We start from the raw sequence: 181,321 nt of genomic DNA, 5'->3' as shown, positions 1-181,321 counted from the left end.
AAAAGGTCCCCGTCATTCTCGCTCTCGGGAGCTACGCCTCGCCTCGCGCAAGGTTCGCCCGGCCGCGTGATCTGTTTTATCTGCGCTACCGCCCTTCGGGCTACTTGAGCGCAGGTGCTCTTTATCTGCGCTACCGCCCCTCGGGCTGCTTGAGCGCAGGTGCTTCCCACGGCGTTAGGTCCGGGCTCGCCGCCGGATGTTTTTGCATGTCTGCTTGCCGCTCCCGCCTAGCGATCAGGCCTCCACGACCTTCTGCTCTATCGCGCCGAAGATCGAGTGACCGTCTGCATCCTTCATCTCCACCCGCACGGTATCGCCCGGCTGCATGAAACGCGTTTTGGCTTCGCCGCTGGCGATGGTTTCGATCATGCGGATTTCCGCGATGCAGCTGTAGCCGAGGCCTCCTTCGGCCACCGGCTTGCCCGGATCGCCGTCCGGCCCCTGGTTGGATACCGTGCCCGAACCGATAATCGTGCCTGCGCCCAGATCGCGGGTCTTCGCCGCATGGGCGACGAGATCGGCGAGGCTGAAGGTCGCATCGACACCCGCATTGGCGCGGCCGAAGGGCTCGCCATTGTAATCGACCATCAGCGGCAGGTGGATGACGCTGCCTTTCCATGCATCGCCCAGTTCGTCTGGCGTGACCGCAACGGGGCTGAAAGCGCTGGCCGGCTTGGACTGGAAGAAGCCGAAGCCCTTCGCCAGTTCGCCCGGGATGAGGCCGCGCAAGGACACGTCGTTCACCAGCATGACCAGCTTGATGTGATCCGCCGCCTGTTCGGACGAGACGCCCATCGGCACATCGTCGGTGATGACCGCGATTTCGCCTTCCATGTCGCAACCCCACTTGGTGTCCTTCAGCGGGATATCGTCACGCGGGGCGAGGAACTTGTCGCTGCCCCCCTGGTACATCAGCGGGTCGTGATAGAAGCTCTCCGGCACCTCGGCACCGCGCGCCTTGCGCACCAGTTCGACGTGATTGATGTAGGCCGAACCGTCCGCCCACTGATAGGCACGGGGCAACGGCGAATGCGCCTCGCGCTCGTGAAAACGCTCGGTCGGGCAGGCCTGGTGTTCGACATCGCGGTAGAGCGCGTCGAGCTTCGGGGCGAGCTGGTCCCAATTGTCGAGTGCATGCTGCAGCGTGGGCGCAATATTGTCGGCGGCGCAGTAGCGGGTGAGGTCTTTCGAGACGACGACCAGCTTGCCGTCGCGGGTTCCGTCCTTGAGCGTGGCGAGTTTCATGGGTGTCCTCTCTTATTGGTTTTCTGGATTGTCTGGCTGCGCGTCCGGATGGGCGCGCTGGAACTCTGGCAATGCAAGGCAGGCCTTTTCGATCCGTTCGATATGCGGCTTGTCAGCGAAATCGAACGCGAAGCGGCGCGCGTTGTAGACCTGCGGCAGCAGCACGACTTCGAAGAATCCGGGCCGGTCGAACAGGAAATCGCCCGTGCCGAGCTGCGCCAGGCGCGCCTCGACCGGATCGAGCGTGCGCGCCAGCCAGTGGCGATACCACGTGTCGATCTCGTCCTGCGAATGGCCCAGCGGATCCTTGAGGTATTTGAGCACCGGCAGGTTGAGCGGGGCGTGCAGTTCGGTGGCGATGGCATAGGCCAGTTCGCGCGCGACGTAGCGATCGTCGACATCTTTCGGCAGCAGGGGCTTGTCCGGATAGGCTTCGTCCAGCCACTCGATCTGCGCCATCGACTGCACGCGGTCCTTGCCGTCCGCCTCGAGCAGGGGGACCGAGCCGAACGGGTTTCGGCTGGTGAAAGCCTCGCCCTTCTGTTCGGAGATGAGCAGGTTCACGGGGACATATTCGTAACCGATCCCCTTCAGTTCCAGCGCGATGCGCAGGCGATAGGAGGTGGAGCTGCGATAATATCCGTGAAGCTTCATCAAAATGCTGCAATCCCCGTGATGGCGCGCCCCAGGATCAGCGCGTGGACATCATGCGTGCCTTCGTAGGTGTTCACCGTCTCCAGGTTCACCATGTGGCGGATGACCTGGTATTCTTCCGAAATCCCGTTGCCGCCGTGCATATCGCGGGACTTGCGCGCGATATCGAGAGCCTTGCCGACATTGTTGCGCTTGACGATGGAGATCATGTCGGGCGCGAACTTGCCTTCGTCCATCAGTCGGCCGACGCGCAGGGAGGCCTGCAGGCCGAGCGAAATTTCGGTCATCATGTCGGCGAGCTTGAGTTGGTAGAGCTGCTTGCTGGCGAGCGGTACGCCGAATTGCTGGCGATCGAGCCCGTATTGGCGCGCGGCGTGCATGCAGAATTCGGCAGCGCCCATCGCGCCCCAGCTGATGCCGTATCGTGCGCGGTTGAGGCAGCCGAAGGGGCCCTTGAGACCCTGCACCTCGGGTAGCAGCGCGTCTTCGCCCACCTCGACCTCGTCCATCACGATCATGCCGGTGGTGGAGGCGCGGAGCGAAATCTTGCCTTCGATCTTGGGAGCGGAAAGACCTTTCATGCCCTTTTCCAGCACGAAGCCGCGAATGCCGCCGCCATGCCCCTCGCTCTTCGCCCAGACGACGAAGACATCGGCGAAGGGCGAATTGGAAATCCATGTCTTGGAGCCGTTGAGGACATAGCCCCCGTCGACCTTCTTGGCGGTCGTCTTCATGCCCGCCGGGTCGCTGCCCGCATCGGGTTCGGTCAATCCAAAGCAGCCGATCAGCTGGCCGTTGGCGAGGCCGGGGAGATATTTCCTGCGTTGCTCTTCCGAACCATAGGCATGGATCGGATACATCACGAGGCTGGACTGGACGCTGGCCATCGAGCGATAGCCGCTGTCCACCCGCTCGATCTCGCGCGCGATCAGGCCGTAGGCCACATAGCCAGCGCCTGCGCCGCCATATTCTTCGGGGATGGTCGCGCCGAGCAGGCCGGCCTCTCCCATCATCGGGAAGAGTTCGGGGGCATCGAGTTCCTTGGAAAAACCCTCGATCACACGAGGTTGGAGTTCGCCTTGCGCAAAACCATGCGCGGCGTCGCGGATCATCCGCTCTTCCTCGGTCAGCTGGTCGTCGAGATTGAACGGGTCCTGCCAGTCGAACGGCACCATTCCGGCCATGGGGTCTCCTTTGAACTTCACCTGCCGATGGCAGTTAGCGCATCGGCGCGCAAGGGGTTGTCAGGCTGTCTCCGCATCGCCTGATGCGATGAGCGTGTACCGCGCCTCGTCGCACAGTCCCGTGACCCATTCGTCGCCCACTTTCAGCCAGGCGTGTATGCGAGGTTTCCCTTCAGCGTCGCACTGGGTGCCGATGAAGAGGTTCGCTGGAATTCCGCGGCGCTCCAGCATCCAGCGCGCGGCGAGGGCTTGCGGCAGGCAATTGTCCGCGCCCACCGTGAGTGACAGCGCTCTCAGGATGGCAAGCCGGACCCTGCGGATGGTGGCGATGTCGCGCGATCCGCTCTCTGCCGGAGCCACTGTCATAAAGTGGGAACGCCAGCGGGTGGGAGGTACCCGGGCGATCGCGAACTTGGCGTATAGCAACAGGCCGAACGCCTCGAGGGAGGCGAGCTTGTCTGCGCCATCGAGCGCAATGAAGTTATCGAGCCTTGGCATCGCGGGGGCATCATATCACGTCCCATGCGAATTGCCTTGCCCGACTTGAGCTTGTTTGACGAGGTGGCTGGACGCGAAGTTCCGCGCCCCGCCGAATAGCCGATCAGTGGTGCCGGGCAGCGCGCCGGACCGAGTGGATGACTTCGGCCGGAGGGCAGGGCTTGGACAGCATTTCGACATCGGGAAAACGGATTGCGACGTCGTTGGGGGTCAGCTGGCCCGAATGGAAAATCACTTTCACATTCTCGGCCATCATCTGTTCGGCGAGCGGGTAGACGATGCCGTCCCCCAACTGCACGTCGAGGATCGCGATGTCGGGTTTGGATTTCTGGAAGGCGAGCATCGCGCTCGACAGGTTGTCGAAGGGGCCTTCGACCAGATATCCTGCTTCGGACACAGTGTCGCACAGGTCGTAGCCAATGATCATTTCATCTTCGGCGACGAGCACGCGTATCGGCTGGGGCTGTCCCATCCAGACTCTCCTCGGTCGTATCGACCCAATGATTACCAATGGGCCGGACGGGAGAAGGTTCCTGACTCAGGCGCGGCCGTACTTCCGCGCAAAACCATCGGTGTCGCCCTCGGCCAGCAGGCGTGCCTGCCCGGTCCAGTCGTCACGGCGTATGCGGCCCTGGAACCGGCCGAGCCGCGCATCGATACGGTCGATTTCCGCCTCGTCCCAGCTGGCGATCTGCGAAAAGCTCGTGACGCCGAGATCCCGCAGAGATGCAGCCAGCTTGGGGCCGACCCCCTTGATCCGGGTGAGATCGTCGCCCTTGGCCTGCGAAGCGTCTGCGGCGGCAGAGACTGCGGCACCCGCGCCGCCCACAGCCCCGGGCGTGACCACTTGCTCCGGCTCGCGCGCCGCGGCGGGCGGGCTGTCGACCAGCGCGGAATTGCGCTGCGCACGTTCGGCGCCCTCGTCGAGAACATCCGTTCTTGTGCCTGTCACCCGGGTGCGGCGATTGCTGCGGAACAGGTACCAGGCAACGACAAGACCGATGATCAGGGCGATTGCCAGCAGGATCCAGTTTTCGGCGAGTAGTTCGCTCACTTTTCTTCCTCCGTTGTCTCATTGTCGCCCAACGAAGCACGCCCCCAGGCCACCCATCCGAGAGTAAGGCCCAGAGTATAGGCGACAAGCATCAGGACGATGACTTCGAACCAGATAGGCATCAGCGCGGCCCCGGCGTGTCGACAGGGGTGGGCGTCAGCGGTTCCATGCGGATGACCGAAAATTCGATGCGGCGATTGGCGGGGTCTTCGGCCGTCAGGCGCTCCGCCGGTTTGCTCGATCCCATGCCGCGGGCGCGCAGGCCGGAGCGAGGAATGCCCCGGCGTACCAGGGCCTCGCGAACGACGCGTGCCCGGTCCATGCTGAGCGCGACGTTTGCGGTTTCGCTACCCGATTTGTCGGTATGGCCGGTAATTGCGATGATGGCACCTACACAGGGTTCGAGTGCCCGGGCAACTTCGTCCAGCAGCATGCGGCTGGCAGGTAGCAATGCGGCGCTCCCTTCTTCGAAACGGATGGTGCGGGTGCGTAGCAGGCCATCGACGTCTTCCTGGCAATGAAGCGGCTCGAAGGACGGTTCGCCGGCATTCGCATTCACGATTCCATCCTCCCAACTCACTCCGCCTACGCCGGGCAGGGAACGGACAAGCTGGGCTGCACGCGTGCGGCTTTCATCGTCCAGATTTTCCCCACCCGATAGCAACGGATGGCGCGAGGGCGAGCCATAGCGATTGGTAAAGCTCGCCTGCACCATATCCAGATCTTCGGTGGCAAGGGCTTCACGGGCGTTTTCGGACAAACGCTCCGCCATATGCTCGGCCCGTCCCGACCAACTCGTCACGAAGCCTATCGCGACGACTACGAGAGCACCAAGGAGGATAAGCGCGCGCTGGAACATCATGGGGTCCTTAGCCTCGGCGGGCTGCCGCTGCCAAGGTGCTTGTGCCTGCCCGACAGGGGCTTATTCGGAAACTGCGATCGTTGCCGCCTTATCCTTGTTCCTGGCGAACAGAACCCGGTCTTCGGGTCCGAACCCGCGCTTCCAGATCACGAAACCGTAAGTCGCCAGGATCAGCGGAATTCCGAAAGCGAGCTCCGCCCATTCGGGCAGATGGGTCGCGAGCCAGCCGACGAGCACCGCTGGGGCAACGGCATAGACCAATGCCCAGCGCCAATTGTTGATGCCGTGACCCAAGATCTTCGTAAGCAGCACTGCCTTCACGAGGCTGGCCACTCCAAGTGCGATCATGAGTGAAACGGCCGCTGCCGCCGCCTTGAATGGCTCGCCAAGGTCATTGGCGACCACAGCCTGTATGAGGACGATAGTCAGAATCGCCTGAAAGGCGATCGTGCTGATGGAAATCCACAGGTTTCGAACGCGTGCGACATAGATCAGCACCGCCTCGGAAACGACGGCGGTGGCGGCGACCACTTCCGCGGCCAGCAGGAAGGCGAGGGCCCCGGTACCACCAACATATTCGGGTCCGAACAGACCCATGATGGCTTCACCCGGCAGGCCCAGGGCCAGCGCGATGCCTGCTTGGGCGGCGATGATCCAGAACCCCACCTGGCAGACCTGTTTGGCGATGGCGGCATAATTCTCCGTCTTGAGGTTCTTGGTAATGACCGGACCCAGGATCGGCTCGAAACTGGTCTTCAGCTTTTGCGGCAGACTGGCGAGCTGCTGCGCCATGTAATAGACGCCCACGGCCGAAGGCGCGGCAAAGAAGCCGAGGATGAAGATGTCGACGCGGCGGGTCCCCCATTCGATGGCGTCGGCAGTGGCGAGCGGCAGTGCGCGCAGGGTGATGCCGCCAATGTATCGCGGGCTCGGACGCCATCCGGCAGGGCGTCCGTAACTGCGGAAAAAGGCCCACAGGCCTACAGCGAGACCCGCATAGATCGATACGAGATAGGCCATTGTGAGGCCGGATTCCGCAATGCCGGGAATGAAGAAGAAAGCGCCCGCCATGATCGATATGGTCCACGGTTCGACGACCGCGCGGGCGCGCACCGTGGTGGCGATATCGTATTTATAGGCCTGTGCGGCGAGCACGATCTCGGTCAGCGCATATGCCGGGATTGCAAGCACGATCAGCCGGTCGAGTTCGCTATATTGGCCGGCGGGGAAGAGCGGGGCGGGTACCAGCCAGAAGAATACTGCCGCGATTGACGAAAATATCAGCGCCAGCAGCATTCCGTCATACACCAGATTCGCCGGGTGATGTTCTTCACCGTCGGACAGGCGCTGCGCGAGGCCACGCTTTTCACCCATCGAACAAAGCAACGCGACCAGTTCGACCAGCACGAGGGCCGAGGCGAACCGGCCCACCTCGCTTACACCGTAGAGGCGTCCGGCGATGAACAGGAAGGGGATGCGCGCCAACAGCCTCAGCAGGAAGCCGAGTACGTTCTGCTTTCCGCCTTTGGCGATGGCGGAAAGATCATCATCGCTGGTCGCGGAATTCATCCGGCGCTTTCCTGCTCGGCCTTGAGCGGACGGGCGAGAATACCTTTGACGACCTGACTCGGATCGTCGCCCTTGAGCAGGTCATAGACCGCGGCGACGATCGGCATGGCGATGCCGTGCCGCGCCGCCAGTTCGACGAGGACGGGCGCAGTATGCGCGCCTTCGGCCACCGTCCTGCGGTCGGCCATGAGAGCTTCTGCGCTCTGGCCTTCGCCTAGTGCCTTGCCGAGCGAGAAATTGCGGCTGGAAGTGGATGAGCAGGTGAGAACGAGGTCGCCCAATCCGCACAGGCCGGTCAGCGTCTCGGCCCGCGCGCCCAGCGCCTCGCCGAAACGCAACATCTCGGCATAGCCGCGGGCGATCAGCGCGGCGCGGGCATTCTGGCCAAGCTGCAAACCGTCCACCACCCCGCAGGCGATGGCGAGCACGTTCTTGACTGCACCGCCGATCTCGGCACCGGTCACGTCATCCGAATAATAGGGACGGAAAGCGGGACGGGCGATATGCGGTGCGATCCGATCCCACTGCTCCTCGCCGCCGCTGCAGGCGAGGGTCACTGCGGCGGGTAGTCCTGCGGCCACCTCATGCGCAAAGGTCGGGCCGGAAAGGACCGAGATGTCGCTTTCCGGGGCGTTATCTCGCGCGACATGGTTCATCAGGCGGCCGGTTCCCGCCTCGATACCCTTGGAGCACAGGATGAGGTCGCGCGGGAATGCGGGCATGGCTTCGAGGACGCCGCCCATATGCTGCGCCGGCGTGACCACCAGCATGGCATCGAGCTGCGCCATTTCGCCGAGGTCGTCTGTCGCGCGGATGGAGACGGCCAGCTTGGCGTCGGGCAAATAGGCGGAATTGCGCCGCTGCGTGTTGATTTCCTCCGCCAGCTGCGCCTCGCGCGCCCAGAGCAGTACCTCGCTCCCATCGCTCGCCACCATCTGCGCAAGCGCGGTGCCCCAGGCTCCGGCTCCGAGAACGCCGACCTTCATGCCTTCACTCCGGCGCCGCGAACGGGTTCGGCACCAGGGTCGAGCGGCCAGCGAGGGCGGGCCGAGATGTCGAGCGGATCGGGGGCGAAATCCTTCAGCGCCAGTCGCTCGATGCCCGCCCAGGCGATCATTGCCGCATTGTCGGTGCACAATTTCGGGGGAGGAGCAGTGAAGCGCATGCCATGAGACGCCGCCAGTTCTACCAGCGCGCTGCGCACCGATGCATTCGCGGCGACACCGCCGGCGACCACCAGCGTCCGGCAGTCCTGCATTTTTGCGAGCGCGATGCTTAACCGGTCCACCACGCAATCGATTGCCGCCTGCTGGAAACTGGCCGCGATGTCTGCGGATTGATATGTTCCGCTTTCATGCGCGCGTAACACGGCGCTCTTGAGACCGGCGAAGCTGAAATGCGGTTCGCCGCTCCCTTTCATCGGGCGCGGCAGCGGGACGGCAGACGAATCCCCTTCCTTCGCCATACGCTCGACAGCAGGACCGCCGGGAAAGCCGAGGCCAAGGATCTTGGCGGTCTTGTCGAAGGCTTCGCCCAGCGCATCGTCGATCGTGGTCGCGAGGCGGCGATATTCTCCCACGCCATCGACGCGCAGTATCTGGCAGTGCCCACCCGAGACCAGCAGCAGGGCATAGGGAAATTCGAGCGTCTCGTCGGCCAGCCGCGGGCTGAGCGCGTGCCCCTCCAGATGATTCACTGCGATCAGGGGCACGTCGCTGGCCATGGCGAGGGCCTTGGCGCTCACGAGACCGACCATGACGCCGCCGATCAGGCCCGGACCGGCGGTGGCTGCAATCGCGTCCAGATCGGTAAGGGAAACGTCGGCATCCTTGAGGACCGCCTCGATCATCGGAGCCAGCCGTTCGGCATGCGCGCGCGCGGCGATTTCCGGCACGACGCCGCCGAAGGGCGCGTGCTCCGCATCCTGCGAGGCGATACGCTGCGCCACGATCCGCCGATTGCCATCGACGAGTGCGGCCGCCGTTTCGTCGCACGAGCTTTCTATGCCAAGAACCAAAACCATTGTCCGCTTTCCCTTAACGGTATCGGTCGCTAGGGCAAGCGCGCACCATGCCAGCAAAGCCGTCTCTCCGCCTTGGAACCCGCCGATCTCCGCTTGCCATGGCGCAGGCGCACGAGGCACGCGCGCGATTGTGCGCGGCACTCGGCTGGGACGAAGCACAGGTAGAACTCGTCCCCGTTATTGCGAGCGGGGACAAGATCCAGGACCGTCCGCTGGCCGATATCGGCGGCAAGGCGCTATGGACCCGCGAACTCGATATCTGTCTCGCCGACGGCAGGATCGATGCGGCAGTCCATTCGATGAAGGATGTCGAGACCATCCGACCGGAAGAGATCGCCATTGGCGCTATCCTCCCGCGGGCGGACAAGGCTGACGTGCTGCTGGGTGCAAGGTCGCTCGATGCGATCCCTCAGGGTTCGCGTGTCGGTACCAGCGCGCCGCGCCGCGCCGCGCAATTGCTCAATGCAAGGCCGGATCTCGAAGTAGTTGGCATCCGTGGCAATGTGGCGACGCGCATGGCGAAATTGCAGGCGGGCGAAGCGGACGCGACTTTCCTTGCCGCCGCCGGACTCGCCCGACTGGGCGAAGATGCGGTGGGAACCCGCCTCGATCCAAAAGAATGGCTTCCGGCGCCTGCGCAGGCGGCAATTGGCCTGGAATGCCGCGCCGGGGACGAGGAAACGAGAGAATTGCTCCGGGCAATAGACCACGCACCAAGCCGCGAGGAAGTGCTGGCAGAGCGCGCCCTGCTCGAAGGGCTGGGCGGATCATGCCACAGTCCGATCGCCGCTCTGACCCGCCGCGAAGGGCAGCGGCTGCACCTGACCGCGGCTATTTTCAGTCCCGACGGTTCCATACGGATCGCTGGCGAGACTCTCTTCGAACCAGCCGACTTCGACGCGCCGCGCAATCTGGCCCGGGATTTACTTGCCGAAGCGCCGGAACATGTAGCTGCGCATTTCGGTATTGCCGGTTGATGCGTAACCTCTTCGTCTTCCGTCCAGAGCCAGGCCTTCGCGTGACACTCGAAACGGCAAAAGCTTCCGGGCTGGAGGCAATGGGGTGCTCGCTGTTCGAGGTGAGGCCGGTGGAATGGTCCGCGCCGCCGCGCGATGATTTCGACGCATTGCTGGTGGGCAGCTCCAATGTCTTCCGCCACGGCGGCTTCGAGCTGGAAAAGCTGGAAGGATTGCCAGTCTACGCGGTAGGCGAAGCCACTGCCGAAGGCGCGCGAGAAAAGGGCTTCATGGTCACGCTGACGGGCAAGGGCGGATTGCAGAACCTGCTCGACGACGTCGCGGGTCGCGATCTTGCCTTCCTGCGGCTGGCGGGAGAAAAGATGGTCTCGCTGACGCCGCCTGACGGTATCTCTATCGAAACTTGCGTCGTCTATCGTACCACGCCACTGGAAATGTCACCTTCGGTGAGTAAGCTCCTGCGCGAAGAGGGTGGGGTAGTGTTGCTGCATTCGGGCGAGGCGGCGCGGCGCTTGCATGAGGAATGCGAACGGTTGGGTATCGACCGTAAAACCATCACAATCGCCGCGCTTGGCCCGCGTATCGCGGGCATCGCAGGAAAGGGCTGGGAATCCGTTCATACGGCCGGACAACCGGTCGATGCCGAGCTACTGGCCTTAGCGAAGGCTTTGTGCCAAGGCTGAAACCCGGGAATGACGCGGCGCCGGGGTAGCGGCGCGCGGGTCGCGGATTGGAGTGGAATGGACGAGTTTTCGAGCAATCGGGTCAGGCGCACCAGCATGCGGCCCATGTTGCTGGCCGTGGTCGGATCTTTCGCGCTCGGCGCGGGGCTGGTCGGCTATATAAGCTGGCGGAGCAATTCGGCCGCGGACGAAAGCGCCGCCGATACGCCGCAAATGGCGGTTGCTACTGAGGCTGCCGAAGAGAGCAGCCCGCAACCGACCCCGCGCGCCACAGAAACCTCTTCCGCGCAGGACGTCGAACAGATGGCCGAAACGCAGGGCGGGATCGACCAGCGTCTGGCCGCCGCCGAACAGCGCCTTTCACGCCTCGACCTACAGGCGCAGGCAGCGGCAGGCAATGCGGCGCGCGCCGAAGGGCTCCTGATCGCCTTCGCGATACGCCGCGCCATCGAGAAGGGTGCGGAACTAGGCTATCTTTCCGACCAGTTGCGGCTCCGCTTCGGCGATGCCTTGCCCAATGCGGTCAACACCATCCTGACCTTTTCCCGCGATCCCGTTACGCTGGATCAGCTGATCGCGCGGCTCGACGGGCTTTCGCCCCAGCTACAATCGGGCGACGATCGTGGCGGGCTCGAACGATTTCGTGAGGAGCTGGGCGCGCTCTTCACCATCCGCCGCGAAAGCGCTCCCTCGCCTCAGCCCGAAATGCGTATCGAGCGGGCCCGGCTGTTCCTTCTCAGCGGCCGGGTCGACAGTGCCGTGGCCGAAGTGCGCAACATGCCCGGCGCGGCGAATGCTCAGGGCTGGCTGCGCGATGCCGAACGCTTTGCCGCGACCCAGCGTGCGCTCGACCTGATCGAAACCGCCGCCGTGCTTGAACCGCGCCGCCTGCGCGACGGGGCGGGCAATAGGATTTCGCAGCCTAGTCCCGCCGACGAATAGATCCGGCGGGAGCTCAGCTCAGGATTTCATCAATTCGGGCACGTCGCCCGAAACGCCGCGCGCCTCGTCCATGAAGAAACGCTTGAGCCAGCCCGAGCGCTGCACTCCGGCCATTCCCAGACGGCGGATGGCGCTGGCTGTCTTTCCGGGAACTCCGAACAGACGGGTGAGAGTATCCGTGGCGCCCATGACCATGATCGAATCGAGCGCACGCCATTTTTCGTAGCGTTCGAGAACCTGAGCATCTCCCAGATCGAGCCCGAGCCGGCGTGCCTCTTCCAACACCTCCACCAGCGCACCGACATCGCGCAGACCGAGGTTGAGACCCTGACCGGCAATCGGATGCATACCATGTGCGCTATCGCCTACCAGCGCCATGCGCTCGCCAACAATGCGTGCGGTGTGCTGGAAGCTGAGCGGATAGGAGGATCGCCCGCTGTTGAGTTCGAGCGTGCCGAGGATATTGCCCATGCGCTTCTCTACCTCGGCTAGGAAGGCACGGTCCCCCATCTTGAGGACGCCTGCAGCATCCTTCTCGTCCACCGTCCAGACCAGCGCGCTACGGTGTTCTCCGCCGGGCCCGTTGAGCATCGGGAGGAGGGCGAAGGGGCCGTCCTCGTAGAAAATCTCCCATGCGACGCCCTCGTGCGGCTTCGAATGGTTCAGCCCGGTGATGATGGCGCGGTGCGAATAATCCCAGCTCGCCATTTTGAGTTCGGCTTCTTCACGGGTGGGCGATCCGCGCCCCTCCGCACCGACGAGGAGATCGGCTTCGAGGACCGTGCCATCGGCCAGCGTCGCGCTGACCGAAAAGGCATCGCGGTGGCGGCTCGCCACTTCGACTGGCGCATGCATGGAAATCAGCGGCTCGGCCTTGGCTGCCTCGAACAGCGCGATGCGCAATTGCCGGTTGGCGAACATACGGCCCAGCGTGCCTTCATGCGGCTCGGGACGGAAATCGATCCGGCCAGGTTTCATCTGGTCGACGACGGCGATGGCCTCGATCTCGCAGCCATGCGGCTCGAGAGTCGAGGCAAGGCCGATATTGCGAAACAGCCGCCAACTTGCGGTGGAAATCGCCGAAGCGCGGCCATCGAAACTCTCCGCAGTCAGATCGGCAGGGTCTGCCCGGTCGACGAGGTGGCTCGAAAGCCCCTTCTTCGCCGCGGCAAGTGCCAGCGTGGTGCCGACGAGGCCGCCGCCGAGGATAAGCAGGTCGCGCTTGTCAGTCATGGAGGCAGTCCCTAATGCGCAGGGCGTGATCGAAGCAAGCAGAATGGACGCGGTGCGCGGCGCGCTGGCGCTTGTAGTGGCGGCGCTGTTCTGCCTTCTGCCGGCAATGCTGCAAGCGCAGGATGCGCGTTTCGGTGACGAGAATATCGCCGTCGAACTGCGCAGCGATGGTCCACCGGTACCGGGCGAGACGTGGATGCTCGCGCTGCAGTTCACGCCCAGGAGCGAGGAATGGCACGGATACTGGTCCAATCCGGGTGATGCCGGGCAGGGCATGGCGCTCGACCTCGACCTGCCCGAAGGCTGGGAGGCGGGCGAACCGCTCTATCCTGTTCCGCAGACGCTGGTGATCGCCGGACTGATGAACCATATTTACGAGGGCGAATATGCGGTTCTTGTGCCGGTCGAGGTTCCGGGAAGTGCGGCGGTTGGCAATTTCGCTCCAGTCACCGGTTTCGTTTCCTATCTTGCCTGTACGGACAAGATATGCGTTCCGCAGGATGCACGGCTGACAGTGCGCGAAGGCGGCGATTTCAAGAGCTGGCAGGCGGCCATCGCGCCGCAACTCGACAGCATAGCCGGTTATGAAATCACGCAGAAAACTTTGCGCATCGGCCTCCCGCTGCCGGCGGATCTCGAACTCGGCGATCTTCATCTTTTCGTGGAGACGGCCGAACTCGGGGGCGGCCTAGCACCCGATTATGCCGCGATGCAGACCTTCATTCGCGAAGGCGATCTGCTGGTGGTGGAGATTCCCCTGAAGCAGCTTGCGGGGGTGGAGACCGGTACCCGGCCCGCAAGCATTTCCAGCATCCTGTCGTTCGGCGAGGGGCAGGGCGTCCGCTTTACCGCCGAGCCCCGCGATGTCCCTCTGGAAGGGGCTGAGCCGCTGAGCGGCCCGGTCGAGATGCCCGACCTGTGGGTGCTGTTGCTGGCTTCGCTGGCAGGTGGGGTCCTGCTGAACATCATGCCCTGCGTCTTTCCTATCCTTAGCCTCAAGGCGCTGTCGCTCGCGAAGGCGGGCGGAGACGAACTGTCGGCTCGGCGCGATGCGCTGGCCTATACGACTGGGGTCGTGCTGGCCTGTGCCGCGCTGGGCGCGCTGGTGCTGATCCTGCGTTCTGCCGGCGAGCAGGTGGGCTGGGCCTTCCAGCTTCAGGAGCCCCGCGTGGTGGTGGGTCTCCTGCTTCTCGCAGTCGCGATCACGGCCAATTTCCTCAACCTGTTCGAGGTGCCGGGAATGGCGCTTTCCGGCCGCGCAGCCTCGCCCGGGGGATCCTTTGCAACGGGCCTTCTCGCCGCTTTCGTTGCCACTCCCTGTACGGGGCCGTTCATGGCTCTCGCGCTGGGCGCGGCAATAGTCCTGCCGCCCACCGAGGGTATGCTGATCTTCACCATGCTCGGTATCGGCCTTGCGCTGCCGTTCCTGCTTGTCGGGTTCATTCCTGCGTTCCGCCGCCGTCTGCCAAAGCCCGGCCCGTGGATGGAACGGTTCCGGCGCTGGATGGCGCTGCCGATGGGGTTGACGGCGCTGGCGTTGGCGTGGCTGGTCTGGCGTATCGGGGGTGCTCAATACCTGCTCATCGCGGGGGTGTTCGTGGCTCTCCTGCTGGTCCTGCTTTATCTCGCCGGCCGGATGCAGCGCGACGCGGGTTCGCACTGGCGGGCGGTGATGGCAGGAACGGTGGTTCTTTCCATTGCGGGACTTGCGCTGCTACCCGATCCATCCGTGGCTGCGCGCTCCGAAAGCGAAAGCCTGCTGAACCCTCTGCCGTTCTCCGAGCGCGAACTGGCCGAAGCACGGGCCAGCGGTCAGCCGGTGTTCGTGTGGTTCACCGCCGACTGGTGCGTGACCTGCAAGGTCAATGAGAGCGTGGCGATCGAACGCGAGGAAACCCGCGAGGCCTTCGAGAAGGCAGGCGTTATTGCGCTGCGAGGAGACTGGACGCGGCGCGACGAGGAAATCGCAGCCTTCCTGTCCGAGCAAGGCGCTGCAGGCGTCCCGCTCTATCTCTGGTACCCACCCGGCGGCGAAGCGCGGCAATTGCCGCAGGTGCTTACGCTGGATCTTCTGGCGGAACTGGCGGCGGAGTAAGCTCGGCGGCGCAGGAGGTGATGAATTCGCCCGGGGCGCGGCTTGCATTGAGTGTTACCGATCCCGCTCCCGGTACGGTAGCTTCCACGCGCCGGGGACCAGTCAGCACTTCGAGGCGCGGATCGTCGGCGGCCAGCCTGCCGCGCCAGAGCCAGCGCTGCTCGTCCTCTTCGGCATCGATCCAGAGCCGCTCGACATGGCCATTGCCGATCAAGGCAAGCACCGCTTTCGCATTCGGGTCGGCAGCGACGTAGCGGGTATAGACCAGCGTGCCATCTTCGCACGCCAGCGACAGCAGCGGCGCATGACCGGGCTTGCCATAAAGCAATCGCCCGCTGGTTGCGCTCATCGCCCAGGCTGCGCCTTCGGTATCGGGCGAATCTATCGGTTCCGCTGGCGCGGTACGCTCTTCGACTACGCTGGGCCGACTTGCGTAATCCTCCGAAGCGGGAGGATTGCACGCCGCCAAACACAATACGAAGGGGAAGCAGCCGTAGCGAACCATTGGCGCTGCTATGCGCATCCCCTCAGCATCGTCAACGCGCCCGGATGAATTCGCGAAGATCCGCGGATAGTTTTGCCCGGTCTTCGTCGCGAATATACATCATGTGGCCGGCATCGTAATATTCGAAGGTCAGCCGGTCCTGCGGGATGCCGAAGCGATTGAGCGAATATTCCGCGCCGAAAAATGGCGTGGCGAAGTCGTACCAGCCCTGCGCGTTGAACAGGCGCAGCTGCGAATTCTCGCGCATCGCCTTGCCGATGAAGGGGGCGACGTTGAGATAAGCGTTGCGGCCATATTGCCCAAGTGACCAGTCCCAGTGCTGGCCCGGTTCGCGCCCGATCGACTGGTATTCGCGGTCGGTTTCGAAACCCAGCATCTCACGCGCCCACTGGTTGATGGCGGCGGTATAGCCGGCATCGATTCCGTAAAAGCTGGGATCGTTGTCTGGCGTTTCACCCGCATTGTCGAAATCGCGGCCCGTATAGCGCGCATCGAGGCGGCCGATGGTAAGTCCGCGATCCCGCAGCAATTCCTTGTAGAAGCGCTGCGAGGTCACGCGCAGGTCGGCATTGTCGAGATAGGTTTCCGAAAGGCCCGTTAACCGGGCAAGCTCGGCGCGAACCGCGGCGCGCTCGGCACCTGGCAGATCCTGTCCCTTGAGCAGGGCGGTCGCATAGGGACCGATGGCGAACTGGCGCGCTTCCTCGGCGATCGCTTCCACCGAAGGGGCTTCGACCTTGCCGTGGTAATAGGCGGCGGCGGCCATGTTGGGCAGAGTGACGATATAGGCCATCTCATTGCCCGGCGTCGGTTCGCGACCGGCGAAATCGAGAATAGTGGAAACGAGGATCAGCCCGTTGAGGCCGACGTCGTTATAGGTGCCGCCTTCCAGTTCATCCACGACCATCGCGGTGCGGCTGGTGCCATAGCTTTCGCCGCCAAGGTATTTGGGGCTGTTCCAGCGCCCGTTATCGTTGATCCACCGGCGGATGACTTCGGCCACGGCCCGTGCGTCCTGCCGCAGGCCGTAATATTTCTCCGGATCGGTCCCCTCGGTCAGATAGCTGAAGCCTGTGCCCGGGGGATCGATGAAAACGAGATCGGCTACATCGAGCAGGCTATCGGGATTGTCGACAAGGGGATAGGGCGGCGCGCCGTCGTCCTGCGCATCGGAAGGTATGGCCACGCGCTTCGGGCCCCAAGCCCCCATCTGCAGCCACACCGATCCCGAACCGGGACCACCATTGTAGATGAAGAATACCGGGCGCGAGGTGTCGCGCGGGTCTTTCACATAGCTGGTGGTGACGATGATCGCTTCGGGCTTGCCATCGTCCGATTCCAGCACATTCTCCCGAATCGTGGCGGTATAGGACATGCGCTGTCCGCCGAAGGTGCCCGTCAGGTCGCGTGACCTGACCTGCGGATCGACGCTCACTGGATCGCTTGCTTCGGACTGTTCGCCCTCCTGAGCGAAAGCGGCCTGCGGTGTCAGCGCAAGGGCGCTGGCGGCGGCAAGGCGGGCGATCAGGCGGCGGTTCGATTTCATGTTCAGTCCCCTCATGTGCCGGACCTATGCACAAGCGGGGCGAAGCGCGTCAAATGCGCTTGTCGATCAGGGTTTGCCGCCCATCCGTTTGTACCGAGTCTTGCCATAGCGGGTCTTGCGCGTGCCGGGGCGGCCAGCATCGCTGCGCCCTACGCGCGGTGCCTTTTTCTCACCATCGCCGAGGCCGAGCTCGTCGTTCTCCAACTGACGGATTTCGTCGCGCAGCCTGCCGGCTTCCTCGAATTCGAGATCGGCAGCGGCAGCGCGCATGCGTTTCTCGAGGTCTTCGATATAGGCGCGGAGATTATGACCGACGAGATTGTTGCGTTCGTCGTCGCCGATGTCGACGGTGACTCCGTCCTGCGATGCAGTATGCGCGACGATATCGGCGATATTGCGCTTGATCGTGGTCGGGGTGATGCCGTGTTCTTCGTTATAGGCGCGTTGCTTTTCGCGGCGGCGGTCGGTTTCCGCGATGGCCCGTTCCATCGAGCCGGTCACTCTGTCGGCATAGAGGATCACGCGCCCTTCGACGTTACGCGCGGCGCGACCGATGGTTTGAATCAGCGAGGTTTCCGAGCGCAGGAAGCCTTCCTTGTCGGCATCGAGGATGCAGACGAGCCCGCATTCGGGAATGTCGAGCCCTTCGCGCAGCAGGTTGATCCCCACCAGCACATCGTAAACGCCGAGCCGAAGGTCGCGGATCAGCTCGATGCGCTCCAGCGTCTCCACATCGGAGTGCATGTAGCGTACCTTGACGCCCGCCTCGTGCATGAATTCGGTCAGGTCTTCCGCCATGCGCTTGGTCAGCGTGGTGACCAGCGTTCTGTAGCCCATGCTGGCTGTCTTCTTGCATTCCTCGATACAGTCCTGGACCTGGTCCTCGACCGGCTTGATCTCGACTGGCGGATCGATCAGCCCGGTGGGGCGGATGACCTGTTCGGCAAAGACCCCGCCGGTCTGCTCCATTTCCCACGAGCCGGGGGTAGCCGAAACGCAGAAGGTCTGGGGGCGCATCGCGTCCCATTCGTTGAAGCGCAAGGGGCGGTTGTCGATGCAGGACGGCAGGCGAAATCCGTGTTCGGCGAGCGTGATCTTGCGCCGGTGATCGCCTTTCGACATGGCGCCGATCTGCGGCACGGTCTGGTGGCTTTCGTCGACGAACAGCAGCGCGTTTTCGGGCAGGTATTCGAACAGGGTCGGCGGCGGCTCGCCGGGAAGGCGACCGGTGAGGAAGCGGCTGTAGTTTTCGATTCCCGCACATGATCCTGTGGCAGCGATCATCTCGAGGTCGAAATTGGTTCGCTGCTCGAGTCGCTGCGCTTCGAGCAAACGGCCTTCCTCGTGCAGTTCCTTGAGTCGCTCGGCCAGTTCGAACTTGATGGCCTCGGATGCCTGTTTCATCGTCGGGCCGGGCGTGACGTAGTGCGAATTGGCATAGACGCGCACCTTGTCGAGGCTGGCACCCTTCTTGCCCGTGAGCGGATCGAACTCGCTGATTTCTTCGATCTCGTCACCGAAGAAGCTGATCCGCCAGGCCATGTCTTCGTAGTGCGAGGGGAAGATTTCGAGACTGTCGCCGCGCACCCGAAAATTGCCGCGCGCGAAGGCGGTATCATTGCGCTTGTACTGGAGGGCGACGAGCTTGCGAATCAGCTCGCGTTGGTCGACGGTCTCGCCCTTCTTGATGTCGAAGATCATCGCCGAATAGGTCTCGACCGAACCGATACCGTAAAGGCAGGACACCGAGGCGACGATGATCACGTCGTCGCGTTCGAGCAGGGCGCGCGTGGCCGAGTGGCGCATCCGGTCGATCGCCTCGTTCACCGAGCTTTCCTTCTCGATATAGGTGTCGGAGCGCGGGACGTAGGCTTCGGGCTGGTAGTAGTCGTAGTAGGAGACGAAATACTCGACCGCGTTTTCCGGGAAGAAGCTCTTGAATTCGCCGTAGAGCTGCGCGGCGAGAATCTTGTTGGGCGCGAGGATCAGGGCGGGGCGCTGCAATTCCTCGATCACCTTGGCCATGGTGAAGGTCTTGCCGGAACCCGTCACGCCGAGAAGGACCTGCGTCTGTTCGTCCTCCCGCGCAGAACCCACCAGTTCGGCAATCGCAGTCGGCTGGTCGCCGCTGGGCGTATATTCGGAGACGAGCTTGAATTCTCTCCCCGGCATCGACTTTTCGGGGCGAGCAGGCTTGTGAGGGACGAACTCACCACTGGTGTCGGGTTCTTCGAGTCCGCGTCGGATAACGAGTTCGGCCATGCGCGCACATATGGGGAACAGTTGGATTGGGTGCAACTTCTGTTGCGCTCTTCCACATGACTGCTAGCTTGTTCTCTTCGCCATCGGAGATACCCATGTCGCGCAGCTTTATGATCGCTCTTTCCGCATTCGCTCTCGCCGGTTGCGGAAGTTCCGAACCGGATTCCGACGGGGACGGAAAGATTTCGCTCGAGGAAGCGGCGGCTGTGAGCGACGGGGAATTCGTGAAGCCCGATCCCGGACAGTATCGATCGACCGTGGAATTCGTGGATGTCCAGATGCCGGGCGCTCCGGAACAGGTGCGCGATCAGATGAGGGCGATGCTGGACCAGGGTCCGCAGACCAACGAATACTGCCTTACCGAAGAAGAAGCCCAGAAGGGCTTCGAAGAAGCTATTCGCGAAGCTCAGGCACAAGACAATTGCAGTTTCGAGACCTTCGATATCGAAGCTGGCGAAATCGATGCGGTCATGGTTTGCCAGGAGCCGGGCCGGGGAACGATGCGCATGACGATTGAAGGCAAGGGTGGGCGCACATCTTCCGACACGACGATGACGATGGAAATGAATGGTCCCGACGGAGAGACGATGTCACTCGTCTCACGTTCGCAGCAGGAACGCATAGGCGATTGCGAAAGCTGACGCGCCGCGTTCAGGAACCCGACATCGATGCGGTGCATTGTTGCGAAACGATGGCAACGTTACCTTTTTATGAAACCCGACAGGAATGGGGACGCAGGCTTGCTCTGGCTGCAGAGCCACGCACGGATGACGTTCGCGGCCCCAAGGCGCTTCTCCTTGCGCGCGAATTCCTCTGGCCGCTGGAGCCGATAAAGCGGCGGCTTTCCCCGCTTGAAATATCTCCGGCTGAAAATCCGAAAAATATCATGCTGTTGCCAGGTTTCGGTGCGCATCCCGTCCGTATGCGCTGGATGGCGAAGCAGTTGGAAAAAGCCGGTCATACGGCCAAGAAGTGGGGCCTGGGCTATAATCTGGGTGCAACGGCGGACCGTTTCGAGAAGGTCGAGAAGCGCTTGCTTGCGCTCTATCAGTCGAAGGGCACCCCGCTCGTCCTCGTGGGCTGGAGTCTGGGCGGCGTGATGGCGCGCGAACTGGCCAAGAAGCACCCCGACAAGGTCGAGAAGGTGGTTACGATGGGCTCGCCCTTTTCAGGCAGTCCGCGTGCCAACAATGGCTGGCGTGCCTATCAGGCCATAGCCGGTCACCGGGTGGACGAGCCGGAAATCGACACCGTGATCTCCGAAAAGCCGCCGGTGGAAACCGTCGCCATGTGGAGCCCGCGCGACGGAATCGTGGCACCCAAGTCCGCCTGCGGAAGGCCCGGTGAACGCGATCGCGCAGTGGCGCTGCGCTGCTCGCATATGGGTTTTGTCTTGACGAACGAGGCAATGTACGCGCTTCTTTCGGAACTGGACCGCGCCTGAATCCTTTAGTCAGGTGAGACAGCGAGGTGTCCTGCCTCGCGATTGCCGGACATTCAGGGGATCCATGAACGGCTCAGCCGAATTCTTCGACGAAATGCGTGAGTCCGATGGCACAGTGCGCCCCGCCTATGCCGACTATTGCAAGTGGTACGACGGGCAGGACCAGAAACTGCTGCGGCGCAAGCATTCCGAAGCGGAAACCAATTTCCGCAAGACCGGGATCACTTTCAACGTTTACGGCGAAGACGAGGCGGAGGAACGTCTCATACCCTTCGACATGGTTCCGCGCATCATCGATGCCGGCGAATGGCGCCGGCTGACGCGGGGGATCGAACAGCGCGTCAGCGCACTCAATGCCTTCATGCACGATCTCTATCACCGGCAGGAGATCGTAAGGGCGGGCCGGCTGCCTGAACGTTTGCTGCGTCATAACGATGCATGGCTGCCCAATATGGTCGGCTTCACACCGCCGGGCGGCGTCTATACCCATATCGTCGGGATTGACCTTGTGCGGACAGGGCCGGACGAGTTCTACGTGCTGGAAGACAACGCGCGGACACCTTCGGGCGTCAGTTACATGCTCGAAAATCGTGAAACCATGATGGCCATGTTCCCCGAGCTGTTCCTGCGCTGCCCGGTGGAAAGCGTTTCCGATTATCCACGCCGTCTGGCCAAGAGCCTCGCGGCCTGCGCCCCGCAATGTTCGCGCGGGCGTCCTGTCGTGGCGGTCCTCACCCCGGGCATCTACAATTCCGCCTATTTCGAGCACGCCTTCCTCGCCGACCAGATGGGTGCGGAGCTGGTGGAAGGCAGCGACCTTCGCGTCGTCGACGGACGCGTCGCCATGCGCACCACCAGCGGATACAAGGCGGTCGACGTGATCTATCGCCGCGTGGACGACGAATTCCTCGATCCCCTGACCTTCAATCCGGACAGCGTGCTGGGCGTGCCGGGCATTATGGATGTCTATCGTTCGGGCAAGGTCACCATAGCAAATGCACCCGGCACCGGCGTCTGCGACGACAAGGCGATCTATTCCTTCATGCCGGACATCGTAGAGTTCTATACCGGGGAAAAGCCGCTGCTGCCCAATGTCGAAACCTGGCGATGTGCCGATGAGGACAGCCTGAAATACGTGCTCGATAATCTGGAGGAGTTGGTGGTGAAGGAGGTCCACGGCTCGGGCGGATATGGCATGCTGGTCGGCCCCGCATCCTCGAAGAAAGAAATCGGGGAGTTCCGCTCGAAGATCGTCGAGAATCCGCAAAATTACATTGCGCAGCCTACGCTATCGCTCTCCACCTGCCCGATCTTCACCAAAAAGGGCCTGGCCCCGCGGCACGTAGATTTGCGACCCTTCGTGCTCGTTTCACCCGACAAGATCGACATTACTCCGGGTGGCCTGACCCGTGTGGCTTTGAAGGAAGGTTCGCTGGTGGTGAATTCCAGCCAGGGCGGCGGGACCAAGGATACCTGGGTGCTGAAGGACTGATATGCTCGGACGCACTGCCAACGGCCTTTTCTGGATGTTCCGCTATCTCGAGCGGGCGGAGAATACCGCGCGCCTGCTCGATGCCGGACTGCGCATGGCCCTGACCAAGGATCTCGTCACGGCGGAAGAAGAATGGCGTTCGGTGATCGCCACTTCGGGCCAGAGGGTCGGGTATGAGGCGAAGCACGCAAGCTATACCGGGATGCAGGCGTGGAATTTCATGCTGCGTGAAAAGAGCAATCCGGCCTGCATACTGTCGATGTTCGGCCTCGTCCGCCAGAACGCGCGACTCGCGCGAAACGCCATCAGCGGGGAATTGTGGGAAGCGATCAACGAGAACTGGCTCGTAGTGAAAGAACAACTCTCGAAGCCGGTCGGTGAGAACCGCGTGCTGGACACCGTGGCAACCATCCGCCGTGCCGGTACGCTCGCCCACGGCGCGATGTCGGGTTCGATGCTGCGTGACGAAGGTTTCCATTTCGCCCGCGCCGGGACCTTCATCGAACGCGCCGATTCCGTCGCGCGTATCCTCGACATCAAATACTACCTGCTACTGCCTTCGCTTTCCTATGTCGGCTCCAGCCTCGACACGGGGCAATGGGACACTGTGCTGCGTTCCGTCTCGGGCGATCGCGCCTATCGCTGGCTCCACGCGGGCCAGATCGATGCACGCGGGATTTGCGAATTCCTGATCCTCGACGATCGGTTTCCGCGCAGTCTGGCCTTCTGCCATTCGGCCCTGCGAGAAAACCTGGCCGCATTGGCGCGCCTTCATGGCTCCGAAGGAGAGAGCAATGCCCTGATGCGCGATGCGGATACCAGGCTCAACGATCTCAGTATCGACGAGATATTCGAGCAGGGACTCCATGAATTCCTCGTAGATTTTACTGTGTCCAATTCCGCCATCGCCGAAGCCATTTCCACAGACTACAGGTTTCTCGCCTGATGCGCCTTTCGATCCGCCATACCACCCGATATCTGTTCGACGCTCCGGTCGTTCATGCCCTTCAACGCCTGCGGCTCACGCCTAAGGAAACGCAAGGGCAGGAAATCCTCGAATGGGAAATGGAATACGAGAACGCCCATGAGGAACTGACCTACGAGGATCAGCACCACAATACGATTACGCTGGTCGGGGTTAAGCCGGACGTGCGCGAAGTTAGAATTACGTGCCGCGGGATGGTCGATACCCACGATCATGCCGGCGTGATCGGTAGGCACGCAGGGCATCTGCCGCTGTGGAGCTTCCTTTCCCAGACGCGCCTGACGCGGCCGGGGCCGGGTATCGAGAAATTGGTCCGCGAACTGAGGAATTACGAGGGCGAGCGGCTCGATATGTTGCATGAACTTTCTCGCAGCACACTCGAACGGGTGGAATACAAGATCGGAACCACGGACTGGAACACCACTGCCGAACAGAGCTACGCGGCGAGAAACGGTGTCTGCCAGGATCATGCGCATATCTTTATCGGTGCCGCCCGCGCCCTCGATGTGCCGGCGCGATATGTCTCCGGCTATCTGATGATGAACGACCGCATCGAACAGGAAGCGACCCATGCCTGGGCCGAAGCCTTTGTCGACGGACTGGGCTGGGTCGGCTTCGACATTTCCAACGGCATCAGCCCGGATGAGCGATATGTCCGCGTTGCCACGGGCCGCGATTACCGCGATGCATCTCCCGTCACCGGCATCAGCTTCGGCAATATGCAGCAGGTTCTGGAGGTCGATGTGGCGGTAGAGCAGCAGCACGTGCAGCAGCAGTAACGAAAGACGATTATGACCTATTGCGTGGGAATGAAGCTCGACAAGGGGCTGGTGCTCATGAGCGATACGCGCACCAATTCGGGCGTCGACAATATCTCGGTATTTCGCAAGATGTTCACCTGGCAAATCCCGGGCGACCGGATCATCACCTTGATGACGGCGGGCAATCTCGCGACCACGCAAGCAGTCATTAGCCAGCTTGAGGAACGCACCAAGGAACCCGACGAGCGCGGCAACATCCTGCTCAAATCGCCGACCATGTTCCAGGTCGCGACCGAGATCGGCAAGCTCATGCGGAACATCATCGGCGAACGGCAGGAAGCGAACGGCGCAAGGGGCAGGGGCCGTTTTACCGCTTCGATCATCGTCGCAGGCCAGATCAAGGGCATGGAGCCGCGCCTGTTCATGGTCTATCCGGAAGGGAACTTCATCGAAGCCAGCCTCGATACGCCTTTTTTCCAGATCGGCGAGACCAAGTACGGCCGTCCGATCATCATTCGCGGTTACGACCGGCAGATGAGCCTTGAGGATGGCGTGAAGCTACTGATGGTCAGCTTCGATTCCACGCTGAAGGCGAACCTTTCGGTGGGCCTGCCGCTGGATCTCCAGGTGATCGAACGCGATACTTACGAAGCCGGACACCAGCACCGCGTCGCCCATGACGACAGCTATTTCCAGGTGATATCCACCGGCTGGGGAGACGCGCTCAAGAACGCCTTCCATTCGCTTCCCGACTACAGTTTCTATCGTCAGAACGACTAGGTAATTTTGCGGAGCTCGTCTGGCATTAGGGGTTCCTACTTAGAGAATTTGCCCGAGTTTTTCTTTTATAATCTATTGATATAAAGCGATTTTAAGGTGAAATGATCGCAGGGTCCGTAATCTTGCGGAATGTGAATTCTGTCTGATCATGCATTCTTGCAGGCATGGGACAGCACACCAAACTCCACATCGTAGACGGGTCTTCGCGCTCACGGGCTCGGCAAGCTCGTCTCGGATTGGCGATGGGGCATCATTGCGAGATATACTCCAATATTGCGGAGTTCGTTTCCGTGTTGCCGACCGAAGGTATCGTCCTGGTTCGTGACGAAGAAAACGGGGAGCCCGTCCGCATGGTGCGTAACCTTGCCGATCGCGGGGCCTGGTTGCCGGTGGTTGCTACTTCGGCCGATCCACGGCCGGGTCGGGTCGTGGAAGCGATAAAGAATGGCGCTTTCGATTATCTCCGCCTCCCTCTACGCGAAGATCGTCTCCAAAAGGCGGTGGTGCGGATTCTCGAGGAAGCGCAATCCTATATCCTTGCCCGCCGGAAAATCACCGAAGCTCGAAACCGCATCGCCAGCCTATCCCCGCGTGAACGCGAGGTGCTCGACTGGCTGACGGAAGGCCGCAGCAACAAGATGATTGCGCATGAACTGCGCATCAGCCCGCGGACCGTCGAAATCCATCGGGCCAACATGATGAACAAACTTGGCGCCCACCATCCCGCTGAAGCGGTCCGTATTTGTATCGAAGCAGGCCTGGACGACGTGCGGCAAGTCAGCGCCGCTTAGAACGGCAACGCACGGGGCACTGCTTTACCGGCAAAAACTGCCGTCCCCCTGTTCGAGGTGCAGATGATCATGATGCGCCGCATTGTAGTCCGGACCCAGGACCGTGCCGAACCGCTTGCAGGCACTGCGATGGACGACACGCAGGAATTCCCGTTCTTTCGCACTGGCGTTCCAGCCGTCCTTGACGCTGATACGCCTGCCATCGGCAAGTAGGAAAGCGCCGATGTCGACGGCTTCTGCCCGGGAGTGAGCGGATAGCCGCCCGGTACCTGCGACGTTGCGGCAAGAGTAACTGCCCATTGTCTCGATCCGGACCAGAGGGCTGCCGAGTATCTGCCGGGCGGCGCGATCGACACCGTAACGCGCCCAGGCGGCAAAGTCGTTCGCGAGCGGGCAGGCAAGTGGTCCAAGATTGGTCACGGTGAGCGGACCGAGATCCCCGCCGACCCGCTCGAGTTGGACGCTGTCGAGAGTGGAGCAGCCTGCGCCGTACATCCGGTCGGGAAGGGGAGCGAATTGCGAGCCTGACCGGCCCAGTTCTGCAATACACTGGCGGGCCTGCGGGCGTTCCCAATTGGCTGAACCACTTCCGGAAGTCGGCGCGCGGGAGACCGGCTCGCGCGTGTCCGGCGCGACGCCGCATCCGGCAAGGGCAATGGCGAGAATGGCGAGGGAGAAGTCGCGCATCCGGCGAACCTATGCCGATGATAGTGAACGGGAAACGAATGGACCCCTGATCATTCTGGCGCTTCCACCTGTTCCCACAATTCGATCTTCACGCCGTCGGGATCGAGCAGCCAGGCGAACTTGCCATAGCCTTCGTCGACGCTGTCGAGTACGTCCACGCCCATACCTTTCAGCTGCGCGACGAAGCCGTCCAGATCGTCGACCCGCAGGTTGATCATGAAGCCGCCCTTGCCGGGCTGGATGTACTGATCGTCCTTGAAATGGCTGACCAGCGAATAGGGCTTCTCGCCGGTCTCCTCGGACCAGTTGAGCTGCGGACCGTACTCGCCGTCCAATCCCAGGACGTCGCGGTACCACGCCCGGGTGGCTTCGGGATCCTTCACCACATAGAAAACGCCGCCGAGGCCGGTAATCTTCGCCATCTCACCCTCCCGCTAGGAGCGGCAGATTAACCCCGGGCATGCCGCGGATACAAGCCCCTCGTGGGAACCTCAGGCCGCCCGTGCTTCGGGCGCGGAGTAGGTCGCCTTGCTCACCAGCACTATGGCCAGCCATGCGGCGATGAAGCCCGGCACGATCTCATACAGGCCGCCGTCGAGGCCCGGCAGCTGGCTGTTCCAGCCCAGCGCGATCCATGCCGCGACCGTGCCTGCGCCGACCACGAGGCCTGCTACCGCACCCGACCCAGTCATCTTGTCCCACACCAGCGAGAGGATGATCAGCGGGCCGAAGGCCGCGCCGAAGCCCGCCCAGGCGTTGGACACGAGGCCGAGCACCTGGCTTTCCGGATCACTCGCCACCCAGATCGCCGCCAGCGCCACCAGTGCCACGCAGATGCGGCCCACGTTGACGCTTTCCCGCTCGCCTGCATCCTTGCGCAGGAAGAGCTTGTAGAAGTCTTCCGTCAGCGAACTCGACGCCACCAGCAATTGCGAGCTGATCGTCGACATGATCGCCGCCAGCAGCGCTGCCAGCAGGAAGCCGGTGATCAGCGGGTGGAACAGCAGGTTCGCAAGGACGATGAAGATCGTTTCCGGATTGTCCACCACGATGCCGTTACGCTCCACATAGGCGCGGCCCGCTATGCCGATCCCGATCGAGCCGATCAGCGCGACCCCCATCCAGGTCATGCCGATGTTGCGCGCGGTCCTGACCTTTTCGACCGTGTCGATGGCCATGAAGCGCACGATGATGTGCGGCTGGCCGAAATAGCCGAGCCCCCAGGTCACCGCGCTGATGAAGCCCAGCAGTGTCAGCCCCTGCGTCAGGCTGAGGAAGCCTTCGACCGGTACGTCGGCCAGCGAACCGCCGCCTTCGCCGCCCGCGCCGAACATGACCACCAGCGGCATCAGCACCAGAGCCACCACCATGATGCAGCCCTGCACGAAGTCTGTCAGGCTGACGGCGAGGAACCCGCCGACCATGGTATAGGCCAGCACCACCAGCGCGGTGATCCAGATGCCCCACATGTAATCGCTCATCCCCCAGTCCGGCAGGATGCCTGCGAAGCTCGTCTCGAACAGCAATCCGCCGCCGACGAGGCCCGCCGCAGTATAGACCGCGAAGAACACCACCACGATCAGCGCCGAGACCACCCGCAGGGCCACTGCCTTGTCGGGGAAGCGGTTGGCGAGGAATTCGGGGATCGTCAGGGCATTGCCGAGATCCTCTGTCTGCCGCCGAAGGCGGGGGGCGACTACCACCCAGTTGACCAGCGCGCCCACGAACAGTCCGATGCCGATCCAGGCTTCGACGAGCCCAGCAGCATAAAGCGCGCCCGGCAGACCGAGCAGCAGCCAGCCGCTCATGTCAGAAGCGCCGGCAGACAGCGCCGCAACTGCCGGATGCAGGTTACGCCCGGCGAGCAGATAGCCTTCGGACGTATCGGTCGAGCGCTTCCACGCCCACAGTCCGATGCCGATCATGGCGATGAAATAGAGGGCGAGCGATATGAGTGTTCCCGTCTGCATGAGAGGGCAGGTAACAAATGCAACCGCCTTTGACTACAGGCGCGCCGCCGGGAGACATGGACCGGGTGTTACACAGTCCAGGGCGAAGAGTTTGTCGGCTTGCGCAAAAAGGCGTCAGCTTGCGACTACCGGCGTCGGCTTGGGCCGGAAAATTGCCAGCTTATGAGTGCCGACTGTCGGCTTGGAGGCGCGCCATGTCGGTTTGCCGTGCGCGAATGTCGGCTTGCAGGCGAACCCTGACCTGAAGCGGGCATGACGGGGATGGACGAAGGGAAAGAGCCTTTGCGCCGATTATCACGGGAGGGCCGGTGTAGGAAAATCAATCCATTGCCGGGGCCCTGCAACGATAGCGTCACAATGTCTTGATTCCGTCCCGCAAGCGACACGATTGCGTCAAACGCCGGTCCTAGACGCGCCTCCAACTGGAGGGCTCACATGACTAAAATAACCCGAAATTCTCTCAAACTTGCTGCGAGCGTGGTCGCATTCTGCGTGGCCGCACCTGCGTTTGCCGGAGATATCACCGGCACGGTGACCGATGCCAACGACACGATTGCACTGCGTGCAGCCGAAGTACGTATCGTCGAGCTCGACCGTACAGTGTCGACCGAACGCGACGGCTCTTTCCGCTTCGCAAATGTGCCCGAGGGCACCTACACCCTCGAAGTACGCTATGTGGGCGCCGACCCGGTCACGCAGAGGATCGAGGTCCCGGCAGCAGGAACGGTCGGCGCGACATTACGCCTGTCCGGCATCGGTAGCGACGATGAAATCCTGGTCATCGGCCAGGCCGCCAACCTTGCCAGCGCCCTTTCGCGCAAGCGCGAGAACGACATGATCTCCGACGTCCTGTCCCGCGATGCCATCGGCCAGTTCCCGGACCAGAATGTTGCGGAGAGCCTGCGCCGCCTGCCGGGCGTCAATGTGCTCAACGATCAGGGCGAAGGCCGTTTCGTGTCTATCCGCGGCCTGTCTCCCAGCCTGAACGCGACCTCGCTCAACGGCGTACGCTTGCCTTCGCCGGAAAACGACATCCGCGCCGTGGCGCTCGATGTCATCAGCTCCGATATCATCGAATCCATCGAGGTGAAGAAGTCTCTGACGCCCGACATGGATGCCGACACCATTGGTGCCTCGGTCGAAATCGAGACGACCAGCGCCTTCGACCGCACCAAGGACCTGCTGACCGTCAAGCTCGAGGGCAGCTACAACGAGCTGGCCGATGAAATCAGCCCCAAGGGCAGCGTCGACTTCTCTTACCGCGTGAACGAGAATTTCGGCGTCACGGGCGGTTTGTCCTATTACCGGCGCACGTTCGAGACGGACAATATCGAGGCCGACGACTGGGAAGACAACGACGGCCTGATCTATGCCGAGGAATTCCAGTACCGCGACTACGATGTCGAGCGCGAGCGTATCAGTGCCACCCTGGGCCTGGACTTCCGCGCCGGCGACAGTACCGCCCTCTACCTGCGCGGCATCTACAGCCAGTTCGACGACCAGGAATTCCGCCGTCGGTTGACCTTCGATCTGGGCGATGCCGGGGTCTCGGGCAGCAGCGACAATCTCGTTTACGACGATGACGAGGCCATCACCATCGAGCGCGACGTCAAGGATCGCTTCGAAAGCCAGCGTATCCGCAGCGTGGTCGCCGGAGGCGAAAGCGACTGGGGAGCCTGGTTTGCCGATTATTCGGTTAGCTGGGCGAAATCGAGCGAGCGCGAGGATGGAAGCATTGACCCTGCCGCTTTCGAACGCGAATACGAAGGTGAAGGGCTTCAGGTCGGTTTCGACGTTTCCGATCCGCGCCTGCCGCAATATTCGGTAATTTCCGACCCGGGCGACTTCTTCGACCCGTTGGCCTATGACCTGAACGATATCGAATTCGTCGCCCTGTCGGACAGCCAGGACGAGGAATATGCGGCCAAGCTCGATTTCGGCCGCCGCTTCGCCACAGACACGGGCGAATTCACCGTGCAGGCGGGTGCAAAGGGCCGCTGGCGTGAAAAGAGCTTCAATGGCACGGTCGAGTTCTACGAACGCGACAATTACACGCTGGCTGATGCGCTTGGGCTGGAGCAGACCTATCGCATCACCGATATCGAACCTGTGCCGGGATATACCGAAGCGAGCGACTTCTTCTTCGGCAATTTCGACAGCTTCGAACTGCAGGAAATCGACGGTACTTTCGACAGTGCGGTCGAAGATTTCGTGGTCGAGGAAGATATCCTCGCAGGCTATCTGCTCGGTCGCTGGGATAGCTCCACCCTGTCGATCATCGGCGGCGTGCGTTACGAGAATACGTCGAATATCCTGTCCGGCAACGATGTGCTGCTGGTTGAGGAAGATGGCACGCTGCCCGATGGCAGCACCGCGACCGACGATACGGTAATCGTCACCCCGACATCCATCGAAAAGGATTACGATCACTGGCTGCCGAGCCTCAACCTGCGTTACGAGGCAACGCCCAACCTGGTTCTCCGCGCGGCGGGCTATCGCTCGATCGTGCGTCCGGGTCCGTTCCAGCAGGCTCCGCGTTTTGCCGTGGAGGAGGCCGACGATGGCGAACGCGAAGGCGAATTCGGCAATCCCGAACTGCGCCCGGCAGAAGCATGGAACCTCGATGCTGCGGCAGAATACTACTTCGACACCAACGGCGCGATCTTCGCTTCGGTCTTCTACAAGAGCATCGAGGATTTCTTCGTCGAGACCGTGTTCGAGGCGGACGACGGCCCTTACAACGGCGTATTCCGCGGCGTTCCCTTCGACGAGGCGACGATCTGGTTCAACGGTGACAAGGCCGATGTGCTCGGCTTCGAACTCGGCGCATCAAAGGCCTTCACCGGTGCCCTGGACGGGTTCGTGGTTCGGGCGAACTATACCTTCACCGATGGAGATGGCACCGTTACGCTGACGGCAGCCGACGGACCGCGCGACATTCCCCTGCCGACGACCTCGAAGCACACCGGCAACATCTCGATCGGCTATGACAAGGGACCGATCGATATCCGGCTTTCGGGCACATATCGCGACAAGTATCTGGATGAACTGGTAGGCGATCCGGAACTGGACCGCTATGTCGACGACCACTTCCAGCTGGATCTGAGCGCGAAATATCGCCTGAACGACAACATTCAGCTGTTCTACGAGTGGATCAACATCAACGACGCCAAGTATTTCGCCTATAACAACCTTGGCGGCCAGCGTAACCTCTATCAATACGAGGAATACAACTGGACCATGAAGGGCGGCGTGAGGTTGACGTTCTGATGCCCGGCACATTCAAACTCTTCGTTCTCGCATCACTCGGTATCGCAGGCGGCTGCGCTTCGATACCGATCCAGGGAGATCCTGCCGTCCCGGTTTTCGCCAAGGCCGAAACCGTGCCGGTAGGGACCGCGGCGGAAGATGCCGCCGACGATCCGGCCATCTGGCGCAATCCGGAAAATCCGGAAAAAAGCCTGATCGTCGCGACCGACAAGAAGGCTGGCCTGCATGTCTATGACCTGCAGGGTCGGCAGCTTTCCTTCTTCGACGGTGCCGGCTTGAACAACGTCGATCTCGCCGAACTGGGGGATGGACGCATACTGGTCGCGGCGAGCGACCGGAGCGATATCGCCACGGCCCATATCCTGCTCGCCTTTCTCGATCCGGCTACCGGGTCATTGAGCCAGGCTGCCCGCCTCTCGGTTGGGCCGGGCGAAGGCTATGGCATCTGCTTCGGCAAGGACGAACGGGATGGCTCGCTGTCGATTTTCAGTGCGCCGAAGAACGGCGTGATCTATCGTACGGTGGTGAACACCAGCGGCGGGCAGATCGCCGGGCGGACGCAGGCTGTCGCCCGCGTAGCAAGCCAGCCCGAAGGCTGCGTGGTCGATGAACGCACCCGCACTCTGTACATCGGCGAAGAGGTTACCGGTATCTGGGCGTTCGACATGGACAGCGCGGACATGGACGCCAGCAAGCGTCTGGTTGCCCGGGTCGACAATCGCATGCTCGTTGCCGATGTCGAGGGCTTGGCGATCTATCCCCAGGGTGAAGACGGCGGAATGCTGGTCGCGTCGAGCCAGGGCGACAATACCTATGCCGTTTACGAATTGCCGGAGATGGCGCCCGTGGGCCGCTTTCGCATCGCCGCCGGAACTTTCGGCAGTACCGAGGAAACCGACGGTATAGAGCTGGCTTCGGGCAGTTTCGGGTCGCTTTATCCCGGCGGGCTGTTCGTGGCTCAGGACGGCGCGAACGAGCCCGAGGCACAGAACTTCAAGCTCGTGTCCTGGGAAGACGTAATGGAAGCACTGGCGGGCGAATAGCCGGTTTTCTGCAACCGCAGAGGGTGGACCAGGCAAATTTGATGCCTGCCACCCTCGTCACCTTCCTCATGACGCGCCTTTTGCGCGGTGCACCTGCCGGTGGGGCTCTTGTGCTGAGACCCTGAATCAGCCGCCCATCGAGCGCTTGTGGCGCTTGCGTTCGTGCGGGTCGAGGATGGATTTGCGCAGGCGGATGCTTTCCGGCGTCACTTCGACCATCTCGTCGTCGTCGATATAGGCGATGGCCTGTTCCAGCGTCATCACGCGGGGCGGGGTGAGGCGGATGGAATCGTCCTTGCCGGTCGAGCGGAAGTTGGTCAGCTGCTTCGACTTCATCGGATTGACTTCGAGATCGTCCGGCTTGGCGTTTTCGCCGATGATCATGCCTTCGTAGATCTTGGCACCGCCGCTGATGAACAGCTCGCCACGTTCTTCCAGCATGTTGAGCGCATAGGGTACGGCCTCGCCCGAGACCATCGAGATGAGCACGCCGTTCTGGCGTCCCTCGATCTTGCCGCGATAGGTGTCGTACTTCTCGAACAGACGGTTCATGATGCCCGTGCCGCGCGTGTCGGACAGGAATTCGCCGTGATAGCCGATCAGGCCACGGCTGGGGGCGGAGAAGGTGACGCGGGTCTTGCCCTGGCCCGAGGGGCGCATTTCGGTGAGCTCTGCCTTGCGGCGCTGCATCTTCTCCACGACCGTGCCCGAATGTTCGTCGTCCACGTCGATGACGACGGTTTCGAACGGCTCCATACGCTGCCCGTTCTCTTCACGGAACAGCACGCGCGGGCGGCTGATGCCGAGTTCGAAGCCCTCGCGGCGCATCGTTTCGATGAGCACGCCGAGCTGCAGTTCGCCGCGACCGGCAACTTCGAAACTGTCCTTGTCTTCGCTTTCGGTGATGCGGATGGCGACATTGGTTTCCGCTTCGCGATAGAGGCGGTCGCGGATCATGCGGCTGGTGACCTTACTGCCTTCGCGGCCGGCAAGCGGGCTGTCATTGACGGCAAAGCGCATGGCCAGCGTGGGCGGATCGATCGGCTGTGCCTCGATAGGCGTCTTCACCGAAGGATCGGCGATGGTGTTGGCGACGGTCGCCTTCTCCAAGCCCGCCAGCGCGATGATGTCGCCAGCTTCGGCGCTTTCCACCGGCACGCGGTCGAGCCCGTCGAAGGACAGCAGCTTGGTTGCGCGACCGACTTCGATGATCTTGCCATCGGCATCGAGCGCATGGATCGGATCGTTGAGCTTGACCGTGCCGGACTGGACGCGGCCGGTGAGCACGCGGCCCATGAAATTGTCACGGTCGAGCAGGGTGGCAAGGAAGCTGAACGGTGCCTGGGTATCGAGGCCCGGCGCGGGCACGTGGTCGATGATCAGTTTGAACAAAGGTTCGAGATCGCCTTCGCGGGCATTCTCGTCTTCGCTGGCATAACCGTCGCGGCCCGAGGCCCAGAGGCTGGGGAAGTCGAGCTGTTCGTCGGTCGCATCGAGGCTGGCGAAGAGATCGAACACTTCGTCGAGCACTTCCTGCGGGCGCGCATCGCTGCGATCGATCTTGTTGACCACCACGATGGGGCGCAGGCCGAGGCCCAGCGCCTTGCCGGTGACGAACTTGGTCTGCGGCATCGGACCTTCGGCGGAATCGACCAGCAGGATGACCCCGTCGACCATGGAGAGGATACGTTCCACCTCGGCACCGAAGTCGGCGTGGCCGGGCGTGTCGACGATATTGATGCGCACGCCGTGCTTTTCCACGCTGGTGCACTTGGCGAGAATCGTGATCCCGCGTTCCTTTTCGAGGTCGTTCGAATCCATCGCACGCTCTTCCACGCGCTGGTTTTCGCGGAACGTGCCCGACTGACGAAAAAGTTGATCGACCAGGGTGGTTTTGCCGTGGTCGACGTGGGCGATGATCGCCACGTTGCGAAGGTCGCGGGACATAGTAGTTGCTTTCGTAAGGATGCCGTAGCGGCGGGCGCAAATCGGCCCTGCCAATTCGTGCGCGCCCCTAGCCGATATGGTGCACTGCGGCAAGCTCAGCCGTGTGTGACTCGAAAGGCACACATTGCTTCTGCCTGTCGAAAGCCGTCGCTAAATCCTTGAGAGCAGGGGACAGACCCAATAATCCGCATATGTCTGCGTGGTTTGGGGACTGCATGTCAGGCCAAAGATACGCATCGTTTGAGAGGACGCCTTAATATGAAATTTTCTGCTGTCGGTCGCGCCGCGACCGTTCGTTCCGCCCTGCTGGTCGGCACCGCCGCCCTCGTCGTGCCTTCGGTGGCATCGGCACAGGAAGAAGGTCAGGAACAGGCCGCCGAATACGATACCGCCGAAGAACAGGCGGAAAGCCCCGATCCGAACATCATTGTCGTCACCGCCACCAAGCGCGAACAGACGCTGCAGGAAGTCCCCGTTGCTGTCAGCGTGACGAGCGCCGAGACGATCGAGCGCGCACAAATCCGCGACATCGCCGATCTGGCGACCGTGGTTCCCTCGCTTCGCGTCAGCCAGCTGCAGAGCGCTTTCGCCACCAGCTATTCGATCCGCGGCTTCGGCACGGACGGCAATAACATCGGTCTCGAACCCTCGGTCGCCATGTTCGTGGACGGCGTTTATCGCAGCCGTGCGGTTTCGCAGATTTCCGACCTTCCCGACATCCAGCGCGTCGAGGTCCTGCGCGGACCGCAGTCGACCCTGTTCGGCAAGAATGCCAGTGCCGGTGTCATCTCCATCGTGACCAAGGAGCCGGAATTCGACTTCAACGGCATGGTCGAGGCGAGTTACGGCAATTACGATGCCAAGGTCGTAAAGGGCTATATCACTGGCCCCATCTCCGATTCGGTCGCTTTCAGTGCCGGCGCTGGCTGGAACAACCGCGACGGCTATTTGACCAATGGCGTCAACGGCCAGGACGTCAACGATCGCAACCGCTGGTTTACCCGCGGCCAGCTGCTGTTCGACAACGGCGGTCCGTTCACTGCCCGCATCATCGGTGATTACGACAAGATCGAAGAGCGTTGCTGCGGCGTCGTGAACGTCCGTCCCTCGGCGGAAATCGGCGCGATCCAGCTGCTCGGCGGACAGGTCAACGACTTCCGTAACAACCCCGATGGCGATGTGATCTTCACCGATGTCGATCCGATCAACGAAATCGAGAACTACGGTATCTCGGGCCATCTGGACTATGAACTGGGCCCGGTCACGCTGACCTCGATCACCTCCTATCGTGAAACCTCGCTGATGGCGGATCAGGACGTCGACTTCACCAGCCTCGACGCGGTGACCGGCGCGAACATCGGCGATGCCGCGATCGATACCTTCACGCAGGAACTGCGCATCGCGTCGGATTTCGACGGCCCGCTCAACTTCCTGCTCGGAGGCTATTACTTCGACGAGACCGTCGATACGTCGGACCAGATCGTCTTCGGCGAGGATTTCCGTTCCTATGCCAACCTGCTGCTTCAGGGCGCAACCGACGGAGCGCAGAATGTCGATTCGCTGGAAGCCACTCTCTCCGCGCTCGACGGTACCGACTACACCGGCCAGTTCTTCGCCGAAGGGCAGGGCTTCTTCAACAATATCGTGCAGGATAACGAAGCCTACTCGATCTTCGGCAATCTCGACTTCGCCTTCACCGACCGTCTCGTGCTGACGCTCGGTGCCAACTACACCAAGGACAAGAAGCAGATCGTCACCAATTCGACGAGCACCGACGTGTTCTCGAATGTTGATCTGGTTGGTTCGGGCAATCGCGCGATCTTCGCGCAGGGTCTTGCCACGCAGGTCGGTACGCTGCTCGGCCTCGGCCGTCCGGCGACGCAGGCTGAAATAGGCGCTTTCGCCGGTGCGAACCCGGCAGGTTTCCAGCAGGTCTCGGCAGGTGTCCAGGCTTTCGCAGATGCGAACGATACGAACCCGGCTGTAAACCCGCTGTTGGCACTCAGGCCGCTCCAGTTCCTGCCGCCCATGCAAAACTGCCCCAACGCAGTCGAAGATTGTGCGACGGATGATGATGACTGGAGCTACAACGTGCGCCTCGCCTACGAGGTCACGCCGACGCTCAATGTCTATGCAAGCTGGGCGACCGGATACAAGGCACCGAGCTTCAACCTCTCGCGTGACAGCCGTCCGCTGGAGGGCGATTTCGCCCAGTTGCAGGCACAGGGCCTGGCGGTCACCAACCTGCGCCCCGGCACTCGTTTCGCCGAAGCTGAAAATTCCGAAGTCTTCGAACTCGGTATCAAGGGCAACTGGGACTACGCCGCTGCAAACCTCACGGTGTTCCAGCAGAACATCAAGGATTTCCAGGCGAACACCTTCACCGGTACGTCGTTCATCCTGTCGAACGCCGGCAAGCAGGAAACCTTCGGCATCGAGTTCGACGGGAATGTCCGCCCGACCGATTCGCTGACGCTGAATGTCGCGATGACCTATCTCGACCCGATCTACGACAGCTTCGAAAATTCGCCGGTGGGCGACCTTTCGGGCGTACAGGTCGCCGGTGTTCCCGAGCTTTCGGCAGTGTTCGGCGCGACCTATAACAAGGAAATCAACGACGCGGGCGATCGCATCATCCTGCGCGGCGATTTCTCCTACCAGTCGCCCGTCCAGATGCTCAACGGTCTGACTAACTACATCGTCACCGATCCGGTCACGGGCGAGCGTGATTTCGAACCGGCTCGCGATGCGGCGCTTCCGTTCACCCGCGAAGTGAACAGCCTCAACGCCTCCATCACATATGCGATGGATATGGGGCTGGAGCTTACGCTGTGGGGCCGCAACCTGCTCGACGAGCGGTACATCACGACGATCTTCCCGGCGGTCGCGCAGGGGCAGGCGATTTCGGGCTATCCGAACCAGCCGCGCACCTACGGCGTCGCCGCGAAGTTCAAGTTCTGATCCCAAAGATCAGATCGGAAATTGGGGAAGGGGGCTTTCGGGCCCCCTTTTTCTTGTTCGGACTAAAGTGCCCGCAATGCCTGTGCGGGTTTCGTGCGAAGCAGCGGCAGCGATCCGCCTACGGCGAATATCAGCACCACGGCCAATCCCAGGCCCAGCACGGCGAAAACCTCGCTCCAGTCGGGCAGCCAGTCGAATTCGAACAGCTGTGTTACCACCAGCCACGCGGTCAGGCTGCCGAGGCCGAGGGCGACTATCGCCAGTGCGCCTGCCAGTAGCGCATATTCGGCCAGCTGCATGGCCAGCACCTGCCGCCGATCCGCGCCGAGCACGCGGAGCACGACTGTATCGTAGGTGCGCGAGGCGCGTGCGGCCGCGATAGCGCCGAGCAAGACGGCAAGTCCTGCCAGCACAGCAACGCTTGCCGCAGCGAGAGTAGCCAAGCCAACCTGCTCGAGGATTGTGCGCGCCTGTTGCAGTACGCCGCCGACCTCGATCACCGAGGTCGAGGGGAATTCGCGCACGAGGGCCTGCAGCAGCGGTCCGGTGGGAGTGCCTTCGGAAAGCTCTATGGTCGCTGCCAGATTGTGAGGCGTGTCGCGCAGGGCATTCGGGCTGAGCACGAAGACATAGTTGAAGCCCATGCTTTCCCAGTCGATGCGACGTGTGTTGGCGATACGGGTCTCTATCTCCGCGCCCAGCACGCCGAAGGTCAGCTTGTCGCCGATTTTGAGGCCCGCGGCTTCCGCGAATTCCTCGTCCACCGATACCAGCGGTTCCCCCTGGTACATCGGGCCCCACCAATTGCCATCGGTCAGTTCGTTGCCTGCCGGCACTTCTTCGGCATAGGTCAGACCGCGCTCGCCGCGTAGTGCCCAGGCACCGTCCGGAATGTCTTCGAGGGTGGAGGTGCGGGTCATATCCCCGTCCGACCCGAAAGCCAGCACGGCGCCGCGCAAGGCGGCCACGGTACGAATCTGAGCCTCGGCATCGGTCGCTTCCACGACCGCGCGGAAATCGGCCTCGCGATCGCGGGGCACATCGAGCACGAAATAGTCCGGGGCCTGCTCGGGCACACGGCTTTCGATATTGCCGTCGATCGAACTCTGGATCGCGGCGAGGAGGACGAAGGCTGCAAGGCCGAAGCCCAATGCGGTGACCAGCGCACCCGTGCTCGAACCGGGCCGGTAGATATTGGCGAGTGCCGCGCGCGCGATCGGGCTGGCGGGGCGGGGCAGGGCGGTCGCGCCCTTGCGGATCAGCCAGCCGAGCAGCGCCAGCAGGCCCAGCACGACGGCTGCACCGGCAAGGAAGCCGGCGGCAAGCATGGGACGGCTCGATGTCAGAAGGGCGAGCGCGACGATGGCGGCCAACCCTGCGATCACGACCAGAATTGCCGATCTGTCGCGAGCCAGCGGCGCGACCCGCGCGCGCATGAGTGCCATGGCCGGGAAATGCCGGGCGCGCATCAGCGGAGGCGCGGCGAAAACGAGTGCAACCAGCAGTCCGTAAGCGGCAGCGAGCAGGAGAGCGCCGGGATCGATCACGAACCCGGCGTCGACCGGCAACAAGCCCTCCAGCGCAGAGGCGAGCAGCGGGACGGTCGCCACGCCTACCGCCAGCCCGGCCAGCGAGCCGACTGCGGAGGCTGCGAATATCTGCAGCGCATATATCCGCGCGATATCGCGGCTGTCGGCACCCAATACCTTGAAGGTTGCCACCGATTGTCGCCGCGCGTCGAGATAGGACGAGACACCGCCGCCGATCCCGATGCCGGCGATTACCAGCGCGGCGAGACCGACGAGCGTCAGAAACTCGCTCATGCGTTCGACGAAGCGATCTGTTCCAGGCGCGGCGCGTTCGGCGGTGTCGATATCGAACCCGGCATCGGGGAAGCGTGCTTCGAGGTCTTCCTCCACCTGTTCGAGGTCGGTGGGGGAAGAAAGCGCCACGCGGGTCTTGCTCTGGTACATTGCACCCGGTGCCAGCAGGCCGGCACGCTGCGGTACGTCTTCGGCGACGATGATGGTCGGGCCCAGCTGGAATCCTTCACCCAGACGGTCGGGCTCATCATCGATAATCCCTTCGACCACCAGCGTTTCGGTTCCGACGGCGATACTGTCGCCTTCACTGACGCCAAGCCTGTCCGCCGCACCCGGAGCGAGATAGGCCTGGTTGCCGCTGGGCGCGCCCACTTCACGGCCACCTTCCAGTGTCAGCGTGCCGTAGAGCGGATAGGCGCTGTCGACGGCCTTCAATTCGATCGGCGCAGCAATATCGTCCTTTCGCGCCATGGCCTGCAGGCGGGTACCGGCAGAGACGGTCCCGAGTTCTTCCAGCGCGCTGCGCTCTTCATCGTTGAGCGAGCGCTGCCACAGCTCGATCTGGAGATCCCCGCCGAGGAAAGCTTGGCCATTCGCCGACAGTTCGCGCTCTATGGCTGCGGTCAGCGAACCGATTGCCGCAAGGGCCGCCGTGCCGAGAAAGATACACACCAGGAGGAGCCGCAGCCCCTTGAAGCGTGCATTGAGATCGCGGCGCGCGATCCGCCAGGCCGTACCCCAGCTCATGCAGAGGTGTCGCTCGCAATGCGGCCATCGCCGAGCGTCAGCACCCGCTCGCAATGATCTGCCAGTTCGGGGTCGTGCGTGATGACCAGCAGGGTCGCGCCCGTTTCTGCACGGCGTTTGAAGAGCAGCTCCACGATTTCGTGACCGGTCGCGGCGTCTAGATTGCCGGTCGGTTCATCCGCGAAGATCAGTTCGGGGCGGGGCGCGGTGGCGCGGGCGATGGCGACGCGCTGCTGCTCGCCGCCGGAAAGCTGCTGCGGGTAATGGTCCAGCCGGTGGCCAAGGCCCACGGCCTCCAGTTCAGCCTTCGCCCGGGCCTGCGCATCGCTTTCGCCAGCAAGCTCCATCGGCGTGGCGACATTTTCCAGTGCAGTCATCGTCGGCAGCAGGTGGAAGGCCTGGAGGACGATACCGATCCGCCCACGGCGGGCCCGGGCCAGTTCGTCTTCATCCAGAGTGGCGAAGTTCTGCCCCGCGATCTGCAACGTGCCCGAACTGGCACGTTCCAGTCCCGACAGCACCGCCATGAGCGAACTCTTGCCGGAGCCGGACGGACCAAGCAACGCCACGGTTTCCCCGGCCTTGATGGTCAGGTCGAGGCCCTTGAGGATTTCTACCGGTGCTTCGGAGGAGCCGAGGGTGAGGCGCAGGTCGCGCGCGATGATCGCATCTTGAGAAGTTGTCACATGGCTGCGATGGCAGAAGCGCCATATCCACACAAGGAAGTCCGCCGATGCGCCTCAGTAGTTTGTCGATACCCCTGCTCGCCCTTTCGCTCGCCGCTTGCGGAAGCGAGGCGGAGGATGCGGAGATCGCGGATGCTCCCTCCAGCGAAACCGCGGCACCCGAGGATATTGCGGTGGAGGGCGAGGAACGGCGCATCCTTGCGTTCGGTGACAGCCTGTTCGCGGGATACAATCTCGCGGAACACGAGGGGTATCCGGAACGGCTCGAACGGGCACTGCGGCAGCAGGGCATCAATGCCCGCGTGGTCGATGCAGGCGTATCGGGTGACACGAGCGCAGCCGGTCGCCAACGGCTGGGTTTCGTGCTCGACCAGCAGGCGGCAAAGCCCGATCTCGTCCTGCTTGAACTGGGGGGCAACGATATGCTGCGGGGTATCCAGCCCGCCGATACGCGGGCCAATTTCGAAGAAATGCTTGAGGAATTGCAGAGCCGCGAGATACCGGTCCTGCTGATGGGGATGCGCGCGCCGCCGAATTACGGCCCCGAATACCAGCAGCAGTTCGATGAGCTCTATGGTGAGCTGGCCAGCGAATATGATGCGCAGCTGGTGCCCTTCTGGCTGGAAAGCATCTATCAGGACCCCTCGCTGTTCCAGTCGGACCGCATCCATCCGACGGCAGAAGGGATCGATGCGCTGGTGGCCGATACGCTGGACGAGGTTCAGGCGGCTCTGCCCGACGAGGGCTAAGCGGGATCGGCCGTTCCGCCCGACACGCGCCAGATCGCCGCATCCCCGGCGATACTGTCGAATGGCGCGATTTCCGTCCCGGTCATCCATACTTGCGCGCCGCTGGCGGATAGCTGCTCGAACAGCGCCGTGCGGCGAACCGGATCGAGATGCGCGGCAACTTCGTCGAGCAGAAGGACGCCCGCGCGTCCCTGTGCCGCTAGCGCGGCATGGGCGAGGGTGATAGCCACAAGCATGGCCTTCTGTTCGCCAGTGGAACTTTGCGCCGCAGGGACGCGCTTGGCCGCATGGATAACTTCCAGCTCGTCGCGATGCGGGCCGGCAAGCGTGCGCTGGGCGGCGCGGTCGCGCCTGCGGCCCTCGAACAGCGCCTGTGAAAGCGCCTCTGCACTGTCGGCACCGCCCGGCGTATAGGTGATGGCCGGGCGGGCGAAGGGCTCGCTCGGCATATGCGCGATCCGTGCCATCAGCGTATCGACCAGCGCTGCCCGCCCCGCGATCAAGCGGCCACCATGGTCCACCATCTGCGCTTCGATGGCGTCGAGCCATGCAGCTTCGGGAATACGCTCGTCGGAGAGTAGGCGATTGCGTTCACGCAAGGCGCTCTCGTATCGAGCGGCATGTTGTGCATGGGCGGGATCGAGGGCGAGGGACATACGGTCGAGGAAGCGGCGGCGGTCGGCAGAAGGGCCGGTGAATAGCCCGTCCATCGCCGGGGTCAGCCAGGTCAGCGCGATCCATTCGCCCAGCGCCGTGGCTGTGGTGTCCGCCCCGTTGATGCGGACGCGGCGGCGACCCGGATGGGCACTCTCGCAATAGGTGGCGAGGCGCACAGGATCGTTGCCCACGTCGCCTGCAGCCAGGCTGGCCCCGACCCCGAAACCGGCGCCGGCCCCATGCATCACGATTTCCGCGAGATTGGCCCGTCTCAGCCCGCGCCCGGGCGAAAGCAGGGACAGCGCCTCGAGCACATTGGTCTTGCCTGCGCCATTGTCGCCCACGAGCAGGTTGAAGCGCGAGGTGCCGACCAGTTCGGTCGCCTCGTGATTGCGGAAACGGCTGAGGGAAATGCGGTCAAGCATGGGAGCGCAAGCCCTAGCGATTGCGGATGAGGCTCACCAGCCGAAAGGCGAAATCCAAATGTTGGGAAAATTCACCAACCTTTCGGATTGGTGAACGGTGCTGGAGGTCTCGGTTAAGTTTGGAATGGCCGAATTCAGCCAATTTTCGAGTTTGGCACGCCCTTTGCAAAGTAGTTTGTGTTCGCCGGATGGTCCGCCGAACCAGCCAAGGTTTAAGGGAATTATCACAATGTCTGCTTTCGGATTTGCCAGCAACAAAGCTCTCGCCGCTGTTTTCGCCGTCGGCGCATCGGCGCTCATGATGGCTTACGCAATCGTCCCCGCATCGCCCGCAGGCCTGATCGCCTGACGCAATCGCCCACACCCAGTTTATAAAAGGAAAGTTCTCATGTTCGATACCGAAAAGTCTGGCGGCAAATTTCTCGCAGCCGTCTTCTCGCTGGCCGTCTCCGCGGTGTTTTTCGCCACGGCCATCATCCCCGCAATGCCCGGTGGAGTTCTGGTATGAGCCAGCTCAAATTTCGCGACGATGACAATGCTGTAAAGCCGAGCCGCGGGTTTCGCCTCGACCGCCATAACGGCAAGCTGATGGGCGTCTGCGCCGGGATCGGCCGCCACTTCGGGATCGACACCACGCTGGTCCGTGTCGGCTTCGTGCTCGGAACACTGCTCGGCTTCGGCAGCTTCATCCTGATCTACCTCGGCATCGCTCTGATCGCCGATTGAACCGGGACGCGGGGGCAATACCGCGTCCCAATTTTTACATGGCCGAGATACCGCCGTCGAGCTTGAGCTCCGCACCGGTCATGAACTTGCTCTCGTCACTGGCGAGATAGACCACCGCATTGGCGATATCGTCCGGCTCCCCCACTTTCCCCAGGGGGATCTGCCGAGCGAGCTTTTCCAGCAATATTCCCTTGTCGAGGCTATGCGCCTTTGCCGTCCCGTCGAGGATCGGCGTGTCGACGAAAGTCGGATGGACCGAGTTGCAGCGGATATCCATGTTGTTCTTCGCGCAGTGCAGCGCAATCGATTTCGAGAGCATCCATACCGCTGCCTTGCTGGAATTGTAGGCGGGCATGGTGTCGCTGGCGATAAGGCCGGCGATGCTGGAAATGTTGATGATCGATCCCGGCGCGTGTTCGCGCATCAGCGGCAAGGCCTTCTGGCAGCCGTGGAAAATGGAATCGACGTTGACCGAAAAGCAGCGTTTCCAGTCCTCGAAATCGCAGGTCTCGATGTTGCCCGCTACACCGATCCCGGCATTGTTCACCAGCACGTTGAGCCCGCCCAGTTCGCGTTCCGCCGCTTCGACCACGCGCTCCCATGCTTCGGGGTCGGTAACGTCATGCTGGACACCATAGGCATGGCCGGCACCTACTTCCTCGACGATCCGGGCGGCTGTCGCTTCCGCGCCTTCGCCGTTGACATCGGTGCACAGGACCCGTGCGCCTTCTTCTGCGAGCCTGCGGGCATGCGCAGCACCAAGCCCCTGGGCGGCGCCCGTTACCAGCGCCAACTTTCCTTTGCAGCGGCCAGCCATATTCACTCTCCCTCGATAATTCCTTGCCCGAGCAGAAGGAGCATACGCACGTCGACGCCGCAACCTGCCTTTCTCTTTTCATCGAGAAAGCGGGGTAATTCGGTGCGGGGAACGCGGTGGACGGTGATATTCTCACCGTCGACTCCGCCGCCATCGCCGATCTTCGTCAGGCCGCGTGCGCGTACCAGCGTGAAACTCTCGCTGACCATTCCGGGAGAAGAGTAGAAACAGCCCATGTTCTCGAGCGTAGCGGCGCGGAAGCCGGTTTCTTCCTCCAGCTCGCGCCCTGCGGCGGCCAGGGGTTCTTCGTCAGCGGCGTCATCATCGTCGCCGATCAAACCGGCGGGAAGTTCGATGCAACTGCGCCCCAGCGGAACGCGATATTGTTCGACCAGAAGAACGTGATCCTCCTCGTCAATCGCGAGGATTACTGCCGCCCGGATACCCCGGCTGCGCGACACATACTCCCAGCGTCCGCGTTTTTTGGCTGTGACAAACTTGCCCTGCCACATCACCTCTTCGGGCGCATCGTGATCGGGAACGGCCACGGTCAGACTTCGATAAGCCGGTCGGGCAGTTCGTTCTCGTCATATTTGTCGCGCGGAAAATGCTCCGAAAGGACCAGGCCCACGTCGCGCACGCCTGCCGCCAGCCCGTCTGCGATGCGGCCGCGGCTGACTTCGGCCAGCATGTCGGCCATGGCTTCGCCCCAGATTTCGGCGTGAACGCGCTCTGCAATGGGCTCGTCGGCCACGATTTCGGCGCGGTGTTCGCGCATCGAAAGGTAAAGCATCACCCCCGTGCGACCATGTGTGCGCCGTTCTGCACCGACCTTGAAATTCCGGATCGCCGCATCTCGGACCCGTTGTTGTTTTACGGGGCCAGGGATCAGGGCGAACTTGAGCGGCTGCCACAGCTGGATGGCCAGTACACCGAAGAATTTTACCAGGCCCAGCGCAAGCACGAGGGTGAGCACCTGCCCCTGCGTCCATTCCACGGTCCAACCACCCGCCAGCCAGTCAACCCAGGAGAGGAAAAATTCGGGAAAGGCAGCGAATATGCTCATCGCGGTAAAGCTGGCACCAATGGCCCACCACAGTGCAATATCGGTGTAACCGTCCGACCGGTCGGCCAGCACGGTGACGATTTCGCCGCTGGTCGTGCTTTCGGCAGCTGCGACCGCATCGCTGACGATCTTGTGCTGTGCTTCGTCCAGATACCGCATCTACCAGCCTCCCGAGGCGCCGCCGCCACCGAAACTTCCGCCACCGCCGGAGAAGCCGCCGAAACCGCCTCCGCCGCCGCCAAAGCCGCCACCGCCGCCCCAGCCGCCACCATTGCCGTCCAGACCGCGTGCAATCGCCTTGCCCGCTTCCCACAGGATGATGTCTCTTGCCGCATTGCCCCACGGGCCGCGGCGATAGCGCCTTCGCCGGCCGCGTCCGCTGAACATCGGCAGGATGAAGAAGAAGACGATGAAGGCGAGCCAGATCAGCCCGCCGATTGGAAATCCGCTATCCTTGCTTTCGCGCTGCTGCTCGGAAGCCTGGGCGATCTGCGCGGCTTCTTCCGGCGGCAGTTCGAGCTGGCGAATAATCTGGTCCGCACCCCAGCTGATACCGCCAGAATAATCACCCTCGCGGAAAAAAGGTTTCATCCCCTCGACATATTCGAAGGCGAGCCCGTCGGGGATGATACCTTCGAGGCCATAGCCGACTTCGACCCGCATCTGCCGTTCATTCGGGGCGACGAGCAGGATAATCCCGTCATCGTTCTCGGCATCGCCAAGCTGCCAGTTGCGGCCGAGCTGATAGCCGTATTCGGCGATGTCGTATCCCTGCAGGTCGGGTACGGTGGCGATCACGAACTGGCGCTGGTTGCGCTCTTCGAACTCGGCGAGCTTGCGGGTCAGTTCGGCTTCGGTTGTCTCGTCGATGATATTCGCCTCATCGACGACCGGTGCAGTGCCGCGTTCGGGGAACACGGGCTGCGCCAACGCAGGCGAGGCGAGGCCGAGCGCGGCCGCCAGAAGCAGCAGCAGACCGAGGATGCGGTTCATGGTCGCGCCTCCCGCGCGCTTCAGTTGGCTTCGGCGTCGCTGCGCATGTCGAGCTGAGGCGCAGTTTCTGCGCCTTCGCTGACGGCTTCGTAAGGCACCAGCGGTTCCGCACCATGGATGATGTTCGCGCCGATCGTATCGGGGAAAGTGCGGATGGTGGTGTTATACTGGCGGACCGCTTCGTTATAGTCGCGAATGGCGACCGCGATACGGTTTTCGGTACCTTCGAGCTGAGTCATGAAGCGGCCGAAATTGTCCTGGCTGCGCAGTTCGGGATAGCGTTCGACCGAAACGAGCAGGCGGCTGAGTGCGCCGCCCAGCTGGTTCTGAGCCTGCTGGTACTGCTGCATCTTGGCGGGATCGTTGAGATCGCCTTCGTCAAGCTGGATCTCGGGCCGTGTCGCCGATGCGCGCGCCTCGATCACCTCGTTGAGCGTCTGTCGCTCCTGCTCGGCGGAGGACATCACGATCTGTTCCAGATTGGGGATCAAATTGGCGCGGCGCTGGAACTGCGCCTCCACATCGGCCCATTTGGCCTTGGCGTTTTCTTCCGCGGCGGGGACGGAGTTGATCCCGCAGGCCGAAAGGGCAAGCGCAAATGCGCCCAGCAGGAAGGTGCGGATGGCGAAGATACGAGTCATGTCGGCAATTCCTCTTGAACAACCTGAATGCGAAACTGTCTTATCCAGATAGCACGCTGTTCCTGCCTTTCAAGCAAAGCAGGCTTGAGCGCTCACAATTCCCGTGCCAGAAATGCGGTTCGGGTCGCAGGGTTGCGAAAAGGATCGGGAATGCTGAAAGATTTCAAGGAATTTGTCGCCAAGGGCAACGTCATCGACCTTGCCGTAGCCGTAATCATCGCGGGTGCGTTCGGGACGATCGTCGCCTCGCTGACTGACGATCTTATCATGCCGGTGGTTGGGGCAATCTTCGGCGGGGCCGATTTCTCCAACCATTTCATCCTCCTTTCCACGCCTGAAGGTTATGAGGGCTCAATGACCGATTACGCCGCGCTCAAGGAAGCGGGCGCCGCAATGATCGGATATGGCGCGTTCATCACGGCCATCGTGAACTTTCTGATCCTGGCATTCATCATCTTCCTGCTGGTACGCTACGCCAAGAAAGTGATGAAGGAAGAGAAGGAAGAAGCAGCCGCCGGCCCGACCGAGCTCGACCTGCTCACGGAAATTCGCGACGAGTTGAAGAAAAAGAGCTGATTTTTGCGAAGATGGGCGGAAGGCGCGGGACTGCTCCGCCTTCCGCTCACTTCACATTAATCCTGAAGGCCTTATATGGGACCTGCCGGTTTCGACCGGCTATGGCGATAAATGGCGCTGTGTAATAGGTACAACGGACCCGGGGGCAGTACCCGGCGGCTCCACCATAACCCGCGGAGAAATCGCGGTTTTTGACGGGGCCGAACTAGGATCGACGTGTGCTGAAAGGCAGTGTTTTCGCCCGGGCTGAGTACCCCGTAAAACTGTTCGCAACACACAAGTGCCAACGATAACGAAGCACTCGCTCTCGCTGCGTAATCTGACGGGCTAACGCCCTGATCTTACAAAGCTAAAGCGCGGTTGGACCCACCGGGCAACAGAAGCGGATTCCGGGGCCCCGGGGAGAGGCTAGCAACAGAATCTCCCCACCTTCGAATTCTTTGGCAAGTTCAGTCGACCGGATCTTCTCTGGTCTGACTTTCCATTTTTGCTTCCTTCTCGTAGCGGATTGCGTCGAGAATTTTTGCGCCACCCAGAAACACGGCACCGGCAGTTGCTGCCATCAGGAGATATCCGCTGAGACCGGGGTACTCGACGGTATATTGCGCGCCTCGGGTCATGGCACCGAGGGCGAGGGCGTAGATGATCAGATACGCTTCCCAGCGCGTCTTGATCACGAACAGCCTTTTCACCTTGGTCCACATGGATGCGAAACGTTCCTTCCTTAACCTTCCTCTGTGCAATCCCCGTGCCAGCGACACGTTCCTGCCGAGTCAGATGGTTAATCCGGAACCGAGTGTAAGAACGCCCGACGCAGAGTCGAGGCAGTTAACCGTTGTGCACCCGAATTAAACGAGACTGTCCAAGGATAGGACACTCAGCAAAGCTTCGCGCGCTTCGATCACGCGCTTGGCGAGGGCGTCGGTGCCGATATCTTGCGGATCGATGCTCTCGGGCCACATTTCGGCGATCACCGCCTCTATCCGCTCGGTCTTGGCTTCATCGAGCATAAAGCGCTGATCCACCGTCCTCGGGTCGGCCACCACGCGAAGGCGCAGGCAGGCGGGGCCGCCTCCGTTGGCCATGGACTGGCGCACATCGACCGGAATGACCTTGCGAATGGGGCCGTTGCTGGCGAGCATGTGTTCGCACCAGCTCCACACGCTCGCACTTTCCTGGCACTCGCTCGGCACCACCAGCGCCATCTCGCCGCTCGGGAGCGTGAGCAGCTGCGCATTGAACAGGTAGGTGCGGATCGCTTCTTCGAGGCTGACCGCACTCTCCGGTACCTCGACCACCTCAAGTGAGGGGAAAGCCGCGCGGATCGCTTCATAGGCGCCTTGCTGGTCGGCAAATGCGCGCTCATGGGTGAACAGCACGCGCTCGTTCGCCACGGAAACGACGTCGTTATGGAAAGCGCCGGCTTCGATAGCGTCGGGGTTCTGTTCGATGAAGATGCATTTGTCCGGATCGAGGCCATGCAGGCGGGCAATCGCGCGGCTGGCCTGTTCATGCTGGCGTGCGGGGAATCTGCCGCCCTGCCTGCCCCAGACGAACACTTCGACGCCCGGTGCATCGTGGCCTTCGCAAAAGCGCATGTGGTTGGCCGCGCCCTCGTCGCCGAATGCAGGCAAAACGGCATCGTGAACAGCGAAATGCTGCTCGTCGCCAAAAGCCAATTTCAACTGCGCTTGCGTATCCCGCCATTCCTGTGTGCGGTGCGGCATAGTGACGAGATTGGCAGGCGTCAGGTGACAGCGACCATCGCGCGTATCGGGAGCGGGGCTGACCGTGGCGGCATTGGCGGTCCACATGCTCGATGCCGACCATGCGGCAGCGAGAAGCTGGCGCGGTGCGCTTTCGTCGATGGCAAGGTCACGCATCAGTCCGAGATTGGGGCGGGGCAGCGGCAGGAGAAATCCCTGTGCGAGACCCAGCGCCATGTTGGAACGCATTTTGGCTATGCCCTGCAACGCTGCGGCCCGAGGGTAGGAAGTGTCGCCCTTATGGCTTGCGCTGGCGATGTTGCCGAGGCTGAGACCGGCGTAATTGTGGCTTGGCCCTACGATACCATCGAAATTAATCTCGACGAGGCTCATCGTGCTACGCTCCAGACGGTATCGCCTACGCCGACCTCCAGCGCGGCAGCGCTGATTTCGTCGATCGCGACCGAACCGTCATCCCCGAAGTCGCGCATGCCGTAAGCCGATTTAAATTCCCCCAGTTCGCCCGACGCCAGCAATGCGCGTTCGCCGATGTCGAGATCGACCGCGGTCACCGTAGCTGGCTTGGCGTCCTGCACGCTTTTCACCTGATCGGTGCGCGCGATCATGGTCGGACCGCCATCGAAAATGTCGACATAACCTTCGGCTGCAAAGCCCTCGTTCTCAAGCATACGCATGGCTGCACGGCCAGAGGGGTGGGGGACGCCGATGACTTTACGCGCTTCGTCGTCAAGCATGGCGACATAAACCGGATGCTTGGGCATCAGATCGGCGATAAACTGGTTTCCGTTGATCGCGTTGAAGTAGTCGGCTTCCTGGAAGGTCATGCCGAAAAACCGCCCGGCGACCCCGTCCCAGAAGGGGGAGCCGCCGCGATCGTCGATCACGCCGCGCAATTCGGCGATAATGCGGTCGGCGAACCGGCTTCGATGCATGGCGACGAAAAGATAGCGGCTGCGCGCGAGCAGAAGGCCAAGCCCGCCGGCGCGCTCACCCGGATGGAGAAACAACCCGCCGACTTCGGACGAACCTTCCAGATCGGTTACGAGGCTCAGCAGTTCGGCGCGCACAGTACGGTCGAGTTCCTGACTGTGTTGGGTCAATGTGGTCAGGCGATAGGAATAGAACGGCCATTGCTGGCCGACCTGGCTGAAAAGTTGACAGGTTCCGCGCACCTGGCCCGTAGCGGTATTTTCAAGAACGAGCGTGAATTGATCGTCGCCCAGTTTCCCATCATCGCTACGCGAGAAGGCTGCATCGGCACGTTCGAGCTTCTTGGTCAGGGCATTCTTGTCTGCGGGCAGGTTGGTAAATCCGCCACCCGTCAGCTTGGCCATTTCATACAGATGTTCGAGGTCGTCGATATGCGCGGCGCGTAGGCGGAAGGTCACAAATGTTCTCCGGTAGATAACCTTGTCAGAACCAGCGCGGAGAGCGCCGCACGCTCCCGCAACGAAGGTACGATCATGAATTCGTCAGGCGAGTGGATCGCCCCGCCGCGCACGCCCATCGTGTCGACCACCGGGACGCCGGTCGCGGCGATATTGTTGCCGTCGCACACCCCGCCAGTGGACTTCCAAGCAATCTGCTGACCAAGTTCGGCTCCGCATGCCTTCACGAGGTCGAACAGGCGCTGAGCCTTATCGTCGACCGGCTTGGGTGGTCGCGTGACCCCGCCATGGCGGTGGATGCCGACTTCGTGCTCGGCTTCGACAGTCTTGAGGATCGCGTCGAGATCGCCGTCAAAGCGGTTCATGGCATCGGTCGATTTGGGGCGGATGTTGAAGCGCAGGATAGCGAGGTCGGGGACGACATTATTCGCCGCACCGCCTTCGATCTTGGCAGGATTGACGGTAATGTCCTCCGCTTCGAGCGCCTTGATCTTCAGGACGAGATCGGACGCCGCGACGATGGCGTTGCGCCCGTCTTGCGGGTTTCGGCCTGCGTGGGCGCTGCGCCCGGTAATGGTGATCGAGTAATTGCCCGTCCCGCCCCGCGCGTGCGCGAGCGTGCCGTCTGGCAGAGCGCTGGGTTCATATGTCAGTGCGGCGTATTTCCCGCGCGCCAGTTCCTCGATCAAGCTACGGCTGGCGAGACTGCCCGTTTCCTCATCCGAGTTGATCATCACATCGTAGCCCACACGCGAAGAGCCTTCGATCGTCTCGAATGTCCTGAGCGAATGGAGAATGACGTTTAGGCCGCCTTTCATATCTGCCGTGCCGGGGCCGTTGAGAGTTTCATCGTCGAGCCACTTCACCTCCTGGAAGGGATGATCGACAGGGAAAACGGTGTCCATGTGTCCGGTCAGGACGAAGCGACGCTCAGCCTCGGGTCGTACACGCAGGACCATGTGCTTGCCATGCGGCTTTTCGTATTCACGGCCCTCGGCGGAAATTGCGGTGACCGTTGCAGGCTCCACCAACTCGATATCGCCGGGAAGGATAGAGAAGGCATCGGCCAATACGCCTGCCATTTTCTCCAGCCCCTCGATATTCGCAGTGCCGGTGTTGACTGCGGACCATGCCTGCACCTCGCGCAGCATCGTGGCCGCGTCGATTGCGTCGAGAAGGGCTTGGGGGGCAGTATCCGGTTTCATCAGCAACTTACTTAAGGTTCGCGCAGGCCAAGTCCACCCCGCGCCTTGCATTCGTCAACCGCTGGCGGCATAGGTCGTGCCGCTCCTCCCCGGGTCTACATCGCCAGTCGCACGATCTACCCTGAGGAGTTCTATGACCAATTACGTGACGCGCGCCGGTATTCAAACCGATCCAGCTCTTGCCGCGTTTGTCGAGCGGGAGGTGCTGGGACCGCTGGGCCACGATGCGAACAATTTTTGGGAAGGGTTTGCCAGCCTTCTCGGCGATTTCGTTCCCCGCAATCGGGCCTTGCTGGATAAGCGCGAAGATCTACAGGCGAAGATTGATGCCTGGCATATCGAGCGTAAGGGACAGTCGCACGATGTCGAGGCTTACCGCCGCTTTCTCGAAGAGATCGGCTATCTGGTGCCGGAGCCGGGCGAATTCACCATCGGCACGCGGAATGTCGATCCCGAAATCGCGACTATGGCCGGGCCGCAACTCGTCGTGCCCATCCTCAATGCACGCTTCCTGCTCAACGCCGCCAATGCGCGTTGGGGCAGCCTGTACGATGCGCTATACGGCACCGATGCGCTCGACGCTCCACCCGCACGGCCGGGCGGCTATGACGAGGCGCGCGGCGCGGCGGTAATCGCGCAAGGCCGCAAATTCCTCGACGAAGCGCTGCCTCTGTCGGAGCGGAGCTGGGCCGATCTTGAAAGTGAAGATTACGGCAATCTGATAGATCAGGACCAGTTTGTTGGACGTACCGACAAGGGTCTCCTGTTCAGGAACAATGGCCTGCACATAGAGGTGCAGTTCGATCGCGAACATCCGGTCGGCCGCACCGACAAGGCAGGCATTTCGGATATCGTCCTTGAAGCCGCGCTCACCACGATCGCCGATTGCGAGGATTCGGTCGCGGCGGTCGATGCCGAGGACAAGCTGCTCGCCTATCGCAACTGGCTGGGCATCATTCGCAGCGATCTGTCGGAGAGTTTCGACAAGGGCGGAAAAACCGTCACGCGCGATCTGGCGGGCGACAAGTACTATACCGATTCGAACAACACGCGCCGCTCGCTTCCCGGCCGCAGCCTGATGTTCGTCCGCAATGTCGGCCACCTGATGACCAACCCCGCCATGCGCTGGGACGGGCAGGAAATCCCCGAAGGCATCCTCGACGCAGTGATGACCAGCGCGATTTCGGCGCAGGACATCGTAGGATTGGGGAAATACGGCAATAGCCGCAAGGGCAGCATCTATATCGTGAAGCCCAAGATGCACGGACCGGAGGAATGCGCCTTCACCAACGACCTGTTCGATGCAGTCGAGGACCTGCTCGACCTGCCACGCCATACTATCAAGGTCGGCGTGATGGACGAAGAGCGCCGCACCAGCGCCAATCTTGCCGCCTGCATCCACGCGGTGAAGGACCGCATCGTCTTCATCAACACCGGTTTCCTCGACCGTACCGGAGATGAGATCCACACTTCGATGCAAGCGGGGCCGATGATGCGCAAGGGCGAGATGAAGAATTCCGCCTGGCTCAGGGCTTACGAGGCGCGCAATGTCGGGATTGGCCTTGCGCATGGTCTTTCGGGCCGCGCACAGATCGGCAAGGGCATGTGGGCCGCTCCGGACCTCATGGGGCAGATGATGATCGAGAAGATAGGTCACCTGCGCGCCGGAGCAAACACTGCGTGGGTGCCAAGTCCGACCGCTGCAACGCTGCACGCCATCCACTATCACCGCGAAGATGTATTCGAAATCCAGAAGGGGCTGGGTGATGCGGCGAAGCTCGACGAACTCCTGACCATACCGCTGGCCGACGGGGTCAATTGGTCCGCAGACGAAATCCGCGAGGAACTCGACAATAATTGCCAGGGATTGCTGGGCTACGTGGTGCGCTGGATCGACCACGGAGTGGGCTGTTCGAAGGTCCCCGACATCAATGATGTAGGGCTAATGGAAGACCGTGCGACTTTGCGCATCTCCAGCCAGCATATCGCCAACTGGCGTCTGCACGGCGTGATTTCCGAAGAACAGGTGATGGATTCGCTGCACAGGATGGCCGCCAAGGTGGATCAACAGAACGCTGGCGACCCTTTTTACGAACCGCTGCTCGAAAATGAAAATGGTCCGGCATTCAGCGCAGCCAGGGATCTGATTTTCAAGGGCGTCGAGCAACCCAGCGGCTACACGGAGCCTCTGCTGCATCAATGGCGACAGCGCCGGAAAGCGAGTGTCTGAGGCTCCGGTCAAGCATATGGTAAACCTTTGGGGGTAGGCGGGACCCGGCAAAATAAAAAAGGGGTCGCAAACCTTGCCCGCCGAAGGTTTACACAAACGCCGCGAAGAGCGGGTCGACCTGCTGGTGCAGGCGAACATCCACGCCCAGCCGGGTAACAGCGTGGTGCATCTATGCAATATATCGTCCGTGGGCGCTCTGATCGAAGGAGAGAGCCTGCCAGGCGTCGGCCATGAGGTCGAGTTAAGACGCGGGGCATTGTCCGTTCCGGGCCGGATCGTCTGGAGAGGCGTCGATCAGGCCGGCATATCCTTTTTCGAGCGGGCCGAAGTGGTGGACTGGTTTCCGGATGCACCGCCACAGGCATCCGTGGACCGCGCATTTCAGCGCATCATGGAAGAATTCCGCGAGCGGGATGAACCTTCCAAACGCGCGATGCCCGCACCGCTGCATGATTCCTTGATCACAGTTGACGATATGGAGCGCGTGGCCGCTTCGCTCGACGAACTGGCCGATGCGCTGGCGGACAGTCCACATGTCGTGATGCAATTCGCCGAGAAACTGCAAGCACTGGATATCGCCGCGCAATTGCTACGCAAGCTGTCCGCGCAGGAAGGCGAAATCGGTTAGCTCAGGGTGTGGGCGATGGCCACGAAATCGCAAACCTCGAGCGTTTCCGCGCGTCTTTGCGTATCTATTCCGATAGCCTCCAGTGCATTTATAGCTCCGGGGACACTTTTGAGACTTTGCCGAAGCATCTTGCGGCGTTGGCCGAATGCCGCCTCTGTCACACGTTCCAGAACCCTTGCGGAAACGCCCTCGGGCATCGCGCCCGGTTCGACATGGACGATGGCGCTCATCACCTTCGGCGGCGGAGTGAAGGCGCTACGATGCACTTTCATCGCCAGTTTGGCATGCGCTCGCCACTGTGCGAGAACGGCAAGGCGGCCATAGGCGGACGTGCCGGGCTTCGCGACGATGCGCTGGGCCACCTCCTGCTGGAACATCAAGGTCAGTGATGTCCATTGCGGCGGCCAAGTTTCTCCACCCATCCAGCGGGTGAATAGCGCGGTGCCGACATTATAGGGCAGATTGGACAGGATGGCGAAGGGTTCGCCGCCCATCAGCTCATTGTGGTGTAGCCTGAGCGCATCTCCTTCGATCACGCGCAGGCGATCAGGGAAAGCAATAGTCAATTCCGACAAGGCAGGGAGGCATCGCCTGTCCATCTCGATGGCCGTCACTTCGGCACCCGCCCTCAACAGCGCACGCGTCAGCCCGCCCGGCCCGGGGCCGATCTCCAGCACGCGTTTCCTCTCAAGGCTGCCCGGTACTGCGGCAATGCGGTCGAGCAACTGTTCGTCGAAGAGGAAATTCTGGCCAAGCGCCTTGCTGGCCGAGAGGCCGTGCCGCGCAATGACTTCGCGCAAGGGAGGCAGATCAACCATGTGCAGCGCGCCGCGCTGCCATTTCGCCCGCCATTTTGAGGGCGGCGATCATGGCTCCCGGATCGGCGATGCCTTTCCCGGCAATGTCGAAGGCCGTCCCGTGGTCGGGGCTGGTGCGCACGATAGGAAGGCCCAGGGTGACATTCACGCCCTCATCGAAATCGAGGGCTTTTAGGGGAATGAGTGCCTGATCGTGATACATGGCGAGCGCAGCATCGTAAGTTTTGCGTGCGCGCGGCGTGAACAATGAATCAGCAGAGTGAGGACCGGTAATGGAATGGCCGTCGGCAACCAGCGCTGCAATGGCAGGCGCGATGATCTGCGACTCCTCATCCCCGAAACGACCGCTTTCGCCCGCATGGGGGTTCAGACCGCACACGGCGATCCTCGGGCTCTCTATGCCAAAATCGCGTCGGAGCGCTGTGGCCACGATCCGCGCACGCCTAATGATCAACTCCTGCGAAAGTCGCTTGGAAACATCTGCAAGAGCACAATGAACTGTCAGGGGAACTGCGCGCAGGCTGGGACCTGCCAACATCATTACAGCATCATCTTGGTCAAGCCCGCAGACTTCTGCGAGGAATTCGGTTTGGCCGGGAAACTCGAAACCAACTGTGGCCAATTGGTCCTTGGCCACTGGTGCAGTGACTACTGCAGAGGCCTTGCCAAGCAGGGCGAGCCGTGTGGATTCCGCCAATGAATGCAGTGCCAGGGCTGCACCTTCTGCGCTCGGCTCGCCGGGTGTGTATTCTGCTTCGGAAGTGCCTAATACCGGCAGGCGATCTTTGAATACTTCGAATGCTTCCTCGGCACTTCCGATCAACCGGATCACGCCACGAGTACGCGAAGCTGCTTCAAGAACTTGTTCACCGCCGACCACGAAAAAGGGCGGCAGCCTTGCTTCCCGGCGCCTGGCCCAGCTTTCCACGATGATTTCCGGCCCTATCCCTGCCGGATCGCCTAGCGAGACGGCGAGGGGAGGCAAGACGCTCAATTGTATTCGATGTAGGCGTCGTTGCGGAGATCGCGCAGGTAGCGCTGGGCGGCCTTGTTGATCCGCTCGTCCTCGATCTGCGCCATGAGTTCGTCGAAATCCGGACCCGATGCAGTTTCCGGGTCATCCCGACCGCAAAGCATCAGGACGCGTACGCCCTCCTCGACGGAGCCGAAGGGAGGTGTGGTCTCCCCGATCTGGAGGTTGAGGACGATTTCCTGCAACTGTTCCGGCAAAGCACGGGCGCGGATCTGATCGTTCGTGACGACATTTGCCCCTAGTGCGGCGGCCATCTCTTCTACGCTGCCGCAGCCCTTCAAAGATCCTATACCTGTGGTGAAGCCTTGCAGTTTCGCCTGGTTCTGCTCGATGGAAGCCGCAGGATCGAAGGTGATCTGAATCTGCTTCAGGCTGAGCAAGGCATCGCGCGGGTCGGCCATGAGCACCTGCCGTTTGTCCCGCAAATAGACGATCCAGTAGCCGCCCGGAATCTTGATGGGTCCAACCAGCTGGCCCGCCTGCATCTGGCTGACGACGGATTCAAGCTGCGGGTCGCCGAGCTGGGCGAGATGGATCCAGTCGAGATCACCGCCGACGGCGGCAGTCGATGCTTCCGAGAACTGACGGGCATAGGCGGCAAAACTTGCGCCTTGACGAAGCTGTTCGATGATCTTGGCGGCGTTGGCTTCGACAGCCGCTTCGTTCTCGGGCGTGGCGGAAAGGAATATCTCCCAGAGCCAGTATTCGTCGGTTCCCTTCGACGCTTCGAGCCGCTCCATCATCTCGTTTACTTCTTCGGCCGAGACATTGACAAAGAAGGCCACCTTCTGACGCAGCAGTCGCTGCCATGCCAGTTCACCACGGATTTGGCGCTTAAGCGAAGCGGCGGAAGAACCCACCTGCGCAAGATAGGCTTCCATGTCTTCGACGCGCTGGTTGTTCTGCGCAGCGACGCGGGCGAAAGTCTGATCGACCTCCGCATCGGAGATCACGATTTCATCCGCTTCGGCTGCCTGGATCTGCAACGTTTCGTCGATGAGGTTGCGCAGGACCTGCGCGCGTACGCGCTGCAACTCTTCACCGCTGATTTCGGCCTGGTTGGCGTTCAACAACAGGGCGACGCGCTGGTCGAGATCGGTGCCGGTAATCACATGGCCATTCACGACAGCAGTAGCGCGGCGAACATTCGGGTCGGGATCCGCCAGCAAGGTCGGCTGCTGCGGCAATCCAAGCGGATTGGCTTCTGGCGCAGCATCTTGATCTTGCGCCTGCGCGCCTGAAGCGGTGGAGGCCAGAGCCATTGCGGCAGAGAGACCAAGCAGTTTCGATACGATATTTGCGTTCACGCGTGTATTCCCTTGCGGCGCTCTGTTTGCGCCTGAATAGATACGGCTTTGCCTGTCACCGGCTTAACCGTAGCTGATTGCGCCGCGGCGGATAGCGTGTTTACGCAGCGCTGCCAACATCACCGGGTCAGCGAAAACCCAGATTCTTCAGGCTGAAGTATAGCTGGAACGTATCACCCCTGCGCGCGTCACCCGCCGAAACATAGTCGCGTCGCCAGGTCACGCCCAGTTCGAGGCAATCGTCCTGATATGCCACGCCGAGCCGGGTGCGGATCGGCTGGAACCCGTCGCTCGATAGGGTTGGGTCTTCTTCTCGATCGGTGAGGTTGAATACGCCTGAGCCGAACACCGACCAGTAATTGGCAAAAGCGACACGGACGGCAGTGCGCAGCTCTTCACGGTCCTGAAGATCTTCCACGCTGGTGATGTTCCGGTTCAACCGCAAGTAGCCTACTTCGGCGTAGGTACGGCTGGAACCCACAGTTGCGTCGAATTCATTGCGACGAACGGCAAGGTTGTCCTTGTCGAGCCGATACCGGTGGGTCAGCTTGACGAAATCCCGATAGCGTACTTCGGTACGTCCCACGAAATCGCTCACCTTCTCGGACAGACCCGTTCCGTTCGGCAGGATTTCCCGGTCGCTATCCAGCCGATAGGACTGGCCGAGCGTGGTGAAAAACTCCCAGCCCGGTCGGCGCAGTTGCCAGTCGAACCCGTAGGTAATGCGGGCTCCGTCCTCGATCCGGTCATAGCCGGGAAACCGGTTGAGCGCGAAAAGGTTGGAATCTTCGAGATCGATGGCTCGCGCGTCTTCGTTCGGAATGGCGAGATTCTTGATTTTCGGAGTCGCTACCAGCTGGATGCGCGGAGTGAACACTTGCTGGCCGCCGAGAAATTCACCGACGAACGGCCATTCGACATCGACAGCACCCAGCGCCACCCCGCGAGTCTCCCACCCGGGATTTCCGCGATAGGAAGCGGTCTCGTTCAGGAAATTGTCGTCGGAGTGATATACATCCCCGCGTAGCAGACCGGTCACCGTCACGACTTGCCCGAAACCGGTTATGGCCTTCCGGCTCCATTCGGCCTTGGCAAAGGCGCGTTCCGTATCCTGTCCAGCCTTGCGCATGATTGCCAGGCTGTTGAGCTGCAATTCGAGTTGCCCACCGGCAAACGGATCGTCGATCCGCTGTCTCCAGTCGATCACGGGAAGCGCGATCGGAACCTGGTCCTGATCCTGATTGAGGCGCAGCGTCTGCGTCGCCCATCCGGCAATGGATAGATAGGAATCACTGTCTATCCGTTCCAGGTCGACCATGGACCGAAGACGGTCATCGCGGCTGATGTCGTATCGCCGCAGGAAGGTCTTGTCGCTCGCCATCCTGACCGAGCTTGTCAGGCTCCATTCGGGGGAGAACTGGAAACGACCGTTGGCGAACAGATATCCGCGTGGGCCCGATTCCGTATTGTCGGTCTGGTCTGTAAAATCTGAAATGCGGCGGCTGTGGGTGACATAGCCAGTTATCTGGTATGCGCCCTTCTCGGTGAGATGGCGCCACTGCGCGGAAACCATCGGCTTGGTATCCGAAAACAGATAGGCGGACAGGGTCAGGTCTTTGTTGTCTGCCAACCTGACATAATAGCTGCCCGATACCTCGACCCCGTTATTTTCGGAGATGCGCAAGTCGGGCACAAGAAAGCCCGAAACCGGTCCGCCGTCGGTCCGCACCGAAAGACCCGGCAAGGGCAGGATTCGGGCGCCGAACAGTTCGAGGTAGGCTCCGCGAAACCGGACTTGCGAATCCGAAGGATCATAGGTCACCCGATCGGCCGTGATGCGCCAGCTAGGTTCCTTGTTACAGCCTTCGGGCGTAACCACTGCGCAGGCACTGTAAGCCGCCTGCTCAAGCGTGACCGTGCCATCACTTTCGCGAAGACCGCGATTGGCGGCGAGGCGCCCGCCTTGCCGCAATGCGAGCAGCAGGTCTTCCATCGCACCCGCTTCGAATTCGTCCGTCAGCTCTACACGCTCGGTGTAGAGTTGGTTGCCATTTTCATCGACGAAGCGAACGTTGCCGCTGGCGACGATTACGCCGGTGCGCTGGCTCCAGCTGACGGTATCGGCACGCAGCGAACGATCCCCCGTTCGCATGACCACGTTGCCCTCCGCAGTGGTGGTTTCGGCCTCGGAATCGTAACTGAGGATATCGGCGGCAAAGGAAATCTGGCGTTCGCCCGCGGCATTGAATTCGGCACTTTCCGGCGGAAGATCGCTCTCGGAAGCAACGACGACCGGCTCCTGCGCACCTTCGGGCGGGGGCGGCAGGTCGGTAGGGTTCTCGCCTTCCGGCTGTTCTACAGTGCCGGCGCCTGCCGCCGCGCCATCCTGGGCTATGACCGGAGAGGTGGACAGAAGGGCAATGGCGGCGCTTGCGGTCCCCCACAAGCGCATAGCATCGAAGGAGGATTTCGCGCGGGCCCGGTGCATGGCTTGCCTATCGCACCGGCCACGCCTAATCGCAATCGCGTTCATCCGGGATGCCCACCATCGGGGCGTATACCGGCCATCAGAGAATTCGGGAGAACCCATGCACATCCAGTTTAGCCAGTCCCGTCCGCAAGGCGCGCGTCTCATTGCGCATGTGGTAGACAAGGGCAAGCTTCCTGCCGCCACAAATGCTGCGATGCGCGCTGGAGCGCAGGCAGCCCGTTTCAAGGGCAATGCCGGACAGACCTTCGATGGCTTCGTGGAAGAAGCGGGCGAAGTTGCACGCCTGGCGCTGGCCGGTGCGGGCGACCGGAACGACGAGGCGCGGTTTGCAAATCTGGAAAAGGCCGGCGCAGCTCTGGCTGGCAAATACCAGTCGAGCGGCGACAAGAACCTCGTACTCGACCTATCGGAAAGCGATCTTTCCGCTGTCGAAGTAGCGCATGTCCTCCTCGGTCTCCGCCTGCGTAACTGGCGCTACGACGTCTATCGCACGAAGATGAAGGACGATCAGAAGATTACGCTCGAAGGCGTTACCGTGGTCGGAGCGCCCCACGGCATGGAAGCGACCTGGGCGGACGGAGCCGCGCTTGCGGAAGGCGTCGAATTCACTCGTGAGCTGGTCACCGAACCGGCAAACATCCTTTATCCCGAGAGCTTCGTGGAGCGCTGCCAAGAACGCTTCGAAGGGACCGGCGCGGAACTGATCGTTCTGGACGAAGCCGAGATGGAAAAGCTCGGCATGGGCTCGCTTCTCGGCGTCGGGCAGGGATCCTCGCGTGATTCCCGCATCCTCGCCATCCGCTGGAACGGCGGCGGTAGCGAGGCTCCGATTGCCTTCGTCGGTAAAGGGGTGACCTTCGATACCGGGGGAATCTCGATCAAGCCAGGACCGGGCATGGAAGACATGAAATGGGATATGGGCGGAGCGGGAGCAGTCGCTGGCGGTATGCTCGCGCTGGTCAAGCGCAAGGCCAAGGCCAATGTCGTCGGTGTGATGGGCCTGGTGGAGAACATGCCCGACGGCAACGCACAGCGTCCCGGCGACGTGGTCAAATCGATGAGCGGCCAGACCATCGAAATACTCAATACCGACGCCGAAGGCCGCCTTGTCCTGGCAGATGCGCTGCATTGGACGCAGGTTGAATTCAAACCTTCGCGAATCGTGGATTTCGCCACGCTAACCGGAGCGATCATCGTTTCGCTGGGCCATGAATATGCCGGCCTTTTTTCGAACGACGACAAGCTCTCCAAAGACCTCGCCGAAGCGGGAGAAGCTGTGGGCGACAAGGTCTGGCGGATGCCGCTCGACAAGGCGTATGACAAGCTGATCGATAGCCCAATCGCCGATATGAAGAATATCGGCGGCAAGGGGGCCGGTTCGATCACCGCCGCGCAATTCCTCCAGCGTTTCATCGCCGATGGTACGCCTTGGGCTCATATCGATATCGCCGGCATGGCATGGTCCGAAAAGCAGGGTCGCACATGGGACAAGGGTGCGACGGGCTATGGAGTGCGCCTCATCGACCGGCTGGTTGCGGATACCGCTGAAAGCTGAACCAAAGCCGCGCTAAGGCGCAGCGAGCGATCATTCTTAGTCGAAAGGGCCATTTCAATCCGCGTCGACTTCTACCAGTTGAGCCGCGATCCGGTGGATGTGACGGTAACCAAGCTCGCCCGCAAGGTAATGCAAGCGGGCGAGCGATTGCTGGTAGTGGCCGCTGACGAAGTTCTGCGCGAGCGTCTTTCACAGGTCATGTGGGAGCAAGGCGGCACCAGCTTTCTCGCCAACGGGGCTGTGGACGATCCCCACGCTGCCCGCCAGCCGATACTGATTTCGGATCACTGCTCTGCACCGAATGAAGCGCGAATAGTCATCTTAGCCGATGGGCGATGGCGCGAGGAAGTCGGCACCTTCGATCGTGCGATGCTGCTTTTCGACGCGGAGGCAGCCGACGCTGCGCGGGATCTCTGGCGTGAGCTTGCTGCACGCGACGGCATCGACAACCGTATATTCAAGCAAACCCCGGAGGGCGGTTGGCGCGAAGGTCGTTGAGCTTTCAGGAACTTGCCGTGACTTCGCCCGTCGAACGGGTATGAGACGCACGCTTTCCAGCCTCTGGCTATCTGCTCTCCTCCTCTCTGCCTGCAATAGTGCCGACAATATTGGCAACGCAGATAAGAATGAGGGCGATAATATCGAGCCGGTCGGCTCCTACGATATCGATCCCGCAAGTGGCGAAGTTCGCGCTACGCATACCGATGCGGACGGAGTAACCACCACGATGCGCGCGGGCAAGGATGTCCCGCCCGACCTGCCTGAGCCCTTCCTGCTGTATCCCGGCGCGCAAGTCACCGGCACAACGCGGGTTGATCACGGCGAGGGTACCTTTGTGACACTGGATTTCACCACGTCCGACGAACGAGCGCAGGTCGTGGAATACTATCGCGAACAAGCGCTCGAAGCCGGAATCGACCCGGAAGTGGAGATCGACGGTACAAACGCGACCACCCTTGGTGGCGAAAATCGCGAGGACGGGATCAGTTTTACACTCAGCGTGACGAAGGAGGGGAGCATGACCGAGGCTCAGCTCAGCGTCGCCCGCGGCTTCGAGTAATTCTTGCCCCCGCTCGCGACGGACGCTAGGGGCGCGCGCGAGAACTCTCTCCCCCAGCAAATTCTTCGCAAGGAATACATATCATGGCGGTTACCCGCACCTTTTCGATCATCAAGCCCGATGCCACTCGCCGCAACCTGACTGGCGCGGTTACGAAGATGCTCGAAGATGCCGGCCTGCGCGTCGTCGCTTCGAAGCGCATCCACATGACCAGGGAACAGGCCGAAGGCTTCTACGCAGTCCACAAGGAACGCTCCTTCTTTGGTGAACTGGTCGATTTCATGATCTCTGGGCCGGTTGTCGTGCAGGTTCTCGAGGGTGAAGACGCTGTAAAACGCAATCGCGACGTGATGGGCGCTACCAATCCGGCGGATGCCGACGAAGGCACCATCCGCAAGACCTATGCAGAATCGATCGAAGCCAATTCGGTCCACGGTTCGGACAGCGACGAGAACGCCAAGACCGAAATCGAATTCTTCTTCGCCGAAGACGAAATCGTCGGCTGATTATCTGGCGGAGAACAGATTTCTTCGAAAAGTCTCCGCAAGAAACAAATGTGTTATTAGACGGGCGCATGTTTTGCTAAGCATGCGCCCGTTATGGTTTTTGGCTCGCTCCTTCTCAAACGCCCCCGCGCTGCGCGCGAAGCGAAGGTGCGCGAAATGGCAGAAGCTCTTAACGCACTCGACTATCAGCGCGCCGCCAGGCTCGTGACAGAAGATGTTGTCGTGTCGAAGGTAATGGGGTGGCGTACCCGGGGCTTCGATGCTTTCGTCGAAAGAGACCGCGCTTTCCGCGGAGGTGTCAGCAGACCTAAAATCAATATCGACGATATGATCCACCACGATGGGGAGCTTCTCGTCCGAGGCAGCGTTCAGAGCGATTCGCCCGATGTCGGCGGGCCGAGCATGTGGCGGATTGGCTTTGACGGCCCGCTGATTTCGAGCATCGAGATCACACGCTCGGAGAACACTGGGCCCGACTGCCTTTAGGCCAGAAATTCTTTCATTATCTTGCTGTGATGCGCGTGCGAGCCACTTCGGGAACGCGTCTGTTCTCTTGTCATCGCGTGCTCTGCGGCCGTGTTGAATCCCATATCGAGTTTTTCATAGGTGGCCGCCATGGTTCCGCGCCAGTCGCGTCCAAGTTCGGTGAAACGGACATCAGCGGTCGTGCCGTCGAAAGCGGATAGCGCTTCGTCCATCCGTTGGTCGCGAAGTTTCATTTTGCGTGCCCATTCGTTCTCCAGCGCGGCCAGGTCGTGACGGTCGCTCTGAAAAGCCATCTGACTTGCGACCATCGATACGCTACTGGCCAGCACATCCTGCGCATCGCGATAACTGCGCACTACCCGCGCATCAGGAAACTCCGCGAGCAGAGCTTCGCCATCTTCCGCGAATTGCGGGCATTTGAGCACGCGCGGCATATGCGCATTACCGCGAAATGCGGCATCGGTTCGTAGAATTCGGACGAATTCGCGATAGAGGGGCCCAGCGTCTCGCGCCTCGCTGAACGCAAGGAAGGAAGGAATATGCCACTGTGCCTCGAAGGCCGTCGGGGAAAGCGCTGCGCTTAACCAGCCGATTTCCTCGTCGGTACGGGTGGGGCCAAAGGGGTGGAGCGTGTCCAGCCAGGGGTTGATTCTGCGTGCCATGAACAAGGCTGCCCATGCCTTGATTGGACGCAGATCGGGCGTGGCTGGCACGGGGTCATGGCTATCGCAAAAACGTGTTCCCGCATGGCGCGGATCGGCAGCAATCAGGCGTTGCAAGCGTGTCGTACCGCTTCGCATCTGTCCCAACACGATGATAGGCGCGGCGATCGGCGTCCGGCCAAGCTCCGGTTTTTCCCGCCACAACCTGCCCAGCGCGTGGCGCTTGCGAACCGCGTTCTTCAACTGGCCATACGCCATGGTATGGCCGAGCGCATTGAGCTGTGCCTCTTCGATGAGAGAGGCACATAATCGCTCGAGTCTCAGCCGGAAATCGACAACTTCCTCTTCGCTGCGAATCGAACTTTCGTCTTCAGGCGAATATCCTTTGCTGCCGGCTCTCCAGATATAGTCCGGCTCGAGTCTGGGTTTTTCGTCCCAACCTCGTGCCCACACTTCGGAAATCAGCCGGTTGGCCCGCTCTGCCATTGCCGAACGGGCGAACGGATGCGGGCGGGGCGGGATCAATGCCGCCGGTCTTTCCAGCGCGTATAAAGGGTCTGGCCCAGTTTGCGCAGCAGATGCGCGCCGATGAGCACGCCAGCAGTGATCAGCACTGCGTCGAGCATATCTACTTCCTCGGTCTGCCAACTGTCGTCCGGCTGGAGCGCGATCATGACGAACGCAAGAATCGCAAGGAGGAAGAAGATATAGGGTGTCAGGCGTCCCATCAGAATTCGTCCGCCACATTCATGAGTTTTGTCGCAGACTTCGGTGCGACGCTGCGCCAGCTTCGTTCAAGCCATTCGCCGACATGTTCCCAGTCCAGTTCAGGGCGATTGAGGATGAGCCCGATCCACCCGCTGGCACCGTAATAGGCAGGCTTGAAATAGGTCTGCGGCTGCGCTTCGACGAGGTCCAGAAGCTCGTCCATGCCACTCGTCTTGACCAGCAAGGCGGTGTAGTCGCTGCCATGATGCCTGTCGCTGAAATAGGCGAAGTACTTGCCCGATTTCTCGCTTCCGGCGCGCCAGCCCGGTGTACCGTGACTTTCGCGTTCATGCGTCTGCGGCAAGGCAAGCGCGAGTTCGCGAATCTTGTCCAGCAAATAGGACGGATCGCTTTCCCGGCGAACATAATCGCCTAACACGCGGGGGTAGAGCTGATGTTCTGCAAAACGGACACGTTCGGCCAGACTGCCGGGAGTTTCGCCATCCCGGATTTTCACGCGTATCTGTCCAAGCACTTCGCCGGCATCGAGCTCGGACGTGACGAGATGGACAGATACCCCGCCGTGACGGTCGCCAGCGTCGATCGCACGCTGGTGAGTGTCCAATCCGGGATATTTCGGCAGCAGTGAGGGATGGATGTTGAGCATCCGCCCCTGCCAGTTTTCGACGAACCGTTCGGTCAGGATGCGCATGTAACCTGCAAGGGCGATGTAGTCCGCTCCGGCGTCTCGCGCGGCCTGTTCCATCGCAGCGTCGTGTTCGGCGCGACCCAACCCCTTGTGTGACAGAGCGAAAGTAGGAACCCCTTCTGCTGCGGCCAGTTCAAGTCCCTGTGCTTCTGGATCGTTCGCTGCGACCAATACCACCTCGTAAGGCGAATCAGGCAGCTGTGAGGCATAGAGTAGCGCGGCCATGTTGCTGCCGCGCCCGGAAATAAAGACCGCAATCCTTGCCTTGTCAGCCAAGATGGACTGCCTTCCAGCCCTCGCGTGCAGACCAAGTTCCCTGCGAGCCTCGAACTGTGCAGCCTTTATCGCCGTCCACGATTCGTCCAACTGCCAGAACTTCCTCGCCGGCCTCCTCGAGACGGCTGCGGACGAGTTCGACCTTGGACGGCGCGACTGCAAGCACCATGCCGACACCGCAGTTGAAGGTGCGCGCCATCTCGCCCGGTTCGATATTTCCCTGCGCCTGCAGGAAGGCCATCAGCCCGGGTTGGCTCCAGCCGTCGGCATCGACTTCGGCATGTGCGCCTTGCGGCAGTACCCGCGGAATGTTCTCCAGCAATCCTCCGCCAGTGATATGGGCCATGGCGTCGATCAGGCCGTCGCGTACGAGGGGAAGCAGGGTCTTCACGTAGATGCGGGTAGGTTCGAGTAGGGTCTCGACGAGAAGCCGGTCCCGATCGAACAAGGCAGGACGATCGAGCTTCCAGCTTTTGTCTTCTGCAAGACGGCGTACAAGCGAAAAGCCGTTCGAATGAACGCCCGAGCTGGCGAGACCGAGCAGGACATGACCAGAGGCAACACGTTTGCCGGTCAGCTGCTCGCCGCGTTCGACCGCCCCGACGCAGAAGCCGGCAAGATCGTAATCCCCACCGGCATACATGCCGGGCATTTCCGCCGTCTCGCCACCGATCAACGCGCATCCGGCCTGCTTGCAACCTTCCGCGATCCCCGCGATCACACGCTCGGCAACGCCATTCTCCAGCTTGCCCGTCGCGAAATAGTCCAGGAAGAACAGCGGCTCCGCGCCCTGAACGATAAGGTCGTTCACGCACATGGCGACAAGGTCGATACCTACCGTATCGTGACGGCCGGTATCTATGGCGAGCTTTAGCTTGGTGCCCACGCCATCGTTGCCGGCGACCAGAAGCGGATCCTTGTATCCCGCGGCTTTGGGATCGAAAAATCCACCAAAGCCGCCGATTTCGCCGTCTGCCCCCGGGCGCATGGTGGCTTTGACCAGCGGGCCGATCGCCTTGACGAGCCTGTTGCCCGCATCGATCGAAACCCCGGCTTGTTCATAGGTATAAGAAGGCGTGTCACTGCTCATCCAAGCGCCTTTGCGCAATTTGCCTGTAATTTCCAGCATTCCTGCTTGGATTTCCCGAATGCTTTGGGCAAAAGGCGCAGCAAGTACCCATGCGGACGTTTTTCCCCCTCAGCCGGCGCAACCGAATCGCCCTTGCCGCTACCGGTCTTGCGCTGGCAGGCGGAGCTGGCTGGTTGGCGCAAGCGCAAGTCGGGGGTGAACGTGGAATTGCACCGGTTGCAGCATCGCGCGATATCCAGGTTTCGGGTATCGAGGTGGATGTGCGCGCCGATAGCGGCATCGAGGCGCGCCAAGAGGCTTGGCTCGAAGCACAGGTCAAGGCGTGGGAAAGACTCGATGGGCCCGATCTGCCCGAATCACGCATCACCGGACTGGTGTCCGCTATCGTTATCGAACAGGAGCGCCTCGGTCCCAAACGCTACGTTGCCACGTTGGGTGTGGTTTTCGACCGCGAGCGTGCGGCGGCCTATCTGGGCGATGAGGGGGGGGCTGCGCGCAGTGCGCCGATGCTCCTCCTTCCGGTGACTGTTTCAGGCGGTACACAGCTCATGTTCGAACAGCGCAACGACTGGCAGCGCGCCTGGGCAGAGTTCCAGACGGGGCAAAGTCGCGTGAACTATGTTCGTCCGCAAGGATCGGGCGGCGAATCGCTTTTGCTCACTTTTGGCCAAACCACCCGGCGCAGTCGGGTGTGGTGGAACAATATTCTCGACGAATTCGGCGCGGCGGACGTGTTGGTCCCGATTGCGAAACTGCGCTACACCTATCCCGGCGGACCTATCGAAGGCACGTTCACTGCACGGCATGGCCCCGACAGCGAATTTCTCGATAGCTTTACCATGCGTGCCGAAAATTCCGCGCAGTTGCCAGCGATGCTCGCAAGCGCGGTACGGCGCTTCGATGCAATGTTCCAGACGGCCTTGGCGGAGGGCACGATCAGGCCGGATCCCACGCTCAACGTGAAAACCGGCGATCTCAATCCCGCGATCCAGCGGCTTGTCGACCTCGGCCGTCAGCTTCGCGCGCAGGATCAGAGACGCGAGGAAGCCGCCCTCGAGCCGACAGAGGCGAGCGATGGTGCCATTAGCGCCGCGCCGATCAATCGGCCACCGCCCGAGGGCTCGGTCGCTCTCTATACGGTCCAGTTCCAGTCGCCGGATGCAACTGCATTCGGCGCAATTCTGGCCGATGTTCGCGGTACACCGGGTGTACGCTCTACCGGGGTGCGTTCAACAGCTATCGGCGGCACATCCGTCATGACTGTAAGTTATTCCGGATCTATCGGCAGCCTTGCCGAGGCGCTCCGCGCCCAGGGCTTTACGGTACAGCAGGGAGCGACCGCGCTCTTGATCAGCCGCTAAGCGCCGCGCAAGCTGGTTGTTATGACGCAAATCGCGCTTCCCCTCTCCCATCTCGGGCCTCAGGAGCCCGCCAGTATCGTAGTGGGAGAAGGCAATCTGCAGGTTGTCGAAGCGCTTGCCTCATCGCATGACTGGCCGTTCGGTACTGCAATTCTCGGCGGTCCATCGCGTTCGGGCAAGTCTCTATTTGCCAGCTGGTTTGCGTCCCATACGGGCGGCGGAGCAATCGACGATGCCGACACCAGGGACGAAACGGAAATCTTTCACGCCTGGAATCGTGCGCGGGAAGACGGTTACCCCTTGCTCCTTACGGTAAGCGGCGAAGGGTGGGAGATATCGTTGCCCGATCTGAGAAGCCGTATGGGCGCTGCGCTTCAGCTCGAAATCGGCCCGCCCGGCGACGAAATGGCTGCCAAATTGATGTTGAGTCATGCCATGCAGCGTGGGCTTGCATTGGGTGAGGGCGCGCCTGCCTATCTGGTCCCCCGGATGGAGCGTAGTTATGCAGCAATCGAGCGGATCGTTGCCGAAATCGACCGGCTCAGCCTTGAACGCAAGCAGCCTGCCACCATGTCCATCTGGCGCGATGCACTGGAGGCCGTGGAGGGTCCAGAACAGGCGCGCTTGCTTTGATTTGCGACAAGTGAGAGGATTGCGGCCATGTTCGAACGGCTGATCGCCTATCTGGACTCGATCAAGGCGCGCGATCCTGCGCCCCGCACCCGTTGGGAGGTGCTGCTTTATCCCGGCGTCTGGGCGCTGGCATATCACCGCGTGGCGCACTGGCTGTTCGAAGCGGATCTCTTTTTCCTTGCCCGGCTCGTGAACCACTGGAGCCGGATGGTTACCGGGATCGATATTCACCCGGGTGCCAAGATTGGCCGCAACTTTTTCATCGATCACGGCTTTATCGTTATCGGCGAGACAGCCGAGATCGGCGATAATGTCACCATCTACCAATGCGTGACGCTCGGCGGGACCAATCCCACCAATGGACAGGGCGGCAAGCGGCACCCCACAATCGGCGACGATGTCATCATCGGTTCGGGCGCGCAGGTTATCGGCCCGATCACCGTGGGCCGCCGCGCGCGGATTGGCGCCAATGCCGTAGTCACCGATGAAGTCCCTGAAGGCGCGACGATGATCGGTCTCAAGGCGCGCAGCACGCTGGTTCCTGCCGAGGACTGGGTGAAGGAGTTCCTGCCCTATGGGACCCCTTGCGACGATCCGTGTGCGCCCAGCCGTGACTGCGTGGAAAAGCTGGAAGCCGAACTAAAAGCGCTACGCAACGAACTCGATACCCTGCGTCAGGAACGTGAATCCGCTTCGACCAAGCGTAATGGAACCAACGATTGATGGTGCAGCCCGGCGGCGCGACTGTCGTAGCCTTTCCCGGTCGCAAACCCGAACAGGTCGGCTTTACTCGTGAAGAACTGACAAAGATACTCGACGTTTATGGACGGATGGTCGCAGCCGGACAGTGGCGCGATTATGCCATGGATTTCACGAAGGATGCCGCGACGTTCGCGGCCTTTGTGCGACACGCGGAGCGGCCACAGGCGCGGGTCGAGAAGCGGCCTTCGCTCCGCGGTAAGCAGGGTATGTGGACGCTATTCGGCGAACACGGGCAGGTGCTCAAGCGCGGTCACGCACTGGCGGGAGTAATGGCGCCTATCGAGCGCCGGTTGCTGAAGGCGATAGAATGACACGAAAAAGGGCCCGTCCTTCGGACGAGCCCTTCTCTCGGTGGTCTGATTGTCAGGCGGTGGCTGGAAGCCGGGCCTGCACATTTCCAGGCAACCCTTTAACCACGTTGCGGCGGATCGGGGTCCATAGCGCGCTCAGCGTAAGCAGGGCTGAACCGATGACCAGCGCGGTTAGGGCGAAATTGAGTTCCACCGCTCCGAACTCTCGGAACAGGAAGGTCAGGGCGATCAATACGTAGGCCAGTGCCGAGACAAGTAACGCGCGGCGATCGACCGCCAAGGCCACGATGCCGAAGACGATATAGACGCCGAGCACCGCCAAAGCTGCGCCCGCCCCGATATTGTCACCCTCGGTAACGCCGATCAGGGCGAAGATCGGATGCGCGATAGCGGGAGCGGCAAGCAGGTGGAGCCAGAAGGCTACATCGCTCCGGCGCGTTTCGCGACGCGGGTCGCTGATGTCCCAGCGCATTGCGAAGGCGAAGACAGCCAGGCCCGCGACGAAGACGAGGCCGAGGATGATGGTTTCGATATCAGGGTTATTCGGACCGACCGCTGCGATGATCAATGCGATTACGGTGCCCGCGATAGCCGCTGCACCTGCTGCAATTGTGATCGGTACCATGAAGCGTTTCCAGTGCAACCAGGCTGCACCGGCGGTCAGAAGCCCGGATGCTGCGATGAGCAGCGTCGCAAGGGTTTCATTGCCTTGGCCGCTATCGATACCGGCGATCGTGACAGCAAGGCCGAGCAGTCCGAAGAAGACACCACCCACGAACCCGAGTAGCAAGAGGATGCTGGGAAGTGCCATACGCTTCTTGGCGGTGAAGAACTCGGCCAGCATCCAGGCAGTACCTGCGACAAGCACACCGCTCACCGGGGAGGGGCCATCCTGATTGCTCCAGATGGCATCACCTATTGCCCCCATCGCCATCAGCATGATCACCACGCCGATACCGACGAAGATGTCGTTGAAGCCGGTGATGAGGCGGAAATGCTCCGCATCGGCGGGCATTGCGTCGCGCGATGCGGCGACATGTGCACGCAGGGCACTGGCGGCATCGGCGCTGATCGCGCCTGCGGCCACTGCCGAATTCAGGTCTTCCTGGCTATACATTGCCATCTCTCCCCGTTGATAATCGAGAAAAGATAGTCCTAGTGTATTAATACGTCAATACGGTCGCGCGAAGGCGAGAAAAACCCCCGGTTCAAAGCATGAACCGGGGGCATTATTCCCTTTTGCCGTGCTCAGCCGCGGGCGGAGGCGGGGCCCGTGCCGGTTACTTTCTGCATGGCAGTAAGGATATTACCCGACTGCTCGCTGCCGGACTGCGGCGCCTTGAGGTTGGAGAATTCGCTGATCTTGTCCCAGTTGGCAGCGAAGCCTTCAACCGTCCGCTCTTCGTCCTTCAGCCAGACGGCGTCGTTCATCACGGTCCATGCCGAGTGGAAGCCGCCGGCACCTGCACCGACGATGGCGTTGGTGGGTGCGTCTTCGCTGACGAGGAAGAGCGCGGCCGGAACCACGTTCACTGGGTCGAACAGCTTGAAGGCCTCTTCGGGGAACAGATCTTCGGTCATACGCGTCCCTGCCACGGGCGAGATCGTGTTGACCTTGATATTGTATTTCGCGCCTTCGAGCTGGAGCGTCTTGGTGAGACCTGCAAGGCCTAGCTTGGCAGCACCGTAGTTCGCCTGGCCGAAGTTGCCGAACAATCCGGTCGATGAGGCGGTCATCAGCACGCGCCCATAGGCCTGCTCGCGCATGGTTTCCCAAGCCGCCTTGGTTACATTGGCAGAACCGTTCAGGTGTACGTCGACCACGAATTCGAAATCATCCATCGTCATCTTCGCGAAGGTCTTGTCGCGCAGCACACCGGCGTTGTTGATGACGATGTGTACGCCGCCCCATTTCTGCTTGGCATCGGCGACCATCTTTTCCATCTGTTCGAACTCGGTGACGCTGCCGCCATTGGATACAGCTTCACCGCCGGCTTTTTCGATTTCCTCGACAACCTGCAAAGCCATGTCCGAATGCCCGGTACCGTCGCGCGAACCACCAAGATCGTTCACCACGACCTTCGCGCCGCGGCGGGCGAGTTCGAGAGCGTACTCGCGGCCCAGGCCCCCGCCTGCACCGGTGACGATGGCTACCTTATCCTTGAAATCGATGCTCATGGGGCTGCTCCTGCTTTTTCGTTTACGTAAAGGTCAATTGCCATGGCGAAGTGGCACTTTCGGGTGGCGGTTGCAACCGTATGCGCGCCGATCCGCCGTGCCGTAAGGGCAGGGCGTGCAATCACAGCTGCTCGAGCGCACCCACCAGTTGAGCTAGCGAATCAATCGCAGCGTCCGCGCCGAGTTCTTCACGGGACTTGTCGCAATAGCCATAGCACGCTGCGACGACTGGCACATTCGCCGCTCGCGCAGCTCTCATATCGTAGCTGCTGTCGCCTATGAAGACCATGCGTCCGCCGCCACAGCACTCACGCGCCTTGAAAAGTGGTTCGGGGAAGGGCTTGGCTATGTGCCGACCGTCGGGTCCCTTGCCGATGCTGTCGCCACCGATCACGCAATCGAAGTGGTTACTTAGATCAAGTGTATCGAGAATGCCCCGGGCGAAGCCTTCGAACTTGTTGGTAACGACCCCGAGGCGCACACCGCGGGCAGCCAGTTCGTCCAGCGTCTCGACAGCATGGGGATAGGGGCGAGTGTGAACCGCGTAGTTCTCGCCGTAATAGGCCAGCATTACTTTGTATACATCGCGAAACTCTTCGTGCGGCATGCCACCCTGCGCATCTACGGCCTGTTTCAGCATGATTTTCGCCCCGCCGCCGATCAGGTCGCTCGCGCTGTCGATCGGCACTGCGGCAAAACCCGCGAACGCCAGCGCATGGTTTACGGCCGTGCCGAGATCGCGATGCGTTTCGAGAAGGGTGCCATCAAGGTCGAAAGCGACAATATCGAAGGGAAAATTAGCCATCCGGCCGGAAGTGCAGGATGGTTCTTCAAACTGCAAGCGATTGGTGGCATGGCGCCATCCCATGAACAAAAGCCGTGAATTCGCCGTCGTCATCCTTGCAGCCGGCAAGGGCTCGCGCCTCAAAAGCAAGCTCCACAAGGTCCTCCACAATATCGCAGGAAGGCCGATTATCGAGCATCTTATGGCCCAGGTGCAGATACTAGAGCCCGCCAAGACAATCGTCATCGTAGGCGACGAACGTGAACAGGTCATCGATCAGGTTTCCGATCGCGCGATCTGCGTAGTGCAGGAGCCGCAGCTCGGAACGGGGCACGCGGTGGCGCAGGCCAAGGATGAGCTGGCCGGGTTCGAAGGCGATGTGATCATGTTACTGGGTGACGCACCCTTCATTACCGCCAAAACCATCATCGGGATGCTCGAACGTTTACGCGCGCATGACGAACCCGCTGTGGTTGTCCTCGGTTTCGAGCCGGAGGATGCGCTGCAATACGGCCGCGTCATCACGCATTCCGACATGACGATCGAAAAAATGGTCGAGTTCAAGGACGCAAACGAAGCGGAACGCGCCACACGGTTATGCAATTCGGGTCTGATGGCTGCACGCAGCAAGGACCTTTTCGACCTGCTGGAGCGCGTCGACAACGACAATGCGCAGGGAGAATACTACCTTCCCGACATCGTCAACGTAGCGGTACGGGAAGGGCACACTTGCGCTGCAGTAGTGGCGGATAAGCCGGAAGAGGTACTCGGCATCAATTCACGCAAGGAACTCGCCGCGGCGGAGCATCAGTGGCAGGAATTGCGGCGGGAAGAGGCCCTGGAGAACGGCGTTACGTTGAAAGCCCCGGATACGGTGTTCTTCAGTTACGATACCGAACTCGCTACCGATGTGACGATCGAACCCAATGTCGTTTTCGGCCCCGGGGTGAAAGTTGAGCGCGGCGCACGTATCCGCGCATTCAGCCACCTTGAGGGCGCACATGTCGGGGAGGATTGCGAAGTGGGTCCCTATGCCCGCCTACGTCCGGGCGCTGTCATGGAGAAGGCCTCCAAGGTCGGAAACTTCGTCGAGATGAAAAAGGCCACGCTGGGCGAAGGCGCGAAAGCCAATCACCTGAGTTATCTGGGCGATGCCTTTGTGGGGGCGGGCGCGAATATCGGGGCAGGGACCATTACCTGCAATTATGACGGTTATTTCAAGCATCAGACCAGGATCGGCGAACGTGCCTTTATCGGCAGCAACAGCTCGTTGATCGCGCCGGTATCCATCGGTGCGGATGCAATCGTGGCAGCGGGCAGCGCCGTGAGCCGTGATGTGGCGGCGGGAGAGCTACGCATGGTGCGGGCCGAACAGCTGGTAAAGCCGGGCTGGGCCGATCGCTTTCACGATGCGATGAAGAAAAAAAAGGCTGCGGAGAAAAAGGGCTGAACGAACAAACATCCGCCTGTTGGTTGTGCGTGCGACCCCTCGGCCATCGAGTTCAGTGGCACCATCCCATCCCGAAGTCGAAGAAGGGACGCGGAACCGTTCCGGTGCATCCGATCTGTCACAAAACGATCCACAAGACCTTTACGAATGCGGAGCTAGCTCGCTTCGGCGATGACCGGGAAGCGATTTCCCTTCACGATGACATTGCCAGATTTCTGCAATGGATTGCCGACAAACCACCCGATTTCCATGCGCCCGTGAGGCGGAGTCGATAGATTAAGGGCGGCCCTCTGCCGGACCGCCCTCCCTCTCCAACTCGTCAGGACGCTTACTCGCCCTCGTTGTCGTCCATCAAACGCTGCATCAGATAAACCATCTGCAGCGCCTGAAGCTGGGCGCGTTGTTCGTTGTCCACACCGCCCGAATGGCCGCCCGTAGTTTCCTCGTAATACCAGTATGGCTGGCCGAGTGCCTTCAGCTTTGCGGCACCCTTGCGCGCATGCGCAGGATGGGTGCGATCGTCGGCTGTCGAGGCCCACAGGAACGGTTCGGGATAGTCCACGCCCTCCACCAGCTTCTGGTAGGGCGAATAGCCTTCGATCCAGGCGCGCTGCTCTGGGATACGGGGATCGCCATATTCACCAATCCAAGAAGCGCCCCGGCCGATCAGGTGATAGCGGAGCATGTCGAAGAGCGGAATCTGGACAATCGCGGCATCGAACAGATCGGGCCGCTGGGTGAAAGCCGTACCGACCAGCAGGCCGCCCTGCGAACCGCCCTGGATGCCCAGATGGTCGGGCGAGGTTATGCTGCGTTTCACCAGATCCTCGGCGACGGCAATGAAGTCGTCCCAGGTGCGCTGCTTGTTCTCTCGGATGGCGGTCTGGTGCCACATCGGGCCGAACTCGCCGCCGCCGCGCATGTTCGCGAGGACATAGGCGCCACCCTTTTCGAGCCACAGCTTGCCAGTCGTTCCAAGGTAGCCGGGCAGGCGGGGAACCTGGAAGCCGCCATAACCGGTCAGGAGCGTGGCAGTGCTCCCGTCCATCACCATGCCCTCGGGTTTGACGAGGAAGTAGGGAATCTTGGTCCCGTCCTTGCTGGTCGCTTCGAACTGCTCGACTTCCATGCCCGCGGGATCGAAATAAGCGGGCGAAGTCTTGATGATTTCCGGAGTTGAAGATCCGTCGGAATAATAGAGCGCACTGGGTTCAAGGAAATTAGTCACCGAATACATGATGTCTTCGGATTCGTTCGATGTTGCCGCGACGCCAACCGTGGCATTGTCGGGCAGGGCTATTTCGCTGCTGACCCACTGTCCGTCTTCGTAATCGAACTTCAGAACCTTGCCGATCACGTTGTCGAGGATGTTGATATAGGCGCTGCTGGCAGTCGACCCGCCACCCTGTTTCGTCTGGCGGTCACCCGGTGCCCAGACGAGCGTCTTTTCCGCACCGTTGGGATCGGCCAGCCACTCTTCCAGATTCGCGGAAATCAGGGCATCTGCCGGGAAGGTCTGGTCGCCGACCGTCCAGTCGACATCGGTGGAGAACAGCATCTGGCCATCGATAATTCCGCCGAGCGATGACTTCTCCGGCATTTCCAGCCTGACCCATTCGCCGTCCTGTTGCAGATACCAGGCGCGGTCATGGAAGGAGGTTCCGCGCATGGCGGTGTAACCATGCACAATGCCCGCGGAATCGCGCAGCAGGCTTGCGCCCGCCCACACGTCGTCAGCTTCGCCCCGGTAGATTTCCGGAGCGTTGGCCAGCTCGGTCCCGCGTTTCCAGAGGCGGGTGGTGAAGGGATACTCGCTTTCTGTGAGTGTGCCTTCGCCAAAATCACGGTTAACCAGCAAGGTATCGCGGTCGAGCCATTCGATACCGCCCTGGCTTTCGCTGTCGATGACGAAGCCGCCTTCCACGAAGCTCCGCGTTTGCATGTCGAATTCGCGCAAGATGGTGGCGTCCTTGCCCCCGTCGGACAGGGCAATCATGCAATAGCGCATTTCCGGCGGCAGGCAGGTCGAACCCTTGTAAACCCATTCCTTGCCTTCGGCAGCGGCGAGTGCGTCGATATCCAGCACGGTTTCCCATACGGTTGCATCGCCGCGATAGCTTTCCAGGGTAGTGCGCCGAAGCACACCCTTCGGATTCTGCTTGTCTTGCCAGAAGTTGTAGAGGCCATCCGGGCGGAACGACACGTAAGGAATCTTGTCTTCGCTGTCGTAGATTGCCAGCGCTTCGGCCTTGAGCTGCTCGAAACGCGGATCGGCGGTCATATGGGCAGTAGTCCGCTCGTTCTCCGCTTCGACCCACGCCAGCGCTTCGTCGCTGCGGGCCTCTTCCAGCCAGATATGCGGATCTTCTTCTGGGCCGGGCACGCCGTCTTGTGCCATTGTCACGCTACTCATTCCAAATGCCATGGCTGCGCCAATGGCGAGTGTCGATACGCATTTCATGCTGTGCGTCCCTCCTTGCAGATCTGTCGGTATGCCTGCGGGCGCGCGAAGTGTAAAATCGCTTGTCGGCTCCCGACTGCTGTTGGTCGAAACGTGTTCTACCGGTCGGTTTTGGAATAAAGCACAGGGCGTCGGCCAAGCGTTAATTCACGTCCCTCTAACCAGCCGAGATATTTGCCTGCCAGCCACCAGACGAGCAGCACTAGCGGTGCTGAAACGAGGCCGTCGGTTGCGTAGTGCCATCCCAGGTGGATCGACCCGATGTAGATGGCTGCTGCATAGGTCCAGCCGACGAGGGTAAGCACTTTCACCCGATATCTTTGAATCCACAGAGCCGCGGCGACGGCAATTGCGACGTGGATCGATGGCATGGCGGAAATACCGCTAATCAAAAGCGGGTTATCCATGGTTGCGATCAAGGCGTCCTTGATCCCGATGACTGACGGAGCGCGCTGCTGCAGGACCGAGAGCATTGGATCGAAGCTGCGATCGGCGAAGAAGTCTCCGACCATTACGGGCCCGACCGATGACATCAGCATGGCTGCCCCCTCCAAGTACCAGCCAGATAAACTGCAAGATTAGGGTAAAGCGGATCTTCTGGATCTCGTCGAACGAGAAAGCCACCCAGACCGCCAAACCGATGTGAACGAAGTGCCATGCGTTATAGAGCCAAACTATCGGTTGTGTCGCCCAACCAAACAGGGCGTGGGTGATCCTCCATGGATCGGTTCCGAAGAACAGGAATCGGTCGAGTTCGATCAGGAAGGGATCGAGGTAGAACGGTATCACGAAGGGGATCGATTTCTTGATCCCGCTGAACGCTTCGAGCGTGACTGCAAGCGAAAGGTAGAGGGCAACTGCCCATAGTAGCTTGGGCCAATGCTCTCGTATGTCGCTGACTAGCTGGCGCGTGGGCGCTGGATGACGTTTCAGCATCAGGCGAAATGGCTGCGCGCAGATGAAAAGCGGAATGACGAGAACAGCTATCGTAACAAACGAGTTGCCCCGGCTGTTGTCGGGTAGGGGCAAGGATGCAGCGGCAAGGGCAATCGCTATGACCGTCAGATAGCCGAATGAAATTCCGCGAAGCACCATCCTGCTGGGTTATCCCGCACCTACGGACCGGGAAAGTTACGAATTGGCATTACCCCCAACTGGAAGCAAAAAGGGCGACCCAAACGGGCCGCCCTTCAAATGCTCTAATCTATGCGCAGGCTCAGCCTTCGACGTGTTCCGCCAGAACCGTGAGGCCCTTTTCGCTGACTTCGGCGAAGCCGCCGCGCACTTCGATCGTCTCGGGGGCAGAGCCTTCGGTCTTGTACACCTGCACGTCGCCATCGTGGATGGTGGACATGAAAGGCGCGTGGCCCTCGAGCACGCCGAAATCGCCTTCCGCACCGGGCACGACGACCATGTGGACGTCTTCCGAGCGGACCAGTTTTTCCGGCGTGACGAGTTCGAAGTGAAGGGCCATATCCTTACGATTCCTCGGCGAGCTTCTTGGCCTTCTCGACCGCTTGGTCGATACCGCCGACCATGTAGAAGGCGCTTTCCGGCAGGTGGTCGTATTCGCCGTCGACGACAGCCTTGAACGACTTCACCGTGTCTTCAAGCTGAACGAACACACCCGGGATGTTGGTGAAGACTTCGGCCACGTGGAACGGCTGCGAAAGGAAGCGCTGGATCTTGCGGGCACGGGCCACGGTCAGCTTATCTTCTTCGCTTAGTTCGTCCATACCGAGGATGGCGATGATGTCCTGGAGGCTCTTGTACTTCTGGAGCGTTTCCTGGACGCGGCGGGCGGTTTCGTAGTGTTCCTGGCCGACGACGCGCGGTTCCAGAACGCGGCTGGTCGAGTCGAGCGGGTCGACTGCCGGGTAGATGCCGAGCTCGGAGATGGCGCGGGACAGGGTGGTCGTCGCGTCAAGGTGGGCGAACGAGGTTGCCGGTGCCGGGTCGGTAAGGTCGTCGGCGGGAACGTAGATGGCCTGGACCGAGGTAATCGAACCCTTGGTGGTCGAGGTGATGCGTTCCTGCAGGTTACCCATGTCGGTCGACAGGGTAGGCTGATAGCCCACGGCCGAAGGAATACGGCCGAGCAGTGCGGACACTTCCGAACCGGCCTGCGTGAAGCGGAAGATGTTGTCGACGAAGAACAGCACGTCCTGGCCTTCCTCGTCACGGAAATATTCCGCCATCGTCAGACCCGAGAGAGCGACGCGGGCACGTGCGCCAGGAGGTTCGTTCATCTGGCCGAAGACCAGTGCGACCTTCGAGCCTTCAGAGATGGCTTCGCCAGCTTCGTTCTTGGCGATGACGCCGGCGTCGAGGAATTCGTGGTAGAGGTCGTTACCTTCGCGGGTACGTTCACCCACACCGGCGAAGACGGACACGCCGCCGTGGCCCTTGGCGATGTTGTTGATCAGTTCCTGGATCAGCACGGTCTTGCCGACGCCGGCACCGCCGAACAGGCCGATCTTGCCGCCACGCGCATAGGGCGCGAGCAGGTCGATGACCTTGATGCCGGTTACGAGGATGGCCGCTTCGGTCGACTGATCGACGAACAGCGGGGCTTCCGCGTGGATGGGCATGGTGCGTTCTGCACCGACCGGGCCGCGCTCGTCGATCGGCTCGCCGATGACGTTCATGATGCGGCCGAGCGTCTTCGGTCCGACCGGGACCGAGATCTGGGCGCCGGTGTTGATGACTTCCTGCCCGCGGGTCAGGCCGTCGGTGCCGTCCATCGCGATCGTGCGGACGGTGTTCTCACCGAGGTGCTGTGCGACTTCGAGAACGAGCGTGTTGTCGCCGTTCTTCGTCTCCAGCGCGGTCAGGATCGGGGGCAGTTCACCCGGAAAGGCGACGTCGACGACGGCGCCGATGACCTGGGCGATGGTGCCGTTGGGGCTCTGGTTAAGTTTGGGTGCGGTGGCCATGATATCGGTATCCTACTGGCTCAGGAGTCTTGGTGGTGAGCGCCGTGCTCGGCACAAAGGTTTTCGGCGTCTTCCAGCATCCAATCGGTATTGTCTTCGTTGGCGGCCAGAGTGGCTTCGTGACGCAGGTATTCGTCTTCGCCGAGGCTGAATTCGCACGAGACGGTATCGGCACCCATCGCACGGCGGCAGATGGCTTCGCTGACCGGTTCCGCGCCTTCACAGGTTTCGGCGAAGGTCCGCTTGAAGAAAGCCTGGTCGGGCGGAGGAAGCGTGCTCTCGGGTTCTGGCGCAGCCACTTCAGTGGCAGCCGGTTCGGGCGCAGACTCTTCGCCGCAAGCGGCGAGTGCGAAAATCGGAAGGAGGAGGGCGAGTTTCTTCACTTGTGGCTTCCTTTAAAGGGCTTCCGCACCGGCGATGATTTCGATCAGCTCGGTGGTGATGGCGGCCTGGCGGCTGCGGTTGTACTGGATCGTCAGCTTCTGGATCAGCTCGCCCGCATTGCGCGTGGCATTGTCCATAGCAGTCATCGAAGCGCCCTGTTCCGACGCCTCACGCTCGAGCAGTGCGCCGAACAGCTGCGTCTTCACATAGCGCGGCAGAAGCTCTTCGAGGATTTCCTCTTCGCCCGGTTCATATTCGACCACGGCATCGCCGCCGGTGCCTTCGCCTTCCGGCGCCGGAACGGGAATGAGCTGGTCGACCGTGGGATCCTGCGCAAGCGCGGATTTGAAGATGGGGTAGACGAGGTGCGCAACATCGAATTCGCCGCTTTCGAAGCGGGCGATCAGATCGTCGGCGATTTCCTCGGCTTCCTCGAAGCCCGGCTGGCGCACGTTCGAGGTGTCGTAATGCTTCTTGATCCGGTCGGCATAGTCGCGCTTGATGGGTGCACGGCCTTTCTTGCCGACGAGATAGAACTCCACGTCCTTGCCTTCGGCGATCAGCGCCCGCGCCTTGACCTTGGCGGCCTTGACGATGTTGGCGTTGAGACCGCCGCACAGGCCCTTGTCGGTGTTCACGACGACCAGCAGGTGGCGCTGGTCCGAACCGGTGCCGCGCAGCAGCTTGGGCGCGCTGTCGCCGCTCACCTTGCCGGCGAGCGAGGCCATCACGCCCGACAGCCGTTCGGCATAGGGACGCGCGGCTTCGGCAGCGGCCTGCGCACGGCGCAGCTTGGCCGCAGCGACCATCTGCTTGGCCTTGGTGATCTTCTGGGTCGACTTGACCGAGTTGATCCGGCCCTTGAGTTCTTTAAGCGAGGCCATGACGGCTCCCTGTTAGTCTCGTGGGTCTCAGGCGAACTGCTTGGCGAAGGTCTTGAGCGCGTCGACGACCTTGTCCTTCACATCGTCTTCGAACTTGCCGGTGGTGCGGATGGTTTCGAGAACGTCGCCGTGCTCTGAACGCATGTAGCTGAGCATCTGTTCTTCGTAGTCGGTCACGCGTTCCACCGCGACATCGTCGAGATAGCCGTTGGTGCCGGCGAAGATCGAAACGGTCTGTTCTTCGAAGGGCATGGGCGAGAACTGCGGCTGCTTGAGCAGCTCGGTCAGGCGCGCACCGCGGTTGAGCAGCTTCTGCGTAGCGGCGTCGAGGTCCGAACCGAACTGCGCGAAGGCGGCCATTTCACGGTACTGCGCGAGGTCGAGCTTCATCGAGCCCGAAACCTTCTTCATCGCCTTGGTCTGGGCGGCACCGCCCACACGGCTGACCGACAGGCCGACGTTGATGGCCGGACGGATGCCCTGGTAGAACAGGTCGGTTTCGAGGAAGATCTGGCCGTCGGTGATCGAGATCACGTTGGTCGGGATATAGGCCGACACGTCGCCCGCCTGCGTTTCGATGATCGGCAGCGCGGTCAGCGAACCGCCGCCATTGGCCTTGCTCATCTTGGCCGCGCGCTCGAGCAGGCGGCTGTGGAGGTAGAACACGTCGCCCGGATAGGCTTCACGGCCCGGAGGACGACGAAGCAGCAGCGACATCTGGCGATAGGCCACGGCCTGCTTGGAAAGGTCGTCGTAAACGATCACGGCATGCATGCCGTTGTCGCGGAAGAATTCGCCCATCGCGCAGCCGGTGTAGGGTGCGAGATACTGCAGCGGAGCGGGCTCCGATGCGGTTGCGGCGACGACGATCGAATATTCCATCGCGCCGTTTTCTTCGAGCTGCTTGACGATCTGCGCCACGGTCGAACGCTTCTGGCCGACCGCAACGTAGACGCAGTAGAGCTTCTTGCTCTCGTCGTCGCCTGCGTTCAGTTCCTTCTGGTTGATGAAGGTGTCGATCGCGACGGCGGACTTGCCGGTCTGACGGTCGCCAATGATAAGTTCGCGCTGGCCGCGGCCGACGGGAACGAGCGCGTCGATGGCCTTGAGGCCCGACTGCACGGGTTCGGAAACCGATTCACGCGGAATGATGCCCGGCGCCTTTACTTCGACGCGGCGGCGTTCGGTCGATTCGATCGGGCCCTTGCCGTCGATCGGGTTGCCGAGGGCGTCGACCACGCGGCCGAGCAGGCCCTTGCCGACGGGAACGTCAACGATGGTGCCGGTACGCTTGACGGTATCGCCTTCGCCGATTTCGGTGTCGGCGCCGAAGATAACCGCACCGACATTGTCGGCTTCGAGGTTCAGGGCCATGCCCTGGACGCCGTTGGCGAATTCGATCATCTCGCCGGCCTGTACGTTGTCGAGGCCGTGGATACGGGCGATGCCGTCACCGACCGAGAGAACGGAACCGACTTCGCTGACTTCGGCTTCGCTACCGAAGTTGGCGATCTGGTCCTTGATGACCTTGGAGATTTCTGCGGCGCGGATATCCATGTGTTTTGTCCTTTAAGCCTTCATGGCCTGGGCGAGCGAATTGAGACGGGTACGAATCGAGCCGTCGATACGCTTCGATCCGATGGTGACGACGAGGCCGCCGAGCAGTTCGGGGTCGACCTTCGTGGAAAGTTTGACAGTGCGGCCTTCGCGGGCCGTGAGCTTGCTCTTGAGATCGGCAAGCTGCGCATCGGTCAGCGCGTGGGCGCTGGCGACTTCGGCGGAAACCTCCCCGCGCTGGGCGGCGGCGATGGCGCGGAAGGCTCGGATGATGCCCGGAATCTGGCCCAGCCGGCGGTTCTGCGCCAGCGTGCCGAGGAATTTCTGGGTCAGGTCGGAAAGGCCCATGATCGCGGATACACCCCACAGCGCCTTTTCGGCCTGACCGCGCGTCACGCGCGGATTGGTGGTGAGCAGCTTGAGTTCGGGCGATTCGGCAAGACCGGCCTCGAGCTTTTCGAGGTCCGATTCGACCGCCGTGACGGTCCCTGCCTCGCTGGCCAGATCGAATAGGGCCGAGGCATAACGCCCTGCCAGGCTAGCCTGAATACCGGCGGAAATATCCACGCGTCTCTCGTCCTCTAAGGGTCGGAAAAAAGGGTCTGTCGGTCCCAGCCGTTATCGGACGATTATGAATCGCCCCGGCAAGGTTGGCGCGCGCCTAGCAAAGGGGGTGGAGCAAGGCAACCCGAGTCAAGCGGCTTAATGTTGGGACTTCGGTGCGGCAGTCCATCGATCGGCCAGTATATCGGGCTTGCGGCGAGGCTCTGGCGGAGTGGGGTCGGCGGGCCGGCTCTTCCACGCGCGAGGCGCAGGTAGCCGTTGAGGCCCTCTTATATATCTACTCGCGCGCCTCGCACTGATAGACCAGTCGTTCGTTAGGCTGCTGCGGCAGCTGGCCGAGCACCTCGCCTTGCAGATCGCCCAACTGGCTGGCCGCGCCTTCCTCTCCGCATTTGGGAGCGGTATATTTGCTGCGCGCCTCGCGCGCCTCGCTCATCGCGCTGCGCGAAAGCAGGTAACGTTCGGAACGGAAGATGCGGCGGTCGGGGTCGAAGCTGTTGACCGAAACGGCGTCCTCTTCATTGGGAACGAAGACGCGCGACCAGCTGCCCGAAGCATAACCATATTGCGTACGTTCGTTGACACAGCCCTCGGCAGTCCAGTCGAACTCGATATCAGGCGCTTCGGCGCTGGTGATCCGGCTGCGTTCGGGCAGGAGGCGGCACACCAGCTCGGCATCGCCATTGGAATTCACCGCGAGTGGATCCTTGCCGCCCGAACCCGTGGAGCCTTCCTGCATCTCGGCCGCCACGCGGCGATCGATCTCGTCCAGACCGGGGCGGGTGAGGAAAGCAATGAGGGCGACCACGACCAGGAAGGCGGAAATCCCGAAGGCGATGTTGATTTTCCTGCGATGCAGTTCTGCATTCTCTGCCCCGGCATCGAAACGCTCGTGCCTGCTCCACGCCCAGAGGCCGATCCCGAAGGCGGCGAGCAGAAGAACGAAGGCGAGCGCCATGCGATCCTCGCGGTCCTGCGCCACGCTCAGCTGTGCCTTCAGCAGGGCACGCTCGCGCCGTTCGCGGGTTTCCTCGGCGCGCTGAGCAAGGCTTTGCATTGCTTCCATCTGTTCGCGTTCGAGCCGCTCCTGCTCGGCAGCGTCGAGTTCCTCGAGACTGCGGCAGACATTGTCGTTCAACCTGGGTTCGACGCCGTTGGCCCGCAGGAAAGGCACCAGTTCGCGGTTGGAGACCGCGAAGAAGAATTCGGCATCGCCGCCTTCATTGTCCGCACCGAAGCTGTTGACCCCGACCACACGGCCGCAGGGGTCGAGCAGCGGGCCGCCCGAACTGCCGCGCGCAATCGGCGCGGTGTGAAGGATCGTATCGAACTGGCGGCTCGGACGTTCGCCCGAAACATAGCCGAGGCTTTTCACCGGCGACATGGAGCGGAAGATGTCGGCCAGATCCAGCCCCTGCGCCCGGTCGACGTTCATGGGGTAGCCCACGCTCGTCACCTGGGCGGCGCTTTCGATCGGCCGCCCCACCAGCGCCAGTGGGGGGAGGCGCAGGCTGCCCGTCAGCTTCACCAGCGCCAGGTCGTTGCGGGCGTTCACCGCAGCCAATTGGCCATACACCGCCTCGCCGCCGCCGCTCGGCACGATGCCGATGCGCAGATCCGCATCGTTCATCGCATCGCGGACGACATGGGCATTGGTGACGATCAGGTCCTGTCCGACCGCAAATCCCGTACCGTGGCTGACCGGGAAGATTTCCTCGCCGTCATTGCTGATGATGACCACGCGCACGACGCCGCGCGCCGCGGCATCGATGTCGGCAGGATCGGCATGGGCCAGCGCAGGCGCCAGAAGCGCGAGCAGGGCGGCAATAAGAGAGAGAAGTCGTCCCATCCGCGGCCCTCTTAGCTGGCCCGCGACATTGACCGCAAGCTTCGGGATGCGCCGGTCCGCAGCTTTTGCGATTGCCAAGCTTGCAAGAACGCTATTGGCGATGAAGGATGACAGCCATGACCCGAACCGAGGACCTGACCGATGACGATCGCTGGCGCATTGCGCTGGCCAAGGACCGGCGCTTCGACGGCGTCTTCGTCACCGGTGTCCATTCGACGGGCATCTATTGCCGCCCTTCCTGCCCGGCGCGCGCGCCCAGGCGCGAGAACGTTCGCTTTTACGCAAATTGCGACGCGGCCGAGGCGGCAGGCCTGCGCGCCTGCAAGCGCTGCGCACCGGACCAGCAAAGCCGCGAGGAGGCGGCAGTACTGGCTGCGCTGAAGGCACTGCGCGAGGCGGAAGAGGCGGTTTCGCTCGAACGCCTGGGGCAGCTTACGGACTATTCGCCGACACATTTCCAGCGCATTTTCACCCGGGCGGTGGGCCTGTCGCCCGCGGCATACCAGCGCGCATTGCGCCGCGAACGGGCGGAAGAGGCGCTCCGCGAAAGCGGCAGCGTGACACAGGCGATCTACGAGGCCGGCTACGGCGCACCCTCGCGCTTTTACGAAGACAGGAAGGGCAGCGGTATGAGTGCAAGCGACTGGAAGGACGGCGGCGCGGGCCGCACGATCCACTGGAGCACAGTCGATACTTCGCTGGGAAGTATGCTTGTCGCCGCGACCGAGAAGGGGGTTTGCTGCCTGTCCTTCGGCGAAGGACAGGCCGAATTGCGCGCGCGCTTCCCGAAAGCCAAGCTGGTCGAGGGCGGCGAAGAGTTCAGCGAGCTGTTCGAATCGGTCACTGCCGCGGTCGAACAGCCCGGGGCTGCTACGGGCGCCGATATCCCGCTCGATGTAAAGGGCACCGCATTCCAGCAGCGCGTCTGGCAGACGCTCCGGGAAATTCCTGCCGGCGAGACCCGCAGCTATGGCGAACTGGCCGCCGCGCTGGGCAATCCAAAGGCCAGTCGTGCGGTCGGAGGAGCAAACGGGGCCAACAACATCGCAGTCCTCATTCCCTGTCACCGCGTAATCGCGTCTGACGGAGGGTTGGGGGGCTATGCCTATGGTACGAAGATAAAGGCGGAACTGCTGCGGCGGGAGAAAGGGGAGTAAGGACGATTGCCCACGCAGGCTGGCAAAATCGTGGGCCAGTTGGTCGCCTAGGACGGAGTCTTGCATCTCGATGTATACGCAATCAATGCGTACACATCGATATGCCTAGTAGGAAGAATGCTTTGCTGATCAAACCCTAGTGAGGAGTTCAGGCTTCTCCCACCTCTTCACCACAATCCTCTTTTTCTTCGTCGCTCTCGTCCTTGTCGTCATCCTTGTTATCTTCGGCGGCAGGATGTTCGGGCTTGAGACGCTCGAGCAAGCGCTCTTCCTCCCCTTGCTCGAACAGTTCGAGTTCATGGGCGAGGCATCGGGCCTGACGTGTGCCGTGACCTGTCTGGATCAGGGGGGTCAGGAGCGACTTCGAGATTCCGACTTCGCCTTCTAGAAGGAACATATGGGCCAGTGCCTGGCGGATCGGAGTGTCAAAGGGCGCATATTGATAAGCGCTTTCGAGTGCAGCCTTGGCATTATCGGGCGTTTCCTCGTCCGACAAAAGGTAAGTAAGGTAATAGCCGTAGAGCGGGACCGGGTGGTCCTGCTCCATGTTATTGGCCGTGATGAATCGTTCGCGCGCCTGCTTCATCATCTCCGGATTATCCTGCGAGCGCATCAGCGAAGTGTTGGCAAGGTAGATCGCCGCTTCGGTCGATTCTGGTTCGATCGCCAGTATTTTCTGAGCAAGATCCTCGGCCTCCGAGTAGTTCTTGTTGTCGAATTCGACCTCGGTTGCTGCCAGTAGTACAGGCACGCTCTGCGGATAACGGCTCGCAAGCGAACGCGCTTCCGGAAGCTGCTTTGCCGCCGCATCTTCATCCACGCCGACCTTGGAGCGGATCATCAGGTCAATCCGGGCTTCCTCGTCTTCGCGTAGCTTGCGGATTTCGACGGCCGGTTCCTGCTTGTTCATGTAAGGTGCCTTGAGCACCTTTGCGGCACCACGGCGATAGTCGTTCATGTCTTTTTCCAACTGGTCCAGGTCGCCGAACGCATGTCGGGCAGCCTCAAGCCGGTCTTCACCGCGTGCGAGACGTGTCACATAGTCGGTGATTTGCGGTCGGCGCTCAGGCGTGAAATTGAGCAGACTGGCAAGCAGCCATCCATGCCCATAAGTGCGTGCAACCGTTTCACGATTGCGCTCCCCTGGAGCGAACATTTCCTCGACATCGATGTTCACCGCCATGATTTCATAGCTGCGCCAGGTCGGGGCATCGCCGATTACAAAACGGTCTCCGTCGGAACGAAGGGTGGAAAAAACTTCGGCAAATCCTTCGCGGTACCAGGCGGGGTACGGTGCATTGCGGTGCTGGTACATGAAGTAATGCACATATTCGTGAAACAACACGGCCTTCGGATCTAGATCCATCCCTTCGACGCGACCCTGGTTGCTGCGGCTATAGGTCTTGTTCTGTGTGCGCGGAACAAACGCATAGGAACCGGAAGCACGCGGAATGAAAAAGCCGCCGATCCCGCTTCCTGGTGCACCGGCCAAGCTCGCCATGTCCTTGGTCTGTCCATAGCGGAACACAGTAACTTTGGAGGAATCGGGCAGGCTGCCATCGTCCGGGCCAACGCCGCTGATGATCCGCAGGACTTCGTCCAGCCGTTCTAATTCGCGTGCAAATTCCTCGACCGCGTCGCGATCATCTTCGGCATAAATGTTGAAATGCTCGGTTTCGGCGAGATACCAGTCGGCTGCGGAAGCAGGCGTGGCAAATACTGCCGTCAAGGCAGTGACGATAAAAATAAAAATGCGCATCCTGCAGACCCCAAGTAGTGGGGGCGCACAATCATATAGAAGAACTCCCCCGAATCCCTGCCAGCGAGGCTATTACAACCGGCCAGCAGAATCAAACGAAGCTATAGGGATCGACATCCACAGCCACGCGTACGCCGGGCGGGTGGTCGAGTCTTCCGAGCCATTGGCGGATGACGTCCTGCAATTGCACGCTGCGCCGGGCGTTCATCAGCAGGCGGTAGCGATAGCGGCCGCGTAGCAGGGACATCGGGGCGGGGGCGGGGCCGAGGATCATGCAGTCAGGCACATCGGGCCTCGTATCTCCAATACGGCGTGCGGCTTCGCGCGCTTCGGATTCGTCTTCCGAAGAGACGATGATCGAGGCCCAGCGGCCGAAGGGCGGGGCACCGGCATCGCGGCGCATTTCGGTCTCGGCGGAATAAAAGGCGTCGCGGTCTCCGGCGGCGAGCGCGGCAATGACGCTTGCCTCGGGGTGGCGGGTCTGGATCAGGACCTCGCCTGGCTTCGAGCCGCGACCTGCGCGTCCTGCGACCTGCGCGACCTGCTGATAGGTCCGCTCGCCCGCACGCAAGTCTCCACCCTCCAGACCGAGATCTGCATCGACCACTCCGACCAGTGTGAGCTCGGGAAAGTGGAATCCCTTGGTGACGAGCTGGGTGCCGACGATCACGTCGATCTCCTTCGCCTCAACCGCGGCGATGAATTCCGCTGCCCGGCCGGGCGAATTGAGCGTGTCCGACGTGGCGACGAAAACGCGCGCTTCGGGCAGGCGTTCGGCCACCTCGTCGGCAATGCGCTCCACCCCCGGGCCGCAGGCGACGAGGCAATCGGGTTCGCCGCATTCCGGACAGGCTGCCGGGCTGGGCGTCTCGTGGCCACAATGGTGGCAGGCGAGGCGGCGGGTGAAGCGGTGTTCGACGAGCCAGGCGGTACAATTGGGGCACTGGAAGCGGAAGCCGCAATGGCGGCACAGGGTCAGCGGGGCGTAGCCGCGCCGGTTGAGGAACAGCAGCGATTGTTCGCCGCGTTCAAGCCGTTCCGCGATACCGTCGACCACCCGCTGGGCGAGCCACATGCCCTGCGGCGGTTTCTCCTCGGTCAGGTCCACGATGTCGATGTCCGGCAATTGCGCGCCGCCGAAGCGGCTGGGCAGATCGACCTTCGCGTAAATACCGCTTTCCGCCATCTGCAGGCTTTCGAGCGCGGGCGTGGCGCTGGCGAGGATGATCGGGAACTGCTCGAAATGCGCGCGCATCACGGCAACATCGCGCGCGTTGTAACGCACCCCGTCTTCCTGCTTGAAGCTGGTTTCATGCGCCTCGTCGACGACGATCAGACCGAGGTTGGCGAAGGGCAGGAACAGCGCCGAGCGCGCGCCAACCACCACCTGCGCTTCTCCACTCGAGACGCTCCGCCATGCGCGGCGGCGCTCGGTGGATTTGAGCGAGCTGTGCCACAGCACAGGTGCGGCTCCGAAACGTTCTTCGAAGCGGTGGAGGAAATTCTCGGTCAGAGCGATCTCGGGAAGCAGGACGAGCACCTGCCTGCCCATACGCAGCGCCTCCGCGACAGGTTCGAAATAGGTTTCGGTCTTGCCCGATCCGGTCACCCCGTCGAGCAGGAAGGGCGCGAATTTCTTGGCGCGGACCGCCTCCGAGAAGGTGTTCGCCGCCTCACGTTGCGGGTCGCTCAGTTCGATTTGCGCATAATCGGGACGTGCCTCGTCATATGGCCGATCGCAATCGACCTCGACCGGTTCGAGCACGCCCTGGTTCACCAGTCCGCGCAGCACCCCTTCGGATACGCCCGCGATTCCTGCCAGTTCGCGAATGGTCGCCTGTTCGCCCTCCAGCGCCTCCATCGCCGCCTGCCGCTGGGGGGTCAGGCGTTCGGGCATTCCTCCGGTCAGGCGGTATTCCGTGATGCTCGCCGGACCTTTCAGCGCGCCGCCCGAAGACAGTGCCATCCGCGCAGCGCTGGCCAGCGACGCGACGTAATAGTCCGCAGTCCATTCGATCAGGCGGCGGAGTGGCGCGGGCAGGGGAGGGATCGGGTACAGGCCCCTCAGGTTGCGGAGTTTCTCCGCCGGAACGTCCGTGCCGGGAAGCCGTTCAGCCTCCCAGACGATCCCGACCACGGTGCGCGGACCCAGCGGGCACTCCACCACCTGGCCTAGTTCGACCGTCATGCCGTCCGGCACCTTGTAGTCGAGCGGGCCGAGGGCGGCATTGAGGACGAGGCAGCGGACGCGGTTCATCTGGCGGCTCATATGGGCCGCGTAAGCAACATGAAACAAGGGTGGGACTTTGTGAGGAGACAAGAAATGAACGATATTCTCGTGAAACCCCCAATCCTCGAACGGAAAAGCGGAAGGCGCGCATTCCTTGGTGGCCTGTCCATCGGCGGCGCCGGCCTGGCGCTGTCCGGCTGTGCCAGCCTGCCCGGTTTCAGCATGGTCGACGCGGTGCAGCGCATTCTCTTCCTGTCGAGCGAGCGCGCTTTCGCCCGCATGCTCCAGCCGGATGGATACTGGGACCAGCAGGTTGCAACCGTCGGGCTGGAAAGTCTTCTGGGTGCGCGCGGCGGTGTGCTGTCGAGCATCCTTACTTCGGCCCTGTTCAAGGACCGGCTCTACGATGCCTTCGGCGATATTGCCTATGAAGGGGCCTATCGCGCCGCACCGCTGGTGACCGATGCAGTGCGGGTCATCGGCATCCAGAACGCGATCGACCTGGTGCGCGGCGGCCCGACCGCGGCTACTTCCTTCCTGCGAAATTCGATGGGCACTTCGCTGATCGAGGCGATGGTGCCCGAACTCGGCAATGCCATGCGCGTTGCGCAGGACCCGCTGGTGGGCCAGGCGATTGCCGCCCTGACCGGCGTCGATATCCCGCAGGTGTCCAGCCGCGTGGCCGCGAGCATCGACAACACGATCTGGCGCGAAATTGGGGCGGAGGAAGCAGCCATTCGCCGCGATCCGCAATCGACGCGTGATCCGCTGATCATCGGGGTGTTCGGGGCGGGTTCGCGGCTCTAATTCACTCCGAACGGATCAGCGCCATCAGCGGGCGGATGACAGAGTCGCGCGTGGCCGTTCCGCCGCCGCTGTTGAGTAAGATCCATGCCTCGTTTCGGCGTCCTTCACCGATGAGGCTGATCAATTCGAACCCGCGTTCGGAGCCGTCGACCTGCGCCTGCTCGCTGTTGAAATGGGACTGGTTCATCGGGCCGAGCACATCGCTCGTCGCGAGATAATCGTAGAAGCTTCGCAGGTCGTTGAGGGTCGAGAACATCCCGCCACTGCCTAGCACCAGCCAGGAAGTCGGACCCCAGTTCGGCGGGATATTGGGCAGACCGACCTGCTTGCCGCCGCCGACTGCGAAAGCCTCGAGCGGCAGGCCCCTGCTCTCGCCATAATCGCCGGTCCGCTCCATTCCTGCCGGATCGAAGAAGTTCTCGCGCAGGAATTTCGCATAAGGCTGCCCGCTACGCTTCTCCACGATCGCTGCCAGCACTCCGAAAGCCCAATGCGAATGCGCATCGCCCTCTCCGGGGGCAAACAGAAGCGGTGTCGCCATGGTCCGGGCGATGAACTGTTCGCGCGTGATCCAGGTGAGGTCCGCATCGGCATCGCTGTCGTTCGCGGGGAAGTCCGGTAGGCCAGATTTACCGGTCATCATCTGGCGGATCGTCATGCCCGCGCGGTCGGTGGGTACATTGTCGAAATGGTCGGCCAGCGTATCGTCGAAGGACAGCTTGCCTTGCTTTTCGAGTAGCATCACGGCGGCGGTGGTAAAATCGATCGGCCGTGACCCGATGCCGAAAACCGTATCGCTATCAATTGTGGTGCCGAGCGCGGCGTTTCCGGTGCCGTATCCTTTACTCAGCACTTCCTCACCCCCAAGCCGCACGTGGACGAGGCCGCTGCGTCCCTCCATGTACTCGTCGATCCGCGACTCCAGATCTGCGCGGGTAATCGGCAGGGGCGGAGCGACTTCCTCGATCGACAGGCTGGCAATGCGGAAGGGCGCGGTTTCTTCGAGCGTCATGGCAATCCGGTGCTCGACCGGTCCCATAAGCATGATCTCGACACCGCCCGGCGCAGGCTGGACCATGACTCCACCGGCAGAGGCAGCAGCGTCGCGAATGGCGGTGAGGAGAGACCGGCGCTGGTCTTCGGTGGTCGAATTCTTGAAGTCGGGAGCAAATCTCTCGTTCTCGAATTCGGTAACAAGGTCGTCGATTGGCCGCTGCGCACTTTGTTCCAGCGCTTGCACATGGCCCGAAATGGCGGCCTCGACCGTTTCTGTCTGTGCCTGGGGCATCACGCTTCCCTGCGCGAGCATGCCGCTGGAAGCCATGGCAAGTAACAGTGCGGCGAGGGGTTTGACGACCATGAGGAACTCCCAATGATTACAATTGTAGTTTAACTACAGCTGTAATTATCCCGCTTTCGGCAAATTGCAACCCAGCGCGGGGTGGCGCGGGGCGGACAGCTTCCATATAGCGGTCGGGAATCGAAAACCCGCTTCTCCGGAGCTGATCATATGAAATTCTTCGTCGACACTGCCGACATCGCCGACATCAAGGAACTGGCCGACACCGGCCTGCTGGACGGCGTCACCACCAACCCATCGCTGATTGCCAAGTCTGGCCGCGACTTCATTGATGTGACCAGGGAAATCTGCGGCCTCGTCGATGGTCCGGTGAGCGCCGAGGTCGTCGCTCTGGATCACGACACGATGATGAAGGAAGCCGAAACGCTGCGGAAGATCGCGGACAATGTCTGCATCAAGGTCCCGCTGACGATCGACGGGCTGAAAACCTGCAAGAAGCTGACCAGCGAAGGCACGATGGTCAATGTCACCCTGTGCTTTTCGGCCAATCAGGCGTTGTTGGCCGCGAAAGCGGGGGCAACCTTCGTCTCGCCTTTCGTCGGCCGTCATGACGACAATGGCTTCGACGGCATGGAACTGATTGCCGATATCTTCCAGATCTATTCCAATTACGGCTTCGACACCGAAATCCTCGTCGCCTCGATCCGCAACCCTGTCCACGTGCTGCAGAGTGCGCTGATCGGCGCCGATGTCGCCACCATGCCGCCCAGCGTCATCAAGGGATTGTTCAAGCATGTCCTGACCGAGAAGGGCATCGAAGGCTTCCTCGCGGACTGGGAAAAGACTGGTCAGAGCATTCCGACTTCCTAACTGGCAAAAGTGGCAGACCAGACACCCCTCGACCTGTTCAAACAGGCGCTGACCGGCACGGCACGCGCAATTGCGCACGAGCCGGAGATCGAGGTCGCCTGGAGCGCGGATAGCCCGACGCAATCGGGCAAGAACTTCCGCGTGCCCCTGCCGGGCCGCAATCTTCCGCCCGAACAGGCGCGGGAAGCGCGGGGCTTTGCCGACAGTTTCGCGCTGAAGCTGCGCCACCACAACGAGGCGATGCACGCCAGGGGCGCGCCGCCTGAACCGATCGCGCGCGCCTGTTACGACGCGATCGAGCGGGTGCGATACGAAGCGGTCGGCTCTACCCGCTATTCGGGCATGAGGGACAACCTCGATGCGGCGGTCGAATTGCGCACCGCGAGCGATCCGATCGCACGCGCTAGCGAGGCGAAGGAGGTGCCTCTGCCCACGGCGCTCTCGCTCATGTTGCGCGAGGCACTGACCGGCGAGGAAATCCCCGACCGCGCGAAACCCGGTGTCGAGATGGTACGCGAGGAAATTCTCTCGCGTATCGGGACCGACATGGAAGACCTCGCGGGCGCATTGGACGACCAGCGCGCCTTCCAGGACCTGACGCTCGACATGTTGCGGCATCTCGAACTCACGCTGCCCGAAACGCCCGAGGACGAGGGGCGCGATGATGGCGATGACGAGGAAGGCGAAAAGCCCGAGGACGATCAGGATTCCGACGAGGAAGACGAGGGCGAGGCCCAGCCGCAGGAAAGCGACGCCCGCGGCGAAACCGTCGATGGCGAGGCCGATGGCGATGCCGAGCAGGACGTCGAGGGCGAACAGGAAATGTCCGATGGAGATCCGTCGGACGAGGATGGCGAGGGCATGCAGCCCGTCCGGCCGAACCGGCCATGGACCGACCTGCCCGAGGATTTCGATTACAAGGCCTATACCGACAAGTTCGACGAAGTGATCGAGGCGCCCGAGCTGTGCGATCACGAGGAACTGGACCGGCTGCGTGCCTATCTCGACAGCCAGCTGGCGGGTCTGCAGGGCGTGGTTACGCGGCTCGCCAACCGCCTCCAGCGCCGGTTGATGGCGCAGCAGAACCGCAGCTGGGATTTCGACCAGGAGGAAGGGCTCCTCGACGCCGCGCGACTAACCCGTGTGGTGGTCAGCCCCGGACACGCGCTGTCCTACAAGATCGAGCGCGATACCGAGTTCAAGGATACGGTCGTCACCCTGCTGATCGACAATTCAGGCTCGATGCGCGGGCGGCCCATATCCATCGCCGCGATCAGCGCCGACATCATGGCGCGCACCCTCGAACGCTGCGGCGTGAAGACCGAAATCCTCGGCTTCACCACCCGCGCGTGGAAGGGCGGGCAGTCACGCGAGCAATGGCTCGCCGACGGTCGTCCCGCCAATCCGGGCCGCCTCAACGATTTGCGGCACATCGTTTACAAAAAGGCCGACGAACCCTGGCGCCGCGCGCGCCGCAATCTCGGCCTGATGATGCGCGAAGGCCTGCTCAAGGAAAACATCGACGGTGAAGCGCTGCTCTGGGCGCACACCCGCCTGCTCGCTCGCCCCGAAGATCGCCGGATCCTGATGGTCATCAGCGACGGTGCTCCGGTCGACGACAGCACGCTTTCGGTGAATCAGGCGGGCTATCTCGAAAGCCACCTGCGCAAGGTAATCGAATGGATAGAGAAACAGTCGCCGGTGCAGCTCGCCGCAATTGGCATCGGCCATGACGTGACCCGGTATTACAAGCGCTCGGTGACGATCATGGACGTGGAACAGCTCGGCGGGACAATTATCGAGCAGCTTGCGGGACTGTTCGAGGTGGAGAATTGATGAAAGTTGCCGAAGCCGTCCTCACCCGCCGATCCGTCCGCGCATTCACCGATCAGCCGGTCGAGCGCGAGACCCTTACCCGCGTGCTCGAAAAGGCGCAGCGTGCGCCTTCGGGCGGAAACACGCAGCCGTGGCATGGCATCGTGCTGACCGGCGAGCCGATGCAGGCGCTGTTCGACCGCATCGCGCAGGAATTTCCCAAGGGCCGCGCCGCGCATGCGCCCGAATATCATATCTATCCGCCCGAACTCGACGGGGCCTATGAAAAACGCCGCTTCGGTGTCGGGGAGGACCTTTACGGCGCGCTCGAGATTTCGCGGGAGGAAAAGGGCAAGCGCCTGATGTGGTTCGCCGAGAACTTCCGGGCTTTCGGCGCGCCTGTGCTGATGCTGGTCCACACGCCCAAATACATGGGCCCGCCACAATGGAGCGATATCGGCATGTGGCTCCAGACCATCGCACTGCTGCTGCGCGAGGAAGGGCTCGACTGCTGCTTCCAGGAAGCCTGGGCGGTCTATTCCCCGCAAATCCGCGAGATGATCGACATCCCCGAAGACCACATCTTCTTCTGCGGCATGGCCATCGGCTACCGCGATCCCGAGGCCCCCGTGAACAATTTCGATGTGAAGCGTGCCCCGCTGGAGGAAAGTGTCCGGTGGGAAGGCTGGTGACTTCATTCGTCATCCCAGCTTGCGCTGGGATGACGTGACTGTATCAGGCCCAGCATGACCGACACGCCGCTCAAGCTGTTCAATTCGCTCACCCGCCAGCTGGAGGAATTCCAGCCCGTCCACCCGGGCGAGGCGCGCGTCTATACCTGCGGGCCCACGGTCTATAATTATCCGCATATCGGCAATATGCGCGCCTATGTCTTTGCCGATGTGCTGGGGCGGACGCTGAGCTGGAAGGGTTACGACCTCACCCACATCATCAACATCACCGATGTCGGCCATCTGACCGACGACGGGGATGCGGGCGAGGACAAGATGGAGAAGATGGCTGCCGAAAAAGCGCAGTCGATCTGGGACATCGCGAAGCACTATACGGAAGCCTATTGGGCCGACGTGAAGGCGCTGAACATTCGCCAGCCGGCCAAATGGTCGGTCGCCACCGATTACATCGACGAAATGATCGAGTTCGCGAAAGGCATTGCGGACAGGCACTGCTACGAACTCGAAAGCGGGCTCTATTTCGATGTCACGACGGTGGACGATTACGGGCGGCTTGCGCGCGCTGTGACCGAGGAGGGCGAGGGCCGGATCGACACGGTGGAAGGCAAGCGCAACTCGCAGGATTTCGCCATCTGGCGCAAGACGCCCGAAGGCGAGACACGCCAGATGGAATGGGACAGCCCTTGGGGCAAGGGCGCGCCCGGCTGGCATCTCGAATGCTCGGTCATGGGCGGCAAGCTGCTCGGCTTCCCCTTCGATATCCATACCGGCGGGATCGATCACCGCGAGATTCATCACCCCAACGAGATCGCCCAGAACCAGGCACATTGCTGCACCAATGGCCTCGACAAGGCCGAGAACAGCGGCGCGCGCATCTGGATGCACAACAACTTCCTCGTCGAGCGCAGCGGGAAGATGAGCAAGAGTGCGGGCGAATTCCTGCGGCTGCAACTTCTGGTCGACAAGGGCTACCATCCGCTCGCCTACCGCATGATGTGCCTGCAGGCGCATTACCGCAGCGAGCTGGAATTCAGCTGGGAAGGCCTGCAGGCTGCGCTCACGCGGCTGAAGCGCATAATTATGGCGACGGAGCGGCTGGAGGAAGAACTGGCCGGCGACCCTTCGCACCCCAAGTTCGTCCCCATGCGCGAAAAATTCGCCGCCGCGATATCGGATGATCTCAATACTTCGGTGGCACTGGTCGCACTGGAGGAGGTGCTTGCGGTGAAAAAGGTCGATGGCGGCGTGAAACGCGCGGTGATCGAGGAAATGGACCGCGTTCTTGGCCTGGGCCTGTTCGACCTGACCCGCGCGGACCTGCGCATCCGCCCCAAGTCGGCCGAAATCTCCGAAGCGGAAATCGAAGCCGAAATCATTCGTCGCAAGGAAGCAAAGGTCGAAAAGGACTACGCCGCCAGCGATGCGATCCGCGCCAGCCTTGCAGCCAAGGGCGTAGAGGTTATGGATGGCGATCCGCTGGGATGGGAATGGAAATTGTAATCCTGTCGTCGCCCCGGACTTGATCCGGGGTGGTGCTTTCTTTCGAGAGCAGGCTAGAACGACAGGCACTGGCCCGGATCACGTCCTGGCCGACGAGTTGAGGGGTTAGTTACCAACCATATGACCAAAGCCGTCCTGTCCGCCCTGATCCGACCACTGGTCGAACCGCGCCTGCCCGAATGGGTCGAGCCGCTGTGGTTCATGGATCGGGAGCAGGCGCTGGAGATGGCTCCCGAGGCGGAAATCGGCTGGTTCGACCTCAACGAGAAGGAGCCGATGGTCGAGATTGCGCGCGCCGCGACGAACCTCAAATGGCTCAATTCGATCTATGCCGGGCTCGATTTCATGCCGCTCGACCTGCTGCAGGAACGCGGCGTCACCGTGACCAACGGAGTGGGCATCAATGCGATCACCATCGCCGAATATGTCGTCATGCTGATGCTCGTCCACGCCAAGGGCTATCGCGAGGTTGTGCGTGCGCAGGACCGGCACGAGTGGCTGATGGATAGCCCCGGCAAGCGCGAACTGGCCGGTGAACGGGTATTGCTCCTCGGCCTCGGCGCGATCGGCAAGCTCATCAAGACCCGGCTCGAAGCCTTCGACATGAAGGTGGTGCCGGTGCGCCGGTCGGGCGGGGAGGGGAGCCTGCGGCCCGGGCAGTGGCGCGAGAAACTGGGCGAATTCGACTGGGTGATCCTCGCAGTTCCCTCAACCGAGGAGACCCGCCACATGATCGGCGGGGACGAGCTTGCCGCCATGCGCCCCAATGCCGTGCTGGTGAACATCGCGCGCGGCGATGTGGTGAAGCAGGACGATCTGGTCGCGGCTCTGCGGGAAAAGAAGATCGAGGCCGCCCTGCTGGACGTGACCGACCCCGAACCGCTGCCCGAGGATCACCCGCTGTGGGGTCTGGATAATGCGCAGGTCACCATGCACCTGTCCGGCCGCGCGCAGACCAGGATGTTTCAGCGCAGCGCGGATCGCTTCATCGAGAACCTCCATCGCTGGCACAAGGGCGAGCCGGTGGAACCGCAGATGGACTTGGCCGCAGGCTACTGATCACGCGTCGGCCAGCAACAGCAGCTCGCATTGCACCACCAGGCGCGGGCTGGGCAGGAGGCGATGTTCCACCTCGCCGATAGCAGCATCGGCAACCAACTGCCCCGGCAGCGTAAATTCGTGATCGGGCAGGGCGGCGATGAAACGCTCGCCCGCTTCAATTGCCTCTTCACCTGCGAACAGGAGCGAGAGGCTGTGGCGCGTGCCCGCAAAGGTGATGCTGGCCCAGGCTTTCTCGCTGTGAGTGAGGATCTGTGCGCGGTGCTCGGCAAGCGCGAGCAGGGCACTGCGGAGGCGGTCTCCATCGGAACGACGGGCGCGAGGCGGGCGCGGGGGCTTGCCTTCACTGGACATGGAGCGTCTCCCGCGAGGATTCGCCGCAGGCCGCCTCGAATCCAGACATGAAGCCGCGGATGCGCGCCTCGGTCTGGCCGCGCGGTTCGCGGCCCATCCGAAGATCGAGGACGAAGCGCGGATCATACGCTGCGAGGCGACCGAACTTGGTCGGCGGCATGTCGTGGACGCGAAGAAATTGCTCGATGCTGCGGATCAACATGTTTGTGCTCCCCATGGCTGTATCCGTTCGGGCGAATCGCTCGCCCTGTTCCTGATTCGTTCCAGCCGAAATCCTACTTGTCTAGGAAAAATCCTATGCTATAGGAATTTTCTCGCACAAGCCGCCGGTCATTGGGGTTGGAGGGCTTGGATAGCGGAAGGAGCAAGCTATGGATGGCATGACCGCAGAACGTGCCCGGCTGGTCGAACTGACCGAGAAAAGCCGCACCAGCCTCGCATCCCTGTCCGCCATGTTGGGCCGCAATCCCAGCTATTTGCAGCAATTCGTCCGCAGGGGGAGCCCACGCAAGCTGGAGGAGGCCGATCGCCGCCGGCTGGCCGAATTCTTCGGCGTGGACGAGGTCGAACTGGGGGCGGATCCCGTCATGAGTTCCAAGCGAGAATTTGACGATTTTGTCGCTGTTCCCCGCCTTGCACTCGACGCCTCGGCTGGGCCCGGTGCCTTTTCGGCGGAGGAAATTTCCTTCGACAGCTTCCGTTTCAGCCGCCGCTGGCTGCGGGAAATGGGTCTGGAAGGTGCCGACCTAACCGCGATCCGGGTGGAGGGAGACAGTATGGAACCCTTGCTGCGCAGCGGAGACGAGATTTTTGTCGATCGGAACAAGCGAGCGGGCGAAGGTGTGCATGTGGTCCGCATCGGAGACGTGCTTCACGTAAAGCAGATCCAGGCGAGCGCGCCGGGTCGTATCGCCCTGATCAGCGCCAACGAAGCTTATTCTCCGATCGAGCTGGCCCGTGAAGAGATCGAGATTATCGGGCGCGTGGTCTGGAAAGGCGGGCGGATCTAGCTGACTGGCTACTTTCAATAATCGGCAGGTGGAACAATCTCTTGCCGGGTCCGTATGTCCCATGACTCCCCCGCCTGTGAACACTATGCCGGGGCAGATACGGAGAATTCCGATGCGCAAGACCCTCATCCCTATCGCTCTGGCCGGAACCGCTATGCTCGGTGGTTGCTCAACCTATGGCGGTGGCGGCGGACTGCTGGGTGATATCTTTGGCGGCAATGACTACGGTTACAGCGGCGGGAACGATCTTGAACGCCGCGCAGCCGGTGCCTGCGGGGATGAAGCCTCACGCTATGGCCGCGTTCAGGTTGACCGTGTCGACCAGCAGGACCGTGACTATGTCTATGTCTATGGCCGGATCGACAACCGCGATTACAACCGCGATGAATTCACCTGTATCTATCGCGCGGATGGCCGGATCGTGGATTTCAATCTGAGGTAAGCTATCGCGGGCCTATCGAAGATCCCGCGGAATGCGCACTTGCGACAAGTGGGCGCGTATCTCACATAGGCCCGCATGACCCAAACGCCTTCAACCCCTCCGATGAAAGCCGGTATCGTCCCGGTAACGCCCCTTCAGCAGAACTGTTCGCTGATCTGGTGCACCTCCACCAACCGGGGCGCTTTGATCGATCCCGGGGGCGATCTAGACAAGCTGAAGGCGGCCGTCGCGAAAAGCGGGGTAGAGCTTGAGAAAATCCTGATCACCCACGGACACATGGACCATTGCGGTGAAGCGGGCGTGCTGGCCAAGGAACTTGGCCTGCCGATCGAAGGCCCGCATGAGGCGGACCGTTTCTGGATCAGCCGCCTCGATGAAGATGGCGCGCGTTACGGCATGAATTCGCAAGTGTTCGAACCCGACCGCTGGCTTGAGGATGGCGACACGGTGACGGTCGGCGATCTGACTCTCGAGGTGATCCATTGCCCCGGCCACACCCCCGGACATGTGGTTTTCTTCCACCGGCCGAGCAAGTTCGCCGTGGTGGGCGACGTCCTCTTCCAGGGCAGCATCGGGCGCACCGATTTCCCGATGGGCAATCACCAGGACCTGATCGATGCGATCACCAAGAAGCTCTGGCCGCTGGGTGACGATGTGACTTTCATTCCCGGCCACGGCCCCACCAGCACCTTCGGGCAGGAGCGCAAGACCAACGCCTTCGTCAGCGACGCGGCGCTGGCTTAGCCTCGGCCTACATCACGTCCAGAGAGATCAGCACCGCAATTGCGGCCAGTCCCAGCAGCGTCAGCATGGTGATAATCACTCCGACCTGACGGCCCTTGCCGAGTGCGCCGCCGTCCATCCCGAATCCGTGCGCCACGCGGCCAAGCATGTAGATGCCGGCGACCCATGCGAGCCATTGGTCGCCGCGGCCCGAAAGCTCTATGGCGGCTATCAGCACCAGAACGAAGGCGGTATTCTCGACGAAGTTGAGTTGCGCCCGCATACGCGCGGTAAGCGGGCCGCCCGCATCGTCTCCGATGGAAACCTTGTGCTTTATGCGCATCTGCCCGACGCGGATCGACAGCCAGAGATTGATGATCGCGGCAGCCGCGGCAGCCGTTAGCGTGACCGGAAGGACGATACCCATAGAAATTCTCCCCTTTGCGAACCCTTTCTCCCTTGGCTAGGACCATCGGCGCAGTGCGGCAATCGACCCGTCAGGATTATCCTCCACTCCGCTTGCATCGCGCGTAAAAATCGCTATAGCGCGCGCCTTCACCGTCACGGTCGGGATGTTCGCCGTCATCGCGCTCTTGTGCGTTGCCGGACCATCCCCTAGGGCGGCCACCGAAATTGACTGAAATTGTTTGAGGAACAGGTGCCGAGATGGCCGTCCCCAAGAGAAAAGTATCGCCCCACCGCCGCGGCAACCGTCGTGCACATGATTCGCTCAAGGTCGAAGCGCATCACGAATGCTCGAACTGTGGCGAACTGAAGCGCCCGCACAACCTTTGTCCGCACTGCGGCTATTACAACGGGCGCGAAGTCCTCGCTCCCGAGGGCCTTTAAGCCTCTAGCTTGATTCGGAGAACGTCATGAGCCTGCCGCGTATCGCCATTGACGCGATGGGCGGTGACGAAGGCGTTCGCGTGATGATCGAGGGCGCCGCGCTTGCGCGCAGGCGCCATGATCGATTCAAGTTCCTGCTGGTCGGCGACGAAACGCAGATCAAGGCTGCACTGGCCAACCATCCCGGAATGTCCGGGGCAAGCGAGATTCTCCATTGCGAGGATGTCGTCGCGGGCGACGAGAAACCATCAAGGGCGCTCCGGCGCGCGAAGACCACCAGCATGGGTCTTGCAGTCGATGCGGTGAAGCGCGGCGAAGCCGGTGCCGCCGTATCGGCCGGCAATACCGGCGCGCTGATGGCGATGAGCAAGCTCGCGCTGCGCACCATGCCCGGCCTCGACCGGCCCGCGCTCGCTGCCCTGCTTCCCACGCTTAGCGATGACGATGTCATCATGCTCGACCTTGGCGCGAACCGCGAATGCGACGCGCGCAACCTCGTGCAATTCGCGATTATGGGCGCCGCCTATTCGCGTATCGTGACTGGGCGCGAGCGTCCGCGCGTGCGCCTGCTCAATATCGGCACTGAAGAAACGAAAGGCACGGAGGATATCCAGGCTGCCGCCGATCGCCTGCGCGCCGCCAGTGGGCTGGCGATGGACTTCGAGGGATATGTCGAAGCCGACAAGATCAACCGCGGCGAATGCGACGTAATCGTATGCGACGGATTCTCCGGCAATATCGCCCTGAAGGCGATCGAAGGCGCGGCGCGTTTCGTCACCGACCTGCTGCGCAATGCATTTTCGTCCTCCTTCCGTTCGAAGGTCGGCTTCCTCGTCTCGCGTCCGGCGACCGAATTGCTGAAGCACCACCTCGACCCGAACAACCACAATGGCGCGGTCTTTCTCGGGCTGAACGGCGTGGTGGTGAAAAGCCACGGCAGCGCCAATGCCAAGGGCGTGGCCAATGCGGTCGAAGTGGCCGCTCGCCTGCTGGAGGACGATATCACCAACCGCATCGCGAAAGACTTGAGCGCCGTGGACACGCAAAGCCTGGACGCGAAATGATCCGCGGCGTGATCACCGGCAGCGGCAGTGCACTGCCCAGGAATTGCGTGACCAATGCGGATTTGGAAGCGCGCGTCGATACGTCCGACGAGTGGATCGTCGAACGCACCGGCATCCGGCAGCGCTACATCGCGGGCGAAGGCGAAACGACTTCCAGCCTCGCCACGGATGCGGCCCGCAAGGCGCTCGACGATGCCGGCGTCGATGCCCGCGAGATCGGGCTGATCATCCTCGCCACCGCAACGCCCGACCATACCTTCCCGGCCACCGCCACGCAGGTCCAGCAAGCCTTGGGTTGTCGTGGCGGCGTGGCATTCGATGTCCAGGCCGTATGCTCCGGCTTCCTTTATGCGCTCGCCACCGCCGATTCCCTCCTCCGCACCGGCATGGCGAAAAAGGCGCTGGTGATCGGCGCGGAAACATTCAGCCGTATCCTCGATTGGGAAGACCGTACCACCTGCGTCCTCTTCGGCGATGGCGCTGGCGCGGTGGTCCTCGAAGCGCAGGATGTGACCGAAGACGGTCCCGGTATTCTCGCCACAAGGTTGCATGCCGATGGCGAACACAAGGATCTTCTCTATGTCGACGGGGGGCCTTCGACCACGGGCGAAGTCGGCAAACTGCGCATGAAAGGCCGCGAGGTCTTTCGCCATGCCGTGGTGAACCTCGCCGACGTGCTCAATGAAGTGCTCGGCGATGCCGGGATAACCGCGCAGGAAATCGACTGGGTCGTGCCGCACCAGGCCAATGCCCGGATTCTGGACGCCACCGCGCGCAAACTCGGGCTGTCGGCGGACAAGATCGTGGTGACGGTGGACCAGCACGCCAATACGTCGGCAGCTTCGGTGCCGCTGGCATTCGACGTGGCGCGGAAGGACGGGCGCATCAAATCTGGCGACATGGTAATGTTCGAAGCGATGGGTGGCGGATTTACCTGGGGCGCGTCGCTCGTCCGGATATAACTTTTGATAAATATATAGCGCCGCTCCATTGTGCGACTCGCGGCAAGCTGTTAAATATCCAAGGTTACTTATAGTTAAGTCGCACTCCACTCAGGGTCGCCACTGGGGGGAAGGATAATGGATATGATGCGTTCCGTGGGCACATTGACCCGCGCAGATCTGGCAGAGACGATTAACCGCAAGATGGGGCTTAGCCGTGCGGAATCGCTTGATTTGGTGGAAGAAATTCTCGCCAGGATGTGCGATGCGCTTGCCCGTGGTGAAAACGTCAAGATTTCCGGGTTTGGCAGTTTCGTCCTTCGCGACAAGAAGGAACGCATCGGGCGCAACCCCAAGACCGGTGTCGAAGTGCCGATTACCCCGCGCCGTGTGATGACCTTCCGCGCCAGCCAGCTGTTGAAAGAGCGTATCGCCAACAGCAATTGAAGCTGGTAGCGTCGGCGGCATGGCTGAGTTCGACGATCACAAGGAAACCGGCGCCCTTCGCACCATCGGGGAAGTCTCCAAGGCAACCGGTATCAAGGCGCATGTCCTGCGGTACTGGGAACAGCAGTTCCCGCAGCTAAAGCCACTCAAGCGCAGCGGCGGTCGGCGCTATTATCGCGCGGAAGATGTGGCGCTGGTCGAACGCATCGACCGGCTCGTGAACCGCGAAGGCTATACGCTCAAAGGCGCTAAAGCCGCCCTGCGTGGCACGCCCGACCAGCAGGCTGCCGCGCCGGTGGCGGCTGCGGCGGGGAATGCTGTCAGCGGTGATGTGTTGGCGAAGCTGAAAGCTATCCGGAAGGACTTGCACGCCGCGCTGGCGGGCTGAGGGGAATGGCGGAGCCTTTGTCCGCTTGCGACGCCTTTGCGGACGCTCGCATAAGCCAGCGGTGATGAGTCAATCTACCAAGCAAACACCGTTCGCAGATCGCAATCTGAAGGGTCCTCCCCTTCTTGAAACAAGCGAACTCTTCCTATTGCTGCACGTTGTTCGTCACTGAAGCGAGCAGGGGATTCGAAATAGGCAGCTCCTTGCCGACCGTTCCAAATTGCTATGACGAATTTGCCATCTCGTTTTTGTTGAGCAAATTGTCCTGGTCGGCCTTCAGATGGGTGCACCACCAACTGCCCCTTAGGACGGGTTGCCCAACCGATGCCCCGGACAACCATGGAACCGAAATCACCGTCCCACTGGAAACTACCGCCGTGGATGCCTCCTTGGAGTATCGTAATCTTTTCGCCGGGCCTCAAATCGATGATCGGCGAATAGCCGCAGAATCTGGCCGGCCCTTCGAGATCTGACGCTGTAGCTGGCGATGTGAACACACCAAGCGAAAACAGAATGACGACCCAGGTCCTTCTCATGTTATCCAAGCTAGTCGTTTCACCGTCCGTTTCCCACCCCAAAGCAGACCATTCGTAACCCCGGGAAGCGAAGCTGTGCAAAGCACACTTGATCCGGGGTGGTGCTTCTTTTCGTCGGCAGGATTGAAGTGAAGCACCGGCCCCGGGTCAGGCTCGGGGCGACGGGGTTATGCGGTGGGTGTTTTCGCTTCCGGCTAGCAGAACCGGCGAGGGCGCAAAGCGTGGATCGCCGTCCGTCAGCTGTGCCGTCTGACGCCTCTGTCCTACACGCGCGCCCCGCGGTAATGCGGGGCCTGTTCCAGGATTTTGAGGCTTGGCAATATGGGCCGAAGTTGCGTGCGGCCAGTGTGCCGCGCTGCCGCGAACCTTGGCACACGCAAAGAACAGGACATGGACCGGCCCCATTTTGAAAAGTCACAGTGCCTGCGCCGAAAACGTCCGTAACATCCTGAAATACCAAAAGACCTGCGAAAGGTCACGGGTTCGGGAGCAGCATTGCCCGGTCAATGTGTCGGTGGATCTCGGAATGTCGGGAGCGCTTGGGCCTGCAAACGAAAAGGGCGGACCGATGCGGCCCGCCCCTCTGCGATTGTCGATAAGATACCCGGTCGGCGGCAATCCGCGCCGGTTGGGCGGCCTACAACTGGCCGAGCATGTGCTCCGCGCTGGAGACCGAGAAATCGCCCGGTGCCTCGACATTGAGCTGCTTCACGACGCCGTCTTCGACGAGCATCGAATAGCGCTGGCTGCGATGGCCCATGCCGAAGCCGGAGAAATCCGCATCGAGGCCGGTGGCCTTGGCGAATTCTCCATTGCCGTCGGCAAGGACGGTGATGTCTTCGCTGCCGGCCGACTTGTTCCAGGCGCCCATCACGAAGGCATCGTTGACTGCGGTGGCGACGATTTCGTCGACCCCCTTCGCCTTCAGCTCTTCGGCCTTCTCGACATAGCCGGGCAGATGCTTGGCGGAGCAGGTGGGGGTAAACGCACCCGGCACCGCGAACAGCGCCACGGTCTTGCCCTTGAAATAGTCGGAAGATTGAACCTGTTCGGGCCCGTCGGCGGTCGCCTTGACCAGCTTCACGTCGGGCAGTGTGTCACCCACCGAAATCGTCATCACGCAATATCCTTTCGTAAACTTCCCGTTCCGCGCCCGATATACGGCATGTGACGCGTGCGACAACCACCCAGCATATAAAGATATCTTTATATTTGCGTCATGGAGGCCATATCGCTAGGGCACGCCGCGATTGGCGCATGCATGGCGTCGCACAGTTTCAGGAGCATTACGTGGCCCAGTTCACCGATTACGTCATCAAGGATATCAGCCTCGCCAATTACGGCCGCGAGGAAATTCGCATCGCCGAAACCGAAATGCCGGGCCTGATGGCCACGCGCGAGGAATATGGCGCGGCGCAGCCGCTCAAGGGCGCGCGCATCGTCGGCTCGCTCCACATGACCATCCAGACCGCCGTACTGATCGAAACGCTGGTTGCGCTGGGCGCCGAAGTGCGCTGGGCGACCTGCAATATCTACTCGACGCAGGACCACGCCGCTGCCGCCATCGCCGTGCAGGACATCCCGGTCTTTGCCGTGAAGGGTGAAAGCCTGGCCGATTACTGGGACTATGTCGGCAAGATCTTCGACTGGTCCACCGAGGCTGACGAAGACCTCACCGCCAACCTCATCCTCGACGATGGCGGCGATGCGACCATGTTCGCCCTCTGGGGTGCGCGCATCGAAGCGGGTGAAACGATGCCCGAGCCGCAGAATGCCGAGGAAATCGAGATGCAGCGTGCGCTCAAGGACTTCCTGAAGCGCAAGCCGGGCTATCTCACCAAGTCGGTCAAGGCGATCAAGGGCGTGTCGGAAGAGACCACCACCGGCGTCCACCGCCTCTACCACCTCGCCAAGCAGGGCAAGCTGCCGTTCCCCGCGATCAACGTGAACGACAGCGTGACCAAGTCGAAGTTCGACAATCTCTACGGCTGCCGTGAATCGCTGGTCGACGCGATCCGCCGCGCGACCGACGTCATGCTTTCGGGCAAGGTCGCCTGCGTTGCGGGTTACGGCGATGTCGGCAAGGGTTCGGCCCAGTCGCTCCGCAATGGCGGTGCGCGTGTGCTCGTGACCGAAATCGACCCGATCTGCGCGCTGCAGGCGGCGATGGAAGGCTATGAAGTCGTGACGATGGAAGAGGCTGTGAAGCGCGCCGACATCTTCGTCACCACCACCGGCAATGAAGACGTGATTACCGCCGAGCACATGAAGGCGATGAAGCCGATGAGCATCGTGTGCAACATCGGTCACTTCGACAGCGAAATCCAGATCTCCGCGCTCGACAATTACGAGTGGACCGAACTCAAGCCCGGGACCGATTTGGTGAAGTTCCCCGACGGCAAGGAAATCATCGTGCTGGCCAAGGGCCGCCTCGTGAACCTCGCCTGCGCCACCGGTCACCCCAGCTTCGTTATGAGCTGCTCCTTCACCAACCAGGTGCTGGCCCAGATCGAGCTGTGGAAGAACACCGACGAATACGAGAACGACGTCTACGTCCTGCCTAAGAAGCTCGACGAGAAGGTGGCTGCGCTCCATCTCGACAAGCTCGGCGTCCAGCTGACCAGGCTCAGCCAGGAACAGGCGGATTACATCGGCGTGCCTGTCGAAGGTCCGTTCAAGCCGGAACATTACCGCTATTGATCTGTCGGATTTGGCGGCCCTGCCATCGCGGGGCCGCCAGCATTCCGGTTGCATCCGTGACGCTGGCAGAATAGCTGGCACGTAATGGAAATCTCGCCCGTATTCCTGCCTGTCATCGGCGTGCTGCTTGCGCTGTGGACCGGCTGGGCGGTGTCGCTGATGCTCAAGGCGAGCCGCGACACGCAGAAGGCCGAGGCGCATCGCAAGGCGGCAAGGCGGCTTTCCCGTATGGTCGAGGAGGGCCCCGCCATCCCGCTGCTGGTGCGTGTGGATGGGCGGATCGAGGCACCCGACCGCTTCGCGCGCTGGATCGGGCTCGAGAAGGTGCCCGAATATCTCAGCGAACTGGCCGGTCCCGAGGGGATAGGGCTTTCGGAAGAACAGGTCGAACGCCTGTCCGCGCATGTCCGCCGCACGCAGAAGAGTGCAAGGCCGTTCAAGATGGCATTGCGCCCGCCCGGCTCGCAGAAATCGCTCGCCCTGCGCGGCGCGCTGGCTGATCCCGCCGTCTCGCCCAGCGGCGCGGCGCTGATCTGGGTATTCGATTTTACCGAAACCGAAGACGAGCTCGCCCGCCTGAGCGAGGAGGCGGCCCGCGCGCGCGACGATTTCGGCGCTTTGGTCGGGCTGATCGAGGCCGCGCCCATGCCCATGTGGTTCCGCGGCGGGGACATGCAGCTTCGCCTCGTCAACAAGGCCTATGTCGAAGCGGTCGGTGCACAAAGCGCGGACCAGGTCGTCGCCGAACAGATCGAACTGGTGGAGAAGGTGGGCGGACGCACCGCGGCACAGGTCGCTCAGCAATCGGCCGACCGCCGCCAGCCCATCGAGCGCATCCTGTCCGCCACGATCAACAATGCCCGCCGCACGGTGCGGGTCACCGACTTGCCGCTGATGGGCGAAGGCATCGCCGGATACGCGATCGATATCGAGGAAATGGAAGAGCAGGCGCGCGAATTCCGCGCCTTCCGCGAAGCCCAGCGCTCGATGCTCGACCAGCTGTCCATCGGTGTGGCGCAGTTCGATGCGCAGCAAAGGATGAGCTTCGCCAACCAGCCGTTCCACCGGGTTTTCTCTCTGCCGCCGGGCGTCGTGTCCGAGAGCATCCGCTTCGACCAGATGCTGACGATCGCCCGCGAGAACGGAAAGATTCCCGAGGTCCGCGATTTTCCCGCCTGGCGCAAGGAAATGGCCGAGTGGTTCCTTATGGACGAGCCGGAGGAGGTCAACTGGCCGCTTCCGGACAGCACCCATTTGCGCATCGTCGCCCAGCCGCTGCCGGATGGCGGCCTCGTCCTGATCGCGGAAGACCGCACCGAACAGCTCGCACTTTCGGCCACGCGCGACACGCTGCTGCGCACGCGCACGGCAACCTTCGACAGCCTGTTCGAAGCGCTGGCCGTGTTTGCACCCGACGGCCATCTGGAGTTGTGGAACCGCGGTTTCCCCATCGCATGGGGGCTGGAAAGCGAAGTGCTGGACGGCCACCCGCAGGCCGAGCAATTGCTTGCGGAAATCGCCAAGCAGCTTGCCGATCCGAAGGCTATTTCCGAAATCGGGCAGACGATCCGCGCAGCCACGCTCGACCGCAAGAAGCGCGATGGACGCATCGAACTCGCCGATGGCCGCACGCTGACCTATGCCGGCGTGCCGTTACCGGACGGCAACGGCCTGCTCACAGTGCTGGACGTGACCGCTTCGCAGCAGGCCGAAGAGGCGCTGCGCGAACGCAACCGGGCTCTGGAAGAGGCCGATGCGGTCATGACCCGTTTCCTCGCCAACATGTCCTATGAATTCCGCACGCCGCTGACGTCGATCGGCGGCTTCGCGGAATTGCTTGCACAGGGCATCGCGGGCGATCTCAGTTCGCAGGCCCGCGAATATGTCCAGGCGATTACCACTTCGGTCGGCAAGCTTACCGAACAGGTCGAAAACGTACTCGATCTCTCGCAGTCGGAAGCCGGCCTGATGCCCTTGCGCAAAACGAAGGTCGAACTTTTGCCTTTCATCGAACAGATCGTCAGGAAGCGTGAACAGGCGATAATCGGCGGGGGGCTCACGCTGGACCTCAATGGAAACGCGAACAAGGTGGTCGAGGCGGATCGCCAGCAATTGCAACGCGCGATCGGCCATCTGCTGGACAATGCCATCACGCACACCCCGCGCGGCGGGCGTATCCTGATCGACATTGCCAAGCGGCGAGGGCTCAATCGCATCGCGATTTCCGACAATGGCGAGGGGATGAGCCAGCATGAACTTGCCCGCGCGCTCGAGGGCATCCGTATGAGCGCCGACGGCAAGGGTATCGAACGCCGCCATGGCCTCGGCATCCCGCTCGCGCGTCAGCTGATCGAGGCGCATGGCGGAACGCTCGAATTCCAGACCCGCAAAAATGCCGGCACTACGGCGACGATCACGCTGCCGTGACGGTTCCTCTTCCCGACCTTGCCGCCATGCAGGAATTCGGTGCGCGCATAGCTGCCAGGCTGGAACCGGGCGACGTGGTGGCGCTTTCCGGCGGTCTGGGAGCGGGGAAGACGACATTGGCGCGCGCGATCATTGCCGCGCTTGGGCACGAAGGCGAAGTGCCATCACCGACATTCACCATCGTCGAGACTTATGACCATCTGCCGGTGCCACTGGTCCATGCCGATTTCTACCGGCTGGAACATCCTTCGGAGTCCGAGGAGATTGGCCTCGACGACTACCGCGAGGGAGCCGTATTGATCGCAGAATGGCCCGATCATGCGGGCGGTTTCGAGCATGAGCCGACTTGTCTCGCAATTGCGCTGGAAACGGTGGGCGAGGGCAGGCAGGCCATTGTGAAGCCGGGCGAGGCTTGGCAAAGCCGCATCCCATGAGCGACGCGTTACTCGAAGACATTCACGGCTTTCTCGGTGCAAGCCGCTGGGAAGGTGCCGAAATCGCCCCGCTGGTCGGGGATGCCAGTTTCCGCCGATATTTCCGCATCCGTAGAGGCGACCGAAGCGCGATGCTGATGCATGCGCCGCCGCCGCATGAAGATCCCCGTCCTTTCCTGCATGTCGCGAAATGGCTGAACGACAACGGCCTGCGCGGACCGCAGATTTACCGCGAGGACGCCGCCAATGGCTGGGTGCTGACGGAAGATTTCGGCGACACGCGGATGAAAGAATGGATCGACGACCACCCAGGCGACGAACACGATATCTACGCCAAGGCGATCGATGCGCTGGTCCAGCTTCACCGCCTGCCGTCCGGCCCGTTCGAGCCCTATGATATGACGGTCTATCAGCGCGAAGCGGCGCTGTTCACCGAATGGTATTGCCCTGCAGCCGGCCTGAGTGTCGATCAAGCGGGCTGGACCAGAGCATGGGAGGAGGCGCTCGCGCCAATGCTCCCGCGGCAGGACCCGGGCGTCACGGTCCTGCGTGATTATCATGCGGAGAACATCATGCTGCTCGATGAGGGCAAGCTGGCTGGCGAACAGGGACTAATCGATTTCCAGGACGCGCTGGTAGGACATCGCGCCTATGACATCGTCAGCCTTCTGCAGGACGCTCGGCGGGACGTATCCGAACAGCTCGAACACGATATGCTATGCCGCTATCGCGCCGCGGCCGATCCCGGCGAGCATTTCGAGGCCGATTACGCGCGGCTCGGCGCGCAGCGGAATGCCAAGATCGTCGGCATCTTTACCCGGCTTTACAAGCGTGACGGAAAACCGCGCTATCTCGGCATGATCCCGCGCGTCTGGAAGGCGATGGAGCGCGATCTTGCGCATGAGGCGATGGCGCCGGTCGCTGCATGGTTCGATGCGAATATCCCGCAGGCGCTTCGCGATGCCCATGGTGGAGAGATCGCTTGAGCAAACTTGTCACCGATACGGCAATGCTGATGGCTGCTGGTCTCGGCAAGCGTATGCGGCCGCTCACGGCCTCCACGCCCAAGCCGATGGTTCGCGTCGCCGGGAAGCCTTTGATCGATCGTGCACTCGACCGGCTGGAGGATGCGGGAGTCGAGAAGGCGGTGGTCAATGTCCACTATCTCGCCGAATCGATCGAAGCGCATTTGAAGCCACGAAAATGTCCGGCGGTGAGTTTTTCGGACGAGCGCGAGGAATTGCTCGAGACCGGCGGCGGCATGGTGAAGGCCAATGACGCCGGCCTGCTGCCCGATCCGTTCTACGCCTGCAATGCGGATAGCGTCTGGCTTGACGGGCCGCGCAATGCCTTCGCCGATCTTTCCGATGCCTGGGATCCTGAGAAGATGGACGCGCTGCTGCTGGTGGTGACGCATGCCCGGGCAAAGAATTTCGACGGTACGGGCGATTTCTACATGGACGGTGCGGGTCGACTTACGCGCAAGTTGCCGGGCCGCATCGCGCCCTTCATCTACACTGGCATCCAGCTCGTTTCGCACCGTCTCCTGCGCGATGCGCCCGAGGGCAAGTTCTCGACCAATATCCTGTGGGACCGCGCTATCGGGGAAGGCCGCCTTTACGGCGTCGCCTTCACCGGCATGTGGTACGAAGTCGGCACGCCCGCACACATCAGACCGACCGAAGAGGCCCTGACGGGTGGCTGAAGGGCGGGCCGGGCCGCGTGTCTATTCCATAGCCGCGCACCGGGGCTTTGCCGATGCGCTCGTCGCGGGTCTGGTACCGCGTTATTCCGATCCCGAACTCGGGTTGGCGAGGCTCACCTTGCTTTTGCCAAGCAGCCGCGCGCGGCGCACCGTGTCCGAGGCTTTCATTCGCCACGCCGGAGAAGAGGGGCGGGCGGGCCTGCTGATGCCGCGCATGGCGGTGGTGGGCGATCTCGATCTCGACGAGGCGATCGGGCCACTGCTCGATCCTCTGGGGGCCAGCGAAATCCCGCCCGCCATCGACCCGCAGCGCCGCATGTTCGCGCTTGCCCGCCTGATCGCGGAGGAGATGGGGGAAGAAGCTCCCAAGGGCGCGACATTGCTGCGGCTGGCGCGCGAAGCTGGGGCGACCATGGACCGCCTGCTGGTCGAGGATGTCGGGCCGGAACAACTGCTTGACGATAAGGTCGTCGGCATTTTCCCGGACCTGTCGAGGCACTGGCAGGATTCGATCCGGCTCTTCGCCAACGTCCAGGTCAAATGGCTGGCATGGTTGGGCGAAAACTATGTGCTCGACGCCGCCGCGCGCCGCAACCGCCTGTTCGACAAGGCGCGCGAGGCGTGGAAGGCGAACCCGCCCGCATCGCCCATCGTCGCGGCAGGTGTCACCAGCGCCGCGCCCGCGCTCGCCAAGCTGCTACGGGTTGTGAGCGAACTGCCGCAAGGTGCGGTAATTCTTCCCGATTTCGATCTCACCATGGATGCAGCGGTGTGGAACGAGCTTGGCCGCGCAGGCGATCGCCCGACGCCGGAAGACACCGCCTTCGCGCGTGAGGACGCGGTGACGCATCCCCAGTATCACCTCAAGCTACTGCTGAACCGCATGGGCGTGGCGCGCGAGGAAGTGCAGCCGTGGCACCGCAAGGGCATGACCGCTGCGCCGCCCGAGCGCAGCCATGCGATCTCTGCGCTGTTCCTCCCTCCCGAAGCGAGCAAGGTCTGGGTCGACCTGCCATCCGAGAAGCGTCGCCTTGGCGGCGTGCGCATCATGGAAGCCGCCAATCCCGAGGAGGAGGCGCAGGCGATCGCGCTGCTGGTGCGCAAGGCGCTGGCGGAGCCGGAAAGGCGCGTCGCCGTGGTTACGCCCGACCGCCCGCTTGCAAGGCGCGTGGTGCATCACCTCGCGCGCTGGAACATCGTTGCCGACGATTCCGCCGGACGTCCGCTTTCGCACACTGCCGCGGGCCGTGCTTTCCTGCTCGCTGCCGAAGTCATGGCCGAAGGCGCGCGGGCGGTGCCGCTGATGGCACTGCTCGGTCACCCACTGGTCGATGGCGGGATGGAGCGCGGCGTCTGGCTGCGGCGCCTGCGCAGGCTGGAGCGCGAATTGCGCGGACCGCGCCTCACGCCCGGGCTCGAACCGGCACGCGCGGAAATCGCCAGGCTCTCCCGGCGCCACCCCGAAATGGCGGAATGGTGGGCGATTGCCGAGGAGCGGCTGGTTCCGCTGGTCGAGATCGACCGTGAAACGCCCGCCAGCCTCGCCGAATTGATCGATACGCTCGCAGCCAGTGCCGAGGCGCTGTGCGGCGAAAAGCTCTGGGCGCAGGAAGATGGCCGCACGCTCGCCGGATTCGTCGAGGAATTTCGTCTCCACGCACGCGAATCCGGTTTTGCCGTCGCCCCCCGCGATGTCGCCGCGGTGCTTGCCGATGCGATGGAAGAACGTGCGGTGCGCCCGCCCTATGGCGGCCATGCGCGGGTGCAGGTGCTGGGCCTGCTCGAAGCGCGGATGAACCGGGCGGACCTCGTGATCTGTGCTGGCCTGAACGAGGGGGTGTGGCCTGCGCGGGGGAGTATCGATGCCTTGCTCGCCCCGCCGGTCCTGCGTGCGCTTGGGGTGCCGGGTGGGGACTTTCGCATCGGTCTATCCGCGCATGACCTGGCGGGCGCGATGGGTGCGCCCGAAGTGGTCTTGAGCCGATCGAACCGCGACGAGGGCGGCCCTGCTATTCCCAGCCGCTTCCTCCTGCGCGTGCAGGCGCTGCTCGGCGACCTCCTGCCTCGCCATCAGGACAGCGAAACCATCGCGCTCGCTCGCGCCATGACCCGTGCCGAGCCCGCCCCCGATTACCCGCGCCCCATGCCCAGGCCCACTCCGCAGCAGCGCGACGTCGACATTTCCGCCACCGCGCTCGATAGGCTGCTGGGCGACCCATACCAGTTCTTCGCGCAGAAGATCATGGGCCTGTCCGATCTGGATGCGCTCGATGCCGATCCGAATCCGCTGTGGCAGGGCAATATCGCGCATGAAATCCTCGAGCGCTGGCACAAGGCGCAGAAAGTCGATCCCGCAGCGCGGATCGCGCCTATCATGGAGCAGGTGCTCGACGAGGAGAACGCCGATCCGCTGGTCCGAGGTCTTTGGCAGCCGCGCCTGCAGAAGGCGCTCGAATGGATCGAGGAAACTGTCACAAACTATTCGGATCGCAAGGTTTTGGCGGTCGAAGCGAAGGGCTCGATGCATTTCGAGGATGTCTTCGTCCACGGCCGCGCCGACCGGATCGACCGGCTGGAGGATAGCAGCCTCGCCATCGTCGATTACAAGACCGGCAAGCCGCCCAGCGCGACCATGGTGGAGCAGGGCTTCGCGCTCCAGCTCGGCATCCTCGGGCTGATCGCCGAACAGGACGGCTTCACGGATGCGCCGGGGCAGCCGGGCGCGTATGAATACTGGGCGCTTGGCCGCGCGAAGGACGATAACCCGCACGGCTTCGGCTATGTCGAGGTGCCGCTGAAGGTGGGCAAGAAGCGTAGCGGCATCGAACCGGAAGAATTCCTCCCGCTGACCCGCGCGAAACTGGGCGAGGCCATCGGCAAATACATCAAGGGCGATGCGCCGTTCACCGCGCGCGAGAATCCCGACTATCCGGCCTACGACACATATGACCAGCTGATGCGGCTCGAAGAATGGCTCCCGCGCCAGGCCGATGAGGGGGATGCGCCATGAGCGGCAAGGTCTATCCCCTCGAGGGTGCGCAAGGCCTTAGCGTGAACCCGCTGGAAAGCGTCTGGCTTTCCGCCAGCGCCGGGACGGGCAAGACGCAGGTCCTTTCCGCACGAGTGCTGCGGCTGCTGCTCCAGCCGGGTGCAGACCCCTCGCAGATCCTCTGCCTCACCTTCACCAAAGCGGGCGCGGCGGAGATGGCGGTGCGCGTCAACGCGGTGCTTGCGCGCTGGGTACGCATGGACGCGGGGCAACTGGCGAAGGAACTGGGCCATCTCGGCGCGTCCATCGATCCCGAAACGCAGGCGCGCGCCCGCTCGCTCTTCGCCCGCGTGCTCGATTGCCCGGGCGGCGGCCTGCGCATCGATACGATTCACGCCTTCGCCCAATATCTTCTCGGCGCCTTTCCGAGCGAGGCGGGCGTGCTCCCCGGCAGCCAGCCGATGGAAGACCGCGACCGCGACCTGCTCAGCCGCGACGTGCTCTCCGACCTGCTGGCGCAGGGCGATGCGCAGATTCGCGAGGCAGTAGCCGAAATGAGCCGCCGCAAGGGCCCCGATGCGGTGCTCGGCTGGCTCATGCGCTGCGCGCGCCACAAGGAATTGTGGGACCAACCGGGCTGGCAGAATGGCCTAGATCAGCCGGTACGCCGCCTGCTGGGTATCCCGGTCGATGCGGACGAAGGCTGGGTGGCGGACGCCTGTTCGGATGACGTGTTCCCTGTCGCCGACCTGCTCGCCTGCAGCCGTATCAATGCGGATTGGGGCAGCAAGACGGGTCTCGACAATGCCGATTTCGCTGCCGGGTGGCTGGCGGCGGGTGAGGGCGAACGCCTTGCGCGGATCGACCAGTTCCTCGGCACGCTGCTGACCAAGAAGGGGGAGCCGAGCCGCCTGTCGAATCTCGAAAAGGTCGATCCCTCCTACGGCCTCCATATCGCCCGTGTGGTGGAGGGGGTCGAACAGGTGCGTGAACGTGCCTCCCTGCTCGATCTCGCTGCCTTCCTCGCGCCGCAATTGACCGCCGGCCGCGCTTTCGCCCGGCGCTGGGAAGAGGCCAAGGCACGCGAAGGCCTCGTCGATTTCGACGATCTCATTCACCGCGCCGCGCGGCTGCTCTCCTCCAGCCAGATGGCCGACTGGATCCGCTACAAGCTCGACCGCAGCTTCGATCATATCCTCGTCGATGAAGCGCAGGATACCAACCGCGCGCAATGGGCCATCGTGAAGGCCCTGACGGACGATTATTTCGACGGGCTGGGCGCGCATGGGAATGCCGTGCGAACCATCTTCACCGTTGGCGACTACAAGCAGGCGATCTTCGGTTTCCAGGGCACCAACCCGGAAAACTTCCGCGAAGCGCGCGACTATTTCCGTGAGCGAATGGAAGCCGCAGCCCTCGCCGCCGAACAGGCGCGCGCCGATGTGAATGCGGGGCGATTACGCGAATTCGACCTCGAGCGCAGCTATCGCACCAACCAGACCGTGCTCAACTTCGTCGACGATGCGATCCGCACGATCGGGCCGGAGGGTCTGGGCCTCGAGAAGAGCGATGGCGAACATATCGGCAGCGAAACGCCCGGTCTCGTCACGCTGTGGAAGGATGTCCGCGTTGCGGAGGGCGAGGATGACGACGGCGAGCAGGAGAACGGCTGGCTCGCCCGGCACGACCGGCTGATCGCGGATCGGATCGCGCGGCAGGTCGCCGAATGGCTCGATCCCAAGGGCGAAGGCTTTACGCTGGTCAAGGGTGACAGGCCCCGCCGCGCAGGCGCGGGTGATGTCATGGTGCTGGTGCAAAAGCGGCGCGAGCTTGCCTCGCTGATCGTCGCGCGTCTCTATGCGCATGGCGTGCCGGTGGCGGGTGTCGACCGGCTCAGGCTCGGCAATCCGCTGGCGGTAAAGGATCTGATGGCGGCAATCCGTTTCGCCGCGCAGCCGCTGGACGATCTCACCCTCGCCAACCTCCTCGTTTCGCCGCTGATCGGCTGGAGCCAGGAAGACCTGCTCGCCTATGGCTGGCGTGAAAAGGGCATCCGCTTGTGGGAGCATCTGCGCGGTTCGGGCGAGCCGCTCGTGGCGCAGACCGTCCACACTTTGCGCGAAATTCTCCGCCGCGCCGATTTCGACAGTCCGCAGCAATTGCTGCACTGGATTCTCGTCGGCCCGATGGATGGACGACGCAAGCTGGTCGCAAGACTGGGACGCGAGGCGAACGACCCGGTGGACGAACTGCTCAACGCGGCCAATGCCTATGCCAGCAGCCATGTGGCAAGCCTGCAGGGTTTCATTCGCTGGTTCGATGCGGGCGATGGCGAGCTGAAGCGCGAAGCGGGTGAGGGCGGTGATCAGGTCCGCGTCATGACCGTGCACGGCTCGAAGGGATTGCAGGCTCCCATCGTGATTCTCGCCGATGCGGCGATCCGTCCTGATGCCTCGGGCGATCTGTCGCTGGAGGAAACACCGCTCGGCTCGGCCGAGAGCAACGTCATCCCGCTTCCTTCGCTGACCAAGGACGAAAAGGTCGGCCCGGTGCGCGCGGTGGAGGAAGCGAATGCCGCACGCTCGATGCAGGAACATTGGCGATTGCTCTATGTCGCCATGACCCGCGCGGAGGAAGCGCTGTTCATCGGCGGCTCGCTCGGCCCGCGCGATGCGAAGAACGGTCCGCATGAAGACAGCTGGTATGCGCGGCTGGCGGCGTTGTTCGATGCCGATGCGGCGCTTGAAGACCCGATCTGGGGGGCGCGCTGGGAAGTGGGCGAACGCGCGCCTTCCGTATCGCCTACGGACAAGCGCGCGGCTGCACCTGTCTTGGAACTGCCCGACTGGGCCCGGCAGCCCGTCGGCCCTGAGCCGCGCCCGCCGCGTCCGCTTGCGCCATCGGGCCTTGGAGAGGTCGAAGGCAGCGATCCGCCGCTCCCGCCCGAAGTGGCGGCAGGGGCTGCGCGACGCGGCGTGCTGATCCACGCGCTGCTCGAACGCCTGCCCGAGGTGACGAGTGATAAACGCGAAGAGCGGGCGCGTGCCTGGCTCGCACATCAGGCACCCGATCTGGCGGAGGAAGAACGGGAGGAAATGCTCGCCCGCGCGCTTGCCGTGCTTGCCGAACCCGGCTTCGCCGAGATTTTCGGAACGGGAGCGCTGGCGGAAATCCCGCTTGCCGCCACGGTCGATGGGCAGGTCGTCATGGGTACGGCCGACCGGCTGCTGGTGACAAGCGAAAAAGTGGTGGTGGTCGATTTCAAGACCGCCCGCCGCCCGCCGACCTCGATAGACACCATACCCGACAGCACCATGCGCCAGATGGCCGCCTATGTCGCGGCGCTTGAAGCGATCTATCCCGGGCGCCCGGTCGAGGCCGCCGTGCTCTATACCCAGACGCCGCAACTCATCGCCTTGCCTGCCGATAAACTCGCCGCTTACAAGGCCGCGTTTGCGGATCGGCAGGAAAGCTTTCCTGTGAGCACCGTTGAGTAATTGACCCCCGCGCCCATATGAACGGGCAAGACATCAGACTTCAGGAGTATCCCATGGCCACGATCAACGTCACCGACGAAGGCTTCCAGACAGACGTTCTCGATAGCGACAAGCCCGTCCTCGTGGATTTCTGGGCCGAATGGTGCGGGCCGTGCAAGATGATCGCTCCGGCGCTGGAAGAACTTTCGGACGAGCTGGCCGACAAGGTGACTATCGCCAAGATGGACATCATGGAAAACACCGGAGTACCCGGAAAGATGGGCGTGCAGTCGATCCCCTACCTGGTATTGTTCAAGAACGGCGAACCGGCGGCACACATGCGCGGTGCGGCACCCAAGGGACAGCTCAAGCAGTGGCTCGAAGCCGAGCTTTAAGCCTGCCTTTCGCACCATCATGCCGCCGCAATCTTGTTTTGCGGTGCAACATTGCTAAACGCGTGAGACCATGAAGCGCACGCATCTGCCCCTCAACGCCCTGCGCGTCTATGACGCAGCGGCCCGCCACCTCAGTTTCACCCGCGCCGCGGACGAGCTGGCGGTGACGCCGGCCGCGGTCGGCCAGCAGATTCGCGCGCTCGAAGATCACCTCGGCACCGTGCTGTTCCGCCGCACCAGCAAGGGGCTGGAGCTGACGCAGGAAGGCGCGGCGGGGCTCGACGCTCTGCGCGAAGGCTTCCTCAAGTTCGAGGAAAGCGTCTCCGCCATGCAGGCGGGCCAGGCCAGCGACAGCTATACCATCGCCTGCCCGCGCGAATTCTATGCGCAGTGGCTCGCCCCGCGGCTGGCCGCCTTCGCGAAGGAAAATCCCGACATCCGCTTTGCCTTCGTGGCAGACGAGAATGCCGATTTCACCGAAGCGAATCTCGACTGCGCGATCCGCTTGGTCGATGGCCCGGGCGATTTGCAGGGCGTCGAACTCGCCGCCGCGCGCCGGGTGACGGTGGCCGCGCCGGGTGCGCCGGACAAGTGGATCGACTGGGGCCTGCCGCTGCAGGACGGCGTGCAGGCGCATGTCACGGTGAGCAATGCCGGACAGGCGCTCTCGGGCGCGATGGCGGGGCTGGGCAAGGCGATCCTGCCCGAACTGCTCGCCAAGGAAGCGATCGAGGCAGGCCAGCTCGAAGTGCTCGATGGACCGGAACAGGGCACGCGCGCCTACTGGCTCGTCGCTCCCACGCCGCAATGGCGCACCAAGAAGGTGAAATCGCTGGTGGCCTTCCTTTCGGCCTGACCGGCCCGGGGGTTTCTTCGCTTATTCCCCCTGTGCCCGGTCTTCGACCGCGTCTTCCTTGTACTCCTCCATCACGTCGCGGGCTTCCTCGCGGTCATCCGCATCGGCGTCTTCCGCTCCGTCATTTACGGCGCGTGCGGTGGCGGGGTCGAGGCACAGCCTCGCGATGATCGGCCGGTGGTCGGAATTGACCGATGGCAGAACCTGCATCTCCCGCATCAGGAATTCGTCGGTCAGGAACAGGTGATCGAGCGGCCAGCCGAGCCAGATCATGTTCGCCGGAAAAGTGGCGAAGGTGCCGCGGCCTACGCGTGGATCCAGAAACTCGCCAGTTTTCATGAACAGCGAAGTGGTGTTCGACCAGGCGACATCGTTGAAATCGCCGATGGCCATGACGGGCATGGATGATTCCCTGGCGTGGCGGGCGGCAACCACCAGCTCGACATCGCGTTCCTCCGTATCCTGTCCGGGATGCGGTGGGCGCGGGTGCAGCGCGATCATGCGGAAATCGCGTTCGCCTGCGGTAATGGTTGCGAATATCGAGGGCGTATCGGCCTGCGCCAGGTCACGGATCATCGCATCGCGCGTTTCCAGCCGGGTATAGAACGCCATGCCATAGGTATTATCGATCGGCCGTTCGAGTTTCGTAGGGTATCGAGCCACCGCAGGCTGCACCGCATCGAGCCATGCCTGATCGGTTTCCATCAGCAATAGTATGTCGGGATCGGTCCGCTCGATCAGATCCAGCGTCGCGCCATAATCGCGGTTTTTCTGCAGGACATTGAGCGAAAGGACGGAGAAGCACGCATCGCCCGGTTCGGTATCGACGTCCATCTGCGCCACCGTGGTCGGGGAAAGCGGGGTATAGGGGTAGATGCGATAGATTTGCCACAGGGTCAGCGCCGCCATGGCCAGCGGCAGCCAGGGCCTCCAGCCACGATCAACCTGCCACATGATCAGCCCCAGCAGCACCATCGCTGCGACCAGCTGGACGCGGGGGAAATCCCACATGCGAATCCACCACTGGTTCAGATCACTGGTGCTCAGCAACACGCCGCCGATCAGGATCACGGAAACGATGCGCAGTCCCCACAGGATTGCGGGGTGCACGGCGGAAGGCATTGTTTTGTTGATCGCTCTTCCCCTCACTCAGGTGCCTGGACTATATCACCGGCGCAGCAGGGTTGAAGCGAAATATCGGATTCCTTCCGCGCGCCATGTCGGCCTGCTCATGCTGCGGAAGCTGTTGGCCTCTCTATCGGCCTGACTAACCGGGTTTAGCCCCGGAACGCCGCATATACCGCGGCGATGCCCGGAGGGTCGCCGGCCGCTTCCAGCCGTTCCAGAGCCTCGTCCACGCCGAGCGTATAGGACAGCACCGTGCCGTCCGATCCGTTGCGTTCGCCGCCCAGCAGGCGGGCGAAGGCGATGGCGCTGCGGTTTTCCGCCAGCGTGTCCATGCTGAAGCGCGCGATGCCCTCTGCCCGCGCCTCGTGCAGCAGCGTGGCGGTGAGAATCTTGCCCAGTCCCATGCCGTGCCATTCGTCGAGTATGCCCACGGAAAACTCCGCACACCCGCGGTCTTCGGCATCGCGGAAGGCGTGGACCGCACCGATCGCGGGCTCTTCCGCGTCGGATGTGTCGATCGCCCCCCAGGCGAGGTGCATGTCGCCATCGGCATCGAGCAGCCGGTCGATCACCCAGTCGGGCGGGGTGGAGGCGCCGGAGAAGAAGCGCATATAGCGCGAATGCGGGCTCATCCGTGCGATGCCCTGCCTGATGCGCGCCTCGTCATCGCGCGTTACGCGGCGCAGGCAGACGGGGGTGCCGTTCTCCAGCCGGGTTTCGATGATGTCGGGCATCGGGGTGGTCATGACGGGGGCAGCATAGCAGCGCTGCGGCGCGGGGGGAGGTCTAATCGTCGCCCGGCTCAGGCAGCGCTCTGTCGCGCTCGTCCTCACGCACAGCCTCCCGCGCCAGCCGGTCGGCGAAGTGGCGGGAAAGGGCGCATTCGCGGGTTTCCCCGGCCTGTCCCTGCGCGCCGTGGGTGCGGGCGGGCAGGCTCGCCAGAACTTCGCGGCGGATGCGTTCATAGACGGGGTGGCCGGGGCGGATATGCTCGGAATAGCGATCGGGGCGGCGGTTGCGCAGGAAGAACATCACCAGCGCCTCGTTATGCTTGGTGCCATAGGTGACCAGGCCGCCGTCGCCATCGGTCTTCCATACGGGCGTGTCCTGGATAGCACGGGCGAGCGCGCTGTCCTCCAGCCGCTGCACCCCGCGCTCCAGCGCCGCATCCCAGGCCGCCGCAAAGCCCTCCGCGCCCGGCTTGTTGCGCAGCTTGTAGAGCGCCTCCATGCTCTTGCCGATGGAGAGCGCCGCCTGCGTGACGATCCCGGTGGCCGCGAGCGAGGCGACAAAGCGCCGCTGGAGCGTAGGTGTGATGGAATTGGAACGCGGCTGCTTATGGAGATAGGGCGCGAAGGCGAGCAGGGGATCGTCGTCTTCCGGCAGGGGCGAGATATGCGCGGCGGCGGAAGTCGCCTGACGGGCGATCTTGCGGGTCGGTTCAGTCATGTTGCTTCCCGTCATTGCGAGGAGCCGCAGGCGACGCGGCAATCCATGGCGATGGTCTATGGATTGCTTCGCTACGCTCGCAATGACGTGTAGGAAAACGCTTTCGATCTGGCGCTTTATCCTAATCCCCGTTCAGCCACGCCAGCGCGCCTGCTTCCATCCCCTTGAACTTGGGCCATTTGTCGGGTTCGTCCGCCAGCGGCGCGCAGAGGAGGGCGGTGCCTTCGGGCAATTGCCACTTGATCCGGTGGTAGAGCCTGGAGCGGGTGAGGGCGGAGCGCACGAGCCAGAGGCCCTCTGCCAGCGGATGCCCGTCCCCATGCAGGTCGAGCGGCTGGGAAGGAGCGGCCCCGGGTTCGTGCCAGATCAGGTAGAGCGAGGTTTCGTCGGCCATACCGGATCAATGCAGCGGAGCAGAGAAAGTTCGGGCCAATGTCCATAACCCATCTTCCTGGAATGGCCCGGTCGGCGACTAGCCGACCGCAAGGCCGACCGGCCGCCCGAGCTTATGCGAGGAAGCCAAGGAGCGCGGATGCGCTCCGCCCGGCGTTTGAGGGTCCCCAACAAAAAACCAAAAAGCCACAACGCTCTATTTCAGGTTCCCCTAACCCAACACCCCGAACACCAGCGCGAGCAGCGCAAACCCCACCAGTCCGGCGATAAAGATCGCCCGGTTGCGGCGCTTGGTCAGGATGATCCTCGGGCTGCAATCAGCAGCCCGCAAGGGCGACCGCCCGCCGCGCGTTAGCGCGAAGCCAAGGCGGACGGATGTCCGCCGCCCGGCGTCTGAGGGTCAAACAAAAATGCCCCGCGCGCCTTGTCGGCATCATAGTGGATGGGTTCGTCGTCTCGGCCCTGTGGTGTGGGCATGGCATTCTCCTTGCCGAACCAACGGGTGAGGGGAGGGGGGAGGTTCCGGAGAAAGAAGCAGACCAAAAGGGCTGCATACCTCCACGCCTCTGAAATCGGCTTCGTCGTGCTCAAGTTGAACTTAGCGTTGTGCAGCGATGGCGTTTGACGAGTTAGCTTGTCGCCCCCACGATATCTCTAACGCGTTTTGAGCGTTGGAGGTAATCTACTCGAATGGATTGGGCAGAAGCCACCAGCGCCAGCAAAAAAGTCGAACGAAAAGCTAGAAATAGTGTTGAGCTTCCATGCGCGCTCAGCGTATGAAGGTGGCAGGGGACGACAAGCTATCTCGTCAAGACCTTTGGAAAGGTCAGACTGCTTAGCAAGGCATGGAACTTGTGTCCCACCACACTTCTGGTTTGGACCCAGCGCGTGTTGCCAATTCCTTCGTAGCAGCCCTTATGCTCAAACGGGAGAATTGTTCTCCCCACGTTCTCCACAAGTCGGACTGACCACTAGATACTGAATCAGAGGGGACTCCTGCGCAAGAGGGTCAATAAAGATTTAACGCGTCGGATGAGGACCTATATCCGCCGCTTTGCATGGGGTGACGCTGCGAAGCGTGGTCAAAGCTGGCTTTGCGAAATCGCAAGGCCAAAAGCGCAATGGGTGAAAATATTTTGCGGGCAATGAATTCGCATCGGGGTTTGCGAGTCATTCGAATCAAAGCGAGAAATTTTCGCAATATTTGCGAATCTACTAATCACCCTTTTCGACGAAGCGCAGCGAATAGCGCTTGATCAGCGCGGGCCTTTTCATTTGCGGCTATACCCATTCCGTCGCTAACCCGTACCCATGTGCAATCTGTATCGTATGACCAAAGGACATGCAGAGGTCGCCAACTGGTTTCGCGCTGACGATCAACTGGGCGGCGCGAACTTCGGGGACGAGGTCTATCCCGGATATCCCGGTGCGGTGATCGCGCAAGGCGCCCTCGTGTCGATGACATGGGGCTTTCCCCTTCAGCGCAAGGGGGCGAGGGGACAGCCGCTCAAGCCCAAGCCGGTCAACAATACGCGCACGGACAAGCTGGAAAGTTTCTTCTGGCGCTTCAGCTTTGCCGAGCGCCGCTGCCTCATCCCGCTTTCCGCATGGGCGGAGGCAGAAGGCCCGAAAGGTGGCAAGACGCGCAGCTGGCTTTCGCTGCCCGATGCCGACCTGTTCGCTTGCGCGGGTATCTGGCGCGACAGCGAGGAATGGGGGCGCTGCTATTCCATGGTAATGACCGATGCCTGCGGCGCAGCGGCAGAGTGCCATGACCGTATGCCCGTCATCCTGCGCCCGGAGGATTATACGGTCTGGACCGATGCCGATCCCGAAACTGCGCGGAGGCTGTGCAGGCCGTGGGAGGGCGACCTGGTGCTCGACCGGACGCCGGAACCATGGGCGCGCGGCGGAGCGCAGACCTCGCTCCTGTAGGAACTCTCGTCGGCCAGACCGCCGCCACCCGTCACCCCGCCACCCACCTTGCGCTCTCCACCCTTTCACGTTATAACACCCGTATGAACACGACGCTCAAGATAACCCGCATCGGCAATTCCGCCGGGATCGTCCTGCCCAAGGAAGTGCTGGCCCGCTTGCGCGTCGGGCCGGGCGATGCGCTGCATCTGACCGAAGCGCCGGACGGAATGCGTTTGACCGCGCACGATCCCGATTTCGCTGCGACCATGGACCTTGCCGAGGAAATCATGCGCGAGGATCGCAATATCCTGCGCGAACTCGCGAAATAAGTGTCCAAACAAGTCACCGACCGCAGCGAACCCCGCTGGATCGACGAGACGGTCATCCTTGCCGTGCACGACCGCCAGCTCGGCGAGCATGGCGGACCTGCTGGGGTGCGCGATGCCGGTGCGCTGGCGAGCGCGCTCGCCCGGCCGGTCAACCAGTGGCACTATGGCACGGACGACGCTTGCGCGCTGGCGGCGGCCTACGCCTTCGGCATTGCGCGCAACCATCCCTTCGTCGACGGCAACAAGCGCACGGCCTGGATCGCCGCGCGGCTGTTCCTGCGGCTCAACGGTTACAAGCTGACCTTTGCGGAGCGGGATGCGCTATTCACCGTGCTCGCCCTTGCATCGGGCGATCTTGCCGAGGATGAACTGGCCGACTGGCTGCGCGGGCATTGCACCGGCGCTTGACCAATCTCCGGCAGCGGTCCTGCTTACCCCACGCGTTCGCGCATGATGTCGAGAATGCCGGGCAGCTTCTCCTTCTCGCGCTTCATCATCCATGCGGTCGCGATACCGGCCCCGGCGAACATGCAGATCATGAAGCCGACAAGGCCATCATCCTCGATGCCGAACAGCAGGGCGCCGATCAGCCCGCCGCCAATCATTCCGGCGAAGAATACCGGCATTCCCGTGAGCGTCAGGTTGCGCCGCAGCGCCTTCTGCCTGCGTGCCGCATCATTGAAGGTGACTTCGAATTCGTTGGGGCCCAGTTGGGCGAGGGTGCTGTCCGGGTCCGTGCGCTTGATGCGTTCGTATTCCGCCTGAACGGCAACCCCTGCATTGCGCTGTCTGGAAACTGCGTAGGCAACTGCGGACGCAACGACGATAAAAACCAAAACCCAGAACATCCGCCCCCCCCTGATTTGACGAATACTCTTTGCAATAAAAAGCCGAGCCCTTAACATTTGTCAAACGGCTGGCGGGACTTTGCAAACCCGAACCGTCTTGACCAATCCCCCCTTCATCAGTAAGTGCGCGCCCATCCGGTGTAGGATTCGTCCAACAGCGGTCAGATAGAGCTGAACATTGCCGGTCATGTCCCGGGGGCCTGTCGCACATGCGATAAGGCTCTTTTCTATTGCGGCAGCTCTGTGAGGATAGCGGTCCCCGCTTTCGCGAGGACTGCGCGCTTCCGCAAGGAAGCCTTGCAGAAGCGCTTGGGGCAGCCGTCAAAGTAACCCGGTGGCCGTGTGGCCGCGGGTGGAGTGATTTCAGCTTAGACGTCATTCCAGCGAAAGCTGGAATCTCGTGCCGCAGGTGCAACGCTTGTGGGCAGCGATCCCAGCTTTCGCCGGGATGACGGGCTAAGCCAGTCACACCACCCGAAACCACTAGTCGTCACTTTCATGGGAAAGCGGTCCGCCCCTTTTCCGTTCGCCCTGAGCTTGTCGAAGGGTCGTACTGTTTTTGGTGAAGCCTCTCCTTTCAGGAAGGACGGTGCTTCGACAAGCTCAGCACGAACGGAACAGGAGCCAATCGCCGGACCACCAACGGTGAAGAGAAAGAATTCTATGCCGACGATCAACCAGCTGGTCCGCAAGGGCCGCGTTCCGCAGAAGGCCAAGTCCAAGGTCCCTGCGATGGAGCAGAACCCGCAGAAGCGCGGCGTTTGCACCCGCGTCTATACGACGACCCCGAAGAAGCCGAACTCGGCTCTGCGTAAAGTTGCCAAGGTCCGCCTGACCAACCAGCGCGAAGTCATCTCCTACATCCCGGGCGAAGGCCACAACCTGCAGGAGCACAGCGTCGTGCTCATCCGCGGCGGCCGTGTTCGCGACCTTCCCGGCGTTCGCTACCACGTCCTTCGCGGCGTGCTCGATACGCAGGGCGTGAAGGATCGCAAGCAGTCGCGCTCGAAGTACGGCGCGAAGCGTCCGAAGTAATCCACGGGACTTAGGAGATAATCAATGAGTCGTCGTCGTCGTCCCGAGAAGCGGGAAATCCTGCCTGATCCGAAATTCAACGATCAGGTCCTTTCGAAATTCATGAACAACCTGATGTATGACGGCAAGAAGGCCGTTGCAGAAGGCATCGTCTATACCGCGCTCGACGTGGTCGAGGAAAAGTCCAAGGCGAACCCGGTGGAGGTGTTCCACTCTGCGCTCGAAAACATCAAGCCGCAGGTCGAAGTGCGCAGCCGCCGCGTCGGCGGTGCGACCTACCAGGTGCCGGTGGAGGTGCGCCCCGAGCGTGCCCAGGCACTGGCGATCCGCTGGCTGATCTCGGCCGCGCGTGGCCGTCCGGAAACCACCATGGCCGCACGCCTTTCGGGCGAGCTGATGGATGCCTCCAACAACCGCGGCAATGCCGTGAAGAAGCGCGAAGACGCCCACCGCATGGCGGAAGCGAACCGCGCCTTCTCGCACTACCGCTGGTAAGGCGTTCCGTATCGGGGCTCTCCTCCTTCGCCCGCTCGTCCTGAGCCTGTCGAAGGATCGGAGGGCCTCGAAACGGTCACATTAATCCCTACATGGGGGCGCAAGCTAGCTCACCCCCGACTTACGAGGAATTCCACATGGCCCGCGAATATCCGCTGGAGCGGTACCGCAACATCGGCATCATGGCTCACATCGATGCCGGCAAGACCACCACGACCGAGCGTATCCTCTACTACACCGGCAAATCCTACAAGATCGGCGAAGTCCATGACGGCGCCGCCACCATGGACTGGATGGAGCAGGAGCAGGAACGCGGCATCACCATCACGTCCGCCGCGACGACCACGTTCTGGGCAGCCGAGGACGGTGAAGGTCCCAAGCACCGCATCAACATCATCGACACCCCCGGCCACGTCGACTTCACCATCGAAGTCGAACGCTCGCTGCGCGTGCTCGACGGCGCGGTAGCCGTCTTCGACGGCGTCGCCGGCGTAGAACCCCAGTCCGAAACCGTGTGGCGCCAGGCCGACAAGTACGGCGTGCCTCGGATGTGCTTCATTAATAAGTTGGACCGTACCGGCGCCGACTTTTACTACTGCGTCCAGTCGATCATCGACCGTCTCGGCGCGAAGCCGCTTGTGCTGTATCTTCCGATCGGCGCGGAAAGCGACCTCAAGGGCGTGGTCGATCTCGTGAACAACCGCGGTATCGTGTGGGAAGACGATGGCCTCGGCGCAACGTTCAACTATGTCGACATCCCCGCAGAGCTCGCCGATAAGGCTGCCGAATATCGCGAAATGCTGATCGAGACCGCCGTCGAACAGGACGACGACGTGATGGAACAGTATCTCGAAGGCAATGAGCCCGATGCGGCAACGCTCAAGAAGCTGATCCGCAAGGGCACCATGGCGCGGGACTTCGTCCCTGTCCTGTGCGGTTCGGCGTTCAAAAACAAGGGCGTCCAGCCCCTGCTCGACGCGGTCGTCGACTACATGCCTTCGCCGCTCGACGTTCCCGCCATCAAGGGCGTCCTGCCCGATAGCGACGAAGAGCAAACCCGTCCTTCGAGTGACGAAGCGCCGTTCTCCGCGCTGGCGTTCAAGATCATGAACGACCCGTTCGTCGGCTCGCTGACCTTCACCCGCATCTATTCGGGCCAGCTCTCGAAGGGCAGCGTCCTGAACTCGGTGAAGGACAAGAAGGAAAAGATCGGCCGCATGCTGCTGATGCACTCGAACAACCGCGAGGACATCGATGAAGCATTCGCAGGCGACATCGTCGCCATCGCAGGTCTGAAGGAAACCACCACCGGCGACACGCTTTGTGCGTCGAACGCTCCGATCATTCTCGAGCGCATGGAATTCCCCGAGCCGGTTATCGAACTTTCGGTCGAACCGAAGACCAAGGCCGACCAGGAAAAGATGGGCGTCGCGCTCAACCGCCTGGCAGCTGAAGACCCGAGCTTCCGCGTCACCACCGATCACGAATCGGGCCAGACGATCATCAAGGGCATGGGCGAGCTTCACCTCGACATCCTCGTCGATCGTATGAAGCGCGAATTCAAGGTCGAGGCGAATGTCGGCGCACCGCAGGTGGCTTATCGTGAATATCTCGGCAAGCCGGTCGACGTGGACTACACCCATAAGAAGCAGTCGGGTGGTTCGGGTCAGTTCGGTCGAGTCAAGGTCAAGGTCGAGCCGGGTGAGCGCGGCCAGGGCTTCGTCTTCCAGGACGAAATCAAGGGCGGCAACATTCCGAAGGAATACATCCCCGCGATCGAGAAGGGTTTCCGCGAACAGGCCGAAAGCGGCCATCTCGTCGGCTTCCCCATCATCGACTTCACTGTAACCCTTTACGACGGTGCCTACCACGACGTCGACTCGAGCGCGATCGCGTTCGAAATCGCCGGCCGCGGCGCCATGCGTGAAGTGGCCGAGCGTGCCGGCATCAAGCTGCTTGAGCCGATCATGAAGGTGGAAGTCGTGACCCCCGAGGATTATCTCGGCGACGTCATCGGCGACCTCAACTCACGTCGTGGCCAGATCCAGGGCACAGACAGCCGCGGCAATGCCCAGGCGGTCGAAGCCAACGTGCCGCTTGCGAACATGTTCGGTTACGTGAACGAACTGCGTTCCTTCACCCAGGGTCGTGCACAATACACGATGCAGTTCAGTCATTATGACGAAGTTCCGGCCAACGTGGCGCAGGAAGTCAAGGAGAAGCTTGCGTAAGCGAGCCGACAGGTCTAGGGGCGGCGCCTGATTCAGCGGGCGCCGTTTCCTCCCCGCAGAAATCCCAAATTTTAAGACAGAGGTTATTGTAAAATGGCGAAGGAAAAATTCGAGCGTAATAAGCCGCACGTTAACGTCGGCACCATCGGTCACGTTGACCACGGCAAGACCACGCTGACCGCGGCGATCACCAAGGTCATGGGTTCGGCCGTCGATTTCGCCAACATCGACAAGGCTCCCGAAGAGCGTGAGCGCGGCATCACCATCTCGACTGCGCACGTCGAGTACGAAACCGACAACCGCCACTATGCGCACGTCGACTGCCCGGGTCACGCCGACTACGTGAAGAACATGATCACCGGTGCGGCCCAGATGGACGGTGCCATCCTGGTCGTGAACGCTGCTGACGGCCCGATGCCGCAGACCCGCGAACACATCCTGCTCGCTCGCCAGGTCGGCGTTCCGCAGCTGGTCGTTTACCTGAACAAGGTCGACCAGGTCGATGACGAAGAAATCCTCGAACTCGTTGAACTCGAAGTCCGCGAACTCCTGAGCTCGTATGACTTCGATGGCGACAACATTCCGATCATCAAGGGTTCGGCTCTGGCTGCACTCGAAGGTCGTGACGAAGAAATCGGCGAAAACTCCATCAAGGAACTGATGGCAGCCGTCGACGAATACATCCCGACCCCGGATCGCCCGGTCGACAAGCCGTTCCTGATGCCGATCGAAGACGTGTTCTCGATCTCGGGTCGCGGTACGGTTGTCACGGGTCGCGTTGAAACCGGCGTCGTGAACGTTGGTGACGAAGTTGAAATCGTCGGCATCAAGGACACTTCGAAAACGACCGTCACCGGCGTCGAAATGTTCCGTAAGCTGCTCGACCGCGGTGAAGCCGGCGACAACATCGGTGCCCTGATCCGCGGTGTGGCACGGGAAGACGTTGAGCGTGGCCAGGTTCTGGCGAAGCCCGGTTCGGTTACGCCGCACACCGAGTTCAGCGCCGAAGTCTACGTCCTTTCGAAGGACGAAGGCGGCCGTCACACGCCGTTCTTCGCAAACTATCGTCCGCAGTTCTACTTCCGCACCACCGACGTGACTGGCGAAGTGATCCTTCCCGAAGGCACCGAAATGGTGATGCCGGGCGACAACGTGACGATCGATGTCAAGCTGATCGCACCGATCGCTATGGACGAAGGTCTGCGTTTCGCAATCCGTGAAGGCGGTCGTACCGTCGGCTCGGGCGTTGTCTCGAAGATTTCGAAGTAAGCTTCGACTGTAAATTCAGGGACCCGCTCTTCCTTCGGGAGGGGCGGGTTTCTGCTGTTTAGTAGGGACGTAAAGCTGCCGTCAGGCACATTTCGTCACTCTCGATGACTGCAAGTTCGACTTGGCGGAATTCGGGGGTTGCCAGATCGGGGTCTCCCCCGTATATGCGCGCCAACAGACGGGGATTCGTCCCTGATAAGAGAATTCATGGAAGGTCGCCCGCATCCGGGAAACCGGGCTCGCAAGCGGGGCTGACCTTTCTTTTTGTTTGCGGGCCACTTTCTGGCCCGTTTGGCTCTTTCGCATCGGTGTAGGTAATGGAAGCACAGAATATCCGCATTCGCCTCAAGGCGTTCGACCATCGCGTTCTCGACCAGGCAACTGGTGAGATTGCAGACACCGCGCGTCGCACGGGTGCCCTTATTCGTGGTCCCATTCCCATGCCGACGCGTATCGAAAAGTTCACCGTGAACCGCGGCCCGCACATCGACAAGAAGTCGCGCGAGCAGTTCGAGGTGCGCACCTACAAGCGGCTGCTCGATATCGTGCAGCCCAACGCCCAGACCGTCGACGCGCTGATGAAGCTCGACCTCGCGGCAGGCGTTAACGTCGAAATCAAGCTGGCCTGAGCCAACTGATTTCGGTCCACCTGCCGGACCTTAAGCTGCAGGAAAGCTCAGGGGCGCTCGATAGCCCCGCCGGATCGCAAGGTCAGGCAAGACATCGGGATACCGCCGGATTTGATCCGGGACTGCGTCCCCCGTCTGCTTCCCCAGGGAGGCAATCAGCCCGGACGGGGCACGCATCGCACAATCGGGCTGGCAAGCACCCTGGGGATGGGCCCTTGGGTGCCTCTGTTGAGGAGTTTGACGATGCGCACAGGCGTGATCGCAAAGAAAGTCGGGATGACCCGCCTCTTCCAGGAGGACGGACGGCACGTACCCGTGACCGTTCTTTCGCTGGAAGATTGCCAGGTTACCGCACATCGCACGGAAGATCGTAACGGCTATTACGGCGTCCAGGTCGGATCGGGCGAAGCGAAACAGAAGAATGTGAACAAGCCGCAGCGCGAAGCCTTTGCCAAGGCCGAGGTTCCGCTGAAGATGAAAGTCGCGGAATTCCGTGTGGATAGCGAGGAAGGTCTTCTTCCCGTCGGTGCCCGCATTTCCGCCGAACACTTCGTCGCCGGCCAGAAGGTCGACATCACCGGCCACACTCAGGGTAAGGGCTTTGCCGGCGCCATGAAGCGTTGGGGCTTCGGCGGTCTGCGCGCCACCCACGGTGTTTCGATCTCGCACCGCTCGCATGGTTCGACGGGTAACCGTCAGGACCCGGGCCGCGTGTTCAAGGGCAAGAAGATGGCCGGTCACATGGGTGACCGCCAGCGTACGCAGCAGAACCTCGAGATCGTGCGCACAGACGCCGATCGCGGCCTCCTTTTCGTCAAGGGCTCCGTCCCGGGCGCGAAGAATGGCTGGCTGATGGTTCGTGATGCCGTGAAGGTTGCGATGCCGGAAAATCTCCCGTTCCCGGGCGTGATGTACCGCAATCGCGAAGAGTTCGAGCACCAGGAAGCTGATGCCGGCCTCGTCGAAAGCGCAGCCGAGCACGAAGTCAGCACCGAAGTCTCCGCTGAGCAGCAGGAAAAGCTGATGCAGCAGCAGGAATCGGGTGCGGACGCCGAAACCACCACCGACGGCGCTGCCGACGGTGAAAGCAAGGAGTCCTGATCGTGAAGGTCAAGGTCCAGAAAATCGACGGCAAGGCGTCGGGCGATATCGAGCTGAACGACGATGTGTTCGGCGTCGAGCCGCGCGCCGACATCCTGCACCGCGTTGTCACATGGCAGCTCGAGAACCGTCGCGGAACCGCACGCCCCACGCGTGAGCGTTCGGACGTTGCTCGCACGGGCAAGAAGTTCGGTCGCCAGAAGGGTTCGGGCGGCGCTCGTCACGGTGACCGCGGCGCTCCGATCTTCATCGGCGGCGGTAAGGCTCATGGTGCGCGCAAGCGTGACTTCGAGCAGTCGCTGAACAAGAAGATCCGCGCGCTCGGGCTCAAAATGGCGCTTTCGAGCAAGGCGAAGGACGGCCTCATCGTCGTTGACAGTCTTGAGCTCAAGGATGCCAAGACCAAAGCGCTCAAGGGCATGTTCGACAAGAATGGCTGGGCCGGCAAGGTTCTGGTCATCGACGGCGAAAGTGTGAATGACGGCTTTAAGAAGGCTGCCGGAAACCTGCCGGGCGTCAACGTCCTGCCGGCGATGGGTGCCAACGTCTACGACATCCTGAAGCACGACACGCTGGTCCTCACCAAGGACGCGGTCGAGAAGCTGGAGGGCCGTTTCAATGGCTAAGAAGCAGGCAATCGAAGCGCGTCACTACGACGTGATCCTCGCTCCGCACATCACCGAAAAGTCGACCATGGCTTCGGAGAACAACGCGGTCGTATTCAAGGTCGCAGGCGATGCGACCAAGCCGCAGATCAAGGAAGCTGTTGAGGCGATCTACGCCGAGCAGAAGGCCAAGGTCGTCGCGGTGAACACGATCAACGTGAAGGGCAAGACCAAGCGCTGGAAGGGCAAGCCCTACAAGCGCAACGACGTGAAGAAGGCGATCGTCACCCTCGCTGAGGGTTCGATGATCGACATCACGGAAGGTGTAGGCTGATGGCACTCAAGAATTACAAACCGACGAGCCCCGCGCGCCGCGGCCTCATCCTCGTCGACAAGTCGGGCCTGTATAAGGGCAAGCCCGTCAAGTCGCTCACGGAAGGCAAGCGCAAGACCGGTGGCCGGAACAACAAGGGTCATGTCACCTCGCGTGGCATCGGCGGCGGTCACAAGCAGAAGTACCGCTTCATCGACTTCAAGCGTCGCAAGTGGGACGTGGAAGGTACCGTGGAACGGATCGAATACGATCCCAACCGCACCGCTTTCATCGCCCTGGTGAAGTACGAAGACGGCGAGCAGGCCTACATCATTGCTCCGCAGCGCCTCGCTGTCGGCGACAAGGTCATCGCGGCCGAAAAGACCGACACCAAGCCCGGTAACGCCATGTTGCTCGGTCAGATGCCGGTCGGCACTATTTGCCACAACGTGGAAATGAAGCCTGGCAAGGGCGGCCAGATCGCCCGTTCGGCAGGTGCCTATGTTCAGTTGGTCGGTCGTGATCGCGGCATGGTCATCGTGCGACTCAACAGCGGTGAGCAGCGTTATCTGCGTGCCGACTGCATGGGTACCGTCGGTGCCGTATCGAACCCGGACAACCAGAACCAGAACCTGGGCAAGGCCGGTCGTCGTCGCTGGATGGGTATCAAGCCGCTGACCCGCGGTGTCGCCAAGAACCCGGTCGATCACCCGCATGGCGGTGGTGAAGGCCGGACCTCGGGCGGCCGTCATCCGGTCACTCCGTGGGGTAAGCCGACCAAGGGCGCCCGTACTCGCAAGAACAAGCAGACGGACAAGATGATCATCCGTTCGCGCCACGCGAAGAAGAAGAGGTAATCCGACATGGCTCGTTCCGTCTGGAAAGGTCCGTTCGTCGAACTCAGCCTTCTTAAGAAGGCAGAAGAGGCGCAGGACGCAAGCAGCACCAAGCCGATCAAGACCTGGTCGCGCCGCAGCACCATCCTGCCCCAGTTCGTCGGTCTCACGTTCAACGTGTACAACGGCCACAAGTTCATCCCGGTCTCCGTCTCGGAAGAGATGGTTGGTCACAAGCTCGGCGAATTCGCGCCCACGCGCACTTTCCCGGGTCACGCTGCCGACAAGAAGGGTAAGCGCTGATGAGCAAGCAGAAAGCACCCCGTCGCGTCGCCGACAACGAGGCTCTGGCTGTGGGCACCACCATCCGTGGTTCCGCGCAGAAGCTGAATCTCGTTGCCGAGCTCATTCGCGGCAAGAAGGCCGAAGAGGCCCTCAACATCCTCGCCTTCTCGAAGAAGTCGATGGCTAAGGATGCCACGAAGGTTCTCGCTTCGGCGATCGCCAACGCGGAAAACAACCACAACCTCGATGTCGACGCGCTGGTCGTTGCAGAGGCTTCGGTAGGCAAGTCGATCACGATGAAGCGCTTCCACACCCGTGGTCGCGGCAAGTCGACGCGCATCCTGAAGCCGTTCAGCCGCCTTCGCATCGTCGTCCGCGAGCAGGAGGAGGCGTAAGATGGGCCATAAGAGCAATCCGATCGGTCTGCGCCTGCAGATCAACCGCACCTGGGACAGCCGCTGGTACGCCGAAGGGCGTGATTACGCCAAGCTGCTGGCCGAGGACATCGAGATCCGCAAGTTCATCCTCGAGAACGCTGCCCAGGCTGCAATCTCTAAAGTTGTGATCGAGCGTCCGGCGAAGCTGTGCCGCATTTCGATCTATGCGGCGCGTCCCGGCGTCATCATCGGCAAGAAGGGCGCGGACATCGAAAAGCTGCGCACGAAGCTGTCGAAGATGACTGCAAGCGAAGTGAAGCTGAACATCGTCGAAATCCGCAAGCCGGAAGTCGATGCGAAGCTCGTCGCTCAGGGCATTGCCGATCAGCTGATCCGCCGTGTGGCTTTCCGCCGTGCGATGAAGCGCGCCATGCAGTCGGCCATGCGCCTTGGTGCCGAAGGCATCAAGATCATGTGCGGCGGCCGTCTCGGCGGTGCGGAAATCGCTCGCGTAGAACAGTATCGCGAAGGCCGCGTTCCGCTTCATACGCTTCGCGCCAACATCGATTATGCCGAAGCCGAGGCGCTGACCGCCTATGGCATCATCGGCATCAAGGTGTGGGTCTTCAAGGGTGAGATTCTCGGCCATGACCCGACCGCGCAGGATCGTCTGATGATGGAATCGCAGACCTCCGGCGTCCGTCCGGCTCGCTGATTGCAGGTATAGGAAAGAACCATGCTGCAACCGAAGAAAACCAAGTACCGCAAGGCGTTCAAGGGCAAGATCCATGGCAACGCCAAGGGCGGCACCACGCTCAATTTCGGCTCGTACGGCCTGAAGGCCCTTGAGCCGGAGCGTATCACCGCACGCCAGATCGAAGCGGCTCGCCGTGCGATCACGCGTCACATCAAGCGCCAGGGTCGTCTCTGGATCCGCGTTTTCCCCGACGTGCCGGTTTCCAAGAAGCCTGCCGAAGTCCGTCAGGGTAAGGGCAAGGGTTCGGTCGAATACTGGGCAGCTCGTGTGAAGCCGGGCCGCATCCTGTTCGAACTCGACGGCGTCGCCGGCCCGCTGGCCGCCGAAGCGTTCAGCCGCGCAGCCATGAAGCTGCCGGTCAAGACCAAGGTCGTTGCCCGCCTGGGCGACACCTCGCACCTCGGAGGCGAATAATGAGCAAGATCGAAGATCTGCGCCAGAAGAGCGATGACCAGCTGGACGAAGAACTGACCAGTCTCAAGCGCGAGCAGTTCAATCTGCGCTTCCAGGCTGCGACCAACCAGCTCGAAGCTCCGGCTCGCATCCGCGAAGTCCGTCGTTCGATCGCCAAGATCAAGACGCTGCAGGGCGAACGCGCCCGCGCAGCGGCAGCCAAGGCGTAAGGAGTAGTAGACCATGCCCAAACGTATCCTGATCGGGACCGTCACCTCCGACAAGACCGACAAGACCGTGACCGTGCTCGTCGAGCGCAAGGTGAAGCACCCCCTCTACGGGAAGATCATCCGTCGTTCGAAGAAGTACCACGCCCATGACGAGAAGAACGAGTACCAGCTCGGCGACGTCGTGCGTATCGAAGAAACCAAGCCGATCTCGAAAACCAAGACCTGGATGGTCAAGGATCGGGTGACGGCAGGCGGAACCCAGGCTGTCGAGGCCGACCTCGAAGTCGAAGCCGCAGGCAACTGACGTTTAGGAACTGCCGGACTGGTTCCGGCAAGCCAATTGAGAAGGAACGGGATCGATGATCCAGATGCAATCCAATCTCGACGTCGCGGACAATAGCGGCGCCAAGCGCGTCCAGTGCATCAAGGTACTGGGCGGCTCGAAGCGCCGCACCGCGTCCGTCGGCGACGTGATCGTGGTTTCCGTCAAGGAAGCCCAGCCGCGCACGAAGGTGAAGAAGGGCGATGTCCATCGCGCCGTCATCGTGCGTACGAGGAAGGATGTGCGCCGCCCCGATGGCAGCGTGATCCGCTTCGACAGCAATGCCGCTGTTCTCGTGAACAAGAACGAAGAACCGATCGGCACCCGTATCTTCGGCCCGGTGGTCCGCGAACTGCGCGGCCGCGGGTTCATGAAGATCATCTCGCTTGCTCCGGAGGTGCTGTAATGGCTGCCGCTAAGATCAAGAAGGGTGACAGCGTCGTCGTCCTGTCCGGCAAGGACAAGGGCAAGACCGGCACCGTCGCGAAGGTCATGCCGAAAGAAGGCAAGGTCGTCGTCGAAGGCGTCAATATCGCTGCACGTCACCGCAAGCCGACCCAGCAGAACCCGCAGGGCGGCATCGACCGTTTCGAAGCGCCGATGTCGATCAGCAAGGTTGCTGTTGCCGATCCCAAGGATGGCAAGCCCACCCGCGTCCGTTTCGAAGAAAAGGACGGCAAGAAGGTGCGCGTTGCCGTGAAGAGTGGGGAGACCATCGATGGCTGATTACACCCCCCGTATGAAGCAGCGCTTCGACGACGAGATCGTCAAGGCGATGACCGAGAAGTTCGGCTACAAGAACCGTCTCGAAGTTCCGAAGCTGGAAAAGATCACGCTCAACATGGGCGTGGGCGAAGCCAGCCAGGACAAGAAGAAGGTCCAGACCGCTGCGGAAGAAATGGCCAAGATTGCCGGTCAGAAGCCGGTCATCACCAAGGCCAAGAAGTCGATCGCGCAGTTCAAGCTGCGTGAAGGCATGCCGATCGGTGCGAAGGTGACCCTTCGCCGCGAGCGCATGTATGAGTTCCTCGACCGCCTCGTGACCATTGCAATGCCCCGCATCCGCGACTTCCGTGGCCTCAACGCCAAGTCGTTCGACGGTCGCGGCAATTACGCAATGGGACTTAAAGAGCAGATCATCTTCCCCGAAATCTCGTACGATCAGATCGAGAAGGTTCGGGGCATGGATATCATCGTAACCACCACGGCGAAGACCGATGAGGAAGCGCGCGAACTTCTGCGTCTCTTCGGTTTCCCGTTCCCGGCTGAAAAGTCGGAAGAGAAGGAGGCGGCGTGAGCCGCCCCCGGATCGCAGGATAAGGAAGGAACTTAAGTCCAATGGCGAAACTGAGTTCGATCAACAAGAACGAGCGTCGCAAGAAGCTCGTCAAGCAGTATGCGGAAAAGTACGCGAAGCTTAAGGCAATCGCTGACGACGAAAGCCTCGATGAAGGCGAACGTCTGATGGCGCGCCTCAAGATGGCCGAGCTGCCCCGCAACGCTAATCCCACCCGCGTGCGCAATCGCTGCGCCACCACCGGCCGCCCGCGCGGCTACTACCGCAAGTTCGGCCTCAACCGCATCGAACTGCGCGACCTCGGCAACAAGGGCCTGATTCCAGGCCTGACCAAGTCGAGCTGGTGAGGTACTGACAGATGGCTATGACCGATCCCCTGGGTGATATGCTCACCCGTATCCGCAACGGCCAGCAGGCGAAGAAGGACAGTGTCCTTTCGCCGGCTTCCAAGTTGCGTGCGAACGTCCTCGAAGTGCTCCAGCGCGAAGGCTACATCCGTGGCTACAGCGAAGACGCTTCGGGCAAACACCCCGCGCTGCGGATTGAACTGAAATATTTCGAGGGCGAACCTGCGATCAAGCATGTTGCCCGTGTCTCCAAGCCTGGCCGCCGCGTCTATGCGGGTTCGAAAGAACTTCCCGTTGTGCGCAACGGTCTCGGCATCACCATCGTCTCGACGCCGAAGGGTGTGCTTTCCGATGCGGAAGCCCGTACCGAAAACGTCGGCGGCGAAGTGCTGGCGGAGGTGTTCTGATGAGCCGCATCGGCAAGAAGCCGGTAGCGATCCCGAGCGGGGTCACTGCCAATATCGAAGGCGATACTCTGTCGGTTAAGGGTCCCAAGGGCACTCTTTCGATGGGTCTTTCCGAACTCGTGACCTACAAGCTCGAGAACGACGAAATCGCCGTCACTCCGGCCAACGATACGCGCGCCGCCCGTAACCACTGGGGTATGCAGCGCACGCTCGTGTCGAACCTGGTCGAAGGTGTCACGGAAGGTTTCACCAAGGTGCTCGAGATTTCGGGTGTCGGCTATCGTGCGCAGGCGCAGGGCAAAAAGCTCAAGCTTCAGCTCGGTTATTCGCATGACGTCGATCTCGATGTTCCCGAAGGTATCGAAGTGAAGACTCCGGACCAGACGACCGTGGAAATCAGCGGTATCGACAAACAGGCCGTGGGCCAGTTCGCGGCGAATGTCCGCAAATGGCGCAAGCCCGAACCCTACAAGGGCAAGGGTATCAAGTATCGCGGCGAGTATATCTTCCGCAAGGAAGGGAAGAAGAAGTAAGATGGCAAAGCTTTCTCTTTTCGAACGTCGCCGTCGCCGTGTCCGTACTGCGCTTCGCAATCGTGCCGGTGGCAAGCCCCGTCTGTCGGTGCACCGCACCGGCAAGCACATCTACGCACAGATCATTGACGATGCTGCAGGCAAGACTGTTGCCGCAGCTTCGACGTTGGGTGCGAAGAGTTCGGGCGCGAATGTCGATGCGGCCAAGCAGGTCGGCACCGACATCGCTGCTGCCGCCAAGAAGGCCGGCGTGACCACCGTGGTGTTCGACCGCGGCGGCTTCCTGTTCCATGGCCGCGTTAAGGCGCTGGCCGACGCCGCCCGTGAAGGCGGGCTGGAGTTCTGAATGATGGCTGACGACAAGAAAAACGAAAATGCCGAGGCGGAGAACGCCGTGGCTGAAACTCCTGAAGTGGCAAAGGCGAAAGCCGATGCCGGTGTGGCGGAAGCCGAAACCGAGCATGCCGTGACCAAGGAAGAGCCGGCAATCGCCGACACGCCTTCGGAAGCAGCTGCCAACCAGGATCCCGCCCAGGGCGCCGAAGGTCAGCCGCGCGAGCGTGGTGGGCGTGGTGGCGGTCGCGGTGGGAACCGTGACGGTGGCCGTGGCCGTGGTGGTCGCGACAATCGTCGTGGCAATCGCCGTGAGGAAGAAGATGACGGCATCATCGAAAAGCTCGTTCACATCAACCGCGTCAGCAAGACGGTGAAGGGCGGTAAGCGCTTCGGTTTTGCTGCTCTCGTGGTTGTGGGTGACGGTTCGGGCCGCGTCGGTTTCGGCAAGGGCAAGGCCCGCGAAGTGCCGGAAGCGATCCAGAAGGCTTCGGCCGCTGCGCGCAAGAAGATGATCCGCGTTCCGCTGAAGGAAGGCCGGACCCTCCATCACGACGGTAACGGTCGCTTCGGTGCTGGCAAGGTTACCCTGCGTACGGCGCCTCCGGGTACCGGTATTATCGCCGGTGGTCCGATGCGTGCCGTGTTCGAGAGCCTCGGCGTTGCCGATGTGGTGACCAAGTCGGTCGGCACCTCGAACCCCTACAACATGATCCGCGCCACGTTCGACGCGCTGACCGAACAGACTTCACCGAAGTCGGTTTCCCAGCGTCGCGGCAAAAAGGTCGCAGACCTGCTTGGCCGTGGTGGCGCATCGGAGGCAGAGGCTGAAGCCGACGCCGCCGCTATCGCGGAGTAATTGAGATGGCAAAGAACAAGACCATCAGGCTCAAGCAGATCGGTTCGCCGATCCGCCGCCCAGAAAGCCAGCGCAAGATCCTCATCGGTCTTGGCCTCAACAAGATGCACAAGATCGTCGAACGCCAGGACACCCCCGAGGTGCGCGGTGCGGTTGCCAAGGTCCCGCATCTGGTTGCGATCGTCGAAGACTAAACTCTTCGGCAAAGACATTTGACGGGGGCGGCCTGCTGCTTTAGCGGGCCGCTTCCATTTTACAGCGCGAACAAAAGCGAAAGCGAGTGCACACTATGAAACTGAACGACATCCGCGACAATCCCGGCGCCCGCAAGGAGCGCATCCGTGTCGGCCGAGGCATCGGTTCGGGCAAGGGCAAGACCGGCGGCCGGGGCCAGAAGGGCCAGAAGAGCCGTTCGGGCGTCGCCATCAAGGGCTTCGAAGGCGGCCAGATGCCGCTCCACATGCGTCTGCCGAAGCGCGGCTTCAACAATCCGTTTGGCAAGGATTATGCCGAAGTGAACCTGGGCATGGTCCAGAAGTTCATCGACGCGAAGAAGCTCGACGCCAAGAGAGACATCGACCATGCAGCGCTGAAGGCCGCCGGCCTCGCACGCGGCGGCAAGGATGGCGTCCGTCTGCTCGGCAAGGGCGAACTCAAGACTAAGGCGAAGTTCATCGTTGCCGGTGCTTCCAAGGGTGCCATCGAGGCGGTCGAGAAGGCCGGCGGTTCGGTCGAAGTGATCGACCGCGGTGAGAGCGAAGCCGAGAAAAAGGCCAAGCGGACCGAAGCCAACAAGGCCAAGAAGTCCAAATAATTGATGGAAATCGGGGAGCAGGGTTCGACATTCGTCGTCCTGCTCCCTATCTGTCCGGTCTACGCCGGGACGGGCCGGCGACAAGCTAGGATCGAAGACGACCAATGGCATCACGCGCCGATAGTTTCGCGAGCAACATAAGCCTCGCCAATTTTTCCAAGGCCACCGAGCTGAAGAATCGCATCTGGTTCACGATCGGTGCGCTCATCGTCTTCCGATTCCTGAGCTTCGTGCCGCTGCCGGGCATCAATGCCAGCGCATTGACGCAGCTTGCTGATCAGACCCGTGGCGGCGTGCTCGACATGTTCAACATGTTTACCGGCGGCAGCCTCGAACGCATGAGCCTCATCGCGCTCGGCGTCATGCCTTACATCACCGCTTCGATCGTCGTACAGATGGCCTCGGCCCTGCACCCGACGCTCGCCGCGATGAAGAAGGAAGGCACTGTCGGTCGGCAGAAGCTCAACCAGTACACGCGCTACGGCACCGTTTTCCTTTGTACCATCCAGGGCTGGTTTCTCGCCGCAGGGCTCGAAAGCTATGGTGCATCCAGTGGTATCGCCGCCGTGGTCGATCCTGGTTACATGTTCCGCATCGGTGCGGTCATCAGCCTCGTGGGCGGAACGATGTTCCTGCTGTGGCTGGGTGAGCAGATCACCAGCCGCGGGATCGGCAACGGCGTCTCGCTCATCATCATGGCCGGCATCGTCGCCCAGTTTCCGACTTTTGTCTCGAACATGGCTTCGGGCTACAGTGAAGGCTCGATCGCCACAGGTATCCTGCTCGGCTTCATAGTGATGGTCGTAGGCCTGATCCTGCTGATCAGCTTTTTCGAGCGTGCCCAGCGCCGCTTGCTGGTCCAGTATCCCAAGCGTGCGACGCAGCGCGGCATGATGCAGGCGGATCGCTCGCACTTGCCGCTCAAGCTCAACACCGCTGGCGTGATTCCTCCGATCTTCGCCAGCTCGCTGTTGCTGCTGCCGCTTACGATCACACAGTTTGCGGGTAATTCGCTCGACACCGAAAGCACCACCGGCGGGGCGTTGCAGACGGTTCTGCAGTACCTCCAGCACGGCCAGCCGCTCTACATGACTCTCTATGCAGTCGGCATCATCTTCTTCTGCTTCTTCTACACCGCGGTTGTGTTCAACCCTGAAGAGACTGCAGAGAACCTCAAGAAGAATGGCGGCTTCGTGCCGGGCATCCGTCCTGGTAAGCGGACCGAGGAATATCTCGATTACGTCCTCACCCGCATCACCGTTATCGGCGCGATCTACCTGACATTCGTCTGCGTGGTTCCCGAATACATGATCGCCCAGACCGGCGTTCCGCTGTTCCTCGGCGGCACCAGCCTGCTGATCGTCGTGAACGTCACCGTCGATACGATCAGCCAGATCCAGTCGCACCTTCTGGCACACCAGTATGGCGATCTCATCAAAAAGGCCAAGCTGAAGGGCCGCCTGCGTTAAGGCAGGACACTCGGGGAAGGGGACCTCTCTCGATGGACATCATTCTTCTAGGCCCTCCGGGCGCAGGCAAAGGCACGCAGGCCCAGCGGCTTGTGGAGCATCACGGGATGATGCAGCTGTCGACCGGGGATATGCTTCGCGAAACGCGCAAGGCCGATACGGAGCTGGGCCGAAAGGTTGCCGACATCATGGATTCAGGTGGCCTCGTTTCAGACGATATCGTTTCAGCGATGATCGACGCCAAGCTTGAGGATATGGGCCCGGAAGTGGGCGCTATCTTCGACGGTTATCCGCGCACGGCGGCACAGGCCGAACAACTCGATGAAATTCTTGCCAAGCATGGACGCAGCCTCGACCATGTGATCGAGCTCGAAGTCGACGAGGATGCACTGGTCGAACGCATTACCGGTCGCTTTAGCTGCGCTAACTGCGGCGCGGGTTATCATGACACCTTCAAGCAACCGAAGGTGGAAGGCGTGTGCGACGAATGCGGCGCAACAGAATTCAAGCGTCGTCCCGACGATAACGAAGAAACAGTGCGCCACCGCATGTCGGTCTATCGCAACGAGACGGCGCCTATCCTTCCGGGCTACGAAAAGCGTGGCATCGTGAAGCGTATCGACGGCATGGGCGCCATCGATGAAGTGACCCACGCGATCGACTCGATTCTCGGCTGAGGCTTTCCAAAAGACCTACTCCGCAATAAGCCTATCTTGGATATAGGGGAGATGGGCATGAAGCATTTTTGGGCATTGGCAGTCATCTGTTCGCTGGGCGGGGCCGTTCCTGCGTCAGCAGAGGTTGTCGCCAAAAGTGAGCATGGCTTCGTCACGAAGGAAACGGCCTCCATTGCCGCAACGCCGCGGCAGGTCTGGCTAGCGCTCATCAAGCCGGGCACGTGGTGGAATGACGATCACAGCTGGTCGGGCGATGCGTCGAACATGACATTGGTGCCTAGCGCGGGCGGTTGCTTCTGTGAGACGATTCCTGGGGACGGAGATATTCCTCTGGACGGAAGCGCACAACATGCCGTGGTCGTTCAGGCAGTACCGGACAAGGCGCTTCGTCTCCGGGGCGGGTTGGGACCATTGCAGGCAGTCCCTGCTACCGGTGTTCTGACCGTTACTCTGAAGCCGATCGAGGGCGGCACTCTGGTCGAATGGGAGTATAATGTCGGCGGACCCATGGGGTTCGAGATCGATACGATATCCAAAGCGGTCGACAGCGTGATGACTCAGCAACTTCACGGTCTGCGCGATCACTTGGGTGCACTCGCCATGCCCGAGGCAGCAGACACTGCCGAGCCCGATTAGCAGTTTCAAGACGCCGATGCCCTGTTCGACCCATAGGCCAGCTTCTGGGCATTTTTGACCTGCGATAGGCATTCGTCTATATAGGTACTTGAACTCGGCACCGGGCCAACCATATCGACGGCTACGGTGATTGCGCGCGCTGACGGTTGACGCTCGGCGCGAATCCTACTAAGCGCGCCATTCATTCGACACTTGCGGTGAGTCCGGCAGGCGCCAGCCATTGTGCACGCCATCCGGGCTTTTTGCGCTAGAGGCGTCCGTTAATGTCAATGAAAACAAAGCGTTGAGATGGGATCCCGCTTGAAAGGATCCTGTGGAGCATGGAGATTTAAGTGGCTCGTATTGCCGGGGTAAATATCCCCACCAACAAGCGCGTTATCATCGCGCTCACCTATATTCACGGCATCGGTCGTACAACCGCCGTCGAGATCGCTGACAAGCTCGGCATCGATCACGCTCGCCGCGTCCAGGATCTCACCGACGAGGAACTGCTGCGCGTTCGTGAAACGATCGACGAGGAGCATATGGTCGAAGGTGACCTTCGTCGCAATACTGCGATGAACATCAAGCGCCTTATGGACCTGCGTTCCTATCGTGGCCTTCGTCATCGTGCCGGTTTGCCCGTTCGCGGCCAGCGCACCCACACCAACGCCCGTACCCGCAAGGGCAAGGCCAAGCCGATCGCCGGCAAGAAGAAGTAAGCTTCGGCCAGTCCGAACGCTTTTCCCTTCTTGAGAATATAGAGGAAGATACACCATGGCACGCGAACCCGGCCGCGTTAGGCGCCGCGACAAAAAGAACATTTCGAGCGGCGTTGCGCATATCAACGCCAGCTTCAACAACACGATGATCACCATCACCGATGCACAGGGCAATGCGATCAGCTGGTCCAGTGCAGGTATGATGGGCTTCAAGGGTAGCCGCAAGTCGACTCCCTATGCAGCGCAGGTCGCCGCCGACGACGCGGGCCGCAAGGCCGCCGAACACGGTGTGCGCACCCTGGAAGTCGAAGTGAAGGGCCCGGGCTCGGGCCGCGAGAGCGCACTGCGCGGTCTTGCTGCAGTGGGCTTCACCATCACTTCGATCCGCGACGTGACGCCGATCCCGCACAACGGGGTTCGTCCTTCCAAGCGTCGCCGCGTCTGATCCGTACCTGCCTGGTGGCTCGGATCCGCTGAGCCACCGACACTTTCCACGGACCGGACGCTCGATTGAGAGCTCCGGTCCTGCCCGCATCCACACCAGGGGAAATCCATGTCCGTCAACATCAAGAACTGGCAGGAACTCAAGAAACCCAACACCCTCGACATCAAGGACGGTGGCGACAAGGCGCGTAAGGCGACCTTCGTGGCCGAACCGCTCGAGCGCGGCTTCGGCCTCACGCTCGGCAATGCGCTTCGCCGCGTGCTCCTGTCCTCGCTCCAGGGCGCAGCGATCACCTCGATCAAGATCGAGAACGTGCTGCATGAATTCTCCTCGCTCGCCGGCGTGCGCGAGGACGTCACCGATATCGTCCTCAACGTGAAGCAGATTGCGCTCAAGATGGAAGGTGAAGGCATGAAACGCCTTCAGCTTTCGGCCACTGGCCCGGGCGAGGTGAAGGCAGGCGACATTGCCGTGTCGGGCGACATCGAGGTCATGAACAAGGACCTCGTGATCTGTCACCTCGACGAAGGTGCGACGCTCAACATGGAGTTGACCGCCGATACCGGCAAGGGTTACAGCCCTGCCGTGATGAATCGTCCGGTCGATGCGCCGATCGGCCTCATTCCGGTCGACAGCCTGTATTCGCCGGTTCGCCAGGTGAGCTACAAGGTCGAGAACGCCCGCGTCGGACAGGAACTCGATTACGACAAGCTCTCGCTGACCGTCGAAACCGATGGTACCGTCACCCCGGAAGACGCCGTGGCTTATGCTGCGCGCATCCTTCAGGACCAGCTGACGCTGTTCGTCCACTTCGAGGACGGCATCCCGCAGCCGACCAGCGGGATGATCGGCCAGGCTGCCGAACCGCAGGAAAGCGACACCAACCAGCTCAACCGTTACCTTCTCAAGAAGGTCGACGAACTGGAACTGTCGGTCCGTTCGGCCAACTGCCTCAAGAACGACAATATCATCTACATCGGCGACCTGGTCCAGAAGACCGAGGCCGAGATGCTCCGTACGCCGAACTTCGGCCGCAAGTCTTTGAACGAGATCAAGGAAGTCCTGAGCTCGATGGGCCTGCGCCTCGGTATGGACATCCCGGGCTGGCCGCCCGAGAACATCGAGGAAATGGCCAAGAAGCTCGAACAGGAGCTGCTGGGCTAAGACCTTGCATCGGGGATTGGGCCGGACCCCTTAATCCGGCCCGTATCGGGCTACCTAGAACGGGCCCCCTACGAACGAAGGAAAGTTGAAATGCGTCACAAGATTTCCGGCCGCAAGCTGCAGCGCAAGACCGGCCACCGCAAGGCCCTGTTCCGCAACATGAGCGCTGCGCTCATCAAGCACGAACAGATCCTCACCACGCAGGCGAAGGCCAAGGAACTGCGTCCCTATATCGAAAAGCTGATCACGCTGGCTAAGCGTGGCGGTCTTTCGAACCGCCGCCTTGCGATGAGCAAGCTCGGCGATGAAACGCAGCTCAAGAAGCTGTTCGACATCCTTGCAGAGCGTTACTCGGACCGTGAAGGCGGCTACACCCGCGTCATCAAGGCCGGCTACCGCGGCAGCGACGCTGCTGCTATGGCCGTTATCGAGCTCGTCGATCGTGACGTGGACGCCAAGGGCCAGGACAGCGGCCCTGTGATGGCGGAAGAGGAAATGGAAGACGCGTAAGCGACTCCATATCGAGACAAGCGGGGCCGGGGGAGAAATCCTCCGGCCCTTTTGTTTGCATCGATACGAACCCGTGCCATGAGTGACGGCATGATCAGGACAGCTTTTGCAGCCGCCACGCTCTTCGCCGCCGTGCCTCTCTCGGCACAGTCGGCTACTCAGGAAAAACTTGAGGAACGCCATGATCGTGCGCTCGCGGCGGGCTACAAGGCGCTGTTCCTGTGCAGCGCGATTGCCAATGCCGAGCGTAACGGCGCGACCCGCACTCCGGAAAGTATAGAGCGGTGGGAATTATCGGGCATTCAGGAGCCTCTGGACGGATTGATTGCGGCGATGCCCTACGAGATCGAGCGAGATGCCGACGGGGAAATTGCAACGGTCTCGGTGGAATGGGCCGAGCAGTCTCTCCCCCGCATGGCGGTCCACGATTCCAGGAGGGGTTGTTCGCAGCTTCCTGTAAATGGCGTCCGGCTGCCCTTTGCGACCAAAAGACCCGCCTCTGAATTCGAACGGGTTTCACTGGTGTCACCGGAACCGAAGATCGCCCCAGTATTCGGTCGGGCATTTGAAGAAGCCTATGGCGAGGGGACACGAACCACGGCGGTCTTGGCAATGCGTAACGGTGACGTGATCGGCGAAGAATATGCTTCCGATTTCGGCCCCGCGGTTCCGCAGCGTACCTGGTCGGTGGCCAAGAGCATCGCGGCTACCCTGGTGGGCGCGGCCGTTCAGGCTGGCGAAACGGATATCGAAAAATCTGCAGGAATCGGTCTATTTCCCAGCGACCGGCGCACGCTGATTACCATCGATGATCTCCTGCGAATGGCATCGGGCCGCTATTCGGATACTGCAGGAAATCGAACCGATCCGCTCTATTTCGGCGGGGCGACCGTAGAAGAAACGGCTTTGCATTGGCCGCTGCTGCATCAACCGGGCTCAGTCTATCGATATGCCAACAATGACACACTGGCTGCCGTCAAGGCGATCGAGGGTTATTTGGAAAGGCAAAGCCCTGCGGAGCTTTTTGCCAGGATCGGAATGGACCACACCGTGGCTGAAACCGACTGGCAGGGCGACTATGTACTCTCGAGCCAAGTCTGGTCCACTGCGCGCGATCTTGCGAAGCTGGGTCAGCTGTATCTGGACGAAGGCGTCCTTCCTGGGGGTGAGCGGATCCTTCCCGGGAATTGGGTCGATTACGTTTCGTCGCCAACCGGTCCGCAGCCAGACGGTCCCTTCGGCTACGGCGCGGGGTTCTGGCTGCTGAACAACTCCGAAGGCGTTCCACCCGACACTTTCGCCGCGATGGGTAATCGCGGACAGTTCATAGTAATCGTGCCGAGTATGAACATCGTCATCGTTCGCCGAGGCGAAGATCCAGTCGGTTCGCGCTTCGATATCGCTTCGTTTACGCGCGATGTACTTGATTCTCTGAGAAATTAGGCATTCATAAAACTTTCCTGTAATCTGAACAAAAGCTGCAATCGCGATTCAGCGTCATCTCACAGCGAATCACCTAAAACCTCAATCAACCGAGGCAATCCCGCCCCGGTAGAGATGAGGAGAACCTCACGTGACCAACTATTTCAAAAATTTCGCGAAGGGTGGGATCGCAACCGCTACCGTTGGTGCCATGGCACTTGCCGGGGCTACTCCCGTGCAAGCCCAGGGCTACGACGATGACGATGGAATTTCCGTCGGCGACGTGATCGCCGGCGCAGTAATCATCGGCGGTATTGCCGCTATTGCCAGCGCTGCCAGCAAGGATCGCGATCATTATCGCGACGGACGCTATTACCGTGATGGACGCTACTACAACAGCGGCCGAGATTATCGCCGGGACGCCTATCGCTATCGTGGCAATCCGCGTGCTGCGGTAAACCAGTGTGTCGCTGCCGCAAAGCGCGACGCGAGTCGGTACGGGGGCTATCGCTATGCGCAGGTGACCGAAATCCGCGATGTGGACGACACCCGTTACGGCTGGAAGGTCAAGGGGCGCATCGTAGTCGATGGCAGCTACCGTGGCGGTCGTTACGATCGTTATGGTTATCGTGATCGCAACAATCGGTATCAGCGCTGGAGCAACCGCGATAGCGGGAAGTTCACCTGTTACATCGAGCGTGGCCGGGTAAGCCATGTCGATTACAGCGGCATTCGCGGACTTCGCTAAGACATCTTAGAATCAACTTCGGCCCGGGCTTCATTGTCCGGGCCATTTTTGTGGTTCAGCCGCGCTAAAGCCTTGCACGCGCATGAACCGGATATCGTTATGCGAATCGCACCAGGTGGGGGTGCATTCAACAGGGATTGGCCATGCCGCAATTGAAGAACCTCGCCGCCGCGCCTGCCATGTTTGCTGCGCTTTCTCTTACCATTATGCCGGCTCAGGCTGCAGAACTGCCAGCATCGCCTTTACAGCCCGCATATGCCGCAGCCGTACCGGTACTCGATGTGGAAGCTTCGCAGACTGCCGAACATCGCCGCTATCACCGGTACCGCTATCGTCGCGGGCCTGGGCTGGGGGATGTGATCGCAGGCGTGCTTATCGTCGGCGCGATCGCGCATGTGGCCAAGGCTGCCACGCGAGACGACCGCCGTGACCGCGAGCGCGACTATCGCCGCGATGCACAGTGGGACGGTGCGCGCGGTATCGATCGCGCAGTGGAGATGTGCGTCGATGCCGTCGAGCGGGACCGCCGTGTCGATACGGTTGAGCGCGTGGATCGTGTTGCGCGCGGATGGATAGTCGAAGGCACGATATTCAACGGCGACCGCTTCAGCTGTTCCATCGACGAGAACGGTCGGATCGACAGCATCGATTTCGGAAGCCGTGATGGAGGCTATGAATACGACGAGCCCGACTATGACGATGAGTACGAGGGCGCGGAATACGGGTACGAAGATCGCGGCTATGCATCCGAAACCCGCGACGAAGACGACCGCCAATGGGATGATGATCGCTACGCGTCCGAATGGAGCCGCGTGGAAAGCGAAGAGAGCAGCGCGCCTGTTCCTGCGCAGCCTGCCTATCCCGGAGGCCCTGTCGATGCGGACGAGGATATCGAAGGCGATCTCGAGATCGGCACCGGCTACCCGGGCGCCGGCGCCTAATCGGCTTTTTGCCCCCGCTCGTGATAGGCTGGAAGGGCCAGGTTTAACAGGATCGCGGCCAGTCTAAGGGCGAAACCTGCAAGCGCAGCCGCGATCCAGGTCCACCAGTTCATGATACCTGCAAGCGTACCAGCGACCGTCAGGCTGGCAGAAAGCGCGGCTGCGGTCACATAGAGTTCGGGACGCATGAGGATCGACGGACGGCCTGCCAGCACATCGCGGAGCATCCCGCCGACAGTTCCGGTGATCACGCCCATCAGCACGCTGGGGATGGGCGGAACACCATATTGCAGCGCCTTGGCCGTCCCCAGGACCGCGTAGGCGGCCAGTCCGGCACCGTCGGCAATGGACAGGAACTTTCCTTCCCACCAGCGGGTCGGTGTGAACCAGGCGAACAGGGCCACGCCCAGGCAGATCGCCGCGACCCAGGGGTCGGTAATCCAGAAAACCGGCGCACCAATCAGCAGGTCGCGCACCGTTCCTCCTCCCACACCGGTCACAAGCGCAAAGAAGGCCAGCGTGACGAAGGTCTGCCGCTCCTTGGTTGCCACCAAGGCGCCCGTGAGCGCGAAGATCGCCACGCCGGCGAGATCGAGCCAGTCCAGAACAGGGGTGAGGATTTCTTCGTTCACGACGGAACTGCCACCCGCGCCTTGCGCCGCCGGAACATGAGCACGCAGCCTAGCAATGCACCGAGTATCGAGAGCAGAGCGAAGATGATCAGCACCGGGTGGCTGGTATCCTCACGCGTTTCCAGATCCATGATGTGCAGGCCCCACATGAGGTCGAAGGTGCGCCACCATTCGGTGCGCACCGCCTCGATCGCGCCCGTTTCCGTGCCGACATAGACATGCGTCCCGTCTGCCAGAGCGACCTGCCACACGGGTATCGGCCGGCGGAAGTCGAACGGCACGTTTTCGGCTGCGTAGCGAGCAGTGCCCACCACCTCGTCACCCCCCACGATGCCTTCTTCGACGATCATGCGCGCTTCGATTTCCGAAAGCGGCGCCATCTTCGCGCCGTCCGCGCGGTAACGCTCGCTTGAGCCATCCATATAGGTGATCCGCGTCACCGTTTCGCCCCGCTCGACCTGCGTGGTTACCGAGCGCACCGGTGCAGTGCTCTCGGCGGGCAGCGAAACCGCGATATGGGTATCGCGGGGAAGGGCGGTTTCGGCCACCTCCTTGCGCAAATGGTCGCCGCGCACTTCCTCGATCGGCTTGATCACCATCACCAGGCCGGTCACTGTCCACATGAGGACCGGAACCCCGACCAGCCAGCCAAGCCATATGTGCCATTTCGCAAAGCGCTGCATCATGCGCTGGTTAGCCATTCAAATTGCTCCCGTCGTGCGGGTGGGAGGTTTGGGCACTTGCGCTCAGGAGTGCAAGACCCGGCCGATCTCTTCCGCGGCCTGGATGCAGGCAAAGTCTGACCAACGCGGGCCGATCACCTGCATTCCGCAGGGAAGGCCGCCGTTTTCGCCGATGGGCAGGACAGTCGAGGGCAGGTTGGGGAAAGTTGCGAGGCCGGCCCAGCAGAGGCCCGCCGCGCCGGGAACGTCCCGGCCATCGATCTCGAGTGTGCCGTCGAACACGCGCGTCTTGCTGTTCGGGACGGCGAGGACCGGGGCAGGCGGGGCGAGGATGAAATCGTAATCTTCGAACAGGCGCTCCCATGCCAGTTCATTGCGAGCCTGCTTGTCCAGCAAGTCGAACCAGTCGGTTGCGCTGGCCCGCTTGCCATCTTTCGCCGGAGCGCCGCGTGCCATCGCGATATTGAGCATGCGCATGTAATCGCCGTGCTGGCGTTCCAGATCGGGTATGAGGTCGCTCGCCCGATCTACCCCGACCCCGACAGATTCCAGGGCGGTGGCGGCCTGCTCCATCAGAGTCCGCACCGCGCTGTCGGTAGGGCAGGACGGGTGCTCCGCGATCACGAGCAGACGGCAATTCTTGAGCGGCTTCTTGCGCTCCGGAAGCGGCAGGCTGGCGGTGATTCGAAGCAGGGCGGCAAGGTCGGCGGCGCCACGTGCCAGCGGTCCCGCAATCGATAGAGCCCCGTCATGCGCGCCGCGACCGGCCATCAGCGGATGTTCGTGACCCTGCTTGCTGATCAAGCCCCAACTCGTCTTGTGCCCCCAGACGCCGCAGAAATGCGCCGGAACGCGCACCGATCCACCAATATCGGTGCCGAACTCGCAAGGCACCATCCCGCTGGCGACCGCCGCTGCAGAACCGCCGGAAGAACCGCCGGGCGAACGCTCGTGATCATGAGGGTTGTGGGTTCGGCCATAGACGGGATTGGCGGATTGCCAGTCGGCAAGGTCGGGCGGGACGTTGGTCTTGCCCAGGAAAATGACGCCAGCCTGCTTGAGCAGGCGCACGACGCGGGCATCGGCGCTGGCGATATTGCGGGCGAATTCCTCGTGACCCCAGCATGTTGGGAGCCCCGCAATATCGAAGCTTTCCTTTATGGTCATGGGGACGCCGAAAAGAGGCTGGTCCTTGCCAGCGCCTGTGCGGGCCATCGCCTGCGCCGTGTCCCGGGCGCGCTCGAAATCGCACACGACCACCGCGTTGATATGCGCATCCAGCTTCTCGATCCGCGCAATCGCCGCGTCCACCACCTCAGGCGGGGAGAGTTCCCCGCGCGCGATCATCGCTGCGGTTTCCAAGGCTCCCGGCTGGCTGGTCAGCACTGGAAAGTTCATGCCCATGTTTCCTCCCGACTTTCTCGTCCCGATTCGGGGAGACATGGACCGGGTGTTACACTGTCCTGAGCCAAAATAACCTGCCCCAGGCTACACGTGACTTCAGGGGAGGGAATAACGCCGCCTATCGCGGTAGGACACCCCTCTGGTCTCGCAGATAGCCTGACGGGGCCGCCCATCAGGTGAACCGTCCCCTGCCACTGCCCTCTTTCGGCGCCGGAGGATCAGATGTGGATCGGTTTTCCCTGAACTGCCATCGCCGCTTCCTTGATCGCTTCCGAATGGGTCGGGTGAGCGTGGCAGGTGTAGGCGATATCCTCGCTGGTGGCACCGAATTCCATCGCCTGCGCCGCCTGCGCGATCATCGTACCGGCAACGCTGGCGATGCACCACACGCCCAGAACGCGGTCGGTTTCGGCTTCGGCGATGACCTTCACGAAACCGTCTGGCTCGTGATTGGTCTTGGCGCGGCTGTTGGCCATCATCGGGAACTTGCCGACCTTCACCTTGGCCTTGTCGCCGCCCATCTTCTCGATGGCTTCTTCGGTAGTGAGGCCGACACCGGCGAATTCGGGCCAGGTATAGACCACGCCGGGGATGACATCGTGGTTCACGATGCCGGTCTGCCCGGCGATGTTCTCGGCGCAGGCGATGCCTTCGTCTTCGGCCTTGTGGGCCAGCATCGGTCCGGGGACGACATCGCCGATCGCCCACACGCCGTCGACCTTGGTGCGGAAATCGTGACCGGTTTCGATCTGGCCGCGCTTGTTGGTTTCGAGGCCGATGGCGTCGAGGCCGAGACCGTCGGTATTCGGGCGGCGCCCGATCGAGACCAGCACGCAATCGGCTTCGAGCGTTTCCTCGTCACCGCCAGCAGCCGGTTCGAGCGTAAGTGTGGCTTTCTTGCCTTTGACGGTGCAACCTGTGACCTTGGTCGACAGGCGCAGTTCCATGCCCTGCTTCTTGAAGATCTTGGCTGCTTCCTTGCGGACATCGTCGTCCATACCGGGCAGCAGCTTGTCGAGGTATTCGACCACGATCACTTCGGCGCCAAGACGGCGCCAGACCGAACCGAGTTCGAGCCCGATCACGCCGCCGCCAATAACGACCATCTTCTTCGGCACGGAGGCAAGTTCGAGCGCGCCGGTGGAATCGACCACCACCTGCTTGTCGTTATCCACTTCGACACCCGGCAGCGGGGTGACCGAGGAACCGGTCGCGATGATCACGTCCTTGGCGGTGACCGTTTCGTCACCCACCTTGACGGTGTGCGCATCTTGGAAGGTGGCATGACCCTTCTTCCAGTCGACCTTGTTCTTCTTGAACAGGAATTCGATACCGCCGGTCAGGCCCTTCACCGCATCGCGGCGCTGGTCGTGCATCTTGTCGAGGTTCAGCTTGGGAGTGACCTCGATGCCCATGTCGGCCATTGTGCCGTTCGATGCGGCGTCGAAAAATTCGGACGCGTGGAGCATCGCCTTCGACGGGATGCAGCCCACGTTGAGGCAGGTACCGCCCAGCGTCTCGCGGCTTTCGGCGCAGGCGGTCTTCAGGCCCAGCTGTGCAGCGCGGATCGCGGCAACATAGCCGCCGGGGCCGGAGCCGATGACAAGGACGTCGTAGTCGTAATCAGCCATATTCACCTTCCGAATTTTCGCGCTCCTGCGCAAGCAGGAGCCCAGGGCGTCAGTGTTCGATCTTGTCGGCCAAATCCCGCCATTGCGGATTGTCCTTCTCGATCAGTTCAAGCTTCCACGCCCTCTTCCATTTCTTCATTCTCAATTCGCGTTGCCGCGCATCTTGCAAATCGTCATGCCGCTCGAACCAGACGAGAATGTGGCAACCGTGCTCCTTTGCAAATCCGGCCAACGATCCTTCGCGGTGCTGGTATAGCCGGTGAGCAAGGTTGCTCGTGACACCGAGGTAGATCGTGCCGTTGCGCCGGTTGGCGAGGATGTAGACCCAGCCTGGTCGCGATGTGCTTCTCCACTCTGGGCTCCTGCGTTCGCAGGAGCGCGGGGTTGGTGTTAACGTTACAAATCGATCAGCATCCGGGTCGGATCCTCGATCGCTTCCTTGATGATCTTCAGCGCCGTAACCGCTTCGCGGCCATCGATCAGGCGGTGGTCATAGGACAGGGCGATATACATCATCGGGCGGATAACGATTTCGCCATCGACTACGACCGGGCGGTCTTCGATACGGTGGAGCCCCAGCACCGCGCTCTGCGGCGGGTTGATGATCGGGGTGCTCATCAGCGATCCGAACACGCCGCCGTTGGAGATGGTGAAGGTGCCGCCCTTCATATCTTCCATCGTCAGCGTGCCATCCCTGGCGCGCTTGCCGAAGTCGGCGATGTCTTTCTCGATCTGCGCGAAGCCCTTGTCCTGTGCATCGCGGATAACCGGGACGACGAGGCCGTTGGGAGCCGACACGGCGACCGAGATATCGACATAGTCGTGATAGACGATCTCTTCGCCTTCGATATAGGCGTTGACAGAAGGCACGTCCTTCAGCGCGAGGCAGGCGGCCTTGGCGAAGAAGCCCATGAAGCCGAGCTTGATATCGTGCTTCTTGGCGAAGAGGTCCTTGTACTTCTCGCGCGCTTCGATGACCGCGCTCATGTCGCAATCATTGAAGGTGGTGAGCAGCGCGGCATTGTCCTGCGCGCCCTTGAGCCGCTTGGCGATCGTCTGGCGCATGCGCGTCATCTTGACGCGTTCCTCGCGGCGTTCTCCCGTTGCGGCAGGGGCCGGTGCGGGAGCGGAAGAGGTCGGCGCCGGGGCAGGCGTATCGCCTTTCACCTTGGCGGCGGCAATCACGTCTTCCTTGGTCAGGCGGCCGTCCTTGCCGGTGCCCTTGATGGTCGAGGGATCGACCCCGTGTTCGAGCACTGCGCGGCGGACCGCTGGCGAAAGCGTCTGCGAGCTGTCGGAAGCGGTTGCTTCCTTGGCCTGTGCCGGTGCGGCCTTCTCCGCACCTGCGTCGGGTGTTTCTGCCTTGGGTTCGTCGGCGGATTTGGCTGCCGAAGCATCTTCATCGACGATGGCGAGCACTGCGCCGACTTCGACGGTATCGCCCACGGCGACCTTGAATTCCTTGATCACCCCGGCAACCGGCGAGGGGGCTTCGACGGCCACCTTGTCGGTTTCAAGGCTGACGATCGGCTCGTCCACTGCCACGCTGTCGCCGACACTCTTCAGCAGTTCGCCGATGGTGGCTTCGGTAACGCTCTCACCGAGCGTGGGGACTTTGATTTCGGTGGCCATGTATTCGGTTTCCTCTTCAGGCCTCGATCAGTTGCAATCGCTGCGGACGTTGGGGACATCGCCGCCATTGAGCCCGAGCGCAATATTGACGAGCGCTTCCTGCTGGACCTGGTGGCGGCTGGCAAAGCCAGTGGCGGGCGAAGCAGCCACTTCGCGTCCGGCATAGCAGGGACGCATGCCCTTCTTGCCGGCCTTGTCTGCGGCTTCTTCGATCAGGCGATCGACGAAGAACCATGCGCCGTTGTTCTTGGGCTCTTCCTGGCACCAGACGATGGTTTCCAGATTGGGCATGCGTTCGAGCCGCACGGCGAGAGGCTCGCCCGGGAAGGGGTAAAGCTGCTCGATCCGGACGATGGACACGTCATCGAGTTCTGCCTCGTCGCGCCGCTGCATCAGGTCGTAAGCCACCTTGCCGCTGCACAGCACCAGTCGGCGGACCTTCTTGTCGTCGATCCTGGTCAGGTCCGACTTGATGCGCATGAAGTGATGGTCGCCCATGAAGTCTTCGGCATTCGACTTCGCCAGCGGGTGGCGCAGCAGCGACTTGGGCGTCATGATGACCAGCGGTTTGCGGAACGGGCGCAACATCTGGCGGCGGAGAACGTGGAAATAGTTCGCCGGCGTGGTGATATTGCAGACCTGGATATTGTCGTTCGCGCACAGTTGCAGGAAGCGTTCGAGGCGTGCCGAGCTATGTTCCGGCCCCTGGCCTTCATAGCCATGTGGCAGCAACAGCACGAGACCGTTCGCACGCAGCCACTTGACCTCGCCCGCAGCGATAAACTGGTCGATCATGATCTGTGCGCCATTGGCGAAATCGCCGAATTGCGCTTCCCACATCACGAGGCTTTTCGGGTCCGCCATGGCGAAACCGTATTCGAAGCCGAGCACGCCGTATTCCGACAGCGGGCTGTCATAGACCTCGAACTTGCCATGGGGGAGGGTGGTGAGCGGGATGTATTTGTGTTCGTCCAGCTGGTCGACCCAGACGGCGTGACGCTGGCTGAAAGTCCCGCGACCGCTATCCTGACCCGACAGGCGCACGCCGAAGCCTTCAGTCACGAGGCTACCGAAGGCCAGTGCCTCGCCGGTCGCCCAGTCGAACCCTTCGCCGCTGGCGAACATTTCGCGCTTGGCATCGAGTACACGGCCGAGCGTCTTGTGGATCGTGATGCCCTCGGGGACGGTGGTCAGCGTCCGACCCAGACTGTCGAACAGCTTCTTGTCGATCGCGGTTTCCACGTTGCGACGCGCGGTTTCCGGATCGGCCGGCTTGTTCATGCCGGCCCAGCGACCGCCGAACCAGTCGGCCTCATTGGGCTTGTAGTCCTTAGCGGCGGCGAATTCTTCCTCGAGATGCGCGTTGAATTCCTGGCTCAACTTGTCGCCATAGCCAGGTTCGATCACGCCCTCTTTCTCAAGCCGCTCGGCATAGATCGTGCTCACCTTGGGGTGGTTGCGGATCTGCGAATACATCAGCGGCTGGGTAAAGCTCGGCTCGTCGCCTTCGTTATGGCCGAAACGGCGATAACACCACATGTCGATCACGATGTCGCGGCCGAAGGTCTGGCGGTATTCGATTGCCAGCTTGCAGGCGAAGGTCACCGCTTCGGGATCGTCGCCATTGACGTGGAGAATCGGCGCCTGGACGCCTTTGGCCACATCGGAGGGGTAGGGCGAACTGCGAGCGAACTGCGGGCTGGTGGTGAAGCCGATCTGGTTGTTGATCACGAAGTGCAGGCAGCCGCCGGTATTGTAGCCGCGCACGCCGGAGAAGCCGAGGCATTCCCACACGATGCCCTGTCCGGCAAAGGCGGCATCGCCGTGAAGTAGCACCGGCAGCACCTGCTCGTGCTGCTTCAGATCGTCGCGGATAGCCTGCTGCGCGCGGGTCTTGCCGAGCACGACCGGGTTCACCGCCTCCAGATGGCTGGGGTTGGGCACGAGGCTCATATGCACATCGATGCCGTCGAAGGTGCGGTCGGTGCTGGTGCCGAGGTGGTATTTCACATCGCCCGAGCCGCCGACATCGTCGGGGTTGGACGAACCGCCCGAGAATTCGTGGAAGATGACCTTGTAGGGCTTGCCCATAACGTTTGCGAGGACGTTCAGCCGGCCGCGGTGGGCCATGCCGTAGATGATCTCGCGCACGCCGAGCTGGCCGCCGTACTTGATCACGGCTTCAAGTGCGGGAATCATGCTCTCGCCGCCATCGAGGCCGAAACGCTTGGTGCCGACGTATTTCTTGCCGAGGAACTTCTCGTACTGCTCGCCGCGGATCACGGCGGCGAGAATGGCGCGCTTGCCTTCCTCGGTGAACTGGATCGTATCCTCGGGCGTCTCGAACTTGTCCTGCAGGAACCTGCGTTCCTCGGTATCCGAGATATGCATGTATTCGAGGCCGACCTTGCCGCAATAGGTCTCACGCAGCACGCGGTAGAGCTCGCCCACCGTGACCCATTCGAAACCGAACACGCCGCCGACATAGACCTCGCGGTCCTCCTGCCCGGCGAATTCGTGCCATTCCAGCGTCAGGTCTTCAGGGATATCGCGGTGCGACAGGCCAAGCGGATCGAGATCGGCCGCAAGGTGCCCACGCACGCGGTAAAGGCGGACCAGCAGCATCGCACGGATGCTGTCGTCGGCAGCCTGCGCGATCGCCTTCTGATCGGTCGGCTTGCCGGCCTTTTCGGATGCCTGCGCGACCGCAAGCCGCATCTGCGTGGGATCGAGCGCCGCGGTCAGATCCGCGCCGCTGTCGACCACCTCTGCCAGCCAGCGGGGGTTGCCCCAGCTAGGTCCGGCTTGCGGGCCTTCCTGGTCGCCCATTTCGGGCAGGAAGTTCTGGCTCTCGTTACCCATTGTCAGTCCTCATGGAGAAGGAGCGTTTGGCGGTTACGCCAGTTCCTTCAGCATCGCATCGAGCGTCGTGCCGAGTTCGCTGGGGGAGGGCGACACGCGGATGCCCGCGGCTTCCATCGCAGCGATCTTGTCGTCCGCACCGCCCTGGCCGCCCGACACGATCGCACCGGCATGGCCCATACGGCGGCCCGGAGGCGCCGTGCGGCCCGCGATGAAGCCGACCATCGGCTTCTGGCGGCCCTTGGCGGCCTGTTCCTTGATGAATTCGGCCGCTTCTTCTTCCGCGCTGCCGCCGATTTCGCCGATCATGATGATCGACTTGGTAGCGTCGTCGTCGAGGAAGAGATCGAGCACGTCGATGAAGTTGGTGCCGTTGACCGGATCGCCGCCGATGCCGACCGCGGTGGTCTGGCCGAGGCCGACCATAGTGGTCTGGTGGACGGCTTCATAGGTCAGCGTGCCCGAGCGCGAGACCACGCCGACGCTGCCCTTCTTGAAGATGTTGCCCGGCATGATGCCGATCTTGCATTCATCCGGCGTGAGAACGCCGGGGCAGTTCGGGCCGATCAGGCGCGACTTGGAACCTTCGAGCGCGGCCTTGACCTTGACCATGTCGAGCACCGGAATCCCTTCGGTGATGCAGACGATCAGTTCCATCTCGGCATCGATCGCCTCGCAGATCGCGTCAGCGGCGAAGGGCGGCGGGACGTAGATGCACGAAGCGGTCGCGCCGGTTTCGGCCTTCGCTTCGCGCACGGTGTTGAAGTTCGGCAGGCCGATGTGCGTGGTGCCGCCTTTGCCGGGTGTCACACCCGCAACCATCTGCGTCCCGTAATCGAGCGCCTGCTGCGTGTGAAAGGTTCCGGTGTCGCCGGTCATCCCCTGCGTGATGACCTTGGTGTTCTTGTCTACGAGGATGGACATCAATTGCTCTCCATGCGGGTCCCTACGACAAGGCGCAGGCTAGGTTTTTGTTTGGAGCCGGTCGGGGCCATCTGCACAGCCCGGCCTTCTGCGAAGAAGGTTATTTGACCATTCTTGTCCGGTTTCGGGAGCTGGTCGCCCCAAGCGGACTTGAATTGATCGAAGGCCTTCGAATTCTTGATTCTGGCAATCACGACGCAAACACCGTCGCCCTCGAGGGCGCTTAGCATGATGATGGGCGCCCGTTCGGGATTACCGAAAATAATCGGTCCATCGCCTATTGCTTTGCCTTTGCTATCCGACATGCTGGCACGCTGCCAGCCCTTGGCAACGAGTGCGTCGGGGGCAAGGGCGCCGCTCTCCGTGACCGCAAAGCAATCGTTGTAGCTCTCGTAAACTTCGCCGAGTTCGGCCACGCGCATTTCCGCGTTGGCCGGGGCAACGACAAGGGCAACGAGTGCTGCGCTAGCGGCGACGCGCTTAAGCAAGGCTGCTATCCAAGTCCCTGCAAGCTTCCAACAGTTCCTCGACCGCGTCGGTCGAGACCTTGAGGTTGGCCTTTTCCTCGTCCGACAATTCGATTTCGATCACTTCTTCGGTGCCGCCCGCGCCGATCATCGTCGGGACGCCGACATAGAGCCCGTCGAGGCCGTATTTGCCTTCGACATAGCTGGCGCAGGGAAGGATGCGCTTGGTGTCGCCGAGATAGGCTTCGGCCATGGCGATGGCGCTGGTAGCGGGGGCGTAATAGGCGGAGCCGTTGCCGAGCAGGCCGACGATTTCGCCGCCGCCCTTGCGGGTGCGGTCCACGATCTCGTCGATGCGGCTTGCCGATACGCCCTTGATCCTGGCGAAGTCGTTCACCGGGATGCCGTTGATCGTGGTGTAGCTGGTGACGGGGACCATGGTGTCGCCGTGGCCGCCGAGCACGAAGGCGTTCACGTCCTTCACCGAAACGTCGAATTCCCAGGCGAGGAAGGTTGCGAAGCGCGCGCTGTCGAGCACACCGGCCATGCCGACGACTTTGTTGTGCGGCAGTCCGCTGAATTCGCGCAGTGCCCACACCATCGCGTCGAGCGGGTTGGTGATGCAGATCACGAATGCATCGGGGCAGTTGTTCTTGATGCCTTCGCCGACCGCCTTCATCACCTTGAGGTTGATGCCGAGCAGGTCGTCGCGGCTCATGCCGGGCTTGCGCGGCACGCCGGCGGTGACGATCACCACGTCTGCGCCCGCGATATCGGCGTAATCATTCGTGCCGGTGATCTTCGCGTCGAAGCCTTCGATCGGGCCGCACTGGCTGAGATCGAGCGCCTTGCCCTGCGGCATGCCTTCGGCGATGTCGAACAGGACGATGTCGCCCATTTCCTTCTTCGCGGCGAGATGGGCGAGGGTGCCGCCGATCATGCCGGAGCCGATAAGCGCGATCTTCTTGCGTGCCATTAGGGATGCGTCCTTCCGAGCGTCGCGGGACCGTAATGCCTGGACCGCTATGGCGCACGTAAGTCCCGCGTGGGTACGCGCGCCCGGTGTTCGGGAGGCGACCTAGGCTTGGGATGAAGGGAATGCAACCGCAAAGACCAACCATCGGCGAACTATCTTTGCAAATAGTTCGCAGTAGCATTAGACTGTTTGAGGGTTGTCCTTGATGGGTAGACGTCTGGGCAGCCGCACAGGTTCCCCGGCGCCCGGAAAGATACCCGATGCGGGTCTGGATGGAACCGGACTTGCGACCGGAGGAAACGATTAGCCGATCAGGCGATCCTCGACCGGACGGCGCAAAGTTTCGAACCTTGCCGCAGCGCCTGCGTCGAGTTCACGGGCGATGCCCACCCAGTGGCGATAGTCTTCCTCTTGGGCTGCCGAGGCCGCCAGGGTCGCATTGTTCAGGGCGACCGGAACGGCGCGGAGCCCGTGTTCGGCAAAATGGCGCAAAGCAGCCTTCGTCGTGTCGCTCATGATCTCCCGGGCCTCTCGTCCCGCACTATCGTTTGCGACCGCACCGATTTTTCCTCGGCTCAGGACCCTGGCAAGGGGCGAACGCACGGCGCAGCGCGCAGACGCAAAACGGACGGTCATTTCGATCATGCTCCCCGTGGTGGCCGCTGGCTGATCCAGCGCTCCGGCTGAGGTACCTTATACTGCGGTCTCGCTAAACATCCGTTCCACAGCATGCTTGCCACGATGTTAAAGGTTCTGCCGGTGCTATTACGGAGCGGCGTCGATCTGCGAGGCCGGTTGGAGAGAACCATGCAAGCGTCTTGTCCTTCGGCCATCGCATGGCTAGAGGGCGCGCATTGGTACGGGTCAAGGGAACGCGGTGCGATACCGCGGCTGCCCCCGCAACTGTAACCGGCTAGGCGCGCTCCGAGGTGCCACTGCGAAAGCGGGAAGGTGGAGCAGGGCCGATGATCCGGGAGCCAGGAGACCTGCCTGTACCAGTCGTTCGGCCGCGGGCGGGGTGTACCGATGGCAAGCGGGGACGGAGTCGATCCAGACTTCCTCCCGTCATGAGCGGCGTTCGTTCGTGATAGGAGGAATTGTGTACAAGTACCTGTTTTTGCTCACCGCTTCGGCGGTTCCTGCAACCGTGCATGCGCAGACTGCAAGCGAAGAAGCGCTGGCCGAGATCATCGAGCGCCAGGACGCCGAGGGCGAGCCTGAGCCGAGCGGCGAGGAAGCCTATGTTCACACGCCGCAGCCCGCCAGCGAATCCGTCATCACCGTGACCGCCAACGGTCTGGGAACGGACCTGCGCAACACCGGCCAGTCCATCACCGTGATCGACCGCAAGGAGATCGCGACGCTCCAAGGCGCCGATCCGGCCAATGCGCTGGCCCGGGTGCCGGGGCTGTCCTTCTCGCGCAGCGGGCCGGTGGGCACGGTGACCAGCGTCAATGTTCGCGGCGCGAATGCGGACCAGCTCCTGGTACTGGTCGACGGCGTGCGCGTGGCCGATCAGGCCAGCCCCTCGGGCGGGTTCGATTTCGGCAATCTCCTGCTCGGGACGGCAGGCAAGATCGATGTCCTGCGCGGCTCGAACAGCACCATCTGGGGCTCGGAAGCCGTGGGCGGTGTGGTCGATATCTCCACCCGCACCGAACGCGGCATGACCGGCAGCGTCGAATATGGCGCGCGTGACACGCTGTTCGCCAGCGCCGCCGCCGGGACAGGCAATGACGATGTGTTTTTCGGCCTGACGTCGTCATGGTACGAGACGGACGGATTTTCCGCCGCCGCATCGGGGACGGAAGCCGACGGCTCTCAGCAATTCGCCATCGGCTCGACCGCCTTCGTCAACCTTACGCCCAGCCTGGAAGCCTTTGCTCACGCCAATTTCGCCGAAGGCGAGGTCGAGATCGACGGCTTTTCCTCCACCGATTTCAGCCCTGCCGATAGCGACGACATGCAGAAAACCACGCGCTATTGGGGCGACGTGGGTCTTGCCTATTACGGCAACGACCTGACCCTGCGTGCGGCCTACAGCCTGTCGGATACCGAGCGCAGCAATCGCGATGGAGACGGCGCGGAGACCTTCGGCAGCGACGGCCATTCGGAGCGGCTCTCGCTGCGCGGCGAATACCGCCTGCTCGGCGGCCTATCGCTGGCTTTCGGCGGCGATCACGAATGGACCAGCTTCGTCACCAGTTTCGACAATGCTGCCGAAACCGAAATCAGCGGCGCCTATGCGCAGCTCGGCTGGGTCATGGGCAATCTCGCGGCACATGCCGGGGCCCGCATTGACGACCACGAACTGTTCGGTTCGCAGACCAGTTTCGGCGGCGATTTGAGCTATGGTCTCGCAGGCGACTGGCGCGTGCGCGCGAGTGTCGGCGAAGGGTTCAAGGCACCCACGCTCTACCAGCTTCTGTCATTCTACGGAAACGAGGATCTGGAGCCCGAGGAAAGCACCAGCTTCGATCTGGGCGTGGAAAAGGGCCAGCGCGGATCGGGCCTCCACCTCGCGCTCACCGGTTATCGCCGTGATAGCGACAATCTGATCGGCTTCGGCTTCACCTCCGACCGGCCATCGGGCGTCTATCTCAACACGGCGGAAGCCCGCGCGCAGGGTATCGAGGCCGAGGCGGGTATCGACCTGGCACCCGGCCTGCGCCTTGCGGGCATCTACTCCTATGTCGAGGCGGAAGACCGCACGACCGGATTGGACCTTGCGCGTCGGCCCGACCATTTCGGGACCATTTACGCCGACTGGGAAAGCAGCTTCGGCCTCGGCCTTGGCGCGGACCTGCGTATCGTCGGCCCGAGCTGGGACAATGCTGCGAACACCAACCGGCTGGCCGGATACGAGCTGCTCGATGTGCGCGCATCGTTCGACATCGGCGACAATCTGGAATTGTTCGGAAGGGTCGAGAACGTCTTCGACACCGAATACCAGACAGTTGCCGGTTATGGCACCGCCGGGCGCGGCGTCTTCGGCGGAATACGGGCGAAGATGTGATCCGCTTGCTGCCCGTTCTGGCCCTGCTGCTCGCCGGTTGTGCGGGGGCGGGGCCGGGGCGCAGTTCTCCGGACTATCGCCCGACGGTCGTCAGCCTCAACCCCTGCGCCGACGCGATCCTCGCCGAAGTGGCCGAGCCGGGGCAGTTGCTGGCGATTTCGCACTACAGCAAGGACCCGCGGGCAAGTTCGATGTCGGTGGAGGACGCCGCGCGCTTTCCCGCGACCGGCGGCACCGTTGAAGAAGTGCTCGCGCTCGATCCCGACGTGGTCGTGGCGAGCACTTTCATCGCGCCCGCTACCCGCGCCGCGCTGGAGGATCTCGGTCTCCGCGTGGTGACCTTCGGGGGCACTGCGGATATTGCGTCCAGCATTGCCCAGATCCGCGAACTCGCTGCTTTGGTGGAGAACGACCGGGAGGGTGAAAGGCTGGTAGAGCAGATAGAGCTGGCTCTTTCGGAAGTGGCGGACACCGCAGAGCCTGTCGAAGCTGCGCTGTGGCAGCCCGGCGGAATCGTGCCCGGTGAAGCCTCGCTGGTGAGCGACCTGCTGCGGCGCACGGGGTTTGCCAGCTATTCCGAGGCGCGCGGCATGGCACAGGCGGACTATCTCTCGCTCGAGCAGGTCGTCGCCGATCCACCGCAAGTGCTGCTGGTCGCCGGGAGCGAGGCGGGTCAGCGGCACCCGGTTCTGGACGAGGTCGATGGCATGGCCCGGGCAGATTTCGACACGCGACTTATCTATTGCGGCGGGCCCACGATCATCCGCGCTGCCCGGCGACTGAAAACGATCAGGGACACAGTCTCGTGAACCGCGCTACATTCGTATTCGCCCTGCTGCTCGCGCTGGCCCTGCCGCTTTCTCTCTTGGCTGGCCGTGTGTGGCTGGACCCGGCGACCACTCCCAATGCCGCGCTGATCCTGGGCGAACTCCGCCTCCCGCGCGCAGTGCTCGCTGTCATCGTGGGCGGCGGACTGGGCGCGGCTGGCGCTGCGATGCAGGGCTACCTCCGCAATCCGCTGGCCGATCCCGGCCTGTTCGGCATCGCCCCCGGCGCGGCGCTGGGCGCGGTGGTGGCACTCTGGTTCGGCTATACGGCGAGCGCGTGGCTGCTGCCGCTCTTCGCGCTGATCGGCGCGGGCGGGGCCATGGCACTGCTGGCTGCGATTGCCGGGCGGACGGGCGGGATTGCCTTGTTCACGCTCGCGGGCCTGATGGTGGCGAGCCTCGCCGGGGCATTGACTGCGCTTGCCATCAGCATGGCGCCGAATGCCTTCGCCATGAGCGAGATCGTCTTGTGGCTCAACGGCGCACTGACCGACCGCAGCTGGCGCGAAGTCTGGCTCTCCGGGCCGCTGGTAGCGCTTGGCGTGCTGCTGCTCTGGCGCACCGGGCGCTCGCTCGATGCGCTGACGCTGGGCGAGCCGGTTGCCCGGTCGCTGGGGATAGACACTTCGCGCCTGCTCTGGCTGCTCATTCTCGGCATCGGACTGACCGTCGGAGCCGGCGTAGCGGTAGCCGGGATCATCGGCTTCGTTGGCCTGATCGTCCCGCATCTCGTCCGCCCCCTGACCGACAGGAGACCTTCGCAATTGATCGTGCCAAGCGCGCTTGCCGGTGCATTGCTCGTTCTTGTTGCGGACAGCCTTGTGCGCATCCTGCCGTTAGTGACCGAACTGCGGCTGGGCATCGCACTCAGCCTGCTTGGAGCACCTTTCTTCCTCTGGCTGCTGCTGCGCATGAGAAGGGGGCTGGCATGACGCTCGACGCCTCTGCGATCTCACTGACAAACAGGTTGAGCGAGATTAGCTGCAAGCTGAAACCGGGCGAAATCACCGCGATCTGCGGTCCTAACGGCGCCGGGAAATCCTCTCTGCTACAGGCTCTGGCAGGCTTGCTGCACATCGATGCGGGGCAGGTCTCCCTCGACGGCCAGCCGCTACCTCAGCTGCCGGATCGCGCCAAGCGCATCGGGTATTTGGCCCAGGCCCCGGAGATTGCCTGGGATGTGACGGTGCGAAGCATCGTCGAGCTGGGCCGCATCCCGCATCGCGACACATTGCCCGGCCCTGTCGATGCGGCGCTGGAAGCGCTTGAATTGACAGGGTTCGAGCAGCGGCGGGCGCAGGCCCTGTCGGGCGGCGAACAGGCACGGGTATTGCTGGCACGGGTGCTGGCTGGGCAGCCCGACTGGATTTTGGCCGACGAACCGCTTGCCGCGCTGGACCTGGCGCACCAGTTCCATCTTACCCGGTATATGGAAGGCATCGCTGCCAGGGGATCAGGGGTCGTCGTGGTCCTGCACGATCTCGCCATCGCGATGAATCATGCGGACCGCGTCCTCGTCCTCGACCGGGGCCAGCTTGTAGAGGATGACGTACCGGAAAAGGCACTGTCCGCCGAACGTATCGAAAAGGTCTGGGGAACGAAGATGCGCTGGCTTGGCGAGCCCGGCGCCCGGGCACTTGCACCCTGCTGACACTGGTGCCTCGTTGAGGAAAGGGCGGGGTAAGCCGAACCGCTCACCCCGCCTAAAACCCGATTAGTCGACCGAAGTATCGCCAGTGCTACCGACATTGGCCGGGCCGTCGTCCGACACTTCGCTATCGGCTGCTTCATCGCCCGGGACAAGGCCGCGTGCTTCGAGCATCGGGGTAATCTCCGGCTGGCGACCGGCGAAGTTCTCGAACATCTCGAAATAGTCCATCGTGCCGCCGCGGCTCAGAACGGTTGCGCGGTAGTGGTCACCATTTTCGCGGGTCAGCCCGCCATTCTCGCGGAACCACTTGCGGCTGTCGCGATCGAGCATCTCGGTCCACAGATAGCTGTAATAGCCTGCCGAATAGCCGGCCGGTCCGCTGAAGATGTGATTGAAGTAGGTGCTGCGATAGCGCGGGGGAACGAGGTCGATTTCGAGACCCAGTTCTTCCAGCGAATTGCGTTCGAAGGCATCGACCTTTTCAGGCGTGTCGAGCGCAGCGGCTTCTTCCTTGCTGAGCGCAGCCCATTTCATGTCGAGCAGCGCGGCAGCGACGGTTTCGCCGAAATCATAGCCCTGGTTGAACTTCGAGGCGGCTTCGATCCGGTCCACCATCGCCTGCGGGATGGTCTCGCCGGTCTGGTAATGCTTGGCGTAATTCCTCAGCACCTCGGGCCAGGTCGCCCACATTTCATGGACCTGGCTGGGATATTCCACGAAGTCGCGCGCCGTGGCCGTGCCGGACAGGCTTTCATAGCGCTGGTCGGCAAAGAAACCGTGCAGCGCGTGGCCGAATTCATGGAAGGTGGTGTTGACCCAGTCGAAGCTCACCAGTTGCGGCTCGCCCTCGGGTGCCTTCGGGATGTTGAGCACGTTGTAGATCACCGGCTTGGTGCCCCACAGATCGCTCTGGTCGACGAAGTTGCTCATCCATGCGCCGCCCCGCTTGGAGGGCCGCTGGAACGGATCGAAATAGAACAGGCCGAGTTCGCTGCCATCGCGGTCGAAGACGGTGTAGGTCCACACGTCCGGGTGATAGACGGGCAGGTCGGTACGGCGTTCGAAGGTCAGGCCATAGAGCTTTTCCGCCATGTAGAAGACGCCGTCTTCCAGCACCTTGTCGAGCTGGAAATACTCCATCATCGCGTCTTCATCGAGATCGTAACGCTCTGCCTTGATCTTGTTGGCATAGCGATACCAGTCCCAGGGCTTCACCTCGTAATCGCCGCCGTCGGCTGTGATCGCCTCGGTAAGAATGGCTGCTTCGCGGCGCTGCGTAGCGGCTAGGGGAGGGACCATCTGCTCCATGAAATCGAGCGCGGTCTTCGGGGTTTCGGCCATGCGATCCCACATGGCGTAGGTCGCCCAGTCGGGTTCCCCGAACAGGGCTGCCTTCTCGGCGCGCAGTTCGGCGATCCGCGCGATCAGCTGGCGGGTATCGATATCGGTCGTGCCGTCGGCGCGGTGGAAGCTCGCCATAAACAGCTTCTCGCGCGCGGCACGGTTTTCCATGCTGGGCAGGAGCGGCTGCTGCGTGGTGTTCTGCAGGGCAATGGCGTATTTGCCGGGGAAGCCCTTCTCGGTTGCCAGATCTGCGGCAGAGCGGATGTCGCTTTCCGACAGGCCTGCAAGATCGCTGCGATTGTCGAAGATTACGGGCTGGTCGGACATGGCGGCCCGTGCGTCCTGGCTGAATTCGGTGGTCAGCGTGGAAAGCTCGGAATTGATTGCCTTGACCCGTTCACGCTGCGCATCGGTCAGCAGCGCACCGGCATGGACCATCCCCTCATAGGTGTTTTCGAGCAGTTTCGCATCTTCGGGCGTCATCGTCATGGCGGCGCGGTTGTCGTAAACCGCCTTCACGCGGGCGAAGAGTTCAGGGTCCAGCGTGATGCTGTCGCCATGCGCGGTGAGCTTGGGGCTGATTTCCGTGTTGATCTCGTCGAGGCGGTCGGTGGTGTTCGAACCGGTCAGGGCGAAGAAGACGCGGCTGACGCGGCCCAGCATCCGGCCCGATTTTTCGAGCGCGACGATGGTGTTCGCGAAAGTCGGTTCGGCAGGATTGGCCTTGATGGCCTCGATCTCGGCCTTCTGGATGGCCATCGCCTGTTCGAAGGCGGGGATGTAGTCATCCTCCGACACGGCGCTGAAGTCCGGTGCCAGGAAGGGCAGGTCGCTGTCGGAAGCGAAATAGCCGGTACCTTCGGGCACGGATACCCCGGCATCTACTGCGGCATCGGCGATCGGGTCCATTTCTCCTCCGGGTGCGGTGGTGCAGGCTGAAAGAAGGGCGGCTGCGGCGGTCGTGGCCAGGATATGGGCCTTCATGGTCTCTCCAGTATTTCTTACGGTTGCTCAACGCTAACGCGCGAGTGAGCAGCTTGGTTACATTTGCGACGATTGCAAGAGACTGAACGCCGCTGGCGAACAACCTTCCCCGGTCGAACGATCAACGAGCATCTACGAAATGCGCGGGCATGATCAATCGAGCGGCCTTCCAAGGCCGCGTTCTGCCTGGTCGCGCGCAGTTTCTGCAGCTTCGTCCAGCGCCTGCCGATTTACGGTCATGACCCGGGGTCGGCCCTGTTCGTCGACGACCAGCCAGAGCGAGCCGAGTTCGAAAAAGGCCCCCTGGTCCTTTTCTACGGTCATCCTCGACAGATCGAGGCGCTGGAGCACCGAGAGCATTTCTTCGTCGAAAATCTCCTCGAACAGTGTGTCGATCTGGTCTTCGCTCAATTCATGCCGCTCGCCGTTCTCGTCGATATACAACAGCGGAATACCGACTTGTTCGAGAATGCGGCCCCGGTCGCCGCCGCGAGCCGCGTCGCGCAGGCTGGCTATCGCCGCTTCGAACTGGCTGGGGCTCGCGCCGGTGGCGCAGGATATCGCGCCGCCTTTCACGGCATCGTGGGCGCGGTCGAATTCGACATTCGGATCGTCCTGTTCGGACCATACCATCAGCAGGCAATTCTCGCCCGGATCGGGAGTGGCCTGTGCCTCGACCGTCTGCAACAGTTCCTGCCCCTTTGGGTCATCCGATGTCGTACCGCTCGACACAGGAGAGCAGGCGGTGGCAAGCGCGCCTAGCAAAAGCGCCGGAAAGGGTCGTAAGCGGTATGCAGTCATTGTGCCCCGGCGGAGTAAGTGAGGACGGGTTCGTACAGCGAACCCTGGTCCCGCAAATGGCTCTGGTACAGGATATAACTATCGACCAACCACGGGCCAAGGGAGAGGCCCGCGCACGATACTAGAAAAGGCGTCGCTGGCCCGCTGGACAGGTTGAGCCTCGCCAGGGTTATATGGGGCTTGAACTTGCGCCCTTCCGGGGGAAGCCCGCATCCTGTGCAGGCCAGTTCGACCTTTCGCTGGAGCCTGACGAGCGGATCGCTCGGCTCGATTCCAGCCCAGATCGAGGTGGGCCGCCCCTTGCGCTCGAAAAAGCCGCAGCCCGAGATGCGAAGTTCGAATGGCTCGAAACGGATGGCTGCGGCTGCTTCGGCGAGATCGTCCGCCATATGCGTCTCGACCTCCCCGACATAGCGCAGGGTCAGGTGCAATTGCCCATCGTCCTGCCACCGGGCATTGTCTATTCCCGTCATGGTTTCGAGAAGTCCGGCCCGAATTGCGGCTGGCGGCCGGATGCCGAAGAAAAGGCGATAACTCATAAATCTGCTTCACCTCCGGCTCTTGCACCGGAAGCATTCAAGTCAGGTTCGACGAACCGGTTTCGCGAGGATCCTCGTAGGATGCATCCATGAAGATCTGCGCCCGTCGCTCCGACCGGAACTCGAGGCCGCGGGCGTACCTGCCACCGGCATGCGTATAGTTCAACTCTGCGGCAATTCCCTCGTAATCGCCCGCCTTGATGGCGGCGTTCAGCCGGGGGCTTTCATTCTCCGAGACATTGCCGAGGCCGACATTGTATACGAGGTCCAGCAAGGCGTCGAATTCGTGCTGGAACAGGGGCAGGGTGCCCACCAGGATACGCACGCCCCGTTCGGCGGTTCTCAGGTCGCGTTCGAGGAAATCGAGCGCCTGTTCGTCGCTGATGCGGTCGCCCACGCGCAGATTGTCACCGGGTCTGACCAGATGCCCGACGCCGACGGTCGGATATCCCGCCACATCCCGATAGACGGTGTAGCGGACACCTTCTTCCTCGATCAGGGCTTGTTTGAACCGGTCGCTCGCCTTCAGCAGCGCGGCAGGTTTGCGCACATTGTCGGCAGCGTTAAGCTCCAACTCGATCGGATTGGTCTTTCGTGAGCTGGGCTTGTGCGCGGGTGGCCCGGTAAATGCGGCAAGGCTCATGGCGCCTGCTCCCATAAGCAATGACGCGCGCTTGCGTGTCGAAAGCCTGGGCTTGACGCTGAAGACCTGTCCAGCGGCACGGCGGGCACGCTTCAGGTCCTCGCGATGTCTGCGATGCCTGCGGATTTTGGCAAGAAGACCACGCGGCCCCTTGCGATCATCAGCGCGGGGCTTGGAGGTCCAGTTTTCGTCGTCGAGCGGCCGGTTGAGTTCCGCCATGATCGCCTCCAGACGCTCGCTCTGGATCGAGTCCTTCCGAGGGGGGCGAAGATGGGGAATGTCAGCGGGCGCGTCTGTTCCATTATGCTTCTTTTCTGACATGAATGTCGTGCGCCTCGTAAACTGTTATTCGGGCCGTAATGGAAGAATATCCCCTACGGCGGGCCTCCGGTGCGCGGACTGGAATCGTTGCGGGCACCGGGCCGTGTACAGTTATCCAACGGCTGGAATGGGCGTTCGGTCCACGCTTCACCGTCCCTGCACAACGCATGGCAGGCGAACGGCGGGCTTCAGGCGGCAGCCCGCGTGGGTGGAATCCTTCTCCGGGATGCCATCTGGCGCTAGCGAGGGGGCGGGCGGCTGCGCCCCGCCAGTCCTGCCTCCGGATACAGACGCATCCCGGCGGCGGTAAATACCGCCGCCGGAGAGTTTCACAGTATCGCCGTTCTCAGAAAGAGAAGCCCGCGCCGGCGGCCACGCCACCTTTCCCGTGGGTGTCGAGAGTACCGGAGACTTTGACAACCCCGCGGCCATCGTTGAACGCCCGCGAGTAGCCGAAGCCGAAAGCGGTTTCGCCCCGATAATGGCCGATTCCCCCGCCGACCATGGAGCGGTCGGCTTCGATCGCCTGGGGAATGCTCGACATGGCCATCGCAGCCGCAGTTCCCGAGAATGCATCCTCGCGCAGCTCGGCCAGATCGAAGCCGATTTCAGCAACTCGGAGGTCCGTATACTCGATTGCCTCGGCAAAACGCTGGTCGGTATACCCCATCGTTTGCTCCATGACGTTATTCAGCCCCGATTGGAGCTGGCCCAGATTGACCGCATCGGTAGCGGCCATCCCGTTGGCAACGTTGTGCAGCCTGACCGGAGCGCTTGCATCGGCCCCGACAAGGGTGACGTCGTTCGTAACTGTGCCGCCATTGCTTACGGTCGGATCGTCAGGATCCGAATATTGCACGGCTACGACCGTGCTGCCGGACAGGTTGTTGTTGATCGTTTCGATATCGGCGGCGTTTTGCGCCACGTTCTGGTTCGTCTCGAAAAGCTGGCTTCCGTTGACGGCCTCGGTGGAATCCGCGGAAAGCGTCCCTGCCGCCACATTGGTAACCGTTACGGCTCCCCCGCTGGCACCTACGAATGCCGCAGTATCGGTCGGCACATCGCTGGGCGTGGTGCCGTCCGCATCCGAAACGTAAGTGACCGGTACGTTGGCTAGCTGGACCTGGATATCCGTAATATTCGTAGTGTTCGTTTCGACGCGGGTATCGAGATTTACGATGTCGCCTTCGTTGACGGTAACCCGGTCGTCGATCGAAGCGATGTCGCCCTCGTTCACGGTGACCCGGTCGTCGATTGCAGCGATGTCGCCCTCGTTTACGGTGACCCGATCGTCGATCGCGGCAATATCTCCTTCATTGGTCGTGACACGTCCGTCGAGATCGATAATATCGCCCTCGTTGACGGTTACACGGCCATCCAGATCGGCGATATCGCCTTCGTTCACCGTGACCCGCCCGTCGAGATCGGCAATGTCGTTCTCGTTCTGGGTTATCCGTCCGTCGAACTCACCCACGGTCACCTGGATATCGCCAACGTCCGTCTGGAGATCGGCTATCGCCGAAGAATTGTCGGCAATATCGGCTTCGTTTTGCGTTACCCGTCCATCAAGCGCCGAAACCGCCTGATTAGTTGCAAAAAGCTGGGATCCATTGACGGCATCGGTCGAGGTCGCATCCAGGGCGCCCGGTGCAACATTGGTGATCGTGGTGCCACCAGCGCCGCCCAACGTCACACTCGCCTGGGTGGCATCGTCATATTGCACGGCTGTGTCCTGCAACGCCGCGATATCGCCCTCGTTTGCGGTGACCCGTCCGTCTATTGCCGCGATTTCGCCCTCGTTCACGGTAACACGACCATCGACAGCGGCAATGTCTCCCTCATTGACGGTCACGCGTCCATCGAGTGTGGCGATATCATCGGCATTGGCGCCCACTGCCTCGTTGGTGGCAAACAGTTGCGACCCGTTTACCGCATCGCTCGAACCGGCTGAGACAGCGCCCTCTGCGACATTGGTCACCAGCGTGCCCGATGCGCCATCGAGCGTAACCGAGCCATGGCTTGCGTCATCGTACTGGACCGCATCCGCCGTTGCGGCGGCGATGGATGCATCGACCTGACCGACCGTCGCAGCATCGGTGGCCGCCGTTCCATCGGCTACATTGACGATCTGGCGTTCGGCACCGACAGCACCCACCGAAACGGTGTCGGCCCGATCGGCCACGGACCCCGCTCCCAGGGCCACGCTGTTCGCGGCAGTCACGGAAGCATCGGTGCCGATGGCGACCGCACCCGTAGCGCCAACTGCCGTGCTGGCATTGTTGCCGAATGCAATGGCATCGACTTCGCCTGCCGAAGCCACCTGTCCGTTGGCCCCGAGACCGGAAACCCGGTTGCCACCAATCTCGATACCGCCTTCCTCGTCGAGCGTGAGATTGTCAGCCGTAATATTGCAGTCGTCCGAAGCGGTAATGACGTTCCCTTCGGTGTCGAGTATCTGCAGGCTGATGGGATCGCCTTCCGCTGCATCCGCCAGGATCGAGCTGAGGTCGATGTCGAGATCGGTAATCGTTGCGAGCGGTGCCAGGATCAGCGTTATGGTCGTGATATCGTTTACCGTCGTCTCAAGTTGATTCACGATCGGCTCGTTTACCGCTCCAATTACTTCGGTCACCGCAGATCTGGGCAAGGTGATTCCGGAACAGACATCTACGACCGGCTGTAGTTCTTGGGCTTGCGCCGGAGTGACAGTGGTCGTTCCACCGACCAATACAAGACTCAGGGCCAGTGTACTGACCCCGGTTGCACGAAAAGTGTTATGGATAATCACTAAAAGACCTCATGCTTAAGTTTATACGCCTATTTGTGACTTATAATTCTCAGCAGTAATCAAAAGGTACTTTGGGGATTTTGTAAATTAGGTGATGATACCTAAATCAAATGTTATATTTAATTAGGGGTATGATCTTATTTACGGACATTTGCCGGTCGTAGTACCGTCAGTTTCGATATTCTCCCGGCGTTCGGATCTGTCTTCGTCCCACGCCTTTGCAATCGGGGAGAGGGTGCCTATTTTGTGAAGCAACCGGGAAGGGCATCGATGCCGAATTGGTATCGGTCGTGAACGACCTCCCTTGACCCAGGCGAACAATTCGGGAACATGCTTCCTTCATGGCACTAACCAAAATCTCTGTCCGCGGCGCGCGGGAGCATAATCTCAAGGGCGTCGATATCGACCTGCCGCGCGATGCGCTGATCGTGATCACGGGCCTTTCCGGCTCGGGCAAATCCTCTCTCGCCTTCGATACGATCTATGCCGAGGGGCAGCGGCGCTACGTGGAATCGCTCAGCGCCTATGCGCGCCAGTTCCTCGAGATGATGCAGAAGCCCGATGTCGAGCATATCGACGGGCTCAGCCCCGCCATCTCGATCGAGCAGAAGACCACCAGCCGCAATCCGCGTTCGACCGTGGCGACCGTCACCGAGATCTACGATTACATGCGCTTGCTGTGGGCGAGGGTGGGGGTGCCGTACTCTCCCGCCACCGGGCTGCCGATCGAGGCGCAGACGGTCTCCAACATGGTCGACCGGGTGATGGCGTTGCCCGAAGGCACGCGGCTCTACCTGCTCGCGCCGGTCGTGCGCGGCCGCAAGGGCGAATACCGCAAGGAACTGGCCGAATGGCAGAAGGCCGGCTTTACCCGCGTCCGTATCGACGGCGAAATGTATCCGATCGAGGAAGCGCCCGCGCTCGACAAGAAGTTCAAGCACGACATCGAAGTCGTGGTCGACCGGCTCGCGGTCAAGGAAGGCATCGAGACGCGGCTGGCCGACAGTTTCGAACAGGCGCTCAAGCTCGCTGACGGACTTGCCTATGTGGACTTGGCCGATGGCGTGGTGCCGGGCCGCGAGGGCGAAACCGAAGGCGGCGGCGCGATGAAAGGTGCGGGCATTCCCGCCAACCGCATCGTGTTCTCCGAACGCTTTTCCTGTCCGGTCAGCGGGTTCACCATCGAAGAGATCGAGCCGCGGCTGTTCTCCTTCAACGCGCCGCAGGGGGCCTGCCCGACCTGTGACGGGATCGGCGAAAAGCAGCTGTTCGATCCGCAGCTGGTTGTGCCGAACGAGGCGCTGAGCCTGAAGAAGGGCGCTGTCGTGCCCTGGGCGAAGAGCAACCCACCATCGCCCTATTACATGCAGGTGCTCGCCAGCCTGGCGAAGGAATACGAGTTCGATCTCACCACGCCGTGGGAGGATTTCGACAGCGAGATCCGCGACATCATCCTCTATGGCACCAAAGGACGCGCGATCCCGCTGACCTTCAAGGACGGGCGCAAGCAGTACACGGTGAAGAAGCCGTTCGAAGGCGTGATCGGCAATCTCAACCGCCGCATGCTGCAGACCGAAAGCACCTGGATGCGCGAGGAGCTGGCCAAGTTCCAGACCGCGCAGCCGTGCGAAACCTGCAATGGCAAGCGCCTCAACGAGAAGGCGCTGGCGGTGAAAGTCGCGGGCACGGACATCGCCACCCCCACCAAGATGAGCGTCGCCGATGCGAAGGACTGGTTCCTCGCGCTGCCCGATCAGCTGGGCGACACGCAGCAGCAGATCGCGCGCGCCATCCTCAAGGAAATCAACGAGCGGCTGGGCTTCCTCGACAATGTCGGGCTCGATTACCTCAATCTCGACCGGACCAGCGGCACGCTGAGCGGCGGGGAAAGCCAGCGCATCCGCCTCGCCAGCCAGATCGGTTCGGGCCTCTCGGGCGTGCTCTATGTGCTCGACGAGCCCAGCATCGGCCTGCACCAGCGCGACAACGACCGGCTGCTGGAAACGCTGAAGCGCCTGCGCGATCTCGGCAACACGGTGATCGTGGTGGAGCATGACGAGGATGCGATCCGCGCCGCCGATTACGTCGTCGATCTGGGCCCCGGCGCGGGCGTCCACGGGGGCGAGGTGGTGGCCGAAGGCACGCTCAAACAGGTGCTCAAGTCGAAGAAATCGCTCACCGCCGCCTATCTCACCGGCCGCCGCGCGATCGAGGTTCCGGCCAAGCGCCGCAAGGGCAACGGGCACAAGCTCACCGTCCACGGTGCACGGGCGAACAACCTCACCGATGTCACCGCATCGATCCCGCTCGGCACGTTTACGTGCGTCACCGGGGTGTCGGGCAGCGGCAAGTCGAGCTTCACCATCGACACGCTCTATGCCTCCGCCGCGCGCACGCTCAACGGCGCGCGCGTTGTGGCGGGCGCGCATGACAAGGTCACGGGCCTCGAATATTGCGACAAAGTGATCGAGATCGACCAGTCGCCCATCGGCCGCACGCCGCGTTCCAACCCTGCGACCTATACCGGCGCCTTCACCCAGATCCGCGACTGGTTCGCCGGCCTGCCGGAAAGCCAGGCGCGCGGGTACAAGCCCGGGCGCTTCAGCTTCAACGTCAAGGGCGGCCGCTGCGAGGCGTGCCAAGGCGACGGGCTGATCAAGATCGAGATGCACTTCCTGCCCGACGTCTACGTCACCTGCGAGGAATGCCACGGCAAGCGCTACAACCGCGAAACGCTGGAGGTGAAGTTCAAGGGCCTCTCCATCGCCGACGTGCTCGACATGACGATCGAGGATGCGGAGGGCTTCTTCAAGGCCGTCCCCCCGATCCGCGACAAGATGCACATGCTCAACGAGGTCGGGCTGGGTTACGTCAAGGTCGGCCAGCAGGCGACCACGCTGTCAGGCGGCGAGGCGCAGCGGGTGAAGCTGGCGAAGGAGCTGTCCAAGCGCAGCACCGGGCAGACGCTCTACATCCTCGACGAACCGACCACGGGCCTGCATTTCGAGGACGTGCGCAAGCTGCTCGAAGTGCTTCACCGGCTTGTGGACCAGGGCAATTCGGTTGTGGTGATCGAGCACAATCTCGACGTCATCAAGACCGCCGACCACATTCTCGACCTTGGCCCCGGCGGTGGGGTGCGGGGCGGGAAGGTCGTGGCGCAAGGCACGCCGGAGGAGGTGGCCGAGGTGCCGGAAAGCTTCACCGGCCACTACCTCAAACCGATGCTGGAACGCGCCGGAGCGGCCCCCACGCCCGCGAAGAAGGCGAAGCGCCAGCGCGAGGCGGCGGAGTAGGGCGGTCAGGCCCCACCCCCCGTTCCGGCACGCCCGCCGGCCCGGGGGTCAGACCATGCCCAGCTTGTGCGCCACCAGCACGGCCGACACGCGGTCGTGAACGCTCAGCTTTGCGAAGATGCGTTTCAGGTGCGTGGCCACGGTGGGCATGCCGATGCCGAGGATGGTGGCGATGTCGGGGTTGGTCTTGCCGGCGGCCACCCACTTCAGGATTTCGCGCTCCCGCGGGGAGAGGTGGTACACCTCCTTGCCCGCATCCACCCCCAGCTGCTCGAACTTCCAGTGCGTATGCTGGGCCACCGCGTGCATCAACGACCTGTCGGCCGCGGCAAGATCCTCGTCGCTCACCTGGGCGATGCCGAAAAAGCCGCGCGCGTGGGTCCGGCCATGGGTGGGCATGCCCAGCCCGTTGGTCACGCCCGAGCTGTAGAATTCGTCCAGATAGCCCCGCTGTATGTCGGTAACATCGACCTTCTCCAGAATGCCGTGGAGCGTATCCACCTCGCCCGTTTCGATCACATAGCTGGGGATCGGATCGACCAGCGAGAAATTCATCTCGAGATACCGCTTTATCCATTCCTCGGGCATGCCGCGTTCGAACATCTGGAACTGGCCGGGTTCCGACAGCGACGGCAGCACATAGCAGACGGCATGGAAACCGTGATCGGCATAGAACCCGCTCACCGTCGTCAATAGCTCCACAGGGCACTGCGCCTGGTCGATCTCGCTGAATATCCCGGTCTCGTGCATAGGCTCCCTCGCTGCCAGATGCGCCCGATATGGGGTTATTTTCTTACTCTTCCCCTACCGCCACAGCCCCCTTCCCGGCACATGGTTCCCGCCTGTACGGGACATTAACGTCGCCGCCGCGTCGTATCGGCGTCATCCAACCGGATGACACTCGATCGGATGACTGTTCATCTAGTTGAAAAGACGTAGTTTTCACGGACATATCGAAGCTGCGCGGGACACCTCCAAAAAGGGCAGGGACCGCGTGAAAAAAATCTTGGCCGGGGGGCTCGCAACCATGTCCGTATCCAATTTCATCGTCGTCGATGCCGATTCCGGCCGTGCCAACGGCCTCAGCCGTGCGCTGTCCGCGCTGGGCTATGCCTTTCCCGTCACCCGGCTGGAGGAGGTGGGCGAGGCCTGGCCCGACGAATGCGCCATCTTCGTGGCCGATCACGAAGGGCAGCTTGCCCGCGCGATCGAGTTCATCCGCGAACGCGGCATCTTCTATCCGATCATCGCCTTCAGCCCGTCGCCCACCGCCCAGCGCGTTGTCGAAACCGTCCGCTGCGGCGTGATGACCTATCTCGACTGGCCCTGCGACCAGGCGCAGCTCGAACGCACGCTCTCCTCTATCGGGGACAGCTGCGATATATTGTTCAAGGAAGGTATCCGGCGCGCGCAGGCCTTCGAACTGATCCGCACGCTGACCGAACGCGAAAGCGAAGTGCTCAACCGGCTGGCCAGCGGCGCATCGTCGAAGATGATTTCCGGCGAACTCGGCATCAGCGCGCGCACGGTGGAGGTCCACCGCACCAAGATCCTGTCCAAGCTGAAGGTCCGCAACGCCATCGGCGCGGTGCGGCTGGCGCTGGAACTCAAGCTGCCGGAAGTCCCGTCCGTCCATCATTGAGCGCCGGTGCGCGGCGGCGGGGCAGGCTGCACAAACGCGATTTTAACCCCTCCGGCCTATCGTCGCCGCAATCTCGTCCAGCGATGCGTGGAGGGCATGGGCATGAAATGGCTGGTACTCCTGGGCGCGGGCGTGATCGGTTTCCTCGCCGCCTTCGGCTTTACGAACAGCGACGAGATCGGGGCGGAGGTCGACAAGCGGCTGGACGAAGATTTCGTCGCCCAATGTGTCGCACGCGCGCAATTCCCCGCCGAACTCCAGCCGAAAGCACCGGAAATCTGCGGCTGCATGAAGCGCGAGTTCGCCAATCGCGGGATGAAACTGACCGACGCCTTCGGTGAGAAGAAGGCCGAGATGCAGACGATTACCCAAGGCTGCGCCCGAAACGCGATGATGTAGGCCTGCCCGATCTGCATGTAGTGGTGGGCGGGGGCGATCCGGCGCGCGAATACACGCTGCACGGCGCCCGGGTGACCGATTGCGCGGCGGAGCAGGTCTCCTTCGCTTACGAGCGTGTGGGGTAGTGATGATCCTTCGTAAAGTTGGATAGTCAAGCAAGGGGCGCGAGGGCGCGACGTTAGTCTAACGATCTCGGCCACTCAAAGGGAGAAAACTGGACACTAGTTAAGCCAGTATATCCGAGAAAGCTCGCCGCGAGATCAGCCTTTCCTGCGGTGAGCTTTTCTTGCGCCATTTCTGTAGCCTTAGAAGAATAATCTAGGTAAACTGAAGAAATCCTTCGGTCTACGTTTCTGATGGTTTCTAAGTCGTTACAGAAGCGATAATGGTTGGCCCAGCCCCGCGACATACCCGAGATTTTATAGAGAGTTTTCGGGATGGAATATTCTGCCTTGAAGTCAATGAGGGATTGAGCGCTACGAATAGACTGTAGTGATTTCGCTGCCACTTCGGTGGCTCTTCTGACAATACTTGACCTCGATTTCTGAGATGGTCGCAAAAGTCCGTTACAAAAATCTATACCTAGATATTCAAAATTCTGAGAGATTTCGATGGGCGCTGGAGATGTTTTATCAGAAGCGAAACTCATGCCTAACTCGTTCAAAATTCGTTTGGCCTGTCTGAAGCGAGCATTGGCGGCGCGAGCTGACGGGGCGATTATTATTATGTCATCTACGTATCGGATGCAGGAACAGTCACCCACATTAAGCTGCATATCGAAATCGCTAAGGACTAAATTACCAAGAAAGGGCGACAGACAAACGCCTTGCCCAACACCGACGTCACCATAGGGGAATGCATCTTTGTGCCGCCACAACTCTTCATGGTTGGCCAAGTCGACGTCGATAGCTTCTTCAAAGAGCTTAATGAATTTTGCGTCGCTTGAATGAGCGGTTACACGCCTTACTGCATCGCTTTTTCTAATATTTGAAAAAAATGACGAAATATCGGCGACTATTACATGGCTGCCGCCCCCTTCGATCGCTTTCAACACGGCTCGTACTGCGGCGGGTACTCCGCCAAACTCATCGCCCTCCCGTTTGGGAATTCCTCCAAAGCTCGCCGGTTGGAAGGCGGCGGTCTTTATTGTCGGATCGGAGATCAAAGCATCCAGAATGCAACGTTGAACAACGCGGTCTGTTGCTCGAGGTATTACGATTGGTCGAACGCTACCCGGCTTGTTAGGCTTCTCTAGGCCCTGTTGACAAACTGATTGGTCCAGAGGCGGGCGGCGGCGATATGTATGAAGCCGAGATAGCTTGCTGAG

Annotated in this window: 185 protein-coding genes, 1 other RNA gene and 1 riboswitch; of the genes, 101 read left to right on the top strand and 85 right to left on the bottom strand. The window is 61.8% G+C overall.

Annotated features, from left to right (window positions below; genetic code table 11):
- Positions 1–234: 234 nt before the first annotated feature.
- From K3180_RS06930 to tsaD, 11 genes are all read right to left on the bottom strand, one after another.
- A complete protein-coding gene (locus tag K3180_RS06930; protein WP_221539328.1) occupies positions 235–1,245 on the bottom strand; it encodes a fumarylacetoacetate hydrolase family protein in 1,011 nt (336 codons plus the stop codon).
- A 12-nt stretch (positions 1,246–1,257) separates the two neighbouring features.
- Complete coding sequence (maiA, locus tag K3180_RS06925; RefSeq protein ID WP_221539325.1) at positions 1,258–1,899, bottom strand: maleylacetoacetate isomerase; 642 nt, start codon at positions 1,897–1,899, stop codon at positions 1,258–1,260.
- A complete protein-coding gene (locus tag K3180_RS06920) occupies positions 1,899–3,074 on the bottom strand; it encodes an acyl-CoA dehydrogenase (RefSeq protein WP_221539360.1) in 1,176 nt (391 codons plus the stop codon). The genes maiA and K3180_RS06920 overlap by 1 nt, the downstream gene beginning before the upstream one ends.
- Before the next feature lie 69 nt (positions 3,075–3,143).
- Positions 3,144–3,581 carry a lasso peptide biosynthesis B2 protein gene (locus tag K3180_RS06915; RefSeq protein ID WP_221539323.1) on the bottom strand — a complete coding sequence of 146 codons (438 nt, stop codon included), beginning with the start codon at positions 3,579–3,581 and terminating at the stop codon, positions 3,144–3,146.
- A 103-nt stretch (positions 3,582–3,684) separates the two neighbouring features.
- Positions 3,685–4,053: a response regulator gene (locus tag K3180_RS06910; protein WP_247710371.1), complete on the bottom strand. Its 369-nt coding sequence runs from the start codon at positions 4,051–4,053 to the stop codon at positions 3,685–3,687.
- Between the two features lie 66 nt (positions 4,054–4,119).
- Complete coding sequence (locus K3180_RS06905) at positions 4,120–4,635, bottom strand: helix-hairpin-helix domain-containing protein (protein WP_221539320.1); 516 nt, start codon at positions 4,633–4,635, stop codon at positions 4,120–4,122.
- The gene (locus tag K3180_RS12965; protein ID WP_282098540.1) at positions 4,632–4,757 is read right to left on the bottom strand and encodes a hypothetical protein; all 126 of its coding nucleotides are present in this window, start codon (positions 4,755–4,757) and stop codon (positions 4,632–4,634) included. Before K3180_RS12965 ends, K3180_RS06905 begins: the two co-directional genes overlap by 4 nt.
- Positions 4,757–5,497 (bottom strand): OmpA family protein, encoded by a 741-nt coding sequence (locus K3180_RS06900; protein WP_221539319.1) that lies wholly within the window; start codon positions 5,495–5,497, stop codon positions 4,757–4,759. The genes K3180_RS12965 and K3180_RS06900 overlap by 1 nt, the downstream gene beginning before the upstream one ends.
- Before the next feature lie 60 nt (positions 5,498–5,557).
- A complete protein-coding gene (locus K3180_RS06895) occupies positions 5,558–7,066 on the bottom strand; it encodes a lipopolysaccharide biosynthesis protein (protein WP_221539317.1) in 1,509 nt (502 codons plus the stop codon).
- Positions 7,063–8,052: an NAD(P)H-dependent glycerol-3-phosphate dehydrogenase gene (locus tag K3180_RS06890; protein WP_221539315.1), complete on the bottom strand. Its 990-nt coding sequence runs from the start codon at positions 8,050–8,052 to the stop codon at positions 7,063–7,065. The genes K3180_RS06895 and K3180_RS06890 overlap by 4 nt, the downstream gene beginning before the upstream one ends.
- Positions 8,049–9,089, bottom strand: coding sequence for a tRNA (adenosine(37)-N6)-threonylcarbamoyltransferase complex transferase subunit TsaD (gene tsaD, locus K3180_RS06885; protein ID WP_221539313.1), 1,041 nt, complete (start codon positions 9,087–9,089; stop codon positions 8,049–8,051). Before tsaD ends, K3180_RS06890 begins: the two co-directional genes overlap by 4 nt.
- A 47-nt stretch (positions 9,090–9,136) precedes the next feature.
- On the opposite strand from tsaD, the gene hemC reads away from it, so the two are divergent.
- Genes hemC through K3180_RS06870 form a run of 3 tightly spaced genes read left to right on the top strand, consistent with a single transcriptional unit; the run spans position 9,137 to position 11,691 of the window.
- A complete protein-coding gene (gene hemC / locus K3180_RS06880; RefSeq protein WP_221539311.1) occupies positions 9,137–10,066 on the top strand; it encodes a hydroxymethylbilane synthase in 930 nt (309 codons plus the stop codon).
- Positions 10,066–10,749 (top strand): uroporphyrinogen-III synthase, encoded by a 684-nt coding sequence (locus K3180_RS06875; RefSeq protein WP_221539309.1) that lies wholly within the window; start codon positions 10,066–10,068, stop codon positions 10,747–10,749. Before hemC ends, K3180_RS06875 begins: the two co-directional genes overlap by 1 nt.
- A 57-nt stretch (positions 10,750–10,806) precedes the next feature.
- Positions 10,807–11,691, top strand: a complete 885-nt coding sequence (locus K3180_RS06870) for an MICOS complex subunit MIC60 (RefSeq protein WP_221539307.1) — start codon at positions 10,807–10,809, stop codon at positions 11,689–11,691.
- Positions 11,692–11,709: 18 nt separating this feature from the next.
- Here K3180_RS06870 and K3180_RS06865 read toward each other — a convergent pair whose 3' ends face one another.
- Positions 11,710–12,924, bottom strand: coding sequence for an FAD-dependent monooxygenase (locus K3180_RS06865; RefSeq protein ID WP_221539305.1), 1,215 nt, complete (start codon positions 12,922–12,924; stop codon positions 11,710–11,712).
- Positions 12,925–12,967: 43 nt separating this feature from the next.
- Between K3180_RS06865 and K3180_RS06860 the strand changes: the two genes are divergently transcribed.
- Complete coding sequence (locus K3180_RS06860; protein WP_221539358.1) at positions 12,968–15,019, top strand: protein-disulfide reductase DsbD family protein; 2,052 nt, start codon at positions 12,968–12,970, stop codon at positions 15,017–15,019.
- On the opposite strand, the gene K3180_RS06855 is transcribed toward K3180_RS06860, so the two are convergent.
- From K3180_RS06855 to uvrB, 3 genes are all read right to left on the bottom strand, one after another.
- Complete coding sequence (locus K3180_RS06855) at positions 14,982–15,524, bottom strand: hypothetical protein (RefSeq protein WP_221539304.1); 543 nt, start codon at positions 15,522–15,524, stop codon at positions 14,982–14,984. The genes K3180_RS06860 and K3180_RS06855 overlap by 38 nt on opposite strands.
- Before the next feature lie 31 nt (positions 15,525–15,555).
- Positions 15,556–17,070, bottom strand: a complete 1,515-nt coding sequence (locus K3180_RS06850; protein ID WP_221539302.1) for a S10 family peptidase — start codon at positions 17,068–17,070, stop codon at positions 15,556–15,558.
- A gap of 66 nt (positions 17,071–17,136) precedes the next feature.
- Complete coding sequence (gene uvrB / locus K3180_RS06845) at positions 17,137–19,332, bottom strand: excinuclease ABC subunit UvrB (RefSeq protein WP_221539300.1); 2,196 nt, start codon at positions 19,330–19,332, stop codon at positions 17,137–17,139.
- A gap of 95 nt (positions 19,333–19,427) precedes the next feature.
- Here uvrB and K3180_RS06840 point away from each other — a divergent pair, with 95 nt between their 5' ends.
- The 7 genes from K3180_RS06840 (at position 19,428) to K3180_RS06810 (ending at position 25,585) form a co-directional block, all read left to right on the top strand.
- Complete coding sequence (locus K3180_RS06840; protein WP_221539298.1) at positions 19,428–19,973, top strand: DUF3617 domain-containing protein; 546 nt, start codon at positions 19,428–19,430, stop codon at positions 19,971–19,973.
- Between the two features lie 50 nt (positions 19,974–20,023).
- The gene (locus tag K3180_RS06835; protein WP_221539296.1) at positions 20,024–20,776 is read left to right on the top strand and encodes an esterase/lipase family protein; all 753 of its coding nucleotides are present in this window, start codon (positions 20,024–20,026) and stop codon (positions 20,774–20,776) included.
- Between the two features lie 64 nt (positions 20,777–20,840).
- A complete protein-coding gene (locus K3180_RS06830; RefSeq protein ID WP_221539294.1) occupies positions 20,841–22,268 on the top strand; it encodes a circularly permuted type 2 ATP-grasp protein in 1,428 nt (475 codons plus the stop codon).
- Between the two features lies 1 nt (position 22,269).
- A complete protein-coding gene (locus K3180_RS06825; RefSeq protein WP_221539292.1) occupies positions 22,270–23,214 on the top strand; it encodes an alpha-E domain-containing protein in 945 nt (314 codons plus the stop codon).
- On the top strand, positions 23,214–24,032 hold the full coding sequence (locus K3180_RS06820; protein ID WP_221539290.1) for a transglutaminase family protein: 819 nt from the start codon (positions 23,214–23,216) through the stop codon (positions 24,030–24,032). Before K3180_RS06825 ends, K3180_RS06820 begins: the two co-directional genes overlap by 1 nt.
- 12 nt (positions 24,033–24,044) lie before the next feature.
- The gene (locus K3180_RS06815; RefSeq protein ID WP_221539288.1) at positions 24,045–24,794 is read left to right on the top strand and encodes a proteasome-type protease; all 750 of its coding nucleotides are present in this window, start codon (positions 24,045–24,047) and stop codon (positions 24,792–24,794) included.
- Between the two features lie 290 nt (positions 24,795–25,084).
- Positions 25,085–25,585 carry a response regulator transcription factor gene (locus tag K3180_RS06810; RefSeq protein ID WP_345719437.1) on the top strand — a complete coding sequence of 167 codons (501 nt, stop codon included), beginning with the start codon at positions 25,085–25,087 and terminating at the stop codon, positions 25,583–25,585.
- 24 nt (positions 25,586–25,609) lie between these two features.
- Here K3180_RS06810 and K3180_RS06805 read toward each other — a convergent pair whose 3' ends face one another.
- From K3180_RS06805 to putP, 3 genes are all read right to left on the bottom strand, one after another.
- Positions 25,610–26,272 (bottom strand): extensin family protein, encoded by a 663-nt coding sequence (locus K3180_RS06805; protein ID WP_221539284.1) that lies wholly within the window; start codon positions 26,270–26,272, stop codon positions 25,610–25,612.
- A gap of 50 nt (positions 26,273–26,322) precedes the next feature.
- Positions 26,323–26,694, bottom strand: coding sequence for a VOC family protein (locus tag K3180_RS06800; protein WP_221539282.1), 372 nt, complete (start codon positions 26,692–26,694; stop codon positions 26,323–26,325).
- A 69-nt stretch (positions 26,695–26,763) separates the two neighbouring features.
- Positions 26,764–28,242: a sodium/proline symporter PutP gene (gene putP, locus K3180_RS06795; RefSeq protein WP_221539279.1), complete on the bottom strand. Its 1,479-nt coding sequence runs from the start codon at positions 28,240–28,242 to the stop codon at positions 26,764–26,766.
- 435 nt (positions 28,243–28,677) lie between these two features.
- Between putP and K3180_RS06790 the strand changes: the two genes are divergently transcribed.
- Together K3180_RS06790 and K3180_RS06785 are read left to right on the top strand one after the other, a co-directional pair.
- Positions 28,678–31,512, top strand: coding sequence for a TonB-dependent receptor (locus tag K3180_RS06790; RefSeq protein WP_221539278.1), 2,835 nt, complete (start codon positions 28,678–28,680; stop codon positions 31,510–31,512).
- Positions 31,512–32,555 (top strand): phytase, encoded by a 1,044-nt coding sequence (locus tag K3180_RS06785; RefSeq protein WP_221539275.1) that lies wholly within the window; start codon positions 31,512–31,514, stop codon positions 32,553–32,555. The genes K3180_RS06790 and K3180_RS06785 overlap by 1 nt, the downstream gene beginning before the upstream one ends.
- A gap of 126 nt (positions 32,556–32,681) precedes the next feature.
- On the opposite strand, the gene typA is transcribed toward K3180_RS06785, so the two are convergent.
- Positions 32,682–34,502, bottom strand: a complete 1,821-nt coding sequence (gene typA, locus K3180_RS06780) for a translational GTPase TypA (RefSeq protein WP_221539273.1) — start codon at positions 34,500–34,502, stop codon at positions 32,682–32,684.
- A gap of 258 nt (positions 34,503–34,760) precedes the next feature.
- Here typA and K3180_RS06775 point away from each other — a divergent pair, with 258 nt between their 5' ends.
- Positions 34,761–37,463: a TonB-dependent receptor gene (locus tag K3180_RS06775; protein WP_221539271.1), complete on the top strand. Its 2,703-nt coding sequence runs from the start codon at positions 34,761–34,763 to the stop codon at positions 37,461–37,463.
- Between the two features lie 62 nt (positions 37,464–37,525).
- Here K3180_RS06775 and K3180_RS06770 read toward each other — a convergent pair whose 3' ends face one another.
- Both K3180_RS06770 and K3180_RS06765 read right to left on the bottom strand, forming a co-directional pair.
- Positions 37,526–40,033: an ABC transporter permease gene (locus K3180_RS06770; protein WP_221539268.1), complete on the bottom strand. Its 2,508-nt coding sequence runs from the start codon at positions 40,031–40,033 to the stop codon at positions 37,526–37,528.
- On the bottom strand, positions 40,030–40,719 hold the full coding sequence (locus K3180_RS06765; protein WP_221539266.1) for an ABC transporter ATP-binding protein: 690 nt from the start codon (positions 40,717–40,719) through the stop codon (positions 40,030–40,032). Before K3180_RS06765 ends, K3180_RS06770 begins: the two co-directional genes overlap by 4 nt.
- 47 nt (positions 40,720–40,766) lie before the next feature.
- On the opposite strand from K3180_RS06765, the gene K3180_RS06760 reads away from it, so the two are divergent.
- Positions 40,767–41,468, top strand: a complete 702-nt coding sequence (locus K3180_RS06760) for an arylesterase (protein WP_221539264.1) — start codon at positions 40,767–40,769, stop codon at positions 41,466–41,468.
- On the opposite strand, the gene recF is transcribed toward K3180_RS06760, so the two are convergent.
- Positions 41,465–42,550 carry a DNA replication/repair protein RecF gene (gene recF / locus K3180_RS06755; RefSeq protein ID WP_221539262.1) on the bottom strand — a complete coding sequence of 362 codons (1,086 nt, stop codon included), beginning with the start codon at positions 42,548–42,550 and terminating at the stop codon, positions 41,465–41,467. The two genes, K3180_RS06760 and recF, sit on opposite strands and share 4 nt — an antisense overlap.
- A gap of 33 nt (positions 42,551–42,583) precedes the next feature.
- Positions 42,584–42,850 (bottom strand): hypothetical protein, encoded by a 267-nt coding sequence (locus K3180_RS06750; protein WP_221539260.1) that lies wholly within the window; start codon positions 42,848–42,850, stop codon positions 42,584–42,586.
- Between the two features lie 88 nt (positions 42,851–42,938).
- On the opposite strand from K3180_RS06750, the gene K3180_RS06745 reads away from it, so the two are divergent.
- Both K3180_RS06745 and K3180_RS06740 read left to right on the top strand, forming a co-directional pair.
- Entirely contained in the window at positions 42,939–43,058 is a 120-nt protein-coding gene (locus K3180_RS06745; protein ID WP_221539258.1) for a recombination protein F, read from the top strand.
- Positions 43,055–43,276 (top strand): PspC domain-containing protein, encoded by a 222-nt coding sequence (locus K3180_RS06740; protein ID WP_221539256.1) that lies wholly within the window; start codon positions 43,055–43,057, stop codon positions 43,274–43,276. The genes K3180_RS06745 and K3180_RS06740 overlap by 4 nt, the downstream gene beginning before the upstream one ends.
- A gap of 34 nt (positions 43,277–43,310) precedes the next feature.
- On the opposite strand, the gene K3180_RS06735 is transcribed toward K3180_RS06740, so the two are convergent.
- Genes K3180_RS06735 through K3180_RS06715 form a run of 5 tightly spaced genes read right to left on the bottom strand, consistent with a single transcriptional unit; the run spans position 43,311 to position 46,793 of the window.
- Positions 43,311–44,093 carry an SDR family oxidoreductase gene (locus K3180_RS06735; RefSeq protein WP_221539254.1) on the bottom strand — a complete coding sequence of 261 codons (783 nt, stop codon included), beginning with the start codon at positions 44,091–44,093 and terminating at the stop codon, positions 43,311–43,313.
- A 2-nt stretch (positions 44,094–44,095) separates the two neighbouring features.
- On the bottom strand, positions 44,096–44,641 hold the full coding sequence (locus tag K3180_RS06730) for an NUDIX hydrolase (protein WP_345719436.1): 546 nt from the start codon (positions 44,639–44,641) through the stop codon (positions 44,096–44,098).
- Between the two features lie 2 nt (positions 44,642–44,643).
- Positions 44,644–45,318 (bottom strand): TPM domain-containing protein, encoded by a 675-nt coding sequence (locus tag K3180_RS06725; RefSeq protein ID WP_221539252.1) that lies wholly within the window; start codon positions 45,316–45,318, stop codon positions 44,644–44,646.
- On the bottom strand, positions 45,319–46,152 hold the full coding sequence (locus K3180_RS06720; RefSeq protein ID WP_221539249.1) for a TPM domain-containing protein: 834 nt from the start codon (positions 46,150–46,152) through the stop codon (positions 45,319–45,321).
- A gap of 20 nt (positions 46,153–46,172) precedes the next feature.
- Positions 46,173–46,793, bottom strand: coding sequence for a LemA family protein (locus K3180_RS06715; RefSeq protein WP_221539247.1), 621 nt, complete (start codon positions 46,791–46,793; stop codon positions 46,173–46,175).
- A 150-nt stretch (positions 46,794–46,943) separates the two neighbouring features.
- Between K3180_RS06715 and mscL the strand changes: the two genes are divergently transcribed.
- Positions 46,944–47,369: a large conductance mechanosensitive channel protein MscL gene (gene mscL, locus K3180_RS06710; protein ID WP_221539244.1), complete on the top strand. Its 426-nt coding sequence runs from the start codon at positions 46,944–46,946 to the stop codon at positions 47,367–47,369.
- A 46-nt stretch (positions 47,370–47,415) separates the two neighbouring features.
- Positions 47,416–47,760, top strand: a transfer-messenger RNA (tmRNA) gene (gene ssrA, locus K3180_RS06705).
- A gap of 58 nt (positions 47,761–47,818) precedes the next feature.
- Here the strand turns inward: ssrA and K3180_RS06700 are convergent.
- From K3180_RS06700 to K3180_RS06685, 4 genes are all read right to left on the bottom strand, one after another.
- Positions 47,819–48,073, bottom strand: a complete 255-nt coding sequence (locus tag K3180_RS06700) for a hypothetical protein (RefSeq protein WP_221539242.1) — start codon at positions 48,071–48,073, stop codon at positions 47,819–47,821.
- A gap of 144 nt (positions 48,074–48,217) precedes the next feature.
- A complete protein-coding gene (locus tag K3180_RS06695) occupies positions 48,218–49,468 on the bottom strand; it encodes an N-succinylarginine dihydrolase (RefSeq protein WP_221539240.1) in 1,251 nt (416 codons plus the stop codon).
- Entirely contained in the window at positions 49,465–50,484 is a 1,020-nt protein-coding gene (locus K3180_RS06690; RefSeq protein ID WP_221539238.1) for an arginine N-succinyltransferase, read from the bottom strand. The genes K3180_RS06695 and K3180_RS06690 overlap by 4 nt, the downstream gene beginning before the upstream one ends.
- A complete protein-coding gene (locus tag K3180_RS06685; protein WP_221539236.1) occupies positions 50,481–51,689 on the bottom strand; it encodes a hydrolase in 1,209 nt (402 codons plus the stop codon). The genes K3180_RS06690 and K3180_RS06685 overlap by 4 nt, the downstream gene beginning before the upstream one ends.
- A 133-nt stretch (positions 51,690–51,822) precedes the next feature.
- Here K3180_RS06685 and K3180_RS06680 point away from each other — a divergent pair, with 133 nt between their 5' ends.
- Both K3180_RS06680 and K3180_RS06675 read left to right on the top strand, forming a co-directional pair.
- The gene (locus tag K3180_RS06680) at positions 51,823–53,919 is read left to right on the top strand and encodes a malate synthase G (RefSeq protein WP_221539233.1); all 2,097 of its coding nucleotides are present in this window, start codon (positions 51,823–51,825) and stop codon (positions 53,917–53,919) included.
- A gap of 73 nt (positions 53,920–53,992) precedes the next feature.
- On the top strand, positions 53,993–54,547 hold the full coding sequence (locus K3180_RS06675) for a PilZ domain-containing protein (protein WP_221539232.1): 555 nt from the start codon (positions 53,993–53,995) through the stop codon (positions 54,545–54,547).
- On the opposite strand, the gene rsmA is transcribed toward K3180_RS06675, so the two are convergent.
- The 4 genes from rsmA to K3180_RS06655 all read right to left on the bottom strand — a co-directional run bounded on the left by rsmA (position 54,544) and on the right by K3180_RS06655 (position 60,193).
- Positions 54,544–55,365: a 16S rRNA (adenine(1518)-N(6)/adenine(1519)-N(6))-dimethyltransferase RsmA gene (gene rsmA / locus K3180_RS06670; RefSeq protein WP_221539229.1), complete on the bottom strand. Its 822-nt coding sequence runs from the start codon at positions 55,363–55,365 to the stop codon at positions 54,544–54,546. The two genes, K3180_RS06675 and rsmA, sit on opposite strands and share 4 nt — an antisense overlap.
- Complete coding sequence (gene pdxA / locus K3180_RS06665; RefSeq protein WP_221539228.1) at positions 55,358–56,359, bottom strand: 4-hydroxythreonine-4-phosphate dehydrogenase PdxA; 1,002 nt, start codon at positions 56,357–56,359, stop codon at positions 55,358–55,360. Before pdxA ends, rsmA begins: the two co-directional genes overlap by 8 nt.
- The gene (locus K3180_RS06660) at positions 56,356–57,705 is read right to left on the bottom strand and encodes a peptidylprolyl isomerase (protein ID WP_345719435.1); all 1,350 of its coding nucleotides are present in this window, start codon (positions 57,703–57,705) and stop codon (positions 56,356–56,358) included. Before K3180_RS06660 ends, pdxA begins: the two co-directional genes overlap by 4 nt.
- Positions 57,706–57,832: 127 nt before the next feature.
- Positions 57,833–60,193: an LPS-assembly protein LptD gene (locus K3180_RS06655; RefSeq protein ID WP_221539226.1), complete on the bottom strand. Its 2,361-nt coding sequence runs from the start codon at positions 60,191–60,193 to the stop codon at positions 57,833–57,835.
- 100 nt (positions 60,194–60,293) lie between these two features.
- Here K3180_RS06655 and K3180_RS06650 point away from each other — a divergent pair, with 100 nt between their 5' ends.
- The 5 genes from K3180_RS06650 to K3180_RS06630 all read left to right on the top strand — a co-directional run bounded on the left by K3180_RS06650 (position 60,294) and on the right by K3180_RS06630 (position 63,803).
- A complete protein-coding gene (locus K3180_RS06650; protein ID WP_221539224.1) occupies positions 60,294–61,751 on the top strand; it encodes a leucyl aminopeptidase in 1,458 nt (485 codons plus the stop codon).
- Positions 61,752–61,802: 51 nt separating this feature from the next.
- Entirely contained in the window at positions 61,803–62,249 is a 447-nt protein-coding gene (locus tag K3180_RS06645; RefSeq protein WP_345719439.1) for a DNA polymerase III subunit chi, read from the top strand.
- Positions 62,250–62,289: 40 nt separating this feature from the next.
- Positions 62,290–62,811, top strand: coding sequence for a hypothetical protein (locus tag K3180_RS06640; RefSeq protein WP_221539222.1), 522 nt, complete (start codon positions 62,290–62,292; stop codon positions 62,809–62,811).
- An 83-nt stretch (positions 62,812–62,894) separates the two neighbouring features.
- Positions 62,895–63,317, top strand: a complete 423-nt coding sequence (gene ndk, locus K3180_RS06635; RefSeq protein ID WP_221539220.1) for a nucleoside-diphosphate kinase — start codon at positions 62,895–62,897, stop codon at positions 63,315–63,317.
- Positions 63,318–63,473: 156 nt separating this feature from the next.
- The gene (locus tag K3180_RS06630; RefSeq protein ID WP_221539218.1) at positions 63,474–63,803 is read left to right on the top strand and encodes a nuclear transport factor 2 family protein; all 330 of its coding nucleotides are present in this window, start codon (positions 63,474–63,476) and stop codon (positions 63,801–63,803) included.
- On the opposite strand, the gene K3180_RS06625 is transcribed toward K3180_RS06630, so the two are convergent.
- From K3180_RS06625 to purM, 4 genes are read right to left on the bottom strand one after another with little or no spacing between them, the layout of a single operon-like run.
- Positions 63,800–64,990 (bottom strand): sulfotransferase, encoded by a 1,191-nt coding sequence (locus K3180_RS06625; protein ID WP_221539216.1) that lies wholly within the window; start codon positions 64,988–64,990, stop codon positions 63,800–63,802. The two genes, K3180_RS06630 and K3180_RS06625, sit on opposite strands and share 4 nt — an antisense overlap.
- Positions 64,987–65,193: a hypothetical protein gene (locus K3180_RS06620; RefSeq protein WP_221539214.1), complete on the bottom strand. Its 207-nt coding sequence runs from the start codon at positions 65,191–65,193 to the stop codon at positions 64,987–64,989. Before K3180_RS06620 ends, K3180_RS06625 begins: the two co-directional genes overlap by 4 nt.
- Positions 65,193–66,158: a phosphoribosylglycinamide formyltransferase gene (gene purN, locus K3180_RS06615; RefSeq protein WP_221539212.1), complete on the bottom strand. Its 966-nt coding sequence runs from the start codon at positions 66,156–66,158 to the stop codon at positions 65,193–65,195. The genes K3180_RS06620 and purN overlap by 1 nt, the downstream gene beginning before the upstream one ends.
- Positions 66,151–67,248, bottom strand: coding sequence for a phosphoribosylformylglycinamidine cyclo-ligase (gene purM, locus K3180_RS06610; protein WP_221539210.1), 1,098 nt, complete (start codon positions 67,246–67,248; stop codon positions 66,151–66,153). Before purM ends, purN begins: the two co-directional genes overlap by 8 nt.
- Before the next feature lie 89 nt (positions 67,249–67,337).
- Between purM and K3180_RS06605 the strand changes: the two genes are divergently transcribed.
- The 4 genes from K3180_RS06605 to K3180_RS06590 are packed head-to-tail and all read left to right on the top strand — an operon-like array spanning position 67,338 to position 70,315.
- Positions 67,338–68,609 carry a heavy-metal-associated domain-containing protein gene (locus K3180_RS06605; RefSeq protein WP_221539208.1) on the top strand — a complete coding sequence of 424 codons (1,272 nt, stop codon included), beginning with the start codon at positions 67,338–67,340 and terminating at the stop codon, positions 68,607–68,609.
- A 21-nt stretch (positions 68,610–68,630) separates the two neighbouring features.
- On the top strand, positions 68,631–69,242 hold the full coding sequence (locus K3180_RS06600; protein WP_221539207.1) for an HdaA/DnaA family protein: 612 nt from the start codon (positions 68,631–68,633) through the stop codon (positions 69,240–69,242).
- Positions 69,243–69,269: 27 nt separating this feature from the next.
- Positions 69,270–69,965 carry a serine O-acetyltransferase EpsC gene (gene epsC, locus K3180_RS06595; protein ID WP_221539205.1) on the top strand — a complete coding sequence of 232 codons (696 nt, stop codon included), beginning with the start codon at positions 69,270–69,272 and terminating at the stop codon, positions 69,963–69,965.
- Positions 69,965–70,315, top strand: a complete 351-nt coding sequence (locus tag K3180_RS06590; protein WP_221539350.1) for a DUF2794 domain-containing protein — start codon at positions 69,965–69,967, stop codon at positions 70,313–70,315. The genes epsC and K3180_RS06590 overlap by 1 nt, the downstream gene beginning before the upstream one ends.
- 52 nt (positions 70,316–70,367) lie before the next feature.
- On the opposite strand, the gene K3180_RS06585 is transcribed toward K3180_RS06590, so the two are convergent.
- The 3 genes from K3180_RS06585 to K3180_RS06575 all read right to left on the bottom strand — a co-directional run bounded on the left by K3180_RS06585 (position 70,368) and on the right by K3180_RS06575 (position 73,298).
- A complete protein-coding gene (locus K3180_RS06585) occupies positions 70,368–71,432 on the bottom strand; it encodes a hypothetical protein (protein WP_221539203.1) in 1,065 nt (354 codons plus the stop codon).
- Between the two features lie 131 nt (positions 71,433–71,563).
- A complete protein-coding gene (locus K3180_RS06580) occupies positions 71,564–72,493 on the bottom strand; it encodes an SDR family NAD(P)-dependent oxidoreductase (protein ID WP_221539201.1) in 930 nt (309 codons plus the stop codon).
- Positions 72,494–72,614: 121 nt separating this feature from the next.
- The gene (locus K3180_RS06575) at positions 72,615–73,298 is read right to left on the bottom strand and encodes an HAD-IA family hydrolase (RefSeq protein WP_221539199.1); all 684 of its coding nucleotides are present in this window, start codon (positions 73,296–73,298) and stop codon (positions 72,615–72,617) included.
- 61 nt (positions 73,299–73,359) lie between these two features.
- Here K3180_RS06575 and glmU point away from each other — a divergent pair, with 61 nt between their 5' ends.
- On the top strand, positions 73,360–74,727 hold the full coding sequence (gene glmU, locus K3180_RS06570; RefSeq protein ID WP_221539197.1) for a bifunctional UDP-N-acetylglucosamine diphosphorylase/glucosamine-1-phosphate N-acetyltransferase GlmU: 1,368 nt from the start codon (positions 73,360–73,362) through the stop codon (positions 74,725–74,727).
- Positions 74,724–75,002, top strand: a complete 279-nt coding sequence (locus K3180_RS12910; RefSeq protein ID WP_247710383.1) for an HNH endonuclease — start codon at positions 74,724–74,726, stop codon at positions 75,000–75,002. Before glmU ends, K3180_RS12910 begins: the two co-directional genes overlap by 4 nt.
- Positions 75,003–75,055: 53 nt before the next feature.
- Here the strand turns inward: K3180_RS12910 and K3180_RS06565 are convergent, their stop codons facing one another.
- From K3180_RS06565 to K3180_RS06520, 10 genes are all read right to left on the bottom strand, one after another.
- Positions 75,056–77,188 (bottom strand): prolyl oligopeptidase family serine peptidase, encoded by a 2,133-nt coding sequence (locus K3180_RS06565; protein ID WP_221539195.1) that lies wholly within the window; start codon positions 77,186–77,188, stop codon positions 75,056–75,058.
- 98 nt (positions 77,189–77,286) lie between these two features.
- Complete coding sequence (locus K3180_RS06560; protein WP_425594519.1) at positions 77,287–77,559, bottom strand: phosphatase PAP2 family protein; 273 nt, start codon at positions 77,557–77,559, stop codon at positions 77,287–77,289.
- A 28-nt stretch (positions 77,560–77,587) separates the two neighbouring features.
- Positions 77,588–78,283 carry a hypothetical protein gene (locus K3180_RS06555; protein WP_221539191.1) on the bottom strand — a complete coding sequence of 232 codons (696 nt, stop codon included), beginning with the start codon at positions 78,281–78,283 and terminating at the stop codon, positions 77,588–77,590.
- A 121-nt stretch (positions 78,284–78,404) separates the two neighbouring features.
- Positions 78,405–78,662, bottom strand: a complete 258-nt coding sequence (locus K3180_RS06550; protein ID WP_221539190.1) for an ATP synthase F1 subunit epsilon — start codon at positions 78,660–78,662, stop codon at positions 78,405–78,407.
- A 4-nt stretch (positions 78,663–78,666) separates the two neighbouring features.
- Complete coding sequence (gene atpD, locus K3180_RS06545; protein ID WP_221539188.1) at positions 78,667–80,124, bottom strand: F0F1 ATP synthase subunit beta; 1,458 nt, start codon at positions 80,122–80,124, stop codon at positions 78,667–78,669.
- A 20-nt stretch (positions 80,125–80,144) separates the two neighbouring features.
- Positions 80,145–80,507: a hypothetical protein gene (locus tag K3180_RS06540; protein WP_221539185.1), complete on the bottom strand. Its 363-nt coding sequence runs from the start codon at positions 80,505–80,507 to the stop codon at positions 80,145–80,147.
- A 12-nt stretch (positions 80,508–80,519) separates the two neighbouring features.
- Entirely contained in the window at positions 80,520–81,392 is an 873-nt protein-coding gene (locus tag K3180_RS06535; protein ID WP_221539183.1) for a F0F1 ATP synthase subunit gamma, read from the bottom strand.
- A 27-nt stretch (positions 81,393–81,419) separates the two neighbouring features.
- Positions 81,420–82,949, bottom strand: coding sequence for a F0F1 ATP synthase subunit alpha (gene atpA / locus K3180_RS06530; protein ID WP_221539181.1), 1,530 nt, complete (start codon positions 82,947–82,949; stop codon positions 81,420–81,422).
- 12 nt (positions 82,950–82,961) lie between these two features.
- Complete coding sequence (locus tag K3180_RS06525; protein ID WP_221539179.1) at positions 82,962–83,516, bottom strand: F0F1 ATP synthase subunit delta; 555 nt, start codon at positions 83,514–83,516, stop codon at positions 82,962–82,964.
- A 274-nt stretch (positions 83,517–83,790) separates the two neighbouring features.
- Positions 83,791–85,440, bottom strand: a complete 1,650-nt coding sequence (locus K3180_RS06520; RefSeq protein ID WP_345719434.1) for a S1 family peptidase — start codon at positions 85,438–85,440, stop codon at positions 83,791–83,793.
- Between the two features lie 38 nt (positions 85,441–85,478).
- On the opposite strand from K3180_RS06520, the gene K3180_RS06515 reads away from it, so the two are divergent.
- A complete protein-coding gene (locus K3180_RS06515) occupies positions 85,479–86,519 on the top strand; it encodes a bifunctional transcriptional activator/DNA repair enzyme AdaA (RefSeq protein WP_221539178.1) in 1,041 nt (346 codons plus the stop codon).
- A 148-nt stretch (positions 86,520–86,667) separates the two neighbouring features.
- Here K3180_RS06515 and K3180_RS06510 read toward each other — a convergent pair whose 3' ends face one another.
- Complete coding sequence (locus K3180_RS06510; RefSeq protein ID WP_221539176.1) at positions 86,668–88,278, bottom strand: tetratricopeptide repeat protein; 1,611 nt, start codon at positions 88,276–88,278, stop codon at positions 86,668–86,670.
- Positions 88,279–88,369: 91 nt separating this feature from the next.
- Positions 88,370–90,547 (bottom strand): primosomal protein N', encoded by a 2,178-nt coding sequence (locus tag K3180_RS06505; protein ID WP_282098537.1) that lies wholly within the window; start codon positions 90,545–90,547, stop codon positions 88,370–88,372.
- A gap of 54 nt (positions 90,548–90,601) precedes the next feature.
- On the opposite strand from K3180_RS06505, the gene K3180_RS06500 reads away from it, so the two are divergent.
- The gene (locus tag K3180_RS06500; RefSeq protein WP_221539172.1) at positions 90,602–91,315 is read left to right on the top strand and encodes a DUF4197 domain-containing protein; all 714 of its coding nucleotides are present in this window, start codon (positions 90,602–90,604) and stop codon (positions 91,313–91,315) included.
- 1 nt (position 91,316) lies between these two features.
- Here the strand turns inward: K3180_RS06500 and K3180_RS06495 are convergent, their stop codons facing one another.
- Entirely contained in the window at positions 91,317–92,675 is a 1,359-nt protein-coding gene (locus tag K3180_RS06495) for a serine hydrolase domain-containing protein (protein ID WP_221539169.1), read from the bottom strand.
- A 150-nt stretch (positions 92,676–92,825) separates the two neighbouring features.
- On the opposite strand from K3180_RS06495, the gene fsa reads away from it, so the two are divergent.
- From fsa to K3180_RS06470, 5 genes are all read left to right on the top strand, one after another.
- Positions 92,826–93,485, top strand: coding sequence for a fructose-6-phosphate aldolase (gene fsa, locus K3180_RS06490; protein ID WP_221539168.1), 660 nt, complete (start codon positions 92,826–92,828; stop codon positions 93,483–93,485).
- Between the two features lie 9 nt (positions 93,486–93,494).
- Positions 93,495–95,321, top strand: coding sequence for a cobaltochelatase subunit CobT (gene cobT, locus K3180_RS06485; protein ID WP_221539166.1), 1,827 nt, complete (start codon positions 93,495–93,497; stop codon positions 95,319–95,321).
- Entirely contained in the window at positions 95,321–95,992 is a 672-nt protein-coding gene (locus K3180_RS06480; protein ID WP_221539164.1) for a nitroreductase, read from the top strand. The genes cobT and K3180_RS06480 overlap by 1 nt, the downstream gene beginning before the upstream one ends.
- 54 nt (positions 95,993–96,046) lie before the next feature.
- Positions 96,047–97,492: a cysteine--tRNA ligase gene (cysS, locus tag K3180_RS06475; RefSeq protein WP_221539162.1), complete on the top strand. Its 1,446-nt coding sequence runs from the start codon at positions 96,047–96,049 to the stop codon at positions 97,490–97,492.
- A gap of 120 nt (positions 97,493–97,612) precedes the next feature.
- Positions 97,613–98,551, top strand: coding sequence for a D-2-hydroxyacid dehydrogenase (locus K3180_RS06470; RefSeq protein WP_221539160.1), 939 nt, complete (start codon positions 97,613–97,615; stop codon positions 98,549–98,551).
- On the opposite strand, the gene K3180_RS06465 is transcribed toward K3180_RS06470, so the two are convergent.
- Both K3180_RS06465 and K3180_RS06460 read right to left on the bottom strand, forming a co-directional pair.
- Positions 98,552–98,905: a hypothetical protein gene (locus K3180_RS06465; protein WP_221539157.1), complete on the bottom strand. Its 354-nt coding sequence runs from the start codon at positions 98,903–98,905 to the stop codon at positions 98,552–98,554.
- Positions 98,895–99,107, bottom strand: a complete 213-nt coding sequence (locus K3180_RS06460; protein WP_221539156.1) for a hypothetical protein — start codon at positions 99,105–99,107, stop codon at positions 98,895–98,897. Before K3180_RS06460 ends, K3180_RS06465 begins: the two co-directional genes overlap by 11 nt.
- A 169-nt stretch (positions 99,108–99,276) precedes the next feature.
- Here K3180_RS06460 and K3180_RS06455 point away from each other — a divergent pair, with 169 nt between their 5' ends.
- The 3 genes from K3180_RS06455 (at position 99,277) to K3180_RS06445 (ending at position 101,101) form a co-directional block, all read left to right on the top strand.
- Complete coding sequence (locus K3180_RS06455; RefSeq protein ID WP_221539154.1) at positions 99,277–99,915, top strand: S24 family peptidase; 639 nt, start codon at positions 99,277–99,279, stop codon at positions 99,913–99,915.
- 112 nt (positions 99,916–100,027) lie between these two features.
- Positions 100,028–100,357: a hypothetical protein gene (locus K3180_RS06450; RefSeq protein ID WP_247710368.1), complete on the top strand. Its 330-nt coding sequence runs from the start codon at positions 100,028–100,030 to the stop codon at positions 100,355–100,357.
- Between the two features lie 102 nt (positions 100,358–100,459).
- On the top strand, positions 100,460–101,101 hold the full coding sequence (locus tag K3180_RS06445) for an MBL fold metallo-hydrolase (RefSeq protein ID WP_160727005.1): 642 nt from the start codon (positions 100,460–100,462) through the stop codon (positions 101,099–101,101).
- 7 nt (positions 101,102–101,108) lie between these two features.
- On the opposite strand, the gene K3180_RS06440 is transcribed toward K3180_RS06445, so the two are convergent.
- Together K3180_RS06440 and K3180_RS06435 are read right to left on the bottom strand one after the other, a co-directional pair.
- Positions 101,109–101,507 (bottom strand): MAPEG family protein, encoded by a 399-nt coding sequence (locus K3180_RS06440; protein WP_221539152.1) that lies wholly within the window; start codon positions 101,505–101,507, stop codon positions 101,109–101,111.
- Positions 101,508–101,543: 36 nt separating this feature from the next.
- Positions 101,544–101,708 carry a hypothetical protein gene (locus tag K3180_RS06435; protein ID WP_221539150.1) on the bottom strand — a complete coding sequence of 55 codons (165 nt, stop codon included), beginning with the start codon at positions 101,706–101,708 and terminating at the stop codon, positions 101,544–101,546.
- 38 nt (positions 101,709–101,746) lie between these two features.
- Between K3180_RS06435 and rpmF the strand changes: the two genes are divergently transcribed.
- The 5 genes from rpmF to K3180_RS06410 all read left to right on the top strand — a co-directional run bounded on the left by rpmF (position 101,747) and on the right by K3180_RS06410 (position 104,769).
- Positions 101,747–101,929: a 50S ribosomal protein L32 gene (rpmF, locus tag K3180_RS06430; protein ID WP_040965823.1), complete on the top strand. Its 183-nt coding sequence runs from the start codon at positions 101,747–101,749 to the stop codon at positions 101,927–101,929.
- A gap of 26 nt (positions 101,930–101,955) precedes the next feature.
- Complete coding sequence (plsX, locus tag K3180_RS06425; protein ID WP_221539148.1) at positions 101,956–102,993, top strand: phosphate acyltransferase PlsX; 1,038 nt, start codon at positions 101,956–101,958, stop codon at positions 102,991–102,993.
- Entirely contained in the window at positions 102,990–103,955 is a 966-nt protein-coding gene (locus K3180_RS06420; RefSeq protein ID WP_247710367.1) for a beta-ketoacyl-ACP synthase III, read from the top strand. The genes plsX and K3180_RS06420 overlap by 4 nt, the downstream gene beginning before the upstream one ends.
- 123 nt (positions 103,956–104,078) lie before the next feature.
- Positions 104,079–104,381, top strand: coding sequence for an integration host factor subunit alpha (locus K3180_RS06415; RefSeq protein WP_221539147.1), 303 nt, complete (start codon positions 104,079–104,081; stop codon positions 104,379–104,381).
- Between the two features lie 19 nt (positions 104,382–104,400).
- Positions 104,401–104,769 carry a MerR family transcriptional regulator gene (locus tag K3180_RS06410; RefSeq protein ID WP_221539146.1) on the top strand — a complete coding sequence of 123 codons (369 nt, stop codon included), beginning with the start codon at positions 104,401–104,403 and terminating at the stop codon, positions 104,767–104,769.
- Between the two features lie 74 nt (positions 104,770–104,843).
- Here the strand turns inward: K3180_RS06410 and K3180_RS06405 are convergent, their stop codons facing one another.
- Complete coding sequence (locus tag K3180_RS06405; protein WP_221539144.1) at positions 104,844–105,305, bottom strand: hypothetical protein; 462 nt, start codon at positions 105,303–105,305, stop codon at positions 104,844–104,846.
- 637 nt (positions 105,306–105,942) lie between these two features.
- The gene (locus K3180_RS06400; protein ID WP_221539342.1) at positions 105,943–106,422 is read right to left on the bottom strand and encodes a peroxiredoxin; all 480 of its coding nucleotides are present in this window, start codon (positions 106,420–106,422) and stop codon (positions 105,943–105,945) included.
- 173 nt (positions 106,423–106,595) lie between these two features.
- Here K3180_RS06400 and ahcY point away from each other — a divergent pair, with 173 nt between their 5' ends.
- From ahcY to K3180_RS06355, 9 genes are all read left to right on the top strand, one after another.
- Positions 106,596–108,005, top strand: coding sequence for an adenosylhomocysteinase (gene ahcY, locus K3180_RS06395; protein WP_345719433.1), 1,410 nt, complete (start codon positions 106,596–106,598; stop codon positions 108,003–108,005).
- An 84-nt stretch (positions 108,006–108,089) separates the two neighbouring features.
- Positions 108,090–110,432 carry a PAS domain-containing sensor histidine kinase gene (locus K3180_RS06390; protein WP_221539140.1) on the top strand — a complete coding sequence of 781 codons (2,343 nt, stop codon included), beginning with the start codon at positions 108,090–108,092 and terminating at the stop codon, positions 110,430–110,432.
- Complete coding sequence (gene tsaE / locus K3180_RS06385; protein WP_221539138.1) at positions 110,429–110,866, top strand: tRNA (adenosine(37)-N6)-threonylcarbamoyltransferase complex ATPase subunit type 1 TsaE; 438 nt, start codon at positions 110,429–110,431, stop codon at positions 110,864–110,866. Before K3180_RS06390 ends, tsaE begins: the two co-directional genes overlap by 4 nt.
- Positions 110,863–111,852 carry an aminoglycoside phosphotransferase family protein gene (locus K3180_RS06380; protein ID WP_221539136.1) on the top strand — a complete coding sequence of 330 codons (990 nt, stop codon included), beginning with the start codon at positions 110,863–110,865 and terminating at the stop codon, positions 111,850–111,852. Before tsaE ends, K3180_RS06380 begins: the two co-directional genes overlap by 4 nt.
- Positions 111,849–112,571, top strand: a complete 723-nt coding sequence (locus K3180_RS06375; protein WP_221539134.1) for a nucleotidyltransferase family protein — start codon at positions 111,849–111,851, stop codon at positions 112,569–112,571. Before K3180_RS06380 ends, K3180_RS06375 begins: the two co-directional genes overlap by 4 nt.
- Positions 112,564–115,581 carry a double-strand break repair protein AddB gene (gene addB, locus K3180_RS06370; protein ID WP_221539132.1) on the top strand — a complete coding sequence of 1,006 codons (3,018 nt, stop codon included), beginning with the start codon at positions 112,564–112,566 and terminating at the stop codon, positions 115,579–115,581. The genes K3180_RS06375 and addB overlap by 8 nt, the downstream gene beginning before the upstream one ends.
- Positions 115,578–119,057: a double-strand break repair helicase AddA gene (gene addA, locus K3180_RS06365; protein ID WP_221539130.1), complete on the top strand. Its 3,480-nt coding sequence runs from the start codon at positions 115,578–115,580 to the stop codon at positions 119,055–119,057. The genes addB and addA overlap by 4 nt, the downstream gene beginning before the upstream one ends.
- Positions 119,058–119,110: 53 nt before the next feature.
- Positions 119,111–119,431, top strand: coding sequence for a thioredoxin (gene trxA, locus K3180_RS06360; protein ID WP_221539128.1), 321 nt, complete (start codon positions 119,111–119,113; stop codon positions 119,429–119,431).
- 70 nt (positions 119,432–119,501) lie between these two features.
- Positions 119,502–120,287 carry a LysR substrate-binding domain-containing protein gene (locus tag K3180_RS06355; RefSeq protein WP_221539126.1) on the top strand — a complete coding sequence of 262 codons (786 nt, stop codon included), beginning with the start codon at positions 119,502–119,504 and terminating at the stop codon, positions 120,285–120,287.
- A 21-nt stretch (positions 120,288–120,308) separates the two neighbouring features.
- Here K3180_RS06355 and K3180_RS06350 read toward each other — a convergent pair whose 3' ends face one another.
- The 4 genes from K3180_RS06350 to K3180_RS06335 all read right to left on the bottom strand — a co-directional run bounded on the left by K3180_RS06350 (position 120,309) and on the right by K3180_RS06335 (position 123,258).
- Entirely contained in the window at positions 120,309–121,409 is a 1,101-nt protein-coding gene (locus K3180_RS06350; RefSeq protein WP_221539124.1) for an endonuclease/exonuclease/phosphatase family protein, read from the bottom strand.
- Positions 121,410–121,564: 155 nt separating this feature from the next.
- A complete protein-coding gene (locus K3180_RS06345) occupies positions 121,565–122,161 on the bottom strand; it encodes a GNAT family N-acetyltransferase (RefSeq protein WP_221539122.1) in 597 nt (198 codons plus the stop codon).
- Between the two features lie 40 nt (positions 122,162–122,201).
- Positions 122,202–122,864, bottom strand: a complete 663-nt coding sequence (locus K3180_RS06340) for a hypothetical protein (protein ID WP_221539120.1) — start codon at positions 122,862–122,864, stop codon at positions 122,202–122,204.
- Between the two features lie 121 nt (positions 122,865–122,985).
- Complete coding sequence (locus K3180_RS06335; RefSeq protein WP_221539117.1) at positions 122,986–123,258, bottom strand: hypothetical protein; 273 nt, start codon at positions 123,256–123,258, stop codon at positions 122,986–122,988.
- A gap of 1,310 nt (positions 123,259–124,568) precedes the next feature.
- Between K3180_RS06335 and K3180_RS06330 the strand changes: the two genes are divergently transcribed.
- The 3 genes from K3180_RS06330 to K3180_RS06320 all read left to right on the top strand — a co-directional run bounded on the left by K3180_RS06330 (position 124,569) and on the right by K3180_RS06320 (position 125,911).
- On the top strand, positions 124,569–125,192 hold the full coding sequence (locus K3180_RS06330; RefSeq protein WP_221539115.1) for an SOS response-associated peptidase: 624 nt from the start codon (positions 124,569–124,571) through the stop codon (positions 125,190–125,192).
- An 83-nt stretch (positions 125,193–125,275) separates the two neighbouring features.
- A complete protein-coding gene (locus K3180_RS06325) occupies positions 125,276–125,503 on the top strand; it encodes an AbrB/MazE/SpoVT family DNA-binding domain-containing protein (protein WP_221539113.1) in 228 nt (75 codons plus the stop codon).
- On the top strand, positions 125,504–125,911 hold the full coding sequence (locus tag K3180_RS06320; protein WP_345719432.1) for a type II toxin-antitoxin system death-on-curing family toxin: 408 nt from the start codon (positions 125,504–125,506) through the stop codon (positions 125,909–125,911).
- 23 nt (positions 125,912–125,934) lie between these two features.
- Here K3180_RS06320 and K3180_RS06315 read toward each other — a convergent pair whose 3' ends face one another.
- A complete protein-coding gene (locus tag K3180_RS06315; protein WP_221539112.1) occupies positions 125,935–126,351 on the bottom strand; it encodes a hypothetical protein in 417 nt (138 codons plus the stop codon).
- Positions 126,352–127,014: 663 nt separating this feature from the next.
- Here K3180_RS06315 and rpsL point away from each other — a divergent pair.
- From rpsL to K3180_RS06140, 35 genes are all read left to right on the top strand, one after another.
- Positions 127,015–127,386, top strand: coding sequence for a 30S ribosomal protein S12 (rpsL, locus tag K3180_RS06310; protein ID WP_006831873.1), 372 nt, complete (start codon positions 127,015–127,017; stop codon positions 127,384–127,386).
- A gap of 24 nt (positions 127,387–127,410) precedes the next feature.
- Positions 127,411–127,881: a 30S ribosomal protein S7 gene (rpsG, locus tag K3180_RS06305; RefSeq protein ID WP_221539111.1), complete on the top strand. Its 471-nt coding sequence runs from the start codon at positions 127,411–127,413 to the stop codon at positions 127,879–127,881.
- Between the two features lie 137 nt (positions 127,882–128,018).
- Positions 128,019–130,112 carry an elongation factor G gene (fusA, locus tag K3180_RS06300; RefSeq protein ID WP_221539109.1) on the top strand — a complete coding sequence of 698 codons (2,094 nt, stop codon included), beginning with the start codon at positions 128,019–128,021 and terminating at the stop codon, positions 130,110–130,112.
- A 93-nt stretch (positions 130,113–130,205) separates the two neighbouring features.
- Positions 130,206–131,381 carry an elongation factor Tu gene (gene tuf / locus K3180_RS06295; protein ID WP_221539107.1) on the top strand — a complete coding sequence of 392 codons (1,176 nt, stop codon included), beginning with the start codon at positions 130,206–130,208 and terminating at the stop codon, positions 131,379–131,381.
- Positions 131,382–131,698: 317 nt separating this feature from the next.
- Positions 131,699–132,010 carry a 30S ribosomal protein S10 gene (gene rpsJ / locus K3180_RS06290; protein WP_006831877.1) on the top strand — a complete coding sequence of 104 codons (312 nt, stop codon included), beginning with the start codon at positions 131,699–131,701 and terminating at the stop codon, positions 132,008–132,010.
- Positions 132,011–132,253: 243 nt separating this feature from the next.
- Positions 132,254–133,111, top strand: a complete 858-nt coding sequence (gene rplC, locus K3180_RS06285) for a 50S ribosomal protein L3 (protein WP_221539105.1) — start codon at positions 132,254–132,256, stop codon at positions 133,109–133,111.
- 2 nt (positions 133,112–133,113) lie between these two features.
- Positions 133,114–133,737: a 50S ribosomal protein L4 gene (gene rplD / locus K3180_RS06280; RefSeq protein ID WP_221539103.1), complete on the top strand. Its 624-nt coding sequence runs from the start codon at positions 133,114–133,116 to the stop codon at positions 133,735–133,737.
- Positions 133,730–134,050: a 50S ribosomal protein L23 gene (locus tag K3180_RS06275; protein ID WP_221539101.1), complete on the top strand. Its 321-nt coding sequence runs from the start codon at positions 133,730–133,732 to the stop codon at positions 134,048–134,050. Before rplD ends, K3180_RS06275 begins: the two co-directional genes overlap by 8 nt.
- Positions 134,050–134,886, top strand: coding sequence for a 50S ribosomal protein L2 (gene rplB, locus K3180_RS06270; RefSeq protein WP_221539099.1), 837 nt, complete (start codon positions 134,050–134,052; stop codon positions 134,884–134,886). The genes K3180_RS06275 and rplB overlap by 1 nt, the downstream gene beginning before the upstream one ends.
- Before the next feature lie 6 nt (positions 134,887–134,892).
- A complete protein-coding gene (rpsS, locus tag K3180_RS06265) occupies positions 134,893–135,168 on the top strand; it encodes a 30S ribosomal protein S19 (RefSeq protein WP_221539097.1) in 276 nt (91 codons plus the stop codon).
- A complete protein-coding gene (rplV, locus tag K3180_RS06260; protein ID WP_160728630.1) occupies positions 135,168–135,545 on the top strand; it encodes a 50S ribosomal protein L22 in 378 nt (125 codons plus the stop codon). The genes rpsS and rplV overlap by 1 nt, the downstream gene beginning before the upstream one ends.
- A gap of 1 nt (position 135,546) precedes the next feature.
- On the top strand, positions 135,547–136,242 hold the full coding sequence (gene rpsC / locus K3180_RS06255; RefSeq protein WP_221539094.1) for a 30S ribosomal protein S3: 696 nt from the start codon (positions 135,547–135,549) through the stop codon (positions 136,240–136,242).
- Between the two features lie 21 nt (positions 136,243–136,263).
- Entirely contained in the window at positions 136,264–136,698 is a 435-nt protein-coding gene (gene rplP, locus K3180_RS06250) for a 50S ribosomal protein L16 (protein WP_040963569.1), read from the top strand.
- Positions 136,698–136,907 (top strand): 50S ribosomal protein L29, encoded by a 210-nt coding sequence (gene rpmC, locus K3180_RS06245; RefSeq protein WP_221539092.1) that lies wholly within the window; start codon positions 136,698–136,700, stop codon positions 136,905–136,907. The genes rplP and rpmC overlap by 1 nt, the downstream gene beginning before the upstream one ends.
- Positions 136,908–136,920: 13 nt before the next feature.
- Positions 136,921–137,211: a 30S ribosomal protein S17 gene (rpsQ, locus tag K3180_RS06240; RefSeq protein WP_090478788.1), complete on the top strand. Its 291-nt coding sequence runs from the start codon at positions 136,921–136,923 to the stop codon at positions 137,209–137,211.
- Between the two features lie 55 nt (positions 137,212–137,266).
- Positions 137,267–137,635, top strand: a complete 369-nt coding sequence (gene rplN, locus K3180_RS06235; protein ID WP_138615862.1) for a 50S ribosomal protein L14 — start codon at positions 137,267–137,269, stop codon at positions 137,633–137,635.
- Positions 137,635–137,955: a 50S ribosomal protein L24 gene (gene rplX, locus K3180_RS06230; RefSeq protein ID WP_221539090.1), complete on the top strand. Its 321-nt coding sequence runs from the start codon at positions 137,635–137,637 to the stop codon at positions 137,953–137,955. Before rplN ends, rplX begins: the two co-directional genes overlap by 1 nt.
- Complete coding sequence (gene rplE / locus K3180_RS06225) at positions 137,948–138,526, top strand: 50S ribosomal protein L5 (RefSeq protein WP_221539088.1); 579 nt, start codon at positions 137,948–137,950, stop codon at positions 138,524–138,526. Before rplX ends, rplE begins: the two co-directional genes overlap by 8 nt.
- A gap of 41 nt (positions 138,527–138,567) precedes the next feature.
- Positions 138,568–138,873 carry a 30S ribosomal protein S14 gene (gene rpsN, locus K3180_RS06220; RefSeq protein WP_160728624.1) on the top strand — a complete coding sequence of 102 codons (306 nt, stop codon included), beginning with the start codon at positions 138,568–138,570 and terminating at the stop codon, positions 138,871–138,873.
- Positions 138,874–138,884: 11 nt separating this feature from the next.
- Positions 138,885–139,280 (top strand): 30S ribosomal protein S8, encoded by a 396-nt coding sequence (rpsH, locus tag K3180_RS06215; RefSeq protein WP_160728623.1) that lies wholly within the window; start codon positions 138,885–138,887, stop codon positions 139,278–139,280.
- On the top strand, positions 139,280–139,813 hold the full coding sequence (rplF, locus tag K3180_RS06210) for a 50S ribosomal protein L6 (protein ID WP_221539086.1): 534 nt from the start codon (positions 139,280–139,282) through the stop codon (positions 139,811–139,813). The genes rpsH and rplF overlap by 1 nt, the downstream gene beginning before the upstream one ends.
- Before the next feature lies 1 nt (position 139,814).
- Positions 139,815–140,159 (top strand): 50S ribosomal protein L18, encoded by a 345-nt coding sequence (gene rplR, locus K3180_RS06205; protein ID WP_221539085.1) that lies wholly within the window; start codon positions 139,815–139,817, stop codon positions 140,157–140,159.
- Entirely contained in the window at positions 140,160–141,005 is an 846-nt protein-coding gene (gene rpsE, locus K3180_RS12905; RefSeq protein WP_247710366.1) for a 30S ribosomal protein S5, read from the top strand.
- Positions 141,006–141,010: 5 nt separating this feature from the next.
- A complete protein-coding gene (rpmD, locus tag K3180_RS06195) occupies positions 141,011–141,199 on the top strand; it encodes a 50S ribosomal protein L30 (RefSeq protein WP_221539082.1) in 189 nt (62 codons plus the stop codon).
- Between the two features lie 95 nt (positions 141,200–141,294).
- Positions 141,295–141,819: a 50S ribosomal protein L15 gene (rplO, locus tag K3180_RS06190; RefSeq protein WP_221539080.1), complete on the top strand. Its 525-nt coding sequence runs from the start codon at positions 141,295–141,297 to the stop codon at positions 141,817–141,819.
- Positions 141,820–141,923: 104 nt separating this feature from the next.
- Complete coding sequence (secY, locus tag K3180_RS06185; RefSeq protein WP_221539078.1) at positions 141,924–143,288, top strand: preprotein translocase subunit SecY; 1,365 nt, start codon at positions 141,924–141,926, stop codon at positions 143,286–143,288.
- 32 nt (positions 143,289–143,320) lie between these two features.
- Positions 143,321–143,965: an adenylate kinase gene (locus K3180_RS06180; protein ID WP_221539071.1), complete on the top strand. Its 645-nt coding sequence runs from the start codon at positions 143,321–143,323 to the stop codon at positions 143,963–143,965.
- Between the two features lie 57 nt (positions 143,966–144,022).
- A complete protein-coding gene (locus K3180_RS06175) occupies positions 144,023–144,601 on the top strand; it encodes an SRPBCC family protein (RefSeq protein ID WP_247710365.1) in 579 nt (192 codons plus the stop codon).
- Between the two features lie 332 nt (positions 144,602–144,933).
- Positions 144,934–145,302 (top strand): 30S ribosomal protein S13, encoded by a 369-nt coding sequence (gene rpsM, locus K3180_RS06170; protein WP_221539066.1) that lies wholly within the window; start codon positions 144,934–144,936, stop codon positions 145,300–145,302.
- 55 nt (positions 145,303–145,357) lie between these two features.
- Positions 145,358–145,747 carry a 30S ribosomal protein S11 gene (gene rpsK / locus K3180_RS06165; protein ID WP_006831904.1) on the top strand — a complete coding sequence of 130 codons (390 nt, stop codon included), beginning with the start codon at positions 145,358–145,360 and terminating at the stop codon, positions 145,745–145,747.
- Between the two features lie 108 nt (positions 145,748–145,855).
- A complete protein-coding gene (locus K3180_RS06160) occupies positions 145,856–146,911 on the top strand; it encodes a DNA-directed RNA polymerase subunit alpha (RefSeq protein ID WP_221539065.1) in 1,056 nt (351 codons plus the stop codon).
- A 90-nt stretch (positions 146,912–147,001) separates the two neighbouring features.
- Positions 147,002–147,421 carry a 50S ribosomal protein L17 gene (gene rplQ, locus K3180_RS06155; RefSeq protein ID WP_221539063.1) on the top strand — a complete coding sequence of 140 codons (420 nt, stop codon included), beginning with the start codon at positions 147,002–147,004 and terminating at the stop codon, positions 147,419–147,421.
- A gap of 90 nt (positions 147,422–147,511) precedes the next feature.
- Positions 147,512–148,864: a serine hydrolase domain-containing protein gene (locus tag K3180_RS06150; RefSeq protein WP_221539062.1), complete on the top strand. Its 1,353-nt coding sequence runs from the start codon at positions 147,512–147,514 to the stop codon at positions 148,862–148,864.
- 130 nt (positions 148,865–148,994) lie between these two features.
- Positions 148,995–149,591, top strand: a complete 597-nt coding sequence (locus K3180_RS06145) for a hypothetical protein (protein WP_345719430.1) — start codon at positions 148,995–148,997, stop codon at positions 149,589–149,591.
- Between the two features lie 143 nt (positions 149,592–149,734).
- Positions 149,735–150,532 (top strand): hypothetical protein, encoded by a 798-nt coding sequence (locus K3180_RS06140; RefSeq protein WP_221539061.1) that lies wholly within the window; start codon positions 149,735–149,737, stop codon positions 150,530–150,532.
- Here K3180_RS06140 and K3180_RS06135 read toward each other — a convergent pair.
- The 11 genes from K3180_RS06135 to K3180_RS06085 all read right to left on the bottom strand — a co-directional run bounded on the left by K3180_RS06135 (position 150,529) and on the right by K3180_RS06085 (position 162,259).
- Positions 150,529–151,164: a TRIC cation channel family protein gene (locus K3180_RS06135; RefSeq protein WP_221539060.1), complete on the bottom strand. Its 636-nt coding sequence runs from the start codon at positions 151,162–151,164 to the stop codon at positions 150,529–150,531. The two genes, K3180_RS06140 and K3180_RS06135, sit on opposite strands and share 4 nt — an antisense overlap.
- On the bottom strand, positions 151,161–151,865 hold the full coding sequence (locus tag K3180_RS06130; RefSeq protein ID WP_221539059.1) for a PepSY domain-containing protein: 705 nt from the start codon (positions 151,863–151,865) through the stop codon (positions 151,161–151,163). The genes K3180_RS06135 and K3180_RS06130 overlap by 4 nt, the downstream gene beginning before the upstream one ends.
- A gap of 45 nt (positions 151,866–151,910) precedes the next feature.
- Positions 151,911–153,245, bottom strand: a complete 1,335-nt coding sequence (locus tag K3180_RS06125) for an amidase family protein (RefSeq protein ID WP_221539058.1) — start codon at positions 153,243–153,245, stop codon at positions 151,911–151,913.
- Positions 153,246–153,469: 224 nt separating this feature from the next.
- Positions 153,470–154,882, bottom strand: coding sequence for a dihydrolipoyl dehydrogenase (gene lpdA, locus K3180_RS06120; RefSeq protein WP_221539057.1), 1,413 nt, complete (start codon positions 154,880–154,882; stop codon positions 153,470–153,472).
- A 49-nt stretch (positions 154,883–154,931) separates the two neighbouring features.
- Entirely contained in the window at positions 154,932–155,201 is a 270-nt protein-coding gene (locus K3180_RS06115; RefSeq protein ID WP_221539333.1) for a GIY-YIG nuclease family protein, read from the bottom strand.
- 77 nt (positions 155,202–155,278) lie between these two features.
- Positions 155,279–156,514, bottom strand: a complete 1,236-nt coding sequence (gene odhB / locus K3180_RS06110; protein WP_221539056.1) for a 2-oxoglutarate dehydrogenase complex dihydrolipoyllysine-residue succinyltransferase — start codon at positions 156,512–156,514, stop codon at positions 155,279–155,281.
- Positions 156,515–156,541: 27 nt separating this feature from the next.
- Positions 156,542–159,376: a 2-oxoglutarate dehydrogenase E1 component gene (locus K3180_RS06105; protein ID WP_221539055.1), complete on the bottom strand. Its 2,835-nt coding sequence runs from the start codon at positions 159,374–159,376 to the stop codon at positions 156,542–156,544.
- A 33-nt stretch (positions 159,377–159,409) separates the two neighbouring features.
- A complete protein-coding gene (gene sucD / locus K3180_RS06100; RefSeq protein ID WP_221539054.1) occupies positions 159,410–160,300 on the bottom strand; it encodes a succinate--CoA ligase subunit alpha in 891 nt (296 codons plus the stop codon).
- On the bottom strand, positions 160,300–160,788 hold the full coding sequence (locus tag K3180_RS06095; protein ID WP_221539053.1) for a hypothetical protein: 489 nt from the start codon (positions 160,786–160,788) through the stop codon (positions 160,300–160,302). Before K3180_RS06095 ends, sucD begins: the two co-directional genes overlap by 1 nt.
- The gene (mdh, locus tag K3180_RS06090; RefSeq protein WP_221539051.1) at positions 160,781–161,743 is read right to left on the bottom strand and encodes a malate dehydrogenase; all 963 of its coding nucleotides are present in this window, start codon (positions 161,741–161,743) and stop codon (positions 160,781–160,783) included. Before mdh ends, K3180_RS06095 begins: the two co-directional genes overlap by 8 nt.
- A 303-nt stretch (positions 161,744–162,046) precedes the next feature.
- Entirely contained in the window at positions 162,047–162,259 is a 213-nt protein-coding gene (locus K3180_RS06085; RefSeq protein ID WP_221539048.1) for a hypothetical protein, read from the bottom strand.
- Positions 162,260–162,587: 328 nt separating this feature from the next.
- A riboswitch (cobalamin riboswitch) is annotated at positions 162,588–162,751 on the top strand.
- A gap of 91 nt (positions 162,752–162,842) precedes the next feature.
- Here K3180_RS06085 and K3180_RS06080 point away from each other — a divergent pair.
- From K3180_RS06080 to K3180_RS06065, 4 genes are read left to right on the top strand one after another with little or no spacing between them, the layout of a single operon-like run.
- The gene (locus tag K3180_RS06080; RefSeq protein WP_221539046.1) at positions 162,843–164,759 is read left to right on the top strand and encodes a TonB-dependent receptor plug domain-containing protein; all 1,917 of its coding nucleotides are present in this window, start codon (positions 162,843–162,845) and stop codon (positions 164,757–164,759) included.
- Positions 164,756–165,568 (top strand): ABC transporter substrate-binding protein, encoded by an 813-nt coding sequence (locus K3180_RS06075; protein WP_221539044.1) that lies wholly within the window; start codon positions 164,756–164,758, stop codon positions 165,566–165,568. Before K3180_RS06080 ends, K3180_RS06075 begins: the two co-directional genes overlap by 4 nt.
- The gene (locus tag K3180_RS06070; protein WP_221539042.1) at positions 165,565–166,518 is read left to right on the top strand and encodes a FecCD family ABC transporter permease; all 954 of its coding nucleotides are present in this window, start codon (positions 165,565–165,567) and stop codon (positions 166,516–166,518) included. The genes K3180_RS06075 and K3180_RS06070 overlap by 4 nt, the downstream gene beginning before the upstream one ends.
- Entirely contained in the window at positions 166,515–167,237 is a 723-nt protein-coding gene (locus tag K3180_RS06065) for an ABC transporter ATP-binding protein (protein ID WP_221539040.1), read from the top strand. The genes K3180_RS06070 and K3180_RS06065 overlap by 4 nt, the downstream gene beginning before the upstream one ends.
- A 63-nt stretch (positions 167,238–167,300) precedes the next feature.
- On the opposite strand, the gene K3180_RS06060 is transcribed toward K3180_RS06065, so the two are convergent.
- From K3180_RS06060 to K3180_RS06040, 5 genes are all read right to left on the bottom strand, one after another.
- Positions 167,301–169,565, bottom strand: a complete 2,265-nt coding sequence (locus tag K3180_RS06060; protein ID WP_247710364.1) for a M3 family metallopeptidase — start codon at positions 169,563–169,565, stop codon at positions 167,301–167,303.
- 153 nt (positions 169,566–169,718) lie between these two features.
- Positions 169,719–170,366 carry a hypothetical protein gene (locus K3180_RS06055; RefSeq protein ID WP_221539038.1) on the bottom strand — a complete coding sequence of 216 codons (648 nt, stop codon included), beginning with the start codon at positions 170,364–170,366 and terminating at the stop codon, positions 169,719–169,721.
- Complete coding sequence (gene thpR, locus K3180_RS06050; RefSeq protein ID WP_221539036.1) at positions 170,363–170,905, bottom strand: RNA 2',3'-cyclic phosphodiesterase; 543 nt, start codon at positions 170,903–170,905, stop codon at positions 170,363–170,365. The genes K3180_RS06055 and thpR overlap by 4 nt, the downstream gene beginning before the upstream one ends.
- 37 nt (positions 170,906–170,942) lie before the next feature.
- Positions 170,943–171,869, bottom strand: a complete 927-nt coding sequence (locus K3180_RS06045; RefSeq protein WP_247710363.1) for a lysozyme — start codon at positions 171,867–171,869, stop codon at positions 170,943–170,945.
- Positions 171,870–172,215: 346 nt separating this feature from the next.
- Complete coding sequence (locus tag K3180_RS06040) at positions 172,216–174,501, bottom strand: YadA-like family protein (protein ID WP_221539034.1); 2,286 nt, start codon at positions 174,499–174,501, stop codon at positions 172,216–172,218.
- 497 nt (positions 174,502–174,998) lie between these two features.
- Here K3180_RS06040 and uvrA point away from each other — a divergent pair, with 497 nt between their 5' ends.
- Positions 174,999–177,953 carry an excinuclease ABC subunit UvrA gene (uvrA, locus tag K3180_RS06035; RefSeq protein WP_221539032.1) on the top strand — a complete coding sequence of 985 codons (2,955 nt, stop codon included), beginning with the start codon at positions 174,999–175,001 and terminating at the stop codon, positions 177,951–177,953.
- Between the two features lie 48 nt (positions 177,954–178,001).
- Here the strand turns inward: uvrA and K3180_RS06030 are convergent, their stop codons facing one another.
- Positions 178,002–178,703: a helix-turn-helix transcriptional regulator gene (locus K3180_RS06030; RefSeq protein WP_221539030.1), complete on the bottom strand. Its 702-nt coding sequence runs from the start codon at positions 178,701–178,703 to the stop codon at positions 178,002–178,004.
- A gap of 244 nt (positions 178,704–178,947) precedes the next feature.
- Here K3180_RS06030 and K3180_RS12995 point away from each other — a divergent pair, with 244 nt between their 5' ends.
- Positions 178,948–179,595, top strand: a complete 648-nt coding sequence (locus K3180_RS12995; RefSeq protein ID WP_221539028.1) for a response regulator transcription factor — start codon at positions 178,948–178,950, stop codon at positions 179,593–179,595.
- A 102-nt stretch (positions 179,596–179,697) separates the two neighbouring features.
- Complete coding sequence (locus tag K3180_RS06020; RefSeq protein ID WP_221539026.1) at positions 179,698–179,994, top strand: hypothetical protein; 297 nt, start codon at positions 179,698–179,700, stop codon at positions 179,992–179,994.
- Between the two features lie 178 nt (positions 179,995–180,172).
- Here K3180_RS06020 and K3180_RS06015 read toward each other — a convergent pair.
- On the bottom strand, positions 180,173–181,321 hold a 1,149-nt coding region (locus K3180_RS06015; RefSeq protein WP_221539024.1), incomplete at its 5' end, for a reverse transcriptase domain-containing protein.

Source organism: Qipengyuania huizhouensis (assembly GCF_019711635.1).
GTDB lineage: Bacteria > Pseudomonadota > Alphaproteobacteria > Sphingomonadales > Sphingomonadaceae > Qipengyuania > Qipengyuania huizhouensis.
Note: the sequence above shows the minus strand (reverse complement) of the source record. Positions and strands in the feature narration are given on the sequence as shown.

Coding starts and splice junctions, on each gene's coding strand:
- K3180_RS06555 (WP_221539191.1), bottom strand. CDS start 78,283: ATGGTGCTTCGCGGAATTTCATTCGGCTATCTGACGGTCATAGCGATT.
- K3180_RS06405 (WP_221539144.1), bottom strand. CDS start 105,305: ATGAGAAGGACCTGGGTCGTCATTCTGTTTTCGCTTGGTGTGTTCACA.
- K3180_RS06900 (WP_221539319.1), bottom strand. CDS start 5,497: ATGATGTTCCAGCGCGCGCTTATCCTCCTTGGTGCTCTCGTAGTCGTC.
- tsaD (WP_221539313.1), bottom strand. CDS start 9,089: ATGGTTTTGGTTCTTGGCATAGAAAGCTCGTGCGACGAAACGGCGGCC.
- K3180_RS06420 (WP_247710367.1), top strand. CDS start 102,990: ATGATCCGCGGCGTGATCACCGGCAGCGGCAGTGCACTGCCCAGGAAT.
- K3180_RS06775 (WP_221539271.1), top strand. CDS start 34,761: ATGAAATTTTCTGCTGTCGGTCGCGCCGCGACCGTTCGTTCCGCCCTG.
- atpA (WP_221539181.1), bottom strand. CDS start 82,949: ATGGATATCCGCGCCGCAGAAATCTCCAAGGTCATCAAGGACCAGATC.
- K3180_RS06695 (WP_221539240.1), bottom strand. CDS start 49,468: ATGAGCCTCGTCGAGATTAATTTCGATGGTATCGTAGGGCCAAGCCAC.
- K3180_RS06560 (WP_425594519.1), bottom strand. CDS start 77,559: ATGCCATCGATCCACGTCGCAATTGCCGTCGCCGCGGCTCTGTGGATT.
- K3180_RS06815 (WP_221539288.1), top strand. CDS start 24,045: ATGACCTATTGCGTGGGAATGAAGCTCGACAAGGGGCTGGTGCTCATG.
- K3180_RS06835 (WP_221539296.1), top strand. CDS start 20,024: ATGGCAACGTTACCTTTTTATGAAACCCGACAGGAATGGGGACGCAGG.
- K3180_RS06790 (WP_221539278.1), top strand. CDS start 28,678: ATGACTAAAATAACCCGAAATTCTCTCAAACTTGCTGCGAGCGTGGTC.
- K3180_RS06785 (WP_221539275.1), top strand. CDS start 31,512: ATGCCCGGCACATTCAAACTCTTCGTTCTCGCATCACTCGGTATCGCA.
- putP (WP_221539279.1), bottom strand. CDS start 28,242: ATGCAGACGGGAACACTCATATCGCTCGCCCTCTATTTCATCGCCATG.
- K3180_RS06020 (WP_221539026.1), top strand. CDS start 179,698: ATGAAATGGCTGGTACTCCTGGGCGCGGGCGTGATCGGTTTCCTCGCC.
- rplR (WP_221539085.1), top strand. CDS start 139,815: ATGGCAAAGCTTTCTCTTTTCGAACGTCGCCGTCGCCGTGTCCGTACT.
- secY (WP_221539078.1), top strand. CDS start 141,924: ATGGCATCACGCGCCGATAGTTTCGCGAGCAACATAAGCCTCGCCAAT.
- rpmD (WP_221539082.1), top strand. CDS start 141,011: ATGGCAAAGAACAAGACCATCAGGCTCAAGCAGATCGGTTCGCCGATC.
- K3180_RS06875 (WP_221539309.1), top strand. CDS start 10,066: ATGCGTAACCTCTTCGTCTTCCGTCCAGAGCCAGGCCTTCGCGTGACA.
- rplQ (WP_221539063.1), top strand. CDS start 147,002: ATGCGTCACAAGATTTCCGGCCGCAAGCTGCAGCGCAAGACCGGCCAC.
- K3180_RS06735 (WP_221539254.1), bottom strand. CDS start 44,093: ATGGCTGGCCGCTGCAAAGGAAAGTTGGCGCTGGTAACGGGCGCCGCC.
- rplC (WP_221539105.1), top strand. CDS start 132,254: ATGCGCACAGGCGTGATCGCAAAGAAAGTCGGGATGACCCGCCTCTTC.
- atpD (WP_221539188.1), bottom strand. CDS start 80,124: ATGGCCACCGCACCCAAACTTAACCAGAGCCCCAACGGCACCATCGCC.
- K3180_RS06655 (WP_221539226.1), bottom strand. CDS start 60,193: ATGCACCGGGCCCGCGCGAAATCCTCCTTCGATGCTATGCGCTTGTGG.
- K3180_RS06105 (WP_221539055.1), bottom strand. CDS start 159,376: ATGGGTAACGAGAGCCAGAACTTCCTGCCCGAAATGGGCGACCAGGAA.
- K3180_RS06045 (WP_247710363.1), bottom strand. CDS start 171,869: ATGTCAGAAAAGAAGCATAATGGAACAGACGCGCCCGCTGACATTCCC.
- K3180_RS06770 (WP_221539268.1), bottom strand. CDS start 40,033: ATGAGCTGGGGTACGGCCTGGCGGATCGCGCGCCGCGATCTCAATGCA.
- K3180_RS06915 (WP_221539323.1), bottom strand. CDS start 3,581: ATGCCAAGGCTCGATAACTTCATTGCGCTCGATGGCGCAGACAAGCTC.
- K3180_RS06150 (WP_221539062.1), top strand. CDS start 147,512: ATGATCAGGACAGCTTTTGCAGCCGCCACGCTCTTCGCCGCCGTGCCT.
- K3180_RS06855 (WP_221539304.1), bottom strand. CDS start 15,524: ATGGTTCGCTACGGCTGCTTCCCCTTCGTATTGTGTTTGGCGGCGTGC.
- K3180_RS06865 (WP_221539305.1), bottom strand. CDS start 12,924: ATGACTGACAAGCGCGACCTGCTTATCCTCGGCGGCGGCCTCGTCGGC.
- K3180_RS06685 (WP_221539236.1), bottom strand. CDS start 51,689: ATGAAACCGGATACTGCCCCCCAAGCCCTTCTCGACGCAATCGACGCG.
- rpsN (WP_160728624.1), top strand. CDS start 138,568: ATGGCGAAACTGAGTTCGATCAACAAGAACGAGCGTCGCAAGAAGCTC.
- thpR (WP_221539036.1), bottom strand. CDS start 170,905: ATGAGTTATCGCCTTTTCTTCGGCATCCGGCCGCCAGCCGCAATTCGG.
- lpdA (WP_221539057.1), bottom strand. CDS start 154,882: ATGGCTGATTACGACTACGACGTCCTTGTCATCGGCTCCGGCCCCGGC.
- maiA (WP_221539325.1), bottom strand. CDS start 1,899: ATGAAGCTTCACGGATATTATCGCAGCTCCACCTCCTATCGCCTGCGC.
- K3180_RS06535 (WP_221539183.1), bottom strand. CDS start 81,392: ATGGCCTCGCTTAAAGAACTCAAGGGCCGGATCAACTCGGTCAAGTCG.
- rpsC (WP_221539094.1), top strand. CDS start 135,547: ATGGGCCATAAGAGCAATCCGATCGGTCTGCGCCTGCAGATCAACCGC.
- K3180_RS06840 (WP_221539298.1), top strand. CDS start 19,428: ATGTCGCGCAGCTTTATGATCGCTCTTTCCGCATTCGCTCTCGCCGGT.
- K3180_RS06920 (WP_221539360.1), bottom strand. CDS start 3,074: ATGGTGCCGTTCGACTGGCAGGACCCGTTCAATCTCGACGACCAGCTG.
- K3180_RS06315 (WP_221539112.1), bottom strand. CDS start 126,351: ATGTTCTGGGTTTTGGTTTTTATCGTCGTTGCGTCCGCAGTTGCCTAC.
- K3180_RS06030 (WP_221539030.1), bottom strand. CDS start 178,703: ATGCACGAGACCGGGATATTCAGCGAGATCGACCAGGCGCAGTGCCCT.
- K3180_RS06140 (WP_221539061.1), top strand. CDS start 149,735: ATGCCGCAATTGAAGAACCTCGCCGCCGCGCCTGCCATGTTTGCTGCG.
- K3180_RS06125 (WP_221539058.1), bottom strand. CDS start 153,245: ATGAACTTTCCAGTGCTGACCAGCCAGCCGGGAGCCTTGGAAACCGCA.
- tuf (WP_221539107.1), top strand. CDS start 130,206: ATGGCGAAGGAAAAATTCGAGCGTAATAAGCCGCACGTTAACGTCGGC.
- K3180_RS12965 (WP_282098540.1), bottom strand. CDS start 4,757: ATGCCTATCTGGTTCGAAGTCATCGTCCTGATGCTTGTCGCCTATACT.
- K3180_RS06600 (WP_221539207.1), top strand. CDS start 68,631: ATGACGCAAATCGCGCTTCCCCTCTCCCATCTCGGGCCTCAGGAGCCC.
- rplP (WP_040963569.1), top strand. CDS start 136,264: ATGCTGCAACCGAAGAAAACCAAGTACCGCAAGGCGTTCAAGGGCAAG.
- fusA (WP_221539109.1), top strand. CDS start 128,019: ATGGCCCGCGAATATCCGCTGGAGCGGTACCGCAACATCGGCATCATG.
- epsC (WP_221539205.1), top strand. CDS start 69,270: ATGTTCGAACGGCTGATCGCCTATCTGGACTCGATCAAGGCGCGCGAT.
- K3180_RS06390 (WP_221539140.1), top strand. CDS start 108,090: ATGGAAATCTCGCCCGTATTCCTGCCTGTCATCGGCGTGCTGCTTGCG.
- K3180_RS06630 (WP_221539218.1), top strand. CDS start 63,474: ATGGCAGAAGCTCTTAACGCACTCGACTATCAGCGCGCCGCCAGGCTC.
- uvrB (WP_221539300.1), bottom strand. CDS start 19,332: ATGGCCGAACTCGTTATCCGACGCGGACTCGAAGAACCCGACACCAGT.
- rpsG (WP_221539111.1), top strand. CDS start 127,411: ATGAGTCGTCGTCGTCGTCCCGAGAAGCGGGAAATCCTGCCTGATCCG.
- rsmA (WP_221539229.1), bottom strand. CDS start 55,365: ATGGTTGATCTGCCTCCCTTGCGCGAAGTCATTGCGCGGCACGGCCTC.
- K3180_RS06580 (WP_221539201.1), bottom strand. CDS start 72,493: ATGAGCATCGATTTCAAGGATAAGGTAGCCATCGTCACCGGTGCAGGC.
- K3180_RS06060 (WP_247710364.1), bottom strand. CDS start 169,565: ATGAAGGCCCATATCCTGGCCACGACCGCCGCAGCCGCCCTTCTTTCA.
- K3180_RS06565 (WP_221539195.1), bottom strand. CDS start 77,188: ATGAAATGCGTATCGACACTCGCCATTGGCGCAGCCATGGCATTTGGA.
- K3180_RS06130 (WP_221539059.1), bottom strand. CDS start 151,865: ATGGCTAACCAGCGCATGATGCAGCGCTTTGCGAAATGGCACATATGG.
- K3180_RS06460 (WP_221539156.1), bottom strand. CDS start 99,107: ATGTTGATCCGCAGCATCGAGCAATTTCTTCGCGTCCACGACATGCCG.
- rplX (WP_221539090.1), top strand. CDS start 137,635: ATGGCTGCCGCTAAGATCAAGAAGGGTGACAGCGTCGTCGTCCTGTCC.
- K3180_RS06085 (WP_221539048.1), bottom strand. CDS start 162,259: ATGAGCGACACGACGAAGGCTGCTTTGCGCCATTTTGCCGAACACGGG.
- rpsJ (WP_006831877.1), top strand. CDS start 131,699: ATGGAAGCACAGAATATCCGCATTCGCCTCAAGGCGTTCGACCATCGC.
- hemC (WP_221539311.1), top strand. CDS start 9,137: ATGCCAGCAAAGCCGTCTCTCCGCCTTGGAACCCGCCGATCTCCGCTT.
- K3180_RS06470 (WP_221539160.1), top strand. CDS start 97,613: ATGACCAAAGCCGTCCTGTCCGCCCTGATCCGACCACTGGTCGAACCG.
- K3180_RS06450 (WP_247710368.1), top strand. CDS start 100,028: ATGCGCAAGACCCTCATCCCTATCGCTCTGGCCGGAACCGCTATGCTC.
- K3180_RS06335 (WP_221539117.1), bottom strand. CDS start 123,258: ATGGCCGACGAAACCTCGCTCTACCTGATCTGGCACGAACCCGGGGCC.
- addA (WP_221539130.1), top strand. CDS start 115,578: ATGAGCGGCAAGGTCTATCCCCTCGAGGGTGCGCAAGGCCTTAGCGTG.
- K3180_RS06330 (WP_221539115.1), top strand. CDS start 124,569: ATGTGCAATCTGTATCGTATGACCAAAGGACATGCAGAGGTCGCCAAC.
- typA (WP_221539273.1), bottom strand. CDS start 34,502: ATGTCCCGCGACCTTCGCAACGTGGCGATCATCGCCCACGTCGACCAC.
- recF (WP_221539262.1), bottom strand. CDS start 42,550: ATGCTTGACCGCATTTCCCTCAGCCGTTTCCGCAATCACGAGGCGACC.
- K3180_RS06850 (WP_221539302.1), bottom strand. CDS start 17,070: ATGAAATCGAACCGCCGCCTGATCGCCCGCCTTGCCGCCGCCAGCGCC.
- K3180_RS06760 (WP_221539264.1), top strand. CDS start 40,767: ATGCGCCTCAGTAGTTTGTCGATACCCCTGCTCGCCCTTTCGCTCGCC.
- rpsL (WP_006831873.1), top strand. CDS start 127,015: ATGCCGACGATCAACCAGCTGGTCCGCAAGGGCCGCGTTCCGCAGAAG.
- mdh (WP_221539051.1), bottom strand. CDS start 161,743: ATGGCACGCAAGAAGATCGCGCTTATCGGCTCCGGCATGATCGGCGGC.
- K3180_RS06065 (WP_221539040.1), top strand. CDS start 166,515: ATGACGCTCGACGCCTCTGCGATCTCACTGACAAACAGGTTGAGCGAG.
- K3180_RS06680 (WP_221539233.1), top strand. CDS start 51,823: ATGACCAATTACGTGACGCGCGCCGGTATTCAAACCGATCCAGCTCTT.
- fsa (WP_221539168.1), top strand. CDS start 92,826: ATGAAATTCTTCGTCGACACTGCCGACATCGCCGACATCAAGGAACTG.
- K3180_RS06355 (WP_221539126.1), top strand. CDS start 119,502: ATGAAGCGCACGCATCTGCCCCTCAACGCCCTGCGCGTCTATGACGCA.
- K3180_RS06715 (WP_221539247.1), bottom strand. CDS start 46,793: ATGACTCGTATCTTCGCCATCCGCACCTTCCTGCTGGGCGCATTTGCG.
- K3180_RS06160 (WP_221539065.1), top strand. CDS start 145,856: ATGTCCGTCAACATCAAGAACTGGCAGGAACTCAAGAAACCCAACACC.
- mscL (WP_221539244.1), top strand. CDS start 46,944: ATGCTGAAAGATTTCAAGGAATTTGTCGCCAAGGGCAACGTCATCGAC.
- K3180_RS06605 (WP_221539208.1), top strand. CDS start 67,338: ATGCGGACGTTTTTCCCCCTCAGCCGGCGCAACCGAATCGCCCTTGCC.
- K3180_RS06590 (WP_221539350.1), top strand. CDS start 69,965: ATGGTGCAGCCCGGCGGCGCGACTGTCGTAGCCTTTCCCGGTCGCAAA.
- sucD (WP_221539054.1), bottom strand. CDS start 160,300: ATGTCCATCCTCGTAGACAAGAACACCAAGGTCATCACGCAGGGGATG.
- K3180_RS06345 (WP_221539122.1), bottom strand. CDS start 122,161: ATGACCACCCCGATGCCCGACATCATCGAAACCCGGCTGGAGAACGGC.
- K3180_RS06930 (WP_221539328.1), bottom strand. CDS start 1,245: ATGAAACTCGCCACGCTCAAGGACGGAACCCGCGACGGCAAGCTGGTC.
- K3180_RS06515 (WP_221539178.1), top strand. CDS start 85,479: ATGACCCGAACCGAGGACCTGACCGATGACGATCGCTGGCGCATTGCG.
- K3180_RS06825 (WP_221539292.1), top strand. CDS start 22,270: ATGCTCGGACGCACTGCCAACGGCCTTTTCTGGATGTTCCGCTATCTC.
- K3180_RS06465 (WP_221539157.1), bottom strand. CDS start 98,905: ATGTCCAGTGAAGGCAAGCCCCCGCGCCCGCCTCGCGCCCGTCGTTCC.
- K3180_RS06180 (WP_221539071.1), top strand. CDS start 143,321: ATGGACATCATTCTTCTAGGCCCTCCGGGCGCAGGCAAAGGCACGCAG.
- rplV (WP_160728630.1), top strand. CDS start 135,168: ATGAGCAAGCAGAAAGCACCCCGTCGCGTCGCCGACAACGAGGCTCTG.
- K3180_RS06380 (WP_221539136.1), top strand. CDS start 110,863: ATGAGCGACGCGTTACTCGAAGACATTCACGGCTTTCTCGGTGCAAGC.
- rpsH (WP_160728623.1), top strand. CDS start 138,885: ATGGCTATGACCGATCCCCTGGGTGATATGCTCACCCGTATCCGCAAC.
- glmU (WP_221539197.1), top strand. CDS start 73,360: ATGAACAAAAGCCGTGAATTCGCCGTCGTCATCCTTGCAGCCGGCAAG.
- purM (WP_221539210.1), bottom strand. CDS start 67,248: ATGAGCAGTGACACGCCTTCTTATACCTATGAACAAGCCGGGGTTTCG.
- K3180_RS06505 (WP_282098537.1), bottom strand. CDS start 90,547: ATGAGCCGCCAGATGAACCGCGTCCGCTGCCTCGTCCTCAATGCCGCC.
- K3180_RS06805 (WP_221539284.1), bottom strand. CDS start 26,272: ATGCGCGACTTCTCCCTCGCCATTCTCGCCATTGCCCTTGCCGGATGC.
- K3180_RS06495 (WP_221539169.1), bottom strand. CDS start 92,675: ATGGTCGTCAAACCCCTCGCCGCACTGTTACTTGCCATGGCTTCCAGC.
- K3180_RS06350 (WP_221539124.1), bottom strand. CDS start 121,409: ATGCCTTCCGCCGTGCACCCCGCAATCCTGTGGGGACTGCGCATCGTT.
- rpmC (WP_221539092.1), top strand. CDS start 136,698: ATGAGCAAGATCGAAGATCTGCGCCAGAAGAGCGATGACCAGCTGGAC.
- K3180_RS06575 (WP_221539199.1), bottom strand. CDS start 73,298: ATGGCTAATTTTCCCTTCGATATTGTCGCTTTCGACCTTGATGGCACC.
- K3180_RS06510 (WP_221539176.1), bottom strand. CDS start 88,278: ATGCGCATTTTTATTTTTATCGTCACTGCCTTGACGGCAGTATTTGCC.
- rpsK (WP_006831904.1), top strand. CDS start 145,358: ATGGCACGCGAACCCGGCCGCGTTAGGCGCCGCGACAAAAAGAACATT.
- K3180_RS06400 (WP_221539342.1), bottom strand. CDS start 106,422: ATGACGATTTCGGTGGGTGACACACTGCCCGACGTGAAGCTGGTCAAG.
- K3180_RS06055 (WP_221539038.1), bottom strand. CDS start 170,366: ATGACTGCATACCGCTTACGACCCTTTCCGGCGCTTTTGCTAGGCGCG.
- K3180_RS06860 (WP_221539358.1), top strand. CDS start 12,968: ATGGACGCGGTGCGCGGCGCGCTGGCGCTTGTAGTGGCGGCGCTGTTC.
- K3180_RS06500 (WP_221539172.1), top strand. CDS start 90,602: ATGAACGATATTCTCGTGAAACCCCCAATCCTCGAACGGAAAAGCGGA.
- K3180_RS06830 (WP_221539294.1), top strand. CDS start 20,841: ATGAACGGCTCAGCCGAATTCTTCGACGAAATGCGTGAGTCCGATGGC.
- trxA (WP_221539128.1), top strand. CDS start 119,111: ATGGCCACGATCAACGTCACCGACGAAGGCTTCCAGACAGACGTTCTC.
- K3180_RS06745 (WP_221539258.1), top strand. CDS start 42,939: ATGTTCGATACCGAAAAGTCTGGCGGCAAATTTCTCGCAGCCGTCTTC.
- rplF (WP_221539086.1), top strand. CDS start 139,280: ATGAGCCGCATCGGCAAGAAGCCGGTAGCGATCCCGAGCGGGGTCACT.
- ndk (WP_221539220.1), top strand. CDS start 62,895: ATGGCGGTTACCCGCACCTTTTCGATCATCAAGCCCGATGCCACTCGC.
- rplE (WP_221539088.1), top strand. CDS start 137,948: ATGGCTGATTACACCCCCCGTATGAAGCAGCGCTTCGACGACGAGATC.
- K3180_RS06440 (WP_221539152.1), bottom strand. CDS start 101,507: ATGGGTATCGTCCTTCCGGTCACGCTAACGGCTGCCGCGGCTGCCGCG.
- plsX (WP_221539148.1), top strand. CDS start 101,956: ATGAGCCTGCCGCGTATCGCCATTGACGCGATGGGCGGTGACGAAGGC.
- K3180_RS06550 (WP_221539190.1), bottom strand. CDS start 78,662: ATGGCCCTTCACTTCGAACTCGTCACGCCGGAAAAACTGGTCCGCTCG.
- rpsE (WP_247710366.1), top strand. CDS start 140,160: ATGATGGCTGACGACAAGAAAAACGAAAATGCCGAGGCGGAGAACGCC.
- K3180_RS06325 (WP_221539113.1), top strand. CDS start 125,276: ATGAACACGACGCTCAAGATAACCCGCATCGGCAATTCCGCCGGGATC.
- rplO (WP_221539080.1), top strand. CDS start 141,295: ATGAAACTGAACGACATCCGCGACAATCCCGGCGCCCGCAAGGAGCGC.
- K3180_RS06750 (WP_221539260.1), bottom strand. CDS start 42,850: ATGAGCGCCGATGCGCCGACGGCGAAAACAGCGGCGAGAGCTTTGTTG.
- cysS (WP_221539162.1), top strand. CDS start 96,047: ATGACCGACACGCCGCTCAAGCTGTTCAATTCGCTCACCCGCCAGCTG.
- K3180_RS06700 (WP_221539242.1), bottom strand. CDS start 48,073: ATGTGGACCAAGGTGAAAAGGCTGTTCGTGATCAAGACGCGCTGGGAA.
- odhB (WP_221539056.1), bottom strand. CDS start 156,514: ATGGCCACCGAAATCAAAGTCCCCACGCTCGGTGAGAGCGTTACCGAA.
- rpsS (WP_221539097.1), top strand. CDS start 134,893: ATGGCTCGTTCCGTCTGGAAAGGTCCGTTCGTCGAACTCAGCCTTCTT.
- K3180_RS06895 (WP_221539317.1), bottom strand. CDS start 7,066: ATGAATTCCGCGACCAGCGATGATGATCTTTCCGCCATCGCCAAAGGC.
- K3180_RS06340 (WP_221539120.1), bottom strand. CDS start 122,864: ATGACTGAACCGACCCGCAAGATCGCCCGTCAGGCGACTTCCGCCGCC.
- K3180_RS06910 (WP_247710371.1), bottom strand. CDS start 4,053: ATGGGACAGCCCCAGCCGATACGCGTGCTCGTCGCCGAAGATGAAATG.
- K3180_RS06725 (WP_221539252.1), bottom strand. CDS start 45,318: ATGCGGTATCTGGACGAAGCACAGCACAAGATCGTCAGCGATGCGGTC.
- K3180_RS06410 (WP_221539146.1), top strand. CDS start 104,401: ATGGCTGAGTTCGACGATCACAAGGAAACCGGCGCCCTTCGCACCATC.
- K3180_RS06480 (WP_221539164.1), top strand. CDS start 95,321: ATGAAAGTTGCCGAAGCCGTCCTCACCCGCCGATCCGTCCGCGCATTC.
- K3180_RS06620 (WP_221539214.1), bottom strand. CDS start 65,193: ATGGGACGCCTGACACCCTATATCTTCTTCCTCCTTGCGATTCTTGCG.
- K3180_RS06890 (WP_221539315.1), bottom strand. CDS start 8,052: ATGAAGGTCGGCGTTCTCGGAGCCGGAGCCTGGGGCACCGCGCTTGCG.
- K3180_RS06740 (WP_221539256.1), top strand. CDS start 43,055: ATGAGCCAGCTCAAATTTCGCGACGATGACAATGCTGTAAAGCCGAGC.
- K3180_RS06175 (WP_247710365.1), top strand. CDS start 144,023: ATGAAGCATTTTTGGGCATTGGCAGTCATCTGTTCGCTGGGCGGGGCC.
- K3180_RS06720 (WP_221539249.1), bottom strand. CDS start 46,152: ATGAACCGCATCCTCGGTCTGCTGCTGCTTCTGGCGGCCGCGCTCGGC.
- K3180_RS06820 (WP_221539290.1), top strand. CDS start 23,214: ATGCGCCTTTCGATCCGCCATACCACCCGATATCTGTTCGACGCTCCG.
- K3180_RS06415 (WP_221539147.1), top strand. CDS start 104,079: ATGATGCGTTCCGTGGGCACATTGACCCGCGCAGATCTGGCAGAGACG.
- rplN (WP_138615862.1), top strand. CDS start 137,267: ATGATCCAGATGCAATCCAATCTCGACGTCGCGGACAATAGCGGCGCC.
- K3180_RS06640 (WP_221539222.1), top strand. CDS start 62,290: ATGAGACGCACGCTTTCCAGCCTCTGGCTATCTGCTCTCCTCCTCTCT.
- K3180_RS06275 (WP_221539101.1), top strand. CDS start 133,730: ATGGCTAAGAAGCAGGCAATCGAAGCGCGTCACTACGACGTGATCCTC.
- K3180_RS06870 (WP_221539307.1), top strand. CDS start 10,807: ATGGACGAGTTTTCGAGCAATCGGGTCAGGCGCACCAGCATGCGGCCC.
- K3180_RS06800 (WP_221539282.1), bottom strand. CDS start 26,694: ATGGCGAAGATTACCGGCCTCGGCGGCGTTTTCTATGTGGTGAAGGAT.
- uvrA (WP_221539032.1), top strand. CDS start 174,999: ATGGCACTAACCAAAATCTCTGTCCGCGGCGCGCGGGAGCATAATCTC.
- K3180_RS06455 (WP_221539154.1), top strand. CDS start 99,277: ATGGATGGCATGACCGCAGAACGTGCCCGGCTGGTCGAACTGACCGAG.
- K3180_RS06445 (WP_160727005.1), top strand. CDS start 100,460: ATGAAAGCCGGTATCGTCCCGGTAACGCCCCTTCAGCAGAACTGTTCG.
- rpmF (WP_040965823.1), top strand. CDS start 101,747: ATGGCCGTCCCCAAGAGAAAAGTATCGCCCCACCGCCGCGGCAACCGT.
- rpsQ (WP_090478788.1), top strand. CDS start 136,921: ATGCCCAAACGTATCCTGATCGGGACCGTCACCTCCGACAAGACCGAC.
- K3180_RS06650 (WP_221539224.1), top strand. CDS start 60,294: ATGCACATCCAGTTTAGCCAGTCCCGTCCGCAAGGCGCGCGTCTCATT.
- K3180_RS06585 (WP_221539203.1), bottom strand. CDS start 71,432: ATGTATAGCCAGGAAGACCTGAATTCGGCAGTGGCCGCAGGCGCGATC.
- rplB (WP_221539099.1), top strand. CDS start 134,050: ATGGCACTCAAGAATTACAAACCGACGAGCCCCGCGCGCCGCGGCCTC.